At 41.9% G+C, this 230,686-nt stretch carries 200 protein-coding genes, 5 tRNA genes and 1 pseudogene (2 of these 206 running past the window's edge); 101 read left to right on the top strand and 105 right to left on the bottom strand.

All coding sequences use genetic code 11. The annotated features are described in order from the left end of the window. The 4 genes from A0128_RS16485 to A0128_RS16500 form a co-directional block, all read left to right on the top strand. Nucleotides 1–3,642: the 3' portion of a beta strand repeat-containing protein gene (locus tag A0128_RS16485; protein ID WP_069608506.1), read on the top strand. The gene continues 2,037 nt to the left of window position 1, outside the view; 3,642 of the gene's 5,679 nt are visible here — the last part of the coding sequence; its start codon lies beyond the left edge, outside the window; it ends in the stop codon at nt 3,640–3,642. 118 nt (nt 3,643–3,760) lie between these two features. Then, entirely contained in the window at nt 3,761–4,105 is a 345-nt protein-coding gene (locus A0128_RS16490) for an LIC_10463 family lipoprotein (RefSeq protein ID WP_245667167.1), read from the top strand. Next, complete coding sequence (locus tag A0128_RS16495; protein ID WP_069608508.1) at nt 4,089–4,478, top strand: Bor/Iss family lipoprotein; 390 nt, start codon at nt 4,089–4,091, stop codon at nt 4,476–4,478. Before A0128_RS16490 ends, A0128_RS16495 begins: the two co-directional genes overlap by 17 nt. A 9-nt stretch (nt 4,479–4,487) precedes the next feature. Next, nucleotides 4,488–4,796, top strand: a complete 309-nt coding sequence (locus tag A0128_RS16500) for an LA_3781 family PerA/PerB upregulated protein (RefSeq protein ID WP_069608509.1) — start codon at nt 4,488–4,490, stop codon at nt 4,794–4,796. Between the two features lie 170 nt (nt 4,797–4,966). On the opposite strand, the gene add is transcribed toward A0128_RS16500, so the two are convergent. Beyond that, nucleotides 4,967–6,295, bottom strand: coding sequence for an adenosine deaminase (gene add / locus A0128_RS16505; protein WP_069608510.1), 1,329 nt, complete (start codon nt 6,293–6,295; stop codon nt 4,967–4,969). A gap of 584 nt (nt 6,296–6,879) precedes the next feature. Here add and A0128_RS16515 point away from each other — a divergent pair. Further along, nucleotides 6,880–8,088 (top strand): DegT/DnrJ/EryC1/StrS family aminotransferase, encoded by a 1,209-nt coding sequence (locus tag A0128_RS16515; protein ID WP_173662797.1) that lies wholly within the window; start codon nt 6,880–6,882, stop codon nt 8,086–8,088. Here the strand turns inward: A0128_RS16515 and A0128_RS16520 are convergent. Then, nucleotides 8,085–8,891, bottom strand: coding sequence for an alpha/beta fold hydrolase (locus A0128_RS16520; protein WP_245667254.1), 807 nt, complete (start codon nt 8,889–8,891; stop codon nt 8,085–8,087). The two genes, A0128_RS16515 and A0128_RS16520, sit on opposite strands and share 4 nt — an antisense overlap. Before the next feature lie 330 nt (nt 8,892–9,221). Here A0128_RS16520 and A0128_RS16525 point away from each other — a divergent pair, with 330 nt between their 5' ends. The 4 genes from A0128_RS16525 to A0128_RS16540 are packed head-to-tail and all read left to right on the top strand — an operon-like array spanning nt 9,222 to nt 14,841. Beyond that, a complete protein-coding gene (locus tag A0128_RS16525) occupies nt 9,222–11,543 on the top strand; it encodes an ATP-binding protein (protein ID WP_069608513.1) in 2,322 nt (773 codons plus the stop codon). Between the two features lie 53 nt (nt 11,544–11,596). Continuing rightward, nucleotides 11,597–13,108 carry a hybrid sensor histidine kinase/response regulator gene (locus A0128_RS16530; protein ID WP_069608514.1) on the top strand — a complete coding sequence of 504 codons (1,512 nt, stop codon included), beginning with the start codon at nt 11,597–11,599 and terminating at the stop codon, nt 13,106–13,108. An 8-nt stretch (nt 13,109–13,116) separates the two neighbouring features. Next, the gene (locus A0128_RS16535) at nt 13,117–14,109 is read left to right on the top strand and encodes an aminoglycoside phosphotransferase family protein (protein ID WP_069608515.1); all 993 of its coding nucleotides are present in this window, start codon (nt 13,117–13,119) and stop codon (nt 14,107–14,109) included. Between the two features lie 12 nt (nt 14,110–14,121). Further along, a complete protein-coding gene (locus A0128_RS16540) occupies nt 14,122–14,841 on the top strand; it encodes a sugar phosphate nucleotidyltransferase (RefSeq protein ID WP_069608516.1) in 720 nt (239 codons plus the stop codon). Here the strand turns inward: A0128_RS16540 and A0128_RS16545 are convergent, their stop codons facing one another. The 3 genes from A0128_RS16545 to A0128_RS16560 all read right to left on the bottom strand — a co-directional run bounded on the left by A0128_RS16545 (nt 14,842) and on the right by A0128_RS16560 (nt 18,159). Next, nucleotides 14,842–15,729, bottom strand: coding sequence for a hypothetical protein (locus A0128_RS16545; RefSeq protein ID WP_069608517.1), 888 nt, complete (start codon nt 15,727–15,729; stop codon nt 14,842–14,844). It lies immediately after the preceding gene. 642 nt (nt 15,730–16,371) lie between these two features. Next, nucleotides 16,372–16,704 (bottom strand): hypothetical protein, encoded by a 333-nt coding sequence (locus tag A0128_RS16555; RefSeq protein ID WP_069608519.1) that lies wholly within the window; start codon nt 16,702–16,704, stop codon nt 16,372–16,374. 117 nt (nt 16,705–16,821) lie between these two features. Beyond that, complete coding sequence (locus tag A0128_RS16560) at nt 16,822–18,159, bottom strand: glucose-6-phosphate isomerase (RefSeq protein ID WP_069608520.1); 1,338 nt, start codon at nt 18,157–18,159, stop codon at nt 16,822–16,824. A 282-nt stretch (nt 18,160–18,441) separates the two neighbouring features. Between A0128_RS16560 and galK the strand changes: the two genes are divergently transcribed. From galK to A0128_RS16580, 3 genes are read left to right on the top strand one after another with little or no spacing between them, the layout of a single operon-like run. Beyond that, a complete protein-coding gene (galK, locus tag A0128_RS16570; RefSeq protein ID WP_069608522.1) occupies nt 18,442–19,599 on the top strand; it encodes a galactokinase in 1,158 nt (385 codons plus the stop codon). Nucleotides 19,600–19,634: 35 nt separating this feature from the next. Further along, nucleotides 19,635–20,057 carry an STAS domain-containing protein gene (locus A0128_RS16575; RefSeq protein ID WP_069608523.1) on the top strand — a complete coding sequence of 141 codons (423 nt, stop codon included), beginning with the start codon at nt 19,635–19,637 and terminating at the stop codon, nt 20,055–20,057. Between the two features lie 11 nt (nt 20,058–20,068). Beyond that, nucleotides 20,069–20,686, top strand: coding sequence for a uracil-DNA glycosylase family protein (locus tag A0128_RS16580; protein ID WP_069609359.1), 618 nt, complete (start codon nt 20,069–20,071; stop codon nt 20,684–20,686). A gap of 223 nt (nt 20,687–20,909) precedes the next feature. Here the strand turns inward: A0128_RS16580 and A0128_RS22570 are convergent, their stop codons facing one another. Both A0128_RS22570 and A0128_RS16590 read right to left on the bottom strand, forming a co-directional pair. Further along, complete coding sequence (locus A0128_RS22570; RefSeq protein WP_069608524.1) at nt 20,910–21,413, bottom strand: DUF1564 family protein; 504 nt, start codon at nt 21,411–21,413, stop codon at nt 20,910–20,912. Between the two features lie 98 nt (nt 21,414–21,511). After that, nucleotides 21,512–22,423, bottom strand: a complete 912-nt coding sequence (locus tag A0128_RS16590) for a TIGR01777 family oxidoreductase (RefSeq protein ID WP_069608525.1) — start codon at nt 22,421–22,423, stop codon at nt 21,512–21,514. A gap of 89 nt (nt 22,424–22,512) precedes the next feature. On the opposite strand from A0128_RS16590, the gene A0128_RS16595 reads away from it, so the two are divergent. Further along, nucleotides 22,513–23,139: a hypothetical protein gene (locus A0128_RS16595; RefSeq protein WP_069608526.1), complete on the top strand. Its 627-nt coding sequence runs from the start codon at nt 22,513–22,515 to the stop codon at nt 23,137–23,139. Between the two features lie 45 nt (nt 23,140–23,184). Here the strand turns inward: A0128_RS16595 and A0128_RS16600 are convergent. From A0128_RS16600 to sppA, 7 genes are all read right to left on the bottom strand, one after another. Next, nucleotides 23,185–23,260, bottom strand: a tRNA-His gene (locus tag A0128_RS16600). A gap of 18 nt (nt 23,261–23,278) precedes the next feature. Then, nucleotides 23,279–23,355 (bottom strand) — tRNA-Arg (locus A0128_RS16605). 17 nt (nt 23,356–23,372) lie between these two features. Further along, nucleotides 23,373–23,444 (bottom strand) — tRNA-Pro (locus A0128_RS16610). A gap of 35 nt (nt 23,445–23,479) precedes the next feature. After that, complete coding sequence (locus tag A0128_RS16615; RefSeq protein ID WP_069608527.1) at nt 23,480–24,187, bottom strand: tetratricopeptide repeat protein; 708 nt, start codon at nt 24,185–24,187, stop codon at nt 23,480–23,482. Beyond that, nucleotides 24,180–24,929: a 5'/3'-nucleotidase SurE gene (gene surE, locus A0128_RS16620; protein WP_069608528.1), complete on the bottom strand. Its 750-nt coding sequence runs from the start codon at nt 24,927–24,929 to the stop codon at nt 24,180–24,182. The genes A0128_RS16615 and surE overlap by 8 nt, the downstream gene beginning before the upstream one ends. After that, on the bottom strand, nt 24,926–25,525 hold the full coding sequence (locus tag A0128_RS16625; RefSeq protein WP_069608529.1) for a hypothetical protein: 600 nt from the start codon (nt 25,523–25,525) through the stop codon (nt 24,926–24,928). Before A0128_RS16625 ends, surE begins: the two co-directional genes overlap by 4 nt. Nucleotides 25,526–25,531: 6 nt before the next feature. After that, nucleotides 25,532–26,485 carry a signal peptide peptidase SppA gene (sppA, locus tag A0128_RS16630; RefSeq protein WP_069609360.1) on the bottom strand — a complete coding sequence of 318 codons (954 nt, stop codon included), beginning with the start codon at nt 26,483–26,485 and terminating at the stop codon, nt 25,532–25,534. 319 nt (nt 26,486–26,804) lie between these two features. Here sppA and A0128_RS16635 point away from each other — a divergent pair, with 319 nt between their 5' ends. Both A0128_RS16635 and A0128_RS16640 read left to right on the top strand, forming a co-directional pair. Continuing rightward, nucleotides 26,805–29,918: an efflux RND transporter permease subunit gene (locus A0128_RS16635; protein WP_069608530.1), complete on the top strand. Its 3,114-nt coding sequence runs from the start codon at nt 26,805–26,807 to the stop codon at nt 29,916–29,918. 3 nt (nt 29,919–29,921) lie between these two features. Further along, complete coding sequence (locus tag A0128_RS16640) at nt 29,922–30,626, top strand: TetR/AcrR family transcriptional regulator (RefSeq protein ID WP_069608531.1); 705 nt, start codon at nt 29,922–29,924, stop codon at nt 30,624–30,626. Here A0128_RS16640 and A0128_RS16645 read toward each other — a convergent pair. After that, nucleotides 30,620–32,347, bottom strand: a complete 1,728-nt coding sequence (locus tag A0128_RS16645; protein ID WP_069608532.1) for a hypothetical protein — start codon at nt 32,345–32,347, stop codon at nt 30,620–30,622. The genes A0128_RS16640 and A0128_RS16645 overlap by 7 nt on opposite strands. 239 nt (nt 32,348–32,586) lie before the next feature. Here A0128_RS16645 and A0128_RS16650 point away from each other — a divergent pair, with 239 nt between their 5' ends. Next, nucleotides 32,587–33,453 (top strand): MBL fold metallo-hydrolase, encoded by an 867-nt coding sequence (locus tag A0128_RS16650; protein WP_069608533.1) that lies wholly within the window; start codon nt 32,587–32,589, stop codon nt 33,451–33,453. Here A0128_RS16650 and A0128_RS16655 read toward each other — a convergent pair. Next, nucleotides 33,450–33,872, bottom strand: a complete 423-nt coding sequence (locus A0128_RS16655) for a hemerythrin domain-containing protein (RefSeq protein WP_069609361.1) — start codon at nt 33,870–33,872, stop codon at nt 33,450–33,452. The genes A0128_RS16650 and A0128_RS16655 overlap by 4 nt on opposite strands. 374 nt (nt 33,873–34,246) lie before the next feature. On the opposite strand from A0128_RS16655, the gene A0128_RS16660 reads away from it, so the two are divergent. After that, nucleotides 34,247–35,920 carry a GGDEF domain-containing phosphodiesterase gene (locus A0128_RS16660; protein WP_069608534.1) on the top strand — a complete coding sequence of 558 codons (1,674 nt, stop codon included), beginning with the start codon at nt 34,247–34,249 and terminating at the stop codon, nt 35,918–35,920. Between the two features lie 233 nt (nt 35,921–36,153). Here A0128_RS16660 and A0128_RS16665 read toward each other — a convergent pair whose 3' ends face one another. The 3 genes from A0128_RS16665 to metG form a co-directional block, all read right to left on the bottom strand. Further along, the gene (locus tag A0128_RS16665) at nt 36,154–37,842 is read right to left on the bottom strand and encodes an acyl-CoA dehydrogenase family protein (protein ID WP_069609362.1); all 1,689 of its coding nucleotides are present in this window, start codon (nt 37,840–37,842) and stop codon (nt 36,154–36,156) included. Nucleotides 37,843–38,043: 201 nt separating this feature from the next. Then, nucleotides 38,044–40,674 carry a [protein-PII] uridylyltransferase family protein gene (locus A0128_RS16670; RefSeq protein WP_069608535.1) on the bottom strand — a complete coding sequence of 877 codons (2,631 nt, stop codon included), beginning with the start codon at nt 40,672–40,674 and terminating at the stop codon, nt 38,044–38,046. A gap of 470 nt (nt 40,675–41,144) precedes the next feature. Beyond that, on the bottom strand, nt 41,145–43,214 hold the full coding sequence (gene metG / locus A0128_RS16680) for a methionine--tRNA ligase (protein WP_245667168.1): 2,070 nt from the start codon (nt 43,212–43,214) through the stop codon (nt 41,145–41,147). A 116-nt stretch (nt 43,215–43,330) separates the two neighbouring features. On the opposite strand from metG, the gene A0128_RS16685 reads away from it, so the two are divergent. Continuing rightward, nucleotides 43,331–43,834: a tellurite resistance TerB family protein gene (locus A0128_RS16685; RefSeq protein ID WP_427854353.1), complete on the top strand. Its 504-nt coding sequence runs from the start codon at nt 43,331–43,333 to the stop codon at nt 43,832–43,834. 66 nt (nt 43,835–43,900) lie between these two features. Then, nucleotides 43,901–44,860 carry a hypothetical protein gene (locus A0128_RS16690; protein WP_069608539.1) on the top strand — a complete coding sequence of 320 codons (960 nt, stop codon included), beginning with the start codon at nt 43,901–43,903 and terminating at the stop codon, nt 44,858–44,860. Between the two features lie 48 nt (nt 44,861–44,908). Here the strand turns inward: A0128_RS16690 and A0128_RS16695 are convergent, their stop codons facing one another. Both A0128_RS16695 and A0128_RS16700 read right to left on the bottom strand, forming a co-directional pair. Beyond that, nucleotides 44,909–46,102 (bottom strand): DUF1554 domain-containing protein, encoded by a 1,194-nt coding sequence (locus A0128_RS16695; RefSeq protein ID WP_069608540.1) that lies wholly within the window; start codon nt 46,100–46,102, stop codon nt 44,909–44,911. A gap of 259 nt (nt 46,103–46,361) precedes the next feature. Beyond that, nucleotides 46,362–47,528 (bottom strand): helix-turn-helix domain-containing protein, encoded by a 1,167-nt coding sequence (locus A0128_RS16700; RefSeq protein ID WP_069608541.1) that lies wholly within the window; start codon nt 47,526–47,528, stop codon nt 46,362–46,364. A 727-nt stretch (nt 47,529–48,255) separates the two neighbouring features. On the opposite strand from A0128_RS16700, the gene A0128_RS16705 reads away from it, so the two are divergent. Beyond that, nucleotides 48,256–50,334: an Lcl domain-containing protein gene (locus A0128_RS16705; RefSeq protein ID WP_162274114.1), complete on the top strand. Its 2,079-nt coding sequence runs from the start codon at nt 48,256–48,258 to the stop codon at nt 50,332–50,334. 13 nt (nt 50,335–50,347) lie between these two features. Then, on the top strand, nt 50,348–50,974 hold the full coding sequence (locus tag A0128_RS16710; protein ID WP_083244158.1) for an Lcl C-terminal domain-containing protein: 627 nt from the start codon (nt 50,348–50,350) through the stop codon (nt 50,972–50,974). A gap of 88 nt (nt 50,975–51,062) precedes the next feature. Here the strand turns inward: A0128_RS16710 and A0128_RS16715 are convergent, their stop codons facing one another. Continuing rightward, a complete protein-coding gene (locus A0128_RS16715) occupies nt 51,063–51,677 on the bottom strand; it encodes a hypothetical protein (protein WP_156781866.1) in 615 nt (204 codons plus the stop codon). Nucleotides 51,678–52,108: 431 nt separating this feature from the next. Between A0128_RS16715 and A0128_RS16725 the strand changes: the two genes are divergently transcribed. The 8 genes from A0128_RS16725 to A0128_RS16760 all read left to right on the top strand — a co-directional run bounded on the left by A0128_RS16725 (nt 52,109) and on the right by A0128_RS16760 (nt 59,955). Further along, nucleotides 52,109–53,092 carry a c-type cytochrome gene (locus A0128_RS16725; protein WP_069608546.1) on the top strand — a complete coding sequence of 328 codons (984 nt, stop codon included), beginning with the start codon at nt 52,109–52,111 and terminating at the stop codon, nt 53,090–53,092. Nucleotides 53,093–53,396: 304 nt separating this feature from the next. Continuing rightward, the gene (locus A0128_RS16730) at nt 53,397–54,878 is read left to right on the top strand and encodes a SpoIIE family protein phosphatase (protein ID WP_069608547.1); all 1,482 of its coding nucleotides are present in this window, start codon (nt 53,397–53,399) and stop codon (nt 54,876–54,878) included. 2 nt (nt 54,879–54,880) lie between these two features. Then, nucleotides 54,881–56,329, top strand: coding sequence for a tetratricopeptide repeat protein (locus tag A0128_RS16735; RefSeq protein ID WP_069608548.1), 1,449 nt, complete (start codon nt 54,881–54,883; stop codon nt 56,327–56,329). Next, nucleotides 56,326–57,297 (top strand): LB_137 family protein, encoded by a 972-nt coding sequence (locus A0128_RS16740; protein ID WP_069608549.1) that lies wholly within the window; start codon nt 56,326–56,328, stop codon nt 57,295–57,297. Before A0128_RS16735 ends, A0128_RS16740 begins: the two co-directional genes overlap by 4 nt. Before the next feature lie 14 nt (nt 57,298–57,311). Then, a complete protein-coding gene (locus A0128_RS16745) occupies nt 57,312–57,719 on the top strand; it encodes an STAS domain-containing protein (RefSeq protein WP_069608550.1) in 408 nt (135 codons plus the stop codon). 87 nt (nt 57,720–57,806) lie between these two features. Then, complete coding sequence (locus A0128_RS16750; protein WP_069608551.1) at nt 57,807–58,583, top strand: helix-turn-helix domain-containing protein; 777 nt, start codon at nt 57,807–57,809, stop codon at nt 58,581–58,583. 74 nt (nt 58,584–58,657) lie between these two features. Beyond that, on the top strand, nt 58,658–59,149 hold the full coding sequence (locus A0128_RS16755) for an Mpo1 family 2-hydroxy fatty acid dioxygenase (RefSeq protein ID WP_069608552.1): 492 nt from the start codon (nt 58,658–58,660) through the stop codon (nt 59,147–59,149). A 203-nt stretch (nt 59,150–59,352) separates the two neighbouring features. Continuing rightward, a complete protein-coding gene (locus A0128_RS16760; protein WP_069608553.1) occupies nt 59,353–59,955 on the top strand; it encodes a DUF1569 domain-containing protein in 603 nt (200 codons plus the stop codon). 192 nt (nt 59,956–60,147) lie between these two features. On the opposite strand, the gene A0128_RS16765 is transcribed toward A0128_RS16760, so the two are convergent. Beyond that, complete coding sequence (locus tag A0128_RS16765) at nt 60,148–60,981, bottom strand: metal-dependent hydrolase (RefSeq protein WP_069608554.1); 834 nt, start codon at nt 60,979–60,981, stop codon at nt 60,148–60,150. Nucleotides 60,982–61,211: 230 nt separating this feature from the next. On the opposite strand from A0128_RS16765, the gene A0128_RS16770 reads away from it, so the two are divergent. Together A0128_RS16770 and A0128_RS16775 are read left to right on the top strand one after the other, a co-directional pair. Next, a tRNA-Val gene (locus A0128_RS16770) sits at nt 61,212–61,288 on the top strand. Between the two features lie 67 nt (nt 61,289–61,355). Continuing rightward, entirely contained in the window at nt 61,356–62,561 is a 1,206-nt protein-coding gene (locus A0128_RS16775) for an MFS transporter (RefSeq protein WP_069608555.1), read from the top strand. A gap of 84 nt (nt 62,562–62,645) precedes the next feature. On the opposite strand, the gene A0128_RS16780 is transcribed toward A0128_RS16775, so the two are convergent. Then, on the bottom strand, nt 62,646–63,521 hold the full coding sequence (locus tag A0128_RS16780; protein ID WP_069608556.1) for a HEAT repeat domain-containing protein: 876 nt from the start codon (nt 63,519–63,521) through the stop codon (nt 62,646–62,648). Nucleotides 63,522–63,570: 49 nt separating this feature from the next. Continuing rightward, nucleotides 63,571–64,131, bottom strand: a complete 561-nt coding sequence (locus tag A0128_RS16785; protein WP_069608557.1) for a polyhydroxyalkanoate synthesis regulator DNA-binding domain-containing protein — start codon at nt 64,129–64,131, stop codon at nt 63,571–63,573. Nucleotides 64,132–64,207: 76 nt separating this feature from the next. On the opposite strand from A0128_RS16785, the gene A0128_RS16790 reads away from it, so the two are divergent. From A0128_RS16790 to A0128_RS16800, 3 genes are all read left to right on the top strand, one after another. Beyond that, nucleotides 64,208–65,080 (top strand): hypothetical protein, encoded by an 873-nt coding sequence (locus A0128_RS16790; RefSeq protein ID WP_069608558.1) that lies wholly within the window; start codon nt 64,208–64,210, stop codon nt 65,078–65,080. Between the two features lie 196 nt (nt 65,081–65,276). After that, a complete protein-coding gene (locus A0128_RS16795) occupies nt 65,277–65,471 on the top strand; it encodes a KTSC domain-containing protein (protein ID WP_069608559.1) in 195 nt (64 codons plus the stop codon). A 74-nt stretch (nt 65,472–65,545) separates the two neighbouring features. After that, nucleotides 65,546–66,013: a MarR family winged helix-turn-helix transcriptional regulator gene (locus A0128_RS16800; RefSeq protein WP_069608560.1), complete on the top strand. Its 468-nt coding sequence runs from the start codon at nt 65,546–65,548 to the stop codon at nt 66,011–66,013. A 51-nt stretch (nt 66,014–66,064) separates the two neighbouring features. Here the strand turns inward: A0128_RS16800 and A0128_RS16805 are convergent, their stop codons facing one another. Then, nucleotides 66,065–66,601, bottom strand: coding sequence for a peroxiredoxin family protein (locus A0128_RS16805; protein ID WP_069608561.1), 537 nt, complete (start codon nt 66,599–66,601; stop codon nt 66,065–66,067). A gap of 220 nt (nt 66,602–66,821) precedes the next feature. Between A0128_RS16805 and A0128_RS16810 the strand changes: the two genes are divergently transcribed. After that, nucleotides 66,822–67,751, top strand: coding sequence for an alpha/beta fold hydrolase (locus tag A0128_RS16810; RefSeq protein WP_083244160.1), 930 nt, complete (start codon nt 66,822–66,824; stop codon nt 67,749–67,751). 47 nt (nt 67,752–67,798) lie between these two features. On the opposite strand, the gene A0128_RS16815 is transcribed toward A0128_RS16810, so the two are convergent. Continuing rightward, a complete protein-coding gene (locus tag A0128_RS16815) occupies nt 67,799–68,344 on the bottom strand; it encodes a GyrI-like domain-containing protein (RefSeq protein WP_069608563.1) in 546 nt (181 codons plus the stop codon). A gap of 434 nt (nt 68,345–68,778) precedes the next feature. On the opposite strand from A0128_RS16815, the gene A0128_RS16820 reads away from it, so the two are divergent. From A0128_RS16820 to A0128_RS16830, 3 genes are read left to right on the top strand one after another with little or no spacing between them, the layout of a single operon-like run. Next, nucleotides 68,779–69,615 carry an ankyrin repeat domain-containing protein gene (locus A0128_RS16820; RefSeq protein ID WP_069608564.1) on the top strand — a complete coding sequence of 279 codons (837 nt, stop codon included), beginning with the start codon at nt 68,779–68,781 and terminating at the stop codon, nt 69,613–69,615. Then, the gene (locus A0128_RS16825; protein ID WP_069608565.1) at nt 69,612–70,298 is read left to right on the top strand and encodes a TetR/AcrR family transcriptional regulator; all 687 of its coding nucleotides are present in this window, start codon (nt 69,612–69,614) and stop codon (nt 70,296–70,298) included. Before A0128_RS16820 ends, A0128_RS16825 begins: the two co-directional genes overlap by 4 nt. An 18-nt stretch (nt 70,299–70,316) precedes the next feature. Then, a complete protein-coding gene (locus A0128_RS16830; protein WP_069608566.1) occupies nt 70,317–71,036 on the top strand; it encodes a PPK2 family polyphosphate kinase in 720 nt (239 codons plus the stop codon). Nucleotides 71,037–71,300: 264 nt separating this feature from the next. On the opposite strand, the gene A0128_RS16835 is transcribed toward A0128_RS16830, so the two are convergent. Together A0128_RS16835 and A0128_RS16840 are read right to left on the bottom strand one after the other, a co-directional pair. Continuing rightward, nucleotides 71,301–72,059 (bottom strand): LIC10244 family PerRA/PerRB upregulated protein, encoded by a 759-nt coding sequence (locus tag A0128_RS16835; protein WP_069608567.1) that lies wholly within the window; start codon nt 72,057–72,059, stop codon nt 71,301–71,303. 285 nt (nt 72,060–72,344) lie between these two features. Next, nucleotides 72,345–73,028: a YqjF family protein gene (locus tag A0128_RS16840; protein ID WP_069609363.1), complete on the bottom strand. Its 684-nt coding sequence runs from the start codon at nt 73,026–73,028 to the stop codon at nt 72,345–72,347. A gap of 286 nt (nt 73,029–73,314) precedes the next feature. Between A0128_RS16840 and A0128_RS16845 the strand changes: the two genes are divergently transcribed. From A0128_RS16845 to ccrA, 3 genes are all read left to right on the top strand, one after another. Beyond that, entirely contained in the window at nt 73,315–74,730 is a 1,416-nt protein-coding gene (locus A0128_RS16845) for a zinc metalloprotease (protein WP_069608568.1), read from the top strand. Nucleotides 74,731–74,752: 22 nt separating this feature from the next. Then, the gene (locus A0128_RS16850; RefSeq protein WP_069608569.1) at nt 74,753–75,277 is read left to right on the top strand and encodes a hypothetical protein; all 525 of its coding nucleotides are present in this window, start codon (nt 74,753–74,755) and stop codon (nt 75,275–75,277) included. A 255-nt stretch (nt 75,278–75,532) separates the two neighbouring features. Further along, the gene (gene ccrA / locus A0128_RS16855) at nt 75,533–76,780 is read left to right on the top strand and encodes a crotonyl-CoA carboxylase/reductase (RefSeq protein ID WP_069608570.1); all 1,248 of its coding nucleotides are present in this window, start codon (nt 75,533–75,535) and stop codon (nt 76,778–76,780) included. A gap of 240 nt (nt 76,781–77,020) precedes the next feature. Here the strand turns inward: ccrA and A0128_RS16860 are convergent, their stop codons facing one another. Continuing rightward, nucleotides 77,021–78,004 (bottom strand): phenylacetate--CoA ligase family protein, encoded by a 984-nt coding sequence (locus A0128_RS16860; RefSeq protein ID WP_069608571.1) that lies wholly within the window; start codon nt 78,002–78,004, stop codon nt 77,021–77,023. 370 nt (nt 78,005–78,374) lie between these two features. Here A0128_RS16860 and A0128_RS16865 point away from each other — a divergent pair, with 370 nt between their 5' ends. Together A0128_RS16865 and A0128_RS16870 are read left to right on the top strand one after the other, a co-directional pair. Further along, on the top strand, nt 78,375–81,251 hold the full coding sequence (locus A0128_RS16865) for a SpoIIE family protein phosphatase (RefSeq protein ID WP_069608572.1): 2,877 nt from the start codon (nt 78,375–78,377) through the stop codon (nt 81,249–81,251). Beyond that, a complete protein-coding gene (locus A0128_RS16870; protein WP_069608573.1) occupies nt 81,241–82,863 on the top strand; it encodes an N-acyl amino acid synthase FeeM domain-containing protein in 1,623 nt (540 codons plus the stop codon). Before A0128_RS16865 ends, A0128_RS16870 begins: the two co-directional genes overlap by 11 nt. On the opposite strand, the gene A0128_RS16875 is transcribed toward A0128_RS16870, so the two are convergent. After that, on the bottom strand, nt 82,853–83,788 hold the full coding sequence (locus A0128_RS16875) for an alpha/beta hydrolase (RefSeq protein ID WP_069608574.1): 936 nt from the start codon (nt 83,786–83,788) through the stop codon (nt 82,853–82,855). The two genes, A0128_RS16870 and A0128_RS16875, sit on opposite strands and share 11 nt — an antisense overlap. 455 nt (nt 83,789–84,243) lie before the next feature. On the opposite strand from A0128_RS16875, the gene A0128_RS21915 reads away from it, so the two are divergent. Then, a complete protein-coding gene (locus A0128_RS21915; RefSeq protein ID WP_083244161.1) occupies nt 84,244–86,610 on the top strand; it encodes a dual specificity protein phosphatase family protein in 2,367 nt (788 codons plus the stop codon). Nucleotides 86,611–86,619: 9 nt separating this feature from the next. On the opposite strand, the gene A0128_RS16885 is transcribed toward A0128_RS21915, so the two are convergent. The 3 genes from A0128_RS16885 to A0128_RS16895 form a co-directional block, all read right to left on the bottom strand. After that, nucleotides 86,620–88,758 (bottom strand): adenylate/guanylate cyclase domain-containing protein, encoded by a 2,139-nt coding sequence (locus A0128_RS16885; RefSeq protein ID WP_069608575.1) that lies wholly within the window; start codon nt 88,756–88,758, stop codon nt 86,620–86,622. 152 nt (nt 88,759–88,910) lie between these two features. Then, nucleotides 88,911–91,025, bottom strand: a complete 2,115-nt coding sequence (locus A0128_RS16890) for an adenylate/guanylate cyclase domain-containing protein (RefSeq protein WP_083244162.1) — start codon at nt 91,023–91,025, stop codon at nt 88,911–88,913. A 141-nt stretch (nt 91,026–91,166) separates the two neighbouring features. Beyond that, entirely contained in the window at nt 91,167–92,462 is a 1,296-nt protein-coding gene (locus A0128_RS16895; protein WP_069608576.1) for an adenylate/guanylate cyclase domain-containing protein, read from the bottom strand. 511 nt (nt 92,463–92,973) lie between these two features. Between A0128_RS16895 and A0128_RS16900 the strand changes: the two genes are divergently transcribed. Beyond that, complete coding sequence (locus A0128_RS16900) at nt 92,974–93,735, top strand: hypothetical protein (protein WP_069608577.1); 762 nt, start codon at nt 92,974–92,976, stop codon at nt 93,733–93,735. A gap of 79 nt (nt 93,736–93,814) precedes the next feature. Continuing rightward, on the top strand, nt 93,815–94,498 hold the full coding sequence (gene lsa25.6 / locus A0128_RS16905; RefSeq protein ID WP_069608578.1) for an Lsa25.6 family adhesin: 684 nt from the start codon (nt 93,815–93,817) through the stop codon (nt 94,496–94,498). A gap of 119 nt (nt 94,499–94,617) precedes the next feature. Here the strand turns inward: lsa25.6 and A0128_RS16910 are convergent, their stop codons facing one another. Then, nucleotides 94,618–96,660 carry a 7TM diverse intracellular signaling domain-containing protein gene (locus A0128_RS16910; RefSeq protein WP_069608579.1) on the bottom strand — a complete coding sequence of 681 codons (2,043 nt, stop codon included), beginning with the start codon at nt 96,658–96,660 and terminating at the stop codon, nt 94,618–94,620. 235 nt (nt 96,661–96,895) lie between these two features. After that, nucleotides 96,896–97,807 carry an AraC family transcriptional regulator gene (locus A0128_RS16915; RefSeq protein WP_069608580.1) on the bottom strand — a complete coding sequence of 304 codons (912 nt, stop codon included), beginning with the start codon at nt 97,805–97,807 and terminating at the stop codon, nt 96,896–96,898. A gap of 123 nt (nt 97,808–97,930) precedes the next feature. Here A0128_RS16915 and A0128_RS16920 point away from each other — a divergent pair, with 123 nt between their 5' ends. Next, complete coding sequence (locus A0128_RS16920) at nt 97,931–98,782, top strand: NmrA family NAD(P)-binding protein (protein WP_069608581.1); 852 nt, start codon at nt 97,931–97,933, stop codon at nt 98,780–98,782. Between the two features lie 185 nt (nt 98,783–98,967). Beyond that, a complete protein-coding gene (locus A0128_RS16925) occupies nt 98,968–99,513 on the top strand; it encodes a YbhB/YbcL family Raf kinase inhibitor-like protein (protein WP_069608582.1) in 546 nt (181 codons plus the stop codon). A 134-nt stretch (nt 99,514–99,647) separates the two neighbouring features. Here the strand turns inward: A0128_RS16925 and A0128_RS16930 are convergent, their stop codons facing one another. Next, nucleotides 99,648–100,943: an adenylate/guanylate cyclase domain-containing protein gene (locus tag A0128_RS16930; protein ID WP_069608583.1), complete on the bottom strand. Its 1,296-nt coding sequence runs from the start codon at nt 100,941–100,943 to the stop codon at nt 99,648–99,650. A 233-nt stretch (nt 100,944–101,176) separates the two neighbouring features. Between A0128_RS16930 and A0128_RS16935 the strand changes: the two genes are divergently transcribed. Then, entirely contained in the window at nt 101,177–102,520 is a 1,344-nt protein-coding gene (locus A0128_RS16935) for a hypothetical protein (RefSeq protein ID WP_069608584.1), read from the top strand. Nucleotides 102,521–103,077: 557 nt separating this feature from the next. Here the strand turns inward: A0128_RS16935 and A0128_RS22165 are convergent. The 4 genes from A0128_RS22165 to A0128_RS16955 form a co-directional block, all read right to left on the bottom strand. Beyond that, a complete protein-coding gene (locus A0128_RS22165) occupies nt 103,078–103,311 on the bottom strand; it encodes a hypothetical protein (protein WP_156781867.1) in 234 nt (77 codons plus the stop codon). A 217-nt stretch (nt 103,312–103,528) separates the two neighbouring features. After that, the gene (locus tag A0128_RS16945) at nt 103,529–104,110 is read right to left on the bottom strand and encodes a DNA-3-methyladenine glycosylase I (protein ID WP_069609366.1); all 582 of its coding nucleotides are present in this window, start codon (nt 104,108–104,110) and stop codon (nt 103,529–103,531) included. A gap of 44 nt (nt 104,111–104,154) precedes the next feature. Next, nucleotides 104,155–104,532, bottom strand: a complete 378-nt coding sequence (locus A0128_RS16950; RefSeq protein ID WP_069608586.1) for a DUF952 domain-containing protein — start codon at nt 104,530–104,532, stop codon at nt 104,155–104,157. Next, nucleotides 104,526–105,539, bottom strand: coding sequence for a DUF2804 domain-containing protein (locus A0128_RS16955; protein ID WP_069608587.1), 1,014 nt, complete (start codon nt 105,537–105,539; stop codon nt 104,526–104,528). Before A0128_RS16955 ends, A0128_RS16950 begins: the two co-directional genes overlap by 7 nt. A gap of 249 nt (nt 105,540–105,788) precedes the next feature. On the opposite strand from A0128_RS16955, the gene A0128_RS16960 reads away from it, so the two are divergent. The 5 genes from A0128_RS16960 to A0128_RS16990 all read left to right on the top strand — a co-directional run bounded on the left by A0128_RS16960 (nt 105,789) and on the right by A0128_RS16990 (nt 112,303). Then, nucleotides 105,789–107,177: an SBBP repeat beta-propeller lipoprotein, LipL53 family gene (locus A0128_RS16960; RefSeq protein WP_069608588.1), complete on the top strand. Its 1,389-nt coding sequence runs from the start codon at nt 105,789–105,791 to the stop codon at nt 107,175–107,177. A 73-nt stretch (nt 107,178–107,250) separates the two neighbouring features. Further along, entirely contained in the window at nt 107,251–107,946 is a 696-nt protein-coding gene (locus A0128_RS16965) for a hypothetical protein (protein WP_069608589.1), read from the top strand. A gap of 405 nt (nt 107,947–108,351) precedes the next feature. Further along, complete coding sequence (locus tag A0128_RS16980; protein ID WP_069608592.1) at nt 108,352–109,443, top strand: metallophosphoesterase family protein; 1,092 nt, start codon at nt 108,352–108,354, stop codon at nt 109,441–109,443. Beyond that, nucleotides 109,440–111,758 carry an ATP-binding protein gene (locus A0128_RS16985; protein WP_069608593.1) on the top strand — a complete coding sequence of 773 codons (2,319 nt, stop codon included), beginning with the start codon at nt 109,440–109,442 and terminating at the stop codon, nt 111,756–111,758. Before A0128_RS16980 ends, A0128_RS16985 begins: the two co-directional genes overlap by 4 nt. Before the next feature lie 152 nt (nt 111,759–111,910). Next, nucleotides 111,911–112,303 carry a TIGR04452 family lipoprotein gene (locus A0128_RS16990; protein WP_069608594.1) on the top strand — a complete coding sequence of 131 codons (393 nt, stop codon included), beginning with the start codon at nt 111,911–111,913 and terminating at the stop codon, nt 112,301–112,303. A 279-nt stretch (nt 112,304–112,582) separates the two neighbouring features. Here the strand turns inward: A0128_RS16990 and rlmD are convergent, their stop codons facing one another. The 7 genes from rlmD to A0128_RS17025 all read right to left on the bottom strand — a co-directional run bounded on the left by rlmD (nt 112,583) and on the right by A0128_RS17025 (nt 117,973). Next, complete coding sequence (rlmD, locus tag A0128_RS16995) at nt 112,583–113,764, bottom strand: 23S rRNA (uracil(1939)-C(5))-methyltransferase RlmD (protein ID WP_069608595.1); 1,182 nt, start codon at nt 113,762–113,764, stop codon at nt 112,583–112,585. Between the two features lie 59 nt (nt 113,765–113,823). Further along, nucleotides 113,824–114,405, bottom strand: a complete 582-nt coding sequence (locus tag A0128_RS17000) for an ankyrin repeat domain-containing protein (protein ID WP_069608596.1) — start codon at nt 114,403–114,405, stop codon at nt 113,824–113,826. 62 nt (nt 114,406–114,467) lie between these two features. Further along, a complete protein-coding gene (locus A0128_RS17005; protein WP_069608597.1) occupies nt 114,468–115,298 on the bottom strand; it encodes a helix-turn-helix domain-containing protein in 831 nt (276 codons plus the stop codon). Continuing rightward, complete coding sequence (locus A0128_RS17010; protein ID WP_069608598.1) at nt 115,295–115,780, bottom strand: acyl-CoA thioesterase; 486 nt, start codon at nt 115,778–115,780, stop codon at nt 115,295–115,297. Before A0128_RS17010 ends, A0128_RS17005 begins: the two co-directional genes overlap by 4 nt. A 4-nt stretch (nt 115,781–115,784) precedes the next feature. Beyond that, entirely contained in the window at nt 115,785–116,405 is a 621-nt protein-coding gene (locus A0128_RS17015; RefSeq protein ID WP_156781868.1) for a GNAT family N-acetyltransferase, read from the bottom strand. A gap of 50 nt (nt 116,406–116,455) precedes the next feature. Continuing rightward, nucleotides 116,456–117,097, bottom strand: a complete 642-nt coding sequence (locus tag A0128_RS17020; protein WP_069608599.1) for a CBS domain-containing protein — start codon at nt 117,095–117,097, stop codon at nt 116,456–116,458. Next, nucleotides 117,098–117,973, bottom strand: coding sequence for a J domain-containing protein (locus tag A0128_RS17025; protein WP_069608600.1), 876 nt, complete (start codon nt 117,971–117,973; stop codon nt 117,098–117,100). It lies immediately after the preceding gene. 145 nt (nt 117,974–118,118) lie between these two features. On the opposite strand from A0128_RS17025, the gene A0128_RS17030 reads away from it, so the two are divergent. The 6 genes from A0128_RS17030 to A0128_RS17055 all read left to right on the top strand — a co-directional run bounded on the left by A0128_RS17030 (nt 118,119) and on the right by A0128_RS17055 (nt 124,422). Next, nucleotides 118,119–119,999, top strand: coding sequence for a carbon starvation CstA family protein (locus A0128_RS17030; RefSeq protein ID WP_069609368.1), 1,881 nt, complete (start codon nt 118,119–118,121; stop codon nt 119,997–119,999). Then, nucleotides 119,996–120,547 (top strand): NUDIX hydrolase, encoded by a 552-nt coding sequence (locus tag A0128_RS17035; protein ID WP_069608601.1) that lies wholly within the window; start codon nt 119,996–119,998, stop codon nt 120,545–120,547. The genes A0128_RS17030 and A0128_RS17035 overlap by 4 nt, the downstream gene beginning before the upstream one ends. Nucleotides 120,548–120,614: 67 nt before the next feature. Continuing rightward, nucleotides 120,615–122,387 carry a fibronectin-binding adhesin Lsa66 gene (gene lsa66 / locus A0128_RS17040; RefSeq protein ID WP_069608602.1) on the top strand — a complete coding sequence of 591 codons (1,773 nt, stop codon included), beginning with the start codon at nt 120,615–120,617 and terminating at the stop codon, nt 122,385–122,387. 4 nt (nt 122,388–122,391) lie between these two features. Continuing rightward, nucleotides 122,392–123,138, top strand: a complete 747-nt coding sequence (locus tag A0128_RS17045; RefSeq protein WP_069608603.1) for an NRDE family protein — start codon at nt 122,392–122,394, stop codon at nt 123,136–123,138. A gap of 10 nt (nt 123,139–123,148) precedes the next feature. Then, the gene (locus tag A0128_RS17050; RefSeq protein ID WP_069608604.1) at nt 123,149–123,529 is read left to right on the top strand and encodes a PilZ domain-containing protein; all 381 of its coding nucleotides are present in this window, start codon (nt 123,149–123,151) and stop codon (nt 123,527–123,529) included. A gap of 140 nt (nt 123,530–123,669) precedes the next feature. Further along, nucleotides 123,670–124,422 carry a class I SAM-dependent methyltransferase gene (locus tag A0128_RS17055; protein ID WP_069608605.1) on the top strand — a complete coding sequence of 251 codons (753 nt, stop codon included), beginning with the start codon at nt 123,670–123,672 and terminating at the stop codon, nt 124,420–124,422. Nucleotides 124,423–124,434: 12 nt separating this feature from the next. Here A0128_RS17055 and A0128_RS17060 read toward each other — a convergent pair whose 3' ends face one another. The 3 genes from A0128_RS17060 to A0128_RS17070 all read right to left on the bottom strand — a co-directional run bounded on the left by A0128_RS17060 (nt 124,435) and on the right by A0128_RS17070 (nt 125,948). Next, nucleotides 124,435–125,172, bottom strand: a complete 738-nt coding sequence (locus A0128_RS17060) for a hypothetical protein (RefSeq protein WP_069608606.1) — start codon at nt 125,170–125,172, stop codon at nt 124,435–124,437. An 81-nt stretch (nt 125,173–125,253) separates the two neighbouring features. Then, a complete protein-coding gene (locus A0128_RS17065; RefSeq protein WP_069608607.1) occupies nt 125,254–125,601 on the bottom strand; it encodes an LIC10260 family lipoprotein in 348 nt (115 codons plus the stop codon). Further along, complete coding sequence (locus A0128_RS17070) at nt 125,598–125,948, bottom strand: hypothetical protein (protein ID WP_245667170.1); 351 nt, start codon at nt 125,946–125,948, stop codon at nt 125,598–125,600. Before A0128_RS17070 ends, A0128_RS17065 begins: the two co-directional genes overlap by 4 nt. Nucleotides 125,949–126,283: 335 nt before the next feature. On the opposite strand from A0128_RS17070, the gene A0128_RS17075 reads away from it, so the two are divergent. The 4 genes from A0128_RS17075 (at nt 126,284) to A0128_RS17090 (ending at nt 131,141) form a co-directional block, all read left to right on the top strand. Next, nucleotides 126,284–127,093, top strand: coding sequence for an adhesin OmpL37 family surface protein (locus A0128_RS17075; protein ID WP_069608608.1), 810 nt, complete (start codon nt 126,284–126,286; stop codon nt 127,091–127,093). 231 nt (nt 127,094–127,324) lie between these two features. Next, nucleotides 127,325–129,373 (top strand): DUF4178 domain-containing protein, encoded by a 2,049-nt coding sequence (locus A0128_RS17080; RefSeq protein ID WP_069608609.1) that lies wholly within the window; start codon nt 127,325–127,327, stop codon nt 129,371–129,373. A gap of 70 nt (nt 129,374–129,443) precedes the next feature. Then, nucleotides 129,444–129,638, top strand: a complete 195-nt coding sequence (locus A0128_RS17085; protein ID WP_069608610.1) for a DUF4806 domain-containing protein — start codon at nt 129,444–129,446, stop codon at nt 129,636–129,638. Nucleotides 129,639–129,644: 6 nt separating this feature from the next. Then, nucleotides 129,645–131,141: a polyamine aminopropyltransferase gene (locus A0128_RS17090; RefSeq protein WP_069608611.1), complete on the top strand. Its 1,497-nt coding sequence runs from the start codon at nt 129,645–129,647 to the stop codon at nt 131,139–131,141. A 210-nt stretch (nt 131,142–131,351) separates the two neighbouring features. Here A0128_RS17090 and A0128_RS17095 read toward each other — a convergent pair whose 3' ends face one another. Further along, on the bottom strand, nt 131,352–131,792 hold the full coding sequence (locus A0128_RS17095) for a GNAT family N-acetyltransferase (protein ID WP_069608612.1): 441 nt from the start codon (nt 131,790–131,792) through the stop codon (nt 131,352–131,354). 506 nt (nt 131,793–132,298) lie between these two features. Here A0128_RS17095 and A0128_RS17105 point away from each other — a divergent pair. Then, nucleotides 132,299–132,688, top strand: coding sequence for a hypothetical protein (locus tag A0128_RS17105; protein ID WP_069608614.1), 390 nt, complete (start codon nt 132,299–132,301; stop codon nt 132,686–132,688). A gap of 37 nt (nt 132,689–132,725) precedes the next feature. On the opposite strand, the gene A0128_RS17110 is transcribed toward A0128_RS17105, so the two are convergent. The 11 genes from A0128_RS17110 to A0128_RS17160 all read right to left on the bottom strand — a co-directional run bounded on the left by A0128_RS17110 (nt 132,726) and on the right by A0128_RS17160 (nt 143,116). Beyond that, entirely contained in the window at nt 132,726–134,786 is a 2,061-nt protein-coding gene (locus A0128_RS17110) for a 7TM diverse intracellular signaling domain-containing protein (RefSeq protein ID WP_069608615.1), read from the bottom strand. Beyond that, nucleotides 134,783–135,253 (bottom strand): EVE domain-containing protein, encoded by a 471-nt coding sequence (locus A0128_RS17115; RefSeq protein ID WP_069608616.1) that lies wholly within the window; start codon nt 135,251–135,253, stop codon nt 134,783–134,785. Before A0128_RS17115 ends, A0128_RS17110 begins: the two co-directional genes overlap by 4 nt. Then, entirely contained in the window at nt 135,250–137,217 is a 1,968-nt protein-coding gene (ftsH, locus tag A0128_RS17120) for an ATP-dependent zinc metalloprotease FtsH (protein ID WP_069608617.1), read from the bottom strand. The genes A0128_RS17115 and ftsH overlap by 4 nt, the downstream gene beginning before the upstream one ends. A gap of 157 nt (nt 137,218–137,374) precedes the next feature. Next, a complete protein-coding gene (gene pth, locus A0128_RS17125; protein WP_069608618.1) occupies nt 137,375–137,938 on the bottom strand; it encodes an aminoacyl-tRNA hydrolase in 564 nt (187 codons plus the stop codon). A gap of 46 nt (nt 137,939–137,984) precedes the next feature. Beyond that, nucleotides 137,985–138,620 carry a 50S ribosomal protein L25/general stress protein Ctc gene (locus A0128_RS17130; protein WP_069608619.1) on the bottom strand — a complete coding sequence of 212 codons (636 nt, stop codon included), beginning with the start codon at nt 138,618–138,620 and terminating at the stop codon, nt 137,985–137,987. A gap of 15 nt (nt 138,621–138,635) precedes the next feature. Beyond that, entirely contained in the window at nt 138,636–139,574 is a 939-nt protein-coding gene (locus tag A0128_RS17135) for a ribose-phosphate diphosphokinase (protein WP_069608620.1), read from the bottom strand. Then, nucleotides 139,571–140,329, bottom strand: coding sequence for a sugar phosphate nucleotidyltransferase (locus tag A0128_RS17140; RefSeq protein WP_083244163.1), 759 nt, complete (start codon nt 140,327–140,329; stop codon nt 139,571–139,573). Before A0128_RS17140 ends, A0128_RS17135 begins: the two co-directional genes overlap by 4 nt. 26 nt (nt 140,330–140,355) lie before the next feature. Next, nucleotides 140,356–140,431: transfer RNA gene (locus A0128_RS17145), tRNA-Gln, on the bottom strand. A 4-nt stretch (nt 140,432–140,435) separates the two neighbouring features. Continuing rightward, nucleotides 140,436–141,329, bottom strand: a complete 894-nt coding sequence (locus tag A0128_RS17150) for a 4-(cytidine 5'-diphospho)-2-C-methyl-D-erythritol kinase (protein WP_069608622.1) — start codon at nt 141,327–141,329, stop codon at nt 140,436–140,438. Between the two features lie 11 nt (nt 141,330–141,340). Next, nucleotides 141,341–142,285 (bottom strand): helix-turn-helix transcriptional regulator, encoded by a 945-nt coding sequence (locus A0128_RS17155; RefSeq protein WP_069608623.1) that lies wholly within the window; start codon nt 142,283–142,285, stop codon nt 141,341–141,343. 294 nt (nt 142,286–142,579) lie between these two features. Beyond that, a complete protein-coding gene (locus tag A0128_RS17160) occupies nt 142,580–143,116 on the bottom strand; it encodes a DUF1564 domain-containing protein (protein ID WP_069609370.1) in 537 nt (178 codons plus the stop codon). A gap of 204 nt (nt 143,117–143,320) precedes the next feature. On the opposite strand from A0128_RS17160, the gene A0128_RS17165 reads away from it, so the two are divergent. Both A0128_RS17165 and A0128_RS17170 read left to right on the top strand, forming a co-directional pair. Further along, nucleotides 143,321–144,754, top strand: a complete 1,434-nt coding sequence (locus tag A0128_RS17165; protein WP_069608624.1) for a hypothetical protein — start codon at nt 143,321–143,323, stop codon at nt 144,752–144,754. 44 nt (nt 144,755–144,798) lie between these two features. Then, nucleotides 144,799–145,074 carry a hypothetical protein gene (locus tag A0128_RS17170; protein WP_069608625.1) on the top strand — a complete coding sequence of 92 codons (276 nt, stop codon included), beginning with the start codon at nt 144,799–144,801 and terminating at the stop codon, nt 145,072–145,074. Nucleotides 145,075–145,240: 166 nt separating this feature from the next. On the opposite strand, the gene A0128_RS17175 is transcribed toward A0128_RS17170, so the two are convergent. Continuing rightward, complete coding sequence (locus A0128_RS17175) at nt 145,241–145,576, bottom strand: LIC10421/LIC12816 family protein (protein WP_069608626.1); 336 nt, start codon at nt 145,574–145,576, stop codon at nt 145,241–145,243. A gap of 976 nt (nt 145,577–146,552) precedes the next feature. Here A0128_RS17175 and A0128_RS17185 point away from each other — a divergent pair. The 4 genes from A0128_RS17185 to A0128_RS17200 all read left to right on the top strand — a co-directional run bounded on the left by A0128_RS17185 (nt 146,553) and on the right by A0128_RS17200 (nt 149,458). After that, complete coding sequence (locus tag A0128_RS17185; protein WP_069608628.1) at nt 146,553–146,975, top strand: VOC family protein; 423 nt, start codon at nt 146,553–146,555, stop codon at nt 146,973–146,975. Nucleotides 146,976–147,148: 173 nt separating this feature from the next. Further along, nucleotides 147,149–147,601, top strand: a complete 453-nt coding sequence (locus A0128_RS17190) for an acyl-CoA thioesterase (protein ID WP_069608629.1) — start codon at nt 147,149–147,151, stop codon at nt 147,599–147,601. A gap of 145 nt (nt 147,602–147,746) precedes the next feature. Further along, nucleotides 147,747–148,211 (top strand): MarR family winged helix-turn-helix transcriptional regulator, encoded by a 465-nt coding sequence (locus A0128_RS17195; RefSeq protein ID WP_069609371.1) that lies wholly within the window; start codon nt 147,747–147,749, stop codon nt 148,209–148,211. A 65-nt stretch (nt 148,212–148,276) separates the two neighbouring features. After that, entirely contained in the window at nt 148,277–149,458 is a 1,182-nt protein-coding gene (locus tag A0128_RS17200; protein ID WP_069608630.1) for a thiolase family protein, read from the top strand. 15 nt (nt 149,459–149,473) lie between these two features. Here A0128_RS17200 and A0128_RS17205 read toward each other — a convergent pair whose 3' ends face one another. Next, nucleotides 149,474–150,523 (bottom strand): helix-turn-helix transcriptional regulator, encoded by a 1,050-nt coding sequence (locus A0128_RS17205; RefSeq protein ID WP_069608631.1) that lies wholly within the window; start codon nt 150,521–150,523, stop codon nt 149,474–149,476. Nucleotides 150,524–150,632: 109 nt separating this feature from the next. On the opposite strand from A0128_RS17205, the gene A0128_RS17210 reads away from it, so the two are divergent. The 7 genes and pseudogenes from A0128_RS17210 (at nt 150,633) to A0128_RS17235 (ending at nt 159,632) form a co-directional block, all read left to right on the top strand. Beyond that, nucleotides 150,633–150,848: a hypothetical protein gene (locus tag A0128_RS17210; protein WP_069608632.1), complete on the top strand. Its 216-nt coding sequence runs from the start codon at nt 150,633–150,635 to the stop codon at nt 150,846–150,848. A gap of 258 nt (nt 150,849–151,106) precedes the next feature. After that, the gene (locus A0128_RS17215) at nt 151,107–151,370 is read left to right on the top strand and encodes a hypothetical protein (protein WP_156781869.1); all 264 of its coding nucleotides are present in this window, start codon (nt 151,107–151,109) and stop codon (nt 151,368–151,370) included. Nucleotides 151,371–151,621: 251 nt separating this feature from the next. Continuing rightward, complete coding sequence (locus A0128_RS17220; RefSeq protein WP_069608634.1) at nt 151,622–152,725, top strand: DegT/DnrJ/EryC1/StrS family aminotransferase; 1,104 nt, start codon at nt 151,622–151,624, stop codon at nt 152,723–152,725. Nucleotides 152,726–152,978: 253 nt separating this feature from the next. Further along, entirely contained in the window at nt 152,979–156,293 is a 3,315-nt protein-coding gene (locus A0128_RS17225; protein ID WP_069608635.1) for an efflux RND transporter permease subunit, read from the top strand. Nucleotides 156,294–156,738: 445 nt separating this feature from the next. Then, nucleotides 156,739–157,500 (top strand): annotated as a pseudogene (locus tag A0128_RS22485) (PAS domain-containing protein); the annotation flags it as partial. A gap of 42 nt (nt 157,501–157,542) precedes the next feature. Beyond that, complete coding sequence (locus A0128_RS22490; protein WP_069609372.1) at nt 157,543–158,664, top strand: PAS domain-containing sensor histidine kinase; 1,122 nt, start codon at nt 157,543–157,545, stop codon at nt 158,662–158,664. Between the two features lie 167 nt (nt 158,665–158,831). Then, nucleotides 158,832–159,632 (top strand): enoyl-CoA hydratase/isomerase family protein, encoded by an 801-nt coding sequence (locus tag A0128_RS17235; RefSeq protein WP_069608636.1) that lies wholly within the window; start codon nt 158,832–158,834, stop codon nt 159,630–159,632. 106 nt (nt 159,633–159,738) lie between these two features. Here A0128_RS17235 and A0128_RS17240 read toward each other — a convergent pair whose 3' ends face one another. The 4 genes from A0128_RS17240 to A0128_RS17255 all read right to left on the bottom strand — a co-directional run bounded on the left by A0128_RS17240 (nt 159,739) and on the right by A0128_RS17255 (nt 163,967). Then, a complete protein-coding gene (locus A0128_RS17240) occupies nt 159,739–160,137 on the bottom strand; it encodes a DUF3052 family protein (protein WP_069608637.1) in 399 nt (132 codons plus the stop codon). A gap of 2 nt (nt 160,138–160,139) precedes the next feature. Beyond that, the gene (locus A0128_RS17245; protein WP_069608638.1) at nt 160,140–160,646 is read right to left on the bottom strand and encodes an LIC10604 family protein; all 507 of its coding nucleotides are present in this window, start codon (nt 160,644–160,646) and stop codon (nt 160,140–160,142) included. A gap of 57 nt (nt 160,647–160,703) precedes the next feature. Continuing rightward, nucleotides 160,704–161,198 (bottom strand): MarR family winged helix-turn-helix transcriptional regulator, encoded by a 495-nt coding sequence (locus A0128_RS17250; RefSeq protein WP_083244165.1) that lies wholly within the window; start codon nt 161,196–161,198, stop codon nt 160,704–160,706. A 429-nt stretch (nt 161,199–161,627) separates the two neighbouring features. Next, a complete protein-coding gene (locus A0128_RS17255) occupies nt 161,628–163,967 on the bottom strand; it encodes a sulfatase family protein (protein WP_083244166.1) in 2,340 nt (779 codons plus the stop codon). 126 nt (nt 163,968–164,093) lie between these two features. Here A0128_RS17255 and A0128_RS17260 point away from each other — a divergent pair, with 126 nt between their 5' ends. From A0128_RS17260 to A0128_RS17270, 3 genes are all read left to right on the top strand, one after another. Beyond that, nucleotides 164,094–164,969: an alpha/beta hydrolase gene (locus A0128_RS17260; protein WP_245667256.1), complete on the top strand. Its 876-nt coding sequence runs from the start codon at nt 164,094–164,096 to the stop codon at nt 164,967–164,969. 118 nt (nt 164,970–165,087) lie between these two features. After that, nucleotides 165,088–165,540: an FAS1-like dehydratase domain-containing protein gene (locus A0128_RS17265; RefSeq protein WP_069609373.1), complete on the top strand. Its 453-nt coding sequence runs from the start codon at nt 165,088–165,090 to the stop codon at nt 165,538–165,540. Nucleotide 165,541: 1 nt separating this feature from the next. Next, nucleotides 165,542–165,958 (top strand): MaoC family dehydratase, encoded by a 417-nt coding sequence (locus A0128_RS17270; protein ID WP_069608642.1) that lies wholly within the window; start codon nt 165,542–165,544, stop codon nt 165,956–165,958. Here A0128_RS17270 and A0128_RS17275 read toward each other — a convergent pair. Next, a complete protein-coding gene (locus tag A0128_RS17275) occupies nt 165,955–168,054 on the bottom strand; it encodes a SpoIIE family protein phosphatase (RefSeq protein WP_069608643.1) in 2,100 nt (699 codons plus the stop codon). The genes A0128_RS17270 and A0128_RS17275 overlap by 4 nt on opposite strands. 157 nt (nt 168,055–168,211) lie before the next feature. Here A0128_RS17275 and rssA point away from each other — a divergent pair, with 157 nt between their 5' ends. The 3 genes from rssA to A0128_RS17295 all read left to right on the top strand — a co-directional run bounded on the left by rssA (nt 168,212) and on the right by A0128_RS17295 (nt 170,954). Further along, on the top strand, nt 168,212–169,099 hold the full coding sequence (gene rssA, locus A0128_RS17280; RefSeq protein WP_069608644.1) for a patatin-like phospholipase RssA: 888 nt from the start codon (nt 168,212–168,214) through the stop codon (nt 169,097–169,099). A 440-nt stretch (nt 169,100–169,539) separates the two neighbouring features. Then, complete coding sequence (locus A0128_RS17290; RefSeq protein WP_069608646.1) at nt 169,540–170,331, top strand: tetratricopeptide repeat protein; 792 nt, start codon at nt 169,540–169,542, stop codon at nt 170,329–170,331. Between the two features lie 8 nt (nt 170,332–170,339). Beyond that, nucleotides 170,340–170,954: a DUF2062 domain-containing protein gene (locus A0128_RS17295; protein WP_069609374.1), complete on the top strand. Its 615-nt coding sequence runs from the start codon at nt 170,340–170,342 to the stop codon at nt 170,952–170,954. Here A0128_RS17295 and A0128_RS17300 read toward each other — a convergent pair. Both A0128_RS17300 and A0128_RS17305 read right to left on the bottom strand, forming a co-directional pair. Then, nucleotides 170,951–172,006 (bottom strand): 2-dehydropantoate 2-reductase, encoded by a 1,056-nt coding sequence (locus A0128_RS17300; protein WP_069608647.1) that lies wholly within the window; start codon nt 172,004–172,006, stop codon nt 170,951–170,953. The genes A0128_RS17295 and A0128_RS17300 overlap by 4 nt on opposite strands. Nucleotides 172,007–172,151: 145 nt before the next feature. Then, on the bottom strand, nt 172,152–173,075 hold the full coding sequence (locus tag A0128_RS17305; protein ID WP_069608648.1) for an esterase/lipase family protein: 924 nt from the start codon (nt 173,073–173,075) through the stop codon (nt 172,152–172,154). Nucleotides 173,076–173,479: 404 nt separating this feature from the next. Between A0128_RS17305 and A0128_RS17310 the strand changes: the two genes are divergently transcribed. The 4 genes from A0128_RS17310 (at nt 173,480) to A0128_RS17325 (ending at nt 179,059) form a co-directional block, all read left to right on the top strand. Then, complete coding sequence (locus A0128_RS17310; RefSeq protein ID WP_069609375.1) at nt 173,480–175,225, top strand: N-acyl-D-amino-acid deacylase family protein; 1,746 nt, start codon at nt 173,480–173,482, stop codon at nt 175,223–175,225. A 71-nt stretch (nt 175,226–175,296) separates the two neighbouring features. Beyond that, the gene (locus A0128_RS17315; RefSeq protein ID WP_069608649.1) at nt 175,297–176,670 is read left to right on the top strand and encodes an MBL fold metallo-hydrolase RNA specificity domain-containing protein; all 1,374 of its coding nucleotides are present in this window, start codon (nt 175,297–175,299) and stop codon (nt 176,668–176,670) included. Between the two features lies 1 nt (nt 176,671). Further along, on the top strand, nt 176,672–178,174 hold the full coding sequence (locus tag A0128_RS17320) for a thymidine phosphorylase family protein (protein ID WP_069608650.1): 1,503 nt from the start codon (nt 176,672–176,674) through the stop codon (nt 178,172–178,174). Nucleotides 178,175–178,183: 9 nt separating this feature from the next. Then, nucleotides 178,184–179,059 (top strand): ribose-phosphate diphosphokinase, encoded by an 876-nt coding sequence (locus tag A0128_RS17325; RefSeq protein ID WP_069608651.1) that lies wholly within the window; start codon nt 178,184–178,186, stop codon nt 179,057–179,059. Here A0128_RS17325 and A0128_RS17330 read toward each other — a convergent pair. Both A0128_RS17330 and A0128_RS17335 read right to left on the bottom strand, forming a co-directional pair. After that, nucleotides 179,056–181,620, bottom strand: coding sequence for a SpoIIE family protein phosphatase (locus A0128_RS17330; protein ID WP_245667257.1), 2,565 nt, complete (start codon nt 181,618–181,620; stop codon nt 179,056–179,058). The genes A0128_RS17325 and A0128_RS17330 overlap by 4 nt on opposite strands. Before the next feature lie 266 nt (nt 181,621–181,886). Next, nucleotides 181,887–183,272, bottom strand: coding sequence for an OmpA family protein (locus A0128_RS17335; RefSeq protein WP_069609377.1), 1,386 nt, complete (start codon nt 183,270–183,272; stop codon nt 181,887–181,889). 97 nt (nt 183,273–183,369) lie between these two features. Between A0128_RS17335 and cutA the strand changes: the two genes are divergently transcribed. From cutA to A0128_RS17350, 3 genes are read left to right on the top strand one after another with little or no spacing between them, the layout of a single operon-like run. Beyond that, nucleotides 183,370–183,690, top strand: coding sequence for a divalent-cation tolerance protein CutA (gene cutA, locus A0128_RS17340; protein WP_069608652.1), 321 nt, complete (start codon nt 183,370–183,372; stop codon nt 183,688–183,690). Nucleotides 183,691–183,710: 20 nt separating this feature from the next. Further along, the gene (locus tag A0128_RS17345) at nt 183,711–184,547 is read left to right on the top strand and encodes a patatin-like phospholipase family protein (RefSeq protein WP_069608653.1); all 837 of its coding nucleotides are present in this window, start codon (nt 183,711–183,713) and stop codon (nt 184,545–184,547) included. A gap of 2 nt (nt 184,548–184,549) precedes the next feature. After that, nucleotides 184,550–185,290: a GNAT family N-acetyltransferase gene (locus A0128_RS17350; protein WP_069608654.1), complete on the top strand. Its 741-nt coding sequence runs from the start codon at nt 184,550–184,552 to the stop codon at nt 185,288–185,290. Nucleotides 185,291–185,592: 302 nt separating this feature from the next. Here the strand turns inward: A0128_RS17350 and A0128_RS17355 are convergent, their stop codons facing one another. Further along, nucleotides 185,593–186,864 carry an amidohydrolase family protein gene (locus A0128_RS17355; protein WP_069608655.1) on the bottom strand — a complete coding sequence of 424 codons (1,272 nt, stop codon included), beginning with the start codon at nt 186,862–186,864 and terminating at the stop codon, nt 185,593–185,595. Between the two features lie 150 nt (nt 186,865–187,014). Further along, nucleotides 187,015–187,641 carry an LIC_10572 family protein gene (locus A0128_RS17360; protein ID WP_069608656.1) on the bottom strand — a complete coding sequence of 209 codons (627 nt, stop codon included), beginning with the start codon at nt 187,639–187,641 and terminating at the stop codon, nt 187,015–187,017. 152 nt (nt 187,642–187,793) lie between these two features. On the opposite strand from A0128_RS17360, the gene A0128_RS17365 reads away from it, so the two are divergent. The 3 genes from A0128_RS17365 to A0128_RS17375 are packed head-to-tail and all read left to right on the top strand — an operon-like array spanning nt 187,794 to nt 189,803. Further along, entirely contained in the window at nt 187,794–189,083 is a 1,290-nt protein-coding gene (locus tag A0128_RS17365) for a homoserine dehydrogenase (RefSeq protein WP_069608657.1), read from the top strand. Between the two features lie 32 nt (nt 189,084–189,115). Further along, nucleotides 189,116–189,418 (top strand): hypothetical protein, encoded by a 303-nt coding sequence (locus tag A0128_RS17370; protein ID WP_156781871.1) that lies wholly within the window; start codon nt 189,116–189,118, stop codon nt 189,416–189,418. A gap of 13 nt (nt 189,419–189,431) precedes the next feature. After that, nucleotides 189,432–189,803 (top strand): STAS domain-containing protein, encoded by a 372-nt coding sequence (locus tag A0128_RS17375; protein WP_069608659.1) that lies wholly within the window; start codon nt 189,432–189,434, stop codon nt 189,801–189,803. On the opposite strand, the gene hflX is transcribed toward A0128_RS17375, so the two are convergent. Beyond that, nucleotides 189,764–191,521 carry a GTPase HflX gene (hflX, locus tag A0128_RS17380; RefSeq protein ID WP_245667258.1) on the bottom strand — a complete coding sequence of 586 codons (1,758 nt, stop codon included), beginning with the start codon at nt 191,519–191,521 and terminating at the stop codon, nt 189,764–189,766. The genes A0128_RS17375 and hflX overlap by 40 nt on opposite strands. 167 nt (nt 191,522–191,688) lie before the next feature. On the opposite strand from hflX, the gene A0128_RS17385 reads away from it, so the two are divergent. Then, nucleotides 191,689–193,110: a HEAT repeat domain-containing protein gene (locus A0128_RS17385; RefSeq protein ID WP_069608661.1), complete on the top strand. Its 1,422-nt coding sequence runs from the start codon at nt 191,689–191,691 to the stop codon at nt 193,108–193,110. Here A0128_RS17385 and A0128_RS17390 read toward each other — a convergent pair. From A0128_RS17390 to A0128_RS17430, 9 genes are all read right to left on the bottom strand, one after another. Beyond that, nucleotides 193,099–193,512, bottom strand: coding sequence for a response regulator (locus tag A0128_RS17390; RefSeq protein ID WP_069608662.1), 414 nt, complete (start codon nt 193,510–193,512; stop codon nt 193,099–193,101). The two genes, A0128_RS17385 and A0128_RS17390, sit on opposite strands and share 12 nt — an antisense overlap. Further along, a complete protein-coding gene (locus tag A0128_RS17395; protein WP_069608663.1) occupies nt 193,509–195,407 on the bottom strand; it encodes an ABC transporter ATP-binding protein in 1,899 nt (632 codons plus the stop codon). Before A0128_RS17395 ends, A0128_RS17390 begins: the two co-directional genes overlap by 4 nt. Further along, on the bottom strand, nt 195,404–195,982 hold the full coding sequence (locus A0128_RS17400) for an anthranilate synthase component II (protein WP_069608664.1): 579 nt from the start codon (nt 195,980–195,982) through the stop codon (nt 195,404–195,406). The genes A0128_RS17395 and A0128_RS17400 overlap by 4 nt, the downstream gene beginning before the upstream one ends. Next, the gene (gene trpE, locus A0128_RS17405) at nt 195,982–197,403 is read right to left on the bottom strand and encodes an anthranilate synthase component I (protein WP_069608665.1); all 1,422 of its coding nucleotides are present in this window, start codon (nt 197,401–197,403) and stop codon (nt 195,982–195,984) included. Before trpE ends, A0128_RS17400 begins: the two co-directional genes overlap by 1 nt. Before the next feature lie 86 nt (nt 197,404–197,489). Then, nucleotides 197,490–198,653, bottom strand: coding sequence for an acyl-CoA dehydrogenase family protein (locus A0128_RS17410; RefSeq protein ID WP_069608666.1), 1,164 nt, complete (start codon nt 198,651–198,653; stop codon nt 197,490–197,492). 571 nt (nt 198,654–199,224) lie between these two features. Next, nucleotides 199,225–199,656 carry a hypothetical protein gene (locus A0128_RS22495; RefSeq protein WP_069609378.1) on the bottom strand — a complete coding sequence of 144 codons (432 nt, stop codon included), beginning with the start codon at nt 199,654–199,656 and terminating at the stop codon, nt 199,225–199,227. 74 nt (nt 199,657–199,730) lie between these two features. Beyond that, on the bottom strand, nt 199,731–200,435 hold the full coding sequence (locus A0128_RS17420) for a YwaF family protein (protein WP_069608667.1): 705 nt from the start codon (nt 200,433–200,435) through the stop codon (nt 199,731–199,733). An 87-nt stretch (nt 200,436–200,522) separates the two neighbouring features. Next, on the bottom strand, nt 200,523–201,704 hold the full coding sequence (locus tag A0128_RS17425) for an acetyl-CoA C-acetyltransferase (RefSeq protein WP_069608668.1): 1,182 nt from the start codon (nt 201,702–201,704) through the stop codon (nt 200,523–200,525). A gap of 62 nt (nt 201,705–201,766) precedes the next feature. Beyond that, on the bottom strand, nt 201,767–202,666 hold the full coding sequence (locus A0128_RS17430) for an acetoacetate decarboxylase family protein (protein WP_245667171.1): 900 nt from the start codon (nt 202,664–202,666) through the stop codon (nt 201,767–201,769). Nucleotides 202,667–202,869: 203 nt separating this feature from the next. Between A0128_RS17430 and A0128_RS17435 the strand changes: the two genes are divergently transcribed. Continuing rightward, a complete protein-coding gene (locus tag A0128_RS17435) occupies nt 202,870–203,655 on the top strand; it encodes an acyl-CoA desaturase (RefSeq protein WP_069608669.1) in 786 nt (261 codons plus the stop codon). Between the two features lie 18 nt (nt 203,656–203,673). Further along, nucleotides 203,674–204,288 (top strand): TetR/AcrR family transcriptional regulator, encoded by a 615-nt coding sequence (locus A0128_RS17440; RefSeq protein ID WP_069608670.1) that lies wholly within the window; start codon nt 203,674–203,676, stop codon nt 204,286–204,288. 233 nt (nt 204,289–204,521) lie between these two features. On the opposite strand, the gene A0128_RS17445 is transcribed toward A0128_RS17440, so the two are convergent. The 4 genes from A0128_RS17445 to A0128_RS17455 form a co-directional block, all read right to left on the bottom strand. Further along, on the bottom strand, nt 204,522–204,857 hold the full coding sequence (locus A0128_RS17445; RefSeq protein ID WP_069608671.1) for a rhodanese-like domain-containing protein: 336 nt from the start codon (nt 204,855–204,857) through the stop codon (nt 204,522–204,524). Between the two features lie 87 nt (nt 204,858–204,944). Then, nucleotides 204,945–206,885 (bottom strand): ribosomal protection-like ABC-F family protein, encoded by a 1,941-nt coding sequence (abc-f, locus tag A0128_RS17450; protein WP_069608672.1) that lies wholly within the window; start codon nt 206,883–206,885, stop codon nt 204,945–204,947. A gap of 83 nt (nt 206,886–206,968) precedes the next feature. Beyond that, nucleotides 206,969–207,139 (bottom strand): hypothetical protein, encoded by a 171-nt coding sequence (locus A0128_RS22275; RefSeq protein WP_156781872.1) that lies wholly within the window; start codon nt 207,137–207,139, stop codon nt 206,969–206,971. Nucleotides 207,140–207,383: 244 nt separating this feature from the next. After that, nucleotides 207,384–207,689 carry a hypothetical protein gene (locus A0128_RS17455; protein ID WP_069608673.1) on the bottom strand — a complete coding sequence of 102 codons (306 nt, stop codon included), beginning with the start codon at nt 207,687–207,689 and terminating at the stop codon, nt 207,384–207,386. A gap of 24 nt (nt 207,690–207,713) precedes the next feature. Between A0128_RS17455 and A0128_RS17460 the strand changes: the two genes are divergently transcribed. Next, nucleotides 207,714–208,163 carry a DoxX family protein gene (locus tag A0128_RS17460; protein ID WP_069608674.1) on the top strand — a complete coding sequence of 150 codons (450 nt, stop codon included), beginning with the start codon at nt 207,714–207,716 and terminating at the stop codon, nt 208,161–208,163. A gap of 163 nt (nt 208,164–208,326) precedes the next feature. Here the strand turns inward: A0128_RS17460 and A0128_RS17465 are convergent, their stop codons facing one another. Together A0128_RS17465 and A0128_RS17470 are read right to left on the bottom strand one after the other, a co-directional pair. Next, the gene (locus A0128_RS17465) at nt 208,327–209,379 is read right to left on the bottom strand and encodes a FecR family protein (protein WP_069609380.1); all 1,053 of its coding nucleotides are present in this window, start codon (nt 209,377–209,379) and stop codon (nt 208,327–208,329) included. 166 nt (nt 209,380–209,545) lie between these two features. Further along, nucleotides 209,546–210,094, bottom strand: a complete 549-nt coding sequence (locus A0128_RS17470) for an RNA polymerase sigma factor (RefSeq protein ID WP_069608675.1) — start codon at nt 210,092–210,094, stop codon at nt 209,546–209,548. A gap of 109 nt (nt 210,095–210,203) precedes the next feature. Between A0128_RS17470 and A0128_RS17475 the strand changes: the two genes are divergently transcribed. Beyond that, a complete protein-coding gene (locus A0128_RS17475; RefSeq protein ID WP_069608676.1) occupies nt 210,204–211,040 on the top strand; it encodes an LA_0442/LA_0875 N-terminal domain-containing protein in 837 nt (278 codons plus the stop codon). Between the two features lie 6 nt (nt 211,041–211,046). On the opposite strand, the gene A0128_RS17480 is transcribed toward A0128_RS17475, so the two are convergent. From A0128_RS17480 to A0128_RS17490, 3 genes are all read right to left on the bottom strand, one after another. Then, entirely contained in the window at nt 211,047–212,039 is a 993-nt protein-coding gene (locus A0128_RS17480; RefSeq protein ID WP_069608677.1) for a DUF1554 domain-containing protein, read from the bottom strand. 152 nt (nt 212,040–212,191) lie between these two features. Further along, the gene (locus tag A0128_RS17485; protein WP_162274116.1) at nt 212,192–213,118 is read right to left on the bottom strand and encodes a DUF1554 domain-containing protein; all 927 of its coding nucleotides are present in this window, start codon (nt 213,116–213,118) and stop codon (nt 212,192–212,194) included. A 234-nt stretch (nt 213,119–213,352) separates the two neighbouring features. After that, nucleotides 213,353–215,383, bottom strand: a complete 2,031-nt coding sequence (locus A0128_RS17490; protein ID WP_069608679.1) for a hypothetical protein — start codon at nt 215,381–215,383, stop codon at nt 213,353–213,355. 172 nt (nt 215,384–215,555) lie between these two features. On the opposite strand from A0128_RS17490, the gene gpmI reads away from it, so the two are divergent. Then, a complete protein-coding gene (gene gpmI, locus A0128_RS17495; RefSeq protein ID WP_069608680.1) occupies nt 215,556–217,196 on the top strand; it encodes a 2,3-bisphosphoglycerate-independent phosphoglycerate mutase in 1,641 nt (546 codons plus the stop codon). A 20-nt stretch (nt 217,197–217,216) separates the two neighbouring features. Here gpmI and A0128_RS17500 read toward each other — a convergent pair whose 3' ends face one another. The 7 genes from A0128_RS17500 to A0128_RS17530 form a co-directional block, all read right to left on the bottom strand. Next, nucleotides 217,217–218,449, bottom strand: a complete 1,233-nt coding sequence (locus A0128_RS17500) for an MFS transporter (protein ID WP_069608681.1) — start codon at nt 218,447–218,449, stop codon at nt 217,217–217,219. Nucleotides 218,450–218,473: 24 nt separating this feature from the next. Beyond that, nucleotides 218,474–219,175, bottom strand: coding sequence for a DUF1003 domain-containing protein (locus A0128_RS17505; RefSeq protein ID WP_173662778.1), 702 nt, complete (start codon nt 219,173–219,175; stop codon nt 218,474–218,476). A 29-nt stretch (nt 219,176–219,204) separates the two neighbouring features. Further along, nucleotides 219,205–220,107, bottom strand: a complete 903-nt coding sequence (locus A0128_RS17510) for a M48 family metallopeptidase (RefSeq protein WP_069608683.1) — start codon at nt 220,105–220,107, stop codon at nt 219,205–219,207. Next, on the bottom strand, nt 220,108–223,902 hold the full coding sequence (locus A0128_RS17515; RefSeq protein WP_069608684.1) for a DUF2339 domain-containing protein: 3,795 nt from the start codon (nt 223,900–223,902) through the stop codon (nt 220,108–220,110). Nucleotides 223,903–223,990: 88 nt separating this feature from the next. Then, nucleotides 223,991–224,578 carry a hypothetical protein gene (locus tag A0128_RS17520; protein WP_069608685.1) on the bottom strand — a complete coding sequence of 196 codons (588 nt, stop codon included), beginning with the start codon at nt 224,576–224,578 and terminating at the stop codon, nt 223,991–223,993. 257 nt (nt 224,579–224,835) lie between these two features. Further along, nucleotides 224,836–225,381 carry a YceI family protein gene (locus A0128_RS17525; RefSeq protein WP_069608686.1) on the bottom strand — a complete coding sequence of 182 codons (546 nt, stop codon included), beginning with the start codon at nt 225,379–225,381 and terminating at the stop codon, nt 224,836–224,838. A gap of 13 nt (nt 225,382–225,394) precedes the next feature. Then, nucleotides 225,395–226,132, bottom strand: a complete 738-nt coding sequence (locus A0128_RS17530; protein WP_069608687.1) for a hypothetical protein — start codon at nt 226,130–226,132, stop codon at nt 225,395–225,397. Nucleotides 226,133–226,282: 150 nt separating this feature from the next. Between A0128_RS17530 and A0128_RS17535 the strand changes: the two genes are divergently transcribed. Beyond that, nucleotides 226,283–227,263: an aldo/keto reductase gene (locus tag A0128_RS17535; protein WP_069608688.1), complete on the top strand. Its 981-nt coding sequence runs from the start codon at nt 226,283–226,285 to the stop codon at nt 227,261–227,263. Here A0128_RS17535 and A0128_RS17540 read toward each other — a convergent pair. The 3 genes in view from A0128_RS17540 to A0128_RS17550 are tightly spaced (at most 8 nt apart) and all read right to left on the bottom strand, a layout consistent with a single transcriptional unit that may run on beyond the window. Continuing rightward, nucleotides 227,260–230,238, bottom strand: a complete 2,979-nt coding sequence (locus A0128_RS17540; protein ID WP_069608689.1) for a PP2C family protein-serine/threonine phosphatase — start codon at nt 230,236–230,238, stop codon at nt 227,260–227,262. The genes A0128_RS17535 and A0128_RS17540 overlap by 4 nt on opposite strands. Then, nucleotides 230,225–230,662 carry an ATP-binding protein gene (locus A0128_RS17545; protein WP_069608690.1) on the bottom strand — a complete coding sequence of 146 codons (438 nt, stop codon included), beginning with the start codon at nt 230,660–230,662 and terminating at the stop codon, nt 230,225–230,227. Before A0128_RS17545 ends, A0128_RS17540 begins: the two co-directional genes overlap by 14 nt. Before the next feature lie 8 nt (nt 230,663–230,670). Beyond that, nucleotides 230,671–230,686, bottom strand: partial view of an STAS domain-containing protein gene (locus A0128_RS17550; protein ID WP_069608691.1) — the end only. The gene runs 326 nt beyond the window's last position; the window shows 16 of its 342 coding nt (coding positions 327–342); its start codon lies off the right edge, out of view; the stop codon is at nt 230,671–230,673.

A 230,686-nucleotide genomic window follows, 5' to 3' on the forward strand; every position in this document is an offset into this window, starting at 1 on the left:
ACGCCGATCAATCCGTCCGTCGCCAAAGGATTTTCACAACAATTCGATGCGGTCGGAACCTACACGGATAACACGACTCAAAATATAACGAACTCGGTCACTTGGTCTTCTTCCAATGTCTCAAAGGCTCAAGTAAGCAATTCCGCGGGAAGCGAAGGCCTGACTTCTACTCTTAACATTGGAAACGTTTTGATTACGGCGACGTTAGGATCCATTTCGGGTTCTTCGAACTTAACCGTTTCTTCCGCGGTTTTGATTTCCATACAAGTCACTCCGACCAATCCTTCCGTCGCAAAGGGTTTAACAAAACAATTTGCGGCGACGGGAATTTATTCGGACAATTCCACCCAGAGTTTGACCTCGCTCGCAACCTGGTATTCATCCGATCCTTCCAAGGTGTTGATCAGCAACGCTTCCGGTTCGGAAGGTTTGGCTACGACAAATGAATTAGGCAATTCTAATATATTTGCAACATACAATTCGCTTCAGAGTAATGTGACCGTTATAAGCGTGACCCCGGCGGAACTAGTGAGCCTCGTGGTCAGCCCGCCTTCTCCTTCTAAGGCAAAAGGTCTTACTCAACAATTTACCGCTACTGGAATCTATACGGATAGTACGAGTCAGGATCTTACGCAGTTAGCGACTTGGTATTCGTCCAGTCCGAGCGTAGCTCCGATCAGCAATGCTTCCGGAAGTATCGGACTTGCAACCGCTCTTTCTACCGGTTCTTCCGATATCTACGCGGTTTATAATTCTTGGAATAGCAATACGGTAAGTTTTACAGTCAATCCGGCGGCTTTGGTTTCCATTCAAATTAGTCCCATTCATTTGAGCCTCGCAAAAGGATTGAGTCAACAATTCAATGCTCTTGGAATCTATTCGGACGCCTCGTCACAGGATATCACGACTGCCGTTTCTTGGTCTGGCTCCAATCCTTTGTCAGCGAGTATTTCGAACACAATCGGTACGGAAGGAATGGTCAACGCTCTACAAGTGGGAAGCAATACGATCTCTGCGGTTTACGGCTCCATTTCCGCTACGACGGATTTAACGATCACCTCCGCAACGTTATCTTCCATTGCAATCTCTCCCACAAATCCTACGATCAACGCGACGATTACAAAACAGTTTACTGCCGTTGGAACGTATTCCGATGCGAGCGCAGTGGATTTAACCGCCCTGGCCACTTGGTCGAGTTCCAATACTCTTTTGGCAACGGTGAGTAACGCAATCGGATCTCAAGGTCTCGCAACTGGAATCAACGGAGGAAGTTCGACAATCACCGCGACTTACGGTTCCGTTTCCGGAAGTACGACGTTAACGGTAAATGCAATCGATACGACCCCTCCCACGGTCACTTCGGTAGTATCTTTGTCTCCAACTACGATTCGAATCGTATATTCTGAAAATGTAAACAATACCGAAGCGCTCAACGTTGCTAATTACAAAGTAGTAAACAGTGCCTCGTTGACCGGAACTTGTTCTGACAATTCGGACTTTAGTGCAAATTCACAAACGGGCGATTTTTCACTGAGCAATATCAGTGGGAGCGGCAATACCTTTACAATCGCCCTTTCCAGTTCTCAAATCTCGGGAAAAACATACACTCTTGTCGTCAATAAAACCGGAGTGCACGACCTTTCCTTTGTTCCGAATCTTTTGGGTTGCCCGAACAACGCCGATTTTTCCGGTCAGGAACAACTAAAAATTTCAGGAGCCGTTTGTAACACGGTTGGAAGAGTGATTCTTTCCTTTTCCAAGTCCGTTTATTCCGGTGCGGACATCGCAAAGTCGGCGGAGTGTTCGAACTCAACTCAGTGTGCGCTTCGATATAAATTTACCGGAGTTTCCTCTTTAGGCAACGTAACCAGTGCGAAACTTTTAGATGGAACCATTTGCGGAGGAGCGCCTGCCGATTCTTCCAAAGTGTGTCTAACGCATTCTCTTTCTCAGAGCGGAGGTCAATATACCGTGATCGCCGCAAACAATTTAGACGGAGATGGCTTTGACGATACTTCCTGGGGTGCGATTCGCGACGCTTCCGATACCGAGAATCTTCAATCTTCTCCAAAAGACAGAACCAGCTTTATCGGATGCGGAAGTTCCCCCGTAAATTTTACGGATGGTCCGATCGCGAGCAACCCGTTTGCGGATGATTCGTCCTTCGGTTATCTAACCAGTTATAATGGAAGAATCTATATAGGACCCAATACAAACGGAAATCAAGCCGTACGTTTTAACTATGACGGAACTTTACCCGAGTCCGTATCCTTTTCTTTTACAAAGGACACAACTTCTTCGGGAGGATCGAATGTTTCGTCTAACTCAGCTTCGACGAGAGACGGGGGAATCGGAGTTCCTCCTTATGTTACGATCGGTCACACCGGATGTTCCGCGAACAACGCAAATCAAACCACGGGTTGCGGGCCGGATAACGAAGACGGGCGCGGTGTGTTTTCAACGGGATCTTTAGGCGGAATCGAACATATCCTTATGGCGGGTTCGAGATCCTCAGAAAATTTCAACTACTTGTATTATTCTTCCGATACGGATTCAGGTCTCGATTTCAAATACATCGATATGGGGTCGATCACAGGAACCGTAACAGCCGGAACCTCTTCCATCACGGTGATGAACGATCGAATCTATTCCGGTTTTGCAAAAAGAAATCAAAGTACAAACTCGCCAGATTTCGGAAAAATCACATTCAATTCTTCTGATACGTCCAGATGTACGATCGGAAACAATTGTAATGCGAACGACGGCACGAGAGGGGATCGTTTTAGAATCGATAGAATGCCTTATTTCGGAGGAGGTTCTTCCGAAGGAAACAATTCGCATATCAACTGGGCTTACTACGTCGGCATCGATTCCTTGTTTGTTTTTAACGGAAGAATCTACGCCGCGAACGGAGGATTTCCGAATTCTTCACATAACGGAAGTATTATACGTTCCACAAACGGCAACCCGATCCCTTGCGACGACTTGGATAGTTGTTCCAATTGGGCGGACGTAGCTCCGAGAACGGATTCCAAATGGCATAACGGATCCAATAACAATTGGTTTTCTCTTGAACTTACGAAATACTACGATCTGATTCCAGCCGATAAGGCCTTCTCTCAATTTGCGGAATTTAACGGAAAACTTTACGTTACGAGAACGGTTTGTATTACACCTCAGGACAATTCCGGATTACGCGGTTCGGTTCAAACGATCTCCGGTTGTACAAACGGCAATTACAATAACAGAAGACCTCAACTTTGGAAATGTGATCCGACTCTGACAGCAAACAACTCCAATTGTGACGCGGGAGATTGGTCCTTGATCGGAGACGACGGTTCCGGTTTTACGAATTTCGGAAACGTTTCCAATCATAGCATAACGATGGCGGTCCGAAACGGTTCGTATCTCTATATCGGTTTTGACAATGAGAGCGGCGTTCAAATCTGGAGAACCAATATTCAAAATCCGGGATCTTCCTCTTCGAATTGGGAACAAATCGGAGCAAGCGGTTTAGGCGATACGAATAACCGTCAAATTTACTCTTCCATTTCAGGAACGGACGCCGGGGTAAATTATATCTACATAAGCGTGGGCAAAAACAGCCAACCCGTGAGAGTTTACAGACAACAAAACAATTGATATGAAAAAACATTCTAAAATTAGAATATACTCATTCATTCTTATTGTTTCTTTGCTCTCATTTTGCAAAGGAGACGATTCCGAAAGATTATCCTTCCTAAAGAACGAACAAAACGGAATGGTCCGTTTTCAGGCATTTACTCACGGAAAAATAGAAACGAAGGAGAATGAAAAGTATTATGATTTCATTCTCAAGCAGACAGAAAACATACAGGGAGTCTTTCAGATCGATTCTACAAATTCGGAATTAAGAATTCGTTTGATTCGAGTGAATTTCCCGTTCGACACAGAGACAGACTGTACAAATACAAATTCAGGAAACACGTATTCCTGCAAAATAGAAATAAAATCTTTAGAAAAAGCAAGTTATCGACTGACAGTTTTTCGAAATTCTAAAACTGAAGAATCAAGTTTTAATCTTTTTGCCGGAATCTTTGGGAACGGTTATGTCCATATCGAATAAAAGTATTCTACTTAAGATTTTCATAATTCTTTTGATATCCTTTGGATCATCCTTTTGTCAGCACGTCCGGGTTCGTCTGAATCAGGATCCTCCGAAAGAATGTCTTTCCGAAAAAGCTGATAAAAAAAAGTGCAAACACGCTTTGGAAGAAAGAGAAAGACTCAATGCGGAACCTTCTCAGATGTATGTAATCCCTCAAGCTTATTACTATTGGGGTTTGAGTCCTAAAAATTATCCGATCGACGCGACCCATTATTGTTCTAACGGAGTCAAGGAGGCGCATCAATATTCTACGTTTTTTGATTCTCTCTATGAGCAATTGACGATAGGAATTTATTCTCCGAGAACTCTCGTTTTGATTTGTTATAACTGAGGATTGAACATGAAAGTTTTCAAAAGAATTTTAATCGCCCCATTCTTACTTTTTGCTCTTGGATGTCACAATACTACTTTGCAAATTTATCCGAATCAAACTCCGATTATGAATCCGACTCATGAGAAACCGGAAATCACTTATACACAAGGCGGTTATCTGGTAGGAATGATTGAAAATTTCAAAACGCCGGAAGTCCATTGTAAGGAAGGAAAACCTCAGATCTTTATTCAGAGAAATCTAATGGATAGTATTCTTCATTGGACGATCGGCGGAATTTATACGAGAAGGACCGTCCAAGTTTTTTGCCAGAAGTAACGATTTCCGAGAGTGATGATATTGATTCTTGGCTGCATAGGTTCGATCTTTCAGGATGAGAAACGATTCGAAAAGAAGAATTCGGTTCGAAGATAAAGAACTTATATTCGATTCTTAAATTGGAAAATTAAAAAAGAAGAATATAGTGAGATTGAGAATTTAGAAAGGTCTTATTTTTTAAGACCGTATCTTGCTTTTACGACGTTGATTTTCTTTTCCATTTCGGCCCAGAGAGTTTCTTTGTTCGGATGAAAGGAAGCAAAAACTCCTTGACGAATCAAATCCACGATCTCGTCCAAAGAAAAATCCAAAAATCTCCAGAGTTTGAAATATTCGTAGGTAAGATTGACGTTGAAAATTTCAGGATCGTCCGTGTTGATGCTGAGAGGAAGTCCCTGATCGTAGTAATAGCGAACCGGGTGATTTTGTTCTTTTCTTACGTATTTTCCGGTGAACACGTTAGACGTCACACAAATCTCGATCGGAATATGTTTTTCCCTGAGATAACGAACGAGTTCAGGATCTTGGATCGCGGAAGTTCCGTGTCCGATTCTTTCGGCTTTGAGAAGTTCCACCGCTTCCCAGATCGCCCACGGTCCGTCGTCTTCTCCGGAGTGAGCGACAACACGAAGTCCAGCTTCTCTTGCCTTTTGAAAAACTCCCTGATAGTCTCTGGCCGGCCCCATAAGCTCCGCGCCTCCGAGTCCGATCCCGATCACTTCCGGATGTCTGATTTTGAGGACTCGATTGAGATTGTTCATCGCATTCTCAGGTCCGAAGGATCGAGAGACGTCGACTAACAGACGTATGGTGATTCCGTCGGTTTCTTTTTCTTCTCGAATTCTATTTACGAGATAGTCGACCATCTCGTCGAAGTCGAGTCCGTTCTGGATGAACTTAGAAGGGGCAAAGAATACTTCGGTATAGACGATATTGTTCGCCCGCATGTATTCCGCGAGACTTCCCACAAAGTAAGAAAAGTCGGCGGGTTCTTTGACAAGCGATTGGATAAAGAAGAATACTTGGATAAATCCGTTGAGATCTTTGAAGTTGAACTTCGCTTCGAATTCTTCGTCGGTTACGCTGATTCCATTCTTCGCCATGAGTTGTTTCATCGTGTCTTTGTTCACGCAGGCTTCGAGATGAAGATGGATTTCCGTTTTTGGAAGTTCGCGGAGGAAGTTGATTACGTCCTGGTCGTCCGGCTTTTCCTTCGAAAGATCGCCGGAGGGAAAAAGTCCCTTGATCGGAACCGGAGTTTCCTGTGGTACCCCGACTGTAGGAACTCCTAAAATCCAAGAAGGCGGATCCAGAACCTCAAGTTCCATAAGTCCGACGCGTTCGTTTAAGAGTTCGTTGATCTGTTTGTCAAAAGAGATCTGGAGAGAAGAAGAATAAGGGCGGTCTGCGGGGAGTCGGGACTTGAGGCGATTGAGTTCGGTTACATCTCGATCGATGATCCGGATTCTTTCTAAGATCTCTCCAAATGTTAGAGCCACTAAGGCAAAATATATTTCCTACCAAAAGATTTCAATTCTGAATTGAGAACGGGGAGTTCCCGCATTTTTTCCTACGTCAAGATTGAATCGCTGGGAGAGGGAGTTCCTACTTTTTTAAATCTTTCTCGGCTCTTCTTGAGTTCTTCGAAAATTTCCGGGGAGTTCCCGCACTTGTTTCGGTTCAAGAATGATGGCCGCCGACAACCGATTTTTCCGTTGAAAAAATAGGAGTTCCTACTTTCACCGAGATCTTTGAGTTTCGATCGACTTTTCCTAAAAACCTGCGGGGGTTCCCGCATTTCTTCCGTCTCCAAAGCGTCGCTCCGATCTTTCTCAACCCGCAAGGGACATGCAGGGCTTGGTCCGCAAGGACCGAGCGGGACTCCGCGAGCCCGGAATGGCCCGGTCCTGCGAATCTTCTGCGCGAACTCCCCTTTGATTCGATGAATCTTTTCTCTTCGCCCTTATCGCGCAGGATGTGGCCGAAAAATTCGCGGGAGTTCCCGCACTTTTCCGAACCTCGAACCAATTTCGAGCTCAGGAAAAATCAAAATCTGCCGAAGTTTAAGAATGCACCGGGGGTTATGTCCGATATGATCACAGCTCGCAAAAGTTTTCTTCCTTTCGCACTTCCTTCCATCTCGGAAAGAGCGATCGAAGAAGTGTCCTCTGTCCTTCGCTCCGGCTGGATTACCTCCGGGCCCAAAGTCAAAGAATTCGAGGAAGAATTTGCCCGTTACACAGGCGCAGACTACGCACTCGCTCTAAACTCGGCGACCGCCGGTCTTCATCTCGCTCTCGAAGCCATCGGGATGAGCCGCGGAGACGCAGCCATATGCCCGGCCGTCACTTTCACTGCGACCGCCGAAGTAATCTGCTACTTCGACGCGGAGCCGATCCTCACCGACGTAGATCCTATCTTCAACCTCATGACTCCCGAAACTCTCCGTGCGACGATCGAAAGAGAATGCACGTATCAAAACGGATCCCTCCTTCATAAAAAAACGGGCAAAACCGTAAGAGCGATTCTTCCGGTTCATCTCGCGGGTGTGATCTGCGACATGGAAGGAATATTAGAGATCGCTAAAGAATATCATCTTTATGTAATAGAAGACGCGGCCCACGCGTTTCCCGCCGTTCACAAAGAACGAAAGATCGGGACCTTGGGAGACTTTACAGTCTTCAGCTTTTACGCGACAAAGGGAATCACAACGGGAGAAGGTGGAATGGTTACGACCAATCATTCCCATTTTGCGGAAAGAATCAAACTTATGCGTCTTCACGGAATCAACCGCGAAACCTACGATCGTCCGGGTTGGTATTACGAAGTGGTTTCTCCCGGCTTCAAATACAACATGACGGACGTCGCCGCGGCTCTGGGAATCGTTCAACTCTCCGAGGCGGACGATCTCTGGAAAAAAAGAATCGAAATCGCGGAGTTATATAAAAAAGAATTTGCTGATCTTCCCTTTCTTCATCTTCCGCTTTCCGCTCCCGACGGGGAACATTCCTGGCATCTCTTTCGAGTGGAAGTCGATCGTGCATCCTCCAAAATCGACAGGGATATCTTCGCTTCTGAATTAAAAAAACGGAATATAGGTTCGAGCCTTCACTTCATTCCTCTTTTCGAACATCCTTTCTACAGCGCTCGTTACGAATATAAAAAAGAACACTTTCCAAATTCGAACGCGATGTATTCCAGATCTCTCTCCCTTCCCCTTTTCCCGGGAATGAAGGAAGAAGACATTCAGGACGTCATCAAAGCGGTCAAAGAAATCTTTAACGGTATCTAATCCAGATACCGATTGATTTCCAAAGAAAGTTCATCGGGCCTCTCCATGTGGATCGCGTGTTTTGCGCCCGGTATAAATACGAGTTTACTCTTTTTTAAGTAAGAATGGAGTTTCTTAGTCATAGATGCGTCCGTGATCGGATCTTCTTTTCCTGATACGATCAAAGCCGGAATTTTGATCTCTCCTAATTTTTTTCCCAAGAAAATTTCCTCTTCCCTCTCCAAAGTGTTGATCGTCAAAAACTGATTCGGAAGTTCGTTCCAGGATTGTATCAACGCCCTTCTTGCGATTCTTCCGGGCAACTCCGGGGTTTCGTAATAAAGAGCCTCTATGAGTTTCAGCATATCTTCTTCCGTCTTTGGAAACAATAGTTCTTTCATCTCATCCCTCTTCGGATGAGGAATCCCTCCGGGCGCGATCAAAACTAATTTGGAAATTCTTTTCTCCCTGTCTCTTAGCGCGATATGCATCGCGATCAAAGCCCCCATCGAATGACCGCCTAACACCAAATTCTTGAGATCCAACTTACGAATCGCCTCGTAGATCAGATCTCCGAATACATCCACTTGATAGAGATACTTTAGATCGGGTAGTTTACTCTTTCCAAAACCTGGAATATCAGGAATGAGAATTCGATAGTCTTGTCGAATTTTCGGCGCGAGCCTTCGTAACCCCGTCGCGGAATCCAAAAGTCCGTGAATCAAAAGAATCGTTTTCTCTTTCTCGGGATTCTTTTCTAAAAAACAAACGGAGTTCCCACCGGTCTCCACTTCGAGCTCCTGAAAGCCGAGGAGCTCCTTCATGTATTTTCTTTTTTTCCAATTGTAATAAGTGAGAAAGAAACTAAATAATGATTTCATAAAAACCGATTCTTAATTTTAGAATTGTCCTTCGACTCCATTTGATCCGATAATTTCAATCTTATCCTATCAAATGAATTACTTGGACGACATTTAGAACAAAAATTCCATTCTCTTCCCCGTTGTAAATCCTTCCGTCGACGGGAATCGGGAATTAGTTCTTGCAAAGAATCAGAATCGACCGAAATTCAATTTAGATTCGGAAGATACAAAAGTGTTTTGAGCTTTTGTGTTCGAACTCGAAGGTCTCACACCTATTGAACTGGAATCAGAATGCCTGAATCTTTACTCTCCGTTCTCCATTCTTTCTTTTACCCTGTGAGAGAAGGAATCCTCGCTTTGGATACGGAGACCGAAACCATTCTCTATCTCAATCCGGCTCTGGAAAGGCTCTTAAATTATTCAGTAGAAGAACTCAAAGGTAAACCCTTGGACTTTATCTTACCGAGCCCCACTCAACCCCGCGAAACCCTCACGATCAAAAGAAACGAACCTCTCAAGGTCTACTGGCAACTCCGGGATAAAAACGGAGAAAGAAAGTTAGTCAACTTTACCGTCAATACTTCCAATTTTCTGGGCAAAGACGTTTTTATATTCTACTTTACCGATCGTTCCGAAATTCAACAGACTGAACTCCGTCTCTACTATATGCAAAGTGTCTTAAGAACTCTCAGGCTTCTAAGACAAAACCTACGTTATCTGACATCGGAAAGCTCCGTCTTTCAAAAACTCTGCGATACCTTAAAGGAAAATCCCCACTACTTCTTAGTTTGGGCTTTCTTTTTCAAAGACGGGGAACTTCAAGTCCTCGGACAAAAAGATCTCAATCAAGATCTCAAACAAAAGATTCATTCGATTATCACTTCCAATTCTCCCTTGCCGATGAGAAACCTCATCGATTCTCAGGATAATTTTATCATCCACGAATTCGGAAACGGTAAATATCCCGAATGGGAATCGATCTTTGCGGATCATAAGTTTCGAAGAAGTCTTGCGATCGGGATCCGGGACAAAGAAAAACTTTTAGGCGGAATTGAAATTCTTTCCTTGGAAGGAATGGCCTTCGATTCGGGCGAGAATTTTCTCTACGAAGAAATCATTTCCGACGTTCATACTTCTCTTCAAAACGCTAAAACAGAAAGAACCCGGATCGAAAACTCCAAAAAACTTCAGTTCCAAGGCGCACTGTTAAATTCGATCGAGGTTCCTCTCATTTCCACGGACGACGAAGGTTATATCACCTACGGAAATAGAAGTTTAGAAAGAATATTAGGAGTTTATAAAGAAGATTTTATAGATCTCCACATCGGAGAATTTTTAAACCTGAGTCCCGAGGTCATCGATCGTTTTTCCAAGGAAGAATTCAGAACCGAAATCAAGATGAAAATTTTTCCGGACATCGAAGCTCCTATGCTTCTTGCGTCTTCTCGGATTCGAGACGAATACGGTAACTCGATCGGAACCATTCTTCTTTTATTGGATATTTCGGAACAAAAGAAAAACGAAGAACTCATTCGTTCCTCCGAAATCAAACTTCGAAATCTTTTCTCGGCGATGAACAACGGGATCGTGATCTTGACTCCGAATGGAATTATTTTGGAAGTCGCGCCGATTCTTAAATTTCTTCTTTTCCAAATTTTAAACGTAAATCCTGGAGAGGACTTCTTTTCTCTTTTTGTCAAAAACGTTTCGGACGAACTCAAAAAAGGAATCGAAAGTTGCCTTTCTTCTCAGAGGGCCGTCTTCTTGGATCTTCCGATTCAATTCATCGCCGGAGAAGAGAATTTCTTTTCCATCAAAATTCTTCCTCTTAAAAAATACAGAGACGACGGAGAGGCGGTTATGCTCATCTTCTCCGATGTGACACAAACAAAACTTTTAGACAAACAACTCTATGAAACCGCACGTTTTGCTTCCATCGGAGAACTTGCCGCGGGGATCGCGCACGAAGTAAACAACCCTCTTCAAGCGAGCCTTCTTTATCTCGAAGACCTCATCGAAGCGGAAGAATCCGATTCCGCGGAACGACTCAAGATCTACAAACGAATCGAAGCCGCGAGCATTCGAATTCGAGACCTCATTAAGTCTCTCTTGGATTTGGGAAGAACCGTCGCGAGAGAAAAAGAATTAATTTCTCCTTATTACATTCTTCTTAGAGCCTGTGAGTTGATTGAAGTCTCCTGCAAAAAAAACGGAATCGAATTAAAACGAATCGCGAGTCCCGATCTTCCCAAAATTCGAGTCGCTTGGCAAGAAATCGAGCAAGTCCTGATCAATTGTTTGGTGAATGCGATCAATGCAATTTCCGAAATGGAAAATAAACCCGCCAATCCGAAAATTACGATTACGGCGCGCAAAGAATTTCATTTGAATCGGGACGGAATTCTCTTTATGATTTCGGATAACGGGCCCGGGATGAGTAAAGAAGTTCTTGATAAAGCCTTCCTCCCCCTCTTTACTACGAGAAGAGGCAAACAAGGAACGGGCTTAGGGCTCGCTATTTCTCAAAGGATTATTTCCGAACACAATGGGACCATATCGCTGGAATCCTCTCCCGAAAACGGAACTAGGGTTTTGATTCGCCTTCCCATATAGAAAGGATTTTTTGGTAAATTGAGGATCTCCTTAGAGGTAAGAATCTAAGTCCGATGGAATCTAAGTATACATCAGTACTCGTTATAGACGACGAATCGGAAATCCGAACGGTTCTTGAAAGAGTCATCTCCAGAGAAGGCTATCACGTATTTCTCGCAAAAGACTACGACTCCGCAATCGATATTATTCGCAGCCAAGACATAGACGTCGTAATTTCCGATATCGTAATGAACGGAAAAAACGGAATCGAAGTCGCAAAAGAAATTCGAAAAATCAACGAGAACATTCCCGTCATTCTAATGACCGGAAATCCGGATCTCACTACCGCTGAAGAAGCCGTAAGAAATCGCGCCTTCGATTACATTTCCAAACCCATCCGAAGAACTAATATTTTGGAAGTTTTGGAAAAAGCCAGAATTGAAAAGGAATCCAGAGACAAACATACCGAATCTTTGATCCAGTCCACTACCGAAAACACAAAGCTGGCTCAACGGGCGAAAGATCTCTATTTACAAAATTATAATATTCTTAACGCGACCAGCGATTGTGTGATCACCCTCAATCAAGACCTAAAATTCTCCAGCCTAAATCAAGCCGCGTTAAACGCATTCGGTTATCGCGAAGAAGAGATTGTAGGCAAACACATCAGCATCCTGATTCCACCCGGTAAAGAAAGCCTTTATATGGAAAAGGTGGCATTGCTCTTAAAACGAAAGGGCAAAAAACAAATCGCGAGAATCAGCCATTCCGATCTCAAAAGTAATAGCGGCGAAGTAAGAACCTACGACATCTCGGTCTGTTATTACGAAGTGGAAGGCCAGACGTATTATACGGGAATTGCAAGGGACATTACGAATAAACTTTTGATTTCGGAAAAATTGATCGATGCGGAAAGAAGAGCTTTTCTTTCTACGCTCGCTTCCAGTATTGGACACGAAATCAATAATTCTCTCACCGCAATCCAGGGCCATATTGAAATCGCCAAACTGCCCGACTCTACGGATACAATTCGGCAAAAGGCGATCCAGATCACCTGGGGACAGTTGATTAAATTAAAAACTCTTACCAACAACCTACTTCAACTCGGTAAGCCGGGCGAGAGTTTGAAAAAACATTCGGAACCGATCAATCTAAACGAATCCGTGGAAAGCGTAATAGACGTATTCCAAAAAACGTCTCGTTTAAAAAACTGTCAGATCCATTTTAGACCGGAACCTACCCGAGTTCTGGTAGAATCAAATCAGGATCAACTTTCATTATTATTGTCTAATATCATGTTGAATTCTGCGGACGCCACCGGCAATCGCGGAAATATTACAATTTCAGTACATATCAGAAATCATCATCCGGTCGTTACGATCTTAGATGACGGAATCGGAATGAACGAAGAAGTGATTCAGAAAATTTATCAACCTTACTTTACAACAAAAGGAATCGGAAAAGGAACCGGCTTAGGAATGTTCGTAGCAAAAGAAATCGCGGATCAATATGGAATCAGAATCGAAATCGAATCGGAACCCAACTCGGGAACCGAATTTCGTCTGGTCTTCCCGGACAAGGTATAATAAAAATCATGAACGCTTCCGTTTCTCTGACAGATAGAGAGCTTAAATTTTTAGAACTCCCCGGAAAACTTCCGCAAAAAATCACTCCGATCACCTTAGAAGCTTCGGAAAGAAAATACTTTCGAGTAGAATATTCGGATCAAACTCTGATCCTTTGTAAGGACGTTGGATTTCAGCACGACTTTGTTGAAATCGCGGATTTTTTAAGCCATCACCATTTCATAGTGCCCGAGATATTAAAAAAAGATCTCATTCATTATCTGATCCTAATGACGGACGGAGGAGTAAAAGACCTTACCTCGATTGCGGACGACGTAGAATACAGAGGCTGGCTCGTAAAATCGATAGAGATTCTAATAAAACTTCAAAAGACGGATCCGATGCCTCCTGTGAGTTCTCGGGAATTCGACGTTGAAAAGTTTCATTTCGAAAGTGAATTCACATATTTTAATTATCTAAAGTTCCAAAAACAATTCCAGCTTCAGACCCAACTGAGAAGCGAAGTAAAAATTTTTATGGAAGAATGTTCAGCCTACTTGGCCGAATATCCGGTGAAAGTTTTTTGTCACAGAGATTTCCACGGACGTAATCTTTTGATCAACTCGGAAAATGAAATTTGTATGATCGATTTTCAAGATGCAAGAATGGGAACTCCTTACTACGACCTCGCGAGTATTCTCTACGACGCGTATCGACCGATTCCATTTTCGATGAGACAGGGACTTTATCAGCTTTTTGTAAAGTTAGGAGAGCAGACTCATCCTCGTTCCAAAGAATGTTATTATCTTCAGTGTCTTCAGCGTTCTTACAAGGCCCTAGGTTCTTATTTTTATTTGGTCGCCGACAAAAAGATGGATAAATACAGAGAGAGCGTCCTGAGTTGTTTGGACAATCTGATGGAAATCGTACAGGCGGGTTTGTTTCCGGATCAGCTTTTTGTTTTCTTTCATCTTCTCAAAGAAGAACTTTTGTCCAATTATCCTTTTATCAAAAATAAATAAGCGGAAACTTTTTTGAAATTTTTCATACCAGCCGCCGGATTCGGAACCAGGATGAAGGAACTTACCCAAAATCTTCCGAAACCGTTGCTTCCGGTTTTTAAAATTCCGCTTATCTATTACGCTCTCTTTCAAGCCTGGAATCAAAACGCGGAAGGCGCCGTGATCAACCTTCACTACCATGGAGAAAAGATTCGGAAGGCGTTGGAAAAATTTTCTCTTTTCCCTTTAAGTTTCTCGGAAGAAAAAAAAGAAATCTTAGGAACCGCCGGAGGAATTCGCACCGGTTTGGAAAGAGCCGGTTGGATGGGGGAAACGATCGGAATCATCAATCCGGACTTTCTTTATTTTCCGGAAAAAGGATTTCATCTTCCAACAACGATGGAGAATGAAGATTGCCTTCTTTACTTACTTCCTCAATTACAATCCGCAGGTTATACCGGACTCAGCTTAAAAGAAGGAAAGGTTCAATTCGGCCAAGGAGATCTTTTTTACGTTGGAATCTCGACGTTCAACAGTTCTGTTTTAAAGAATATGGCTCCCGATACGTTCGCCGATCTTTCCCTTACTTTTAAGGAATTATCCGAAAAACAAAGATTAGGCGGAAGATTGTTTCCGGGAAAAGCCTTGGATTTGGGAGAAAAAGAATATTATCTTTCTCTAAAGGATCAAGACTTTTCCTCAAAGTTGGATTCTCGTTGGAAAGAGTTTTTAGACCGTTGTAATCTGCCGTAGTCAGAGATAAGAAGAAAGACACCAGGCACAGATTCCGTTTCCGACACGAATCGGCTCCGGAACATTTTTTAGAAGAATGTCTTTCGGAATTTCAGAAAAGAAAATTCGATCATCCACGGTTCTTCCGCAATAACTGCAATGACTCGTCTTCCAAGGCAATTCGGCTTCTTCGTGGATTTCTTTCGGGAATGGAAGAATCTCTTCGTCGTTGAGAATCTTTTTGCGGATACTTCTATACTCCTCTCCGAAAGGAACCTCGAGGCGGGAAGTTTGTATATCAGGGCCCGAACCGATTCTCAAAAGTTCCGGTTTCAATCCTGTTTCTCTGAGCATTAAAATGGAAAGCGCGAGCCCGATATCTCTGCCTTCCGAATCTTCGGGATAGTGATTGTAGTATTCCATCAAATTCTTAAATTCCATCGCTACCGAGAGATATTTTCTCAGGCGTTCTTCCAGAAAAGGAATCATTTTAGAATTATGTAATACTTCCGCAGCCAGGCCTGTATCGTTATGATAAATTGTGACTTTTAAAAAAAGTCCTTTTTCTTTTAGAGATTCTCGAACCGTTTTGGAATCGAATGTATTTAAGAATTTTCTAAATTCTTCTTCGCTGGAATCATACTCGTTTTGATCCGTCGGATTGAGTCCTCTTTCGGAAGAGAAAACTTCTCTGAGATTGGACATCGCCGATCTCAAGAGCATTTCTTGAATCACGGAATAGACGACCGGAGTAAGATCGTTTTTGTTATAATTTTCGAGACAGAGTTTGAGGAACTTCTCAAGATTCAGACGAAAACAATCGTTGAGAATATAACCGGTGAGTTCAATTCTTTTGCCGGCCTCGATCGCTCTGAGGAGGCGGGTCCATCTTTTAAATTCTTGATCCATTCCGCTTTCGAAAAAAATTCCTTCGAAAACCTATCCGAGTTTTTAGAGAAAGAAAACCTATTTTTAGATGGGATGAGAAAAAGAAATCAAGAAGGTTTATTCGGATTTTAAGAAGAATCTTTCGAGAAATCTTTTATAAACTCAAGGTAGGCATTCCAAAAAAGTATGCCAACCCCAATCTTAAGAATGAGTAGTTTCCCAAGACCGGGATTGGCAAAATTTGGAGATCCGTAAGTTGCAAACAGTAATAAGGACGAAGTTGAGATCCGAATCCTTGCGAGGATCTCGGATCTTGTGGTTTTAAAGTAGGAACTCCCAGGAAGGAGAAAAGCTTTGTAATCGAAAGTTGTGCGGGAACTCCGCTTCTTTCTCGGTTTTCAGCGGGCCGTTTTTGTGATCCGGAACTTGAGTGCGGGAACTCCCCGTTTTTTTCCGAAAAGTCCCGTGTTTCAGACGAAAACTTGAATGTCCCAACGGACAGAAACTGATTCTTCTCTCCTTTTCCCAGGAATTTCCGAAGAGATGCAAATCCCTCTCTAAGACATTTCCTAGGAAATGTAGTATTGAAAATTGCAAACGCAATTAGCTCTGAATTGTAGGACATATTTCCCCCGTAAGGACAAAACTAGAAAACGAGACTAGTTAAGCGAGAACGGGCGGAGGTAAATTCAGCAGGTTTAGAGTTTGGATGTTACAGAAGTGGAATTGGAACCTATCCTGGAGGGAGGTTATCTTGCCCTTGAATACGAATAGAATATTTTTATGGGTAAGAGACAGAAAGCTAAAAAGGAATTCAGATTCCTCTTCCAGCTGAACTAACTCTTTATATTCGGATTCAATCCCGTCTATTGTTTGTTTTTGGGTAGGCAACTTCCCAGGAAGATTGCTAGAAGAAGCAACAGAAAATAATAGAAACAAAAACGCCAGCGCACAGGCGGTTAGAGGAAAACCAATTTTGCTTCTTTGCCTCTTCATAACCTCATCGAGTTCTAAATTTTAAAAAGTGTCAAGCAGGAAATAAAAATTCAATAAAAAGATCCGAAACGGTTTGATAACAAATAAAACTAGCACAATGGGATTAGGGAAAACTCATTAGTTTCCGAGAATTCTTTTCCGAAGAAGCTCCCCTTCTTTTTCAAAACCTTCTTTGTTGAGAAGAGCAAACATATTCTTCTTATAGGCTTCAACTCCCGGTTGATCAAAAGGATTCACTCCGAGAGAATATCCTGAAATTGCACAAGAATATTCAAAAAAATACATAACTTCTCCCAGGGATTCGGGAGAGATATCCGGGAAAATCAATTCCAAGCAAGGAACTCCGCCGTCCGCGTGCGCGAGAAGAGTTCCCAATCGAGCCTGTTCGTTGACGTGTTCGATCGTATTTCCGGTAAGAAAATTCAAAGAATCTAAATTTTCCTTTGTTGCCGCGAGAGTCAGATCGGAATGAATCGCGGCCGGACTCAAAACCGTCTCAAATAAGATTCGTTTTCCCTCTTGTACATACTGACCTAAAGAATGAAGATCGGTTGTAAAGTCCATGGATGCCGGAAAAATCCCTTTGTTTTCCTTTCCCTCGCTTTCTCCAAATAACTGTTTCCACCATTCCGAAAGATAACGCAAGGAAGGATTAAAATTTGCTAATATTTCTACGGATCTCCCAGAGGACAAAAAATAATTTCTAAGCGCGGCGTAATGGGTAGCCGGGTTTTTAAACGGGTCCGTCTCAGAATGTAAACTTCCCAAAATATTCTTAAATCCTAATATAAACTTTCGTATCGGAATTCCAGCGACGGCAAGTGGAAACAATCCGACGGGAGTAAGAACTGAATATCTTCCTCCTACGGAATCCGGAATCGCAAAAGTATCAAAACCTTCCGCATCCGCAAAAGTTTTGAGAGCACCTTTGCTGGAATCCGTGGTGGCGACCACTCTCGCTGCCGCATCTTTTCCGTATTTTTTTACGAGGAGATCCCAGAAAAGTCGAAACGCAATCGCGGGTTCCGTAGTCGTTCCCGATTTAGAAATTACATTGATGGAAAAATCTCTGTCTCTCAGATAATCGAGCAACTCCGAAAGATATCTCGATTCTAGATGATGTCCGGCAAAGATTACTTCCGGATTTCCTTTTTTGGGAGAACGAAAAAAAGGAAGACTTGCTTCCAAGACGGCGCGAGATCCGAGATACGATCCTCCGATTCCGATAACGACTACAACTTCGGAAGAAGCCCGGATTCTTTCCGCGGTCTGGATAATTCTTTCTATCTCCGAATTTTGAATTTCGTTCGGAAGATTCAACCAACCCAAAAACTCGTTTCCTTTTCCTTGAAAAGAATGCAACGTCTTTCTCGCGGACTCGGCTCCTTTTAAAAAGGTTTCGAATTCTTGAGAATGAATAAACGTGGAAGCGAATCTTGTTTCTAATCGGATCATAATGAATTACAAAATCTCTTTTTTATCTTACATCTCGGATTTGTTTCGTTCGATTCCGAGATTCTAAAATTTATATCGGTTCTTGTTGTCGAATCGCAACTTACGATTTGAATTCTTTATCCAAAAACCATCCAAAAAAGGGACGCTTGAACAGTTTAGAAAAATGAAAATGCCGGGCAAGAAAAAAGCAAATCGAAAGAGAGGATAAAAATGCAGAGAAAGATTGACGAGAAAGGAAGTGTAATACAATCTTTCCGGGATTTTTAAAAGAAACAACCCGCAATGGATAAAGAAGAACTCACAAAAATTCTCAAAGAAGAATTTTCATCATCCCCGGAAGAAGAACCGATACGATTCTTCTCCGCCCCCGGAAGAATCAACCTCATCGGAGAACACGTCGATTATGCGGGTGGAATCGTTCTTCCGGCTGCGATCGACGTCTCCATTCGAATCGCGATTCGTAAAAATCGAGGCTCCTTTTTTAGAATCGTTTCCGCGGAATCAGGAGAAAAGATCGAAGCAAAGATCATCGTCTACAATTCAAAAAGCTCCTGGATCAACTATGTCTTTGGAGTCATTGAAGAATTCAGAAAACTCGGATTTGAAGCGGATCCTTTTGATATGGTCGTCTGGGGAAATATTCCGCAAGGCGCGGGCTTATCTTCTTCGGCGGCTTTTGAAGTCGCGGTCGCCTACTCACTTTCTGAAATTCAATCCTGGAAAATTCGAAGAGAAGAAATCGCTCTTTTAGGCCAAAGGGCAGAGAATCAATTCGTCGGTGTGAACTGCGGAATTATGGATCAGTTCATTATCTCCACGGGAAAAGAAGGCTTTTGTATCGCACTGGATACGGAAACTCTAAAATACGAATATCATGAAATGCACTTGGATGATTTCGAATTCTATCTTATCGACTCGAAAGTAAAACATTCCTTAAAAGACAGCGCTTATAACGAAAGAAGAATGGAAGTCGAATCCGCATTCTCTAAGATCAAAAAAGGAAAACCGTTTCTAAAAAATCTCTACGAAGCGGAGTTGGATGATTTAGAAAACGAATCCTTCGGGCTGAATCCGATCGAGAAAAAAAGAGCGAAACATATTATTACGGAAAGATTGAGAACCACAAAGGTAATCGAGAATTTAAAGAATGGAAACGCTAAGATCGTCGGAGAAATTCTTTTTGAATGTCACAATTCTCTCTCTAAAGATTACGAAGTCTCGTGTGAAGAATCGGATTTTATAGTCGAACACTTAAGGAAAGAAGACGTTTTAGGGGCGAGAATGATCGGCGGCGGTTTTGGCGGTTGCGTTTTGATACTGGACAAAAAAGGTAGAAGAGATATACTGTTTGAAAAAATAAAAGCGCTCTATTGGAAAGAATTTAAGAACGAACCCAAACTCTACACTTTCCGAATTTCAGACGGCGTCAAAGAATTCTAAATAAAGAATTTCAGTGAAACTGAGGGAGAAACGAGATGGGAGCAGATGATTCTCTTAACCTCGACGGCGAGGAGATGGATTTTTCAATCAATGAATTGACCGTAAATCTTCAAAAAGAAGAGATCCCGGAAAATTTCCCGAAAGACGGAGTCGCTTTGAAGATCAGCGGAGAAATCAATCTTTATTCCGCTCACGCACTCAAGGAAAAAATTTTCGATCTGATCGACAAAGGTTTTATTTATATTTTTGTGAATATGGAGAATATTCGTTATATAGATTCTTCCGGTCTCGCCGTTTTTATGAGCACTCATGCAAAACTTGTAAAGAATGGAAAGGGAGGAATCGCAATGTTCTCTCCTTCTTCTCAAGTGAATAAAATCTTAGAATTGACGAAGTTAAAATCTCTGATTCGAGTCACTGGAACCCTCAAGGATGCTCTGAACATCCTCCTCAATTGATTATCTATAGAATGAACAAAAAGAAAACAGAATATTCAAAATATTTAAATAAATTACTCAGCTGCAATAAATGTCCTAAAATGGAAGGAAGACCGGTTCACGGCTGTGTTCCCTCTACAAAGATCATCAGCATCGGCCAAGCCCCTGGAATTCACGAAGAAAAATTCGGGAAACCGTTTTCTTACACCGCCGGAAAAACCCTTTTCGGTTGGTTTCAGAAAATCGGAATCGAAGAAGAAGTTTTTCGAAAGCAAGTAAATATGTCGGCGGTCTGTCGATGTTTTCCGGGAAAAGCGAAGAGCGGAGATAGAAAACCTAATCCCGAAGAAGTTCTGAACTGCTCCGAATTTTTAGAGTTCGAAGTCCTTTTTCACAAACCTCAGTTGATCATTCCTATCGGGAAACTTGCTATCGATCAGCTTTTCGAGAATCGCAACTACAAGTTGGAGGACGTGATCGGGGGAAGGTTTTCGCGGGAACTCTATGGGGTACGGGTGGATTGGATCCCTCTGCCGCATCCGTCTGGGCTGAACGTTTGGAATCACACGGAAACCGGTAAGAAACTGATTCAAAAAGCGTTAGATCTTCTGAAAAAACATCCCGTCATAAAGCAAGAATTTGGTTTGTGAAGACAAATTTGCGGGAACTCTCCAATTTTCCTCTATAAAACAACCAAATCAGACCATACCAGATTTCACAAATTTACATTTCTATAAATATGAAAGATTAATGTTTAGTTTTCGATTTAGAGGTAAAATTTTTGAGCGACAAATTTAAAATCCATATTTAAAAAATAAATAATTTCTAAAATCGATTTTAAATTTTTGATTCTTTATAGTAATTACTTAAAAACTAATCAATAGCTTCAGGCGGAATCTCATTCAAGATTTGAGCCATTCTTTGTGAGAATTCTTCTTTAAAATCTATCATCCAAACCAAAATCAACTTCTGATTATTCCTTGATTGCGAACGATTCCGAATAATAAAACTTCCCTGTTCTTCCGAAAGTTCCCAATTCAAAAGAAGATGATATAAATAACAATTCGAGATACCATGAGATCGAGAAAGGATCGTCAACTCTTCCCAGTAAAGCGGATAAATTCTTACATTAAATTTTATCAGGACGTTTCCTCTATCCTGATAAAGAGATGTTGCCGTTTTTCTATGGATTCTCTTGCTTTTAAGAATTCTATTTTTATATTTTTTTAAAAGATATTCTAAATTCTTCCCAATTCTTTTTTGATTCTCTCTGGTAAGTCTCTTATATAAGAGATTTGGAACTAAGAAAGAACAGGTAATCTTCGACTTATCGAAATGCGAAGACAATACGCCATTTTTAATTTTGCTATTTCCCATAACTCTTACGGTTCTCAGGAAATGAATCTCAGGTGGATTTTAGTAAAAAAGTTGGATTTTTTTATAAATTTTTTACAGAAACTGAAGTTCAGTGAATCTTATTTGAGGAGTTCCCGCAAGGCTCCCTCAATATTAGGGTATGAAAAAGAAAATCCAGATTTTTGAAGTCTTTCTGGAATTACTTTTTGACCTTTTAGAATTACATCAGCCCCTTCACCAAATAGTCCGTATAAGAGAGTTGCGGGAACTCTAAAAAAAGAGGGTCGACTTAAGCACTTTGCAAGAGTCTCCGAAAAAATACGATTACTCACTGGATTCGGAGCTACCAGATTGATTATCCCGGAAAGATTTGGATCTCGAATAATGTATAAGATAGAATTTATCAAATCCTCAAGATGAATCCAACTTAATATTTGCTCACCAGATCCAATCATTCCCCCAAGTCCAAGCTTAAAAGAGGGAAGCATGCTCTTTAAAGCCCCATCTTCAGGACTCAAAGCTATCCCCGTTCTCATCTTCACTAGACGAATACCGAGCTTCGCGATTTCTTCAGAGGCCTCTTCCCATTCCTTGCAAAGACTAGCTAAATAATCCACTCCAACTGGGGAAGACTCGGAAAAGACTGGCGAACCGTTTTCATACGAACCGTAGCAACCAATGGCAGATCCTTGTAAGAAAAATTTTAAGGGAGTTCCCGCAATTTTCGAAACCGATTGAACTAAGTCTTCTGTATAGTTCACTCGAGAACGACGAATCTCATCTTTTACTTTTTGATTCCATCTTACGCCAGCAATCGGTGCTCCAGCTAGATTAATGATCCCATCCAACGCCTCTAAGTCTTTTACTTTTGGAGAACTGGTAGTTATAATTTCCAAATTAGGCTTCCCGCGGAAGAAAGTTGGAATATTCAAAGAACGAGTGAAGATTCTTACGTGAAATCCATTCTCTAATAAACGAAACGCAAGGTGTCTACCGATTAGGCCAGTTCCGCCCGAAATCCCAACTTTCATATCTTTTTCCTTTGATACATATTCTAAATGTATTTTAAGTTTAATGAATCCTGATTGCCTAGCGAGGGAGTTCCCGCAACTTTGATTCTGTGGCTCATAAAAAAGGTATTTTAATCATTTTAACTTTAATCTTTCCTCTCTCAATTATAACGGGAAACATCTTCCTTTTTAATTCGACAAACAATAAAATCGCAACTTTTACTGTTAAACCGCCATTCTTAGCTTTTGACTTTACAAATTCTTATCTCACAAAAAGCGATTCGAGAATTACTAATCTCTTAGACAGAAACGCTGCAACGACTTGGACGAAAGTTCGAAATTCGATTCGGAAAGAAGATTTTCAGTTAGAGTTACGACAAACTCACCATTTAAGCCAAGGAAAACCGAGAATTACAAATTGGAAGTATCTCGAGGTAAGATCGTGCCCTGAAACAAATGGAAATCTAAAAATAGGTTTGGTTCTCAGGGAATCGATTGATATGGATAAAGAATTAAGAATGCCGAAGGACGAAATCAAAGGAGAACGAATTTTGAAATTTTCAGAATCAAAACAATTCAAAATTCCCCTCGAAATATACTACAAGCCTTTAGAAAGCGCGGAGTTCCCGCAAAAAATGTTCATCTGGACAATCTTCGGGACCTGGATCGAGGATAAAAACAAGCATTCGAAAGGGGGAAAATTCTGTTTAGAGGATGTCTGGCTGAGCGAGGAATAATCTACCTCGAAAAACGAGAGAGTTCCCGCAAAATTCCCAAAAGACTGGGGAGAACGACGGGGATCGAACCCGCGACAGCCAGTACCACAAACTGGAGCTCTACCAACTGAGCTACGTTCTCCATCTCTTGTTTGTCCTTTGGTGACCCGAGAGGGATTCGAACCCCCGACCCACTGCTTAGAAGGCAGTTGCTCTATCCAACTGAGCTACCGAGTCTTGGGAGGATTGGAAAATCGGGATGATAGGATTTGAACCTACGACCCTCTGCTCCCAAGGCAGATGCGCTACCCCTGCGCTACATCCCGTTTCCGACTCCATGTTTTTAAAAACACCCGCAGTGTCAAGAAGACTCTTCAACTTTTTCAATATGTCTCAAGATCTCAGGATGTGTCGGAGCTTTCCGAAGAGCCTTCTGAAGAGCCTTGATAGCTTCTTCTTTTTTACCCGCTTTCAAGAGAAGAATTCCGAACGAATCCAAATACGCAGGATTTTCAGGTTCCTCTTTGAGGATAGACTTCAAACAATCCGCAGCCAATTTCCATTCTTCCGGACTTGCCTCTCTGTTATTCAAGAGAAGATAACCGAGAGAATTTAGAGAATTCTTATACTCCGGACGAAGTCTCAAAATTCTCTTATGAGTTTCGATGGCTTCTCCGATTTTACCGGACTTTTCCAAAGCAAAGGCTTTCATTGAAAGAATCCGAATATCGTCGACTTGAAGTTTGAGTCTCTCATCGCATTTATCTAGAGCCTTCTTAAAATCTTTGCTCTGAATCAAGGAATAGATCATCATCAAGATGGAATTTTCTCTTTCTCCGAATCTCGGAAATTTTTCCAAGAGCTCTTCCAAAATTGAAATGCATTTCTTAAAGTTATCGGTTCTTGCACAACAAATTGCAAAATTGTAATATAGTTCCGGATCGTCGTTTCCGGAAGAAATCTCCCGATCAATCAGCGTTAGAGCGAAGAGGAAATTCTCTTTATTGATTTCCTGGAGAATTCTTTTCTTCCCGGAGGCGGCTTTTTTTTTGTTCTCTTTCTCAGACATTCTTACTCACGGATTCAGAGAGTTCTTTTAAAAGAGAAGAATCCGTTTGATCCAGAGATAAAGGAGTCAGGGAAATCATTCCAGAGAAGAATGCGGAGAAGTCGGTTCCTTCCTCTTCGGAGTGCCCCAACTCGGAACCTCCTAAATAGAAGTCCGCGATTCCACCGATAATATTTTTTTTGGAATAAGTATCTTCGTAGGTTCTTCTTCCCAGCTTTGTGATCCGAAGATTCTCCAGAGAAGAAACGAAGTCGGGAGGAATATTGATATTGTAAACCGTTCCCGTTTTCAGAACGGTAGAATAACTATTTATGAATTCTAAAACAAATTCAGCTTCTTGAATATAATCGTAATCAAGATTTATATTTCCCGAACTGATAGCAAGGGAAAGACGATTGTGAATCGCGCCGTGTCTCGCGGCTCCGACCGTCCCGGAATAATGAACGTCGTGCCCCATGTTTACGCCGCGATTGATTCCGGATAAAACGAGATCGATTTTTGGAAAGATTTCTCCGTGCAAACCGATGTTCACACAATCGGCAGGATAACCGTCCACGATATAATGATTATCGTTGATCTTCTCGACTCTCATCGAATCGTAAATCGACAAGGCCATCGAAGTGGCGGATCTTTCACGAAGAGGAGCGATTAAGAATGTATTGTGTTCTTTTTGAAGAACCTTTTCGAGAGCCTTAATTCCCGACGACGCGATCCCGTCGTCATTCGTAATCAGTATATTCATAAAATCAAATGTAGAATGGATCCGGAAATATAAAAGTAAAACACAAAAGGAAAAATTCCCGAAATCAAAATCGAAGTCAGGGAAAAACGAAACGCATCGGAAGTTTTCAGATCATAGATAAACTGAATTCCTCTGGAAACGATTACTACGTAGTATGCGATCAAAAAAAGAAGAATCAAGAAGTAACCGATTCCTCCGGTCAAACCCGTTTCACGAAGAAGAATCGCCAAAGGAGTAAAGAATACGAAGATCGCCATTCCAAAACGACAGAGATTATGAGAAAAACGAACGTTACCCGTCCTTTCTTTTTTCTGAGCATGAAAATCAATCACCGCTCCGAGAATCAGAGGGAGCGTAGAGATCATGGAAAGATTTGCCAAAAATGCAAAAGCAATCATTCCCATAGAACCGCTCGTATAAGGCGGAGAAAGATACGTCGCGCCCACGGAAATACTAAGAGCGCTCGGAATCAAAATAATCCAGGAAAAGAAATTCAAATTCTTTTCCGAAAGATTGGAAAGAGCAGCTTCCAAACGAATCGGTTCGTAGAGAACCGCTTCCAAAACTTCAATGATAGAATTGAGTAGTTCTTTCAAGGATTCTTACCTTAGCGCTTGAGGAAGAATGATCAGAACAGGAGAATTCTTAAATTCTTTAAAGAAAATTCTCTCACTCGAAAAAGAATTCATCTTCGCGCCTAACATCATAAAAAGTCTGTCAAACGGAGACTCTTCTTCTTCATAAAGAGGAATCTCTCCGTCGTATTGACAAAGCCTTGATAATTCCTCTAAAGCTTCTTTTCTTCCACCGATCTCATCGACGAGTTTATTTCGAAACGCGTCTTGTCCGGAATAGATTCTTCCTTCCGCCAAAGTCTGAACCGACTTAACGGTTTGGTTTCTTCCTTTCGCTACGTCTTGTATGAATTCGTTATAAGTGTCGGAAAGCATCTTCTGAATCATCTCGTCTTCTTCCGGAGTTGAATCTCGAAAGAGCGACAACGAATCTTTATATTTTCCTTCTTTGTAAACTCTCATCTTCACGCCGTAACGGTCGAGAAGGCCCTTGACGTTAGGAGCCATCGCGATGACTCCGATTGAGCCGGTAATCGTTCCCGATAAAGCAAAGATTTTATCCGCGGAAGAAGCGATGTAATATCCTCCGGAAGCGGCCATATCCTTCATGGAAACCACGATCTTACGAGTTTTTCGAAGTCTCATGAGTTCATTGTAAATTTCCTGAGAAGCTCCTACGGTTCCTCCGGGAGAATTGATTTCGATTAAGATTCCCTTAATATTCGGATTTTGTTCTATATCCCTGAGCTTTTGAAGAATACTCTCCGCACCCGTGGATTCAAAAGTTGAATGTCCTGAATGAATCTCTCCCTCAATCTTTATGAGCGCCGCACCGATCGGGGCCGTGCTGAAAAACGTTCCCCCGGAAGTTTTGGAGTATTTCGAAGTGGTCGTTGAGAGGGAAATGTTTACGAGTCCGATCAGGACGGACAAAATTGTAAGAACAAATGTAATGGCTAAAGCAAGACGGTTTCTTTCCACACTTGAGATCAGATTCTCCCCTTTCGAGAGTGTCAAATGAAATAAGAATCGCGGATGCCTCGGGATTTTCCCGTGAAAGAGGGGAAATTCTGGGGAGTTCCCGCAAATCCTAGAACGAAGAGGAAGCAACGCTCGTTCCACAGAAGATCGCTCTCCTGCGTCGGCTCCTCTCCGTTACAATATGTGACATAATCCTATAACCGGCTTCGACAGAAACCGCCCTTTCGAAGACCACCCGAGCTTTTCTGCAGAGTTCCCGCAATTTAAAGTTTGACGACAAAACGAACATTTCAGAGAACTGACCAGTCAGTCAGAATATATGAAATCAATTATCGAATCCTTTATCAAAAATCGCCTCTTTATGTATCTTGGAATGGTTTTCATTGTCCTCTCGGGACTTGTTTCCCTTTTAGGCCTTCGCCGAGACGCATTTCCAAACGTAGATATGAAGCAGATGGTCATCTCTACGAAATTTCCGGGAGCGTCCCCCGCCGACGTAGAACTCCGAGTCACCTATCCGATCGAACAACGTCTCAAGGAAATCGACGGGATCGATGAGATCCGTTCTTTTTCCAGAAACTCCGTCTCCGATATCGACGTAAGGGTAAGTCTGGAAGAAAAAGATCCGGAGAAAGTTCTCAACGAGATCCGCCGCGCCGTGGACAACGCTATGTCGGAGTTCCCGCCTCAAGTAACGGAAAAACCGAAGATGACCGAAAGAAAATCGGGTTCTTTTCCAATCATTGAGTTTTCGATTTCCGGCGGAAAAGACGAAATCGAACTCCATACGACTGCGGAATTCATAGAACTCGAACTGGAAAAAATTCCAGGAGTCGCAAGAGTAGACGTCTTTGGAAAAAGAGATCGAGAATGGCAAATTTTAGTAAATGCAAATAAACTAAAACAGTATTCATTAGATTTATCTGATATAGTCAATACGATCCGAAACAGAAACATCAATCTTCCGGCGGGATCCGTAGATTCCGAAAATTCATTCGATCTTAGAATCGATGGAGAATTCAAGGACCCTTCCGAAATCGGAAAAATCCCCACAAGAACAAATGAAATCTTTTCTACCGTAAAACTGGGAGATCTCGCGAGAGTCGAAGACACATTCGAATATCCTCGATTCTTAGCGATCGCAAACGGAAGACAAGGACTTGTACTTTCCGTAATCAAAAAGGAAAGAGCCGATGCGATCGAAGTTGCGGAAACAGTTCACAAAAGATTGAATGCTCTCTCCAGTTCTTATCCTTCGGGAATGAAAACATTCGTATTAAACGACGAGGCTAAAAGAACTAAAAACCGTCTCAGCGTCGTTTCATCGAACGCGTTGATAGGATTTATCATCGTCTTCGGAATTCTTTTCTTATTCTTAGATTTTAGAACGGCGACTCTTACTTCGCTCTCGCTCCCTCTCTCGATGCTTATGACCTTCGCGGTCCTTCCTTTTTTTGACGTTTCGTTTAACATGATCTCTATGATGGGTTTGATTATCTCTCTCGGAATGCTCGTGGACAACTCCATAGTCATCTCCGAAAATATTTATACCTACTTGGATCAGAAGAATGATTCTCATACGGCGTCTCTTCGCGGAACCGTCGAGATGATCGTTCCTATCTTCGGATCTTATCTCACAACGGTGACTGCGTTTCTTCCTATGCTTTTTATGACGGGAATCATGGGAAAATTCATCTGGGAAATTCCTCTTGTCGTGATCGTCGCACTGACCGCGAGTTTGATCGAATCTTTTCTATTCTTACCCGCGAGGATCGCTGCGTTTGCTAAAACTCCCGAACAATTAAAAGTCAAAAGCAAATTTAGACAGAAGATGGATTCCTTATTTGTTTCGCTGGAAACTTCTTTTTCCAATCTCGTTTCGTTTAACATCAAACACAAGAAAGCGTCGTTTGCAGTAATCATTCTTCTTGTATTCGGATCCTGCGGAGCGATGTCTCAGATGGATTTCATTCTTTTCCCAAAAGAAGATATCGAGATCATCATGATCAAAGCAGAGTTTCCTCCGACTTCCAGAATCTTTCAAACCCGTGAAAAGATGAAGTATATGGAAGGAATCGTTCAAAAAATTCCAAAAGGCGAATTGGTGAGTTATTCCACAAAAATCGGAGTTCAACAAACGGATCCGGACGATCCTCTTTCTCGATTTGGCGAGAATTTAGCGGTGATTCTGATTTATCTTACTCCGGAAGCAAAACGAGAACGAAAGGCCTCCGAAATTCTTCGCTCCATCGAACCGGAGCTTCGTAAAACTCCTGGAATCAGCGATCTCTTTTTAGAAGAATTCGGAAACGCTCCTCCGATCGGAGCGCCGATCACGATCTCCATTCAAGGAAGAGATTACGAAACTCTAAAGAAGATTTCCAACGAACTTCAGGCATTCTTAAAATCCATTCCGGGAGTTTTTTCGGTTCGAGACGATTATCGATTCGGCCGTAAACAAATGTACATTCAATTGGACGAAGGTCTTGAAAGTTTCACCGGAGTTTCCACTCTTTCCGCCGCGAACGCGCTTCGCGCAGCTTACGACGGAGAACGCGCCGGTTCGATTCGAAAAGGAAGAACAAAAATTTATATTCGAGTCGTCTACGATCGAGACTTCCGTAAAAATCCCAACGAAATCAAATCGATTCCGCTCCGTAACAAGGCCGGAAATATCACGTATCTCGCAAAAATTTCTCGTATGGATTTGATTGAATCTCCCGAACTTCTCGCACACAAGGATTTCGAAAGAGCGATCACGATCAACGGAGATGTAAAGTTAGACGAAATTACGGCTCACGACGCGAATCAAAAAGTCGCGAACGAATTCAAACCTCTGATCGAAAAACAATATCCGGGTATTTCCATCTCTTTCGGCGGAGAAGAAAAAGATACGCAGAGATCGATGGCTTCTCTTGGAAAAGCGGGAATCATCGCGATCTTCGGTATCTTCGGAATTCTCGCTCTTACGATCCGAAGTTTTTGGAAACCGATTCTGATCTTAAGCACGATTCCTCTGGGGATCATCGGAATCGTAATCGGATTTCCTCTTTCCGGAAAATCGATCAGCTTCTTAGCGATGATCGGAATCATCGGCTTAGCGGGAGTTCTTGTAAACGCGTCGATCGTCTTAGTTGATTGTATCGATTCGATCAAAAAGGGATCCAAAGCGAGTATGGATGAAATCCTGATCGAAGCGAGTCAAAGAAGATTCAGGCCGATTCTTCTTACAACCCTCACGACGGTCGCGGGTCTTCTCCCAACGGCTTACAGCCTTGGAGGTTCCGATCCGGTTCTGATTCCTATGACTTTGGCCTTGGGCTGGGGATTGGGCTTTGGAACGTTAGGAAGTCTTCTCTACGTTCCCGTTACACTTTCGGTCTTTCACGAACTCGGTTCCAAGTTCTCAAACAAAAACGGAAAGAAGAAGTAAAACTTGAAACTTCATTCCCAAGAAGAATCGAAAATCCTCCCGAGAAAAAAAACGTTTCTCGGGTTTTCTTCTTCTATCTCTTCCAAAAAAGAATCTAAAAAATCCTTTGAAACAAAGGAGAAACTTTTAGAAGCGACTCTTTTTGTTTTTGGAAGCAAGGGGTTTCACGAAGCAAGAGTGGAAGACATCACCGCTCAGGCGGGTTTTGCAAAAGGAACTTTTTACGAACACTTTGACAGCAAAGACGATCTCATTTATATTCTTATCGATTACGCAGCACGAAAGGATTTGGAGATTACACAGTCTCTTTTTCAACGTTGTCAGAGTTCTATCGCGATTCGAGATCAATATCTAAAACCCATTCTTCTGGATATACAATCAAAGAAAGAACTCAATCGAGTCTGTTATCAATTCCTAACAAACGAAATTCTTACAAAAGAAAAACTTCAAAAGAAAACCGATTACTACAACCGTCTCTATCAAAGATATCACAGAAGAAGTATCAAACTCGCTCAAAAATTAAATTTTCTAAATCCCAATTTTGATACGGAAGAAATCTATGTGATGTTTCGATACCTGATCGACGGTTTTACCATCAATCAGGCTTATTCTTTTTTCTGCTCGAAAAGCGGAGACGTAGAGATCAACTCGATTCTAAAACTTTTCGATCAATCACTTTTCGTAAAGGATCCGAAGTCCGATCAATAATCCTGTCTGTAGATCGCACCGCCGGAAACGTTTTCAGGAGAAGTTGTTCCGGTCCAGAAGTTCGCTTGGAACTGAAGATATACGGTTCTCGCGTCCCGATTATCGGCCGTGTTGAAGAAATAATTTTTTGCCAAATTACTGTGCATTTGTTGATAGAAGAGCTGAACCTTAAAGAGGTGATAGTCTCCTAACAAGTTGATTCCCGCCCAGTAGATATAATACGCTTCACCCGGTTCGAACATGTGATTCTGATTCCAATCACCTTTCATAAATTCCACTTTGATCACGGGCATTATGTATTTGGAATCCCAGAGATGAAAATTATATCCTATCGTCCCGTGATATCCCATAACTTGATTGGCGGCGGAACCGGAAAATTTACTCCAGGCCCCGTTTAAATAAAGTCCCTTCCAAGTAAAAGTCATATCATAGGTGTGACCTACGATTCCTAAATTCGGTCTTCCCGGAGTTGTGATCGAAGAGTCCGCGAGATAATCGGAACGAAGACCGGTAGGATCAATCCCGTATGTAGGAGTGGTTTGTTGAAGAATGAGTTTTGTCGGAGTTTGATCCTTATACAAATATTCCACAGGAACCGGTTGAGAAGTTTTTACCTGAGTCGTTTGTGCTACGGCGCCGCCGATAGAAAGTTTTGCATCGTCTTGGAAAATTTCATCCCCTTCCACCCAACCGATATCCTTTTCTTTTTTGATAAGACCGCCGAAGACGTTGTATTGAACTCTTCCGTAAAAAATTGGTGCAAGAAGCTGCGGTAGGTTTTGGCGTGCCGCGGTATTGTCTTGTCTTCTACCATAACCGTAGTCTCCGCCGCCGCCGTGACCGTTACCGATAAATCCGTGAAGAGATAAGTATCTCGTATATTTTTTATCGATCGCTTCCAAAGGATGAATCGCAAACATCGCTCCTATATCGAACTGAGGAAGAACGTTAGTCACGATTGATCTTTCCAAGGAGACAAAGTTGGCCGAACTCTGAATGTATTCTCTATTAAATGGAACGTTGATTTGTCCGAAAGTTAGACGAGAACTCAAGATCGGAATGTTGATCCAGAGGACGGCTTCGTGAATGATACCTCGGGAATCGTTCAAAGTTACGTCCTGAACGTCGCCGGTGGTTTTATCCTTTGTCACTTTCAAAAACTGACTGTTGAAAGCGTTTTCCAAACGGAGTTGCGTTGCAAAACCCCACCACTTCGCACCTTGATAAAAGAAACCGAGACGTAATCTTCGAAAGTTCGCATCCACGGTGTTAAAGTCTTCGTTCCCTGAGAATGCGGATTGTCTGTCGCCGCTCACACCGCGAAACTGAGTTCTTGCCGCGATCACCAACTTTTCTTCGTTAATATTTTCAGGTCTGTGTCTGAAATGATTCGGGAGCTGCATCTCTTTGCGCTCCGGAAAATTATTCTTATCCGCAGTATCAATCTTGGTTCGATTTGGACCGGGCTTGGTATAAATCAAACCGGTATCGTTGTCTTCGTAAAATTCCTTTTTCGATTTTTCTTGGGGTTTGGAAGAATCAGCGACGGTTGCCACGGCCGTAGTCGCAGGCTTTTCCGGAGGTTTCGCAGTTTCAGCAGGAGCCGAATTCTTCTCTTGAGCCAATAAGGAAGTCTGAGTAAGGGCCAACGTCCCAAAAATCTGAAATCCGATTTGTAATAATATAAGTCTTCTTTTACGATTCTTTTCTTTCATTTTCATTGTAAGATACCGAAATGTAACTCATCCGTTCTCCGTTCGTATTCTTTCTAACTATGGCCCAATTTATATTTCATTTACATTACAATCAGATGAGGGAAATGTTTCATTTTGATTACAAAGTCGGAGGTTGCGAGAAAATGTATTCCAACCGTAAAATAGAAAGAATAAGGCGAACCCTTGCATTTACTAAGGTCACTTAGGCTCATCTGTAATCCGGCAAAAAACCAAGTCTAAAGAACATGGCGAACCTATCGAAAAAAAGAAGTGAGAATCTGGAAGGAAATTTCTACGTGGATTCTTCCTGTATCGATTGCGAGACTTGCAGAATCATCGCGCCTTCCACGTTCTCCGAAAGAAACGGAGGTTCATTTGTCTGGAAACAACCGGAGACGGACACGGAAAAAATCTCAGCTCTCCGTGCACTTCTCGCCTGTCCCACAACCTCCATAGGAACGGAAGACAGGATGGACCTCAAAGAAGCCAAGGAAAGTTTCCCGAGCAAGATTGAAGGGAACGTCTATTACTGCGGTTATCATTCTAAGGATTCCTTCGGAGCCTTTTCCTATCTGATCCAAAGAGAGGAAGGAAATATATTGATCGATTCTCCCCGATTTGTTCCTTCCCTTGCGGAGAAAATCGAAAAACTCGGAGGAATTCGGTACCACTTTCTAACTCACCAAGACGACGTAGCCGATCACGAAAAATTCAGAGAGGCCTTTGGATGTGAAAGAATCATTCATGAAGGTGATCTTCGCGCGGTTCCATCGGCCGAGATCGTGCTTAAAGGAAACGAAATATTCGAACTCGCCGAGGACCTAAAAATCATTCCGACTCCGGGACATACAAAAGGTCACGCCGTCTTATTGTATCGAGAAGAATTTCTTTTTACCGGAGATCATCTCGCTTACGATCCGGAGAAGAATCGATTGATCGCATTTCGAAACGTCTGTTGGTATTCCTGGCCCGAACAAAAAAAGTCCATGGAAAGGCTGAAAAACTTTTCCTTTGAACGAATCCTTCCGGGTCACGGATATCCCTTGCACAAGGACTTAAAACAAATGCAAAGTATGTTAGCGGATTGTATCGAATGGATGGGGAAACGTTAAGTGATCTTGGATTGTTTTTCGAGAATGGAATAGATTTCCGTTTCTTCTTTTTTTACGATTTTTCTGAGGGAAACGATAAGCATTCTCGTTTCTTTACGAAATTCCGATTCTCGCTCGAGAATCGAAGAAGGAAGAGACCATCTGCTATTGTATTCTTTGAACGCGATCTTTAAGTTCGTTGCTCTTTTGAGAAATTCGTTTTGCAAAGAGCTTTCGTCGTTTGGAATCAAATCCCTCACGATCGGAAAAACAAGATTCTCTTCCATGTTTATATGAAGAATCAATCTCGCAGATAAACCTGCAAGCTCGTGCGAAAGGTTTTCTATATTCTCGGAAATTTCATGGCCCAATCTACTTTCAATTTCGCTCAATCGACTGAGAATTTCGGCGTGCTGATTTTTATAGAATTCGATGTCCAATCTTTGCTCCATCCTTGTATCAAAGAAATATTCGAATCAAAACCTAAGGATTGACCTTGGGAATTTTCGAGATCCATTCCGGATCGGAATCAACATAAGAATTTTTCAATTTGACGTGAAAGAATCGGCTTCAGATCGAATGTTCAGAAAGCGGGATTTTCGACGGATTACAGAGCTAATCGTAAGCGTCGTCTCAAGGAAAGATTTTTTTTAATAAGGATAAAAATAATTTAAACTCAGAATCCAAAAATTAAATTCGATTTGGCAGCCATTCCTGAAAAGGAGGATTTTCTAAAAATGTAAACTTATAATAACAAATATTTTGATTTATAGTACGTATTTCATTATAGCATTTTAACGATAAAATGCTAAGCATGGGCTCACAAATAGAGAATATCTCTCCGTCTTTACAAAAGTCATTATTATATTTTTCGGATCAATCGATCGAGGGCATTGTTGTTTTGAATAGAGACTGGAAAATGATCTATTCCAATTCTAAATTTCAAAAACATTGGTCGTCTCCTCAATTTCGAATTCTTTACGAAAAGTTAATTCCCATTCTTCGTACCAAAACGTCCTGGGAAAAAGAATTTGGTTTGACCTCGATCTTACAAGAGAACGAAATCGAATTTCCTTCCTTTTTAAACGAAGCCAATCTAAAACTTCAACTGACAATTCACGATTTGGATCATTCTTACATGATTCGTTTTAGACCGGAAAATTCGATTCCTCCAAAAAAAGAATTCGATTTGAGTTATTTCGATAAGATCACCAATCTTCCGAATAAAAAATACTTTCTAAAACACTTCCCAGAACTCGTTACACAAAACTTTCGGAACACCGACGGACATTTTGTATTTTTCATTTCCTTCTCGAACCCCGACGCAGTGTCCTCTCAAGAAGAGAATTCTTACTTTGATTTGATTTCAGTGAAAGTTGCGGAGAGGCTCAAAAAATATCTCAACCCGAACGATTCGATTTTTAAGATCGAAGGTGATAGTTTTTTAATTTCTTCCACACAAATCGATTCGGAATCCAAAGCCGAGTGGTTCTGCGATTGTATCATTCTTCTGTTTAATTTTCCTTTTTCTTATGAAGAAAGAGAGTTTCACCTCAACGTAAACATCGGTTACGCGCGTTTTGAACCTGATTCGGGAACCGATATGAATGCGATTCGTATTCTGAAAGAATCTTTGCATCGTTCTTTTCTGAACGGTCCGAATTCTTATTTTTATTATGATCAGAATGCGATCCTCGCAACTTCGGAAAAAGCGAAGATAGAGATCGATCTTCGAAAAGTGTTAAATCGAAACGAGCTGGAGATTCACTTTCAACCGATCGTGAATATGAGAGAAAATCGAATCTTTTCCATGGAAACCCTTGTACGTTGGAATCATCCGAAAAAGGGAAAACTTCTTCCCGGAAGTTTTATCACGATCGCGGAAAATTCCAGCTTTATCAAAACGATCGGAGAATGGATGATCTGGGAGACGTTTCGATACTACGAAAATTCAATATTAGAATCCAAGAATATTTCCTTGTCGCTTAATATTTCACCGAAACAACTCGGCGATAAAAACATAGTTTCGCTTCTGAAAGAGGCGAGCAGCTATTATAAAATTCAGCCCGATCGTATTATCCTCGAAATTATCGAAAACTCTTTTGATTCTTGCGAGGCTCAGATCGGAAAAGTCGTAAGCACTTTGAGGGATTACGGTTTTAAATTTGCTCTCGATGATTTCGGTAAGGGTTATTCTTCCTTAGGGAGATTGATTCATCTCCCGATCGATTATATCAAACTCGATAAGATTTTTCTTTTTAATTATTTTCAGACTTCCACAAGGACGATCATTACTTCTCTGGTGAACTTGATTCAGGCGATGGGAAAAGCGATCATCGTGGAAGGGGTGGAGAATGAAATGCAACACAATCTTTTGCAGGAACTCAATTGTGATTTCGGTCAGGGCTATTTTTATTCGTATCCATTAGAAATCCAACAAGCGGAAGAATTGGTTTTGAATGAAAGAATCTTTTCGATTCCGGATTAGAACGCGCGTTGGAAAAGCCGAGGTGTTTGGTCCGACAAAATTGTTTTTTTGTAAATAATTCTTGAAGCGGACTTTAAGTCCGTTTTCGTATATTCTTTCCGGAGAGTTTTGTTTCGGAGATGAATTTGTGCGGGAACTCTCGCTTTTTTCAAAGAAAGATCGGCCAAGACTCGAAGATTCTTCCGTGTCTCGCAAGCTCTTCCTACAAAAAGCCTACGAGAACTCCGAAAATCTCAGTAATGAATCACCGATTTCAGTTTTTCAGGACTTCCGGAAAAACTTCCCTGCTTGGAAAAACTCTGAGAAGAATTTACAAGATCCAAATAACCGTCTCTGAAAGAAGAAAGATCTCTCTGCGCGTTCGGAGCTTTTTTTCCGGACGCATCCGAAAGAGCGGCTAACGCGAAAATCTCAAAAGCCAGGTCGGAAATATAAATTCGATTGAGATCCAATTCTTCCGCGCCGGATTTTTCCAAAATTCCTTTTAGGAGAGCGGACTTGGTTCGAATCGTTTCCGAAGCCTCCGTAGTGGAATCGGTCAATTCCTCCACGTATTTAAAGAACGAGTTTGTTACTTTTTCTCTCTTAAATCCTCGTAAGACGTGTTCGCTTAACAATAAATGGGTCCCTTCCCAAGTTTCGTTAATTATAGAATCGTTATGAAGCCTTGGAAGCGCCGAAAAATCTCCCACGATTCCGTTTCCTCCCAAGACCAAAATCGAATTGTATGTGATCTCGGTGGAAGTTGAAGAACATTTGTATTTCAAGAGAGGCGCCAAAACTTCTCCGGCTAATTTCAAATTCTCGGGTGTATGGTAGTGCCTAAAAACGGAAGTCAACATGGCGGTATGTTTGAGTCTTTGATCGCTGAGTTGTTTTAATAAGGATGGAAATTCTAAAATTTTACTTCCGTAAGCAGATCGAAACTTTGCGTATTCGTAGGCTTCCATCCAGGCCCTTCTCGAAATTCCGGAAGCCGCGAGAGAAACGTGAAGTCTTGAAATTCCAATCACATACTTGATCAGATTCGCAATCCCGTGAGCGGGTCTTCCTAACGCTTCCGCTTCGACCCCGTCGTAGATGATTTCAACGGTGAGTTTTCCTCTGGATCCGATGATATCTTTTTTACGAAGAATATGATGTCCGTTTAACGTTCCGTCGTCTTTGATTCTTGGAACTAAAAAAAGGCCGATTGTGTTTGTATCTTCTACTCTCGCAGTCGTAACCCAAAGATCTCCCGGATTGGAGCAGAACCATTTTTCTCCGGTAAGAATCCACTTTCCATTCTCTTGTTTTCTCGCGATCGTACGGTTTGCGCTTACGTTGGAACCGCCCACTCTTTCGGTCACATACTGTCCCGCCATAAAATGAGAATCACTTCCTTCTCCGGCGACCAAGGGTAAATATTTTTCCTTTTGTTCGGGAGTTCCGATTGATTCCAAAACCTTGATCATCCCTTCGGTCATTGCCAGAGGACAGGTCACGCCGCCTTCTCCGTTTTGATTTGCGAGATAGGCAAGCGCGTAACGATGGAGATCGGTGAAAGGATGTTTCCAAGAAGGATGATAGTTTAAATTTACGATTCCGTAATCATAGGAAATTTTTCTGGATTGTTTTTGTTCGTTGGAATAAACGATTTGATCGATACGATTTCCCGTTCGATCATATTTGACGACTTCTCCGTATTTGCCTTCTTTATGAGACGCTTCCGTAAGCTCGTCTAAGATTCCTCCCACAAGGTCTCCATAACCGAGGAGATGATCCAGCATCGCTTTCTTATGAGTTGCGTCATAACCTTGGGAATATTTTTCGACCAATGTCTGCAAGACTCTGTCTTCTTCGTAAAAATTCTTTCCTCGATTTCCTTTATAGTTGGAAATATCAAAAGGGGCAAGCCCCGGATTTATGGATGGATTATTCAAAGTATTTCTCTCCTCGTTCACTGAACTTTTCTAACTAAAAAATTGGCGATTTATTCTTTTTTAAAATATAGATTTTAGGAAAGTATAACGCCGCCCTCGTTTCCAAGCGAGCGAAAAAAGAAGCTAGTCCGAGAAGAGCTAACGTGCTCAGATTTTAGAATTCTATAAGTCGAAAAAATTTCTGAATAAACAAAACCGATTTCAGATCGAAATTTCATCCAAGATTTGTTCTGAAAGTTGTATGGTAAGAATTTTGTCTCTCAGCTTTGACAAGAGCTCCTGATCTTCCAGTTTTGTTCCGCTCGCCGTCTGGATATAAAAAGAATCATACGCATAATCCGCGCTAGTCGACACCCTCAAATATCTCACCTTCAAATTGAGATGAAGAATAATTTGGAGAATTCTATAAACCAAACCGACGACGTCGGGCATTCTTACTTCCATGATCGTTACATCCGGAAGATCGGAATTATAAAACATAACCGATCTGTTTACGATACTTTCAGGAGTCGGCTTTCTCGGATTCCAATCGGCTCTTTGAAAGGCGATACTTTCTCTTTTTAGATCTCCGGACGCGATCGCTTTCAGCTTAGCTTCGATACGATCCATTCTTTCCGGAGGAAGGTTTCCCCCGCCTGCGGAATCCGTTACTTGAATCGAGGTAATCCAATATTCTCCGAGAGTATAACTCTTCATTCCCAAAAGGCTAAGACCCTCGGAAGAAACCGCGCAGGAAAGATCCAAAAGAATTTCGGGTTGATTGACGGTAACGACATCGATCGTTACAAAAGCCGGGTCCTGTTCCGAGTCAAAAATCAAACCGCGAGCGGAATCCTGCGCAAGCGTTCCAATCGATTTAAAATTCCTTAATATTTTACGATTGGATACGGTGTTCAAATAGGAAGAAGGAGTTACCTCGTTCGCAAACTGGACGACTGATTTGGAAATTTCTTCTTCGAGACCTTCCTTTCCCATCAGATATTTTTCTAGGTTCTCGAGTTCCACGTCTCGATCCGGTCCGACCTCTCCGAAGTTTCCGTTGGAATCGCTGATAAGATAAGGAATCGTATTTTGATAAAGAGTATTTAAGATTGAGCTCTTCCAATTTGTAAGAACCCCCGAACCGACCGATTTGGTATCGATTACGGTAAGAATATAAAGTTTTCTTAATCTTTCTCTACTTCCCACAGTTCTTGCAAAATCAAAAACCAACTTCGGATCGCCGATGTCTCTCTTGGAACTTAGCTCGGACATAAGAGTGTGTTTTTCCACGAGAAAACGACAAAGATCCCGGTCCTCGTCGCTCAGACCCAATCGATCTCCGACGGAAGATACGAGTTCGGCGCCGTATTGAGAATGATCCCCTTCCTTTACTTTGCCCGCGTCGTGTAACAAAATTGCTAATGCGAGAAGCTCGATCTTGGAACATTCTTTGTAAGCCTTTTGCACTTCCGCGTCTTGAAACTCTCCCTTATCGAGAAGATCCAATTCGTGTAAGATCAAGAGAGTATGTTCGTCAACGGTAAACTCGTGATGATAACTAAAGAGCGGAAAATTTGTACAAGCTCCGAACTCGGGAAGAATCGCTCCCAGAACCCCGGACTCGTGCATGAGTTTCAAAACTCTTCCTCTCTGAGAAGGAGTTCTTAGAATTTTTAAGAATTCCTCGTTCACCTCTGGAGAATATTTGAAGTCGTCGTCCAGAAAATTGGAAGCAAAACGAAACTCGTTGAGAAGAGTTCCCGAAACTTGAAGATCTTTTTCCTGAATCATCCTAAAAGATAACATAACGTCTCGGTAGATCGTATGCGGGTTTGTAAACAAGGTTCCGATTACGGGAGGGAAAACCGTTTTACCGATTTTAAAAAAATGAAGATCCTCGTAAGGAAAACTTTCGCCTTCCGAGCTCTTTCTTTTTTCGATGATCGAATCCAAGTAAGTACGAATGATAAAATAAATATTCTTCTGATGTCCGTATAAAACGTACATAAACTTTTCCACCGAGGAAAGTTCAGTCTTTTTACCGAAGTTCAAGTATTCGGCTACTTCCTGTTGAAGATTGAGATCCAATCGATCCGTTTTTCTCGAAGTAATCACGTGCATCGCAATTCGAGTTCTCAAAAGGAAGTCGTATGCTTCCTGCAAAAGCTGAATCTCTCCTCTTTGAAAAACGGGAAGAATGGAAAGCCCGCCCAAAGAAGGAAGATTTCGAACCGATTTTTCCATCCAAAACATATATTGAATGTCCCGAAGACCGCAGAGATCGGTTTTAAGATTCGGTTCGCTTAACAAAATCGGACGTTCTTCTTTGAGAAAACGAGAGGAAAGAATTTCTTCCTTCGCCTGATTGTAATTTTTGGTTCGTTTTTCCGGAAGCTTTTCTAAAAAATCGGTTTTAAATTTTTCAAAGAGCGCGCGCGAACCCGCAAGAAAACGCGCGTCCAAAAAGGCATGATACGAGGACATGTCGTCGAGATATTGAAAACATTCTTTGATCGTTCTACAAGAATGTCCTACTTCCTTTCCGGAATCATAGAGATAAGTGTTGATCTTGGAGATAAGAGCGGCGAGTCTTTCTTCTTTGATTCCGTTGTGAAGATACAAAAGATCGATATCGGAATGAGGGGCCATTTCCATTCTTCCATAGCCGCCCATCGCCACCAGACAAATCTCATCGCCGGACTTAAATTCAACTCCCGAAGTTTCAAACTTGGAAAGTATAAACGAATCTACTATATGAGTAAGTTGACGGGAGACCAATCGTCCGCCGACGTTTTTACTTTTTTCCAAAAGTCTTTGAAAGCTGTAGGAGATATCTAACTGTAAAGGCATTTCAATTCCTAAAATAAATTCAACTTTCCAAAACTCGAGGACTGAGAACCTCGATTCCTCGAAAGATCAGTTTTAATTCTGTAAATCTTTTTTTGACTCCGAGAAATTTGGTCCGACAAAGGATTTCGCAAAAAAATTGCTTGTCTCCGAATGAAAGCCAGCTCCAGAAGAAAACCGAATTCTATACAACAAACGAGAATCCCGGAAAAATCCCGTCGGAGATACGACAACCCTTCCGTAAAAATCGCGCGCCCCACCCTGATCTTGGGTGGTGGGGAGCGGTGGCGGGAAAACTCGGGAAACTTTTCTCTATCAGAAAATCATAATTTTGCAAGTAAAAAGTCTCCCCTCTCCCTTTGTGGGAATTCCCACAAAACTTCCCAAAGGGTCGTTCTCATTCCTATGCTACTCTTCAACGCGTGGCAAGGATACTCGGAAATTAAGAACGGTGACGAATGATCTCTTCCTTTTTATTTTAACTTATCTCCGGGTTTTGCGTCCTTGTGAGGAATAAACAAACTCAACGATTCTCCTTCGCCGGAAGCGAGCAACATCGCTTCCGAAATTCCGAATTTCATCTTTCTCGGTTTTAGGTTCGCGACTACCACAACCTTTAGACCTTTCAGATCTTCCGGTTGATAAGCGACTTTGATTCCCGCGAACACGTTTTTGATTCCGAGTTCTCCGAGATCCACTTTGACGTTGACGAGTTTGTCCGCGCCTTCGACCGGACCGGCCTCTACGATTTGTCCCACTCTCAGTTCCACTTTTGCGAGATCGTCGATGGAGATTTCTAATCTTTCCTCGGTCGGAGTCGCGTTTGCGGTTTTTACCGCTTCTTCTTTTTTAGAATGTTCTGATACGGATTGTTTGTTTTCTTCTAACATTGCGCTGATTGCCTTTTCATCCACACGTTTTGTGATCATCTCGTACGGATTTACTTTCGTATTTTCTAATGCTTTAAAATTTGTTAAGTCTTTGAACTTCGGAGTTTCTTTCAATCCGAGCAAAGAGTAGATTTTTTCGGAAACCTTCGGAACCACCGGATACAAATAAACGGCGAGAATTCGGCTCGCGTTCAAAACTGTAGTTACGACTTCTCGGGTCTTTTCCGGATTCTCCTTGATCAGTTTCCAAGGAGCGTTGTCGTTTACATAACGGTTGACCGTATCTCCCAGACGAGTGATTTCTCTCATCACTCTCGCGTAGTTTTTCTGTTCGTATGCGTTTTTTATAATATCTTGAACGGATTGTTCCACGGTTCCGACTTTGATCGGTTGATCGAGCAATTCGTTTAACAATTCTTTTCCGTCTTCCGGAAGGGTTCCTAACGTTCGATCCAACTGATCCAAGATGCTCGTGGAAATTCTGGAAACAAGATTGACCAAATTTCCGACAAGATCGGAATTCACTCGGGCTGCGTAGTCGTCAAAGGAAAGATCCAGGTCGTCCATCCCGGGACTCAATTTTCCCGCGAGATAAAATCTTAGGTGTTCCGGATCCAGATACTTTGAATAAGTACTCGCGTTGATAAAAGTTCCGCGGGACTTGGACATCTTTTCTCCGTTTACGGTGATAAATCCGTGAACGTGAACATTCTTAGGGGTTTGATATCCGCTCCCGTGCAACATCGCGGGCCAAAACAAAGTATGAAAGTATAATATATCTTTTCCGATAAAGTGAACGATCTCCGCATTCTTATCTTTCCAAAAAGAATTAAATCGATCTCTGTCACCTTTGAAAAAATTCAAAGAAGAAGCCATGTAGCCGATCGGAGCGTCGAGCCAAACATAAAAGTATTTATTCTTCTCACCCGGAATTTCAAAACCGAAGTATGGTCCGTCTCGGGAAATATCCCATTCTTGCAAGCCGGCATCAAACCATTCTCTCAATTTCTTTTGAACGCCTTCCGTAACGTGATTTCCGCCTTCGATCCAATCCTTTAAGAATTCTTGGAAGTCCGCCAATTTAAAAAAGATATGATCCGAATTCTTAAGAACCGGAGAGGTTCCACAAAGAGAACAATGAGAATCGATCAAATCTTTCGGATTGTATGTTTTTCCGCAGACTTCGCAGTTGTCTCCGTATTGATCCTTGGATTTACAATTTGGACAAGTCCCTTTGATAAAACGATCCGGAAGAAACATCTGATCGTGTTCGCAATAAGATTGTTCGATACTTCTCCGCGCGATATGTTTGTTCTCTTTAAGCCTTAAATAAATTTCCTCGGAGATTTCTTTGTTCTCTTTCGAGTTTGTGGAATAATAATTATCGTATTGAACGCCGAATGCGCTCAGATCGCGGTAGTGTTCTTTTTGAACCCTTTCAATCAATTGTTCGGGAGTAATCCCTTCCTTACGAGCCGCGAGCATTACCGGAGTGCCGTGTGTATCATCCGCACAGAAAAAATAACATTCGTTTTCGATGGCTTTTTGATAACGAACCCAAATATCCGTTTGAATACCTTCCAATACGTGCCCTAGGTGAATTGGACCGTTTGCATAAGGAAGCGCAGAGGTAACTAATATTTTTTTACTCACAAAAGTCAGGTTCTTAAAATTTAGGCCAAAATCAACGTCTTTCTTTTCAGTTTTTCATTGCAAATCCAATGGTTAGGATAGAATTTTCTGAAAACCTGGAGGAACTCCCAATGCCAATGGAGAATCTTTCATCCCTTGCAAGCAAAGTCCTGCCGGGGCATGAATTCTATGAAAAGTTCAGAGAAGAATTAGACCCCGAACAAGAAATCTTTCATCTGAAGATGAATTATGCCAAGGTCCTCGTCAGTGTTTGGTCTTATTCCTGTATGGCGGACGGAATCTTTCATCAAAAAGAAGGAAGCTTAGTCGGTCAGATGGTAAAAGCTCTCTTTGAAGAAGGTTGTATTTTCTTCGATCATCAAGGCGAAAAGACTTCCATCATCAGCGAACTATCCGATGTGTTTGAAAATCCTCTTCCCGTAAAAACGATCCGAAACTTTTCGGAAGGAAATCCGATCATGGCCGCTGGTTTTTACGAAGACGCTTGTGTAATCGTTTCGATGGACGGAGCGCTTACAAAAAAAGAAAGAGAATTTTTAGACGACTTAGCAAAAGAACTCGAGATATCTTCTATGGATAAGAAGAATATCGAGAGCAGAACTCACGGAAAGAAGAAGTAAACCCCGTCTTTTGAAACAGATTCGTTTCTTACAGATCAGATCCTCGTTTCCCGGAAAACCTTTACGATGAACTGGGTCTGGGAAACGTTATTCTATCTTTTTATCTTCTACGCCGGGCTTCAGTTTCTGATGTCCGGTCCGATTATACAACTGTTAGTTAACTTTTTTTCGTTTCGACATTTCAAATTCAAATGGACGTCTTCCGGAATTCTTCTTCCGCTCTTTTACGTCATATCCAAAAACTGCACGATAGAATTTCCCGGAATTCTTAAAACCGATCAGGTTTATACGAGAATTTCTTCTCTCAACTTTCAGATCGATTTTTTTTCCTTATTCAAAGGTAAGTTAAGAATTCCATCTTCTTACTTTGGAAACTTCCACATGGACTATACTAACATCATCAGTCCCCACAAAAAAATCGGCCTGATGCCCAAACGTGGAAGAATCATATTCCAAAATATGAAAATAGAAAACGGATCGATTTCCATCGTGGATAAAACTCTAACACCGACGTATTCGATTCAACTCAGAGATATCGCGATCGAAGGCGGATATATGGACTCGGGTTCTCCGCTGGAACTTCTTTTTAGAACCAAAAGTGGATCCTGCAGACTCGGAAAACGAGGAAGTCTCAGAATCGGCGTTTTGGCCGGAGAAACAAGGGGATTTTTATCGTTAAGCGACATCACGTGGTCCGAACTCGCGGGTCTTCAAGTGATCCCCCTTCCCTTTCTAAAAAACAGAGTAAAGATCTACGGGGAATTCAAACATATAAACGCAGATCAAACCGCGGTCGAAGGAACACTCATTCATTTTGCGCCGAACTCCAACGATAAACCCGAACAGAGTTATCCTTTTCAATTTGTGATCGATTGGAAAAATTACAATCTTCCTTTCGATCTCGCGCTTCGGGAATTGATCTTAGAATTATTTTTGAAGATCAAACTTAAAGGTATGATGACGAGAACGATTCAGAGCGTCGCAAAAGGACTCTACGCAATCATCGGAAGAAATCGAAGACGTTAGACGAAACCAGAATCCTACTTTACAAAAAGTTTAACTTTCTTAAAAGGATCACTGCTCGATACAGAGGGAATATTTATTTCCGGTGGTACACGGTATCAAAGTAGACGCGTCTCCGGCCAATCCGTTGCCGGTCGCACTGTTCGTCCAATCGCTACAGTTGTTTGCATTGACCGTCCAATTTGTATTAAAACCGGACCAGAAATTCGCAGGCGGGACTCCAGTGCTATTGTAAAGCGTATTGTAGGCGATCAAACCGTTGTTATCCGAAGTCGCAATGAATGCATTGTTATCCGCTCGGTAATATTTTGTATTCTTAGCAATCGGCCAATCTGAGTTTCCGGGAATACGCGCTGCAACTCCGGCAAGAATCTTAGAGGTGATTCCTGCATAACCGGTGCAACCGGAATCGCCTCCGTTGATTCCAAAGGCATTCCCGCCGTATTGCATATTTCCCGCGGAAGCCCTGGTAACCGCAGCGATCCGTTTATCGTTGTTGAGAATTTTTAAGTTAAAAGAAACCGCGAGATTGGAAGGAGTTACGGAAACATTCAAAGCATACGTCTGATCAAAATAGTCCGACGCTCCGGCCGGGGTTAAATCGCTCGCCGTTACGGAAACCGAATCCGGATTTGCAAAGTTCATATCGTAATTATCGGGACCCGGATTAAAATGATCGATGGTGGCCGTCGTAGATAAACTCACGTGAGCCACGGGATCGTTTGGCCCCGTCGGTCCGCTCAAAGAAACATCAAAACTCAAAGCGGTCCCGTCTTCTTTGATTTCAATCGTCTCCCCGGGAATCTTTCCGTTGATGACGATCGTAGAACAATAAACGACAAGATTCGAAACGTCCGTGGAAACGTTTCCGGAAGGATTTTCAGTCGTGCCCGAATAGATCTTACAAGAATGATTGGAGGCGGAAGAATTCACACTCAATTGATAGGTTTGATTTTGAGAAACACGATTTGCAAATTGAAATCCTCCATTTGCGGAGATCGGAAGAATTTCGTTGTTCAATTGGATCTGAACCGTTCCGGATTTTAAACCCTGCAAGGTGCCGCTAAATTGAAAACCAGATGAGCTTGCTGCGGAAGAAACCGAAGTCTCCACAGTTTTTTGCACAATCGTAATCAGAGCGCCGCTCGGACCATCCAGAGAGAAGCGCTCCGCTTGAGCGCAAGAAAACAAAGCGCTCAAAGAAAATATAAATAGTATAAGTTTATAAAAAGAAATTCGCTTCATGGAATCTATTACTTCTATCTTTTAATTACCATTTTATAGACAAGCAATTCTATAGTTTTTTGAACTCTTTTTCATTCTTGAAATCGTATTCTGCAAAGGAAATAAGAATTTTGATTGGATTTACTTCGGTCCCTATTTTTTTCAGAGAAAAATTTCGCTAAGATTCTTCTCTGAAAAAAATAAACTTGGGAATTGTGGAAATAGCAGATTCTAACGCAACTCCTCCAATCAAAACAATCAAAGGAGAATACGATTCTTCTTAGATAGAATGAGAATATCTGGAATCAAGATCTCCCATTTCATCCTCTTTATTTTTATAGTTTATAAGATTTTCTTCTCGAAACGCCTTCGGAGATTTTTTTGTCTCTTTTAAAAATGCTCTGTGAAAAGCGGAGGAAGAACTGAATCCTACTGCCATTCCAATGGAAAGAATCGAACGATCGGGTTCGTCCAGAAGCATCACTTTTGCTTCTTTCACTCGATGATGATTGATAAACGAATTAAAATTCAATCCCATGTGTTCGTTTAAGAACGCGGATAAATGATGAACCGAAAGTCCCATTTCGGAAGCCAGAGAGGGAAGTCTCAGTTCTTCGTCTAAGTGGATCTTTTCGTTTTGCATCAACTCGTTCAACTTGCTTTCAACTTTTTCTATATTCAAGTCTTCTAAAAGAGATCTTTTTTCCAAATTCGAATCTCTTTGTTCGAAATTCTTCTCCGAAGCCAATTCTCTCGAAGCAACGTTTCCTTTTGAGAATTCGTCGTTTGCTCTTTGAAAATCCGCAACGATCGGAATAAATTCGCTCAAAATGATCGGAGAAAGAATCAAGAAGTAGTAATTGATCGTGTTGATCGGTTCGATGATCTTCGCACCTTCGAAATATCGAATCACTTCCGTCAGCTTGATGACGAGCAACACGCTAATGGATGGAAGAATTTTGAAAAGATTTCCCCGATTTTCCGAGGATCGAAGCGGCACCAACACCTGAAAAAGGAGATAGGCAAAAAATAAGAAACTTCCTAAGGAAATCACTTCCGAAAGATTAGGAATCTTAAATTCATCCAATAAATCCCAAACGACAACGATCGCTGCGGTGGCTGCGAAACTACGAAGCAAAAGTTTTCTGAGTGCAGAAAAGTCCCCGTCGTTAATTTGAGAAGTACCGTTTTTCGCCGTGATCGTAAGATTCGTAAAAAAGAATATTACCGTTACAGAGAAAAAAGCATAAAAGTATTGAGCCAGCTTCTTAGCAAGAGCGAACTCAGTGATAAAAATTGTAGCCGTAAACGACCAGAAAAGAGAGGCCATCAAAAAAAACAGCACCGACGTACCGAACCTCTTGTTACGATCCCTCTTAAATAGTCCAAATGCCGCGATGATAAAATAGAGCATCGCAGCTAAAGAGTAGTATTTAACCTCTTCCACATCCGAATCCTTAAGTATTTATTTGTATTTTTACCAGATATTTTGGTAACAAAGGCATTCCGAGCTTTTGCTCATTTTTTTACTTCTTGAGAATTATAAATCGTCACTTCCCGAAAATATTTCATTCTTTTACTTTTTGCCCCATTCCATTACGAACTCCAAACCAAAAGAGCGCCAAAAAAATGTCGAGAAGTGGCAAAAAGTTAGAAATTACTGATTTATAGGAAAAGTTATTGATTAATAACTCAATACGTTTTCAAAAAAATTTGGGAATTAGGCGTTCCTTAGAGATTGACCCGCTAAAAGAACAGAACGTTAGGAAATGATTTCCTAACGTGTCCATCCTTCTCTTTTACAAATCGAAAATCGAAATTTCAAAAAACATATTTTTCACACAGTCTTATAACAAAATTTAAAACTTTTACAACAGCTTTGACTTCGTTCTCTGATCCAAAAGGGACTTTGATAGAAGTCTTCCCTAATTTATAAGCAGCTAATTCCTTAATTATAGGTGGTGACGTATTCTACAAAAAAAAGAAGTAAATTAACTCTACATCGCTCAAATTTTGAAGATGTAAATGTTGTGGAGGGTCTGTTCATGATCAAACAAAGAAAGAAACAACATGCGAAAATAAAAAAAGAAACTCGCGTTTTATACATTCTTAGCTTATGCGTAAGTCTGTTATTTGTTTTTTTAAACTGTTTGCCAGGAGAAGGAAAAAAGGGAATGAACTTTTTCTTTCTTCCGAGTTCGAGCCTTTCCTTTCCTGGTGGAGATCCTACAGATCCGTCCAACGCGGCCGCACCAGCGCTCACTCCTTTGGCTCCTACGGGAACACTTTCGAATCCTTCAGCCACTACTTTGTATGTGAGCGGAGCTTCCGGAACTTCTTATTACGACATTTCTTGGTCTTCCGATATGAACGCTACGTATGAACTTCGTATTGGCGCTACCAATTGTACGGATGGAACCGTCAATGCAGGTGCGACCATAACCGCCTCCACTTCAAACACAAATCGAATTCAAGCGTCTTCTTTGGCCGCCGGCGCGAATCCAGTCAAACTTTGTCTCAAAAGTCCTGACGGAGCTACTACCTGGGATATGAAAAGTATCAGCGCCGTTCGAGACGACGCAGCTCCCACCATTGGATTTTCTCCAGCCGCTGGAACCTACGGGGCTTCCATTCCGAATATTAGTCTTACCTGCACCGATACCGGTTCTGCTGGTTGTCTTGCGACTGCTTATACTACGGACGGATCTACGCCTGGTATCAATGCGGATGGAACCGCGCCTTCCGGTTCTTATGTTTATTCCGCAGCGTTTGCGATTCCAAACAACGCTACCACCGACGTCAAAGTGATCGCAATTGATAAGGCCGGAAATAAAAGCGCTGTCAGCACAAGTCAATATATCGTTGCAGTAGGAAATCCTACGATTACAATCAATTCCGTTTCAAAAAGCGACTTGCGAAGTGCCGATAGCAGTGTGATCAAATGGCAATCGGATATCGCCGGAACTTACGAATTCCGTTTAGGCGGAACCAATTGTACTTCCGGAACCAACGGAACGGCCCTTTCGCCTGCCATCACAGGGAGCGCGACGGCGGCGACTGAGGTCACGACTACCATCCCCGGTTCTTCTTTAGCAGTCGGGGCCAACACGGTTCGAGTTTGTCTTACCACTTCCGGCAGCAATGTGGGTTATAATTCAAAAACTTTGAATATAGATAATACCGCGCCGACTGTAAGTTCTGCTACACCTTCCAACAATTCTTTGAGTTTGAGCGTGGATCAAAACACATTTGCATTCGTCTTTAGCGAAGCGATGGATAAAAGTGTGACGCCGCTTCCGGAACATCATGACAGTGGAGTCAGTGGAAATCCTCAAATCGCTTGGCCTACAATGACCGGTGCTTGGTCTTCGGACGGACTCACTTATACCGTTAGCCTAAACAGTAAATTACCGGAATTTCATAATTTCTATTTATTGTTCAATGATTCTGATTTTAAAGATAAGGCCGGCAACGTCGTTACGGGTGGATTCGTTGTTTCCAATAAGATCAGACTCAATTACCGCTCCGACGTGGAAACAAATCCTACTCTGATTTCGAGAACTCTTCAAAACGTTTGTTACGATGCTTCCGGAAGTGCAGTCGCGTGCGCTTCTTCCGGACAAGACGCTGAGTTTAATTCTACAACTCCTTATGGACTCGCGACTCCGACGACCATAGCGGGTTATCCGAACGATTATGTTACGACTGATACCCTCAACGGAAAATTTTGGAAGACCTGTCCGCCGGCCCACATTTGGTCCGGAGGAACTTGTGTACAAGATGGAACGGATCCTTACAATGTAAGCCTCGTGGCTCTGGGAATCCCCGCGATCATCGATCTGACTTGGGGAGAATCCTTAACTTATTGTTTACAATTAAATCTGAACAACGCAGGCGCCGGCTTTGCAGGTAAAAAAACCTGGAGACTTCCTACCTTGAGTGAACAGATGGGAATTCTCATTTACGATGGTGGAGGCACCAATCTGGGAAATGAAACGATTCCTGCTTCGAGCTTCCCCGGTTTTATCAGAAACAACTACCAAAGATATTGGACTTCAACGAATGGAGTCAGCGCTTCCTTAGCAAACGGTATTACAGGACCGGACTTGGCAAACGGAGCCAACGCTTGGGGTGCATGGCAGATTTCCGTCTTCGGAGGCGGGGCCCACTTAAACAACAAGGGTAAGAATTATTCTTGGGGTAATTACTGGCTCAACAAATACGCGACTCTTGCAATGTGTGTCGCGGATTGAACAAAGGAGAACTATGATGAAAACAATAAGAACAATACTGCTCCTCACAATTCTCTTCGGTTTAGAAAACGGAGTCACCGCAATCGGTGGCGCCTATTCCGATCTAGGAAACGGAATCATTCAAGATGCCGGAAATCGACTTCTCTGGAGAAAGTGTATTCGAGGTAGAGGAACCGCAGGGATGAACTATACGGATTGCGGCACATCTTCTGGTCCATCGGAAACCAGTAACTGGACCAATGCTCTCAATTATTGCCGTGGGTTAGGAACAACTCTCGGAGATGGAAGACAATGGAGATTGCCTTCCGTTAAAGAATTGATTTCGATCGTAGATTACAGAGTGACCTCGATGCCGATCATCAACGCCACTTTATTTCCGAATACGACTTCCGGAAGATATTGGACTTCTACAAATTCATTCGCTATGGGAAGTAGTCCGACGCTTTCCGGAAATGGGAATAACGAAAGTGATCCTAAACAATACGTAGCCTCTTCCGAAAACATAGATCAACACTACAAAATTCCCGAAGGAACAAGCTACAGGTCGATGGCCTACATCGTAGACTTTGCAATTGGCGGAGTTGTGGAATATCCGAAAACAAACACAAACGGATATGTTCGCTGTGTTACAAATTACTAATTGAAATTAACTCAGTGCCCTTTGGCTGAAAACCAAAAGACGCTGAGTTTACTTAAACGTAATCAATCGAAAAAGTTTGCGGCGGCCTTCACTCCAAAGAAAAACAAGCATTCAGCATAAACTCGATATTCTCTTTAGAAATTAAATCCAAACGTTCATTCCATTTTGCAACCGGAAGACTTTTGTCGTCCTTTTCAAGATAACTCATCTGTGGAATGAGTGTGTATGTCTGATTTGCACTGTGTACGTTCGAATTTGAAAAAGAGATTAAATTATGAACAACGGGAACACAGGTTGTTTGAGTCGGATCGCAGTATTCCACTCTTTGTTGAACGTGTCTAACGTGAATCTCCGCGTCCTTTCCGATCAACATTTTCTTTTTAGGAAATACCTTTTTCAGTGCAAGGACCAATTCCAACGCTTTCGTAAGATTTTTTTCTTTTAGAGAAGGTACATAAATTCTTCCCAAGAGTTCTTCTTGTCTCTTACGAATGCAAAGGTCGTCTTCCGGATTTAAAAATTCAGGATCCGGAGTCTTGGAACAAATCTCACGCACCGTATCTACGGAAAACGATTCGACGACGAGAGTCTTCGCAGTTTGTATCTTTTCAATTTTATTGTGATTTTCAGGTTCTTGCGTTTGCGCCGACGAACAGGAGAGCAAAACCAAGAATAAAAAGTAAAAGGAAATTCGGGATATCATATCTTTCGAAACAATGGTTCTTTCCATTTTTTGAATACATTTTCAATGGAGAATCCGGTTTTTCACCAAAGTGAGCCCTTTTCGTTCAAAAATATCCGACTTTCATTCCCACGAAAAGCCGGAATGCTCGTTTAACGGTGATTTTGAATCCGGCATTCCCCGGATAAAATTCCTCAAAGAGAACAATTCAATTTTGATAAACGAACTCGCGTTCGCTCGGAATATTAAGAATCGGAAAGTTAGTCGAAATCGCAAAAAAATCCTTCGACTTTTGAAATCAAATTTTTTTCACAACTCCTCTTTTCCATTCGAGAATTCAAAATTTATCATATATTCAAGATGTTATAAGGTGGGAATTTCGATTTGCCGATTAGACACAAAAATCATTTACGAAGTTGTTTAACGGTTAAATATATAAAAACAGGAGAATTATGATGAAATTTTTTGGAGTTCTTTTAAAAAGAGCCGCTATTACAGTTATCTTGATATTAATTGGTGGTCTGAGTTTTCTTTATTTAAAGTATCCGGATATCGGAAAGAAGGAAGAAATTAAAATCGCCCACACTCCGGAACAAGTCCGAAGAGGGGAATACTTAGTAAACAACGTAGCCGCTTGTATGGGTTGTCACACAGGCGAAAGAGATCCTCAAAAACTTTTTTATCCGTTTGATAAAAACATAGGAGCCGGAAATCTAAAGTTCGGCGAAGAGATGGGATTGCCCGGAACATTTTATTCTAGGAACATTACTCCCGCAGAAACCGGTTTGAAAAATTGGACCGACACTGATATTTTCTACGCGATAACAGCCGGCGTTTCTAAGGACGGAACTCCACTCTTTCCTCTCATGCCTTACGAAAATTACGCACAGATGGATAAGGAAGATATTTATTCCATCATAGCTTATATCAGAACGATCCCTGCCGTCGAAAATCAAGTTGAGAAATCACAAGCGAAGTTTCCTATGAACTTGATTATGAGAACCATACCAAAGGCGCCTGAATTTTCACAGAGACCCGAGCCGAAGGATACGGTAGCTTATGGAAAGTATTTATTTACGTTAGCTGCATGTAATGACTGTCATACACAAAAAGTAAAAGGGAAACCGGTCGAAGGTATGGAACACGCGGGAGGTTTTGAATTTTCTTTAATCACCGGAGGAAAAGCAGTCAGCGCAAACATCACACCCGATGTTAAGACGGGAATCGGTAACTGGACAAGAGAGACTTTCATCGCAAGATTTAAAGCGAGCGTAGCAGGGGCAAAAGCGAAACCAGATATCAAGCCTGGAGAGTTCAACAGTCTAATGCCTTGGTTGGAATATGCAGGAATGAGCGACCAAGATTTAGGAGCAATCTTCGCTTACCTCATGAGTTCGAAGCCTGTTTCCCATAAAGTTCAGACTTTTCAAAAATAATCAACTTATAAAATGCATAGAGCTCGCTCTATGCATGCGTACAAATTGGGCAACTGAGCCCGTTTTCAAATAAGTTATTTCCATATAAAAAAATCGACTAAAAAATGAAACCTGCCATAGAATCAATAATCTGAAATTTCAAAAACTCAGTTTGCTTACTTTTTTGGCTCTAAAGTAACTCTTTTATAACAAACGCTCTCAAAATAAATCATTAAAACACTAGTAATAGCTCTATATATCTGACAATTATCGTTTTATAATAAACGATGATAATATGCAAAAAGGCGAGTATACTGATATTGTTATGAAACGATCACTGCGACTCCAGATAATTTCGATCTACTCTTTACTGACAGTGATCAATCTCACCTTCGTCGCAGTTATGATTTTTGAAAATCAGACGGATTTATTGATCGATAACTTTACACTGGAGTCGGATCAAATCGCTAGAAAGATCCTCAAGAAGATTGAAGGTCTAGAAACCAAGAACTACGAAGATAAAGAACAATTAACGGACATAGAGAACAAACTACTAAGTATCGGGATTGAAAATTTTTCAATCGTCTCCGTAGAAGACCGTTCGGTTGAAAAGTTCAAGATCAATCTCGAACACGGAACCCCTACTTCTATCGATTATCTAAAGGGTAAATTAGCAACAATCATAAACGCCAAAGAAGCGATTAACAGTTCTTACGATATCGAACTCGATTCGGAAAACTTCATCGTAAGTCTTATTTTTTATCTTACGGAAAAGACCTTTTTAGTTTCTCAAGTCCGGGTAAAAGAGATATTAGATCGCCTCAATTCGTTATATATTCAGCTGGGTTTATTGCTTCTCTGGGGAATAGCCTTCCACATTCTTTTTGGAATCTTTCTCTATCGAAAGATCTTCGTTCGACTTTTTATTCTTAAAGAAGTCAGCGAAACTATGGCTACCGGCGACTTGAGCGCGCGCGCCATTTGGAATTTTTCCTCTAAGGACGAATTGGATCTTTTAGGAAGCACCTTCAACGGAATGGTGGAAAGAATTTCTTCCCAAGTAGAAAGTTTAGAACACAAGAACAATCAAATTCAAACGGAATTGGAAATCGGTAAGAACGTTCAAGAATGTTTACTCCCCGGTAAAAGAAGAAAATTCAATCTCATTACCTTGGATATTTTTTACAAACCGATGCGAGAAGTTAGTGGAGATATCTACGACGTAATCGAAATCAACGAAGATAGAACCGTATTCTTTCTCGCAGACGCCACCGGCCACGGGGTTTCCGCCGCGCTCATCACATCCATTATCCATTACAATATTGAAAACATCATGAAGGAAACGGTTAACCCTTCCTTTATCTTTACTCGTTTGAGCGAAAGGCTCTTTGATACTCTGCAAGGTTCTTTCTTTGCGACCGGTATTTTTGTTCTCTTTGATAAGGAAGGATACGCCTACTTCTGCAGTGCAGGCCACAACCCAATCTACTATTTTAGAAAGAATAAGGATAAGATCATCACCCTCGATTCCACAGGGCATATCCTCGGAATCGGAATTCCGGAAGAATACCAAGTTCTGAAAATCAAAACGGAACCGGGCGATAAAATTTTAGTTTATACGGACGGGATTCTCGATGCGACCGCTCCAACGGGAGAACAATTCGGGGACGATCGTCTTCTTCAACTTTTTCAATCGAACGTTCACTTAGATGCAAAAGAAATTACGTCGATTATCAAAAAGGAAGTCGATATTTTCGCGGATCATTTCCCTGACGATGTTACGTTCGGAATTATCGAAATTCAATAACTATGAAGAAGAGCGTTGCCATATCCATTATAGGATTTCTATTGATTCTTCCTCTCGGATTTATCGTTTTAGAGACGAAACTTTTCGAGTTGAGAATTATATTAGAAAGACGTAAAATTCTTAATTTCTCTTTTTCTAGCGAAATCCTACGCTCTAAGTTTGAAGGAATCATTTCAAACAAAGAAAACATCAAAGCGGAAATGAAATTGAATCATCTTCAAAGTTCGATGATCAATAATTCTCAGGACGCTGTTTCTTTAGAACCTTCGTTTTTACACGAAACAGGCGCGGTTTTAATCAACTCGGTTCGGTCCCTCTCCTTAAAAGCTGGTATCAATCTTCATCTTAATTCTTCCAAAATTCGTCTTCTGGAGCACGCGTTTGCTTTGGAGAGAAACCAGTTTTACAAAGAAGCTTATAGAACTTATGAAGAATCCTTTGATCAATTCGGCAAAGAATCGGAAGAAGGCGGCTTTATCCAACTTCATCAAGGATTTTGTCTCGCCGTTCAGGGAGAATTCGACACCGCTCTCAAACCTCTCTATGAAGTGAAAGCAAATCATCCCGGGACGTTGCTCTCAAGCGACGCCGAAATTCTTATCTCGCTGATTTTAAAAGCAAAACAGAGTGAAAAGGAAATCGAATCGACCGAAGACGATCCCGAAAAAAGAGCGAGAGCCTACTTTGCAAAAGGAAACTACGCGAAGGCCTTGGAAGAAATCGCAAGAGCAAACATAGATTCTCCCGAGATGAATTATATCAAAGGTTATTCTTTGGAAAAAACGGGACATCAACCCGAAGCGATCAAAGAATACGCGAGTCTTGCGTTTTCAGATAAGAACAAAGAAATCGCGATCAAGGCGAATCGAAGACTTCTGATGCTCGGTTATTATTACAACGCAGGTTCTGAAATCGCAAGTCTTTCGGATAAGAACGCGGAAAGACTCGGAGATACTTCGGAAGCGAAGGAAATCAAAACTTCCTCCGAAAAATTAAAACAACCGAGTCGATCACTCGACGGTTCTGAAGAAAATAAAAATTCGAAATTGGATATTGAAATTTCGAAAAAGAACCAAGCCGTATTGGACGAAGTTCTTCAAAGATCGAATCAATTCTTAAAGAAGGTGGAAGCGCAAGCCCCGCCGAAAGCCCAAATCAAGATTATCGTTTCCGATGCCGATCCTGTTTATGCAAACAGAATCGTGATCAACGGAGACCAAACAAAATTGTATTCTACACACTTCCCGATCACGCTCCCGACCTATACGATCGAATCCATCTCGATGGATAAAAATGCCACAAAGGATTCCAAACTAGTAATGACAAAAGATACGAACAAACAATCCTTCTTAAAGGCTTCCTTTGAAGAGGATACGATAACCGTGATCGATAAATCCTCCAAGACGAAGGTCCCGATCAATTCTGCTATTAAGATCGAGGTAGTTCAATGAGCAGAATTATTCTCATTCTTACAATTTTTATTTTTTCTTTGGAAATCTCCGCTCATAGAATTCTCTTAAAAAGTGGAGAAGAGATTTCGGGTAACGTTACGGAAAACGATCCTACCCTGGAAGAAATTACGATTCAAACCGACGACGGCGAAAGAAAAATCAAAAAAAGCGAGATCTCCGAAATGCGTTTCGAAGAAGCCGGAAACTTTCTTTGTTTAGAATTGGACGAAGATCCGAAACGGACCTGTACTCATAAAATCACCAAGATCAACCCGCAAACAATTTACTATGTTACTGAAGGCGGAGAATATCTCAGGGTCGCGCTGGAAAGGGTGAAATTTGCGCAGATCAAAGAACCTTCCGCGAGAATTCTACAACAACTTTCAAAAACCAATATAAAGTTTACCGTCTCTTCGGAAACTGACGACGATATCCTTTCTAAAATTTCGATTCTTAACGACGAGTCCATCATGGTAACTCGGGGAGAAGCGGAATCTCCAGTCATATTAGAAAATAAGAATATATCAAAATTGGTTTATAAACCCGAAGACCTTACTCCGAAAAACCCGGACACGAGTCTGGTAATGTGGGATTATCTGATTCCCGGTTATTATCTTCAAAGAAAGAATTATACGAAATCCGGATATGCGATGATGGGACTTACCGGTTTTTTTATCGCGGGCGCCGCCTACGAATACTACGCCGGAATCAACGTCAAAGAAAAACAACCTCTGTTACTTCCTCAAGAAAACGGGACTTTTCTTTTGTTTGATCAGAGCAACTCGGAATACGCCAGACACAAACAGTTGAACCACCTTTTTTTGATTTCTTTATCAATTAATTATTTATTAAACACGGCTTTAATTTCCTTTCCCGCGGTTTTTTCGATCGCGGCCACGGAAAGAAGCCTTCCTTATGCGATGACGAAGGAAAGAAACATCGAATTTAAAATGACGTATACTTTTTAGGAGACAAGAAACTTATGCAAAACACAAACTCAGGCGGAATAGCCTCTAAAGACGAACTGATGGTTCAGGAGATCACCGACTCTCACGTAGCGGGCGTTCTTAAAAAGAACATGGCGATCCTGAAAACGACCGGAGAGATCAGCCTCTTCTCGGCGAAGAAGTTCAAAGAAGCGATGACTGACAGAATCGAAAACGGAGTAAACATTTTTTTAGTGGATTTGTCTACTACGACTCATATCGATTCTTCCGGCTTGGCGGCTTTTATTAGTACACAAGCGAGACTTTTCAAAGAAGCTCAAGGAAAGATCATCATCTTCAACGTTCCAATGCATCTTCAAAAGATCTTCGAACTTACAAGGCTCGATAAACTGATCGGAATTACACTCGACTTAGACGCGGCTATGGATAAGGCTATTTCCTAATCTTAGAAGTCGATTGCCTCCGAAATCGGGAATCCCCGATTTCAAAATGAGTTGCAATGAGTGGAATGCTTCCTAAGCTTTCCTGCGATGGCAGGAAAGCTTTTTCTTATCGGTTCAAACGTGCTCTTAACGGGAGTTCCGATCTTGAACGAGCTGCACGAACACTACAGCGCGTCTCTGATTCTCAGTAAAGACAAACCCTTTCGATTTAGAACCGGGTCCAGCGATTGGATAGAATCTCAGGCCATCTTTGTACGTCCCAATGTTGAACAGCAACTGGATGCCCAGAACGAAGACGTATTTATCTTTCATTTTGATCCCGATAACATCCGTGTTCACGGGGCATTCTTTCAATTCTCATCCGATTATTTGGAATTGGATTCTAATCTTTATAAGAGAATCTTAAAATTCTTAAAAGCTCCAAAATCCGAGGAAGAAGCGATTTCTCTTTGGAAACAAATATTAAACGAACTCAAAAAGGATCAGAACGTTCCGCAGGAACGTGATTCAAGGATCGAACGTGTGGTCCAAACACTTTCGGAATCAGTTCCCGAAATTGTTTCTTTGGAAGAATTGACCAAGTCTTCGGGTTTGTCAGAAAGCAGATTGATGCATTTGTTCAAAGACGAAGTCGGAATTCCGATGAGAAAATACATTCAGTGGTTGAGAATCAAAGCTTGTGTTCTTTCTCTTTCCAAAGGGAACTCGCTCACGGTGGCGTCTCACGACGCAGGCTTTGCGGATCAGGCTCATATGAGCCGAACATTTCGAGAAATGTTCGGTCTCAAACCCTCACTTTTTTTAAAAAATAGCAGTTCCGTTCAAGTAATCTTCTGCGATTTCGAAGATGATATGCAACTCTAAACGAAGCCGTCTCATCCGTGTTCAACGAAACGGAATCGAGAAACGGCGTCTAACAACGATGAAGGGAGTTGAAGATGAAACCAATCGAACAATGGCTGACCGAATACGCGGATAGCCACCAAAATAAAATCAACAAAAGAATCCATTGGATCATGGTGCCGACCATCATGTTCACTTTACTCGGAATGTTATGGGCCATTCCTTCCGGATCCATCCAGAGTATTCTTCCGGAATCATTGGGACAGGCTCGTCTCTTTTTAAACTGGGCGACGATCTTCGCTTTAGTTACGGGAATATTTTATCTCAGACTTTCCATCCCTATGTTTATCGGGATGATGCTCATGGTCGTCGCGATGTTGTCCGGAATCTATTACATCGCCCTTTCCGGTGTCTCCACGCTGATCAGTATTTCCGTAGGAGTTTTTATCGTGGCTTGGGTCTTTCAATTTATCGGTCATAAGATCGAAGGAAAAAAACCTTCCTTCTTCAAGGATCTTCAATTTCTTTTGATCGGTCCCGCTTGGTGTTTGAGTTATTTCTACAAAAAAATCGGCATTTCCTACTAGGACTTCGATTTAACAAATCGATTGGAAGATATAGGTCTTCCGATTCGGATCAATGCGGGACTTTTTTTAGTCCCGTTCTTTTTATTCACATAAGAGCGTATTCGAATCCGTTCAACCTGATTTAAAACTTAGATCGACGTTTGCAAAACGTTTGACTCGGTAGAAATACAAACTATAATTTTCGTCCCGAAGGAGCGTCTAATTTGAAAGCACAACCCGACTCAAAATTTCTTACGAGAAAAGACTTTTTGCATTCTTCCACAAAACTAATCGTTTTATTAGGAACCGCAGGAGCGATCTTTCCGAATATCAACGATTGTTCTTCCGCGCCTGCAGGAGCACAAAACAAAGGCCTTGATTTCGATACACTTTCCGATTCTTTAAAATACTTAGACACATTAGAAAAGTCGAATTCACTTTCCGGCTATGGAAATTGGGACGCGGGAAAGATATTTCTTCACTGCGCTCAATCGATCGAATATTCAATCCAGGGTTATCCTGAAAACAAAAGTGCGTTCTTTCAAAATACGATCGGCAAACTCGTTTTTCTAAAATTTTCCTTCTCTAAAAAAATGTCCCACGATTTGGAAGCTCCGATTCCAGGAGCCGCAGAAATCAAAACCGATACGGATTGGAAACAAAGTCTCGCAATCCTGAAAGAAACGATCCTGAAATTTCAAGTTTACGGAGGAGAACTCAAACCTCATTTTGCGTATGGGCATTTATCCAAGGAAGAATACGACCAGGCACACGCGATGCATATCGCGAACCATTGCAGTTTTATAACCGCAAGCGTGACTTCGTAATCGATACGCAAAACTACATTAAAATTTCTGAATGCGATTGAGTTTGTTTTGAAAATTATTTTTAGATTCTTCATTACCGATCCAAAAACAAAAACGGTAAGGACAAAAAAATAGACTTCGGAATTCCTAAGAACTCCGAAGTCCGAGAGCAAGTGTTTCGGATGGATACGTTAGTAAAAAAAGTGAAGATGATTACAAAGTCGCGAGTTTTGCTTCCGCGAGTTCGTATCCGCCCATCTGATCCGGATGAAAATCCTTTTTGAAATACTTTAGAAATCCTTTGTATAACGGCGGAACCGAAATCGCCATTTGTTCCCGAGCATATCGACGATCTTCTTTGAATTTCTTCCAAGAAACTTCTTTATCCGCGAGTAAAAACCAATACTGAAAAAGAATCGCGTAGGACCAGAGCATTACCGTCGCTATCATATATCCGACGATTCTTAAAAAATAACTCGGAGCGACTTCTTGTAAAACGTCGTAAACAACTGACTTGTGTTCGATCTCTTCACACGCGTGCCAAACGAGAAGTTTTTTCATATCGCCTTGCACGTCTTTTGCCAGATCGTGTTTTAAAGAAATTTCTCCCAGCGTCGCCGTGTAGTGTTCCAGAGCGGCCGTGATCGATAGATTTATTTTTGGCCCGAAAAGAAAACCCAAAAGTTTAAAGATCACTTTGTAACAAGTGAAGTAATAGAACCTCGCGATTCGATCCAAAGGTAATCCGAACTTACGAATCGAAGTCCAAACCCTTTCATGTTCCTTTCCGTGTTGCACTTCCTGGCCGATAAAGGCTTTCACCCGATTCTTCAAGGCTTCGCTTTTGAGCCGGTCCTGAAACGGTTTTACACTTCGAATAAAAAATCTTTCTCCTTCCGGAAAGATGACGTGAAAGCTGTTCAGAGCGTGCGTCATAATTGCGTTGTCATTAAAATAATATCTTGGAACATTCTCCAGAGCTTCGAAGTCCATCTTGCGGACGGAAGGAGCGTTCCCATCGATCGTTTTCGTAAACGGCTTTTTCATTTCCAACCCTCTTCATCTAAAAAGTTTTTTGTTTCCAACGCGGGATAAGAATACCCGATCTTCCAGATTGGTTCTGTCCGAATCCCAAAAACACTTATGGATTTCAAAATCGGCTAGTATTTTTGATGGAAGAATCCGGATTCTCCATTGAAAAAAAAATCTCCCGAAGCTTGAACCCAGGAATCTTCTTTACGGATTATGCAGGATACAAATTCTGGAACGCAAGGTAAGGGGGATTAGCTCAGCTGGTTAGAGCGCTACCTTGACATGGTAGAGGTCACTGGTTCGATCCCAGTATCTCCCACCACCCTTCCTTCGAAGAACACTTCGAACTTGTTTGTTCCCATCGGGATTTCGCTTTCAAGATTCTCAATATGCCCGATTCACGAAAAAAAATCATCACGCAGACGATTCTCGTTCTTTCTTTAGTCAGTCTTTTGACGGACGTAGCTTCGGAGATGCTCTATCCGATTCTTCCCATCTATCTCAAAGAAATCGGATTCTCCATTTTCCTCATCGGAATTTTAGAAGGAGTCGCGGAGGCCACCGCAGGTTTTAGCAAGGGTTCGTTTGGAAGAATGTCCGATCTCAGTGGAAAACGATTACCCTTTGTTCGCTGGGGTTATCTCCTGAGCGCGCTTTCCAAACCGATGATGACTTTTTTGGTTTCTCCGATTTGGGTTTTTCTGATTCGCACCACGGACCGTCTTGGAAAAGGAATTCGCACGTCGGCGAGAGACGCGCTTCTTTCGGACGAGACAACGATCAAAAATAAAGGAATGGTCTTCGGGTTTCATCGATCCATGGATACGTTTGGAGCGGTTTTAGGACCGGTTTGCGCGCTCGTCTTTCTCTACTTTTATCCGGGACGATACAAAGAATTATTCTTATTCGCATTCTTTCCGGGAATCCTTGCGATCGCGTTTACGTTTTTGATTCGAGAAAAATACAGAGAACCGGCTCTTCGCAAAGAAGGTGAGAATTCTCATTCTATCTTACTCTTCTTTCAATATTGGAAAACTTCCCCGACCTCTTATAGAAATCTTTGCAAAGGAATCCTGCTCTTTTCTCTCTTTAACGGATCCGACGTTTTTCTTCTTCTCAGATTGAAAGAATTCGGACTGAGCGATTCCGCTTCAATCGGCGCTTATATCTTTTACAATCTCGTCTATGCAGGCGCGGCCTATCCCCTTGGAATCTTAGGGGACAAGATCGGATTGAAGAGTCTTTTTATCTTCGGACTCGGTTGTTTCGCTCTCGTTTATTTTGGAATGGGATTCGGGACTTCTTCCTGGGTTCTCTGGATTTCATTTTCAATCTACGGAATTTTTGCCGCTTCCACGGAAGGAATTTCAAGAGCCTGGATCACAAATCTTGTGCCTCAGACCGAAACCGCGACTGCATTAGGAACTTTTAATGCGTTTCAAAGTCTTTGTATGATTCTCGCGAGTTCCATCACAGGATTTCTTTGGACTCAGTGGAATTCTACCGTTGCTTTGAGCGCCTCCGGAATTGTCGCGCTCCTTGCGGGCACGTATATATTCTTCTCGGAAGCTCCCACAAAACAAAAAAGCCCCTGAGGTAAGTCAGGAGCTTTCATACACCGGTTTGGTTTGATTTTTATTTAACGATTGAGTTTAGAATTTAGAATTTCGATTCGTTCTCTATTCCACCGCGAGCACGGAAATCGAAGGAAGTTTAAAACCGAGAACGCTTCCCAAATCTTTTCGAATTTGATCGCGAACACTTTGTTTGTCTTCGACGAGAAGCGCTTGACGCAGATAAAATTCAGCGGCTTTCAAGTCCACTTCCCCCAACGCCATAGAAACTCTATAACGAACCGAAGGGCTTTCGCTTTTGAGCATATCGCAGAGTGTGTAAAAATTCTTATCAGCTACTTTTAGAATATTCACGATAGAATTGAGAAGCGCCGCACGAGTGAAATCGTTCTTTTCTTTTTCCAGAGTGGAAACGAGAAAGTTTACGGTTTCTCTGCGACTCATATATTTGAGTCCGTCCGCCGCGGATGCGCGAATGTAGTAGTTAGGATGACTGAGCGCGTTTATGAGAACGTCCTCGGATTCTTTTGCATAAGGATAACTTCCGATCGTTCTTAGAATTTCTCCAGCCGCGATCACCATCGTATAATCCTCTTTAGTCGTAAAATACGGTTCGTCCTTTTCGGTGATCGTAGGTTCTAATTTTTTATATTCTTCGATCGTAGGTTTGACCGCAACTTCCTGATCCATCACGGAAAGAGCTTGAGCCACCGTATATTTTAGATAGGGATGATTTTCCAAAGACTTAGGAACTTTTGGATTTCCTTTGAGAGCGTTCAAAAGGGGACGGACGGCGAGCTTATTGCTGACGAACTTGAGATAATCGGCGGCGTCCACTTTCTCTTCGTAAGAACCGGATTCTAACTTTCGAATCTGTTCGAAGTAAGCCCTATCAGCGTATTCCACTGCCTTATCGGAAGAAAATAAAGACGCTGTGCAGATAGAAAACAGAAAGATAGAGATCGAAATATTCTTAAACATGCAATTCCCTCTCTTGTAATATCGGTTTTTAGAATCTCGGGTTAAAGTTTCAGGCTTCCTTTTCTTTGACACTTTCCGCAATTTTACGGATTTTTTCCGAGAGATCTTCCAATGGTAAATCGGATTCCGTGGATTCTTCCAGCTCTTTTCCGATTTTTTTGAGGTCTTCTTGGATTCTGAGCTTATTCTCCGAAGCGCGGGTCGCCATGTGAGTGAGTAGATCGTCCCTGTATTCTGTCGCCATCTCGAGTTTGAGTTCGCCGAGAGAAATCATCGACTGAAGAATTTTTTCGAGGCGGTCCCGAGTCAGATAACTGGCTCCAATGCCGCCTAAGACCAATCTGCCGAAGAGAGAACTGATATCCTTTCCCGTTTCCCGAATCAGAGCCGAAAGCATAAAGTTGGAGAATTCTTCGTTTCTTTGTCCCAGAGAGACTTTGAGAAAGGTTTGTCCGAGAATCTTCGGAGTAATATCGGAACCCGACATATTATCGATGACGCGAATTTCCTCTCCGTTGATGATCATCTCAGCAACGTCCTCAAGAGTAATGGTCTTACTCGTTTCAGGATCATAGAGCCTTCGGTTCGCGTATCGTTTGAGGATCTTCATTTTAATTGGTTGCGTCTTTTACGCATCGCACAATTCTAGAATTCGTCGCAAAACCCTTCGGTCAAGCAAAATACCCATGCCAAGCCTATTGTTCGATTGTATCTTCCTGAACGGACTCACTAAAAAGGAGGAAAAACTTCTGTTCTCACTCCTAGACTGGAAAGAAATTTCTTATTTAGAATGGTCGAGCGCGGGAAGATTTCCTGAGACAAAGAAGGAAGAAATCGTAATTCGGAAATCGGTCGAAGCAGATTCCTTACGAACTTCGTTGGATTGGTCGAAACAACCTCTCTTGATCGGAAGAATCGATTCTAAACTTTTGAAAGAACTTCTTGATCAAGGTTTGAATTACTTTTTAAATTTAGAATCTTCTAAAATCATAGATATTCCTTTAGAGGAAATTTCATTTAGAAAAGGTCTGAATTCGATCGTTGTCAGCCCCGATCCTTTTTTGTATCAGAGAATCCGCGCGCACCTAAGAGCCATGGGCTGGGAAACCTATCCTTGCAGAGAACTTTCCATTCTCAGAGAACGATATAAAGAATACGAACCCGGAATCCTATTCGTAGACTGGGAAAGACTGAACGTCAAAGAAGCCGTAGAACAACTCAAAAATCTTCCGCAGAGATCGACCTTTCCGCCGATCATCGGAATCAGAGACGTAAAAAGAGAAAATCTTTTTCAAGATCTTTCTATGGGAATCCGGGATTACTGTCAGGAACTATATTCAGAAAAAGAAATATTAGAAATACTGAATCAATCAATATTCGAACCCGAAAGAGAAAATATCGGTTCCGAAAATCAAAAAAGAATAATTTTCGAGTTTAGAACCGGAATTCAACCCACCGGGATTCGAATCGAAAGAATCGCACCGACTCGGTTCTCGACGGATCGGTTGGAAAAAATAAAACTCAGGAATTTGCTGAGCTGGATGCAGAATTTTCTCTGAGCGATTGTTCCGATAAACCGAGTTCAATCAAAATAATTCTTGAAGACGGACTTAAAGTCCGGTTTGAAGTAAAATAGAGAAAAGTATTATACGTGGATAGCGGAGTTCAAAGATATGCGGCCCACAGATTTTATCTTAGAAAAAGAATGATCTTCTCCTCTCATCATTTCGTCTGAATGCTAAAGTAGAATTTAGAATGTTAGAAACACATTATATATCTTCGCCTGAAATCGAATCCATCGGATACGACCCGGAAATAAAAGAACTTCACGTTCGAATGAGAAACGGAAAGGAAAGAATCTTTGTAAAAATCGAAAGAGAAGTCTACACCGAGTTGATGCAATCCGGCTCTAAGATGGAATTCCTACAAAAACTAATCGAATCCGTTTGATATTTCTCTGTTCGTTTATTTATTATTGAAGTAATTATTTCTTATATAATCATTGGAATCCGAGATACAAACAAATGTCAAAAGGCAAAGAAAAAAAGACTTCACAACTCATCGATACCGCCTTCGCTTATTATTTTCACAGAACCGATCGACTGTTAAGACTTCACTTTACGAAACTTATGGCCGATTACAACGAAGATATCACCGTTGAACAATGGATTCTACTCAACCAGCTTTCAGTCACCGAATCCGCTTCGCAGACGGATCTCGTCGATAAAACCTTTAAAGACAGACCGAACGTTACTCGCCTTTTAGACGGCTTGGAGAAAAAAGATTTAGTACAAAGGCAGGACGACCCGGAAGACAGAAGAAAATTCCAAGTCGTAATTACAAAAAAAGGAAAAGCCCTTTTGGAGAGGACCGTTCCCCTTATGTTACAAGAGAGAAAATACGTTTATAAGGGTCTAAGCAATTCCGATTTACAAACTCTAAAAAGAATTTCTGAAACGATCGAAAACAACGTTTTGGATGGAAGAATCTAAGATGTTTTCTCGTTTCAGAATTTAACGTTCGGTCCGATTGCGATTTAAGAATCAGTTGAGATGCGCTTTTAGATCTTCCAATGAAATATGATCCGTAACCTTTTTTGAAAATTTCACGATCTGCATCCTCAAATCCGGTCCGATCAAAAATTCCGCGGGCATACGATCCATTTTCATACCGGGAACTTTTTTCATTTCAAAACCCAATCCTTCGGCTTCCTTGATCTCCTTCTTTCCGGTCAAAATCGTTTTTACAACTCCCAACCAAGAAAAACCGACGTCGTAGAGTTTATAAAGACTATTGGACGGATCCGGAATCAATGGGAATGGAATTTCTTTTTTACCGACACTATTTTTAATACTCTCCTCAGTGGATTCGAATACCGCCAAAATCTGAAGCCCCTTTCTTTGAAGTTCAGGATAGGCGTTTAAGAGCTGATGAACTCTCAAATTGCAAAGAGCGCATTCCGCGTTCCTAAAAAAGGCCAAAAGAGTATATTTCCCCTTCAGATCTTCAAGATGAATCGTTTTTCCAAGATAATCTTTTACAGTAAACGCTTTCGCGTTATCTCCCGTTTTTAGTCTCATAAAAATCTCCTTTCATTCTAAGTCAAAGATTAGACGCATTTTATTGCCTATGCAACAATTATTTAAACATCATTTTTGATTTTTTAGACAAATCTCGAAAAATTTTTCGATTTTATGAGATTTCTCAAACAAAAAGAATCGGTCATCGATGACCGTAGATTTATTTGAAGAGTCAAAAGATCCTTGACTTTTCTTTTCAAAACCCTACTTTCCTCAAATCATGAAACGTATCCTGCTCTACACACTATCCCTTTTACTGGTTTTATTGATCGTTCTTCCTTTTATCGCTGATGGAGAAAATCAAATCATTGATTCCGAAATTCGATCCAAAAGTGGTGGAACCTTTATCGAAACTCCGGATGGATTCGTTCATTACGAGTTCAAGGGACCTGAAAATGGCGATGTCGTAATTTTAGTTCCGGGATTCTCCAATCCTCTTTTTATTTACGAACCTTTATCCAAAATTCTTCAAAAGGAAGGATATCGAGTTCTTACGATGGATCTTTTTGGAAGAGGTCTTTCCGATCGACCGGATACGATCTACAATCCGGAACTTTTTGAAAGGGAATTGCTTTCTTTATTCCATTCTTTGAATATTCAAAAACCGGTAAATTTAATCGGAACTTCCATGGGAGGGATCATAGTAAGTCAGTTTACGCTAAAACATCCTGAAAAAGTCAAAAAATTAGGTTTGATTGCGCCTGCGGGTTTTCCAATGGAACTTCCTTTGCTGGGAAAATTGACAAGGCTTCCATGGATCGGCGACTATTTTACAAAAGCATTTGGAGACAGAGCGATTCTAAACGGTTCTAAGACAAATTTCTTTGCTCCGGAAAAGTTTCCGGATTTCAACTCAATCTATAAAGAGCAAATGAAATACATCGGTTTCAAAAGAGCCATTCTTTCCAGTTTAAGAAACATGCCTTTAGAATCCTTTCAAAAAGATTACGAAAAATTAAGCGAGAGCCCAATTCCTAAATTGCTGATCTGGGGAAGGAATGACAAGGTCGTTCCTTTTAAGAATAGCGAAGCGGCCCTCAAAACTCTAAAGGGCATCGAGTTTCTTCCTTTAGAGAATGAGGGACATATCCCTCATTTCGAATCTCCTGAAAGAATCACTCCAAAACTGCTTGAATTTTTGAAAAAGTAAAAAGTAGGAACTCACACGTTTCCAAAAATCCTACTTTCAAAATTCAATCAATCCAGTGGAACTAAATACGTCGTTTTATGTTCGGTCAGGGGTTCGTAGATTTCCATAGAATGTTTCCCCTTTAAGTTACAACCTTTCTCTTCGCAGGCCTGGAAAACCTTTGGGTAAACCTTGTAGATTCCTAAAAAAATCGAGAGAAAGTTCTTTAGAGGAAATTCGGCTAAGACATACTTTTTCTCGGGGATGGTGCGCATCTTTAATTCGAGCGAGAGACCTTCCGGAACTTTCGAAATTGGTTCCGTCAAAATAGCGCCCACTTCACAACGAAGTTTTTCTTTGGGAACTTCATTCGGATTGTCTAAATAGATTCCAAAAAGTTTGAAGTTGTGAATTCCTTTTGCCGGAAGTTCTTTCTGTAGAGTTTCAAAAGTAATGCCGACATTTCGATAGTCGCCAATTCTTTCGTGGGATAAAACGTAAAACGGACCGCGGCTTTCTTCTTTTACTGGAACCGTATCAAAGACGCCCATGTAAAATAAGAATCCGAATAAACACAGCGCCAAAATCAGCGTCGAAAAAGTTAAGATTTTCATATTCACCTCAAAGACTTAAGATTATAAAAAAGGATATAACAGCTTATTGTACTTAGGAAATCGAATCTCTCGGATCTTTTCAAAATAGCTTCCATTTTTTAATGCTCGCATTCGAATTTTATTCCCAGACGAGGCAATCTCCTACTAGAGCTTTTTCGGATCTACCTTTCTTCGGCTTTCTTTATCGAAGATCGAACCCAACCTCTAACCTTACAATCGATCCCGAGGTTCGATAGAACTTTCCCCGGAAACAGGCAAAAGCTTCCACCGATCCGAATTCATTCCTTTTACTGGCTTCTAATCAAACAAAGATCCCCTCCTCGACCGAATTACGAATCGAAAATCATCTTTTTTGAACATGTTCATAAATATTGGTTTACAAACCCGCGACGTCGGCTCAATATTTGAACATGTTCAATTTTTGGAGTAAAACTATGAAACGAATGAACTTGATTCTCCTCACATGCTTTTTTGGAATCGTATCCTCCGCTTACGGAGATTCTCAGAGCGATTTCTTTGAAGAAGTTCGAAAAGGAGATCTGATAAAGATCGAAAAGGCCCTCACCAAGGAACCGGAATTGGTGGAATATACTGACAGCAGAGGCAGAAGCGCAGTGTTTTATGCGATTGAAAGCGGAAATCCAAAGGTTCTAAAATACATTTTGGATCGATACAATCCGATCGACAGAGCGGACAACGCTGGTGAATATCCGATTCATCTTGCAGCTAAATATCCCGATAGCAAGTTGATAGAATTGTTGATCGATCGTGATTCTTATTTGGAATATCTCAATCGAAACGGTGAAAATGCATTGGATGTCGCTTTACAATACGGAAATAGCAATGCGGCCGCGTATTTGATGGCAAAAGGACTGAAGGCTTCCAGACCAAAATCGGGTCCTTTTACCATCGGACTCTATTCCGCGTATCTCATCATCAGCATCTTGATGACCATCTGGGTAGCGAGAACACTTTTCAACAACGGAAGAATCTTCTTGGTTCAGATGTTTAACGGAGAGGAAAAGCTTGCGGATTCCATCAATCATCTTCTGATCGTTGGATTCTACTTGATCAATATCGGCTACATAAGCCTTTCCTTGACTACCAACCAAAAGCCTTTAGATCTGGCAGAATGTATCGAAGTCTTAACCACAAAAGTCGGTGTTGTACTTTTGATCTTAGGAGCGATGCATTTTTTCAATCTATTCTTATTTGCAAAGTTCAGAAAGAAAATCTCATCCAGTTTTGGAGAAGCTGAAGCCAGGGCATGATTCGAAAAAAAGTCAAATCCACAGGAGAAACCGGAAAGTCTCAACAAACCCGGTCTCTCCTTTTTAAAACCGCAATTTCATTATTTCAAAAGGAAGGTTACGATCAGACCACGATGAGAGCGATCGCTCAAAAAGCCGGTCTTGCGGTCGGAGCCACCTACTACCACTTTAAAACCAAAGAAGACATCGTTCTTGAATTCTACAGACTTACACAAGAAGAAGCAAATATTCAAAATATAGAATATTGTAAATCCGAACTGGATCTAAAAGCGAGGGTGAAGAATATCATCCGTTTCAAACTCGGACAATTTCAGGGATATGAAAAATTCCTACACGTTCTCGCCAGAAGCGGCGGAGATCCGAAACATCCTCTTTCTCCTTTTAGCAAAGAAACTCAACAAATTCGAGAGGACGCGGTTTCGCTTTTTCGAAACGCCATCGAAACTTCCAAAGATTCTGTTCCTTCCGATTTAGCAAAAGATCTTCCTTTTCTATTCTGGCTTTTACAGTTGGGAATCATCTATGTCTGGTTATTCGATTCTTCCATAAAAAAGAAAAAAGCGGAGACCTTGCTTGAAAAAGGATTGGATCTCGTTTTTCAGCTTCTCAAACTTTCTTCCCTACCGATTTTTCGATCCGTTCGAAAATCCGTTTTGTCCATGATTGGACTTTTTAAAGATTAAATTTTAGAGGCCGCAGGAATGAATTTAAAAGACGTCAACACTCTCCCCTCTGCTGATAAAAACAAAGAGGAAGTTCTTCTCAAAACGGCTGAATATCTCAAAGATCTTTCTAAACTTCAGGAAAAATTATACGCAAAAAAAGAACGTTCCGTTTTGATTCTTCTACAAGGGGTTGATACCGCCGGGAAAGACGGGACCATCAAACACGTTTTTGCAGGATTGAACCCTTTGGGTTGTTCGGTTAAAGCTTGGACAAAGCCGAATTCGGAAGAAATACAATATGATTTTCTTTGGAGAATTCATAAGTATGTTCCATCGAAAGGAATGATCTATATTCACAATCGCTCACATTACGAAGACGTAATTATGCCTCTCGTCCACGGAACTCTTCCGGAAAAAAGAATCAAAGAAAGAATGGAGTCTATCCGTAATTTTGAAAGACATCTTTCGAGAGAAAACAACACTCTCATTCTAAAATTCTTTTTACACATCTCCAAAACGGAACAAAAGGAAAGAATCGAGGAAAGAATCAAAGATCCGGACAAAAAGTGGAAGTATGATCCCTCGGACGAAGTCACTCAAGAACACTGGGAAGAATATCGATCCGCCTATGAAACGATCCTCAATGAGAAGGATCAGGAGAAAGAATGGAATCTGATTCCCTCCGATAAGAAATGGTATCGCAATTACAAAGTCGCAAAAATCATCTGCACGGAATTGGACAAAATCGTTTCCTGAGCTGAAAGCAAATAAATCAAACTTTTGTATTTTATAATTTTCTTATGTTATTCTTTTCTCGGGAAGTGCTCAACACCGAGCAAAAGTCCGTGCAAGCAAATTTTAATGAAAAGTTCTGTAGGAGCTCTTACAAATTCCTATAAAAAGAATTGTGATTTTTTATAGAGTCGATCATCCGATCGGATCCAATAAAAAAGGCCGGGATTTTCACCCGGCCTTTTTTTATCCCCTAACTAAGGAATCCTTTCTAACACGGCTTCGAATCTAAAAATCCCGATTCATTCCTCGTTTCGAAGCGAATAAACCGAGGATCTTCAACTGGGCCTCTTTTACTTTTTCAGAGCTGTCATAAGAATCATCGGATTTCATAAGTTCTTTCATCAACCATCGAGAAGATTCTCGATCCAAAAAATCTAAAACTTGAATGACAAGTTTTTCACGAACGCTTTTCAGCGCGCCCGCCAAATCGGGAAGACTGACTTGTCTAAGAAGATCTTTCAATTCGTTGTGAGAAAGAGAATGAAAAGCGCGGCTTAAAAGAATATCGGAATCGATCTGAGGTTTGGAATTACAAAACTCCGCATAAAAATCATTGAGGAGAATCGTATCGATTTCCTTTCTCTTCTCCATCACGTAATCCCAAAAATTCTTCTGATAGGATTCTCCGAAATAAGAAGCGACTCTTTCTAAAAAAATGGAAATGTGCAATTCTTTCTGAATGGTTTCCATTCCTTCCAAAATAATAATTCTATCTAAAAGTTCTTTTCCTTCATAACTTCCGGAAAGAATATAACCTTTCAAAATATTTCGAACATTTTCGGAATCCATTCCGATTCCTAAAAGTTCAAAACCTTTTCTCAAAAGAAACGGATGTTTTTCCGAATTGAACTCATCGATCAAAAAATATTTTCCAAAAACATAACACTTTTCGCAGAGTTCCAACATCATTCCGAGAGTAACTAAGCTCTGTTCTTTCTCGCTGTCTTTGCAAAAAAGCTGATCCGATTTTATGTGTGCCAGCATGTCTTCGTTTCTCCGATTTCTTTGATTGTAGTTTTTAAACGTTTTTCCAGTCCAAATACCGAATTGGAATCAATGGATTCTTTTTGCTGAAAGATGCATCAATAGACGAAGAAACGGAATTCTTTCAAACTTTTTGCTCAAAAATTCTTTTTTTATAATTCAAAATTCCATTCAAATCCTTCTTCGTAATCCTTTTGTTTTAGCATTCCTTAAACCTTTGGAACCAATTCGATTCCATTTAAAAAACGATCCGCTGAAAATGAATGTAAGAACAGAGAAAGTCTGCTAAGAAATCGGCTCCAGAGGATAGAGTAAAACCTGAATCGATTCGGAATAGTGAACGAGAAATGTGTCTTCTAGGATGGGAATGTCATGACTTTGGAGAAGCTCATTTTTATGAATGATACATTCTCCTTTTTGAAGCGGCCAAGGAACGTGATGAACTTCTCCTCTATATATTCTTCCTTTAGAATCTTGAGAATAAAGACAGTATCTTTCTGTGAGCCAGTTTTCAAGAGTTCCCGGCTTTGATCGATACACCTCGGAGATGGGTTTGTATTCTGCGTGAAATTCCGCAGCCGCCGCGCGATGATCTTTTCTAAACGAGAAGAATTCTTTTTGATTCCCCTCGCTTCGTATGGAAATCTTTGCGTAGAGATAGGGAAGATAAAAAAACTTTCTTGCGATCTCGACGACAAGACGATTGGCCGCGTCCAAACTAAAGAAATAAACTCCTTGTTTTTCTCCATTCTTTACGTAGGTCCGAACATTCAATTCCGGAAAATAAGAAATCCATGGTAAGGGCGGCAAATACATTGGTCTCACTCCTTTCATTCGAAAAGGTACCAATCCTATATAAGCCTTTCCTTCAAAAGTATCCGCTTCCAACCCGTTCGGCAAAACTTCGTCCAAAAATTCTTTCGAAACTTCCCAGTGTAAAAATGCCAGTTCTTCCCAATACTGAACCATAAACGGCTTTGCCTTTGGTAAGGGCCAAGGCCGATGCGAGATTTGTTTTTGAATGTTTTGAAGAGATGAAAAGATCACGAGAAGAATATTATCGTTTCCTGATCCTCAATGGAATTGATTTTTACATTCTTCCTAAGATTTTTATCTCATTTCAGATCTAATTTTACTTTCAGCTAACAGAGCCCGTAACAATATCATCTTATAATTTTCCATTATTTTTTTAAAAAATGGAAAAACCCTGTCTGAGTAGTTCCTACGAGCTGATAGGAATAGAAAAAGGTTCGATATGAAAAAGAAATGTAAAAAGTTACTCTTGGGATTGGTCTTTATCACTTCGTTTATCAATTGTCCGGGCGCTGGAGGCGGTTCCGATATGACGCCGATCTTATTTTTATTGATGGGCGGTGCCAGTTCCGGGGGCAACAAGACATCTCCTCCTACGACCCCATCCGCACCTTGTATGGAAAAAAATTCCTTTACGATTTCAAGCGGTACGTCTTGGACTTTCAGCGGACTTCCTTATTTTTATTCGAGTGCGAAGACATACACTCTGTCTCCTTCAAAACCTTCTTCCATATTCTATGCAAAACAAGATCATACGTTTACAAATCCGAATGCCGATTATAGGCCGGTCTTCCCCACGTTTTACGATTCCAACGGTAGCAACTATCAAGGAAGAGAAGCTTGGAACGTTTTCACCGTTACTTCTATGAGTCCTTACGGATACAACGGTTATTACTATGTGAACAAGTTTATCAACAACACGCTTTCATCGGGACAAATCAATGCGGTTGATTTTAACTTTCCTACCAATCCCGCGACAATCAACGCGAGCGCTTCGATCATCACAAACTGTAGAACTCTGGATTCGGATGAACGATCCTTTTCTGCGAGTAGCGGTTCTTCCAGTTCAAACGGTTTGAGCAAAATTTGGACTAATCGCAAGAAATTGAATGTGAATCTAATCTTTATTAAAGACGGCAACACCCGAGCTTACCCCGATCCGACGGAAGCCGGTTTGCAAACCGCCTTAAATCGCTGGAAATCCATTTATGCGCAAAACTCGGCGAAGATTGACATTCAATTTAGCGTGACCGAGTTGGATTCTTCGGAGTTCCTAAGTCTCGCTTCTCTCTCTACCGATTTTTACAACACGACCGGAAGTTTAGGAAAATTATTTTCTTCCACTTCCTCAGTTCAATCCGATGTCGCATTAAATCTTTATATCGCAAGAGATGAAACCGAGGTCGGAGGTGTTCTTGGAATTTCAGGCGGGATTCCGGGAACCGTCGGTCTCAAGGGCACTCCTCAATCGGGAATGATCGTATTTATCGAACCTCATCGTTCTTCGGGCACACTCGGATCCATTCTGAGCGTCGCAGATCAAAATTTCTTAGGAGATACGATGGCACACGAAGCTTCTCACTTTCTAGGATTATTTCATATCGTGGAAAGCGCGGGTCAAAGCGGAAGTAGTTACCCGAATTATACGATGGACCCTTTGATCGAAACTCCGATCTGCACTTCTGCGAGAAACACAAACGGAAACGGCAGAGTCGACATCAGCGAATGTAGCGGAACCGGCTTTTTCGATTCCGGCTCTCTAAACCTTATGTTTTGGGCGGGGGACGGGGTGACCCAACAAACTCAACTTACCGGAGAACAGGGATGGGTTTTGAGACTAAACCCTCTCGTTTACTAAATAAATTAGGAAAATAGCATATATGAAAAGTATAATTCTTCAATTGATTATTTTGGCGACGTTTATTACGCCCTTGTTTGCGGGAAATTTAGATCCGCAAAAACTCTCGGAGATCAGATCCGTCTTATCCGGCACAAGACATTTGGAAGATTTAAACGAGCTCAAAGCAAATTTAGAGATCTACGAAGCGGATCCTTCTCCTTATTTGATCGCGATCATCCAAGAATCCGGAACCAGAGTTTATATTAAAACCAGAGCTTTGAATTTACTTCAATTCTATCCTTCGGAAGCAAACTCACAATTCTTAGAATCTAAAATTTCCGCCAACAATGAACATGAATCGGTAAGGAAATTCGCGATTCGTAGTTATGCGATTTCGCAAAAAGGTCAGACGACCAAGGTAGAATCGTTTTTAGGAAAGTATCGCCACGATGCAAATCTGGGGACTTTCGTAAATCGGACCCTCAAAGAATTCAATTCCAATCCTACTCTCGAAAAGAACGATTCTTCCAAACGACAAATTGACAGAAACAATATGAAGAAGTAGAAACGAGAGTCCGATGACGCGCATTTGAAAAAGTAAGTTTGCCGCCTTCGTTAGGAAAAGGCCTCTTCGAAATTCTCTGAAGTGGCTTTTTTTGTAGGAACTCCTGCGTTTTCCAAGACTTCGGAAGAGAAATCCTACTATCTAAAAAATGTAGGAACTCCTGCAAAACAAGCCTGAAGTTCCGCCCGAAAAAAACGCGGGAACTCCCCTAAAAATTGGTGTAGAAGAAATACCAAAGTTCAGAAATCTGTGCTCATGAGCCAAATTGAATCCGTTCCAATCGGAACCCTCCCACCCTTGGGACAGGTTCCTAAAAAAATGTATGCACAGGTCGTTCGTCCCGAGCGTTTTGGAGATCCGATCAAAGCAATTCAGGAAGAACTCATCGATGTTCCAGAAATAGCTCCGGACGAAGTGCTCGTCGCGGTAATGGCAGCCGGTGTAAATTATAACAACGTTTGGGCCGCTCTCGGATTTCCCGTAGATGTAATCGGCGCAAGAAACAAAAAAGGTGAACCCGAGAAGTTTCATATCGGCGGATCCGACGCGTCCGGTATCGTTTATAAAGTCGGTGCGGATGTTAAGAATGTAAAAGTCGGAGACGAAGTCGTTCTTCACTGCGGAATCTGGGATAAAAACGATCCTTGGGTGAAAGCGGGAAAAGATCCTATGTTCGCGCCTTCTCAGTTGATCTGGGGATACGAAACGAACTGGGGTTCTTTCGCGCAATTCTGCAAAGTGCAAGACCATCAGTGTCTTCCAAAACCGAAACACCTTTCTTGGGAAGAAGCCGCCGCTTACATGTTAGTCGGTGCGACCGCTTATAGAATGCTTCATCACTGGAAACCGAACGACGTACAAAAAGACGACGTCGTTTTGATCTGGGGAGGAGCGGGTGGACTCGGTGCGATGGCGATTCAAATCGTAAAAGCTGCCGGTGGAATTCCAATCGCAGTCGTATCCGAAGACGATAAGTTCGACTTCTGTATGAAGTTAGGCGCCGCGGGAGTAATCAATCGAAAGAAGTTCAACCACTGGGGAGCTTTGACTTCCGAAATCAACAAGATGGAAAAATTCGCAGAATGGACCAAGTCCGCTCGCGAATTCGGAAAGGCCATCTGGGACATCGCGGGAAAAGGAAAAAATCCTAAGATCGTTTTCGAACATCCGGGAGAAACCACCATTCCTACTTCCATGTTTGTTTGTGAAACAGGAGGTATGGTTGTCATCTGTGCCGGAACCACCGGTTTCAACGCGACCGTTGACTTACGTTATCTCTGGATGAGACAAAAACGTCTTCAAGGTTCTCACTTTGCAAACGATGAAAACTCAAAAGGTCTCAACGACTTAGTCATCGAGAAAAAAGTCGATCCTTGTCTTTCCAAAACCTTTGCCTGGAACGAGACGGCTGCTTCTCACCAGTTGATGAAGGAAAACAAACATCCTGCTGGAAATATGTCTATCTTAGTAGGAGCCGACAAACCGGGACTAGGAAAAAAATAATTTCCAATTCGGTAAGTCGTAATACCCCCGAAAGCTGAAAAGGTTTTCGGGGGTTTTTATTTTTGATGAGAATATCTCGGGCGCGTTCTGCGTTCGATCTTCCGAAGTAAAGAATACGTCTTTAAGTTCCGCAGAACCGCGCTCTTAGCTCCGGTCAAGTTATTGCCAAAGAAAAAGCGAACAAAGCGCAACCGATTTGCAATAACTTGACCACGCTTCGATCGCTCGCGCGGAAAAATCTTAAACCAAAACCGGTAACTTATTGGATGGATGGATTCGATTCAATTTTTGTTTTAAAAAAGAATACGCTTTCCCCTTAATCGAGTACGGTCCGATCTTTTCCGAATCACCGGAATAAAATATCTGAGCCTGTTGCGGGTCGATCTGAACATTGGTCAGGCCAAGGTTCAGGAGTTGCTCGACTTCCTCTCGGTATTCGAAAGAACGATCCCCTCTTCTTCTTACATCGACGATCTTCCCCGACTTACAAAGGACGTCGTCCCCCATATCATAAAACTTACCGATCGGAAAAAGCAAATCGGTAAAATTATCCTGAACGACCAACGGATGCCAACCGTCGATATCCATAGGAATCTGAAAGGAAAATCTTTCGTTCTGAAGTTGATAATAGGAAGGATCAATGGCATTCTTAAAAATCCGGAGAGCGACTGCCGGCATCTCGGTGGAGCCGTACTGCTCGATCAGCAAGACATTCGAAAATCTCCTAAATATCTTTCTTAAATCGGAAAAATAAATTCTTTCTCCGCCTAACTTGATCGCCTTTAGATTCTTCAGGGAAACCGTCGGATCGTCGATCAACTCTCGAACCACGCTCGGATAACAGGAGATGACGTGCGGGTCAAACGTATCCAATTGATCAATCTCGTCCAATTGAAAGGACCGCATCGTTATCGAACCCATTTGTAATTTAACCGCCGCTTCGGTATGAGAGATTCCTCCAAAAAGAGCGATTCTTTCCGGATAGGATTGATAGAATTCGACATAAGGACGAATGACCCTCTTTGCAATGTCCGCAACGTCCGCTTTAGACCTTGGAATAAGCAAAGGTTCGGAAGTGCTCCCGCTCGAAGCCTGAATAATTATATCCTCGCCCAAAGATTCCTTTCGAAGAAACAGATCTCGCTCCTGTTCCGTTAACCTTCCCTTCTTTAAGATTTCCAAATATTCATTTTTAATATAATCCTTTCCTACATACTCGCTCATTTTCACCCTCTTATACGATCAACGTTCGCTATCTTTTACTTTGTTTGCCTAAATCTAATATTCTTTCATAGAAAAGTTCTAATTTAGAAGTTTCGCAAGGACATTAAAGGCTCTTTAAAAGGAAAAACTCTGATGCACTGCATCAAAATAAAAAGAGATTCTTCGATTCCATTGGAATTGTGGATACAATCTTCTCCTTCCATTTATAATCTAATCGCCGCTATACGTTTCTAAATCTTTTCATTCAATCCGTTCTATAATAATCAAATTTCAATGAGGAAAATAAATTTACCGTTTGACTCTATTATTTCAACTCCATTTAATATCCCTTCAGAATTTTTCACGCTTTTGATTCGAAAAAGGAATTACAATGACGAATGTTCTCCAGCTCAATTATTACTCGATAGGTTATATCTCCGGGACAATCTTTTCCACATTCCTCTTAGTATATCTTTTAAGCTTAAAGGGGAAGTCTAAACAAACCTGGCTTTTAGTCGGATATTTCTTTTTTGCACTGCTTCTAAACTTAGGATTCGTATTAAGAACTACTATCTTTACTCAGGAAGTTGCCAAACCAGCAAGCTTTCTTATAGCGCTCTATACTTGTTTTTCAAACTTAGTTCTGTTATCATTCATCTATTCCTTTCCCAAAAACCGTAATAAAAAAGAATCTTATATTTCCTTCTTCTTCGTTGCGGGAATCGGAATTTTCGGATATTCGTATTATATATTACAAAATCTTAATTCAGAGATCTTTTATAATTTCGATACTCAGCTTTTTGAATTTCAGACGCCACAATCCACCGCCCCGATGGGTTTGGTTCATTTTCTAACTTTCTTATGGATCTTAACCGTAATCATCCGAAAAACCGTCAGCGAGGAGAGAGAATTTAGGAGAAACGAAAACAACGGAGACAATCGATTCTTCCATCTTTTGAGTCCTAATGCGAGAATGTTGCGTTCTTTCGGCTGGGCTGTGATACTTCATACTTGCTTTTCAGCGGTTTATGTTTTGTACGCGGCCAAAAAGATTTCTTTCGCCGACTTCCAGCTTCTTCTTACATCTGCGACGAGCCTGCAGTTATTTATCTATACCGTCATCTATCTAAACAATTCTCCACAACCTTCTTCATTTATGGTAAAGATCGTCGGTGTAACCCTTGTTACCACGCTCACGATCCTAAGCATCGTTTCAAGAATTACCTTTCGAATCAACGAGACCTATTTCGACGAAGCGAGAAATATCGAAGTAGAAACGATTCTAAAGAATATTCAGAAATTAGATAAAACCATCATTCCGGACAAAGTAATTTATATCGCATCGCGACCCAAAAGCGACGGCCTATTCGCTTCTTCTTTCAAGATAGAACACAAAAAGCTAAATACAATTCAGCAGAAGGTCTTATTTCAAAGTGAAGCCAATGAAATGGGGAAATATCTAAATCGACTCCAAAAGAAATCGATTTCATCCAAGGAAGAATGGAAGGATTATTACGGAATCGACGAAACCTCGTCGGCAGCGGTTTCCAATCGTATGTATCGTTCTCTAAAACTCGCAAATGGAGAGACGATCTTATTGGTTCGTTACTTGATCAAAAATGAAAATACGATCTTTGAAGTCGCGTATCCATATTCTTCTTACATGGAAATGGTACATTCTATCGTTTTAAAAATGGCGACCTTGATCGTCTTAACTGCGTTATTGATTCTTTTACTATTTCCATATCTATTTCACGGCGGCCTCATTCGTCCGCTGATGTTGCTTTTGAGCGGAGTCAAACAAGTCAACGAAGGAGAATATAACGTTTCAGTTCCGGTTCAGGCTGAAGATGAAATCGGATTCTTATCCAGATCCTTCAATCACATGGTGGCTTCCATTCGTTCCGCACAAGAAAAACTGAAAGACTACGCTGAAACTTTGGAAGAAAAGGTCGTAGAAAGAACCCATGAACTGCAACAAAGTTTGGAAAAGGTTCAAGAATTAAAAACAAAACAAGACGCGGATTACTATCTAACTTCTCTTCTTATTCAACCTCTTGCTCAAAACAAATCGAAGTCGGAAAACGTTTTTGTAGAATTTCTAACGGAACAAAAAAAGAAATTTCAGTTCAAACGCTGGGCTTCGGAGATCGGAGGAGATCTTTGTGTTTCCAGTAAAATCAACCTGAAGGGAAAATCTTACAGCGTCATTCTAAACGGAGACGCGATGGGGAAATCAATTCAAGGCGCTGGAGGTGCGTTGGTTCTTGGCTCGGTCTTCGAAGCCATTCTGGAAAGATCGAGAAATTCTTTCGATGTAATGAATCTTTTTCCGGAACGTTGGCTTAAGAACACATTCATCGAACTCCATAATATTTTTACGAGTTTCGACGGCACCATGTTAGTATCCGTGTTCGTCTCCCTTCTCGACGAAGAATCCGGTTTATTATATTATATGAATGCGGAACATCCCCTTCCTGCGTATTATCGAGATGGAGTTGCTAACTTTCTTCCGCATCGATTCTTTTATAGAAAACTGGGAATGCCTATCAATATGGAGACTAGTCTCCATATCAATACCTTTCAGTTTCAACCGGAAGACGTTCTGATTATAGGTTCTGACGGACGCGACGATATTCTAATCCAAGATGAAAACGGTACCAACATGAACGAGAATGAAGATTTCTTTCTCAGATGTGTTGAAAAAGGGGACGGACATCTCCAAGAGATCGTAAAAGAAATCAAACTTGCGGGCGAGGTTACCGACGACATTTCTCTGATTAGAGTCGAATACAAATTAGGAAAAGTCATAGAGCCTTCCGAATCCGAAGAAGTGAACAAAACTTACGTCAAAGCTCGTAACGAATTCAAACAAAAGAATTACGACGATACGATTCCTCTTCTTGAATCGATTTTAGAAAAGGATCCGACGTATCAAAGAAATCGAAAAATTCTCAAGCTACTTACAAACGTTTATATTCAAAAAAAAGAATATCAAAAGGCGGCCGAGGCGGCTTTACATTATAGCAACGCGACTCCTGAAGATTCGGATTGTTTATTTATCATCTCTAAATGTTATAAGAATTCCGGAAATATAAAAAATGCCACTGATTTCGGAGAACGGCTAAGACTACGAAATCCGGAACATAAGCAAAATTTAATACATCTTTCTGAAATTTACCAGACCGCGGGCGACGTAAGCCGTGCAACAATGTTGATCAACGAGGCAAAATATTATGAAAACAACGGAAACCACAATGAACAGTGAAGAAACCCTAGTTTCAAACATCAAGAATGTAAAACAATATGCGCCTTCTACGGAAAGAAGACAACACGGTCGGATCGACGTTCGTATGGGCGGGGATATATTATTATTTGCTTCTCATCCCACTTGGAAGGAACCAAAAGAGTTCCGGGTTCTAGATTATTCTTCGCTCGGCTTGGGAATAGAAAGCCTGAGTAAGGATCTCCATTTGTTAAGCGAAGATCTCAAAGAGAATATTTCAGTCATGGTCGACTTTCGTTTATCCCCGAAAGATACGAATCCTTATAATTTCAATTGTCGCATCGCAAACAAATCGCAAAAGGAAGAACAACCTCTTAGATTGGGCCTCCATAGGATTTTAGGCTCCGAAGATCTTTTTCAAGACAGATCGGAAACGATGATGGAGATCTCGGATCAGATCCCTCTTTTCGGATTGATGGATCACCCTTTTCTCTATGATCAAACCTCTCTCATCAAAGTTAAAAGAATCGCGAGAAAACGATTTCTCATCGAGAACTACGATCAATCATTGGCGATTTTTCCATCGATGGACATCGTATTCAGCCTTAATCTTTTTAGCGGAAATGAACCGATTCACGCAAAGGTCGAAGCTGTTCAACCCATTGCCGGCGGAATCAGCTTTTTAGCAAACATCGACTTTCTTTCGGAAAATACGGAAAAGGCAATCGTAAGATACTTTCTTCGTTTGATCGATATCGGTCCGTTTGCTCTTCGCAAACTCGGATTCAATACCGCCAACATAAAGAACATCATGACGTATCGATTCGTCAAATCTCAGCAAGAATACGTTGAAGTTTTGAAGTTAAGAAAACTTGCATATTCGGCTGTAAAAAAATTAAAAAAAGAAGCCGAACTCTCAGACGTATCACATTGGTATGATCCTAATAGTAGAATTATTACCGCTTGGCATCACAATCGTTTGATCGGAAGCGCCAACGTATTCTTTGCGAACGGAGAGGATATTCCTTTCGAATTGCAAAGACATATCAAACCGGAAGAATTCAAAAAACTACCAAACGCCAGGGATATGATAGAAGTGGTCGGCTTGTGTATGCATCACGATTATCGGAAAAGCGATATTTTGATGGGGATCTTTGAACGAATCTTTCATGTTTTGATTACTACAAACAAATCCTATATCATCGCGGCGACCGATCCTTATTTATGGAAAGTTTATGAACCGCTGGGTTTTGAGAAAACTGGAATCAAATATACGCTTCGAAAAAACGATCGAGATTTGGTTTTAGACGTGATTATGGTTCACAGAAGAGTAGGAACTTACGGCGGACTCAAACTGGATCCGATGCGATGGAACGAACTTTATAGAGATATGTCAAAGTATCTGGATGGACAAGGCGTTTTGCCAAAAACGATGGGATATAAAATTCTATCGCCAATCTATAAAACATATATTGAATATGCTAAATTTATGGATAACTCGCAAAGAATGATCAAAGAAACTCAGAATGGGATCATTCAATCCAGCATTGTAAAAAAGGTATTGGACTACGAGATCATCAAACGTTTTATAGACAGTTATCAGGCCGAAGTGGCAAAGAATAATATCAATTCCGATTCAGACATTAGCGATTAATAAGATTATAAAAGGGGGCGATCCGATATCGAATGATAAAGGATCGAATCATCTTCTCATACTCTTGAGGATTGCGATTCCAGTTCTCACTGTGTTTTGCATTCCATTGTGTTAGGTGAATTTCTTTTTCTTTTACGGAAAGCTTAGAAAAAATTCTTTCCGAATGAGAAGGTAACGTGGCGACGTCGGCTGCGGAATGCATCAGCAAGGTTGGAGTCTGAATCATCTCAGCAAAGGATTCGGGAGAAGAATCTTGTAAATCGGCTCCGGATCGAACCGAGGCAAGCCAGATTGCGGAAGGCAACATCGTAAGTATAAGTTTGGAATATAACACAACGGCCCTTTCACGAAAAACGACTGTTGCTTGACTATAAGAAGAATCCGCGAGTAAGAACGAATATCGTTCTTTGGACTTTGCAACAGCCAAAAGCGAAATCGCAGCTCCCATCGATTGACCTGCAATCGCAATTTCCGAGGACTTCAAACCGGTTCTATTTTTAAACCACTGAATGATTTGTAAAAGATCGTCTTTTTCATAATAACCGTATGTGGAAGAATCTCCGGAGCTAAGACCGTGATAACGAACATCATAAACTAAAGAAGGACACCCAAGTCTGTAAAAGAACTGTGCATACTTGAGTACTGAGTAACGAGTTACCGTATAACCGTGTGTAATTACGGACCCACAACGATTTTTGTGTTTCGGTTCAAACAACCAGGCGCGAATGGTTACGTCTTTTAACGGAATCGTTACCTCAGAAGGGCGATCGTCTAACCCAAATTTGGCGAGAGAAGGAATATCTTGCTCCCTTTGATCCTCTTCTAACGTTTTTTTCTTAAAGTGTATGATCTGATCGGAAAAATAAAATACGGCTAATGCATAAAAAATCGAAAATAAACTTATAAGAATTACGATTCGTCTCATTTCATGACTACCATTTGGAAAATGTAAACTATTGAAATGAATTCTTCAGTCAATCGATTATTGCTGATTTTATGAACAAAATGGCAAAAAAAAGTTTTTATCTAACAAACGACTGATTTAAACTATAAAGAGAGAAAGATTATTCGAATATTCTTTTATATTGATACTCAATTGATGAAATTTTATTTTTTTGAAATTAAAATGTGGTTACTATCAATAAATATCAAACAGTAGATTATAAAAATTGAATAAACGATTAAAAAAGAACGATCGACCTAAATAACGGAACCAAATTTTTATTTTTTGACGATATTAAATTCCAAAAAAACCAATTGCTTTTTTATCTCTTCTGTCTATTTTTTTCTTCCAAGCAATTTCTCGCTTAGATTTCGGATTTTTAGATAATCAATACTTGATTCAACTTGGTTTAAGACATTTTTACAATACGGAACCCGATGCAAATTCCAAAAGCGATTCTTTTGACTCAGTGTCTTCAAAACGACTTTACTGCTCTTCTTGAAAAATACGACCCTCTTCCCAATGCCTTGCACGTCGGTTACCAAGAAGCAAAACGATTGTTAGGCGAGATGGTCGAGTACGGTCCGGTTCATTCTTTGATTGAATGGGCCTATTCGGTAAAACCGGAAGATCTCTGGATCATTCACATTCGAGACTGGCACGACGCTTCGGATTCTTCCCAAAAAGATCATCTCGAACAATTCGGGCAACACTGTATTCAAAATACAAAAGGAGCTGAATTCGTATTTGAATCTTGGATCCAAGAAGAACAAAAGAAAAGACATCAAATCGTAAACGCATCTGGATTGAATGATTTCGTAAAAACGGATTTAGAAGAAATCTTAAGACCGCTCAAAGGACATTCTTTAAAAATCGGAATTTCGGGAGTTTGGACCGAAGCCAAAGTTCAATTTCTTGCATACGACATCAAAACAAGATATCCCGAATGGGAAATCGCGATTTGCCCTGCATTGACCGCCTCTTCTTCCATTGGAATGCACTTTATCGCTTTGGATCAGATGAAAGAAATTTTAGGAATAAAAATTTTTCCTTCCATCGGAGCTTTTACTTCTTTCTTAAGCGGAAGCGTTCCGAATTTAGAAAAGAAAATCACACATTCTAGAATATCCACGGATCATTTTCGATACGAAGACGACTACAAAGTCAATGAGACCGACGAAAAACTCCTCCTCTATCTTTTTAGAGATTGCAAAAACGTGGAATTCAAATGTCTGGACGGCGGCTTTTCGGGTAATGTCGTATTAAAATCCAAGTCCATAGATCATATCGGACACAGCCAGGTTCCTTCGGTGATCAAGATCGGTTCCCGAGATCTCATCGCCAGGGAAAGAATTTCCTTTGAAAGAATCGAAGAAGTCTTGGGAAACAACGCTCCTTCCATCGTTGACTTTGCGGAATTAGAGAACAGAGGAGCGATTAAATACCGTTATGCGGCAATGTTGGAAGGGAATGTTCGGACGTTTCAAAAAACGTATGAGGCGACCGAAAACGTTCAAGAATTAAAAAAAATTCTGGATATTGTATTTTTAAAACAATTAGCAAAACTCTACGACGCGTCGGTCCAAGAAAAATTAAACCTATTAGAATATTATGATTTTCAATCTAAATACGCGCCCGGAGTAAGAAAAAGGGTCGAATCGATTTCAGGAAAACCGGCGATTGGTGATACGATTGAAATCGAATCGGGAGTGATCGTTCCAAACGTTTGCAAATTTTACGAAGAAGACCTGGTTACTCTCAAAGAATATGCAGCAGTTTCACACTACACTTCTTATATTCACGGAGATCTGAACGGCGCCAACATCATCTTAGACGCTCAGAACAACGTCTGGTTGATCGATTTTTTTCACACTCACAAAGGACATATCCTAAAGGATTTGATCAAGCTCGAAAACGATATCCTCTATATCTTTACTAAGATTCAAAACTCGGAAGAATGGAGGGAAGCGATCAAGCTCAGCGACGCCCTTCTCAAAGTTTCCGATCTTGGAGTTCCGCTTCCCCTAAACCCGGAAAAACCCTGGAAATATCCTAAGATCGACAAGGCCTATTCGATTATAGCACATCTTCGATCGTATTATCCTTTTCTTATAAAGATGGACCGAGATCCGTATCAACTGCATACGGGAGCTTTACGTTACGCAATGCATACTCTTTCTTTCGACGAATCGAACGAGTGGCAGAAAAAATGGGCGCTCTACTCGGGAACCCTTTGTATCACCGGAATCAGAGAATACATTCAAAAATCAAAGACCCTCCGAATCGATTATCTCAAATCCGATTCGCAACGAGGGGATCTTTCTCGGATCGGACTCACGATTCTTCCCGGTCGAAAGGATCGAGAACGAAATTTAAAAGAAGACGTCGAAACGATTCAGAAAGAAGGAATCACTCACATCCTTTGCCTTCTTACTGAAAATGAATTTTCCGAATACGGAGTGAAGGATCTTAAAGAAGAATACAAAAACCGAGGACTTGACGTTTACTATTGCCCGGTCTTGGATCAAACCGCGCCGTTGATCGAACAGGCAATTCCCGTTCTAAAATGGATGGACCAAGCACTTTCCAAAAAAGGAAAGCTCCTCATTCATTGTGTCGGCGGCTTGGGACGTTCCGGAACTCTCGCAGCGGCGTATACGATCTGGAAAGAAAAAATAAGTTCGAGCGAAGCCATTTCTTTGGTTCGAGAATCCAGAAGTGAAAGAGCGATCGAATCCAAGGTTCAAGAAGAATTCTTATCCGATTTTGAAACAAGAATACTCGATGACATAATTCTAAATTAGAGATTTTGATTATTCCCCAAGCAGAGTTACTCCCTGCCAGTTCTCAGGAACACCGAATCGGCAGTGGTGAACCGACTTCTCAAGATAAACCCTCGCGGCCTGGTCCGCTCGATTTTTTTCGAGAATTCGATTAAAAACCACGCAGGCTTCTTCGAAATGTTTTTCTCGAAACATAAGAATTCCGCGCTCAAATTCTTCCCGAGTATTCATGTAAGAATCAATCAGGTTTTCTGAAAGTCCGTTAAACACTTCCAAGACCGTGTGAACCGTTTTCTGATCTCGAATCTGAATCCGATCCACAACCCGGTAATGATATTTAGAAGAATTTGTTAAACGAAATAGAGTTGAATCCGTGATGAGTAAAGACGACTCATACGTCCGACTGAGTTGTCCTATTTTAGTTACCACGCTTACGGAAGAGGAAATGACGGTGCTTTCCATTCTTTCCGCTTCTCCAATCGTCCCTAATAAAATCGGTCCCGTATGGATGCCGCTTCCGGAACGAACCGGGTCTTTTCCATTCGCAATTCTTTCCCGATTGAATTCTCTTAGAATTCGTTGGATCTCGACCGCGCTGTCCAATGCCTTCTCGGGTTCAGGCGGAAATAAGGCTAAAAAGGCTTCTCCAAAATACTTATCGATAAACCCGTCTTTTTCCCGGATAATCGGACCGACCTTTCCCAAGAAAGAATTGATGAATTCAAAATTTTCTTTTCCATTCATCTTCTCGGACATATCTGAAAACGCGCGGATCTCGTTATAAAGAAGACTCATCTCCTCTTCCACCGTATCTCCGAGTTTTATTTCAAGAATATCATGTTTATTTAATATTTTTAAAAGTTCTCTCGGAACAAAAAGACCGTAAGAAGAGTTCACCTTTTTCAAACTTTCGGACATATCTTCCACGGCGTCGAACGCAAGAGAATATCTTTTTGCAAGAAGATAGGCTTCGGAGAAAATAAACGCGATTAAACCGAATGGCGCAAGGATGAACGTCGGAATGATTCTTTTATTGTAAAAAATGTCCTGACTATACGCCAAAAAGAAAAGAAACAAACCGATCAGAATCGCAATCGATCCGGGCTTTTTGCGGATCAGTGCAAAGACCAAAACGTAAAACCCATAAGCAAAACATAAAAATGTAAATACGTAATAGTATTCGATCGTTCCCGTAAACAAAACCGGATCTTGAGAAACCACGACCAAAGAAAATATCGAAGCGATAAAAACCACAGCGTAACTGATTTCTTTCTTTACTTCGTCCGGAAACAAGGCGCGCAAAAAGGAAGTGGCGAGCGGTGGAATGAGATAAAAACTGAGATAGACGATTCTCATGTGGAAATGATAGTTGATCCCCGGAAAGATCACTTGTATGAGATTCTGACTCGTACTAAGTTCTCGAAAACAAAAGACAAAACAAATGATTCCAAAATACAAAAGAGCCGCGTCTTTCTTTCTCAAAAAATAAAGAGTAAAATGATAGAAGGCCATCGCGACGAGGAAGCCGAGAAGAAAAATATCCATCGTAATTCTTCTTTCTCTCAGTCGAATCACTTGATCCTCGTTTCCAAAAATCAAACGCGCAGTGAGACCTCCTCTCGCGTGATAAAAATTGGAAAGAGGAATCCGAATCTGAAATTCGTTTTTCTGAATTTGAAAAGGAATAACTCTAACGTTCCATTCGGGAACCGACGTATCTTGCGTTTTTCCGGGAACCCCGTGCGCTCCGATTTTTTTTCCGTCGATCCAAATCTCATAGGCCGTTTCCGAAGTTTCCGCGAGAAGAGCGAACTTTCTAAGATCTTGACTCGGAGGTAAAATCACTTTCAAAAAGTATGTTGCGATTCCTGTGCCGGGATAATTTTTTCCTTCGGGGGTTTGAATCCGAGTCCACGCCTTCGGAACCGGCATAAGCCTATTTTTTTCCGGTCCGATATCCTGATTTTCGGAGAACTCATTCCAACGAAAAACCCAATCCCCTTGCATCGCAACAGGACCGTATTCTTCAAAATTCCAAGAGGAAAGATCCAGAACTCCCGAAGAAGCGGATACCTGAGGTCGTTCTACTTCGGTCAAACATTGATTCAAAACAAAAATCAGACCGAGGAAAATCAAAACCTTCTTTTGGTAAAATCTAAATAAAATCATGGGAGGTTTTCTTTATTTTCTTTCCCGCTCTTGCTCTTGGTCAATAAGAATATTGAAAATCGAGTTCTTTACTTTCTTTGAATAAACTCTTTCGGCGAGTCCATCTAAAGTTTTTAAAAAATCGAAATACCTTTTGTACTACGATTCTTTTATTATACGTCTAATACCGTGATCCCATCCCAGTTATTGGGAGATCCGAATCTACAGTAGTGAATCGATTTTTCGAGATACCAACGTGCGGGCTGATCTAATTTATTTCTTTCTAATACCCGATTGAACACAACACAGGCTTCTTCGAAATTCTTCTGTCTAAAATGTGAAATCCCTCTTTCGAATTCCTCTTTTGTGTCCATAAAGACATTGAGAAGAGAGTCGGGTTGTCCATTAAAAACTTCTAAAATAGTTACAATCGAATTATGACCTTTGAGTTGAATTCGATCCAAAACCCGCATCTGATATTTCTCTGGATTTTCCAAACTAAAAAGAACGTGATCCGTGATCAGGATGGAAGAATCAAATAGACGACAGAGTTGTCCGACCCTCGTAGCGAGCGTGACCGAAGCCGAGATTACGGCGCCTTCCATCCTTTCCGATTCTCCGATTGTCCCCAAAACGATCGGTCCCCGATGTAAACCGGTCCCTACTCGAACCGCTTCTTTTCCGTTGCTAATCCTGGACATATTAATTTCTCTTAATATACTCTGGATCCCGATCGCGGTTTCAAGTCCGTCTTCCGTCTTTTGAGAAAACAAGGAAAGAAAAGAGTCTCCGAAGTATTTATCGATAAACCCGTTATGATCGCGGATCAACGGACCTACCTTGCCAAGATAAGAATTGATAAACTCAAAATTCTCTTTTGCGGAAGCCTGATCGGAAATGATCTGAGAAGGACGGATTTCGTTATAGAGAATCGTCATTTCTTCTTCGGCGATGTCGCCTAACTTAACTTCAATAAAACTGTTCTCATTGAGAATTTTCAAAAACTCTCTCGGAACAAAAAGACCGTAAGAGGTGTTTGTCTTGTTTAACGTATTGGTTAGATCTACGATCGCCCCGAAAGCCTGCGAATAACGGCGGGCCAGTAAGTAGGCTTGTGAAAAAAGCATAGCGAGTAAACCGATCGGAGAAAAATAGCCAGTGTTGATAATTCTTTTATTATAAAGAGTGTCGTGGACGCTAACCAGAAAGAACACCAACAATCCATTTAATAGAAGAATGGCTCCGCTTCGTTTTCTTACGATCGCAAGCGTAAGAATATAAAACCCGTAAAAGAAAGTAATAAACGTAAAACCATAATATATATCGATCGTACCCGTAAAAAAAGAAGGAGAAGTAATGAGAACTAGGACCGAAGAAAAACCTCCGAAGGAAAGAATTCCGTAATAAAGATATTCGTTGAGTTCCTGCGGAAACAGAGAACGAAAAAAGGCAGCGAAGATCGGAACGGTCAGATAAAACGAAAGATAAACGATCTTACTATGAATCGAATAGTCCAAACCAGGAATCAAAATTTGAATCAGATTCTCACCCGTGCTGATCGAACGAAAACAATATACAAGACAAAGAAGACCGAAAAAAAGAACCGACTTTTCTTCTTTGCGAAGAAAGAATAACGTAAGATGATAGAGGGCCATGATCGCCAAACTACCGAATACGAACACTTCGATCGTAAGTCTTTTTTCACGGATCGACTGAATGGGAGCGGTCTTTCCGATAAAAAATTTTCCGGTGAGCCCGCCTCTCGCGTGGTGAAAATTAGAGATAAGAATTTTAAGATTGAGTTCTTTTTCCGAATTCAAAAACGAATAGATCTTTTTGTTCCATTCCGGCCTTGAACTTTCAGAACTCACGCCGACGGTTCCTATCGATCCCAATTTCTTCGAGTTAATATAAATTTCGTATGCTGTTTCGGAAATATCCGATTGAAACGCTAATTCTTGACCGACTAAAGAATCCGGAAGTTTGATCTTCAGAAAGTAAGTCGCATAACCTTCGGAAGGAAATTTATTTCCTTCGGGGTTATCGAGTTTCACCCAGGACTTCGGAACCGTTGCAAAGAGGGAACTTTCAGTCCAAGATTCTTGAGAAAGTTGATTCCATAAAAATCGAAATTCTCCTTCAAGAAGCGCCGGTCCGTTCGCTTCAAAATTCCAATGAGTGAGATCTAAGATTCCTTTCTCAGCTTTTGGAAACGGAATCGATTCCATCCAAGAACAGGAAAAAAAGAAAAGAACAAAAATCCAAGAATAGATTCTCGGAGCTTTCATATTCTTATCCAAAAATTCGATCCGGAAAACACGTTTCCAGTTTGAAAGAAAAGTTCCGTATAAGTTTAGATTTCATGTTTGTTTGATATGGACTCGTTAGACCGATTGTGAAAGGATATTTTGCTTTGTGAAAGGAAAAGGTCAATGAATATTCAAACTGTATAAATCGATTTCCGTTTCTCTTCCCTTAACTTTAAACTTACCGAGAGAATTGCATCGCTTCCGATTTTCATCCGAAAGAAGCTGATAAACTGCGGAGGAAAAAAGAATTTTTTCATTAAGAGAAGAACAAAGACCTTCGATTCTCGAAGCGGTATTCACGCTATCTCCGATGACGGTGAAATCCAATCGATTTTTAGAACCGATCGCTCCTTGAACGACTTCTCCATAATGAAGTCCGATACCGGATTCTAAGATAGGAAATTGAGAAAGACTCCATTCTCGATTGAGAATCTCCAATTCTCTTTGCATCTCTTGCGATGTTTTTAACGCGGCGTCCGCCGGAGAATTTACATCCACGAGTCCGCCAAACACGGCCATGATGGCGTCGCCGATAAATTTATCGATAGTTCCGCCGTTTCTCGTGATACAATCCGCCATACGATCAAAGTATTCGTTCAGCTGAAGAATCAATCGATCCGGATCCGACTTTTCGCTTAGGGAAGTGAACGATCTCAAATCGGAAAATAGTATGAGAACCTTTTTCTTTTCCGTACGATCCGTAACTCCTTCTCTTAACAATTTCTCTTTTACCTCTTCGGAAACAAATTGTCCGAAAAGTCTGGAGATATTCGATTTTTCTTTTTCTCTTTCCAAAACTTCCGAAAGAAGACGTTTTGTATTTCTTACGAGAACGCCGACTACAACGCCGGAAAAAATCATCATCATTGATTTAAAAAAATAAATCGGAGGATCGGTAAGATCGTGCCACTGAAGAACATCCTTGGAATGAATCTCCAAGATTCCATCCCTCGAAAGAATGTAAAAGACAAGATACTGAAGACCGCAATAAGAACCGGAAAGAATCGATAACCGTTCATTCAGAGCAAAACCCGAAAGGATTATCATAAAAAAATAAAGATAAGAAGCGGGGCCGGTAATGTAGGTGGCGGCGCCTAACGGAAGATAGGCCTCGGCGAGGACATACAAAATTCCCGGAACCGTAGAATAAAACAAGATCACAAGATAGATCCGTGCGCCTTTCACCATTTTGAATTTTGCAAGGAGATAAAAGAAAAAAGAAGCGATCCCTCCGATGAGAGTCCATAAAATCGGCACCTGCATCTGAAAGATGATTCCTTTTCTTTGCATCCAAATCAGAGCAATCGCAGAAGTCGTTCCTAAAACGGAAGAATAGAAACTTACCTTTTGTAACGTAGAGTTGATCTCAAATTCTAAATAAGAAGAATACGATTCTTTATCGCGAGGACTTGTCATGGCCTCGTGAATCTTTCACAGAAGAATTAAATTTCAAAGAATTTTTAGAGGAAGGATGGTTTTTTGTGACTTCAGACAATCGATCTTAAAATTCTCGGCCGCAGTTTTTTACGCTCCTTTCCTTCTGAGAACCAAAAATGAAATCGAAAAAGGCCCAACTCCTCGATGATAGAAAAAGAAATGAATTATAATCTTGAGTTCCCAATAAAAAATTCTCATAAAATCACCCCTTCCCCATTTCCAACCGGGAAATAACCGCTCCCGTCTTTCATTAATTTAAAGTTATGCGAAACACAAACAACAAAAACGAAAATCCATCAAACCGTGATACAGAGATTGTCCATAAATTATTTATAACTGTATTCCTACATTAAAATCCTGATTCGTATGGATATATATCTTTATTTATATATTATAATTATATTATATAAATTTATTGAATTAGATATAATTCATTCAAAGCGGTGGAGCTAAGCTTGTTAGAAGGTAAACTAAGAGGAGAACCTTCTACATGAAAAAACACACTACGAAACTCGTAGCTTTACTTGTTCTGACAATGCTTTTGTCCGCTTGTAAGAAAGATAAAGACGACAACACGGCAACCACAGCGTTACTCTTCCTTCTGGATCAAACCAGCGGAAACTGCGCGGTCGTGCAAAGAACCAATTCAACCCTATTTTCAGCAAGCTTAAGCGTGATCCCAAAGGGCGGCTGTAACCAAGCAACGATCGTAGGATCTACTTTAGCTGCAAATACATTGATTACGCAAGCAAACTACGATGTAGCACAAACACTCGCTACATCTTTGGGATGCAATGCCAACACAAGCAACGCCCTTACAAACGCAAAAAATGCTGCAGCAACAGCAAACGCAACTGCATCAGCTCAAACAACATTTGATACGAACGCCGAAAAGACTAGATATTTTCCAATTGCTGACCTCAGAATCGAAGGGCTCGTAGCATTAAACACGGCGTTGTCGCCTTTGGGATTTTCTCAAGCGGAAATATTAGCCCTCAAGACCGTGAGCGTAGACCTTATCAAAACGCTTGCTCCTCTTAGCTTCCTCACTATTGCTGCGACCGGCGCTGGTGACGCCGCCTGCGTGACTGCAGCTGGAAATAAAATAACCACCGATTTCGCTGGCGTTTACGGTTTCGATCAGACCGCGACTACAAAGGCAAAAATCTCAAAGCTTGCACAAATTCAGTGTACATACGGAAGTGGCGCCGCTGCAAACAGCACCTGCGCAACCTTAAACACTCAATTCTGATTTAAACAAAGTTTATATTCTAAGGAAGGCTATTCGAAGAGAATAGCCTTCCTTACGGTAAAATTAAAACGGTATTTGTATGCAACTTAGATTCTTGAACAAACGGATTCTTCATTACACGTTATTGTTCTCGCTCCTAAACTGTAATTCTCCTTTCGAAGTTACCTCACACGATCAAAACAAAGACGGTAAAATAGAGAACATACTCTATACAAAAACCGATTCTAAGATCTCAATCTTTATGGAAACCTTTGAATATCAAAAAGAAGTTCCGGATGATTGGATGTGGTTAAAAATGGACCCCAAGGATCCAAAATCATACCAAGCATTGTACAATGAGATCGCTTCCAAAGATCCTCAAAAAGTAGATTCAAAAATTTGGTTCGGACCCGGAAATCTAAAACTCATTGAAAAGGTGGACCGGGATCTGGATGGTTTTTTTGAAACAACACAATACTACAATCGTTTTGCAAAACCTAAGATCAATTCCGGTATTATTGCGAGGATCGAAATCGATTCCGATTTAGATCAAAGACCGGACATTTGGATCTATCCGATGAAAAGAATGGAATTGGATACAAATAAAGACGGAGTTCCCGACAAACAAACATCCGATCCTAAGACAATCGGCGAGGCCTTGAAAACGAGAAAACAAACAATCACTTCTAAAACGTCGTCTCTTTCTCCGGCTCAATCTTGGGCGCTGCATCCCGAATTAATTCAAGACGAGAGCCTGAAAGCGGTGATCCTCTTTTCGATCTAACTATTTTTTTGAATATTCAATTTTAATAATGTTTTTATTTTTTCTATAGACGAACCTGAAAAGAAGAAAATGAAATGATGATAATCTATTTATTATAGAATCTTTCTTTCAAAAATAGCTCAGACCGCCTTTGCCGATCTTCTACAAGCGCTCAAATACCAGGCGGAGGCGGAGTCCGTCGAAAATTCCTGAAGAACTTCTATAAAATACGTTTCCGCACCGGAAAAATCGTTTTGAAAAAAACTCAAAACTCCTTTTTCGAACTTCGCCTTTGTCTTAAAGAATTTTTCAGCGTCCTCGCTCTCCGTATCGCAGAATTCCAAAACCGCAAGATCTTCTTTCTTTCCCTTAACAAAGGTTCTTCCCAAATATCGATAGAGAAAGATGGAAGGATCCTTTAGAGAGGAAAAAGCAGTTTCGCTCAGAAGAATTTTGGCGCCGTAATTTTTAGTAAGCCCTTCGATTCGAGACGCGGTATTTACGGTATCCGAGATCACCGTAACTTCCATTCTATTTTTAGAACCGATGGTTCCCAACATAACGGGTCCTTTGTGAACCGCGATTCCAGTTTGAATGGATCTATAACCCTGACGGTTTCTATCTACGTTATACGCCTTTAGCTGTCGATGCATTTCGATCGCGGCCATCAAACCGTCGTCGACATTCGTTTCAAAAAGAGCCATGATGGCGTCGCCGATAAACTTATCGATCGTTCCGGAATGTTTTTCAACTGCAGGAGTCATTCTCTCCAGATAAGAATTTAGAAAATTAAAATTTTCTTGAGGGCTCATCGTCTCCGAAAGTTCAGTAAACGACCGAATATCCGAAAACAAAACCGTCATTTCTTTCTGAATCTGATCTCCGAGAGAAACCTGAATCACTTCATTCTTACCCAATAGATTGATCAGTTTCGATGGAACAAACCTCGCAAAGGATTCATTCAAACGCGCCTGTTTTTCGATCGAGTCGTTTTGTTCCCTTATAAGTTCCTTCTGAGCTTCTTGTTTGTCTTTGATCAACAGAGAGATCCTATCTCCTAACCCCAAGGAGAGTAACGTGACTTCCAGACCGGAACCGATCTGCATACTAAATTCAGTCACAAAGTTTACCGGAATAAAGCCGATCGTCTTGAGTGCGTAAAACACTCCTCCAAAAAGCAAAGCGGAGAACGCGATCATAAAATAACGTGCCGGTCGAAACCCGGATAACAATGCTTTCATACCAAATCCAAGAATGGAAAACACCGTAAATAATCCAAGGATAGCGACTTGAAACGCGGCTTGAGTTAGAGTTACGAAAAAGGAAGAAATGGAAGCCACCGCACAAAGTAAGATCAATATCCAATTGAACTTATGCAATTTGGGAAACGTATTCTTCGTATCCAAAAAGTCGCGAGTAAAAAGTAAAATGCTCAATTCTAAAAGACCCGCTAAAAAAGGATTCATCCTTCGAGCGCCCCAGGAAAAATCCGGCCAGAAATATTCGTAAGCGAAACCGTATTGAGACATCAGAAAAAGTGCAAAACAAAGTATATAAAAAACGTAATAGAAATAACTTTTATCTCTTACCGTCAAAAGTAGAAAAAGATTATACACGGCCATCGCAATCAAAATTCCGAAATAGATTCCGTTGATATATTGAATATTTCTAATATTCTTATGAAACGCGGTCGGTTCCCAGAGTATCAACGGCATCTGCATGCTGTCGTCGTTCTTAAATCGAAAATAATAGGTCGATTCTCCCGGAGACACTTGGATCGGAAAAACGAAAGTATGACTTTTGATCGGTCTTTCCGCAAAAGGTTTCGTAATACCTACCACTGTTTCTTTGAAGCCGCCCGCGTCCGGAGCGTAAAGTGCGATCTCGTCAATGAGAGGGAACGTCACCTCTATCATCTTTTCTCGAACGGAATTTTCTGGATTAGAAAGAGTAAATTTCAACCAATAAGACGACTTTGTAAATCCAAAGGATGGATTCGCTTGATCTGAATTTTGGAACGCAAGCCCTTGAACTGAATCGATGGTAAATTTAGAATCCGGATCTTCCAGAATTTGAGAGTAAATGCCCAAACGAACCTGGTCGTTCTCAAAAGGGATTCTTTCTCCAAAGATCGGCGCCGATAGAAAAAGAAATAAAAGTCCTATAGCATGAATCAAACTCACCTTATTCCATCTCCCTTGTTTTCAAGCAAATCCAAGCAAGGGTTTACTCATCGGAAAAAACGATAAACAACTATTTATTTCCAAGATAAAAAATGGAAATTATGAGGAAGAATTGAGAGAGTCGTATTCGTTTATTAAAATCGAAGATTTGATTCTAACATACGATCTTATATTTCAACAATACGATTATAAGATTACGAAACGAAAGCCCATCTTTTCAAAGATAAAAATTCTTTCAAGATACGTATCTGACTTTCTGAGAATCTTCCTTTCTCGGAGAAACGCCGTGAATTCTTTTGAATGCTTTTGAAAAGGCAAACGCGGAAGAATAACCTACGATTCTCGCCACCTCTTCCAAGGTTGCGCCTTGGTCCTGAATTAAACTTCTTCCTTTTTCGATCCGGAGTCTTGCGAGATAATCCATAGGAGTACAACCCAAGACTTCTCGAAAACGATTCGCAAGAGAGGCCCTTGAAATTCCAACGTCCCGAGCCAGATTCTCAAGAGTCCAAGAATACGCCGGTCTTTTATGAAGAGCGCCTAACGCTGCTAAAATTTTCTCGTCCTTAAACGCGCTCCTCCATCCGGGTGAAAGCGAAGGGTGAGTTTCCAACCAATGACGTATAACGTAATAAAGAAGAATATCGGTCAATCTCTGAAGAATCAGATCGGATCCGAGTTCCAAATCCACTTCTTGAGAAATCAAGATCAAAGTCGTATGTAATGGATGATGAGGAGGAATTTCTCCGGATCGAATGAGGATATGATCCGGAAGTTCTAAAAAAAACGGATGTTGAGTTGTCTCCGGAACCTCGTAACGAACGGAAACAAAAGTAGTGATCGGAGCTCCCGAAAATTTTGAATCTTTCGCCAAAACCTCTTTGAACTTGTTGATATCCATCGCTCTTTGATTCGGAGAAGATACGAGCTCGTGATTGAATCCCTTTGCGATAAATAGAATATCCCCTTTCTCCAAAGGAATACATTTCCCTTGAAAGCGAACAAAACAAGAACCCTGGGAAAGAAGATGAAATCCGCCGCTCTTTTCACAAGGGAAACGAAGTCCCCAAGCCTGATACATCGATCTCCTTGCAAGAATATCCGTTTTCCAAGCGGCCGCGGTAAGAATTTCGGAAAGTAAATCCATAGATCGACTTTATCACAAGATATCCAAAAGTCGAATCATTTATACGATTGGACATGCTTTTTGGATCATAGGACATAGCCAGATTCTTAATTTTAGGCTACTATCTTTTTAGGAGAATAAAGAATGAAAATATTTGTATATGCGGCGACCGGTCTTGTATCGGGACTCGTAGTTGACGGTCTATTAGCAAAAGGTCATGAAGTCTACGCAGCGGCAAGAAATCCTGAATCCGGTAAAAAGGCTCCAAATCTTCACTGGGTTAAAGCGGATGCGTTGCAACCCAATCTTGGACTCGAAGTTTTGGATCAAGTGGATAGGGCCTTCTTTCTTTCCCCCACAGGTTTTACGGATCAATTTGGGGTTCTTAATCCGTGGATAGAAAAAGCAAAGTCTAAAAAATTACAGAAAATTGTACTCATGACCGCGATCGGCGTGGAACATTCTCCGGAGGATATGCCTCTTCGAAAATTGGAAATCACTCTGAAAAATTCCGGAATTGCTTACAATATCATTCGTCCGAATTGGTTTATGCAAAACTTTCAGACTTTCTGGATTTCAGGAATCTTAAAGGATAAAAAAATCTATTTTCCTGCCGGTGATGCAAAAGCAAGTTTTATCGACGTAAGAGACATCGCGTCGTCGGCCGTATCTCTCTTATTGAATGATTCTTCCAATGGAAAAGAATTTATGCTCACTGGAAAAGAATCAATCACTCACGACGAGGCCGCTCAGAAGTTATCCAAAGCCACAGGCTTAAACATCACATTTAAGGATATTACTTCGGAAGAATTTAAAAAGAATCTACTCAGTGCCGGTGTTTCCGAAGATTATTCGAACGTCTTAGTCTATATCGCGGGCCTTCTCAAAGAAGGACATGTAGCTGCGATTTCAAACGACGTAAAAGAAATCACCGGAAAGGATCCGATTAGCTTTGATCAATATGCCAACGACAACAAAAAAGTCTGGCTAAATTAGAATTTTTTGAAGCCCGAATCGCAAACAACGCTCGGGCTTTCTTCCCGAAAATTAGTCGTTCATGAATTTTCTTTTATAAACGAAAATCGATTCGAAAGAATTTTTTGAAATTCTTCAAAACAAGAATTGCAAAAAGTCTAATTTTCTGCTGAATAAGCTATGTTTAGAAAGGAGAATTTCGATTCATGAAAATTAAAGGAATTGCACTCGCATTCTTGTTATCCGCTTCGATCCTGCAAGCGGAACCTTTTCAACTCAAAAGCCCCGAGCTCACTGCGGGAAAACTGATCGCCGACGAACAAGTGTTTAACGGTTTCGGTTGCACCGGTGGGAACGTTTCACCTTCTCTCTCTTGGTCCGGACTTCCAAAAGATACAAAGAGCATTGCTGTGACAGTTTACGATCCGGACGCGCCTACCGGAAGCGGATGGTGGCACTGGGTCGTATTCAATCTACCGGCTACGACTATGTCGATTCCTGCAAACTCAGGAAATCTCGAGAAAAATCTTTTACCGAAGGAATCCGTTCAAAGTAGAACTGACTTTGGAACCGGCGGTTACGGCGGTCCTTGTCCTCCAAAGGGCGATAAACCTCATCGTTATATCTTCACGGTCTATGCTTTGAAAGATAAAATCGGAGCAGATCAAAATTCTTCCGGCGCTTTGATCGGCTTTTATATCAATCAACTCAAAATCGGCGAAGCAAAACTCGTAGCGAAATTCGGAAGATAAAACTACTCACTAAAATTTTTTGTTTATACCTCTTGGCAAAAGTTTTGTCCGGAGGTATAAATTTTATGAATTTATTTTTTGAAAATTTCGTAAGATTCTCGATTTCAAGCCCAGACTTCGAATCGAAAGCGATTTCAAATTCCGGGTAAGACCACGGAGTGAAGACTCAGAAGTTTTTCTTTTCCCTTTACCTTTACTTCCCCCATTCCGACGGTTTGAAAATCGTTTCCGACCCGATCCAAAACTTCTTGAGAAACTAAAAAGTCCACATTCAATTCTTTGCATGCAGATTCGATTCGAGAGGCCGCGTTTACGGCGTCTCCTATCACGGTAAACTCCAACCTTTCCTCGGTTCCAATATTACCGCAAATGGCTTCTCCAAAGTGAATTCCGATCCCTTGTCTGATTTCCGGGAGACCTTTTCGAGTTCTTAAAATATTCAAATTTCTTAATGCCTTTTTCATTTCGATTCCTGCGAGCATTGCGTTGTTACAATCCGCTTCCGTGGATTCGGGAATTCCAAAAGTTACCAAAATTCCGTCGCCGATAAATTTATCCACGGAGCCTCCGTTTTCAAAAACGACACGAACCATCTCTCGATGATACTCGGTTAAAAGAGAAATCACCTCCGCCGGGGAAAGTTTTTCGGATATCATAGTAAAGTCTCGAATGTCGCAAAACAAAACCGCGATCTTTTGAATTCTTCCTCCGGGTGCAAAAAGATTATCCTCCGCTGTGATTCTTTGAATCACTCCGGGAGAAAAATATCTTCCAAGTTGCGAACTTTTCCTTTCAAGGACGACGGATTCTTTCAAAAGTGCGCGCGCAGTAAAGGCGATAAAAGAAACGATACCTCCGTATAACAAGACCAAGGCGCTCATCGAAAAATAATACTCAGGGTTTGCTTTGGGAGTTAAAAACGTTTCGGAAAGACTCGAAGTCCATTCTACATTCGGATCCCTTTGAACGTACAAAAACATCCAGACTGAAATCGCCAACGAACCCAAAGAGACCAAGATCGGATACAACGGCTTGAGAGATAACCCACTCAACAAAATAAAAACGGCAGCGATCGGAATAAAACCTGTTTTCATAAGATAGGTTTTTGGAATCGTTTCCCCTCCGACTGAATCATACCAGGTCCAAGGGAGAATCGAAAGAATCAAGATATCAAGACTTACTCCCGCCCAACCCGCAATTCGATTATCATCCTTGAGACAAAATCGGTCCTTCGATAAGAACCAAACCATCCCCGCAGAAGCAAATGCGGCCCCTGCATATAAAATAAGAATCCAGATTCTTTCCGTACCACTTTGTGAAACGTTCAAGCTCGGTGGAATAAAAGAGGCGGCGATGATTATTCTAAGAACGTAACCGATTCTAAATGCGCGCTTTTCTTTTTGTCCGAGAATATCTTCCGTTGGTTGCATCGTCGTAATCCTTTGCAATATGATAAAAGCTTAAACATTCGTGTTTTGCTTTGAAATTATTATGAAATTATAAAAACCGATTTGTTAATAAAGGCGATCGAGTTTTGAAATCGATTCCGAAACGTTCTTCGTTTAACGTTTTCTTCCGTAATGTTCGACTTCAATTTAAAATAAATTCTTTACAATTCTAAATTCTTTCTGAAACTTCTTTTCCCACAAGGACAACATTTACGATGAAACGATTGTTTTTATTTTTCATTTTCTTTCTTATTCTCTCTTCCGCTTTTGGTCAGAGTGTTTCTCTTTGGCAGACGATGTTTGGAGGAGAACAGTTCAACGGACTCAAGCCGAATGAATGCCCGGAAGAACTTCCGTCCGGCCTTGCTTCCTTTAAAGACGGCAGCTTTGTCGTCGTCGGCTCTTCCAACGATTGCGCCAAAGAGGATATGAATTCTAAAATTGAACAAAAGAAATACAGCGCGGCTTGGGCCGCTAAAATCGACACGAACGGAAATCCGGTTTGGTGGAGATATCTCTTTCCGAGTAAACCCGTAGACATGGACGGATATACAATCGGAGTTCACAATCACGAGAGTTATCGAGGAGAACATCTCATCGCAACTCAAGACGGTAATTTCGTCGCCGCGGGTTCGATCGGAAGTTCGACGTTCAATCGCAAACTTTCTTTTTCCAAACACAACGCTCAAGGCGAATTGATCGTAGACCGTTTTATCCATGCAAACGAATTCTGTGACGGCTTTTGCGGTTTGGAAGATCCGCAGATTTTCCATTTGCATGAACTTTCCAATGAAAAGTTTCGAGGACTCGTTTCCGTTTCGCATAAGTTGGAAACAACCGAGAAAGAAGGAAACACAACGGTCGTTTCCACAAAGATCAAGACGAGTTTTTTATATACGCTTTTTGGAAAAGACGGATCGGTTAAGAATTCTAAATATATTCCCGACCTAAGTTTTGCACCGGACGCCAGCGTCGGCCTTCCCGGCGGAGGAATGGTCTTTGCTGTAAGCACGGATAACGTGTCCGGAAAAGAATCTCAAAGAGATGTAATCGTTCAGAGATACGATGAAGACGGAAATCCTCTTTGGAAGAAAAAATTCGGAACGTCGGGGATCGAGGACTTTGCAATTTCTCTGCTAAAACTTTCCGACGGTAATCTTCTTTTATCGGGAGGAGTTTCCGGCGCAGGAAACAAATCGGTCTGGCTTTTAAAACTTTCCCCCAACGGAGAAACGATCTGGGAAGTAAAACACAAGTTAGGCGGGAATAATTTTTTGGATCCGATTATCGAATCTCCGGATCAGGGGTTTTTAGGAGTTCTTGCAGACGGAGAAGGTCCGATGGTTCTCGTGAGGTTTGATTCTTCCGGTAAAAAAATCTGGGAGAAAAAACATTCACAAAGAGTTTACATGGCGAGTAAAATTCTTAAAAACGAAAAGGGCTACGTTATTCTTTCTTATACGAAGAAAAAGTCGGCCCAGTATGTGGACGCTCTTTTGATTCAAACGGATTGGGATGGAAATATTTCTAAGGACGCGATCCGAAAGAATTTTCCTTAGAAATATTTTTCAGCCGTGGTTTGCGAGGTTGTGGTTGAATCTTCGCAAAGGGGATTGTCCGGGGGAAATGAAAAGTTTTTGTAAAGTAAAACTGAGCTTTGTTTTGTCGGAGGTACGACAGAGTTTTTGACGAAGAATTTTGATTGAAAGAAGCGGGTTTTTCTGTTAAGGGAGAAATCGCCGATTTTTTCCCGCCACCTCTCCTCCTCCACCCAACGAGGGTGGGGACCGGATGTTTCAGAGCGAACGTCGGAACTACGACAGTTCCCCCGTAAAAGTCGCGCGCCCCACCCAAATTTTGGGCGGAGGGGCGGGTGGTGGAAAAATTCCGGAAACTTTCCTATATCACAAAATTCTAATTTTGCAAGAAAAAAGTCCCGTGTAGGAACTCCTAAAAATCCTTCCTTGTGGGATGATTCTCGTTGCAGTTCCTTTCAATTTGTGGGTAAGGTTATGAATCCAACGAGGGTGGGCGCGCGACTTTTCACAGTAAAGTCGGAACTACGACAAAAGTAAAAAGTCTTTATCAATTTTCGAAATCACTTTTGAAAGCCCATTCAGTATTTCTCGATAACGGAAACCATTTCGACAAGATTCCGATTTTTGTTGATTAAGGAATAAATTTCTTGTTTCAGAGAATGTTCGAGGGCCCGGCTGTGTTCTATCTTTATGATGGCAGGAAATCCGATCACATTCAATTTATATAACATTCTTGCGATCATCCTATTTTTGTCGACCGTGGATTCCGGTTCCCTTCCGTTCATGTAAACAACGAGTATCTCAGGGCTCAAAAAGGGCAATATCTCCGACTCTATCTTCTCTTTGCTATTTCTCCGAGAAGTATAACGAAAGAATTTTTTACCTTCGAATTCCTTTAAAAATTCTGAATATTCGGCTTCGCGCTTTTTACGTAAGTTCTTTAGAGCGAATTTTGAAACAAAAAAGATTAAAATCGAAATAAAAAGAAAAATCAAAAGTGGTATCACTGACTTTAAATCCTCGGATTATTTAAAGTTCCTTTTTCACAAAACAAAAACAATCCGTCGTGTGATCCATCACCATCCCCGTGGCTTGCATAAAAGCGTAACAGATCGTCGAACCCACAAACTTGAATCCCCTTTTTTTTAGATCCTTGCTCATCGTTTTGGATTCAAGTGTTTCGTTGGGAGACTCTCGGATCGTTTTCCAAGAATTGTAAATCGTCTTTTGATTCACAAATCCCCAGATATATTTGTCAAAAGAACCGTACTCTTTTTGAATATTCAAAAATAATTGTGCATTTGTAACCGCGGAACGAATCTTCAATTGATTTCGAATGATTCCTTCGTTTGCAAGAAGGGATTGAATCTTTTTCTCTTTGTAATTCGCAACTTTTTTAGGATCAAAATTGTCAAAAGCCTTTCTGTAATTTTCTCTCTTTCTTAAGATTGTGATCCAGGAAAGTCCCGCCTGCGCTCCTTCTAAGATCAAGAACTCAAAAAGTTTTTGATCTTCGTGCACGGGTCTTCCCCATTCCTTGTCGTGATAACTTATATACAACGGGTCCTTTGTCGCCCAGGTGCATCGAGTTTTATTGGATTCTTTTTTCATCTTCTTTTGTTTGGACTTTTGGAAAAAAACTTCCGAGAAAATTCTCAATCTAAGAATGGAAAACGAAATTTTCCCTCTTCGTCAGGTGCGATCTCATAAACCTTTTCCACTGCGTCCATATTCAAGGAACCAAAGATATGCGGAAAAATATTCTTTCCGTTTTCTTTTGAGAATTTGGAAGAATCGCTGGCTTCGTATTTTAATTCCGATTTTAATTTTTCGGTGTTTACGACGAGAAGGACCAAATCCGTTCTTCCTGAAAAAATTCGATTCGCAGTATCTTCCACCTGATTCTTTTTAGAACTGTGGATAAACCCTTCTTTCGCAAGAGAATCCGTGATATAAAAACCGTTCTTGATCGCTTCTTCATAATCTTTTTTAGAAGCGATATTGTAGATATAATTCTTCAAGGATTCTACCATCTCGCGATATGATCTTCGGCCCAACCTTGACCGTTCGTAATCTTGTATTCGTTCTTTCCCAATCGAATAATACCTTCAAATTTTCCGATCATCTGATGTACGGAAGAAGCGAGAATCCCCGTATTCGTATTTGCCTTTCTGTGAAATTCGGGAATAAACTGAAGATCGATCGCTTGAGAATCTTTCGTATACAAATGCCAAGGTTTCATCCAATTTTCTTTGTCGATCTCAAAGATCGCGTTAGACGGAATCTTATAGATTCTCCCGTTAACCAGGATCGCGTTTTCGGTGGTTCCGGTTTCGTCAGTCCATCCGGCTCCGAGATTGATTCCGATTCTTTCTCCTCCGTTATGCGCCACCATGGAAGCCCAGTTCCATTTTGTCGAATAAGGCCAAACCCCTCTTCCGTAATCCAAACAAGCGAAGGAGGTTTCGGGTTCGAATTTGTGTTCCATCGCTCCGTATCGAACGGTTCCACTCGCCCCGACACCGAATAATTTTTCGGTAAACTGAAATTTTCTCTTGGACCAAGGAACAACTACGTTAAGCGTCTCCCAATTCTCAGGAACGGGAATCAAAAGTTCGGCCTGAACCGGGATCTTATTTCTCGGAGAAAAATTGATCGAAAGACGATATCCTTCTTCTTCTCTAAAAAATTGTAACCTCGCGTTATTTCCGATGTAAGTCGCGTTGCTTCCCAGGAGTTGTCCCAAACTCACTCCGGATCCGAATGGGGTAAGAATCGTCCCTTCCTCGAAGTCTCCCGTTTTACGATTCAGCCAATAGACAAAGATGACTCCCGCATAATCGACGTCGGAGATCGTAAACGAAGCTAAGAAGTTTTCGTCGTAGATGCACCAGTAGTTCCATTTCTTTTTTCTTAAGTAGTGCCCGCTCAGATTACATCTGTGTAACGGCTTTTTGGACCAGCCCACCGCGTTTAAATTCAGATTCCCGGATTTATCGCAAAGATTCGTTTCTTGTCTGATTTCAGTCTCTAAGTTCATCTATGAAAACTCTTTTTAGGATAATGAGTACGGATACCAAGGCCGCCTCGGGAAGTCGACCTATTTCCATTCCGATCCTGGTCCGGTTTTGCCATAGGCGGGAATTCCCTTATTACTCGGTAAATTTCTTTTCAAATTATAATTGATTCTATAAATTTTACCATTATTACTCTTTGAACGAACGCATAATCTTTGATAGATTATTTCAATTACGTAAGAACGCAATTTTAGAATTTGATTAGGTGCGAAATGAAATCTTATCTTACAATTCCTATTCTTTGGATTTTACTTCACTCCTGTATTCCCGGAAAAGAAATGAACTCCGGCAATCCAAGAACGAGCGAATACTGGTTGAACCAATTCCTCGCGGGAATCCATCCCATTCTCTTTCGCGAAAACACCGGAACCATAGAATGGATGATACTCGAAGGAAAAGTAGCGGCGACTAGCCGCGGTAAAGACATCGCCCTAGATCCATTCCAAAACGTAATCCTCGCGGGAGAAACGGACGGTGCCCTTTTTAACGGAGCCGTCTTCGGAACTCAAGATCTAATCATTGCCAAATACAACTCCCAAAGCGGTCGCGCTTGGGCTCGTCAGTTGGGTGCATCGGGAGCGCTTCTTACGGTCGTGGGAATCGCGACAGATCCATTAGGGAATGCTTATATCGCCGGATACACGAATGCTGCCTTTTCCGGTCCGATGTTGAGCGGTCAGGATCTTTTTGTAATCAAGGTTTCTTTGGACGGAACTCCGATTTGGAGCAAACAAGTAGGTCCTACCGGAGGAAGCTATTTTCTAAACCCGACGGACATCTGCGTGGATAGTCTCGGAAATTCCTACGTCGTAGGAGACACGAACGGACCTTTCGGTGGCCCGGTCGCAATCTCCGGAACCATGTTTGTGGTCCGTTTTGATTCTTCCGGAAATCAATCCTGGGCGACACAACTTTCGGTTACGGGTGCGAATACGACTGCAAGCGGACTTGCCTGCGATTCTACTTCCGGTACGGCTTTCGTCGCCGGTTGGGGAGGGGCGAATTATTCTACGCTAACCGCTCCAGGAATCGGCGGAAACGATCTTTTCGTTTTTAAATACGACTCGAGTGGAAACAGGCAGTTCTTCACCCACATAGGTCAAGCAAGCGTGGAAATACTTACCGGGCCAATCACTCTGGATCGTTCCGGAAATATTTTTGTGGGAGCTTCGAGTAACGCGGACTTCGGTTTCGGAAACCCGGGAACCACCTATGCTGGAACGATTTTTAAATACGACCAAAGCGGAACTCAACAATGGATTCGACAATTCGGCCTCAATAACGGAACGGCGATAACGACGCCCACGTCCTTGGTCACAGATCTCGCAAACAATGTTTTTTTTACCGGTTATACAGACGGCAATTTGGTGACCGGAACGGGTGCTTCCATCGGCAATAACGATTTATTTTTTACAAAATACAACGGACAAGGAGAACAACAGTGGCTCCGTCAAATCGGAACCGCCGGTGCGACTCTCATTGGCAACGGAATCGTTACCGATCCGGAAGGTGCGCTTTACGGAACGGGTTCTGCAACCGGAACGATCAACGGAATTTCTATCAACGGCACGCAGGATTTGTTTTTAGTCAAGTATCGATAATCGACATACGGAAGAATTTCTTTTCTATTCAAAAAAGATCCTTTTGTTAGAAAGGATCTTAAGACCGTAAACTATGAATCGAAATCGAAGTATCATTCACGTCGGACTCAGCGATTTATTCTTACCGATCGTAGTAAGATCCAAATCGGAAATCCTTCAGTTCCAATCCAAACTGGAAGAATTGGGAATCGAAATCACGGGAACCAACTACGGTCCCAATCAAAACGTCCTTACAAGACAACTTTCTCAGTCGGTTCTTACGATCCAAGTGATCAACGCGGGACCGAATATTACACAACTCTTAATCATTTCCGAAAACCCGGACGGCTCATTGGAATCCATCGAAGAAGATTTTGAAAGAGTGATCGAAGCCTTTGACAAGGTTTGGCAAATTCAAGGGAAGAATGTAGTAAAGAGCGATCTTACCGTTCGTCTCCTAACCGACTCTTCCACAGAACACGCGTTTGGCGAGATCTGGGAAAAACGCCTCAAACAAAACAGAGACAGTTTACAACAACTCGGAAGACCGATCTTAGGAGGAGGACTTCGTTTTGTCCTTCCTCCTCTCAATCCTCAGGATCCGGAAGACCACGGAATCGAAATCAAGATCGAATCCTTCTTTCCCGATCCCCGAAAAATTTTTATCGAAGCGATCTTTCTCTGGGGCGCTCCTCGAATGATTTCCGAAAAATGGAACGCTTCCGATCGAATCCAAAAAGTCATTCAATACGTGGAACAACATCTCATCCCTTTTTTGGATCAAGGTTAAGCCCCGGCTGAACGATCTGCGGCCGCTTCCACAAACCCATAACTGAAATCGAACGGAATCTCTCTACTCCTGTAGGACCTACAGGCTCTTCTGTGAAACTTGGCGGCCCCGCCCTGATCTTGGGTGGTGGGGAGCGGAGGCGGGAAAAACTTCGGGAATTCTTCTCTATCAGAAAATTCTACTTTTTGCAAGTAAATTCCCCGCCCCGAAACCTTGTAGGAACTACGACAAAAACTCCGTTTGGGATCGTCTCTCATTCCAAATCCATTCCCAAGATTCGATTGAGGTTACAACTCTCAGGGCGGGAAGCCCCGCAGAAGTTTCAAAAAAAAATTCAAAAAGGATCGGATTCCCTTGAATTTTTGTCCGGGGAAAACCCTATTCTTAGAAATTAGGACCTAGCCCATGATTCGATTTTTACACAGCGCCGATCTGCATCTCAGTCAAAAAGAAAAGGACTATTCCCTTTCCGTCCTCAAAGAGATCGTCTCGATCGCTTCCGAGGAACAATGCACTCATATCCTTTTTTGCGGAGATCTCTTTGATCGAAACAACGATATCGCGGCCCTCAAAGAAGACGTCAAATCGATCCTCAAATCCTTTTCGGGAAGAATCTTTTATATCCCCGGCAATCACGAGGAACTCGGTCTCGCAGAAGGAACCTACCCGATCTCCGCGGATCTTTCGCCCATGCTCTATCCTCAGAAAGGCGAAAACGTGAAACTCTGGTTGGAAGAATCGGACGGTGTCTCCGCTGAATTTTTCGGTTTTCCGTTTAACAGAAATTTAGATTATTCGAATATTCAATTTAAAGAAAAGAAGGTTCAATACCGGATCGCGCTCCTTCACGGCACCGAAACCAAGATGGTGGAATATCTCGGCCCTTCTCCGGAAGAGGCGGATTCCATTCTGGATTCCGGGCCGTTTCTCGAAGCCAAGTTCGACTATCTCGCGTTAGGTCATATTCATTCCAAACGTTCGGAGGTTTCCGGTTCTCTGATCAAAGCCTATCCAGGCTCGCCTCGTATCGTTTCCTTGGGAGAATCCGGAGTCCGCACCGTAAACATCGTCTCTCTTGGAAAAAACGGAACTCCGGTTTTAAAAGAAAGGGCGATCGTTTCCGCCGGAGAATTTAAGGACTTTTCTCTTTCCGTAACTCTTTCCGGGGAAATTCCTGAACTTGAAAAAACATCTTCTCGTTTTTCACAAGAAGACACGGTTCGAATCCGCGTCTCGGGAATCGTCGAAGACGAACACGTCGTCTCGGAAACCTTAAATCGTTTTAGCGAGTCCGCGCGTTGTAGAAAAATTGAAATCAAAACTTCCGATCTCAAAACCTCTTCGGCGCTTATCGACAACCCCGTCGCAAAAATATTTTATGAAAAGCTAATGGAACTTCAGCGAAACTGGTCCGGCGCGGATGCTCCCGACTGGAATGAAATTTTGGTATTGGGTCTGGAACAAATCGAAGAAAACGCGGGGAAAACCGAAAGATGATTTCCAAACTACAACTTCTTAAATTCGGAAAGTTTCAAAAATCCGACTTCGACCTCAGTCCTTCCGTTACGATCTTTCAAGGAAAAAATGAATCCGGCAAAACCACGATCTTTGACGCGCTTCGTCTCGGAATCGGAAGCAAGTTTCTCACTGCAAGTCAGGAACCGAAAAAAAGTATTCTTTCCCGTTACGGAGATAAGAGTTTGGAAGGTTATCAACTCGTGGGTGAGATTCCCGAACTTTCCAAAGACGCGGCTCCTCAGTATGTGCATTGTGTCTCGCTTCGTGAAGGAGAATTGGAATTTGCGTTTAACAACGAAAAGATGATCAAACCCGAATTCTTACGAAGTAAACTTCTCAACAACGGAGTGAATCTCGAAGGGATTTCGAGTTCCCTCAAAAAAATCTATTCTCCAAAAACGGGAAGCAAAGACTCAAACTTTGTAGAAACTCTCAAAAAAGAAATCTCGGATCTCAAATCAAAAAGAATTCGTCTGACCTCGGAGATCGAAAGTCTTCATTCCCGAAATAAGAACAACGTGGAAATGGAAGGAAAACATCTCAAAGATCAAGAAAGAGTCAACGAGATCAAAGAGAAACTTTCTCAGCTGGAAAAGGAATTCTTTTTGGATTCCAAAATTCAAAAGAAGATTCAACTTTTAGATTCTCTTTCCAAGATCCAAAGATTAAAATCTCTGGAAGAAACTCTCAAAAAAAACTTTCTCTATTCCAAAGACGAATCTTCCGTTTATGAAAATCTTCAAAAGGAAATCGATAAAGTCCAGTCTTCTCTGACTTCTTCGGAAACCTTACTTCAAGACAAACAAAAAGCGATCGATCTCAAAAAGAAAGAATCCGATTCTTTTAAGAATCAGATTTCTCTTCTGCAAAAGATGAAAGTCAAAGCCGAAGAATCGATCGAAAAAATCGATAAAACTCTCAGAGAAGAAGGTTTTACCGAAGAGGTTCGGACCGATCTTTCCAACTCCAATCAAAAAGTCATCGGAGGAGGAATCGCTGGCTTTGGTTTTTTAGGTCTGATGGGAGTTTTGATTTCTCTCTTGGTCGCCAACGTTTCTCCATTCGGACTTTTGATCGGCTCCTTGGTTTCGGCGGGTGCAATCGGCGTCGGTCTTTATCTTTTTACTCAGAAAAAAGAATCCTTAGAAATGCGTTACAGTTCCGCGAAAGAAAGGGACGCTGTTTCCAAAAGATTAAACGAATGGAATCTAACGTTTCCTGAAAACCCGATTTCTCCGATCGACAGGATGGATATTCTCAGACAATTCTTAGCAAAACAGATTCAAAATTTTGAATCTAAATCGGAGCAAATCGAAACCCTGGAAAAGGAACTCAAGGTTTTGACCGAAACCTTGGAAACGATCCAATCCAAAGGCAAATTGGAAAGAGAAAAACTTTCCGAACTCCAAAGCAAACGAAACTCTTGGCTGAACGAAAGAAGAATCACCACAATTCAAGAATATCACAAACAAGTAGCCGAGTTTCAATCCCAGTCCAAGATTCTCGCAGAAACCTCTCAAAAACTCCGATCGACAAACGCCGGAAAGAATCCGGAAGAATTGGAAATTCAATGGAAGACTGAAATTTCCACCTTGGATGAAATTCCAACACAAGGTCTGCAAGAAGCGGAAAAACTTTCCAAAAATTCGCAAAAGAAAGAATTGGAAACGGAACTTCAGTCTTTGGAGAAAAGATTAAACGAACTCAAAACGGAAATCAAAGTCGAAGACACGAGAATCCAGGATTCTCTTCCGGAAAAAGAAAAAGATCTGATTTCTACTCTTCAACTCCTTGCCGAAAAGGAAAAAGAATTTTTGAGTTTAGAATCCAGACGAAAATCCGCGAAGATCGCGCAGGAAATTGTAGAAGATATTTCCAAGGATCAGTCTTTCCAATTTGTTTCCATCGCTTCGGAAATCCGCAAAGATCTCAACCTTCTTCTTCCTAAAAGAGAAGTTTCATTCGAGGCTCTCGATAAAAAAGAACTGATCAAGATGGAGGACGCCGCGGGCCAGCTTAGGTCCATCGACCATCTTTCCGGCGGAACCTTGGCGACGTTCTACCTAATCTTCAAATTATTTTTGGCTCGTAAGACCGTTCCCAAAAACGGAATTCTTTTATTGGATGAACCCTTTGTTCATCTGGATCCGGTGAGGGTTCAATCGGCTCTTTCTTACTTAAAAAGTTTTCAAGAAGAAACGGAATATCAAATTTGTTTTTTTACAAAACAAGAAGAACTTTCTGAAACGATTCTGAAAATTTTTAAGAAGGCCAAAAAAATCTCCCTGGAGTGAGACAATGTCCGACTTCGGACTTTTATCGAGAAGATAAGAATCCGGTATATGCAAAGATTCTTAACTCATTTTTAAGAATGAAATTTATTTCTGATTGACCTTAGGTTGTAGAGAAGAACATTCTTTCTCAAACATATTATCAGAGGTTAACTTTGAAAACTCTATTCAGTAGAATTCTCATTTTGCTTTTACTTTCCCAAGTTTATAATTGCTTATTATTTGATACGCTCGGAATCGCTCCGGGAAGAATCAAGGGATCCGAAGCCGCAGGTCAAATCAAGGACGCAGCAATCGTTACCGATTTGATCAACTCTACCATTTTGAGCGGTCGAGCTACGGTTTCTATCCTTTCCATCTTGGCGGACCAATTGGCCGGTATCAAATCCGACGGCAAATACGTGAAATCGGAAGTAGACGATTGTATCGCGGAAATCAAAGGCCTGAGCGGCTATCTCATTGGAGCTCCTCTTACGATCTTGCTTCAATCCAAATGTTCTTTGAAAGAAGATAAAGTAATCTTAGATTCTCCTTTCCCTGAATTTTAATCTTTAGTTCTCTCGAGCCGGAACTCGGCTCGAGTCCTCTCAATTCCTTCTTCACTTCCAACCTCGTATTTAAAAAAACTGAACTGTCTTTTTAGAAATCGATCCGTTGAAAACAAATGTTTCTCCGTAATTTTACTCGGAGCGGACTTGAAGTTCGTTTTCAAGTCCTTTTACAAAAAAAGTTTTGTCGGAACTTCGGCAAACATTCTGCTTTAAATTGCAGGCTCAGAATTTCAAAAGAGGGAAGATCGAAACGGTTTTCATTTTAAGAATCGGATTCTATCTTGTAAAGACCGCGACACTTTCCAGATGACTCGTGTGCGGAAATAAATCCACGGGAGTCAATTTTTCATAACGGAAAGATTTGGTCAGTTCCAACGCGTCTCTGCGCAAAGTTTCCGGATTACAGGAAACATAAAGGACTCTTCCCACTTTAGAATTTAATAATATCTTTTTGGTTTCCGGATCCAGTCCTTCTCTCGGCGGATCTACGATCACCACGTCGGGCTTTTCGTTTAAAGAAGATTGGAGCGTCTGAAGAACTTTACCTTTTGTAAAGATTGCATTCTCCACTTGATTGGCTTTCGCGGCTCCGATTGCAGAACGAATGGAATTCGGATTCTCCTCCAAGCCGATGACCTTTTTGGATTTGGAAGCGGCGTAAAGAGTGATCGTTCCGATCCCACAGTAAGCGTCGACGACGACCGAATTGGAAGGAAGATCGTCCAAAACCAGATTGTATAGGTTTTCGATTTGAAACGGATTGACTTGAAAGAATGTGGAAAGACCGATCTGAAAGTTCAAATCTCCGATTTTCTCTTTGATAAAATGTCTTCCATACCAGGTGGTCTCCTTGTCTCCCAAAACCACCTTTGTATTTCTCTGATTCACGTTCTGTAAAATTCCGACCACTTCAGCCTTCGATTTTTCAGCGCTTAAGAATTGTTTGATATACGAATGTAGACTATTGGTGATATTTTTTCTTCCCGGTATTTCACTCGCGTTGGTTACGATCCCGACGAGAATTTCCTGAGAAGCGTTAGCCTTTCTCAAAACGATATGTCTTAAAAGACCGTTTCCATTTTTTTCAAAGTATGGACTGAGATTTTCAGTTCTTGCCCAGTGTCTTATCGCGGAAGCAACTGTGGTCAAGTCGGCGTCCTGAATTCTACATTCTTTCTGATCGATGATGAAAGTATTTTCTTTGTTGTGTAGTCCGAGCGTTAGAACCGTCTTTTTGCCAATCTTACGATGTCCGAATGGAAGTTGAACCTTATGACGATACATCTGATCCTTCGGACTTTTTACGATCGTTCGGATCTCTAATCCCTTAAAACCACCGAACTGTTTTTCAATCTCTTCTTGTTTTAGCTGAAGTTGTTTTTCGTAACCGATATGCAATCGATCACAACCGGCGCACTCCGGGTAGTGTTGACAAGATTGACTCGCAGGAGGTTTCATTCTCCTTTCAGGCTTTTGATCCTATCCGGTCTGTCAATTGAATTCGGCCTTTAAGCCTTTTACATCAGATAGATTTTTCCGTGTTTATCCTTGATCATCGGATCCGCCCCGTGTTTGAGAAGAAGCTCGGCAAACTCTGACATTCCGTGAGAAGACTTAGCCAAGTTCATACAAGTCACTCCGTCAAAATCCTGCACGTTCGGATCCGCACCCTTCTCCAAAAGAATTTGAAATGGTATAAGTTTTCCTTCGTTCACGCAGTGATGTAGAGGGCTCATCCCGTTTGTATCCTTTTGATTGAGATCGGCTCCGAATGAAATCAATATTGACATCATCTCAGGAGAAGAATCTTCCAAAATAGAATGGATCAAAGGAGTCAAACCCGTGACTTCATCCGTTCGATTCGGATCGGCTATAAATTCCAAAAGAACTTTCACTACTTCTTCATTTTGATATTTTACCGCGAGAGAAACGGGATTCATCCCGTAGTATCGGATCGCATTCGGATCCAAGCCGTTCTGCAAAAGTTTTTTCAACCCGGAAGGATTTCCCTTTTTGATCGCTCTAAAAAAAAGAAATCGTTTCCAAAAAGAAACGTTCCCTTCTCGATTTGAATTCTCTTCGAGTTTGTTTTGATTCATCTCTTTCCCCGTAAAACGCAGATTCGAATATTTCGATCTTTGATTCTATCTTTTAAATTATACTAGAAAGAACGGGGTCTTGTATTGTAAAAAAGGGACAAAATTCGATCCCTAAGTCCATACCAAACCAAGGGAGAATAACCGGAAAGGGCGCTAAACTCTTTGGTCAAATGAGATTGATCGTAGTAGCCTGCGTCCAGAGCCAGATCGCTGAGATTTTGATTTTCCAATTTCATCCAAGCGGCGTTTTGAAAACGAACGACTCTCGCAAATTCCTTTGGATTGTATCCGATCCTTTCCTGAAACTTTCTTTTCAAAGTTTTTTTGACCAGTCCCAAATCCTGCGCTAACCTTGAGATAGGAATCTTACCATTGCTCGCGGTAATTTTTCGAATCGCTTCCGCGACGATTGATTCCGATTCTTTTTTAGAATTCAATAATTTTCTAAAGTATTCGTTTGAAAGAGATACTCGATCCTCGAAGTTACGGGCATCTCGAATTCGATTCACAAAATCGGAATATTCCTTGTTTTTAGGAACTTGCAGATCGCTCAGATGGCTCCGAACTTCCTTTCCCGGAATTTTAAAAAATTCGTAAAAGGATCCTGGAAACATTCTTATATTAAAAAATCCTACTTTTCCTTTGGGAGAAATTCGAAAAGGAGAGAGATGATTTCCAATGATATGTCCTTGGGAAGAATTCCATTCTTCCTTTCCATTTTGAACGGTCCCGATCAAAATCGGATCTCGATAGGATATATGAAGTTCGTTCTCGACGGACGGAAATATTTTCGGAAATTCAAACTGCGTCGAGGTAGAATCCGATTCCCAACCCCAATAACATCCGATCCAAGGAGCTAAGACCGGATCACATTTTGAAAATAGAATCTTCATTTGGAATCTCTGATTTTTTTTACCAACTCCCGATTGGATTCCTGTCTTAAAACCGCATTCTTAAATCTTCTTGTTTCCGCTTCGGTTTCCGGTTTGATCTGCGGAACGGGACAGGGTTTTTTCGTTTCGTCTAACGCGACAAAGGTGAGGTAAGCGGTGGTCGCCCTTACGACGGTTCCCGTATAAGGATTTTCCTTGGAAACCTGAACCCCGACTTCCATCGAAGTTCTTCCGGTATAATTGACGCTCGCTTTTAAGATTACGTGATCTCCTACTTCGATCGGAGCTATAAAATTGAGCCGATCTACACTTGCGGTCACTGCTTCTTTTCCGCAGTGTCTTTGAGCGACCATGGCCGCGATCATATCGATCCAATACATGAGAGTTCCGCCGAACAAGGTTCCGTAGTGATTGGCCTGATCCGGCATAACGATATGTCTAGTCTCAACGGAACTCTGACTGGGTGTTTTTAAATTTTCCATTCGATTATCTTAATATACTTCTTTCCACTTCCATGTAGAAATGATCCGGCACCTTTCCGACCGGTCCGCCGAAACTTCTTGCGTCCACAGTTTGAAAACCCAATCCTTTGTAGAGTTGAATCGCCGCTTCGTTCTTTTGCGAAACGTCCAAGGAAAGAGTTTTGAATTCGGGGAATGTCTTCGCCATAAATCGAATCAGTTCCTTTCCGATTCCTTTTCCTCTGTGTTTTTCAGAGACGGCAATATGTCCCAAATAAAGTCTTCCGGATTTCGGGGGACGTATCATTCCCTCGGTCACGAGCCCTCGCCCCATCACCTTCGGAGCGGAGAAACCGTAGACTGAAACGATTCTCAGGGCCGTTCCTCCGTTTAGCAGAAGAAACGAAGGTTGTCGATAACTCATGATCGCGCCTACTACTTCCCCGTTTAACTCGGCCACAAAATGATTTTTATAAGAGATCGTGTTTCCACGTTTGATAAACGAAGTGCTCAGAAAATCAGAAGGTGTTTTAGATCCTTGAGTAAAAACGTAATCCCAAGCGGCCGGACCGGAAGAATAGATCAAGGGAACGATTGCGTCCACGTCTCTGGGTTCCGCTAAACGAATGATGATAGATGAGTTCAATGTTTTTCCTCGTTTGTTTTCGCTCAAAGCTAAAAGAATTCGTTCCCGACTCAAGCGAGAAATTCCCTTTCGTTGACTTTGAGAATCGCGCGGAGCACGTCGCTTCGAGTGATCATTCCGATGATCTGGGCCTGTTCGTTGACAACCGGAAGACAACCGATTCTTTCCTCGAAAAGGACTTTCGAAATTTCTCCGATTCCTGCGTACATCTGAACCGAGAGAACTTTTGTTTTCATAATGTCGCCTATCGTTTTTGCTAATCCGACTTCTTTTTCTTTAGTCAATTGCCATCGCATCCAATCCCGATCCGAAAGAATTCCGCATAACGTAGATTCGTCTTTGATCACGGGAACGTGTCGAAATCGTTTTTGAAAAAAGATTTCTTCCGCTTTTTCGATCGGATCGTTTTCTTCAAAGCTGACGACGGGAGAAGTCATCAAATCTCGCGCGGTCAGGGAAGACAAAAAGTCCCCTTGTCTGGATTTCACGTCTCCCAGAGAAGAATTGGCTTTGTATTCGGAACTCGCTCCTTCGGAAAAACCTTTGGAAACATTCTCTCTCAACGACTTGTCTTCGGTTTCTATTTTTTTAGAAGAAGACGAAGGAGGAATCGCGTGCAAGGGGTGAACGATTTCGAGTCGTGCGGGAGGAATGTAAGGCTCCGGAACGCCGCGAGAAATCCAAAAGAACAACTAACTCATCCTCATGATCAAAAAATTATAGGAAGCGATGATTCTCTGAGTCATTTCCAATCCGTCCTTGTTGATGTCCGGATGATACTTCTTGATCAACTCTTTGAATCTTTTTTTCAATTCTTCCAAAGTGCAAGGCGCATCGAAACCGAGAACGTCGAGATGTCTTTGTGTTTCCGGATCCATCTCTTGAAACACGGATACGGGTTTTTTCTTTTTCGGCTTTTTGCGAAACGCTCCGAACAACTCATAATAAGCTCGGTCTCTGTATTCTCTTGTGATTTCCCGAAGATGAAACAGTTTTGTGTTGAGAATGGAAAAGATATGATTTTTTAAAAAGACATCGGCTCCGTAATCGTTTTGAATCGATTTCGATTCCATAAAGTCGGAGATTCCGTTTACGACGATTCTTTCAAAGTTAAACTTATCGTCAAAGTAGGAATCGAACGCATCGTCAAAGTCGATCGTAGCGGAAGACAAAAGCAAAAGTAATTCTTTATCCAGTTCGTGTCTTTCCAATCGATTCTGGATATTTTCCTTTAGATTGATTTGAAGTTCAGCAAGATGATTGTCGTCGAAGTATATTCCACTTTTTGCAAATTCGTCTCCGATCCCTTCTATCTTAAGAATTTTGGAAAGCAATTGTATGAGAGAGTCCGCCTGCGTCTCGTTAAACCCGGACGCAGCTCTGGAGGAAAAATGAACTTCGTTTCGAAGGTCGTAAAAAATTCTATAATAATCTTCCTTACGAATATTCAACGCAGAGATGATTTTTTCAACGGAGATATACCACTCGCAGTTCGTACATCCGGATTGGATGTCGAAAATAATATCCTCTAAGGAGGAACGAATCTGTTCAAAACTTCGAGTTTGCATTCTCTTCTACCTCCAGATTTTCAACCCTATTAAATACGTTCATCAATTCTTTTTCAGAATCTTCTATAAGAATCCGAAACGGAATTCTTCCTCAGCCCAGAAAAAAGGTTTGCTCGGATCCTTTCTTAACCCCATCCATCCTAATATGCTTCCACTCATCGCAGTCCTCGGTTGTTTCCTTGTCTATTTCCTCGGATATAAATTTTATTCGGGTTATATCTCCCGATCGATCTTCGAATTGAAGGACAATACGACAGACACCCCGGCCCACAAGTTTAACGATGGGGTAGACTACCTTCCCACAAAACCGATCGTCTTATTCGGCCACCACTACGCATCCATTGCGGGATTGGCTCCTATCCTTGGACCTGCGGTCGCCGTAATTTGGGGTTGGCTTCCCGCCATGATTTGGGTCGTATTTGGAAGTATTTTTGTGGGTTGTGTCCACGACTTCGGAGCTTTGGTCGTCTCCGTTCGCAATCAGGGCAAGAGCATCGGCCAAGTTGCAGAAGATCTTCTCGGTCATCGCGCGCGAAGTTTGTTTCACGCGATCATTTTCTTTTTAGTCGCACTCGCGATGGGAGTATTTGTTCTTGTTCTTGCGGAAATGTTTTCTGCAGATCCGAAAAAGATTCCGACTTCCAATCCTACTGCAATCACTGAAATCGCAAAGGTTCCGCCTAACGTGGTTACGGATTCTAAAAATCCGACTAAGGAAGCTCACGATCATCCCGGAGAAATTCGGACCGAAGAAAAACCTTCGATTCGTTTGAGAAGTCATTTCCCGGAAGCGGTGATTCCTTCCGCGGCCATCATGATTCTTGCGATCATCGTAGGTTATCTACATTACAAAAAAGGAATGAGCCTGACTCCCCTTACCATCGTAAGCGTTCTCGCCACCTTGGCGTCGATGGTTTTGGGAATGGAGAATTCAGTTCTTCAATGGACCGGACTCGATTCCGTGGATACTTCCCCTTCTACGGGAAGTTGGAAATACATCCTGTTGTTCTACGCGTTCTTAGCGTCCGTGACTCCGATCTGGCTCCTCTTACAAAGTCGCGACTACATCAATTCTTTCTTGTTGTATCTCGGAATCATTCTGATCTATGTGGGTTTTTTTGCGGGTGCGGTCTTTCAGAATTTTTCTTCGTTTAACGCGGAAGCAATCCGAACGGATTCGATCGGATTGGATTTGATTCCCTTTGTTTTTATCACGATCGCCTGCGGAGCCGTTTCCGGTTTTCACGCGTTAGTCAGCTCGGGGACTACAGCAAAACAATTGGACAGAGAAGTGGACGCGAGAGCCATCGGTTACGGAGGAATGATCGGCGAATCGTTGTTAGGTCTTTCCGCGGTCATCGCCTGCACGATCGGATTTAGCTCCGCGACGGAATGGTCCGGATTCTATCGTTCCTGGTCCGGAATTCAAGGATTGGCCCCGCAGGTCGGCGCTTATATTTATGGAACCGGAAGATTTTTAGCCCAGATCGGAATTCCGGAAGCCTTTGGTCAGGGTTTTATCGCGCTCATCGTGATCAGCTTCGCTCTGACGTCTTTAGATTCCGCCACAAGACTTCTTCGTTACAACATCGAAGAAATCGCCGAATCGACTCGTATCGTGTGGATTCAAAAGATCGTAGGTAATCGTTACGTTTCCAGCCTCATCGCTTGTGCTGCCATCGGTCTGTTTGCATTTATGGAGATAGAACAAGACGGAAAGAAAAAGCCGGCCGGACTTGCGTTGTGGAAACTTTTCGGAACCACGAACCAACTTTTGGCGGGACTCGCACTTCTGGTTGTAACCGTCTTCCTCCTCAAATCGAAGAAAAGAATCAAAGTGGCTTTTATTCCTATGTTGTTTGTTTTAACGGTGACTCTTTGGGCGATGATTCGAAACTTTTTCGATTTTTTACTCGGACCTTCTCCGAACATTCTTCTCGCCGGAGTCGGCGGAACCTTGATCGTACTCACGGTTTGGCTTTTGATAGAAGCCGGTCTTACTTGGAATCGCATTAGAAAAGTATGAAATACTGTAGTTCTTGCGGATCGCCCGTTTCACAAAAGATTCCCGAGGGAGACAACCGACCTCGACATATCTGCGACAACTGCGGAACGATCCACTACCAAAATCCGAAGGTCGTAGTGGGAAGTATTCCGATCTGGGAAGAAAAAATTCTTCTCTGCAAACGTGCGATCGAACCTCGAAAGGGATACTGGACTCTTCCCGCAGGTTTTCTGGAGAATCGGGAAACCGTGGAAGAAGGAGCGATCCGGGAAACCAGCGAAGAGGCGAACGCTCAGATCAACATTCTCGGACTTCAGTGTATCTACAGCATTCCTCAAATCAGCCAGATCTATATGTTCTTTTTAGCCGATCTCGTGGACGGAAAATTCTCCGAAAGCTCCGAGTCCGAAGAAGTAAAACTCTTTTCCACGAGTGAAATCCCTTGGGAAGAACTCGCTTTCAATTCGGTTTATTACGCTCTCAGACAATACGTGGATTCTCCGGTGAAAAGTTCCTTTCATTTGGGGAGCGCTCGAAAAAGAAACCGTCCCCCTTCGAAAGAATCCTGATTTTACGTTGTGCTCCGTTCTTAAAAAAAACATAGGAAAAAAAACGTACCAAATTAGAATGTACTGCATGCGGAACCGGATTCTTTCTATTGCAGCTTCCTTCTTATTTTTTTCATATTCTCTAAACGCCGATACTTTTATCAAAACGAGTTCCGAGTCTTTCTCGCCGAATTGGGACGGAAGAAATGATATCGTAGAATTTAAAATTTCCAAATCCGCGCTTCCCCGTTTGTTTGATTGGGAATTGGTCGTCAAGAACGCCGGGGACGATATCGTAAAAACGTTTCGAGCAGATCATCGAAGAAAAAAAGGATTTTCTCTTTTCCCATTTTTACAAGACGAGAACAAACTTTCTCCGCTTGAGATTACGATTCCCGAATCCATTCTTTGGAGCGGAGAAGACTCGAAAGGTTTTTTATTACCGGATGGAGAATACAAATACAGGTTGAGATTGCTGACGGAGAATAAGGAAAATCTTTTGTCCGAAGAGAAATCGATCCTCCTCGATTCTCATCCTCCGAGTTCCGAACTCAGCGCAAAAACAAGAGTCCTTTTTTTAGCGGGAGAACGTTCGACTTCCAGAATCAATATCTCACAAAAAGTTTTCGGAGAATTCGGAGACAACTTCACCGGAGAATTTTTGGATACCGAAGGGAAGGTGATAAAATCTTATACTTGGAAATTCAAAGACGTTCCTTCCAACTTGAGCTGGGATGGGACCGACTTTTCCAGTAAACAACTTCAGAGCGGACTCTATTCGTATCGATTGATCGGATTTGATAAAGGAAGAAACGAATCCGTAACTTTGTTAAACGACTTAACGATTCGTAACGAGACGGGCGGAGTCGATTTGTATTCCGATTCCAAATTGTATTCCTATCTTCCGGGAAGTTTAAAGAGCTCGGTACGATTTCATTCTTTTATTTCACCCAAGATCAAATCCGATTCTTATGAGATAGAAATTTTTCAGAAGAATGGAAACGAGGAAAAGAGCGTGTATCGTTTTCGTGATACGGGGGAACCTTCTTCGGAATGGAGATGGGATCTTAGAAACCAAAGCGGCGACCTGGTTCCTTCAGGCGTTTTCTATTACAGGCTTACGATTCACAGTCGATACGAACGTTATCAATCCTTTCCTTCTTTTTTTCAGATCACAAAAGATTCTTTCGATCTATCTCTTTCAGTTTCTCCGAAAGAATTTACTCCGGACAACGACGGCAAAAACGATCTCTTAAAAGTTTTTCTTTCCACTGACGGCGTCGCACTTCAATCCTGGGAAATCACGTTATACGAAACACCACCTTATACAGATTTTAAGAGAAAGGTCAAAACCTGGTCGGGGAACGGCGCTCCTGCGGAAGAAATTCCCTGGGAAGGTCTGGACGAAACCGGGGTGAGAGTCGGTTCGTTAAGCGACTTCTATTTCGAATGGAAATTTACCGACGTATTGGGAAGAGAATCCGGCGGAAAGGGGGCAGAATTTAAAACCGGAATTCTGGTATTGGAAGAGGATAACTCTCTTCGAATTTCGATTCCGGAATCCCAGGTGGAAGCGAGATGGTGGAGTCTCCCCGGAAAAATCCGTTCTTTGTTAAACGAATTCCCAGGATACAAAATCGAAGTACAGTCTCATTCTTCCCATCAAGGAGACGAAGAAGTAAATCAGATAACGACGGAAGAACGAGCCAAGACCGCTTTTGAATATTTCTTTTCCAAGTCCGTTCCTTTCGGAAGAATCCGGTTTCGAGGTTACGGTGAAACTCTTCCCTTGATTCCGGGTTCCGGAAAATACGAAGCCGACAAAAATCAGAGAATCGATTTTTATCTTTCACCTCAATAACGTTATGTGCACTGCGATCATCTATAGAAATCGGGAAACAAAGACTTTCGGTTTGGGTTTTAATCGGGACGAATCCGTAAAAAGAAAACCCTCTACTCTTCCTCAAAAAATAGGAAACGGTCCGGTTTACGCGATATCTCCTCTCGACGGAGACTATGGAGGAACTTGGATCGGAGTCAATTCCTCTCAGGAGATTTTTTGTCTTCTGAATTTTTACGAAGCGACTCTGAAACTTCTCAGAAATCCGACCAGCCGAGGACTGCTAGTTCGTTCGTGTTTGTTAAGCGAAGTCAATCCCGACAAATTAAAAGAGGAAGATCTCGTTAACTTTTACCCGTTCAAATTGGTAAGAATCACACTCGAAAAAACTGACGTTTTTGTCTGGGACGGAAAAGATTTTACCGTAACTACAAACGAAGAATCGTTTCAAATCATGGGGAGTTCTTTTACACAAGGACCGAAAGCTCAGGTTTCAAGAGAAGCTGTATTCAAAGAACACTTCCTTCCTAAAACTCCTCCAAACTCCGAAGAATTTTTACTCTTATCAAAAAACTTTCTGACTTCGCATATTCCCGAAAAAGGGGCCCTTTCTGCGTGTATGCACAGAAGAGACGCTCACACCGTTTCAAAAACCGAAGTCGTATTAACGGAGAAATTGTTGACGATGACGTACCAGGATGGACAACCTTGTGAATCACCGGATCCGACGGTTCTTAATTTGACTTTGACGGATTTTTCGGTATTAGGATAATTGAACTTATATGGCCGGCACGAAGTCTTTATTCGACGATTCTTTTGAATACAGAGATCCAGCTATTCAAAAGAGAAAGAATGCCCGCGTTAAAATCACTTTGGACGCGGAGATGACGATCAAAGGAAAAACGGAGCGACATCCCGTTACGATTCTCGATATAGGAACCGGCGGCGTGGCTCTCGATTCAAGAATGACCATGTTTGAAGGGGATCGAATTCACCTTCACGCAAAAATCAACGGAAAGGATATGACTCTCGAAGCCGAGATCATTCGTTCTTCCGGGAAAAAAGCAAACAGCATTTTCGTAAACATCGCAGACGATCATAAAAACGAAATCCAAGAACTCATTCATAAGAAGTTTTTTGAGAAAGAAAAAAAGCTAATTTAAAATCTTAGTTTTTTGCGACTTAAAGTCAGCGTTCTTTTTTTGGTCGGCTCTTCTTTTTTTAAAACGAGATAAATTCAATTCTTAGAATATTCTATTTTTAGATTGATTCCTTTTCGTTTATAAGACAAGATCGAAGTCTCATGAAACCAAAATCAAAAGCCCCAAAAAAGAAAACAAAGACGGCTTCTCGCGCCCGAAAAGAAAAAATTCCGAACTACGCCATTCTACCTCAAAGCTCCCCCGCACTTGAAAAAGAATCTTTTTATGCGAGAATGTTCGCGCGCTTTTACGATCGTTTTATGCATAGAATCGAAAAAACCGTTCTTTTTCGAAAACGAAAACATCTCATACAACCCTTACAAGGAAGAATTCTTGAAATCGGAAGCGGCACCGGAATCAACTTTCCTTTTTATTCTTCCAAAGCCGAAGTCATCGCAATCGAACCTTCCGCGTCTATGATGGAAAAAGCAAAAGATAGAATTCGTTCATTGGAAACTCAGTTCGATTTGAAACCACGTCCAAAAATTCGGATGGAAATTCTTGGTCTGGGCAATCCGGAATTGGAATCCTTGATTCCACCTAACAGTATGGATGCGATTATTTTTACTCTCGTTCTATGCACGGTTCCGGATCCGGTCTATGCAATTCGTTTCGCAAAGTCACGATTGAAACGTGGTGGAAAAATTCTGATTTTGGAACACGTAAAAGCGACTTCGAAGGTCGGACAAATTTTACAAAACCTTCTCAATCCATTCTGGAATCATTTTGCACAAGGTTGCAATCTCAACAGAGATCCCGCTTCTATCTTAAAGGCAGAAGGTTTTCAACCAATCGAAGAATTTCGTTTTAAAAAAACCTTACCCTTTTATCAGGCGATCTACAAACTCAAATGAAACGTTCGTCTTTTACTTCCTTTTGGCTTTCTTAGATTTAGATTTTTTCTTTTCCGGAAACGGTTTTCTTAAAAAGAATCCGTTCGATTCTTTCACAATCTCCATCAATCGAGAAAGAACTTCCTGATCAAACCCGTTGATCCAATACAGATTTTCAAAATTCATCGTAAAATAATAAGTATTGTCTTGTTCGAAGTTTTCTACAGGAAAAAGATATGCGAAGTAGGGAAAGTAATCAACAAACGAATCCCAGTCGTCGATTTTTACTTTCTCCATTTTTATTAATTCTAAAACCGATTCCCTAATTCTCCAATCCGGAATTTCAAGAGGACCGTTGGCATTCCCAAACGGATCGCTCTTATGTTCGTTAACAATGACCCAAAGGCCGATTACGATCGAAGCAAACACGACTAACTTGATCAAGCTGATTGAAAGATCGTTTGTAATTCCTAAACTCTGATAAAGCAGAAGAAAACTTTCCGATAAGAGTATAACTCCGATTTTTACGGTTTTTCTTTTGTAGGTTACGCGATATTTCTCTTTTTCCGAAACAAACCCGAACGACTCTAAAAGATCGAATGGAATTCGTAAACCTTTGTTTTCGGAAGGCGAAGTAGACAGGAGAATTCCACGATTGATACTTTCGTTCTTTGAATAAAGAATCGTAAACAACCCCACACAGAACGATATCACGAGCAAAACAAATAAAACGAGATCGTATTGATTCGAATCGAACTCCACTTCTACCACCCGAGAATCTGCCGATTCTTCTCATTAGAATCAACAAACGGCTCGTTACTTTTTGAATAGAATTAGAATTCGATAAACTTCCTAGTTTTCTTTGCGATCACCTTCTACGATTACATTGTATTTCGCAAAACATACAAACGGAATCAAAGGTAAAACACAAACGGGAAATTTCATTTCGATATCCACATTTTTCAAGATAGAATTGGAAGTTTCCGATTCCACTTCTTTCAAATAAGAATTTAATCCAATTGGGAAAAGGCCGCCAAAACCGATTCTATATTTTGCAAATTCAATCGGCTGGGAGAGAACGGTTTTCATTTTAGGAGTCGGTCTTTCTACGGAGACGTATGCGACTTTTCTATGAGCTTGAGAACAGCTCAAAATCGAAACACAAAGCGCGCACAAAAAGAATTTTAAAACTAGTTTCATTTTTGATCTTCCTTTGGAATCGTATTGCTGTTCATCGCAAATCCTTTAACAAGAATACAGTGCATCGGAGCAAATGGTCCCGTTGTGTGCGTGACCTCCGCTTCTATAATCGTATCGTAATCCGTATTTGCGACCGCATTTTTAAAAGCTCCTGCAAGACTGTATGAGAATCCACAGTCCTTGCCTTCTTTTTTTTCTCCCGCAAGACTTTGTATATTTTCAGGAATCCTTTTTCCATCTAAGTTTTCATAAGACAAAAGATAGATTTTCTGCGTGGTGGAGCAAAACGTAAAAAACAAAACACAAACCAAAATCGATACCAAAGAGCACATTCGAATTAAAAACATATCCTTCCTCATTGTATAAAATTAAGTATTTTGAATGTATTTTCATTTGGCCGGAAATACAAACTCATTCTTAAAAAGGAAAAGCTCACTTCGTTTTTATTTTCTTGCGCTCCGACTGAATTCCTCTTCCATTTCGAGTTTCAATTTATATTAGAAGATAACCTGAAGTGAAATTTAGGATTGATTTCAAAAGGAGGAAAATTTCTTGATAAGAGCCTTCGAAAGAATCGGCTCAGGTTGTAAATTCAGTAGCGGACATAAGTCTCTAAAACTGGAACCGTCTATTATTTCAGTCCGGATTGAATTTCAGGCTTCGATTTCCCGAAACTAGTTGTATGAAGTTCGCTTTGGGAATCGGAATCGCTCTTATACTCTGGATCCCCGTTTCCATATCCGCGGACCTTGCGAGCAACGGTGCTACTCATTTGGTCCGTGTTGAAAAGGGACTCAAGGTAAACGAGTTCCTCATCAAATCGATGAACAGCTCGATTTCGAACATCGGCTCCGAAACGGACAAAGCCCTCTACAAAAGAATCATTCAACACCACGTAGAAACAAACCAACTCTACTTTCAATTTGATCTGGAAAGATCCTACGCAGAACTCAAACGAACTCAAGATCTACTCGTAATTTTGTATTCGAGCGTGATCGAATCGAGTAAGAAAACGATTCGAGGAGAACTGGCATCCCTCGGTTACCAAGCCGTCCGTGGTACGGAACCTCGACCGAAAAAACACCTCGAACTCGGTTATCGGGAATTGGCCGCCGCCGAACAAAAAAAACTGATCGCAGACAACACAAGACCGTATCTCCAACCGATCAAATTAGAACTACTTTACGAATCTCTAAAACTTCTCAAACAATCCAGAAAGTATGTGATCCTACTTTCGATGGAATATCTTTCCGATTTTCCCGCGGATCCGGAAAGCGAAGACTTTATTGGAATCCTAAACGAGATCAACAGAGCGATGTTTACTCGAAAAGACGAGTTTGCAAGAATCCACTTTGACAATCATTTCCACGCGTATTCGGGTGAGAATCTCTACGATACTTACTGGCAAGATCCCGCCTTAGAAGAATTGGAAAAACCTCTCGGCGAAGTAGACGCAGCCTATCTCCGCGATCGTCGTAAAGCAAAACGTTAATCGACTACGCGCGAGGGATCGACGCGGTATCAACAAATTGGCTCTTCCCGCAGAGAATTCTTTCGGAGTAATTTTTCAATTTGTTGATAAGAGCCGAGAGCCCGGTGGGCGTCTTGGAAAGAAAATTCCTCGTCTCGAAACGGATTCGCCCACGCGCCAAACTCTTTTTTTCAATTGATTTTCTAGAAATTCAGGTGACAGGGAATTCTTGTCTAGATACAACCTATCCTTGTGTTAGAACTGAGTTGTCCGAACTGCGGCGCGCCCGTCCCCTTTCAAAGCAAGGCTTCGATTTACGGAGTCTGTCCGAATTGTAAGACTCTAACCGTTCAAAAGAACCAATCCCTTGAGAGTCTCGGCAAGGTCGGGGAACTCGTCCCGGACCTTTCTCCGATTCAAGTAGGAACCTCCGGTAAAACGAAAGACGGTATTCAATTTCAAGTCGTAGGAAGGATTCAGCAACAATACAGCCTTGGAACCTGGAACGAATGGCACGCGATCTCTCAAGACGGTAAGTCGATCTGGCTCGCCGAAGCGCAGGGTCAGTTCATGATCACTCAACTTCGACCGACTTCTCAGAACGAAGTTTTTCCAGAACACGATGCGATCCGAGATTTAGAAACTCCTCCCGACGTTTATTTTATCACTTCCAAAACTTCCAAACAACTCCTAAGGGCCGGTGATACTCTCAAACTCGATAACGACCTCTGGATGATCCGAGAAATCGGTCTCGCTACCTGCGTCGGCGGCGAAGGAGAACTTCCCGTCGGCTTCGAGTCCGGAACCACTTCCGTTCTTTTGGATCTTGCAAACGACCAGGGCTGGTTTGCTACATTAGATTATTCTCATACTCCTCCGCTCTACTTCCGAGGAATGATTTATAACTTCGATCAGATCGAATTTATAAACCTCCGTGATCCGAAAACTTTCCAAGGTTTTCAAAAAATAGAAGAAGCAAAGGCGATCCAGTGTCTCGGCTGCGGGGCGTCTTTGAGTCAAAGAAGTCCTGACTTCTCCAAATCCGTCGCCTGCGAATACTGCGGAACCGTGATGGATACGAGCCAGGACAAGTTGAAAATTCTTTCTAAGTTTCAAGAAGTGATCAAAGATAGAATTTTTCTTCCTCCCGGAACCAAGCTCACTCTCAAAGGAAAAGAATGCGAAGTTTTGGGCGTGGTTAAAAAATCGGTTCACGCTGACGGACAAATCTTTCCTTGGACGGAATATCTTCTTCATTTTACCGGCGGCTACTATTGGTTAAACGAAACCAGCGGACATTGGACCGTCTTCGAACCGGTTCCTTTTATTCCGAGAACGGTTATCGGAACCTATCCTCCTAAAAAGACATTTCAAAAAGAAGAATATAGACTTTTCAATTCTTCGAACGCCGGAACCGACTTTGCATACGGGGAATTCTATTACAAGATTCACGCCGGAGATACAGCGGAACTCGCCGACTTTATCGCTCCGCCGAAAATGCTTTCTTCCGAAAAAACTCAGAACGAACTCTTTTGGTCCATCGGAGAATACGTTCCCGTGGAAGAGCTCAAAAAGTCGATCCAGGGCGACCTGGAACTTCCGGAGCCGGAAGGAATCGGTACGGCTCAGCCAAACCCTTATACTAAATTAAGAAAACGGAATGTACGAATCGCGGTTTGGCTCTCGGCGATCATGCTCGTGATTCAGATCGGATTTTGTCTCAATTCTCAAGACAAGGAAGTTTTTGCAAAAGAATATCCGTATGTTCGAGAACCGGCTCCGGGCGGAACCACGGATCCTTCCTTTGTCACCGAGAGTTTTCAGTTTGAAGGAAACGGAAGACAAAACGTTCAGATCAAAGTGAACGTTCCCGATCTTTCCAATCACTACATCTACTATTCTTTGGCTCTGATCAACACTCAGACCGATATCGCTTATGATACCGGTTTGGAAGTAAGCTACTACGAAGGTGTGGACGACGGGGAACGCTGGACCGAAGGAGATAAATCCGCGGACATCATCATCGGAGAAGTTCCACCGGGAGAATACTATCTCCGCGTGGAATCGGAATCCGATTTTCCAAGAGGAACGGGAACGACCGCACATTTTACGATTCGAAGAGACGTGGATCAATCGTATTACTATCTTCTTTTCTTGTTGGGAATCTGGTTACCCGTTCCCTATTCTATGTTTCGAAGTTTTTCCTTCGAGGCTTCGAGAAATGAGAATAGCGATTTTGCAACCGGAAGTTCGGACGATTCCGATGACGATGATTCTTCCTATTCCTCCAGCGATGATTGAAAATCAGAAAGATGATGAGAGAAGAATCGTTTTTCAATTCGAAACTTTATAGATTCAAAGGACAGATCTTATGAAATATTTAAAACCTCTTTTGTATCCCCTCTACGCGTTAGGACTTACGGGTTATCTGACATATACAAATATGTTCGGAGGCGGTTCGAGCAACGTAGATGAGATCGAGAACGTCCCAAAGACCGTGAGAGAAAATCCCGGAGTTTACAGAGCTCATTATACAAACTTTATGAGATATTCCGGAGGAAAGTAAGACCGTTTGCAAACAGCTCTTTATATTTCCGTTCTCATCATTTCTTCCTGCGGCCTCGTCTACGAACTCTTAGCCGGAACCATCGCTTCCTATCTTCTTGGAGAAACCGTCACTCAGTTTTCATTGATCATCGGAACTTATCTCTTTTCGATGGGAGTAGGTTCTTGGTTGTCCAAATACGTCGAAAAGGATTTGATCCCTAAGTTTTTGGAAATCGAACTCGCGATCGGACTCGTGGGAGGTTTTAGCGCGGCGATTCTTTACTTGAGTTTCGGACAGATCCGATTTTTTCAAATCCCTCTATTCTTGCTCGTAATCCTCGTAGGAATTTTAGTGGGTCTTGAAATTCCAGTTCTCTTAAGAATCTTAAAAAAAGAACTTCAGTTTAAAGAACTCGTATCACGCGTTTTGAGTTTGGATTACGTAGGAGCGTTACTCGCTTCGATTCTATTTCCCATTTTTTTTGCGCCGAAACTCGGGCTAATACGAACCAGTTTTCTATTCGGAATCTTGAATGCGGGAGTCGCGCTCTGGGGAACCTGGGCCTTACCTCTCAAACATTCTCGAATGATATTGCTCCGAGCACAATCCGTGATCGTTCTTACTCTATTGATTCTCGGTTTTTCGTTTTCGGATCTCATCACATACTATAGCGAGGAAACTCTCTATACGGACGAAATCATTCTATCAAAACAATCTCAGTTTCAGAGAATCATCGTTACAAGATGGAAAAATGAAATACGACTTTTTTTAAACGGACATCTTCAATTCTCCTCAAGAGACGAATATAGATATCACGAGACTTTGGTTCATCCTGCGATCTTAGCGCATCCCGCTCCCAAAAAAGTTTTGGTGTTAGGCGGAGGAGACGGACTGGCGGTAAGAGAAATTCTCAAACACGAAACAGTAGAATCGGTTACGTTAGTCGATTTGGATCCTGCGGTAACGGGCCTTTTTACCGATCACACGGTGTTAAAAGAACTCAACGAAGGAAGTTTAAAAAATTCTAAAGTAAAGGTGATCAACACGGATGCGTTCGTATGGTTGGAAGAATCCGATCAGACCTTTGACGTTGTGATCATAGACTTTCCGGATCCGAGCAATTTCTCATTGGGAAAACTTTATACCACCGCATTCTTTCACGTTCTCAAAAGAAGAATGAACGAAACTTCAGTCTTGGAAATCCAATCCACATCTCCATTGTTCGCCCGCTCTTCCTATTGGTGTATAGAAAAGACGATTGCATCCTTGGGTTTTCAGACTCTACCCTTACACGTCTACGTTCCTTCTTTTGGAGAATGGGGATTTGTTCTCGCGGGACAAAGACCGATTCGATTCCAAGAAAAGTTTCCGAAAGATCTTAGATTTTTAAATTCGGAAGAACTCAAGTCGATTCAAATCTTTCCTTCGGATATGTCCAAAATTCCGGTGGAGATCAATCGATTGGACAACCAAGCCCTCGTGAGATATTACGATCGGGAATGGAATCGAATCTTAGACTAAGAAACTCGCACCGGATCAATTCGGGCGGCTCCTGAAGTTTTTTCTTAGGAGCAAGATCGATCGTAATTTCAGGACCGAGCTCTCAGCTCCTGTCAATAAATTGAATCCTTCTTTTAGAAGATTTTTTTTCGAAAAGCAATTTATTGACACCGCCTCGATCTCTGCCGCGGGGACCATCGTCGAGATCGAAGCGAGAAACAGAAAGTTAAGTCATCTGCGTGACCATTGCCAAATCTTGCCGTCCTCGGGGTGAATAGACTCACCCGTCTTCTCAAAATTCAGGCGTTCGAGTATGCGTGTGGATGCATTGTTTTCCGGCAAAGTCTGCGCCATAACGATCACCTGAGGGAATGCTAAACGAGCCTGAGCAACCAAGAACGCTGCAAAGAAAGTACCTAACCCCTTTCCCTCGTATTCCGGAAAAACGAAGTAGGCTATCTCCACTTGACCTTCCTGTGGGGGTGATTTGAAGGCACAAGTACCAAGTACATCGTTTCCTTGCACATACAGATACGCAATCCATGGCTCTAAGGGCAACTGCTCGCTTGCATTATACATTTGTAGTACACTTGCGACAACGTCTTCAACGATGACATTTTTTTCGAGCTCAAGCAGTTCGCTTGAATCAGATTTTATAGGGATGAATTTCATTGATATACTCCTTAATTTTTCATTTTACTTTACTCCAATGGAATGAGGTGAACATAGGCAGCTCCTGAATTTTTTTCGATCCGAATCATTGTCAGAAAATGCGATGAAAAGCTCTTCTGACGTTTTTCGGCTTCGTACAAGTTTTTAGTTCTTTTAACTTCCGCATGTCAATCTACTTTTTAGTTCTCCATTTAGTTGATGCGAAGCGCCTGACGCGAGCAGATGCTAACAAGAAGTTGGCTTCTTCTATAGCGAATCCGAGATTATCCGATTACAATTCCGGAAATAAGTTTGTACAAAACGAATTCCTAATTCGCCTCTTTTTCAAATATTCTAATTGTGGAATTATTAATAATAGATGTAAAAAAGGATCGAGTCGACTTTCCTTTCTAAGATTGACAGAATTTACGAAAAGAGGGAACCTGAATTCCAAAAAGTTGTCTTACTCAGTGATGGATCTTATCAAATAAGATCCAAGACATTGGACACTACTCGAGGATTCCTGAATGAAAAAAACGATCACTCTTATTTCGCTTTCCGCTATCGCGTTAGTCGCGCTTGTTTCTTTTTCTTTGAGCGCGCAGCCGGAACGAAAAATCGAAACCACGGTTCACGATTTTATGGAAGACTATCCAAAACTCGCGGTCAAAGCCGCGAAAAAAGGGAAACCGGAATACATAGAAAAGATCTTAGCGGAAATTCCGAACTTCGCGCTGGATGAACAAAAAGTGAAATGGACCGAAATCTCTCAGGAAGCCCTGAAGACAAAAGACTATGAACAGTCTTGCAAAGCTTGTCATAAAGAATTCAAAAAAGAATATAAGAAGACCTACCGCAAAAGACCGATTCAGGTTTCACCGGAATTGATCAACTACCTAAAAGAACTCAAAAAGTAGTTCCTACTTTTTCCGATTTGGAATTTTCTCGAACGGATTAAGCTCCCGTTCGAGAGATTTCTTGATAGAGAGGAACCGCCGGTTCTTCTTCCTTTTCGACCCTGCCGTTCAAATCTAAAATCATCAGAGTGATATCGTCTTCGAACTGATCCCCGCGTCCCGACCAGGATTTTACCGTATCAAAAACGAGCTGATTTAAGGCTCTGCCCTGCATCGCGGAATTCGTTTTTAAGAAATCATAAAATTTTTGATAACCGAACATTTGTCCGTATTGATTTCGTGCTTCCGTAACACCGTCTGTAAACATGATGATACGATCTTCTTTTTTGATCGGAATGATCAATTGACCGTTCTTAAGATTTCCATCGATTCCCATGATCCAACCTGGAAGAAAGATCTCTCTAAATTCTCCCTTACCATGATTGAGAATCGCAATCGGAGGATGTCCCGCGTTCGAATACGTTATGATACCTTTATGAAGGTCAATGATCAAATACGCAGCGGTGATAAAATGTTTTCCGTATTTTCCCATCAAGGCGCGGTTAATATTCTTCAAAACTTCGGCGGGTTCCGCGGCCTTTCTGACTTCGATAGAAAACGCAAGTTTTACCATGGATGCGATGATCGCAGCGGGAATTCCATGACCGGAGACGTCGCTGATAAACACGCCGAGCCTTCCGTCTCCGTAGTCGTGAAAATCATAGAAGTCTCCGCCGACGGAACTCGCACATTCCATCTTTACAGAAAGTTCGATTCCTTCCACCTTCGGAAGTTTATCGGGAAGAATCGATTCTTGAAGTTCTCTCGCGATCTTCAGTTCTTGTTCGATCTCCGAAAGTTTGATTTGATTCTCATACGCATCGATGCTTGTTTGTAGACTCTCGGCTTGAAGAGATTTAAAACGATCCGCCAGTGCAAACGAAAGAAGAGTCATTTCCAAAAGAGAACCGATCAAAGATCCCCAGTTGGTAAACAGGTTACTCGGTAATACGGATAAATTTCTGAGGACGGTAATCAGAATGAATGCGACAAGCACCGACCAAGCAAGAAGAAAGAATCTAGCCGGTCTATATCCTTGACGATAACGATCGATTCCCGCGTAGATCACAACTACGGAAGTAAAAATCGGGAACAAGGTCAAAGCCTGCATATTCCAAAAATAGAATATAGGAAAAAAGGAAAGAAGAATTCCTGCGATCCCCGGTATCATAAATGAAATTAAAATATAATCCGTGACTTTCATCGTCCTTCCGGTATGAAGAAAGGACCTGGTAAACTGGATCGAAAAGACGATTGCGAGATAGGCGAACGGGACCAAAAGGTCGTTCCAGGTTTTTAGGGCGGATGTATAGAGATATTGATTGCCGACTCCGGTTACGGATAACTGCCAGAGGCCGAAAAACAAAAGATATAGAACGTAAAAAAGATAACCCGCTTCCTTAACGGTCGAAAGGACAAAACCGTTGTAGACGAGCATCACGAGCAGGGCGCCGAAAAATAATCCGAAAAGAATATTCTGCACTTGAACGTTCGTGATAAACTCGTTAGCGGTCCAAGCCTTTAAATTGAGAATCAAGGATCGTCGGGTAGAAACCTTGATCAGATATTCTTCCGTATTTCCGTATTGAGTGACCAGTCGATAGACCGGATGAAAGTATTCTATACTCTGAACGCGTTTGATCTCTTGATAACGAACCGGAAATTGGGAAAGTTTTTTATAGAGAATAAATTCTTCGGAAGCGGGATTGGCCAATTCTAAAAACCAAGGTTGAAAACCGTGGCCTATTTTTTCAAAATGAATCTTGGAACGGATCCAAAACGTAGATTGAGTATATCCTTTAGAAAGACTTTCCTTTTCGAAATTCTTCCATTCCGGATGAAAATTCGGATTGGAAAAATCTTCGATTCGAATTTGTCCTTTAGGATCTTCTAATACTTGAAGAGTTTTTCCTAAAAATTCGCCTTTCATCTTTTCGGAAAGGGAGAATGCGGATTGTTGCTGCGAGACGCCGTTGTCCAATACGGAAGCAGAATCGGAGAAAACCGAAAAGGTTCCGATCAGAAGTAAAACGAGGAGCGGTAGAACTTTAAATTTCAAAGTTTCACACCCGCAAGTCCCAGAATGAACTGAAACTCCGCGGGAGAAACTGGCTGAATAGAAAGGCGAGAACCTTTCTGTAGAAGCACCATATTCTTAAGTTGTTTGTGCTTTTTCATTTCTTCCATCGTGACAGGTTCAGGGAATCTTTTTTTAAATTTTACATCTACCATGTACCACGTTGGATTCTCATTCTTACTTTTCGGATCGAAGTATTTGTGAGAAGGATCAAAAGCGAAATGATCCGGATAACCTTGTTTTGCAACTTCGGCGATTCCAACGATGGAAAGGGGTTTAGCCTGGCTATGGTAGAAGAGAATTAGATCCCCTTTTTTAATACTGTCACGCAAGAAATTGCGCGCCTGATAATTTCTTACCCCTTCCCAAGGAGCGATATGGGAAGGAGAATTGTACAGGTCATCGATCGAAAAAACGTCGGGTTCTGTTTTAAATAACCAGTGATTCATTCCATTCCGGCGTTGTACGCGGGGTTTGTTTTGATTCCGTTTTGTTTCTTCGATTTAACCGTTTTTTCCGGCTTTTTTTTTGTGCCGTCTTCGCTCGCAGGATGAACGATGAGCATCAGCTCGTCATGAGAAATGGTTTCTTTTGCGAGAAGGGCTTTCGCCAATCCTTCAAACTTGGAAGCATTCTTACGAACCAGATCGCGTCCTTTGTTCAAACAAGTCTGAACGATTTCACGGACTTCTTTGTCGATCATCGCCGCAAATTCTTCCGAGTAGTATTTATTGCTGTGACCCATATCTCTTCCCACAAAAACGCTGGCTTGATCGCCGGCATAATTTACGGTTCCGAGTTTTTCGGACATTCCCCATTCGCAGACCATCTTACGTGCGATATTGGAAGCCTGTTGGATATCGTTGCTCGAACCTGTGGAAGTGACTCCAAACTTAAATTCTTCCGCGATGAACCCGCCCATAGCGACTACGATCTGATCGAGCCAATATGTTTTTGGAAGAATGTGTCTGTCCTCTTTTGGAAGAGACTGAGTGAGTCCTAAAGCGCGTCCTCTTGGAATGATAGTAACCTTGTGAACCGGTTCGGTATAAGGAAGGAGAGTTCCCAAAATCGCGTGACCCGCTTCGTGATAAGCGATGACTTCTTTTTCTTTCTCGGACATGAAGAAAGATTTTCTTTCCGGTCCCATGAGCACCTTGTCGCGCGCTTCTTCGAGTTCGTCCTGGGTGACTCTTTTCTTATTCTTACGAGCTGCGAGTAACGCACCTTCGTTGATAAGGTTTGCGAGATCCGCTCCCGTAAAACCAGGGGTTCCTCTCGCGATCGAATGGAGGGAGATATCGCTGGTCATCGGAACTTTGCGAGAATGTACTTTTAGAATTTCTTCTCTTCCTCTGATATCCGGAAGATCCACCATCACCTGGCGGTCAAAACGACCCGGACGAAGAAGCGCAGGATCGAGAACGTCAGCGCGGTTTGTAGCCGCCATCACGATCACACCTTCGTTCTTTTCAAAGCCGTCCATCTCGACGAGCATCTGATTGAGAGTTTGTTCTCTTTCATCATGACCGCCGCCAAGACCCGCGCCTCTCAGACGACCGACCGCGTCGATCTCATCGATGAAGATGATACAAGGAGAATTCTTCTTACCTTGATCGAACAAGTCTCTCACTCGAGAAGCTCCCACACCCACGAACATCTCTACGAAGTCGGAACCGGAGATGGAGAAGAATGGAACTCCCGCTTCGCCGGCAACCGCTCTTGCGAGCAATGTCTTACCGGTTCCCGGAGGACCAACTAACAAAACACCTGTGGGGATTCTCGCGCCGATCGCGTGAAACTTTTTCGGATCTTTTAAGAATTCTATAATTTCTACTAATTCTTCTTTTGCTTCTTCGCAACCCGCGACGTCTTCAAAAGTAATTTTTACTTTCGGATCGACTGTCATCTTTGCTTTGGATTTTCCAAAGGAGAAGGCTTTGTTTCCGGTCGACTGAATCTGTCTCATCATGATGAACCAGAAAAGACCGATCAATATTACGATAAGAAGAATATTGCTTCCGATGACGCTCCAGAATTTTCCTTCTTCGGCGGAACGCGCGTCGAAAGAAACGTTAGCTCTTCTTAAAGAAGCAATCAAATCTTTATCCAGCGGAGCGACGGTAGTTCTGAACTTTACCGGTTTCGCGGTTTTAGATTCGGAATATTCCGCGGGAATATAAAATCCTTCGATTATATCTTTCTCGATTTGGATCTTGTTGTATTTATCAACGGTTCCCTTGTAGAGTTTACCGAGAGGTTTTTTCCCCTCTACCGGTTCCAACATATTCAAAAAGTCGGAATAGGAGATATCCTTAGTCGCGCCGGCATTGTTCTCATAATTATAAGCGATGATCAAAACGACCATCATAATGATTAGGACAAAGAATACATTTTTTACGTTCTTGTTCATGGAGTTCTCCTGTAACTTAGACGCCTGTGAGATACATTAAACAGGCAAGAGGTTCCTTCTGTTAGGATTTCACGTTTCTTCAAAAAGGCAAGGAAGAATTGAACGAAACGACCAAAAGGAAAACAGTCGGAATCGAATTCGTTCAGAATTTTTTACATCAAAGATGATATTTTTCGATCACGTCGTCGATATCTCCGAGAGAAATCGAACGAATCGCCGCTTCCGCGTCGTTGATGATCTGAATCAAGCTCAAGTTTTCCATAGGTTCAAAATCTTCTTTTAAGAAAGAATCCCTCACTTTGAGATCGAATCCCTCGTTCCAGATTCCGATCCGAATCCGAATAAAATTTGGAGAACGAAGAGACTGAATTATGGATTTTACTCCGGGATGGTCGGTTTCCTGGGTTCCCTTGTCTACGACGATTCTTCCCAGAGGGAGACTCCAGTCTTCTTGGATGACAAGAATTTCTCCCACTTGTATTTTCAGAAAAGAAGCGATGTAGAGAACGGATTCTCCCGAAAGATCGCTGAAAGTCTGTGGCTTTAAGAGTACAACTTCTTCCCCCTCAAAATCACCGCGACCAATCAGAGATTTCTTCTTCTTGGTCTTGATTTCAACATTGATGTTATTTGCGATAACATCTAAAATCTTGAAACCGATGTTTGAGCGGTTATTGTTGTATCTGTCTCCTGGATTCCCGAGTCCGACGATCAGCTTCATGAATACCTATCTGTATCTTTCAGGTTAGACCCGAGTCAGTTCCGTATTACTTCTTACCTTTCTTGCCTTTAGCGTCGTCTTTGGCGCCTTGGGCTTCCGCTCTTTCTGCAGCGAGAAGAGCTTTGGTTTTATTTACGGAAGTAACGATCGGATCTCCGTTGATCAAAATTTCCCAGCTTGCAGGAACTTTGAGTTGGCTGATCTTGATTGCGTCGCCTACATCGAGATCTGTTACATCAATAGTAAGATTTTCTAATAGATCTTCAGGAATCGTTTTAACGCGAAGTTCGTGAATGATGTGTTCGAACTGTCCGCCGGTTTTAGAACCTTTAGCAATACCGGTAGTTTCAATACCGATCTTAGTAACGATCTTTTGACCAGGAACAACTTTGTAAAAGTCTACGTGACGGATTCTGTCGATCTCAGGAAATCTTTGGATTTCTTTTACATAAACTTTTTGAGATCCTTGACCTTCCACGTCCAACTCGATGAGAGTAGACTGACGGATTCCGGAGTGAACCATCTTTTCAAGTTCTTTCTCGTTCACTGAACCCGAAGTTGCAATGCCTGCGCCGATAATATTGATTGGAACTAATCCCGAAGCACGAAGACGATTGTTTTCGTTCTTACCGGTTTCTGTTCTTTTTTTAACTGCGATCTTGTGAATAGTGTTCTGGCTCATTCTTATTACCTAACCTTAATCGAATAAAGTGCTGACTGATTGATTTGTGTGAATCCTTTGAATCGCGTTAGCGAGCAAAGGAGCTACGGACAATGATTTCAATTTGTTGATCTTTTTGGACTCTGGAATCGCGATCGTGTTTGCGAGAACTACTTCGGTGAAGTTCGTTGCGTTGATTCGATTCACCGCTTCTCCGGAAAGAACTCCGTGAGTGGCGGCACAATAAACCGACTTCGCTCCGTGTTTAAGAAGGGCTTCCGCCGCTTTACAGATCGTTCCTGCGGTATCGATCATGTCGTCGAGAAGAATACAATTCTTACCTTCGATCTCGCCGATTACGTTCATCACTTCGGATTCGTTTGCTTTTGGTCTTCTCTTGTCGATGATCGCGAGGGAACCGTTTACTTTTTTACCGAAAGCGCGAGCACGTTCCGCGCCGCCCGAGTCCGGAGATACGATGACTAAGTCTTCGATCTTCTTTGTATTGATATACTCCGCCAAAACGGGAGCAAAGTGAAGATTGTCCACGGGAACTTTAAAAAATCCCTGAATCTGATCCGCGTGAAGATCCATGGTAAGAATTCGGTTCGGCCCTACTACTTCCAAAAGATCAGCGACAACTCTCGCAGAAATCGGAACTCGAGGTTCCACCTTTCTATCTTGGCGTCCGTATCCGTAATATGGAATCACTACGCTGATACTCGAAACGGAAGCTCTGCGAAGAGCATCCATGATAAGAATCAATTCCATCAAATGATCGTTAGCCGGCGCCGAAGTGGATTGAACGACGAAAACTTCTCTTCCTCGAACGTTGTCTTCGATCTTTACGGAAATTTCCCCATCGGAGAATTTCTTAAGATTGATCTTGCCGGGTTGAATCTTTAGATGTGCGCAGATTTCTTCGGCGATTTGTTTATTAGAACTACCCGCAAATACGGCGATATCCCCTTTCATGGATGAACGGCCTCCCCTTTGATCATAGCGGAAAGCATCTGCAGGTCTTCGGGAGAATTCACTCCATGACTTTCAAGATGATTCTTTAATTTCATCGCACCGAGTTTCTTTCCTGAATTTCTGTATAATTTCACGAGGTCAGGGAGATAGTATTCTCCTTGAGCATTGGAGTTCCCGATCTGTCTGAGAGAATCAAAAAGACCTTCTCCGTCAAAAACATAAGTTCCCGTATTGATTTCGTTGATGAGTTTTTCTTCGGAAGAAGAATCTTTTTCTTCCACGATAGCCGTAACATCTCCGGAAGAATTACGGATGATTCTTCCGTAACCCGTCGGCTTTTCAACAACCGCTGAAAGAATCGTTGCGGAGAATTCGTTTTCTTTGTGTTCTTTTACAATATTAGAAAACGTTTCTGCGGTGATCATAGGAACATCGCCGCAAGCAACAATCACGGAACCGTGAAAATCGTTAAGCTGAGGTTCGGCGCAGAGAAGTGCGTGAGCGGTTCCGAGTTGTTCGGTCTGTTCCGCAAAAGAGATACCGGGAATTCCGGCACAAAGATTTTGAACCAATTCTTTTTTATAGCCTACAACGACGACGATCTGTTCTACGCCGGAGGCTCTCAGGTGGTCGAGTACGTGAAGGAGTAGCGGTTTGCCATTCAGCTCTACCGCTACCTTAGGCTGATCCGTCTTCATGCGGGTGCCCTTCCCTGCGGCTAATACCACAGCGACCTTATCCTGAGTAGGTTTCATCGTTAATAAATGTCAGTAATACAATTTGGCTGGGCTGCTAGGATTCGAACCTAGGAAATGGCGATACCAAAAACCGCTGCCTTACCACTTGGCGACAGCCCAGTTTCTAAAAATTGAATCGTACGAAAGTGAGATTTGGGAATTCCTGCCTCAGCCTGTGCAACAGTTCTTCCTGAATCTCAAGGCCCTGGACCAGCCCGTACATACTCGAACCCGAACCGGTTAGAGAACAATAACTGGATCCAAACTCCAGGAATCTGTCCTTAAGAACTCCCAATTCCGGATGAAGTTGGAAGGCAACCGGCTCAAAATCATTCAAGAGCCTACCCTGTAGGGCATTCCAATCTCCGTTTTTTAGAACAGAAATTAGATTTTCCGACAGCGTATTCCCATTTTTCTGAGAGGGCCCCTCTTGTAAAGGTTTTTTCAGTAAGGAGTACATTTCCGCCGTATTCATCACCTGCGGAGTCAATGCGAGAATTCCTTGTCCTGAATGGACTTCAATTTCTTGAGAATTCTCACCTCTTCCCGTAACGTAGGCGTTTCCTTCTCCTAAAAAGAAGGGAACGTCGGATCCGATTTCGGCGGCGAGATTTTTCATTTCATCAGTTGTAAAAAAAGAACGCCAAGAAAAGAGAAATGAGAGAAGAGAAGCGGCGTTCGTACTTCCGCCGCCCAAGCCACCCGCAGGAGAAATTCGTTTTGTAAGATGAATTTTTACTCCGGGAAGTTCGGGAAAAAGAGATCGCGCTTTTTGAAACGTCTTGTAGAGGATATTTTTTTTGTAATCCCCGAGCTCCGAGACTTGATCGTATAGTTTACGTTTTTCTAATATAATTTCGTTTTGTGAGGTGAGTTCGAAAACTCCGTTGTTTGCGGGTTCGATTTCGATATCGTCCCCCCAAGAGATTCTTAAAAAGACACTTCGAATCTCGTGAAATCCATCGAGACGCTTGTAAGGAATTTCTAAACCGAGATTGATCTTAGCAGGAGAAAGCAAATCGATTCCTCCTAACGTAGCATCAACTCGATCTCACCGATCGCTCTTTTTACAAGAGAAGAAGGGCTTTTGAGAATCACGTTTTTTCCAAACGGAAGAATCGTTTCTAAAAACCAGGATTCTTCCCGGATTTTTGCTTTGGATAAATGATAAACGACATTCTCGAGAGTTTTAGTTTCCCCCGTTCTTTCGAGACCGAGCTTACGATCGAGATTATAAAAGACTTCCTTTGTATGCCAGATCTCTGCGATTCCGGAAGAATTCTCCTGATTCTTACGAAACATTTCAAACTCTTGAATATATTTTGACTTTGTTTGTCCGGCCGGCTGGGAGATCGGATCGTTTCCGACTTTTAAAGAAAGAATATGATCCAATCGAAAATTGCGAGGGGACTTTCTTTCATGACAATATCCCAAGAGGTAATCTTCCAAAGAATGAAAGAGGAACCAAGGATCGACTTTTCTCTGCAAAGATTTTTCGTCGCTTCGAGATTGATATTCTAAGATTAGAGATTTTCCGTTTCGAATCGCTTCTTGAATCGTATTCTTATAAGAAGTCAACGCATCCTGTCCTGTGATTGGAAGAATGGAAATAATTTTCTGAAGAATCTTTTTGGCTATCGTACTTGTATGTGGATCGACGTTTGATTCGGATGTTTCTTCTAAAATATTGCGAAGTGTAAGCCATTCTCGAATGCTGAGTCTTAGGCTGGAATCGAATCGAAAGGGTAGAATCAATCCGAACGTATCCGTTTCAGAATCATAATCCACTTGAATCAAATCCGCTACGTGAGGGGTCGCGCCGAGAAAAAATAATTCGCCGAGTTGTTCTTTGAGATCCTTTTGATTGGTCACTCCGGTGACGCTGGAAAGTTCTTCCAGGGTCATTCGTTTTCCGTCTCGAAGATGGCGAATGAGATTGAGTTTAAAATTAAGACGAACCGTGCTTGGATTCATGGAATGTCCTCAAGACTAAAAACGCCGGGCTTTCTTGTAAACAGGAAATGCGAAAAATCTCGCCCGTGTGATTTGAATTGGAAGCCGTTGAGATTCTAAAATTTGAAATCAGATTGAAAAAAATTCCGTTATGGCGCGAAAGATGGGAATGATACTTTGAAGATGAGCGAAGTTTTTATGGATATTTATTAGAGGCAGAGCAAATCATTTCCGAATCCTTTTTATGAATATAAAAATCCCTTCCTAAAACCGGTTAAGAATCCTTCTCTGCTTTTTTGATTCTAAATCGATTCTCTAAGAGATCAAAAAAGGCCGTGCCCAAGGAAAACTCATGTCGAAAAAGGGACTTATTGGATTTGGATCGAATTCTAAGGACCTACTGATTCTGTTTTGTATTAGATCTAGTTGCCAGATATATCTGTAAACGTCATGAAAGGTAGGAACTCCTGCATTTAAAACTTCCACGAGAGAATCCCCCACTTCAGCATCTTCCAAGGACAAGAGAAAATTAAAAAGAAAACACCGAGAGACTCCGTGAGTTTGAGCCAAGGCACCCAACATCGACCAATAACCAGTATTCATCCTAAAATTCATTTTTCTCATTTTCCCAGGATTTTGATAAAGAATAGAATCCGCCTTCGAATTCAGACGACTTCGTGAAGCCATGAATTTGGAATATCTCCTCAAGAGATAAGGAAGTTTTTTGGGAAGCCTCCGCTGGGACAAACCATTCAAATAGATTTCGGGAATCAAAAGAGTGACTACTTTCTCTCTTCTTTCAGCGAGCCGTGACTGTATCTTTTCATCAGAACTTAAAAATATTGATTCCATTACCTTCAACGGTTCTTAGAACTTTTCATAAAGATCAAAATCTCTGAAAAAAATCGATTCCTCAAAAGTTTTTTTTTGAAATTTCCTGCCTGACTTTTTACTAAAATCAGAATCTTATTCCTACTTCTCACACATTCCGAGCGAGGTTAAGTCTGCTAAAACATCCTGATTGACAAATTAGCATTTTCATACACTTTTAAAAGGATGCGAAAGTATATCTGGATATTCCTCCTGTTTCTCCCGAGCCTTTATTACACTGGGACCCTATTGAGTTGGGAAAAAAAGAAAAAACTTCCGATCACGGGGGACGAACCGCACTATCTCATCATCGCCGAAAGTATTCTCCGAGACGCCGACGTGGATCTCAAAAATAATTACGAAGAAGACGCGATTACAAAGAAGATTCTCGGACCTACCGACGTAGAAAATCATACGATTCCAAAAAACGGGAAATTATACAGCGTCCACCCCATAGGAACTTCATGGCTTGTCTTAGTCGGATACGCGCTCTCCGGAATCAGCGGAGCGAGAATTCTTCTAGCTCTATTTACCGGACTTCTTCCTTTTGCATTCTATAGAATTGGAAGAATTTTTCATTTGGCTCGAGAAGAATCCGCGCTGTTAAGCCTTCTCTATTCGATTAGTCTTCCTTTTCCCATGGTAGCAGGACAGATTTTTCCGGATCTTCCTTCCGGGATTTTATTCGTTTTCATTTTTTCCATTCTCCTCTATTTAGAAACACACTCCAACAAAAAAGAATTTCAGAATATTCTACTTTTTGCATGTGGAATCGGTTTTGGCTTTTTGGCCTGGCTTCACGTAAAAAATATGCCGGCAATGCTTCCGCTTTTGCTCTGGTTTCTATTCAAAAAAGAATGGGGGTTAAAACCGAGAATCCTCTCGTTGGGAATCGGGGCATTGTTGATTCTTAGCTTATTCTTCTGGAACGATCTCTGGTATGATTCCATCAAAGGATCCTTTTTCGCGGCGAAGAACGCACCCCCGAGACTGGATTCCAGAATAGAGCACTGGGTCACGGTCGGCTTCGGCCTTTTTATGGATCGTAATCAAGGGCTTTTTTTCCAAAATCCTTTGATCTGGATTCCCGGTTGTATCGGCTGGTTTTATCTTTTTCAAAAACGTGATTTCAGAAAGATCGGGATTCTACTCTTCCTTACTCTAGGAATTCAATGGGCTTTGAACGCAGGCCATCCCTGCTCGTACGGATGTCTCGCTTTACCAGGAAGATTCCAGTGGGGGTCTTCGGCGCTTTGGTTTATCCCTTTTTTGGGAGGATGGATTCTGATCAAAAGCCTTTCTAAAACAATCTCACAAGGAATCTTGATTCTTGCGGTTTCGTATCAGATCTGGATCGGAAAATACTGGTTTGATCACACTGCATCCTTGTATCACGTGATGCAACCTGACCCGGGAAAGAGGTTCGGATTTTTTCCGGAATCGATTCTTCCTTATCTACCTTCCTGGACGGACCTGGAAAATTCTTGGAAGAACCCGATCAACGGACTTTGGATCGGAATCTTTCTTCTCCCCATCCTTGCCTTTGGATCCTTTCAAATCTGGAACAAAAAAGATGGTAAGAATGGTCTCAAACCTTTGATTGACAGAGAAAGCAAATGAGTACGACTATTCTAAAGTAACCATTAACAAAAGAAGAACGACCTATGAAACGAAATCACAATGCTCTTTTTAAGAAATCCATTCTCTTCTTACTTCTTTCCATTCCTTCCGCAAGCTTTTGGGCCCAGGAAGTAAACCAGGTAGTAAAAGAAAAAATGGTCTGTCAAAAAATTGAACTCATCATCAACGGACAGACATATGACGACGGACACAAATGTATTTCACCGGAAGCGATCTGCTATCTCGTAGAAGGACTTTCCCTGAGCTGTTTCGCAAATCCAAATAGAGAATCTTCCGCGACAAAACCGAAAACAAACTAAAAGAGATCTCGACTTTTTTCAGAGCAAGATTTCTTGAAACCGATTTGATTCTTACAAAACAAATCAGGATTTTATAAAAGAATCCAAATCACTTGTGTACAATAAAAAAGGCGCCTTTAAAGACGCCCTTCTCATTCAGCCTAAGAAAAACAGGCCGATTTAAAGATTAAAGACTTCCAAGAACGGATTGATATCTTTGAGCTTCTCTTTCCAGTGCTTGTGCTTGTTTTAAATATTTTTGAGACTGAGCGCTGCTTGCGAGAAATTTTCCACCGGTAGATCTTCTTGCGAGTTCACGAAGTTCTTCGGCTCTGGTCGCTTTTTGTTGAGCAACGGCTTTCAGATAGTTTCCTACCGCAGTTTTTTGTTCTTTTGTAACTGCACTTTCAACGATCGCTTTCTCCAAGAGTTGATCTTCAACTTCATCGGATACTGCAAATGCAGAACTGGTTGCCAAAAGGCCAAGAAGGGAAACCACAGAAATCAGTTTGTTTTTTGTCATGATTGAAACCTCAAATGAGTTTTTATTTTTTTGAAGAACGAATCTTCATTACCAGTTAGACAAAGGCTCTTTGATAAATAAATCAAAAAAATATTCTAAGGCCGTTTTCCTCATAAAAAACTCCAGCCACTCAATTTAATATATTCAATATTAAGAATATTCTATTTTAATTAAGCACCAATACGAGAGGCTGACTCGAAAGGGTGCATTCTCTGATGGAGCAGCTTAGTATTTGCAATTTTCATTATAGGTTTGATTGCTATGAACACAGAAGAAGAATTATTGCTTAATCGAAATACGATTGTTTTGTTTGAAGACATCGACTTTTATTTTATAAACAATTCTTTCTCAAATTGCTTACTCACTTGAGGAAATTGTATCCAGAATCGTCCTCGAACCCATTTTTCTGAGAGAAATCAGGACAATTGCCCCTCCCAACTACTTTGTCTATATTTTAGGCATTTATTTATTAAAAATTTTGCTTATAATATCAACGCCAAAGCTTAAAAAATAGAATTCTTACCAAAATAAAAAGCAAACTCGCGCAGAAAACGGCAATTACCTCGACGTAAACTAGTAAATTATGTCTCTTACTTTTGAAATTTCGTAGGAGTTCCTACAAATTTTTAAAAAAATCATTCCCCGTTTCCTCCTTTGATTCATTGCGAAGACAATCATTTCATAAAAACTCCGAACGGCTCCCCTCAAAAATAGCCCGATCTTTTTCGAAAAAGGGGGAGTTCCTACTTTTTCCGCTCAAAAAGTCAGCATTCTTTTTTTAAGAAAAAATTCCCGGAGCCCCTTCCCTCCCTTTACTTTTTCCTCGGAAAATAGATCAAAATTCGAAAATCGGGTGTAAGAGTTCCCACAAATCCTTCCGGAACTCGAAGGAAACGAAACCGAAGTTGGAAAGAAATTTCCTTTTTTACGAATTGAATAATCCATCCTACGTCCGATTCTTGTAACTGGAGAAACCATGAAATACCTTCACACAATGATTCGAGTTCAAGACTTAGAGAAGGCTCTCGATTTTTTTTGCATGACCCTCGAACTCGTCGTCACACGTAAGAAAGAACATCCGGAAGGAAAATACACTCTCGTATTCTTATCCACGGGTGAACCCGACGCGCCGGAAATCGAACTGACATACAACTGGGGACAAAAAGATCCTTATACATGCGGAAGAAACTTCGGACATCTCGCTTTCGAAGTCGAAAACATCTACGAGACTTGTGAGAGAATCTCCGCAAGAGGAATTACGATCAACCGCCCTCCTCGAGACGGAAGAATGGCCTTTATCCGTTCCCCGGATCTGATCTCGGTAGAACTTCTTCAAAAAGGACACGCGCTTCCGCCGGAAGAACCCTGGCTTTCCATGCCCAATACGGGAGAATGGTAAACTTTAGAATCCAATTTCACACCAAACAAAGACGGAAGTTTTATGAAACCATATCTCTTCCCTCTTTTGATTGGAGCTTCTGATCCAATCTACTGGAGAATCTTTCAAATTTTGTTTGACTCTTATATAGTGCATATACACTATATAATCATATCCCGAGGAGGAAAACTAAAATGGAAGAAACATTTCGTTTTGAATCCAAGATTCCCGTTCGATTCAGCGATACGGATGTAAACGGACACGTAAACAATCAGAATTACAATTCCTACTGCGACGAAGCAAAGATGAAGGCCTTTATCAGCTCCGGCGTGGATTTGCAAAGTATGAAAGAAACCGGAATCGGACCAATCGTCTACAAGGCCGAATACGAATATCTTTCCGATCTAAAATATCCGGATACGGTAATCGTTAGAACCAGAGTTGAGTTTATCAAAAGGACACGCGCGATCTTTCATCAACAATTGGAAAGAGAATCCGACGGAAAAATCGTGAGTAAGGTTCGCTCCTATGGAATGTGGATCAACTTCGAAACCAAAAAACCGGCATTCTTACCCGCGGAAGTTTTAGAAAAGATGGGAGAATTCAAATTCAACTTGGAGAATAAGGAAGCGGCTTTAGTCGGATGAAAGATTTATTTCCATTTCGAAAGACGCTTGCTATGTTAGAATCGGACCAAAGGATTCTTCCATAGAATTTAGAACCGATCCCATTCGGGATCAGATTGTCTTTTGATTCGAGAATTAAAAATTGGTTTTCAAGAGGTATTCGATCGTGAAGTTTTCAAACGAGGATTTAAAAGTCATCGGCCTTTCTTGTCTGAATCTCAATCTGAGAAGAACGACTCGATTGATCACGACGTTTTACGATTTCATTCTGAAACCTTCCGGGTTAAGAATCACTCAATTCACCGTATTGACAAGCATCGCTTACGAAAAAGAACCGAGTATCACCGATCTCGCGAGAATCACCGACATCGATAGAACTACCCTTCAGAGAAGTTTAGAAATCCTCAATCGTGACGGATTGATTCGAATCGAAAAAAAAGATACGGGAAACGTGCGTTCCATCTTCCTCACAAAAAAAGGAGAATCCAAACTTACGGAAGGAATCGAACTCTGGAAACAAGCCCAAGATTCCCTCAGGAACGACCTCGGAAAAACGAAATTCAAAGACACGCTAAAAATTCTTTCGGAGGTAAGAAAACTCCCGGTATTAAAAACGGCTTTGGAAGAATGATTTAAAACCTTCTTCGTCTAACTTACAGACACTAAATAGTGCATATACACTAAAAGGAGCAAAAAATGACGGTAATCATCGACGGAACGAGAACTCCGTTTGGAAAATTCGGCGGAGGACTCAAAGATTTTAGTTCTTCCGAATTGGGAGTAATCACGGCAAAAGAAACGATCCGCAAAACCGGAATCGATCCAAAAGAGATCGAAGAAGCGATTTACGGAAATGTAATACAGGATGATCAGGATTCCGCGTATCTCGCAAGACATATCGCGCTTCGATCCGGCCTGGCTGAAAGTTCGAGCGCCTTGACTCTCAATCGGCTCTGCGGTTCCGGACTGGAAAGTATTATCGCAGGTGCGAGAAAGATTCTTTCCAAAGAGAACCAACTGATTCTCGCGGGAGGAACTGAATCCATGAGCAACGCGCCTTTCGTTTTAAAAAACGCAAGATGGGGAAACAAATACGGAAATTCGATCACCGAGGATCGGCTCGCGCAAAGTCTTACCGATTGTTTCGTCGATCTTACGATGGGAATGACGGCTGAAAATATTTCGAAACACTTTCAAATTTCCAGAGCCGATCAAGACGACTGGGCCGGGATTTCTCAAGTCCGCGCGGAAAGAGCGACGATTCAAGGCGCCTTCTCCGATGAAATGATTCCGATTCAGACCAAGGGTAAAAAATCTGTTCTTCTTCAAAAGGACGAACAGATCCGAGGAGCGGAATGTGTGGATCAGTTGAAGAACCTTCCTACCGCGTTCTTAAAAGACGGAAGTGTTACTGCGGGAAATGCATCGGGCATCAACGACGGCGCCGCATCGGTTCTTCTTTCCTCCGAGAACTGGGCGAAGAATGCGAAGCTGAAACCTTTGGCACATATTCTCGGTTATGCGAACGTCGGCTGCGATCCGAAGATGATGGGACTCGGTCCGGTCTTTGCGATTCCAAAGGCCCTTTCCCATGCGGGAATCAAGATCGAAGACGTGGATCTTTTTGAAATCAACGAAGCTTACGCTTCTCAAACGTTAGCCGTAATCCGAGAACTAAAATTGGATCCCGAGAAGACAAACGTAAACGGCGGCGCGATTGCGATCGGACATCCTCTCGGAGCAAGCGGAGCGAGAGTCACCCTATCCCTTGCTTACGAACTCAAAAGAAAAAACAAAAAAATCGGAGTCGCTTCTCTTTGTATCGGCGGTGGACAAGGAATCGCAATCGTTTTAGAAAATTCTGAGTTTAGAAATTAGAACTCCGGTTTCAATTCAAACGTTCTCCGAAAACGATTGATAATTGAACGACATTTGTTCGACGTTCTTCCGGAACGCCTGCGCCAAGGTTTCCGGAAGAATTTTTTGAATCGTGTCTCTTGCTTCGATTAAAAACGGAAACAATCCTTCCTGATTCGTTATTTTCAATCGAAAAGAACCTCTTGTAAATTCTTCATAAGGAATTTCTGATATTGCATTTCTTATCTTATAGGAAAACTCGGGGTCGCAGATCAATTCCACTTCGATTGGAGCGTGAACTTGAAAAAGCGCGGAATGCAGAACCCAATCCTGTGAAATTTCTTTTTTGAGCCCTTGCGGTTGATAGAGAGAATTTTCCGCGATCGATTCTAATTTTGAAATTTTAGGAATGATAAATCTTCTTCTTTCTTTTTTCTTTCGATCGTAAGCCAGAAGATAGTAGTCTTCCGAATTCTTTCGAATCAATCGGATCGGATCGACTTCCACTCGATATGTTTCTTCCGGAAACGTTTTATAATACAAAAACTGGATCGGGGATTTTGTTTTCAAAGATTCGAGGAGCTTCTTTAGAATTTCTTCCGCCGAGCTACTCTCATTTTGGCTGAGAGTTTTCTGCGTTTTTAAATCCATCTCCAACTCGGGATAAACGTCCAACTTTCCTTCAAAGAGCTTTTGAGAAAGGGAATAGAGTTCGAGAGACGGAGATTCTTGATAGAATCTTAGAATCATTTCCGCGAGAACCTGTAATTCATCCTTTTCCAGTTTTAATTCTCGATTGGAAACGTTTCGATCTAAGACGTAACCTTCCTGAGTGGAACGAACAAAAAAACCAAGTTCTCCCAATTCCTCCACGTCTCTGGAAAGTTTTTTCCGATCGGAATCCGGATTCTCCAAATTCTGATAATGATCCGGAAGTAAGGAACGGATTTTTGTAAAACTCATGGGAGAATGATGATTGAGAAGATTGAATAAGAGCGCGGAAAGCCTGGATTCCGTCTTTCCGGCTTCCTTAACGGGAATCGGAAAATCCTCTTCCTCGTCGTTCCAGTTTTCATTTTGAGACATAGCTGAAACTTTCCGAGAATCCGGATTCTAAGCAACTCGAAAACCACTTGAATCCCATTGCTTTCTTTGCAAAATCTCCTCATTCTTAGTTTTTGAAAAAGGAACCAAAATGAATACGATTCTCCATTACATCATTCCTCACACAGTCGGAATCATTCTCATCGCAATCGGATGGTACGTAAGTATCTTAAACGTCGGCCTGACTCGTTTTACCGAAAATGTCCTCTTATCGAAGTGGACAGTCGGCGGTTTAATCTTGATTCTTATTGGAGCCTATCTTCCCGAAATCTGGATCGGAACCAGAAATCTTTTTAAGAAAGACTAAAAAGTAGAAGCCGGAAGCAATTCCGGTTTTTTTGATTCGGATTCTTCAAGTTAAAGACCGACGACGCTCCTGTTTCATTTTTCGATTTCCGCGAAAAAAACCTTCGTTGAATCGTTTCCCATTTCTTCCAAATCCATCCGGATCGTTTTGATCAAATACGCGTTGAAGAAAATAATAAATATTGAATGCGATTTTCAAAACACTTTCTTTAGATTCAAGGGAAAAGGAGAGAGAAAATTTTTTAATCAGGAAGCTCTTATGATTTGGGCAGTTACGGCTCTCGAGACGAATTTTCGAATCTCGGTTCAAGTAAACGCCAATTCTCTAAACAATCAAGGAACGGCAAACGTTAGCGTCTACACAGGAAGCGCCTGCTCTGGATCTGCACTCTTCAACGAAAACAATCTAACTTCGTCAAAAACGTTTCTTCTGACCGATGCGGGAACGTATTCGGTAAGAAGCGTCTTTCGGTGCTTCGAACGTATGTTCTTCCACGCCGATCACCTTATCAGCGAGCAATAGGAGTTCCTACCTTTTCTCGAGAGGAGAAATGAGCTCAAAGAAGAATTCTCCGGAGGGTTTTACGGTGAAAAACCAAAATCCGCTTCGAATTCGAAGGAGTTCCTACAAAAATCCCCCTAAAAGGGAAGATTTTTCTTGTACTTTTTCCGGTACATACGAATCTCCGTTTGCGGACCGCTAAAAAGGAATTTACGAGATATTTCTTTCGCGCAGAATGCGACATAATATAATTATATGAGCTTGAGTTGGATATGAGTAGCATCGAAACTGAAATTCTAGAAAAGAATCCCAAAAAAAAGACGGAAATTGAATTTCACAAACCCACTCTTTCTAGAGAGGACCTGAAAACGGTCTTAGAATGTCTCGTGGAAGATCATCTGACCACGGGAAATGTAACTACAAGATTCGAAAAGGTCTTCGCTTCCACCTTTCGTTTTAAACAAGTCGTCTCCAGCAGCAATCTTACCTCAGCATATCATCTGGCTCTTCTCGCATTGGACGTGCAAGCCGGAGACAAGGTTGTAATCTCCACCTTTGCGCCCGTTTCCGCGCTCGATGCCATCTTTCTTCTCAAAGCGATTCCTCTCGTCGTCGACTTAGATAAGAATTCTTTTCACATGAGCGCAGACGGTTTGAAAACGGCGCTCGAAGATTCTTCCGTAAAAGTAATCCTCCTGGATCACGCTTTCGGCGCGGTGGCCGACGCAAAGAGATATGACTTCAAAGGAATTCCTGTCATAGAAGATATCTCGGAAGTTTTAGGAGCTCAGAGCGAAACCTTTACTCCTGGAAAACAAGGAAGCCTCGCCGTTTGCGGTCTTTCCGTTGACCAGATGATTACGACCGGAAACGGGGCGATGATCATCACGGACCAAGAACCTCTCGCAAAGAAAATGCGTGCGATGAAAGCAGGAAAGGAACCTTACCAAAGAAAGGAAGGACAACCTAAATTAGATTATAACTTGATCGACTATCAAGCCGCGCTTGGAATCGAACAACTTTCCAAAATCGGAATCATTTTAGAAAGAAAAAGAAAGATCGCCCAGGTCTATCTTCAATCCATCTCCGGAACTTCGGTAACTACTTGGTACGGAGATCCGAATCTGGATACGTTCAATCGTTTTATCATCATCGCACCCGGCGCTTACGAACAAGTGGAGCGCTACTTTCGTTCTCTTCAAATCGGAACTCAAAAAGCATCGGAAGAACCGATTCATCATATCCTTGAACTTTCCAATTCGGATTTTCCGAACGGAGAAAGACTTTTCCAAAGAGGACATTGTATTCCGGTTTATCCGAACCTTACAAAAGACAATATCCAAAGAATTTCTCAAGCGATCCGCAGAATCTACTGATTCTAAAAGGTTCCCAAAAAACAAAATAAAATCAATCCTACCTTTTTAAAAAGGTAGGAACTCCTTTTTTTGATTGTTCCAAATTCCCTTTTTGTTGTAGAATCTTCTGAAAACATTCTTCGCGAATTGTTTTTCTTTTCAAACTATTCAGACTTGATTTTGACTAAGATTCTAAAATTTCTCCACGGATAATTGATAGTGATTTCCTTTTTATCAAGGAAGTCGCTATCTGGCAGATACACTGAGGTAATCCATGAATATCGCCCAGCTTTCGATCAAACGACCTATTTTTATTTCGAGTATCGTTCTCCTTATGCTTCTCACCGGTTGGGTTGCTTTGGGAAGAATGGGAGTCGATCTTTTTCCGGACGTAAACATTCCCGTGGTCTCCGTGACTACGATCTATCCGGGAGCTGGTCCGGAAGAAATTGAGGAACTTGTATCCAAGCCGATGGAGGAAGAACTTTCTTCCATCTCCGGTCTTAAAAAAATCTCTTCTAGAAACCAAGAAGGCGTTTCTGTCGTATTCGGAGAATTCACTCTCGATACGGATATCAAATACGCAGAACAACAATTTCGCGATAAAGTCGGTCTTGTAAAACCGAAACTTCCCACCGGAATCAGAGAACCGAAAGTGGTTCGTTTTGATCCTGCGGATCAGCCGATCATTCGTCTTGCGGTCTTTGCAGAATTAGATCAGGCACAACTCTACGACTTAGCAAAAGAAACCATCAAAGCCAGACTCGAACAAGTACAAGGTGTGGGTTCTGTAAAAATCGTCGGCGGAACCAGAAGAGAAATTCAGATCGAACTCGATCGAAACAAACTCAGTTCTTATCAGATGCCGATGGTGGTCATCGCAAACCGGTTAAAAAGCGCGGGCTTAAACGTTCCCGTTGGAAAGTTTGAAACCGGTTCCAAAGAAACTTCTTATCGAACTTTAGGAAGATACGAATCTCTTTCTCAAATCGAAAACACGATCGTTTCCTTCGGCGGTGAAGTAGGAAACGCGGTCTTAATCAAACAATTGGGAACCGTTCGTGATGGAACCGAAGACGAAGAGACGATCGGTTATCTCTGGGCTTCCAAAGACGACGTAATGGAAGAAAAAACTTCTTTCTTCGCAAAGATCGGAAACTTCTTCAAAGGAAAAAAGGAAGTCGCCGAGATTCCAAAAGAAATCAAACCCGCACTCTTCATCGACGTTTACAAACAATCCGGCGGTAACACGGTTGCGGTTGCGGACGAAGTTCTCAAACGAATCGGGAAACTCAACGACGGAATCAAAGACATGGAAGGAAAGCCGAAAATTCGGCTGATCCGAGACGGATCCAAGTGGATTCGTTATAACGTGGAAGACGTGACCGAAGCGATCGTAATCGGGATGCTTCTCGCCGTCATCACGGTTTACTTTTTCTTAGGGAACTTCCGTTCCACTGTGATCACCGGACTCGCACTTCCAAACTCGATGCTCGGTGCGTTCGTTCTTATGTGGGTCATGGGTTTTACGATCAACGTTATGACGCTCTTGGCCTTATCCCTGGCGGTGGGATTGCTCGTCGATGACGCGATCGTCGTTCGAGAAAACATCTTCCGAAAGCTGGAAGAAGGAATGGGAGTTTTAGAAGCGTCCGAAAAAGGAACCACGGAAGTAACGTTAGCCGTAATTGGAACCTCTCTTACGGTGATCGCCGTATTCTTACCCGTTGGATTTCTTTCCGGGATCGTGGGACAATTCTTTAAACAGTTCGGATTGACTGTCGTGTTTGCGATGTTGATCTCCCTTTTTGACGGTCTCGCGGTGGCTCCTATGCTTTCCGCTTACTTCGCGGGAAAGATCGATCATCACGCAAAGAAAAACAAAGCGGTAGAAGCTTTTGACAAGTTTCAAACTTGGTTGGAAAAACAATACGGAAGAATCATGAGAGTCGCTCTAAAAAGACCGGGCCTCGTTCTTTTAGGCGCGCTCGGGATTTTTATTCTCTCCATTTTTTCTTTGAAGTTCGTAAAAAGTACATTCTTACCTGCAAACGACCAGGGAGAATTTTTAGTAACCTTGGATCTTCCACCCGGAACCAGTCTTCAAGGAACCAAACAAGTCGCGGATCAGGTTTTGGACGTTCTCAAAAAAATTCCCGAGATGGATATGATCGCGGTTACGATCGGAAAACCGGACGGAGGAGAACCCAACGCGGCCACTCTTGCGGTTGCATTAGTAAATTCTAAAAAACGAAAACGTACCACGACCCAAGTCAAAGACGATATTCGTGAAATTCTCAAAAAGTTCACGTTTGCAAGACCCGCCGTTTCCGATTATAGCGCGGTCGGAGGTGGGATTCAATATCCGTTCCAACTCGTAATCAAAGGCGAGAATTTAGCTGAAATGGAAGTATATTCCAAAAAGGTTGTGCAGAGATTGAAGTCGATTTCCGATCTCGCCGACTTGGATACGGATTACAGAGCCGGTAAACCGGAATATCAGATCCATCTAGACAACATGAGAATGCAATTGGTCGGGGTTCTTCCCGGTGTTGCGGGATCCGAACTCCGTTATCAAATCGCCGGAGACGAGGTCAGCAAATATTACGATAAAGGAATCGAATACGAAGTCAGAATGAGGCTTCGTCCGGATCAGAGAAACCTAAGAATGGCCTACGGACAAACAAAGGTTCCGAATATCGCCAACAAGTTGATTCCCCTGTCCGCAATCAGCACCGGAAAAGAAACCGCCGGTCCTTCTCGAATCAATCGTATCGACCGTGCGAGAACGATCGTCGTCAACGCGAACTTAGCTCCGGGAGGAGCCGTTCAGGACGCGACTCGGATGGCGGATGAAATTCTTAAAAAAGAACTTCCACCTCCTCCGGGCGTACGTTACAACTTTCAAGGACAGTCCGAAGACTTTAAGGAACTCTTAGCGAATATCATCCTAGCATTCGGTCTGGCGTTGATATTTATCTATCTCGTACTCGCGTCGTTATACGAATCGTTTATCACACCGGTCACGATTCTTTTTGCGATTCCGCCGGCGATCTCGGGAGCGTTTTTCGCACTCGCTCTTACGAACGAAATGCTCAATCTCTTTTCTATGATCGGATTGATTCTTCTTATGGGTCTTGTCGCGAAGAACTCGATTCTTCTCGTGGACTATGCGATGCAGGCGATGAGAGACGAAGGATTGTCGAGAGAAGAAGCGATCTACCAAGCCGGACTCGTTCGACTCAGACCGATCTTGATGACCTCTCTCGCGATGATTATGGGAACGGTTCCGATCGCATTGGGATTTGGAGAAGCGGCAAAGTCAAGAACGGCAATGGGGATCGCGATCATCGGGGGATTGATTCTTTCCACCGTGGTTACGCTCGTGGTCGTTCCTTCGATCTTCGGATTTATCGATCGTTTTAGAGAATGGATCGAATCCAAATTTCGTCCGGACTACGATCTGAACGCGTCGTTGATTCAGCCGTCGCATCCTTCGAACGGTCAGATTGCTTACGAAAAAGAATTACTTCTCGCTCAGGAAGAATCTTTGCCTAAAAAAGTTTCTTCTAAAAAACCAAAAAAATAACATTCAAAAAATGGAATGGAGAATTCGTTAAAACGGATTCTCCATTTTAATTTCCAACGTTTCAAACCGTCATCGGTTCCCGCCATAATATATCGAATCGGTCCCAAAAATGAACTGAGTCTCTTTTCAGTTTAAAAAACCTCGCGGTTTTAAGAGACAAAACCACATTAAAAACTCTCCATAGTGTTTTGATTTTTAAAAAACCGCGCTCTTATAAAATTAAGAAAAACATTTTGAGTTTTTAAAATACAGATTCTGATTCTTTTTTCCTCTCAAAAAACTCTTCGATCGTAATCCCAAACAGAAGATGTCAAGTATGACAAAGACTGAGCGATTTATGTTATTTTTCGAAATTACATTTTCCGTTATAATATAAATCTTTACTCAGACCTAAAACTTCTTCGTCCAATGAAAGAGGACTTTCGAGAGGTAAGGGATTTAAAAATTGAATCCAAAAATTCCAACTATCATCGGGAACGTATATTCTCCCGAATCTTCGGAGATATTAGATCATCTACCCTTATTGATCTGCAAATTTCTCCCAGATACTACGCTGACTTATATCAATCAAAGTTGTTGCAGTACTTTTGGAAAAACGAAACAAGAACTCTACGCAACTAGATGGATTCATTTTCTTCCCGAATCCACGAGAGATAAAATTTACGAATTTCTAAAGAATGTAAAGAATACGTTAGAGCCCGAATCTCATTCTTATAAAATCCGAAATGCCTGCGGTGAACTTTTAAACGTAGAATGGAAAATTTATCCGGTTATAGACGCTCAAAATCAGTTTCAAGGATATCTTGCAGTCGGAGCCGATAAGACAAAAGAAGTAAACGCGGAATCGAACGTAAAAGAAAAGGAAGACTTCCTAAAAAAAATCTTCGGAACCATCGAAGATGCGATCTGGTCCGTGGATAAAAATTACACTCTCACCTATTTTAACGAAGCGATGAAAAGAAGACATGAGGGACTTTCCGGAATTAAAATTCGAATCGGAATGACCTTAGAAGAAATCATTCCCGATCCCGAACTGAAAGACCTATTCAAAAAATCATTAGAAAGAGCGTTTCAAAACGAACAGTTTGTTCATGATCACAATATCGACGGAAGAACTCTGGAACTATCTTTTAATCCGATCATAAAGGAAGAAGAGGTTACGGGAGTTGCGGTGTTTTGCAAGGACGTAACGGAAAGAATGGCGATGGCCGAAAAATTAGAACGTTCGGAAGCCAATCTAAGAATTTTAATAGAAAACACACAGGACTCGATTCTTTCCGTAGACAGAAATTACAGAATCATTGTGATGAATCACTCGTTTCACAATTCGATAAAGAACGGATACGGCATTGATCTAAAACCGGGAATGAGTCTGGTCGAACACTTTGGTTCGGAGATGCATAATTACTGGAAACAGGTTTACGATGAGACTTTCTCCGGAAGTTCGCTTCAAAAAGAACTGGAGATAAAGACCGAAAACGGATCTTCTAGTTATTATGAAATTCTAACATATCCCATTTTGAGTCATTTTATTTCCGCAAATCGAAAACCACAAAAAAAAGAAACCTCGCATATCTCCGATACGGTCGACGATGAGGATCTCCTCAAAGAAGATACGGTTTTCGGAGCGACGGTTTATATACGAGACATCACTGAAAGAAAATTAAACGAACAGAAAACTCTCGATAGCATCAAGAGTAAGGATCGACTGCTTGCCGCCGTCGCGCACGACCTAAAAAATCCGATCAGTGGAATTCTAAGTCTGACCGAGTTGATGAAAGATCAAACAACCGATCAGAACAATATAAAATTACTGAATATGATGCTTCGAGCCGGAAGCAAGTCGCTCAATATCATCCAAGAACTTCTACAAATCGCAGAGATGGAAAATGAAAACTATCGATTAAAATTAGAAAAAGCGAATCTAAATCATCTCATAGAAAATCTCATCAAACAAAACATAGCCGAAGCCGAAAAAAACAAAATCAAATTGTATGCGAATCTTGGAACGGACCCCATTCACGTTCAGATAGAATTACCTAAATTCCAGAGAGTTTTAGAAAACCTAATCTCGAATTCTCTAAAGTTCACTAAAGAAGGCGGAAAAATTCTCATACGTTCGTATGCGGAAAATAAAAATGCAATCATTGAAGTGGAAGATTCCGGGATAGGAATTCCGGCAAGTTTCCAATCGGTCATCTTTGAACAGTTCACAAGGGCCAAACGCCAAGGATTAAAAGGCGAAGAAGCAACCGGTTTAGGAATGTCGATCGTAAAGGTGATCGTTGAACTTCACAAAGGGAAAATTCGATTGGAAAGCCAGGAAGGAATCGGAACAAAATTCATCATCGAACTCCCTCTCGATCTATAAAGAATCAAGATCGGATCGACAAGGAATCGATATCAGAACAAATGGTTCCGATTCCAAATCAAATAATTCGCAACCCTCGAAAATAAAGTTTGATCCAAAACTATCAAAACCGAATTTTGGAATGAGATAGAATTATAAAAAAATCGAATGAATCAAAGAGGACTTTTATGAAATTAGCAAAGGAAATCATTACAGCAAAAGATTCTAAGATCGGAGTTTTAAAATTGGTACCAGATGGTCCGATGACCCTAACCCTTCCTCTCATGCAGGAATTGGCTTCCATCTTGAGAGAATTTACTCTGGATCAAGATATCAGAGCGGGAATTATCGCGGGACCGGACGGAGATTTTTGCGTAGGTTTGGATCCGGACGCGATCTTAAATTCCAATCAAGATGAAATCGGAAAGATTATGACGGGAGTATTCGATATGTTTGCTTCCTTGATCAGCTTTCCCAAACCTCTGATCTCTGAAGTCGGAGGAAACGCGGTCGGCGGAGGAGCCATCATCGCTTACACTTGCGACTACCGCTACATGGTGGATGGAAAAGGAAGAATCGGATTTGCAGAACCATTGGTCGGCCTTCCTCTTTCATCTTCGTTAGTTATACGTATGAGACAGACGATGTTGCCTTCTGCGGCGTCCGAAGCGGCGCTCGAAGGCGCGCTCTATAAACCTGCGGAAGCTGTACAAAACGGATTGTTAACCGACATAGGCGCATCCTTAGAAGACTTGAGAAAAAAATCTCTGAGCAAGATCAGCGTTCTAAACCGAGTTCCCGCTTCCGCGACACAGGAAACCAAAAGGTCTCTCAATCGAGAAGCTTACGAAGCAGCGAAAGCCGCTCCCAAACAGCTGGAGAATCTTTTCAAAGAACAACCGAGCATGGTAAAAAATCTAATGGAAGCGATGAAAGCAAACAAAGAGAGAAGAAGGCCCGTGTTAACGCACGAAACAAATTATCAATAAATCAAATTCCATTTTTTGGTCGGCTCCCCGCGCAAACGCGGGGCCGGGCTTGTTCCGGATTCATTCTTAAATCCTATTGCCTTTGACAAGCGCCTTCAAATTCACATTACGTTTTTCTTCTATAAAATTTGAGTCCGGACCAAATATCGGAAACCGCGCAGACTTTAACGTCCACAATTCCCAATTTTAAACCGAGTTCTCGAACTACGTTTTCATTCAAGTCCGTAGGAATCTTGGAGGATCCCTTGGGCCAAGAAATCCAAATCATTCCTTTGTCGGCAAGATGATCGACGAGTTTGGAAAACTGTTTTTGAAGTTCCTTCGTTTCTTTCGTGAAGAGATGCAGATAATCCTGAGCGCCTTTTAACGTATTGGAAAGATCCACTTCGGATAAGTAACTTTCAAGGTCCTTATGAACTTCGTCCGGAAGGCCTTTGAAATAAACTTTCATTCCCGGTTTTAAACCCAGTTTGTCTCCCAGAGGTTTACCGGAGTAGCCGGCCATGATTACTTCTCCGTCCTTTCAATTTCTTTTTTCATAAATTCTAAATACGTCCGAATGGTTGCAGTATGTCCGAATACGTATTTAGAAAAGAAACGAAAAACGGGAGAAAATACTTTTCCGTTTTCGGTAATCTTAAGTTTGCTCCCTTCCGAAACGGAACTCAATTCGAAAGTCCAAGAGCCGCCGAAGGGTTTATCCTCGTCCATAATTTTGGATTCGACGAGTTCGTTTTTGCGATCTTGAACAAAGGAATATGTCATTACCTCGTTATGCGAATCGGTTTCTTTCCAAGAGGAAGAAGAGATCGTTTCGATTTTTTTTAGATTCGGTCTCCAAGACGGATATTCTTTAAAATTATGAATGAGTGAATAAATACGATCCGTAGAAGCGGGAAAGACTTGTTCTAACGAAGAGGAATGTTCGACCGGTAAGCTCGCCCCTATGCCGTAGATGCCGATTACCAAAAGAACTAAAAAACCAAAGACATAGATGAGAATAGTATAAATCATAAAAGTTATCTCCAAATATTTATAAAAAGGTATATTCTGTTTTTAGAATGAAGTATTTCACTTTCTCTTGGACCAAGAACGAGAGAGACTTTTGTTTTTCATTTCCAACTCTGCGGCAAAAGCAAGCAAACCTAAACCTTTTACGGCGGCGTCTTGTTCTTCCTTACTCAGTCGCTTGAGCAAATTTTTGACGAGATTTGGATCCAAGACCGATTTTTTACCTTTGATCTTCTCACCCGATTTTGTTAAACGAATCAGGGTGCCCCTTCCATCTTTTGGATTTTTTTCTTTTACGAGATATCCTAAGACTTCCAGGCGAGAAACCGTGATCGACATAGTAGAGGGGGTCACTCCCATGTGAAGCGCCAGATCAAATAGGCTTACGGGCTCATCTCCATCCAAATGGTCCAAAATACTCACTTGATTTGCGGTCAACAGTTGTTTGGTTTTCGGATCCTCAACGTGTCTCGTATGACAGGCAAAAAAAATCCTAGGATAGAATTCAAGAATCTGACTTACCAAATCCGTCGCCATAAACCAGAGTAAACACATTTAGTTTGATTAGTCAAATCAAATTATTGAAAACTACATCAATTTTGCTTATAGCCTTGTCTCTAAATCTTAGAAGAAAAACAATAGGGATCTCAGTGAGCTTGTAATAAAAACGGTGGAGTTCCCGCAGATTATGTTCCCGAAGCGGCTTATGGATTTCCAAACAGATTGGTCGCTGTTAGATTCTTATAGGAGTTCCTACATTTTGAAGTTCTTTGGAAAAGCTCCAGACAAATCCACTAAAAAAACCCGAAGTCGGAGCGGAAACCTGAACGAGTGAAAAACAGATTTATAATAAGACTCGTGTCCTCAAAGCTGATTCAAAAATATCAGGAGGAAGAATATAACTAAAATTCAATATTCATTTCGGTCACATTGACTTTATCGTAATACCAAATGACAGGAGAACTTCCGTCACAGAGGATTAGTTCACTGATGGATATAACCCCAGCTTTCTAAGATCTTACGAACTTCCTGACCCATGGCTGCCTCTTCCGCCGATTCTCGTCCACCTGAAAATCCGGTATGATAATACAAAAAAGGAATTTCTGAAGAAGAATAACGATAAGGAATTCTCCCTAAAGAAACGTTGTCCGGCTCCACCGTTAGGATTCCCGACGCCACATCGGATCGGATCCCCCACTTTCCTACGCGAAAATTTTCCACCTTTCCATCCTTCAAAATTTGAAGTCGAAAAATCGGAGAAACGTCTACGGTTCTGATAGAGAGGGTTTGCTCGGAACGATTGGATTCTTTTGAGAGCAATAAGTTTAGATTTTTTGAATCTTCGTTTAATACTTTAGAGCCGCCGCTAAAATCAAAACGGTAGATCCCACCTTTCGAAAAAAATCGAATTTCACGTTCGCATTCTTTTTCACACTTCGGAAGTCTCAGAGTAAAAACGTTTTTATCGAGCTGATTGTCTTTTAGAATCGTCCGAGCTTCGTTTAACAACTTTGGATTTTTCTCCACAACGTTTACGAGTTCGTTCGGATCGGATTTTAAATCATACAACTCTTCGGGCATTTTATGAGGAACCCCTTCTCTGGTTCTTCGAACCGTATCATAACCCGGATATCTTCGAAGATATTTGAAAGCCTGGGTTTGAATCGATTCGGAATATCGTCCTTCCGTGTAGATCACCGGTTCCAGTTCGGGGCCGTCCTTTCCAAAAATCGCTTTCGAATAATCGTTCCCTTTTAGTTTTTCTTTTTCGTATTCGATTCCGTTCAAACCGAGCAACGTAGGCATTAAGGACAAAAGAGAAACTTGTCCGGAAAATTCTTTCTTTCGAATTCGATCCTGAAAACTTTTCGGCGGATGAATGATCCAAGGAACCCGTATTTCCTTTTCGTAATGTGTTTCTCCGTGTGCGTAAACCGTTTCCGTAATAAAATGGTGATGATAATAATGCGATTTTTCTAACATCTCTCCATGATCGCTCGTAACCACGATCCAAGAGTCTTCAAACAATCCTTGTTTTTTGAGTTCTTCGAAAATTCTTCCTAAAAGGGCGTCGGTATAACGAACTTCTCCCAGATACTTTTGCTGATATTCGTCCAAACTTTTCCATAACAGAGGGTCGGCTTGATCCTTCAATTCTTGAAAATAACGAGCAGGCGGTCGATATCCCCAGTGCGGAGTGTTTAGATTCAGATGTAAAAAGAATAGATCGTCCTTATGTTCTCGAAGAAAAGTTTCCGTTCGGAAAACCAATTCTTCCGTATCCAACGTATCTTTGCCAACCTGTTGAATTTTATGAAATCCCAGATCGACACCGACCGAAGTATAATCCATTAGAAAAACGTTATTCATGATACTTTCCGTAAAGTACCCCTGATCTCGGAAAGCGTTCGGAAGAGTAGAAGGTTTTTTAGAATAGAAAATCTTTCGCTGTTGTCCCGAAGTGTAAAACCAGGCGTTTCCCAAACCTAAGTTAGACGCCACCTCGGATGTAAAAAAAGAAAGCATGGAAGGTTTTGTCCAATTTCCGTTTGCGATCGTATTCTTAAATACGATCGAATCCTTGGACAATGAATCCAAAACAGGAGTGGTGGGAAACGGAGATCCTCCCGAAGACAACGCGTCCTGACGAAGAGCGTCGATCACGATTAAGATTACGTTCTGCTTATTTGTTTTTTCTTTTTCCAATAGAACGGGTGAGCCTAAAAACAAACCGGAACCGTTTTTTGAATTCCAACGGATTTTAAAAACGGAATGTCCGTTTAAATTTTTTGGGTTCAAAGGAAGAGAAAACTTTTTCCATTCTTCCTTTCGAATCTTAAAATCGTGGGATAGAATTTCTTTGTCTTCGGAAAGGATCTGCAATTGTCCCGGGGCCAACTCTCCGGACCCTTGCGACAAAATCGTCGCATAAAATTGAAATAGAATCGAATTCGAACCCGAAAAGGGTTCTTTCATCGTGAGAGAACATTCTTCTCCGGAAGGAATAAATAAAGAATCTTGAGATTCGTTGATAAAGAGAGTTTCGTCGACATAGAGCGTCATCTGAACGTTCTTCCAGCGTCCCTCCGGACCGAGACCGGAATACCTTCCCGGATTCTTCTTCCAATGCGCGCGAAATCTTTCGATCTCTCGATTTGTATCTCCCGAACAAACGAACTCGGAATTTTTCAGAAGCCTGGTAAGATCTCCTCTGACCACGTTCTTTTCCGTTTCCGGGATCCGACTGCAATTCAATAAGATCAGAAGAAGAATCGATCGAATCAAGACCTTCTTGCAACTGAAGAACGTTCGGTATAAGAACATGAATCCAGGAAAATCGTTTCCTTCCTCTCGACAACTGAAAAGAAACCCCTTCGAACCGTGAATTTTTAACAAATGAAATTTTTTTCTCTTTCCAAAGGATCGTTTCCGTTTATAACACGTTTCGCTATGTCATGGAGTAATTCTTACAATCTACAGGATGATACCTTCGCAGGAAGCGGAGGATCAAAGATCTTTTATCGCACCTATCAGCCCAAGGAAGGGAGAAAGGGAAACCGAGTTCTCGTGGTTCAACACGGAATCGGAGAACACAGTGGTCGTTATGAATTTTTAGTAGAAGCTCTCGCCGGAACCGGTACCGCTCTCTACTTAATCGATTCTCGCGGACACGGACGATCCGAAGGAAAACGAGGAGCCGTAGATTCTTTTTCGGACTTTCTTTCCGACTTGGACAAACTCATCGCGATCGCGAAGGAAAAAGAGAAGGTCTCTAAGGTCACACTCTTAGGACATTCTATGGGAGCTGCGATCGTGACTCTTTATGCGGAAGAAGGAACCAATCAGGGAAATCTCAACGCATTGATCGTCTCCGCGCTTCCGATCCGGGCTAAAATGGATTTAAGCCTAAAAGTAAAAAAAGGAATCGCACCTTTCATTTCGGAAATTTTGCCGAATCTTACTTTGCCAACCGGGTTAGACGTAAATGCACTCAGCCGCGATCGAGCGGTCGTAGAGGCCTATAAAAAAGATCCATTGGTTCATGGAATGGCATCGAGTTATCTCGGAAATATGCTTCTCAATTCGGAAACACCGATTCTTGGAAACGCTGGAAAAATCAAAATTCCGATTTATATCTTTCATGGAAAAGAGGACGCAATCGCGATTTACACGGGAAGCGAAGCCTTCTATGCAGTGGTCGGTTCTTCCGATAAAACTTTGAAAATCTACGACGGCCTTTATCACGAAACCATGAACGAACGTTTAGAAGATAGAACCAAAGTTCTTTCGGATCTCAAGAATTGGTTTGAGTCCCATAGTAATTAACAGACAGAACGTTTGTTCTGTTTTTTCCTAAAAAAATCATCGACCGGATTCTTCTTTTCTGGTAACATTGAATCCGGTCGAAAGCCCTTTTTTTAAAAACAATTCTCAGGAACTTTATATGTCAGTAAAAGGAATATCCAAAGACCTGATCGGAACCAAGCTGGATCGCTACGAATTCGACGTAGAGAAAGGAAAGATCCGCGAGTTCTGTCAGGCGATCGGGGAAACCAACCCGATCCATCTCGATTTAGAAGCCGCTAAGAAAGCGGGATACGAAGAAATCCCTGCTCCTCCGACCTTTGCAACCGTGATCCAGTTCTGGGGTTATCCAAAGATTTGGCAAGACATGGAAAACATGGGAGTCGATACGTCTCGGATTCTTCACCTCAAAGAAAAATATACGTATCTCAAACCCATTCTTCCCGGAAGAGTTTCTTCTCAGGGAGAATGTATAAACGTTACTGTCGGAAAGATGGATACGATGACTTTCAAAACTACGATTCGAAACGCTAAAGGCGAATCGCTTGTAGAAGCGGAAATGTCTATTTTCATCAGAAAACCGGAGGCTTGATATGAGTAAGATTGATTTTGATAAAATTGAAGTCGGATATGAACTTCCTCCTTTCAAAACGGATGTGATCACGCACGCAAATCTAGTACGTTATGCGGGAGCTTCCGGAGATTTTAATCCGATCCACAACGACCCCGACTTCGCGCGTAAGACGGGACTCGACGGAACGATCGCACACGGGATGTATGTGATGGCTCAACTCGGAAGACTCTGTACTTCTTGGGCGGATCAAAAACAAATCCGAGAGTTCGGAGTTACTTTTAAGAATATGACTAAGCCGGGACAAAAGCTTACTTGCACCGGGAAGGTAAAACGGAAGAAGGAAGAAAACGGCGAAAAGCTGATTACGGTTTCGTTAGAAGCGGCCGACGATTCCGGAGAAGTAAAATGTTCCGGTGAACTCGTGGTTGTAGCTTAAACTTTTTTTGTAGAATACGATTCCACTGCTATGACGGTTATATCGTCGTAGCGTGGATTGTCTCCCCTCGTCAATTCTTCGATCTTAATGATCTCTTGAATCAAAACGGTAAGATTGTTCTCTCTTCCTTCGTGAAGACATTTCGTAATCAATTCCATATTGTATTGTTTGGTATTTAAGGAATCCTTCATACGATTTTCGATCAACCCGTCCGAAAACAAAAGCAAGCGAGAACCCGTCGGAAATGGAATGGTCTTGGACGCAATCTCGAGAGATTCAAAAAGTCCAAGGATCGGCCCCGTCTTATGAATCAATGAAGGAAATTCATTGGGCATTTGTAGAATTTGATCCGGATGACCCGCAGACGCGTAAGTGAATTCTTCTTTTTCAAGATCGATATCACCGATCAAACATGGAAAAATACTTTCTAAAGAATCGAATTTTTTCAGAAATCGAAAGTTCAATTCCTTTAAGATCTGAGCCGGATTCTCGAAATTCTTGAGTTCCTCGTATTCCGTCTTTAAGGCCATCGTCATCAAAGAGGCTTGTACCCCGTGTCCGACCGCGTCCGCGATCACAACTCGAATCTTTCCAGGAAGAATTTCGGATACGTCCAAAAAGTCTCCTCCCACTTTTTCGAGCGGCATATATTCGTAAAAGAATCGAATTCCCGAGATCGTACGATCCAGCGGAGTTAAGATCTTTCTCTGGACGTTCTGTGCGATTTCCAATTCCCGATTGATCTGTATGATGTTGTCGTTGAGAACTCTCGTTCGATCCTCGATCTTTTGTACGAGTTGTTCTTTCATTTCGAATAATTCTAAGTTGGAGGTTCTTAGGTTGAGCGCCAACTCTCTCGTCTCGGCAAATTTACGGGATCTTTCGGACGCCAACAGGAGCGACTGAAGAAATACAAAGAACACGAGCGCGTAATGAGAAGTCTGAATACTTCCGGTTTTCAAAACACGGGCGTAGAATAAATCCACGAGAACCGCGATGAATAAAATTCCGGACCCATATAAGATATAAGTATAATTTCTCTCTTTGTCGAAGTCGATTTTTAGAATCGTATAAAAGAGATAAGAGATCGTGATCAAAATAAAATAATGATAGATCGAGATATTCTGATTGTTGAATTGCATATCTCCGAACAACGTCACGATCGAAAACAAGATCGAGAAGATCACACCGGCATTGATAAATTTTCGATTTACGTAGGGCGCGAACACGGAACTAAAAAACAAAAGAAAAAACGGAACGCTTACGGATAACGTGAGATGATTGATCTTATTGATCCAGGACCAAGGAACTTCCGGAAAAAAGAGCATTATAATTTTTGAATTGATCAAAGAAGTCCGGAGACAAATCACAAGACTGTACATTCCAAAATACAACGGTGAAACGCTGCTTCTTAGATAAAGATACTGAAAGATGTGATAGATCCCCATGATCAAAAGACTGCTGAACGAAAAGATATCGAAGAAAAGGGTAATCGCTCTGGAAACGCTCGCAGACTGGGCCGGACCGATCGAGACTGGAAGTAAAATTCCAGGTATCGTGGAAGTAAAATTGGAGATAAAAATTTCGATCTGAGCTTCGTCTTCCTCAGCCGCAAATAAAAAATCTCTGGGTTCAATTCTTGGAATGGTAGTCTCCGCGGTCAAACCGGGGGTTCCACCTTCTCCGATCACTTGTCCGTTGATCTTAACGCGATACGCGGACGAAACACTTCCCAAGGAAACGGAAAGAATCTTATGTTTCCATACATCGGGAAGAAAGATTTTGAGTCGATAGGTCGCGTAACCGAATTTTGGGAAGGCTTGATGACTTTTGCTCTCGTTCGTCCAAGAGCCTGGAACACTGATAAATCCTATGGAGCGATTTTCGATTTGATCGTCGGGTTCTTGAAGCCAATTGAATTCCCATTCTCCATTGAGTTTGGTCATTCCGAAATCAGGATCTTGGATTCCTCTGAGATCGATTTTACCTTGGTAAGCCTTGAGTCCGTCTCCGGCCTGCCAGGGAGAGGAAATCATTACCAAAATAATTAAGGCGAACGGACCAATTAGGAAAAAAAATATTTTTGAAAATTGCATCTCGAATTTAGATCCGTTCCGAATTAAAGTTGAAATTCAATTGATGGTCGTCAATTGCATATAACAACTGACGGAATATTAAACGTAAAAAATTTCCATCTGACTGGATCTTTTTCATTTTTTCAAAGAATCTTATATAAAAAAAGCGGGGAACCCATTGAAAAAGGACAAAAAAAGAATCGTAGGATTGGCTTTAGGAAGCGGTTCGGCTCGGGGATGGTCGCATATCGGCGTTATACGAGTCTTGGAATCTTACGGCTGGAAGCCCGATATCATCTGCGGAACCTCGATTGGTTCGATCGTCGGAGCTTTTTACGCGGCCGGTAAGCTCGATCGTCTGGAAGAATGGGTCCAAACCTTAGAATGGAAAGATATCTTGGGATTTATGGATATTTCTTTTGGAGGCGGTTTGATAAGCGGAAAGAAGCTCTTCGATTTTTTTGAAAAAGAATTTAAGGATCTCAATTTTGAACATCTTGAAAAAAAATTTGGAGCCATCGCGACGGACATAGACAACGGAGCTGAAATCTGGTTGAGAGAAGGTTCCGTTCCGCAAGCGGTTCGTGCTTCCATTTCTCTTCCCGGAATATTTTCCCCTGTAAAACGGGAGGAACGTTGGCTCGTTGACGGAGGCCTCGTCAATCCGGTTCCCGTTTCTCTCTGTAAGGCAATGGGCGCGGACTTCGTAATTGCCGTCGATCTCAATCAAGATCTTCTGGATCGAAAGGATTCTCCGGAGGAAGTGAGCGAAAAAGAAAACGATCGAAAGTCATTCTTGTCTCGTTTTTGGGGGAAGGATATGGATGAGAATCTCCAAAAGGAAAAGGATGAAAAGCCGGGAATGATCGAGGTGATGTCAAAGAGCATCAACGTTATGCAGATCCGAATTACTCGAAGTAGAATGGCCGGAGATCCGCCGGATCTGATCATCGCACCGAGACTCAGAAACATAGGTCTTATGGAATTTCACAGAGCGAAAGAATGTATCGAAGAGGGAAAAAAATCAGCTGAATTGGTCGCGAGCTTTCTGGAAAGCCAACTCTGATTCAATTTTAAAAATCAGAATGAATCGAGCGCTCTTTGAAAAAAGATATTTTGTAGTTCTTTCCGGATTGCGTTTATCGAAGTATCTTAGAATCTTTCTGTGCAAGTGGAGAAACACCGATATTCTTATGCGAAGTTTAAGAAGAGTTCTGGTTCCTTACATACCTTTTCCTTCCAGTTCGGATACGATTTGGAATCAAGACATTCACAATGAGTGTATATGTAGGAGTTCCTAGGAAGGGGGATTTTCCTTGCAAAATAATGATTTTCTGATAGAGAAAAGTCACCCGGCGTCTTCCACCACCCGCCCCTCCACCCAAAATCAGGGTGGGGCGCGGCTTTCACGGAAGGACTTGTCGTTGTTACGACAGATTTTTTTTTAAGATTCAACTTTTTTATGGGTAAGGATACGGTTCCTGAGAAAAGGGTTCCAACGCATGTATGAAAAAAACAATTTCGAACTTTAGAAGGCTTCTTGGTTTTACGTTTATTGCGATTTCATTATTCTTCTTCGTTGCAGATTGTAATAAAAAGGATTCCATTTCCATCTTAGAAATCCGAGACCTTACCGAAAAAGACAATCTGGTAGAAGCGCTTCAAAAGGCCGAAGAAAGTCTAAAACAAAAGGGAGATACGGCGGAACTCTTGTATGTCCGAGGCTGGATTCGTTATCTCCAAAAAAATCAAGACGCAGCCGAAAAAGATTTCACAAAGTGCCTTGTCTTGGATCCGAAATCCTTGGATTGCAAAAGAGGACTTGGGCTTGTCTACGAATCGAATAAGGACTACAAAGAAGCCGAAAAAATCTTTCAAGAAGCGCTCGTGATCGCAAAGGAAAAAGGACCGGATGGCGAAGCCATTCTCCATGAGAATTTAGGAAGCCTCTATCTGCGTCAGAATTTGAGAAAACAAAGTTTGAGCGAATTTCAAAACTCGATCTCTCTTACCGATAAAGGAGACGCCTATTACGGTTTTAGTCTTTGCCTGATCATGGAAGGAAATTCGGAAGGTGCGATCGCTTCTTTAGAAAAAGGTGTTACCAAAGTCTTCCGTGGAAGAGCGCTCAAGTCGGAATCCCATTTTTTGTTATCTAAATTTTATTTTGAAAAGAGAAAAGATCCAGTCAAAGCTGAAGAAGAAATTAAGAAGGCCATAGAGATTTTTCCGCTTCATAAAGAATATCTGAATGCTCTACAAACCTACACAAAGGAAAGAATCAAATCCAATCTTTGATTTCGATCATGATAAAAGCAGTTTATAGACTTATACACCAACAAATCATAGTTCCCTTTCAACAGTCGCACGCTCCCGTCAAAGAAGTTTGTTTAGGAACTTCGATCGGACTTTTCTGGTCTCTGACTCCTCTCATAGGAATTCAAATGTATCTCGGCTTGATAACTTGGGTTCTTCTTAGAATCTTAGGAATTCGTTTTTATATGCCGATCGCGATCGCAATGATCTGGATTACGAATCCCGTCACACTTCCCTTTTTCTATTATATTTTCTACGTCACCGGAGCCGTAGCCTACAACGCCCTCGGTTGGAATATGGCTTCGATGAGCTTTGATCGCATTTTGCAAGTCATCAATCATTCCAGTTCGTTGGAATTGTATGAAGGCCTAAAATACTGGAGTTCTTTTTTGATAAACGACATGGGTGCGCCTATGTTCTTGGGGGGATTTTTAATAGGAATTCCTTCCGCGCTCGCCGGTTATCCGATCACAAAATCTTTGTTAAACGGATTCAGGGAAAAACAAGCCTCCAAAGAAGGTTTGAGTTTGAAAGAATGGGAAGAAAAATATATCCGTAAGGAATCGGATAAAACAAAATCAATCTGGAATATTCTAAAAAATTAATTCAGATTGATTTTCATTTTTTTCGCCAATTCTTCGGCGCTTAGATTTAAAATCTTCGGATTTGCTTCGGCCTCTTTGATCAAACGAACAATTTCTCGATTGAGAGGCGCCGGATGACCCATAACGTCCGCCAATTTGATCACTTCCCCGTTGAGAGAATCGATTTCAGTGGGTCTTTTATGCACCAAATCTTCCCACATCGAAGAACGCGCCTGCGGATCGATCTTCACCATTCCGGAAGCGATTCTAAAAAAAAGAAAATCGGGAAGATTCAAAATAAAAGGGGCCAAGGTCGGAATCATCTTTCCGGAACGAACCGGTCTGATTTCAGCGAGTCTCAGAATCTCCAGCGATTCTTTCATGAGTTTGGAAAGAATTTTACGGTAACCTATTTTTGAAATTTCGGTTTTTAGAGTGAGCCCCGAAAGCGCATTCAAAGAATTATTTAAGTTAAAGATCAACTTTCCCCAGAGAACTCCGCCGATATTTTTATGAGTGTTTGCGGAAAGACCGGCGCGATTTAGAATCGAAACGATCGAACGTCCGGATCGAGAATATTCTACGACTAGATCCCCACTCGTTCCTTTATGAAAGTGACCGTTTCCTTTGGAGACGACGTTGAACGGAACCATTCCCGCCAAAACTTCTACGGGCCGATTTTTCAAACCTTCTCTCAGAACCTCCGCGTTTCGTACACCATTCTGAAAACTGATCACGATCGGGAGCGCGCTGGAAACTGAATGTATCTTCTGTCTTTTTTCAAGAATCCCGCTGAGCTCTTGAGCGAGATCCTTCGTATCTTTCGATTTTACCGTAACTAAAAAAACATCCGCGTTGGAAACACCTTGAAGAGAGGTTGTATAAGGAATCGAACCGGGCGGAAGAAGAATTTCGTTGCTGGTAAAATCCGTTATCTTCGCGCCGAAAGTTTTCAATTCATTTTGAATTCTTTCTCTACCGTAGAGAGTTACTGAATTGCCTGCAGCTAACAATTTACAACCGAGGTAAGTTCCGATACTTCCGGAACCTAAAATTGCGAACGAAGGTTTCATAGGGAATGGTATTGAATCGGAACTATGAATTTTATTCTACAACTATTGGTAGTTAGTCGGTAAAAATCGGGGAAAAAGTAAAAAAAAAGGACTCCGCGTCGAAACGCGGAATCCTATCTTGCACGGTTACTGGAATTTTAGGAAACTATTGATTCGCTTTGGCGTTGGAAGCCATTGCGAGGTAATAACCTTCTACGTCATACCAAGTCTGACCAGAAAGGAGAGTGTTGGAAGCTTCGAGGTGATCGACGCCTGTAGTGAGGATTCCGTAAGAGGGTCCTCCCTTCCAAGTTCCCCATTTTTGAGAAGTTGCAGGAACGAGACCGTCGTTAGAACCGCCTTGTCCGTTGAAAACTCCACCTGCCCAACATGCTGGATAAAGAATTCCCATCAGTGGGTGTTGAATCAGATCTGGAATGGAGATGGTAGAACCATAAGAATAGTATTTAACTCCCGATTTATCAGGAGTATAACCGTTGAAAGTCGCCATTCCGCCGGTAGTCAAAGAATTCAGTGCTTTGATAGCATCTTGTTGTCCGCCGCCGTAAACCAACTGAACCACAACGCCAAGAACCGCAGAAACAAAAGGTTTCGCCCAGCTTGGAATCACTGCGCTCACGATGTCTGCAATCGGGCTTCCTCTGTGTGGAGAATTCAGAGTAGTCAGAGTGGAAATTTTTCCTGACATTCCCAAATTGGAAATCATGTAACGGCTATCCAGACCACCTTGTGAGTGACCAAGAACGTGAACCTTAGTAAAGCCGTTTGCGGCCATATAAACGTTGATTTTGTCTCTTAATTCCGCGCCTCTTGTCTCGTTGGACTGAGCCGCAGTTTTAGTAGGAGCGTAAACACTCGCGCCTTGATTTCTCAAGTAAGTGTCCATTCCACCCCAATAATTTACGATGTTGATAACTCCGCTAGAATCCGTTCCCCAACCGAATAATCCGTGGGAAAGAACGATCGGATACGAACCGGTTAATGGTTTCGAAGAAGACCCACCGCCGGATGCCATTAAAGAACCTGTTAAAAGGAAACTCATAAGGATCAATAAGCTTAATTTGCGCATTTCAATTACCTCAATTCTCTTCACTATTGTTTTTTCTATTTTTAGATTTCGCATTGGTCTTCTTCGCTTGTAGTGTTTGATACACCGAAGTAAGAAATTAAACCCATATAAATCTCTGTCAAGAGCATTCGTATAAAAAAGATCTTTTTTAAATAATGAACATTAGTTCATTCTATTTTATACATTTGGGTCGTTTTATAACTTTCACGCACCTTAAGTATTTACTTAAAATGGATAGGATTGGCATTTTAGATCATTCTATCCATAACAATCGATATATTATTTATAATTTATACTTAGCTATAGAATTCCACAAAATAAAAATGTTTGACTAAAATTCGAGAACGCTTCCGATCCACTTGGAAAGCGCATCTAACGTACGCTTTTTGGGAGAATTTTCAAGAATGAAAACCTATGATTGGATTATTAAAAACGGACTCTTTTTTGACGGAACGGGAGCTCCTCCTGCAATTCGTCACCTCGGGATTGTCAAAGGAGAATTGATAGAAATCAGCGATTCTCCCTTGGATGATAATACTTCAGAAAAGGTTTGGGACGCACGAGGTCGTTGGGTCACGCCGGGATTTATCGATTTTCACACACACTACGACGCAGAGATCGAAGCCGCCCCTTCTCTTTCAGAATCACTCCGTCACGGAGTTACGACCGTCACGCTCGGAAGTTGTTCTTTGAGTTTGGCTTTGGGATCTCCGGAAGATTTGGCGGATATGTTTTCCAGGGTCGAAGCGATTCCCAGAGAACAAGTGCTTCCTCTCTTACAAAAGAAAAAAACCTGGAACACTCTGAAAGAATATACCGAGCACCTAAATCAATTGCCTCTCGGACCCAATGTCACTTCCTTTGTAGGCCATTCTTCCATTCGAGCTTATGTGATGGGTCTCGAAAGATCTCTGAGCAAGGGTGTCAAACCCAGTGAGGAAGAAATGGCTCGTATGAAATCCCTTCTCCAAGAAGGAATCGACGCGGGTTATCTCGGTCTTTCGATCAATACTCTTCGCTGGGATAAAATGGATGGAACTCGTTTTCGAAGTAAGCCCCTTCCTTCCACGTTTGCTTCTTGGTCGGAGTTCAGAAGTTTTAATCGGATTCTTAGGGAGAATGGAAAAATCTTTCAAGGAGTGCCTAACGTTTCCACCAAAGTGAACGTCCTCCTTTTCTTCTGGGAAAGTATCGGAGTCTTTCGTAAAAAACTAAAAACCACAATCATCTCTTTGATGGATCCAAGATCGAATCGAACTCTCTATCGACTCGTCGCCGGGCTCGCACGTTTGATCAATCGATTCTTAGGCGCGGACTTTCGTTTTCAAGCGTTACCCGAAATTTTCGACCTCTATGCGGACGGAGTCGACGTTGTCGTCTTTGAAGAATTCGGAGCGGGCACTGCTGCGATCCATCTCGCCGATCTTGTGGAAAGAAAAAAACTCCTTCTCGACAAAGGATATCGAAAGTGGTTTCGAAAACAATGGACCAACTTTTTTCTTCCGAGAGTTTTTCACCGTGATTTCAATCAAGCAACCGTCGTGGAATGTCCGGATTCTTCTTTGATCGGTAAAACGTTTTATCAAATCTCGAAACAAAGAAAAGAACACGTCGTCGATACGTTTCTCAATCTTTGTGCGGAATATGGAAACGATATCCGATGGTACACTGTCATCGCCAACGATAGACCCGGACCTTTGAAATTTATCATCAGCCATCCGGATGTCTTGATCGGTTTTTCGGACGCAGGCGCGCATCTTCGTGGAATGGCTCATTATAACTTTCCTCTTCGTATGCTACGACTCGTCAATGATGGAATCCGAGAAGGCAAACCATTCTTAACTTTGGAAAAAGCGATCTGGAGATTAACGGGTGAAATCGCGGACTGGTTTGGAATCGACGCGGGCCGTCTTCAGAAAGGTTCTCGAGCGGATATCGTAATCTTAAACCCGGAAGGTTTGGATAATTCGGTCGAAGAAATTCACGAAGCGCCTCTGGAAGAATTAGGTGGAATCGTTCGTTTGGTTCGAAGAAATGACAAAGCCGTTGACGCTGTTTTTATAAACGGAAATCTCTGCGTTCAAAACGGAAACGTCTTAGATGACGTTGGAAAGAAAAAAGGTCTGGGAAAATTTTTAGCAGCTCGATGATTTGATTTATATCAAGAATCCTTAAAAATATTCTGATTGTTTTTTTCCATTTCGAAAGCGTCCCTTAAGAAATGAGTTCAACCGTTCAAATTCATTTCTTAGGCGCTTCGGGCACGGTCACCGGTTCCAAATATCTTATCGCTACAGGCAAAACAAAAATCCTCGTTGATTGTGGACTCTTTCAAGGTCTCAAAGAACTCAGACTTCTGAACTGGAGTACACTTCCCGTAAACGCTTCCGAAATAGACTGGGTGTTACTCACACACGGCCATCTCGATCATACGGGTTATATCCCTAGACTCGTCAAACAAGGATTTCGCGGTAAAATTCTGGGGAGCGCACCGACTCTTGAAATCGCGGAAATCATCTTAAAAGATTCAGGCAAAATTCAAGAAGAAGAAGCTGATCGAGCCAATCGAGGCGGCTATTCCAAACACAAACCCGCGGTTCCTCTTTACGATCTCAAAGACGCAACGGCTTCTCTTACATATTTGTATTCTAACGAGTTGGATCACTGGAAAGATTTGGGTGAAGGTGTGCGAGCAAGATTTCAGTACAACGGCCATATCCTCGGTGCGACTTTTATCGAGTTGGAAATTTTCGGAAAACTCTTTGTATTTTCCGGCGATATAGGAAGACCGGAGGACTTACTCCTGTATCCTCCGCACAAACCTAAAAAAGCGGACTATCTTTTTATCGAGAGTACTTACGGAAATAGGATTCATCCTAAGAATCCGGAAGAGCAATTAACAAAAATATTAAACGAAACCCTGGAAAGAAAAGGAACGGTGATTCTACCGAGTTTTGCCGTGGAAAGAGCGCAGAGTTTGATGTATCTTCTTTGGAAATTAAAATCGGAATCTAAAATCCCGGACGTTCCGATGATCATGGATAGTCCTATGGGAAGAAACGTTTTCGAAGTCTTTCAGACTCATACAAAATGGCATAAACTTTCTCCGATAGAATGTTCTCAGATTTGGGATTCGTTTCGAAAAACGGAATCGATGAAAGAAACGTTGCAATTCGCCGAGGATCATTCGCCTAAGATCGTGATTGCTGGAAGCGGAATGGCAACGGGAGGAAGAGTTCTCACCTATCTTCAAAATTATTTGAGCGATTCGAATTCCACGATTCTCTTGTGCGGCTTTCAAGCGGCTGGAACAAGAGGAAGACAATTACAGGAAGGAAACCACGAAATCAAGATCTATGGAAAATTTTATCAAGTAAACGCGCAGATCCAATTGATCGAAGGTTTGTCTTCTCACGCAGATCAAAATGAAATTATAGATTGGTTAAGCGACTTAGAAAACAAACCGCCGACCAGAACGTTTATCGTTCACGGCGAAAAAGGTGCGTCGGACGCTCTTCGCGTTAAACTCAGCGATCTTTTTAATTGGAACTGCACCGTACCAAACTTATTCGATATCATAGAATTGGAATTGTAGAATGCAACAAAGGACTGAAGCTCTTTATCTCAAGAACTTAGGAATCGACACCAATCAGGAATACGTTGTTTTTTTAAGAAGGGACTGCCCCGTATGCAAATCCGAAGGTTTTGTCGCACTCAATCGAGTAGAAGTCACGGTCGGAGATAAAACGATCATCGCTTCTTTGAACATCATTGAAAATAAAATTCTTCATAAAGGAGAAGCAGGACTTTCAGAAAGCGCATGGAAGGCGGTAAACGCAAAGGAAGGAGATCTCGTTCAGCTCGCGCATTTACAACCAGTTCAATCGATGCACGACGTCCGTTCAAAAATGTATGAAAATCGTCTGAACGAAGCCGCGTTCCATAGAATCATACAGGATATTAAAGATGAAAAATATTCTAATATTGAAATCGCTTCGTTTATCACCGCTTGTTCGGGAGATCATCTCAATCTGGAAGAAATCAAATCTCTTACCAAAGCTATGATTCAGGCGGGTTCGATTCTAAAATGGAACAGCAAAGTTGTAGTCGACAAACACTGCGTAGGCGGACTTCCCGGAAATAGAACCACCCCGATCGTTGTTGCGATCGTTGCCGCCGCAGGACTTACGATTCCCAAAACTTCCTCGAGAGCAATTACATCTCCCGCCGGAACCGCGGACACGATGGAAACGGTAACTACCGTAAACCTAAATCTGGACAAAATGAAATCGGTCGTGGAACAGGAAGGCGGATGTATCGCCTGGGGTGGATCCATCGGCTTGAGTCCGGCTGACGATATTCTAATCCGAGTCGAACGCGCTTTGGAAGTGGACAGCGTCGGACAGATGATTGCATCGGTTCTTTCCAAAAAAGCCGCAGCCGGCTCCACTCACGTCGTCATCGATATTCCCGTTGGAAAGACGGCTAAAATTCGTACGGAAGAAGATGCAGAAAAGCTAAAATACTATTTCACGGTCGTAGGAAAGTCGGTCGGATTAAAAGTTAGAGTAATCATATCGGACGGATCACAACCGATCGGCAGAGGAATAGGCCCTTCGCTTGAAATACAAGATTGTATTTCGGTCTTGAAAAACGAGCCCGAGGCGCCTGAGGATCTAAAAGAAAGGGCACTTTTTATGGCCGGATGTATATTAGAATTTTCTGATTTATTTAAACGTCAGAACGGAATACAATTAGCGAGAGAAATTTTAGAATCCGGAAAAGCCTGGAACAAATTTGAATCGATCTGTAACGCACAAGGCGGTATAAAAGAACCGAGAGTGGCCGAATTTCATCTCGATATCCTTTCGGAAAAGAAAGGAGTCGTTAGCGAAATTGATAATCGTAGAATCGCTAAGATCGCGAGACTTGCCGGCGCTCCAAGCTCCCCTTCCGCAGGAGTTTACTTTTTAGCGCCCATAGGCAGAAAAGTCGAAAAAGACGAACTGCTTTACACAATTCATGCGGAATCCATCGGCGAGTTGGAATACGCTTCCGACTATCTAAGAACTCAAAGAGATATCGTTACGATTCTTTAAATAAACAATATGAAACGACTTCTATTCTCTTTTCCTGAAAACGATTCTTTGACAAAATCCATCTCCTTACTTTCCGGAATAAGTATAGGCGAAGTAGAATTTGGAAACTATCCGGATGGAGAATCGCATTGCAGAATCCTCGAAGAAGTCAAAGATTCCGAAGTGTATTTGATCTGCTCCTTAAATCAACCGGATTCTAAAATTCTATCTTTGATCTTCTTTTGTGAAACGGCAAAATCTTTAGGCGCTTCGAAAGTTCACCTCGTTTCGCCTTATCTTTGTTATATGAGACAAGATAAAGTATTCAAAACCGGCGAAGGAATAACCGCAAAGTATTTCGCGGCCTTGCTGTCCCGATACGTCGATTCTTTGCTTACGATCGATCCCCACCTTCACAGAATCAAAAACTTAAACGAGGTCTATAAAATTCCCTCCAAAGCCGTTCACGCAACTTCTTTGATCGCAGATTATATTCGAAAAGAAATTCAGAATCCGATTTTAATCGGTCCCGATGCGGAAAGCAGCCAATGGGTAAAGGAAGTCGCTGAACTTTCCAAATCCCCTTTTACAGTTTTAGAAAAAATTAGAAGAGGAGATCGAGACGTAGAAGTCAGCGTTCCCCATTTAGAAAAATACAAAAACAGTACCCCGGTTTTGATAGACGACATCATTTCAACGGGAAAGACCTTACTCAAAACAATCGGGCATCTAAAAGATGCGGGAATGAAACCTGCAATCTGCGTATGCGTTCACGGAATTTTCACAGACGACGCATATCAAGACCTAATAAATTCCGGCGTCGAATTTATCGCAACGGCAAATACGATCGAACATATCAGCAATCAGATCGACGTAAGTCAATTGTTAAGCGAAAATCTCTTTTAGCCGTTTCGATGATCCGGAACAGGTCTATCGAGTTGGATCCGTATTTTTTTTGCATGAGAATTGTTGGGATCCAGTTGGTCCACTTTTTGCAAAAGCTGAATCGCAGTTTCCCGTTTGTGGATAAAAAGGTAAGATTCTGCGAGATGAGCTACGTTGTTCAAAAATTCCGGTTCCCTCAGCATCACTCTTTCTCCCAGTTCGACCGCCTGACGGTAACGGTTAAACCTTTTGTAAATTAAGGAAGCAAGAAACATATTTTCAACGTCTTCCGGGAAATCGGAAATCAGAGTTTCAAAAAGTAAAAGGGCCTCTTCATACTTTCCAGTTTTATAATATACTTTAGCCAATTCCTTTTTAAAAATCGGGGGTAGGAACTCGTCTGCAAATTTCTTTTTTAAGTTTTCGAGATAGTAGACGGCGTCTTCCCAATTTTCCGTCTCCAAATATTTAAGATATGTGTCGTCCGGAAACCTTTCCGAGTTCAAATTTCCCACGGATTGAAATCGGATCGGCTCTTTTAAATATGAGAATTTAATAATACTAAGGTCGTCCGTGAGTTCACCGAAATTTCGAAGCGATTGAACGATATTACCCATATCTCCTCTGGATTCTTCAATTCGCTTTAAAAATTGCGATTCGTCTTCGTTTATCAAACGAGTTCCGTCCGAATCTACACCCAATAACAAATCGTCTCTTCCGTCGGATCCGATAAAGATAGAATCTCCTTTTTCCAGGAAGAATATTTTTACCTTCATCTTACTTTCCAGACCGGTAATCCCTATTTTACGAAGTTCTAATTTATCTTCGATAAACGAAGCGACGCCGTCTCTATATAGTACCGTCCAAGGATGTTCCGCGTTGAGGAAGTAGAAAATTCCGGATTCTAAATCGACCAATCCAAGCACGACCGAAATCAACATGGAACCGTCAAAGGATTCGAAAATATTTTGAAGCTCCGCGAAACAATCCTTGAGCCAGACTTCAGGCGGCTTTGATTTATACGAAGAAACCGTCTTAGTCCTGGATAAAAAAGAACGAAACACAACTCCTAATACCAAGGCCCCTCCGGCCCCTTGTATGGATTTTCCCATCGCGTCTCCGTTTACAAAAACGAGATAACGTCGGTCCTTTAAGGTCATCTCATCCGCAATGATGATGTCCCCGCCGATCTCCTTTTTCCACTGTTTAAACTCGAAATGTTTTTTCTGACGACTAAACCCTTCCAGGGTTATAAAATCATTTTGAAGATGATGTCGGTTTAACGGATCCAATAAGAGAGAGGTGAGAAAGTAATCCCCGTCTTGCTGAACCTTCAGTTCTTGAATCTGACTAAGAGTATCCTGTAATTGGCCCGTTCTTTCTTTTACCTTGTGATCCAAATCAAGGTTCAATTCTTCCACCTCGTTGTGTACTCGTAGAAAACGATTCGCGAGAATGAATACAATTCCAAGTTCGAACGTAAAAAATCCGTATTTTAGAAGTCCATAATTTTCTAAAAAAGGGAACCACTGCATGGATCCGATCAAGTCGGTTATCGCGGAAACTATTAAAATGATAAAGCCTGCAAAAAGACGAACCGAATCTTGATTCTTTCGAATCAAAGCTCGAAACATAATGTATAAAGAATAAAATACAAAAACAAGGACCGAAAACTGCCAAACCTGAAGTAAAAACACACAAACGATTCTACTCGAAAATGGAATCAGAGAAGTCAAAGCGACGGCAAAAAACTGATAGAAGCGTGAAATAGAGCTAACTCTGGATTCAAAAAAAGTATCTAAGAATAATAAAAAGAAAGTAGGTATGTTGAATACTATCATATATTCCATTTTCATTTGCAAAAATGGATCGAGGTTTAACTCGTAAACGGAATTACTTCGAAGATAAATATATGCAGAAAGTAGAATGGAAAAGAGCCCGAAAAAAAGATTATACTTTTCTTGAGGACGTTTGAAATAAAAAAGAAAATGATAGAAGCCGACGAAAAGATATAAAAACAAAAGCATCAAAGTGGAACGTTCCGAAAGAATTTCCGCATTTCGAGATTGAAGATCTAAAAGAGGAGGAGTAGAATCGAAACTGGCATACGCGTCTAACTCTTCTCCCGGATCTGCAGAGAGAACCACTCTGATTTCGTTCTCACCGATTCGGACCTTATTCTCAGGAATTGTAAGGATCACGTGTCTCTTAAATCCGTTTTTTAAAATTCTCCCTCCGGAAATAAAGCCGCCCTCTCCCACCTTATCGCCGTTAAAGAAAACTTCGTAAACGTTCGTAAATAGAGGAAAGTGTACGGAAAGTCCATCCGTATTTAGTTCTTCGATCTCTGCTTTGGAAATTTCGATTTTTCTGAGCAGGGTTATCGTATGCGGGGAATCTTCAGGAAGAGAAAAATTTTGAAGAATCTCTTTTGGAATCGGAAGCGAATCGAATTTTTTCCAGATCGGATCGTCTTCGGAAAGATCTACATTCTTACCTACTGAGAGCTTCCAATCCTTTGTGAGAACGGTGGGAAATGCAAAAAGCTCAGTCGATACGAATAACAAAATTGATAAGAGAATTCGATATCGGAAGGTTTTCCGATGTTCTGTAAGACCGTTATTCACCTTTGCTTCCACGAAAGCGTCTTTGATAATCTGCAAATCAGAATTTGCAAGGAATAATAGATCGAACCGAAAAGAAATTTAGAATTTTCAAACCTCAACTCAATCGATAAATAATTTCCCAAGAGAGAATTCGTATCGATTTTGTTAGTTGATTGGAGTTCAAGACGCTATCGGAACGGAACGACTTTTCATTCTTATAAACTCAAAATGAGAATGGAAGCTCATTCTATAACGATAGTAATGTCTACACGGCGATTCTTCTGCCTGCCTTGAATCGTAGTATTGTCCGCTATTGGCTTACTTTTTCCATATCCTTCATAGGACATTCTTTTTTCTTCCAGACCTTGTTTGTCTCGAAGTTCCTTTAGTACGGACAGCGCCCTTTCTCTGGAAAGTTTTCGATTGTATTCTTCTCCGCCTGAATTGTCCGTATGGCCGCTGATACGAATTTCCCGATCGCCGTATTTCTTTAAGACCGAAGCGATCTTTTCTAATTCTTGTTTCGCTTCGTCTTTGAGTTCGGAACTATTATAATCAAAGAGGACTGAGTTCAAAGAGATCGCAATTCCTTCTTCGGTTCTTCGAATTTCAACGGAAGGTCCTGAAGGTTTTTCGGTTTGTGGTCTTGCGTGATTGTCTTCTTCTTCGGGCCAATTTAGACTTTCACGACCCGGAGGCCGTTTTGAATTTTTAGCCGCATCCTTTCCCGGCTCGATTCCGGTAGGAAGCTCCCCTCCAAGAATCTTTCTGATCTCTTCCGCAAACTTATCCTTATCGGTATCGGTTAACTTTACGTCTTTTCGATAGACTCCGTGAATATCAAAGGACATCTCTTGGGCCAAGCCGTTTTGATAAACGAAGGTGTAAGCGAGTTGAACTCGTTTGTATTGAGGGAGTCCCAAATTCCGATCAAAGTAAACCATTCCTCTCGCAAATCCATAGATCTTAAGAGGTACACCTTCTTGACCCATTTGAGAATCGTAATAAAGAGTATAATTATATTCGATTCTATCAGCGGTACCTGAAAGTTTTTGAAACTGCCATTGATCCGGACCGTGATACTTATACTTTGCAAGAACCGTAATCATCACTCTTCCGCCTGGAAATTGAAAACTTTCAGTTGCGGGTTGAGTCCATTCTTCTCCGATAGAGACGAGCTTTTCAGAAAAACTCGGAAGAGAACGAAGATTGGGCATACTGTGTTCTTGAGGAACCCTATACTGCCCTATCTCAGTGATTTGAAATTGACTCTTATATGTTTTATCTTTTCGAAACGCGGGATCCACTTCCGGAAAACGACTGTATGTATCGAAGAATCCATCTAAAAGACAGGATTGTTTTTCGCAGGATAAAGTTTCCAAAAGGATTCGATTCTTATCTTCCCTTTTGATTTTTCTTCCCTGACTTACCAATTGAACTCTATGATATTCGTTTAACTCTACGGTTTCCCCCGGAGTTAACTTCCAACGAAAAAGAACTTTCTCCGGTTCTTCGGAAGAGAGAGGGAAAGAAATCAACAATACAAAAAGAAGAAGGAAAGAGGACGACTTTTGAAGGAAACGTTTGCTAATGATTTCGATGCTCATGATTCTAAATAATTCCTTCATACTTCTAGTTTCGTAAGAATTCTCTAAAACATGAGAAAAGACCAAAAAACTCTCGGAAAAAATCCCCAATTCTGACGAAAAATAAAATTAGAATTCTATGGAACCAAGACTCGTTTATATCACCACAAAGAATGAGAAGGAAGCCCTCAAAATAGGAAGGGCTTTGGTGGAAGAAAGATTGGCGGCTTGTGCGAACATTCTTCCCAAGATAAAGTCGATCTATCACTGGGAAAAAAAATTGGTCGTCGAGAACGAAACAATCCTAATCGTAAAAACAAAAAGTGAATTGATGACGGAGCTGACTCTGAGAGTCAAATCTTTACACAGCTACTCCGTTCCTTGTGTCGTCAGCCTTCCTTTATTGGAAGGGAATCGAGACTATTTCACCTGGATGTTCGGTGAAATTCTACCAGAATAAAAACATTCCATAAAGGTAATATGGTTCAAATACACGTTAAACAAAAATTTACGGCCCTGACTTTTAACTCGGCATTTTTCGGTTTTTACGCGCACGCCGGCTTCGCAAAAGGTTTATCCGAAATCGGGTTTCATCCTTCTAAGATCACAGGATGCAGCTCGGGGGCTTTGATCGGTTCCTTAGTCGCGGCTGGAGTTCCTTCCGAGGAAATGACAAACTTGATTCTCAACTTAAAGAAAAAAGATTTCTGGGAAGGCAATCTCATCACGAATTTTGTAAAGCCCATTCGAAAAGGACTGAAAAACTATTCGGGTATTCTTTCGGGAAAGAAGATCAAAGAATTATTAAAACCTTATTTAGGTCACAAAAAGATCGAAGACCTTCCCGTTCCAATGGGAGTTTCCGTTTCCAATATTACAAAACAAATCAGAGAACTTAAAATCAAAGGAGATCTGATCGACCAGATCCTCGCGTCGATGACGTTTCCATTCCTGTTCGAAATACAGAAGTTAGGCGAAGAAGAATTCATAGACGGCGGCGTCGCCGATCAAGAACCGATCAAAGAATTGATCTTAGACAAATCAATCCGAAAGATTGTAGTCCATAGCGTTCGAACCAAAAAAGGACATTCTGAAAAGGCCATGATCCGCGCGTTTCATTCTTCCGTTCAGATTATAGAAAATGAAACCAGAGAATTGAAAGAGATGTTGGCGAAACATTATAAAAAACAAATTTTAAGAATCGAGACCGTAACTCCGTATATCGACGCAAATCTACTCAAACACGGAAAGGAAGCTCTGGAAGAAGGAAGAAAAAACGCGCATCACTGGAAGAATAAAATCCTCGCTCCGGCGTAGTTATGAATCCTAACGTTTCCGAAATTACCAAGAACTACGTGGACTTGCATAGGGTCCTTTCCAATCTCGTTGGTTCTCCAATTTTAGATCGTAAGAATTTTGTTTTTTATTCCAACGCGGATTCGGATTGGTTTACGAGAATCGTATTAAAAGAGAAACTCTCTCCGATTTCACTGAAAGAAGAAATTCTCAAACTGAGGGAAGAAGGGCATTCATCGGATGTTTTAGATTTTCTACCTTCGCGAGATCACGAGAAGGTTCTCAAAGAACTTGGATACAAAGATTGTAACGAGCAATGGGGAATGTATTTATCCGGAGATCCGATTCTTTCCGATAAAAAATTCTCCAGCGGTGATCTAAATATTAGAAAAATAGAAAGCGAAGAAGAATTAAAAAATTGGCTCAAAATCGTAAACGTCTCTTTTGAATCCAATGACTGTGAAAATCTTTATCTGAAATTATTGGGTCTAAATTTTTTTCGCGTCTTCGGCGGTTTTGTCGATCAAACCTTGGTCGCAACGGGTATGACCTTTTTTAACGGAACGTCTTACGGATTGTATTCGATTACGACGGATCCTAATCGAAGAGGTTTCGGTTACGCTTCCATTTTAGTGCAAAATATCCTGGAAGAACTCAGAAAAGAATATTCAGAAATCATCATATTGCACGCGACCGAGATGGGAAAGGGAATCTATGAGAAGTTCGGTTTTAAAAAATCGATGCTCCTTCGTCATTGGAGCTGAAAACGCGCGCTTTTTAGAAACCGAAGACGTTTCTGCAAGTTAATAAATCTGAGCCCCGTCGGAAGTACGACAAGATCTTCCGTGAAACTCGCGCGGCCCCGCCCTGATTTTGGGTGGCGGGGTGGGTGGTGGAAAATTCCGGAAACTTTCCTATATCACAAAATCATACTTTTGCAAGAAAAAAGTCCCATGTAGGAACTCCTAAAAAATCCTTTCTCGTGGGACGGTTCCAATCTAAGTAGCGCATTAGGGGCAAAATTCTTCAGGACGTTTTTTTAATAAAAGTGCAAACTTAAAATGTTCTACGATCGGATCGAGTTCCCCATAAAATAAAGGGCTTCGATGGAACCCGGAAACGTAAAGTTTTCAAACGGAGACCAGCCTGATTTACTTTTGATTTCCTCTTTTTGAAATGTTTTCGACTTTTTCAAATTCAAGATCGTAAAGTTTGCGGCATAACCGGCTTCGATTCTTCCAAAACCTTTTCCGTATTTTTCCGGTAAGTATTCGTTTACAAAGTCCCCCGGATTCTTAGCGCAGATTTTAGCGATCGTTTTTAGATCCACTCCCGCTTTCAATATCAACCATGTTACAAAAAGTGAATATGTATCCAACTGAGAGATTCCACTCGTACCTTTTTGTTTTTCCTCGATGCTGTGAGGCGCGTGATCGGTTGCCAAATAATCGATCCAACCTTCTTTGACTCCTTCGAGCATTCTTTCTCGATCTTCCTTTCCGCGAAGAGGAGGATTCATCTGAAACCAATGACGATTTTCAGAAGTTAACATCGATTTGTCGAAAAACAAATGAGTTGGGGTCACTTCACAAGTGAGCTTCAATCCCTTCTTCTTTGCGGCTTTGATTTTTTCCAGACCGTCTCCGGTCGAATAATGACAGAGTTTTCCACGGAGGTTGTATTTTTCGATCAGATACAACGCGAAGTCTGTGGCCATCGTTTCCGCTTCTGCGGGACGTCGGTCCTCGTGTAACGTTTCGTCCTGATGTTTTTCCAAAATTTCGGGATCTTCACAATGAAAGCTAATATTCTCACCTTCATAATTGCGGATCGTTTCTTCGAGAGCTTCGTTGTTATGAAAGAATAATTCTCCGATGCTAGGACCCATAAACACTTTGTAAGGAACCGATTCTTTCAGAGGTTTTGTATTCGGTCCGATCCCCGCGTACAACGTTATGTGAATCGGAGACTTATCAGCGAGTTTACGTTTTTTGAAATAACTTTCTGCGTCTACGGGAGGAATCGGATTGTTCGGCATATCGGCGACGTGAACCACTCCTCCGTTGATCGCAGCCGCACTCGCTGAAAGAAAATCTTCTTTGTAAGTATGTTTTCCGCTCTCGTCTTCCCTTGCGTGTATATGTATGTCGCCGAACCCCGGAAAGATTACGACTTCGTTCGGATCAAACCAAACTTCGTCTTTTGTTTTGTCCTCGACAACGTCTAATTCCAATCCCTTCAAAATCGACCGGATCAATCCGGTAGAAGAATCCCATTCCACCGTCCCGTGGAAATCTTCTTCGTGTGTTACGATTCTTCCGGATATTTTTTTGATCATCAAGGGTTCCTGTTTTACTGGATTCTTTTTTTGAATTTGTTTTTCGAAGGAGAAGAATTTTTCGAAGTTTAGAAAGTTGAGTGGAATGCAGATTCTTTTTTCCGAAAGAGAAGATATCGTTCTCCCCTCTTTCGGATTCTTACGATCGTTTTACTTTACACAAATCACGTTATACTTCATTGTTCCGAGGCTACTCGTTTCCGTTCCATCTTTGAAATTTACGGAATAGTAATAACCGGAATCTCCTTCCGGACTCGAAGACCAAAAGACTCCCGCGTTTCTCAACTTAGAATCCGCTCTTTTGCTAAAATTCTTGAGTTGATCTTTGCCGGGTAAACGTTTCGATCTTTCATCACAGATTTCTTTTGCTTCCGACCAGGTTACGGATTTTTGAAACGTATCGTCCCAACCGCGTTTTCCATAAACGGGAGTTTTTGTGTGATAGTTCTCACAAATGAAATAACTAAAGATTCCTAAAAGTACAATGCTTCCGGTTAGGATCGCACCCGCTAAGTATCGACCTCCTTCTCTCGGAGCTCTTACTTTCGGAGGATTTTTTTCCATCGCCAATTCTTGGCTTTTACGATGGAACTCCTGGTTTCTCTGAAAATTCTTTCCTTGTTGTTGGCGTTGTTGATGAGAATGTCTTCGATTCCCTTCTCTGGACTCATTGCCGCCTCGGTTGGAATCAGCGTTTTCCCGATTCTTCTCATTCCCTCCCGAACCTTTTGGATTTGAATTATGTTTCTTTCTGGGAGGCCTTCTTTTGTTTGCCATTTGGACCTGTGTTTTTGAATTTAAAAACTTATCTTTGATTCGTACCAGAGAAATGAAATGTTGTAAATTAAAATTTCAATCCTTCGAGGAACGATCCCTTTTCCAATGAAAATTGAGTGAATCTTCCCTGCAAATTTCGAAGATGGTAATCCATGGAACGCATTCGAATCGGATTGATTGGAGCTGGGACCGTTGGATCTGGGGTTCTCGAGATTCTCAAAAAAGAAAGTGCCGCATATCGCGAGAAATACGGCCTGGATCTGATTCTCTCCTCGATCTCTACCAGAACTCCCGATAAAATCAAAAAAGAATTACAAAACTTTCCCAATTGCAAATTAGAATCCGATTTTAAAAAAATCATCTCCGATCCGGATATCGATATGATCTTAGAACTCGTCGGCGGGACCGATGTCGCTTATACGATAGTAAGCGAAGCCTTAAAAAACGGAAAAACCGTAATCACCGCAAACAAAGCGCTTCTTTCTCAAAGAGGAGACGAACTCTTCACTCTCGCTCATGAAAGAGGATTGGAAATAGGAATGGAAGCTTCCGTCGCAGGAGCCATTCCAGTGATACGTTCCATCAAGACGGGGCTTGGTTCCGATTCCTTTCTTTCTCTTTATGGAATCCTAAACGGAACTACGAATTTCATTCTTTCTAAAATGGAATTGGAACATCTGGATTACTCGGAGGCTCTTCGTATCGCGCAAGAACTCGGCTTCGCGGAAAAAGATCCGACCTTCGACGTGGAAGGAATTGATACCGCACATAAAATTAGCATATTAGGAAGTTTAGCGTTCTCGCAAAAAATTCCTTTACAGAGCGTTCAAATCGAAGGTATAACAAAGATTAGCAGGTTGGATATTCAATTTGCGGGTGAACTCGGTTACAGAATTAAACTTTTGGGATTGGTTCGAAAAATTTCCGATCAACTGGAAGCAAGAGTACAACCCGTGATGATTCCGGTAAAACATCCGTTCGCGAATATCATGAACGAGATGAATGCGATCTACTACCAGACTTCCTACGCGGGTCCGGGAATGTTCGTAGGAAAGGGAGCGGGATCTTTGCCGACGGCTTCTTCCGTCGTTTCGGATATTCTCTATTACGGTGCGAGAAGAAACAAGGGCTTGGCTCTTGAAAAGAATTTGTTTCCAACGGCCAGCGTCTCCGAAGCGAACGGTTCCTTGGTTCGATACTATCTTCGATTTACGACCGTCGATCTGCCGGGAGTTCTGTCCGAGATTTCGAAAGTTTTGGGGGATCACGGGATCTCAATTTCTTCAGTAAGACAAAACGAAGTGGAAAAAGAACCCGTCGAAGTTGTTGTTATAACACATCCGGCAACCGAAGAGAATATAAAGAAATCATTGAAGATCATAGACGGCCTTTCTTTGATCCGCCACGCTTCGGTTGCGATTCGATTAGAGGATAAACTCTAAAAATTCTGAGGATGTATTGGAAAGATTTCACTTTGTCTTTGCATTTTGAGGAGAATGGGGGACATCTGGACTTATTCCTGGATCCGGGAGAAGAACAAGAGCTTCTGACCTTCGGTTCTTCCCAAGAGAATCTGAGTGATTTTCTAAAAGGCCGCGTTGTAGAATTTGAAAAAAAACGCTCTCATAGAAGGGCGTATCTGAAATACGAAGGTTCGATTCCCGAAAAAGGAAGAATCGAAATTGTGTTAAAAGGAAAGTATCGAGTCGATGAGCTTCCAATAAGCGAGAAAGTCCGACTGAAATATAGAGAAGGGAAACTTTATCCGGAGAGATAAAATAGGAATTTTCATGGCGAGAGTAGAATTCGATTCATTGTATATTGAGACGACCAAATCCAGTCTTCCAAATAAGGAAGTCTTGCTCGTTGTATTCAACGGCAAAGTGACCAACTCCAATTCTTTCGAGATTTCCCGTAAGATACATTTTATCTTTGAGGAAGAGGTCTATAATATTATTTTAGATCTTTCCGGCTTGGAATATATCAATAGCGTGGGAGTCGCGACGATTCTTACATTGATCAAAACTGTGGATCAACATTCGGGAAAGATCGTCATTGGCGGACTCAATCACTTCTTGGAAAACGTAATCCGTTTGATGGAACTTCCGAAAAAAGTGGAAATTTATAATTCTGTCGAGGAAGCCAAAAAAGCTTTTTCGTAGATTCGTTCTTCCAAAAGATCCAAAAGAGTTTTTAAACCCCATCCCTGATAAGCGGATACCAAGACGGTGTCCGCGTGAGAATCGATCCCCAAATCTTCCTTTAAATCCGCAATCGCTTCCAGGCCGGGTCCGTGATTCAAAGAATTCTTAGAAGTCTTTTTGAATTCGCTGGAATATCCTTCTTGTAGAGCGAGCGCTTTGAATTTTTCCAGATTATCGATCTTGTTAAAAACTTGAATCATCGGTATATGAGAAAGATCTAATTCTTCTAAAATCTTTTCCACGGCTTCCATCTGCAATTTGTAATCCGGATTGGAAACGTCCACGACGTGGACGAGAAGATCGGAATCTCCTAATTCCTCCAGAGTGGCTTTGAACGCATTGGATAGCTCGGGAGGAAGGTCGTGAATAAATCCGACCGTATCGGAGATGATGATCTCTCTTTCTTCGGGAAACCGGATTCTTCTCGTAGTCGGATCGAGAGTTGCAAACAACTTGTTTTCGGAAAGGACTTCGCTGTTCGTAAGGGCATTGAGCAATGTGGACTTTCCTGCGTTCGTATAACCGACGATACCGACCACGGGAAGTTCGTTTTTCTTTCTCTGACGTCGATTGATTTCCCTTCTCTTTTTGAGGGACTTGAGTTCGACTTCGAGTCTTGTAATTCTCTCTTCCACTCTTCGTTTTCCGATTTCAAGTTTTGTTTCTCCGGGTCCTCTTCCTCCGATTCCACCGGTGAGTCTCGACATATTGTCGTCGAGTTCGGTGAGTCTTCCTTTGAGATACTTCAACTGCGCGAGTTCTACTTGCAGTTTACCGTCTCTGCTCTTTGCGTTTCTGGCAAAGATATCGAGGATAAGTTGGGTTCGATCGATCACTTTGATGTCTGCGATATCGGAAATTTTTTTCGCCTGAGAAGGAGTGAGCTCGAGATCGAAGACGAGGAGTTCTACGTGTTTCTGAATCGCCTTTAAGATAATCTCTTCCAGTTTTCCTTTTCCCAAAACGGTGGATGGATCCAGACGATTCTTTTTCTGAATAAAAGTATCGACGACGTGCACTTCCGCGGTTCTACAGAGTTCCTTTAATTCTTCCATGGAAAGAGAAGGATGCCTTCCGATGTTTCGTTCGGGATAAACTCCTACGAGAAACGCCCGATTTTCTTTTTGTGCGTCTTTGAGATTTTTTCTGAAACGAGAAAGCTGAGATTCTATCTCCAGGATTTCATCGTAAATCCCTTCGGTGAGCTGCCCGGGGTATTGTTTTGGAAGAACGGTCCAGAGTTCGTCTTCCGATTCGGGATTAAAATGTGCGGAAAAATAAGCGTTCGGATTTCCGGAAGAATCCATTGTCACTGCGGTAATATAATCCAAACGTAAAAGCGCCAAGTCCGTTAAGTCTTCTTGGTTGAGTGCTTCTCCCTTCAAATGGGTATGAACCAATCGAAGACCTCGCAACCTCGCCTCGGAGGTCCGGAGGCGATCTAAAAATGGAATTTCAATCGAAGTATCGGATCCGACTAACACGTGCGTAACGTAGCCGGAGCGATCGATAAGAATTCCGATTTGTTTGCCGATTTCTAAGGATAATTCGCAGAGAGTGCGTGAAATTTCTTGACTAATGATTACATCTTCCCGGATTCTTTTCTCGGAAATTTTTTTCAGTCTTTGAATTTGGTTGGATTTGAGGCCGTTGAGGTTACCGCTGAGCTTGCTAATAAAGAAATTCTCCCTATAGCTAAAACTTAGCAGGTTCCTCGTCTTCCGTCAAGCATTCCGGTTCTCGGAAATCATGCTTGTCACGGAAAAAAACAGGAAAAAGCTGAAAAATCGGACGAACTTATAAATAGCATCTTAGCAAAAATTCTACCATTCAAAGGTACCCGATGTCCTTATATTCTAAACTTCAAAACTATTTTCTCTGTGCGATCCTATTCGGCATTCTAAGTTCCGCAATCATCGCAGAATCAGGAAGCCGGAGATTGGAAGAATCCAAACTTCCTCAAACTGTGGATGCGCCGGATGAGTCCGCAACAAACGATTCGAATAGCGGAAATACTTCCGATGGAACCGCGTCTGAAGGTTTGAACGTCGACGATCCGAGAAATCTCACGGAAGAATCCGACGGAGTTTCCTCTTACGAACGTAGAAAACGAAAAGACCTGACTCCGAAAGAAAGACAGGAAATCGACTACGACCTTTCTCTGAAAAAAGGAATTCTTACCGTATTCCGCGCCGAGGCGGAAAAACGTTATAAAACCTTGGATCGTATGGCCCTCACACATCCGATTCCCAGAGTTCGCGCCGCTGCGGTTTTGGCTTTGGGAAGAATGGGGCGAAGCGGTGTAAGAACGCTTCATCACGTGATTGAAAGAGACGGGGAAGCGGTGAGACAGGCCGCCTACAAGGCGTTAGCCGATATCGGTTCGCCTTCTTCTCTGGATTATTTTTTTAGAGGAATCAAATCGAACGATCCGGATATTCAATTCTCATCCTGGAGAGGAATGGGAAAAACCAAGGATCCTTCCGCAAGAGACGCGCTCATTCGTCAAGGAATCCGTTCCACAAAAGCTGAAATCGTAAAAGCCTCCCTTCTGGGTCTCGCGGCCTTTCAAGTAAACGAAGACCTCAAGTTATTCAAAACGTATTTGGATTCGGACGATCCGGACCTGCAAAAGACCGCGATCGAAGCATTAGGAATTCATAAAACACGGGCTTCTTTGAGAATTTTGGAACAAACCTTGGAAACAAAACCGGAATACGTTAAGAACATCGTGGAAGCGATCGGACAAAACACGAGCCTCTACGGAACTTATTCTTTCATTCGGATTTTGGAAAATTCCACTTCGGAAGAATTGAATCAAAGAATTTTGGCTCAACTCAATATCAGAAAAGCGTTCTATCAGTTCGGAACTGTTCAGGTGGAAGGCGGTTACGCGCAAGAGAATCCGTATCCGACTTCCCGCAGACTTCGTAATCTTACGTTAGGCGAAGTAGGAAAGGTTTTAAAGAAAAGCGATCGTAGATTTATCCAAAAGACCGGCGATAAATTCGTGGAAGACCACTACTACCTGGTTCTGTTAGAATCTAAAAATCCTGAAAGTTACGACGAAACCGTTCCGTCTTGGATCTTTGGTCCTTATCTAAAAATGAGAACGATTATCGCTCCGCCAAAAGAGAAAAAAGGAAAGAGATACAAAAGAAAACCGACTACGTTTACTCCCGCGTCCGACATGGAAGAAACCGATCCGGCCAATCCGTCTAACGCGGAACAGACGCCCGAAAGCGGTCCTCCTTTAGAGAACTGATTCGTAGGAAATTTTCTTTTTTAAAGACGTTGGAAGGAAGATCACTTTTCCTTCCTTCAGAGGAACTTTCGGAACCATCCATCCGATTCCCGCAAAGCTTGGAAGAATGGAACCGGAAAGAAACATCACTCCCGGAAAATCAAAACCAGTTGTAGCGATGATTTTATTTCCCTGATATCCATCCTTGTGAATCCTGCGGATCATCCAAAGACCGGAAGTCTGGGTTTCCATCGTAATGTCCGTCACGATCGTATGAAATCGATTCTTATCTTGGGAATAAATTTTCCAACCCTGAGCTGCGTCGACGGCTCTCACAGTTTCAAAACCGTTTTTTTCAAACCAAACTTTGAGGTTGTTCGCATAGCGGTCGTTATCGTCTACGATCAAAACGATCTTTTTCATGGTAATACTCCGTTATTTGCCGTAAATTGATTGTCCGATAGTTTTCGATAGATTCCATTTTGCTCATAGAGAGAATTGTGATCTCCCTCTTCCACGATCTTTCCGTTGTCCATCACTATGATTCTTGGAATGTCTTTGATCGTAGAAAGTCTGTGTGCGATCACAAACGTTGTGCGATTCGCATACAAACGTCGAAGCGCGTCGCTGACCAATCTTTCGGATTCCACGTCCAAGGCAGAAGTGGCTTCGTCCAAAATCATAATCTCCGGATCTCTCAAAAGGGCTCTTGCGATCACGAGTCTTTGTCTTTGACCTCCGGAAAGATTGAGTCCTCTTACTCCGAGAATACTATCGTATCCGTTATCCATCTTTTTGATAAAGTCGTGGGCGTGTGCGAGTCGAGCCGCGCGGATGACGTCTTTGCGGGTCGCTCCCGGTTTTCCATAGGCGATATTATCCGCAACGGATCCGTGAAATAAAAATATATCCTGAGTTACGATCCCTATCTTTTTACGAAGATCACCGAGGCTGATATCTCGTATATCGGTTCCGTCAAATTCGATCGAACCGGAAGTAGGATCAAAGAATCGAGGAAGTAAGTCCATCAACGTCGACTTCCCGCAACCGCTCGCTCCGATGAGCGCGATCGTTTCTCCCTTTTTTACTTTGAGATGAATGTCTTTTAAAACGGCCGCGTTTGTTCCCGGATAAGAAAAGAATAAATTCTTAAATTCGATGCTCGTTTCGAGAGGAGGCGCGGAGATCTTACTTTCTTCGCTGTGATCTTCCGTTTCCAAATCTATGATTTCAAAAATTCTTTTTCCGGAAGCGATCGCCTGCGTGATCTTTCCGACCATCTGCGAAAGTTGGGTCAACGGCCTCAAAAGAAAAAGCAACGTTAGGAGAAACGCCATAAATTCGCCCTGAGTAAATCTTCCGTTGTAGATAAGACTCGCACCCGCGGCAAAAAAGCCGAGAACCACGATCGAAGAAGTCAACTCGACGAGAGAAGGCGCGATCTGAAGATAAAATTGACCTTTGAAGTTTCTGCGATAAACGTTGTGATTGATCTTTCCGAATTTTCCCTGCTCGTAACTTTCCGTGTTAAAAACGCGGATCACCTTGATTCCGGAAATCATCTCTTGGATGTTCGCGTTGAGATCCGCCATCTTTTCCTGAGAACGCATCGTGGACTTCGTGATCTTTCTCGTAAAAAGAGTTACGGGAAGAATGATCACTGGCACCGTGAGACAGGCGACGATGAGCAGTTCCGTATTCAAATACAATAAAACCATTAAGTGAGTAATCACGTAGAAGAAGTTGATCGTCGCGTCGCGGAAGTTGCTCGAGATCACGGCGGCCACGACTTCCACGTCGTTGATGATTCTACTCATCATCATCCCGGTTTTTTCTTTGAAGAAGTATGTAAGAGGAAGGAGCTGATTCTTTTCAAACAATTCCTGTCGAATGTCCCGAACGGCTTTGTATCCCGCGGTCGCGATGCAGAATACGGATAAAAGATATGTGATCAACTTTAAAAGATAGAGCGGCATCACGATGATACAGATCGCCCAAACGACTTCTTTCGGTTCGAGACCTTTGGTTCTTCCGTTGATCCATTCCTTTACGTCGATCAGAAGAAGTTTGGTCCTTTCAAGTCCGTCCAGGGATTCGTCTCCGAAAACCTTTTCTTTGAGAAGAATTCTCTGCTCCGGTAACGTTAGCTGCAACTGAAACCGAGTTTGTTTGTCGTTTCCTAAGGAATCAAAAAGAGGAATGAATGCGGTGAGTGAAACGGCGTTGAGGATCGCGGTCAAAAGTGCAAATACGATCCCTAAGGAGAATCGGTACTTGTAACGTACAGAATAAGACAAAAGCCTGAAAAAAAGCTTCATAGCTCCTGAACGATCGAGGAAAAGTTTCTGACCAGATCCAAGCCCGCGCTGGTCATAATGGATTCCGGATGAAATTGAACTCCGTAGAGATGTTTTTTAGTTTTGTGACGAACTCCCATGATCACTCCATCCTGGGTCCTGGAGGCGACTTCCAATTCTGCGGGCATACTTTCCGGCTGAATCACAAGAGAATGATAACGCGTCGCTACGAAAGGAGATGGAATTCCTCTATAGATATCTCTTCCGTCGTGTTCTATGAGAGAAACCTTTCCGTGCATGATCGAAGGAGCGGAAACAATCTTTCCGCCGTGAACGAGACCGATCGCTTGGTGTCCGAGGCAAACTCCGAAGATTGGAACCTTTCCTCCGAGTTCTCGGATGACGTCCAGACAAACCTTGGAATCTTCGGGACGTCCCGGACCGGGAGAAAGAATGATTCCTTTCGGTGCGAGTTCGTTGATTTCGTTTAACGAAATTCTATCGTTACGAAACACTTCGACGTGATTTCCGATCTGGCAAAAATACTGATAGAGATTGTATGTGAAAGAATCGTAATTATCGATGAGGAGAAGCATTATTTCCATTCTCCTTTGAGTCCGTTTCTCGCAAACTCAACTGCCTTTAAGAGAGCGGCCATTTTATTTTTGGTTTCTTCCAATTCCAACTCGGCGACCGAATCGTATACGACTCCGCCTCCCGCTTGGAGAAACGCGGTTTCTCCGTAAAATACGATCGTACGAATGATGATCGCGAGATCGCTTTCTCCGGAAAAGGAAATATAACCGAGGGCCCCCGAATAGATCGCACGTCTCGTGGTTTCGAGTTCGTCGATGATCTCCATCGCTCGGATCTTGGGCGCTCCCGAAACCGTTCCCGCGGGGAGGGTCGCTCGAATCAGATCATAGACCGTTTTTTCCTCGTCCAATTCTCCCGAACACTGACTTACGATGTGCATAACGTGAGAATATTTTTCGATCACTTTAAAATCGCTTACGCGAACGCTTCCCGGTTTACAAACACGACCAAGATCGTTTCTTCCCAGATCAACGAGCATGATGTGTTCAGCGATTTCTTTCGGATCGGAAAGAAGATTGTCTTCTAAAAATTTATCCTCGCTCGCGTTCTTTCCGCGGGGACGAGTTCCGGCGATCGGACGAAGGAAGGTCTGATTTCCCGCGTATCGAACCATGATCTCGGGTGAACTTCCGACGATCGTGATTTCTCCGAGTCGGAGATAATACATATAAGGGCTTGGGTTTACGGTTCGTAAACCACGGTAGATTTGGAACGGCGAAACTTCGGGTTTAAACTGAACCTTACGAGAAGGAACTACTTGAAAAATATCTCCGGCCTGGATGTATTCTTTGGCGCGTTCCACATTTTTCTTATATTCCTCATCCGGAATATTCGGTTTTAATTGAAGGGCTCCGGAAACTATCTTTGGATTTTTAATTTCTTCCGGGACGAGGCCGTTTCTGATTTCGCCTTCGATATCATTAATCTTTTTTAAAACCGCGTCGTAACAGTCTTTGAGATTGGAATGTTCTCCGATTCTCGCGTTGACGACGATTCTTAAAACGTGATCGATATGATCGACTACGAGAAGTTCGTCGTAGATCGCGAAATAACAATCTGGTGCGTTTTCGTCGTCTGGTTTTGTATCCGGAATCGATTCGTAATAACGAACCGCGGAAAAGGATAAGAATCCGACGGCTCCCCCGGCAAAAGGAGGAAGACGATAGTCTTGAACGTAGACGTCGTCTCCGAGTAGATTCTCCAGAAGAACCAGAGGATCGTATGTGATGATTTCAGTCTCAGGATCGTTTCCAATGGAAACGTAAAAAAGTCCATTCTTCCCTTGCAAAAGACGAGAAGGAGATTTTCCTAAAAAAGAATTTCTCCCGAGTTTTTCTCCGCCTTCCACCGATTCGAGGAGGAAGGAATTTTTTGAAGATTCGCAACCCCATTTTGCAAATAGAGAAACCGGAGTCTCCATATCCAGAAAGATCTGTTTGAAGACCGGAATCAGGTTTCCCCGTTCTGCGAGTTTGGAAAACTCCTCGAATGTGAGAGAGAATTCTTTCAGAAATTCGGCCCCTCGATTCCCTTTCCATCAGCGAGGAAACGAGAAACGATCATTCTTTGAATTTGAGAAGTTCCTTCGTAAATTTGAAAAATCTTTGCGTCGCGCATCAGTTTTTCGACGGGATATTCCGTATTAAAACCGTACCCGCCAAGAACTTGAACCGCGTCGGTACAAATTCTCATACACATATCAGCGCAAAACATTTTAGCGATGGAAGCTTGGTAAGTATTTCTAAACTTGTTGTCGATCATCCAAGCCGCTTGGTAGCAAAGCAGACGACCCGCTTCGATATCGCGCGCCATTTCCGCGATCATAAAGGAAATTCCTTGGTTGTCCATGATCGGACGTCCAAAAGTATTGCGGGTGTTTGCGTATTGAATCGAGTGCTCCATCGCAGCGCGAGCGACGCCGACGGCTCCGATCGCAACTCCGGGACGAGTGTGGTCAAACGCGCCCATCGCAATCTTAAAACCTTCGCCTTCGCGACCGACCATTTGCCAAGCGGGAACCTTTACGTCTTCGAAAGTGATTCCACGGGTATCGGAGCATTTTTGACCCATGTTGATTTCTTTCTTTCCCATGATGATTCCGGGAGATTTTGCATCTACGATAAAGCCTGTGATTCCTTTATGTCCCGCAGCTGGATCCGTTTTGGTAAGAACAAAAAACCAATCCGCATAACCCGCGTTGGTAATCCACATCTTAGAACCGTTGATGATGTATTCGTCTCCGACTTTTTTTGCCGAAGTACGAATCGCCGCGACGTCCGATCCGGCACCGGGTTCGGTGACAGCGTAAGCCGCGAGTTTGAATTCTTCCGTCATAGGTTGAACGAATTCTTTTTTGATCTTATCACTCGCGCCTAAGAGAACGGGAGCGAGGGCGAGGTTGTTCGCGAGAATGGCGGTCGCCATAGCGGAACATCCCCAGAATAATTCTTCTCCAATGATAACGTCGTCTAATTCCGCCATTCCAGAACCATTGAACTGAGGTTCAATGTGGATGTTCATCAGGCCGATTTCCCAAGCCTTCTTGAGCACTTCCATGGGATATTCTCCCGTATGGTCATGATGCTCCGCGCGAGGACGCATTTCTTCTTTTGCGAATTTTCGCGCGAGATCACGTAAATCTTTCTGTTCGCTGGAAAGGGCAAATTCCATTTTAATAGCACACCTTGGTCGAATTTGAACTCGTCCGATGGTTCCTGGCATCCCGCCTGAATCGCCGATAGCCGGAAAATCCGGTACAGCCTCGAAATCGGTATTGGAACCTGGAATTAAGAGCTCTGTAATGCAGGATTCGAAGAGAATCCTTTACCGTCAAGAAGGTACGAAAGATGAAAACCTGCGCAGATGCTTGAATGTAAGGTCGAAAGCGAATTTAGATGCATTCTTCGTTTGAAAGAAAGTGTCTCCTTTTTCCAACAGATTCCTTGTGGGAACTCTAACACCTTCTCCGATCGGAATCCAATCGTTTTTAAAGCCCGATAAAAAAAGTCGAACAGGGACGCTCGAAGCCCTCTCGTTTTAAAAATGTAGGAACTATTACAAAGAAATTCTATCTCTAACCGATATGCTTTTCGGAAAGTGTGGGAACTCCTGCGATCACACTTTTCAAAGAATCAACGATTTCTCCATTCGGGCAATTATTGCCCAAATAGATAAATACTCTGAAATTTTTTGAATGAAATCGGATTCAACTCGACTTCTCAAAAAAAAATTATAGTGAGACCTAAAGTCTCACACTCGTATTCTTACAATAAACAATCGGTGAATATACGTTCTGGATATGCCGGATAATCATTATCCTACGGATTGAGTTGATCTTGATTGTATTACGCTTCTGTTTACTACAGTAGGATTTATCCCCATTCGCATCTATGGATTTCTCAATCTTCTTATACAAAGAAATCTGTTTTGTTCTCTTCCCTATTTTTTCAATCTTAAGCTGCCCAAAGTGACCCGAGTTATTCAAGCGTATCGAAGGGAGATTTCCGTTGGAATTTTCTATTTCCGGAGGTAGATCCAAGAAAAACTTTTCCTTTCTACCGGACGTATCCGTTACTTCAACATAAAGAATTTCATAACACATCGAACATTCGCAAAAAACGTCCCAACTAAAACTCAAAAGAACCGCTACTGCAAAAAATTGCAAATGCCTCATAAAGTTTCGTTTATCAAAAATAGAATATTCTTTGTGACTTGAATTTTTACCAAACCGTAACATCAACCTCCTCTCTAATATTCAGAAAAATTAATTTTCCGATTCTTAAAATAAAAAGGCATATAAAGAACGAAGAAAAAACCGAGGCCGATCATCTGCATTTGAATCAAATAGTAAGGCCATTCTCCGAGAAGATCCAAAGCGGAACCGGCGGAAGGTTTTGCCATCATATATCCGTAGTTTCCGTCCAAGAGATAATCGATCGCAAACGCGGAAGCAAAGAAAATCTGAGAATATAAGAATGTCCTAAGAACGGCCCAAGGCCGCGGCTCCAATCTCAGACCAAAGACGATATAAAGAGAAGCGATCACAAGTCCCGAATGTGCGATGAAGAAGATGAAAAAATAAATATGAGGAAAGGTTACTTGTAGATCCGGAGTAATCACTCCGTTGATCGAGCCGCTCATCACCCAGAAGTAAGAGAGTTCTGCAAACGTTCGATTGTGAGTCAGGAGCGCGATCGAAGTCACGATCATGGCCCAGTTACAGAATTCCATCGGAAGGTCGTAACGTATTTCCCAATGACCGGAATCGATTCGATACATTACGTAAACGATATAATTTAGAATCAAGATCCAAGCCAAAGCCTGACCTATCTTCTTACTTACGTTTCCGGAAGGATCTTTTCTCGCGACCCACAGAAGAAGAAAGATCGTAACTCCGGTGAAAAACAAAAGTAGATAGTGAAGACTTGACCAAGGTTGAAATCGTTGATTCATAGTAGTAAGAAATATATTCTAAAATTATTATAAGATAAAAAAGCCCGGATGAATCCGGGCTTTTCAAACGACGAAATCAAAAAGTTTTTATGCTTCCGGATTTTCCAAAATGAGCGCGATCCCTTGACCACCGCCGATACAAAGAGAAGCAACGCCATACTTCGCCTTTCTTCTCTTAAGTTCGTAAGCAAGAGTGATTGTAACTCTGGCTCCGGAAGCTCCGAGCGGATGTCCGATCGCTACGGCGCCGCCGTTCACGTTTGTAATTTCAGGATTGAGACCCAATTCTTTTTGAACTGCAAGATATTGAGCGGCAAAAGCTTCGTTGACTTCCACGAGACTCATGTCTGAAAGTTTCAAGCCCGCTTTTTTTAGAGCCGCAGGAATCGCAAGCGCAGGACCGATTCCCATCTTTGCAGGATCACAACCCGCGTGACCATAACCGCGAATGATCGCGAGAGGTTTTTTACCGATCTTTTGGGCGTAAGAAGCGGAAGTGATGATCGTAGCAGCGCCACCGTCGTTTAAGCCGGATGCGTTCCCTGCGGTCACGGTTCCACCGTCGCGAAATACCGCTTTCAAGGAAGCGAGTTTTTCAGCGCCAGCAGCGCCCTTGATAAATTCATCTTTATCCAATGTGATCGGTTTTTTTCCGCCGACGGTTACGGGAAGAATTTCGTCTTTGAGTCTTCCTTCCGCAGTCGCTTTTTCAGCGCGAGTTTGTGAGATGGCCGCCCATTCGTCTTGTTCTTGTCTGGAAATTTTATATTGGTCCGCGAGATTTTCGGCGGTCTGACCCATGATCAAACCTACATACTGATCCGTAAGACCTTGTTCCAGAGTATCCTCGAATTCCGCAGAACCATAACGAACTCCCCAGCGCGCGTTGCGCACGACGTAAGGAGCATTGCTCATCGATTCCACGCCGCCTGCGAGAACCGCGTCTGCGTCTCCGAGATAGATCTTTTTAGCGGCTTGGATGATCGCTTCCATTCCGGAACCGCAAAGACGATTTAAAGTCAAAGCGGGAACTCCCAGAGGAAGGCCGGTTTTTAAACCGATATGACGAGCGAGATAGATCGCTTCCTTTCCGGTAGGAATTACGTTTCCAAAAATGGATTCTCCAATTGCTTCCGGAGAAACTCCGGTTTTTTCAAGGATTGCTTTAGAAGCCAAAACTCCCAAATCCACCGCACTGAGGTCCTTGAGAGTTCCCCCAAAATTACCAAACGGGGTTCTGATCCCGTCCAGAATGACTGCATCTTCCATGACTACTCCTAATAACTCTAATATTCTAATGATTGAATGTTTTTTCGATTTTCAAAAATACGTTAGTCGACCTTGTCAGCTACTGGAAAAACCAAAGCAAACGGATCGGAATGAATTCCAGTTTTAAAAACCCCGCCCTTTATGACATCGGGAAATACCGCTTCGTCGCTCCAGATTTCCCGGATCGTTGCGATTCTTCCCCTCCCTTTCCCGACAAACTGGGTGCTCAAATAACCTTCCGGAGCTTTTTGTAAAAGTGTATAAGGAAGAATTTTTGTAGAAACCGGAAATGAAAATCCTTTGGTCGCGATCGTGACTCGGAAGAATTCCTTCCCGTTTCGAAACGCGGAAATTTTTGTAAGATTTCCTTCCCGAATCCAGGTAAAGTCGGCTCTTTCTTTCGGAATCGCCCAGTTGAGAATTCCCTCTTCTACAGATTTCTGACTTGAGACAAAGATTCTTGTGATCCTTTTATAAGATTGATCCTTGTAGTGAAAATTACCGGGAATATAAAGAAGTTCGTAATAAGGTCCTACATCACTCGTTTCATAGTTCACGAGCATCAAGGAACCCAAGCCGCCGGTATATTGTTTGGAATCTTCTCCGGAAAAGAATCCCATTTCTCGGTTGTAATCTTTTTTCGCCCAAAGAGGAAAAAGAAAACCTTCTCCGTTCAAATCCCAAGGAGCTGGAAAGTGTTTCCCTTTTGTAGAAGCGGAAGAATCAGTCATACGAGATCCTATCGGAGGATTTTTTTTCCCGTTCGATGCTGAAACGCCAACGGAGTTCCGACCTGAAACGCGACCCGCAGGGAGCAAACCGCTGAGTTCGGGGAGCGTTTCATTGAGTTTAACGCGAGTCACAGGAGTTTTTCCGGACTTGGAAGCCGAAACCCCTTTTTTCCCGGATTTTGAAGAGGGAGTTCCTACCGATTTCTTTTTAACCGCTTTTTTTGCTACCACCGATGCCACCTAAAAAATAGAAAAAGCCCCCGAAATCAGGTGATTCTACCCATTTTAATCTTTTTTATCCAAATCCCCAAAAAAACCCATTTTTGGAAAGTAGGAATTCTTTTCGTTTTTCTCTTTACATAATTAACAACGTTCGTTTATTCTGACCATAATGAACATTGTTCGTTGAAGAGAAAAAACAAAGGAGGCCCGCCATGGTCCCCATTTTAATTTTATTTTTTGCACATTGGTTCGGTTCGGTTTTTGTCCAAACCTTCTTCCTACACAGATACGCGGCCCACGCGATGTTTACGATGAATCCTTTTTGGGAAAAAAACTTTCACCTTTTGACAATGGTTCTCCAAGGCCCTTCTTATCTGAATCCTTACGGTTATGCGGTTCTGCATAGAATGCACCATTCTTACAGCGATACGGAAGAAGATCCACATTCTCCCCATCATTCTAAAAACCCGTTTGAAATGATGATGAAAACCAAACATATCTACGATGATTTCGCCTATGATCGTGTTGCTCCAAAATCGGAATTCACCCGTGATTTCATTCCTCGCTGGAATGCGATCGATATGCTCGGTCAGAACTGGTGGTTCCGGATCGGCTTTGGTTCTCTTTACGCATTCTATTATATGGCCTTCGTTCCCGATGGACAGTGGGGTTGGTATCTTCTCCTACCGATCCACTGGCTCATGGGACCGATTCACGGCGCAATCGTGAACTGGGGCGGACATAAATACGGATATATAAATCATTCTAAAACCCAAGATGAGTCAAAGAATATGCTTCCTATCGATATTTTGACAATGGGAGAATTGTATCAGAACAATCACCATGGACATCCAACTTCTCCAAACTTCGCATATAAATGGTGGGAAATCGATTTTTGCTTTCAGATCATGAAGGGGTTGCATAAAGTTGGGATCATAAATATAAAACGAGACGTTTGGACGACGAAAGGAAGAGTTCCGGTTTCCAAAGCGGCTTGATAGAGTTTAGAATCCAAGATGACAATTGCAGTTCGACACAAGAGAAGATCCAGAAACAGCCTCAATCGAGAAAACATCGTCCAGGTGGCGATGGAAATTCTCTTGGAAGAAGGAATCGACGGTCTTTCGATGAGAAAGATCGCCGAAAAATTAGACTGCAGCGTCGCGAGCCCTTACTCCCATTTTAAGAGCCAAGAAGAGATCATACAAGTTCTCATCGCCAAAGGGGAAACGGAACTCACACAGCTTTTGAGAAACGCCCAGAGAAACGGAAAAAATTCTTTTGAGAAGCTCGCCGGAATCGCACGAGCTTATTGGGATTTTTCTCTGAACAACAAAGAACTTCACAAGGTGATGTTCAACACCGTTCACGGGCACATGCACAGAAAAGCGTTCCCGAGTTTGCCAACCAGCTATCGTGTATTTTTAGAAACCATCCGTAACGGTTGTGTGAGTCACGAATTCAAACTTTCCAAAAAGGAATATCCCGCTCTCGCGAGAATGATGTGGGCTTGGATGTACGGTCTGATGGTATTAGATCTTACGAATATGCTCAAAAGAAGACGCGGCGGAAAAGACGATCCATTGGCCGAAGGTTTTCTCTACTTCCGAAAAATTCTCTTAGGCGAATGATCTAAGAATTCTTTTTGTAAAAATCCTATTTCAAAAGCTGAGACATTGCGAAGGGGACAAATCCTTTGGGCGGATCCTGAAGTCGTTTCGTTCTTCCCAATCATCCACCGAATTGCAGGACCGCGCTTTCCGCTTTAGTCAATAAATTGCAAATTGTCTGCTAAAAAAAATGATTCCAATTCCAATTTATTGACTCCGCGTCAATCGCTTCCGCATCGTAAAGAGAAAGTCTTTTAATATTTGGCGAGAGAAGAATCCACTTCGTCCGAATAGAGAAGAATTCCACCTTCCACGTTATGCACCTTTGCAAACCCGGATTGTTTCAAAATTCCACAGGCCATCGCCGAACGTCCGCCGGAACGGCAATAAACGATCACCTCTTTGTCGGATTCTTTCCAAGGATTGATTTCAGACAAACGACCGGAAAGTTCGCCGACTGGAATCAAAAGATCCGTCCCTTCGATCGCGCAAATTTCCACTTCGTTCGGATTTCTGACGTCGAGAAGATAGAAGGAATCTTTCCCGTCTTTTCTGAGATCTAATCTTTTTTTTAATTCTTTCGGTGTCATTGAAAACGGTTCCTTAGTTAGCGAAGATAAAATTGAATCAAAAATGACCGGCGTTTCTAAAACGATTCAGTGGACGGAAGTCATTCATTAGACCGATCCGGAAAGTTCTTCTAACTCTAATTGAAGAGATTCCCAGTCTTGGGTAAAACGTGAGATCTCGTTTTTTGTTTCGTTTAAATTATCCAATTCCAACTGATAACTTCGATTCTTAAAAAAGCCTGGATCAGCCAAAACTTCTTCCAAATTCTTTTTGGACTTTTCCAAAAGTTCAATTTTAGCTTCGATTTGTTCCAGATCTTTTTGAATTTTTTTAATACGATTCTTATCCGCATTCTTCTTAGAACGAGTTTGAGAAGGTTCCTCTTTTTTGAGGGAAGAGGAATTCCCGTTCTGAGAACCGGAAGAAACCGTTTCTTTCAGATTGTATTTTAGATAATCCGAGAAAGTGCAATTAAAATCGCGAATCTGTCCCTTATCCACGGAAATCGTTCTGTTACAAAGATCCTTTAAGAATTCGGGATCGTGAGAGATGATAAGAAGCGAACCTTCGTAATCCATAAGGGCTCTTCTGAGATTGTCCCGGACGACCAAATCCAAATGGTTGGTCGGCTCGTCTAAAAAGATGGAATTAGCCGGATGGCGGACGAGAAGCGCCAGACGAAGTCGACTCTGCTCTCCTCCGGAAAGAAGACCTGTCTGTTTATAAACGCTGTCTTCCGAAAAAGAAAAGTATCCGAGTAAACTGCGAGCCTGTTGTTCCGAAAGATCGGGATAAGTCGTCATCACGGTTTGAAGAAGATTCTTAGAAGAATCCAGTTCCTCGTGATGATTCTGTGAAAAGTATCCGATCTTCGTCTTCGGTCCGTAATAAATTTTACCGGAAGTTAATTTATGAATTTCTAATAAACATCGTAGGAAAGTGGATTTCCCGGCGCCGTTGGGGCCGACGACCGCAATCTTATCTCCCGCTGAAATTTCAAAATTAGCGTCGCTGAATATAAAAGGAGGTTTTCCGGAATAAGAAAACGCGCCGTCTTCCATTCGCGCGGTAATTCTTCCGGAAGAGATGAAATTGAATTTATAGTCCGATTTGGAATTCCAAAAAGATTCCTGAGGGGCGTCGATTCGATCCCTTTTTTCAAGCCTCTTGAGCGCGGATTGAACCTGTCTCGCTTTTGTAGCCTGAGCTCGGAAACGATCGATCCATTCCATTCTTTTCTTGAGATAGGATTCTTCTTTTTCAAATTGAGTTTGGAGTTTTTCCTGAAGTTCGTTCTTGTGTTCGAAGTATTCTTCTAAGGTTCCTCTAAACTCGATCACTCCGGAAGGAGAAAGCTCCGCGATCGTATCACAAGTCGCATTTAAGAATTCCGGATCGTGAGTGACCAAGACAAAGGATTGTCCGGTTGAGTTGAGATAATCCGCGAGCCATTCTTTCGATTCGTTGTCCAAGTGATTGGTCGGCTCATCTAACAAGAGTAAGTTGCCCGGATTGAGAAGAGTAATCGAAAGTCCCAAACGGTGTTGATATCCGGGAGAAAATTCCCTTACCTTCATCGCCATTTGTTCGTTGGAAAATCCGAGTCCGCCCAAAACCTTGCGCGCCTTCGACTCCAACTCGTGAACTCCGTAAGTAAATGCGTATTCTTCCAGAGAACTTTGCTCGTCGAGAAGAGAAGCAAACTCCGGAGAATCGTGGGAAATGATCTCGAACTTATGATTGATCTCTTTGAGACGTTCGGAATATTCCCGATAGTGTTTATGTTTTCCTAATGCAGTATCGATCACCGATGCTTCCGGATCGAAATCGGGAAGCTGCTGAAATACGGAAATTTCAGTATTCTTAGATTTGGATACGGTCCCATCGTCGGGAACAAATTTCCCTTCTGCAATTCTAAAGAGAGTGGATTTACCGGAACCATTTGGACCGACAAGACAGACGCGCGCTCCCGGCTTGATATGCCAAGAGAATCCCTCAAAAAGAACCGAGGACGCATACTGGTGTTTTATGTCGATGAATTGGAGCAAGGATCGAGAGATTTAGAAAGGTAGAAAAAAGAGAGCAGAGCCGGAATCCGTCGATCTTCGACGGACCGGAAAAAGGAATAAAATTATTTCTTACCTTTCACTGCGAGCTCTTCCAGTCTAGCATTCAAATGCAGAATATATTTGCTGGAATTTCCGTTCATCTTCTCTTTGGAAGCTTGGATTGCAGCATTGATCTCGGCTACAGTCATCTTGTTGATCTTTTTGTTTTTCTTTTCTTGTGTTTCTTCAGACATAGGTTTCCCGCCAAATAATCTTATGCCAGATTTTTCGGATTAGGTCGTTTCGACAACCGCTTTTAGGTTAGAATCATCGGATTTCATAGAAAGAAAGGGAAGGTCGGAACTCCGGAGGAAAGTTCTCAGAGTGAAGGTTTTGAAATCTTGACGCGTTTCTGAAACTTCCAATGAGAAGTGGAAACTTCGGCCGTTCTTGAGGAAAAGTAGGAACTCCTTCTTTTAAAAACAAACCCCCATATATTCATGCGACATAGTTTTTGAAAAGCCTTCTCCCATTGAAGGAAAGAAAAGATTTTTTAGGAGTTCCTACAAAAGAAGAGAAAGTCGGAGAAAGAAAAGTTCCGTGTCTTCGAATTACAATGGCCTGAAAAGAATTCTCTGTGCTCAGAATAAGAATGTAGGAACTCCTTCCTGTTCTGCACGAATCGTTCCGATCGATCGGAAACGGAAGAATCATCGTTAAAATCAGCCAAGGTCGGAACTCCGGATCCAAATCGGACACTTTGATTCTTAATTTTTGATTTCCATTCTCTCTTTTAAAATTCAAAAAGGATGAAATTCGGAGACCGACATGCTACAAAGTTTCTTTTCCACTCGAGATTCTCTCTCTCCGCTTTTTCTCCGGGCCGGTCTCGCCATTTGTATTTTTCCCCACGGTGCGCAAAAACTCTTAGGTTGGTTTGGCGGAGTCGGCTTGGAGGCCTCCATGGATTTTTTCGTAAACACGGCCGAATTCCCGGCGGCTCTCGCTCTCTTAGCGATCGTCTCGGAATTTTTCGGCTCTATCGCACTTGTCCTCGGGTTCTTTACACGCTTGGCCGCTTTTGGAATCACCTGCACCTTAGCGGTAGCGGGTTGGACGCACCGAGACATCGGATTTTTTATGAACTGGTTTGGAAATCAGGGAGGAGAAGGATTCGAATATCATATCCTCGCAGTCTGCATGGGAATCGCATTGATTCTTTTCGGAGGAGGTTCCTGGTCTCTCGATTCTTGGATCTCAGACCATCTTGAGTTTTAATAAGAATTTTAGAATATCCGAATATTCTCATTTACCCATAAGACAAATAGAATAAGAAGAATCTCAATACCGCTCTTTTAGAATCGACTCATTCAAAAATAAAAAAACCGACGGAAGGAAATCTTCGACCGGTTTTTTAGAAAGAATTCTTATTAGAATTCGATCAATATTTAATCTTATCTACAGCCTCTTCATCCAAGATGTAAGAACCTTTGAGAGTTTGAACGACGAGCTTCCCTCTTTTTTGAGAAACCACAACTCCTCTCAATTCTCTTCCGTCTTTCATGATGATGTGTTCGATGCTCAGATCGTAAATCTTGCTCAATTCTTCTTCGGTTTTAGCCGTTTTCAGATTTTGAGCATCGGAAAGAAGTTCTCTATCCAAAGTCCCAAGATTCTTTTTCATATCTTTGTATTCAGGACGAGTAGAATTCAGTTTAGAAAGATCAATCGATTCTACTTCCCCGTCTTTGTTTACGGTTACGAGCTTACTCGCATCTAAGATAAAAACTTTCTTAGAAACATTCAGAGAAGTTACTTCTACGGAACCTTCTGCTACGAAGACGACAGATTCGCTTTCGGAAGCGTTCACTTCGAAAGAAGTTCCTCTCACTGCGGCGACTGCGGAAGGTGTTTCTACGTAGTAGTTGCTTCCTTTTCTTTCTTTCTCAACTACGTTTAACAATCTACCGGCCGCTAAATTCATACGAATCTGAGATCCGTTGTTTTCTCTCAGTTCTTTTAGAATCAGCTTACTCTTTTCTTTTACACGGATTACACTGGAATCGGTTAAACCGATATCCACGGCTCCTCCGGCTTTCGTAAGAATGACGTCGGATTCGTTCAATAGGTCGCCCTGATGTAGTTTCGTTTCTACATCCCTAACTACGGAAGCTTCCCCTTTTACAAAAACCACTGCGGCTCTCAGAGGAGTTCCCTGCACCACCACTTCAGTTTCAGCTTTTGGAGTTCGAAGGCTAAACCATGCGCCTCCAACAGTTAATAATAATACTGCGGCCGCGGCAAGCCAGGCTGTCTTTGGAAATTGAAGAATTTTTGTCTCAGTCGGAACACTCATTATTTTGTCCTCCACGGTAAAGCGGGGCTTCATTCCGATCCAATTAGGATCGAAAGCCGGGAGTTGAGATAGGGATTCCTTTTCACTAAGGAGTCGCGCGTATCCTTCAAATTCGGGAGTGTGTGTCTTATTTTCCATATTCATTCTGCCCGGGGTTCTGCGATTCAATTCCGTCCCGCTTCCTGTTTGTTAAACAAACTAAGAGGGGCTATTTGAGCTATTTTTTCCATTTCCGAATTTTTTTTATCACCATTGAAAAGAATTCTAATTATTTCAAACTATAAGACGGTAGGATTTCTATATACTATATATAGTTTCCAGCTTGAAAACCCCTTTTTTTCCCTTCTTGGGCCAGGGCTTTCTCAGCTCTCTCGATCAGTCGAGAAACCCCGGAAATGCTCATTCCGAGGATTTTTGAAATCTCATCTAATTTTAAATCCTGCTGATATCGAAGAAGCAAAGCCTCTTTATATTCTGGAGATATCGCTTCCAAGAGAGAATCCATCGTATTCTTGACATCCGATTGATCGATTTTCTCTATTACGGAAAATTCCGGACTTGGGGATTTTGAAGCAAAATTATTGCCTGTATCTTCACCGACTAGGGATACATTTCTTTGATAATAAGATTTTGCATGATTGATGATCAAGTTCCTTGCAATACGGAATAAGATCATCCGGCAGGATGTTGGATCAGGGATGTCTTTATTCTCATAATATCGAAAAAAGTTTAAGAACGAATCGTGCAAGATATCTTGCGCAGAATTTTCGTCATAAAACGATTTTTTTATGTAATGAAATAAATCATCTTTGTTGTGGTTGTAGAGCTTTTCTAACTCGGATGTATGTGCCACAGTTATATAAGATCTCTGATTACTACTTGTTTTTTCAAGCAAAAAGATAATTTCTTGTAGAAAAGATGACGACTAAAATTTGATGAATAACAAACGGAATTATAACTATATGTCTCGAACATTCAAAAAGATACTAATCTTCGCTGTATTTCTCGTATTTGCAATTTCTTTACCAATTTCAGCGAGTACGGTCATACTTAAGAATGGAAAAACGATTCAGGGAAAAATTGTAAACCAATCTCGGACAGAGGTTCAAATTGAAGTAAATGGAAAAGTACAAACAATTTCCAAAGCTGAAATTTCGGAAATCAATCTAAAAGATCCAAAGAAAGACGATATAAAAAAAGTCACAACGACGAAACAACCGGAGATAAAAACGGAAGAAACTCCGACTTCGTCAACGTGGAAAGATAACAAATGGACGATTACCGCGAGATCTGCGGTCCTTCCTGGCTGGGGACAGTGGAGAACCGGGCAGAAAAAATGGGCGATGATCAGCTTCGCGTTGTTTGCTGGAGCGGCTATCTATGCAAATAATTGCAGACAACATGCTGCCGCGGAAGAAGCAAATTATAAATCGAATTCTATCGCAATTACAGCCGCTGCCTTCATAGATCCAACCTTAAATCCGGTTACAGCCGATGAAGCCGTAAGAACGACTGCGCTCATAACTCGTGTATTAGTAACCGCAACAGCAACCAATCCCTACTTCAGCTCTTATAGTCAAGCGACGGGTCAGTATAATCAGGCTCAGTGGCTCCTAGGTGCGGTATACGGCTTACAATTGATCCATACATTCTTATTTGCAAAAGACTACGAAAAGATGCAGGCTTTATTATCCGATCCAAATCCGGAAGGATGGAAATTCAGCGCTTCCGTTGTAAAGAGTCCGATCACCGGAATCACCGAGATTACTCCTACCGCTGCCTATACAGTCAAATTCTAATTCTCTTTATTGCCGAACACAGAAGAAAGCGGACGGCGTAGAACAAGATAAGCTTCCTCCTGAGACCGCAGTTCCCGTAACTGAATTCAGATCTCCATAGGAAGAGTTTCCCGAAAAATAAGTCCAAGAACCGAACGTTGCCAAACAAGAAGTTCCGGAAGAAGTCCAATCCGAAGAAAGTCCGGTCCAAATTTTTCCCGTAGTTCCCGCAATGGAATTTGTAAACGACTGAGAAACAAAGTTAAACGCGGGAACACTTGCATGCGTTGTAAAAATCAAAGTCGTCGCATCCGCTCTATAATATCTTGTCTTTGCCTTCAAAACCCAATTTGTAGTACTCGTACATCCCGGCGTGGTCGACATATTACAGTTAGAGACTAAGGTCGCTTGTCTTTGATAAACAACGGAAGAAACGGTCGTACTTCCCGAAATCATTGCTTTATAATCGGTAGAAGTCCCCGGAAGTCCCGCCGGCTTTTCCGCCGCGCAGTTTGCATCCGCATTTTGAAATCCGTTAAAGTTTCCGGTATAAGTGGAACTAGTTACGAAGGTACATTTATCCGCTTCAATCACGGCAAATGTAAATCGAAACACTTGGTTATCGCTCGTGCGAGTGACCTTCAAAACCATATTATCTTCTAAGCAGTTGTTATCGATCGGAAGCAAACTGACGGAAACGGCCGAGTTCGAACCCGAAAACGTAAAGGAAGAAGGGCTTAAGGTGGGAGTTGCACCCGTAGTATCTTCCCAAACAAATTGATAACTCGTCGAATCACTCGGAGAATTTGTCAAAGTAAAGGAAACTGAGGTTGAAACTCCTTCGTTCAAGGAAGTCGGGATCAAAGTAGAATTGAAAGGGGTCGCGTTTGCATTTAGAATCGTGGGTAAAAGATTAATAACCAATCCACTTCCCTTACTCGCATCAAAATTGATTCTTTCCGCTTGAGTGCAACGGAACAAAAGAATGCAGAGGAATAGAGCCTGAAAGAAAAATCTCATTTATAAACTCCCTACTTCCCTTATTTTTGAGAAAGACAGAGATCACTTTATCATAGGAAGATCGAGTTGGAAAGATTTATAAATCGATAAAAGGACAGAAATTATTTTTCTGTCCCATCGTGAAAACGGAATCGGGATTCTTTGTTAGGCGATTATTGTCGGATGCAGATCAAACGGGCCGGACTGGAACAAGCAAAGTAATAGCTGGAAACTGAGGAAGAACTTGTATTCCCTCTCAAACCGTAATAACCGTAACCGCTAGTTCCATCGGTGTAAGAAGAACAATTGTAAGATCCTCCGATAGGATCAAAGCTGCTTCCCAGCCCCGTCCAAAAATTCAACGCAGAACCGTCCGATAGATGATCGATGCTCGAATTGAGTGGAAAAGAAAAGATTCCGCTTCCAGATCCGATTCCATTGCTGACGGTTGTGCCGATCAACGCGCCTTCGGGAGCAGACGCACTGTATGAAAAATAACGAACTCCGATTTTTAAAGGCCAATCCGTTGCAGGAGTACTCGGAGCCTGCGTAGGATTTCTTGTCGCGGTGATCCCTAAAAGAGCCTTGTATTCGGAAGCATTTCCCGGAAGGTCCGCCGGTTTTTCCGCCTGGCACTTTGCATCGGCGCCCGCAATTCCTCCCAAGTTTCCTGTAAATCCGGGACCACTCGCACCGGGGGTTGTAGAATTGCTCGCGAGAAAAATACATTTATCCGCTTCGACTACTTTAAAACTCAAAGAAAAAACTTTAGAATCGGAAACCCGAGTCGCATTCAAAATCATCGTATCTTCTAAACAATCGTTATCGATCGGATTCAAAGTAAGATCGGTTGAATTCACTCCACTTGCGTAGATAAAAGTTGCAGGAGAAACAGTCGGGCTTCCAGCGGTATCGGCCCAGGCAAATCGATATTCCTCGTTACTTTCCTTTCGCGTTTTCAAGGTAAGCGTAATCGAAACCGACTGGCCTTCGTTTAAACTTTGGGGAAGAATCGTAAGATCAAAAGGATTTTCTGAAACCGGAAATATCACGGGAAGAATATTCACAAACATTCCCACTCCGCCCTTTGACGAATCCATCTCAACTTTTTCCGCCTTACTACAAGAAAGTAAAAACCAAAAAATTCCCAAAAAGCAAAACCCAATAAAACAACGCATAATTTAATATCTTGATTTTAGAGAAAATTTTGTAAACAAACCTTTGAAAAGATAGAACGAGAATTTGGATATAAATTTTATCTTAGAATAGGAGGGCCTAAGAATGAGAACCTTTCTTTTAAAAAAGAGACCTATCTTATAAAATTGGAATACGTTTTAAGCTGAGATTTTTTCTTTCCCTTTGACTTTGGTAATTTCTTTTCGAAAATTTTCATAAGGATCTTCTTTTTCATCGGAAGGCCCAACCCCAACCTTTAGGCTTTTCGTCGAAGAAGTCGTTTGTTCCGGCTTCGAGTCAAACCAAGAATCTACGTATTTAATTACTTTGGAAATTTTCTCAAGAATCAAATCTTCTTCTTTGTTTCTCACCTTGTGTTCAAGAATTTTTTTTCTTTCGCTTAATACCTTATGAACTTCTCTCGCACGAGAACGGAACGAATCATCTCCGGGATAGATGAGTATAGAATCCAATTTGTCGCCGGCCGGATCGGGAATGAGAACGAATTTTTCACGATCTACGATCTGCTGCACGAGTTCGGGCGAGTATCCCGAAATCTCAAAAAGTACGTCCTTTAAAACCGGCGGAACATTTTTTTCAAAGTAGAATCGGTTGAGCGTTTCCGAAAGTTTCGATCTCTGTTCTAACAAACGAATTCTATCTTCATCTTTTAATCTTTCTTGAATCTTTGCTTGTTCGGCCTTCATAGCGGAGTCGCGATTTTTTGTACGCAACAAAGATTGTTCTGATCGGATTTTGTCCTTCGCGGCTTGAAAGAAAATGTCTTGGAGAATTTTTGCGATTCCGAAAAAATCTAAAATCGGAAAATACCAAGGAAAGTATTCCACATATCCTTTTCTAAGAACTTTTCCGTAGTTCTTTACAAAATCCCCGTCCTTGAATATGATCCGAATCGAATCTTCATTTTGTTCTATGAGATTGCGGATGCTCAAAACCTTCCATGCTTCCACGGAACTCACTAACGCTAAACTTTTTATGATGGACTTGATCGTTTCCGGTTCCCTTCTCAAAAAGGAATGCATCGTGATTCCCTTTGTTTCCCAAGGAGAATAAGCGATATTAAGATCCTCCGTAAGAAGTCTTTTAAGTTCTCCGGGAAAGGACCTAAATTCTTCATCGGGAATAAATAATACCAGCTTGTCCCATCTTCCTCCGTGTTTGGAAAGATGATCGCTCATCTCATGAAAGTGGGTTCGAATCTGATCGTGATACGAATGGCTCAGAGAAGTTTCGATCTCTTCACTCAGCGCTTGAATCAACTCTACTCCCATAAAGTGTTGTTTTTGTTTTTTTTCGGGATCGGATATGAGAGCTTTTGCGATCGCCTCGGCCCTTCTTTTTCCGAAAGACGCCGTAGGCGCTAAGGAAGAATCGTTTTTATGAATGCGTTCTTCGTGGGCGATTCTCGCAAATTCATCCGCGATCGCCCATTTGTATTTTGGAAAAATCTTTTTCTGATGATATTCGTCCACGAGTTCGAATAAACTCTGAAGTTCTTTGACCTTAACGATCAAATTACCGTATTCGGGAATTTCCCGGATTCTACCTTTTTTGATCAATCCGTCGGTTATTTCCGATATCATATCTTTTGCATATTCCGGATTGAGCTGAATGTTTAGATAAGGCGGTTTAAAGTAAGAATCCGGATTGAAAAAAAGTTTCAATTTTTCGACATTCTCACCTTTTGTATCGGCCTCCAAATCCCCCCAAAGAATTTCCTTACTCAGTGGAGGTTTACTTTCCAAATAGGTGAGAATGGAATTGATAGAAAGATCGATGAGAGAAAGATAAAGACGAGTCAGATCTCCGAGTTCCGCATCCGGATAAGCAACGTAACAAGGTTTTAATTTTAATTCCGAAGTGGCGGGGTCGATACAAAAGTATGCAAATTGAAGCGCAACTCCGTCTTCCAATAATCTTTTGAGATGAAATAAAACTTCGGCAGGAGTGAGCTCAGCCGCTTCCGGAACCTTCGAATCTACTTGAAAAAGATTTTGTGATCTTGCATTCTTATAACTAGTTTGAGAGACAACAGCTTTGTATACGGAATGGGTCAGCCTATCATTCAGATAGTAACTAACCACTTCGTTGATTTTCTTAACTTTTAAAAAAGCTAACTGCGTTGAGTTTGCGGCAACCAACGCTTGATTTAAAACCGGTTTCGACATCGCCTCTCCAGTGTTAGACTATTAAAATAATTTTAAGAATTTTCGGAAGGCTTTTCGATTGATTCAACTTCATTTTTTCTTTTGAACTACCAAAGGGAAGCAAATTTCCAAGTTTTTTTCGTATTTGATTCTCTTGACTCCATTGATAGCCAGCTGTTTCCATGAATCTAACATGAAGCTTTCCAAGAAATATACCTTTCGGTCTAGAAAGGCTCTACTCGTTATATTAGACGGAGTCGGTTATTCTCCTCGCGGCGCAGAATTCGGAAATGCAATCGCAGGCGCCAATCTTCCCTTTTTAAATCGTGTCTGGACCCAATTCCCAACGCTTCACATTCAAGCGCATGGAAAGGCAGTAGGAATGCCTTCCGATGAAGACATGGGAAATTCCGAAGTCGGTCACAACGTCCTGGGTTCCGGAAGAATTTTCGATCAAGGCGCAAAACTGGTTTCCAATTCGATCGCAACCGGATCGATCTTTCAAGGGCAAGCTTGGAAAGAAGTAATCGAGAATGTAAAAAAGAATCAATCCACCTTACACCTGTTAGGTCTTTTTTCGGACGGGAACGTCCATTCTCATATCGATCATACAAAAGCTCTGATTTCACAAGCGATCGCGGAGAAGGTTTCCAAAATCCGGCTACATATTCTTTTGGATGGAAGAGACGTTCCTGAAAAATCTGCATTAGATTATTTGAATCCTTTTGAGGGATGGTTGGATTCTTTTAGAAAGAATGGAACCGATATCAAAATCGCTTCCGGCGGAGGCCGTATGACGATCACGATGGATCGTTATGAAGCTGACTGGTCCATGGTGGAAAGAGGTTGGGCCATTCACACAAAAGGAGAAGGCAGAAATTTTTCTTCGGCAAAGGAAGCGATTGAAACCTTTCGTACTGAAGATCCAAAAGTGATCGATCAGTATCTTCCTTCTTTTGTAATCGCAGAAAACGGAAATCCGGTCGGAAAAATTTTAGACGGAGATTCCGTCGTCTTCACGAATTTTAGAGGAGATCGTGCGATCGAAATCTCACTCGCCTTCACTCAAAAAGAATTTTCCAAGTTCGACCGCGGTCCGCTTCCCAATATCGTCTACGCTGGAATCATGCAGTACGACGGAGATTTAAAACTTCCGGAACGATTCTTAGTAGCTCCTCCCGCGATCGACAGAACCTTGGGAGAATATATGGCGAACTCCGGAGTCTCACAATACGCGTTATCCGAAACACAAAAATACGGGCACGTCACTTATTTCTGGAACGGAAACAAAAGCGGGTATTTTGACCCAAAGACGGAAGAATACAAGGAGATCCACTCCGACGTGATTCCTTTTGATCAGAGTCCGGAAATGAAAGCCCTTTTGATCACCGAGGCTTTGGAAAAGGCACTTACCGAAAACAAACAGGATTTTTATCGAGTCAACTATGCAAACGGAGATATGGTGGGACACACTGGAAATTATCCTGCAACCGTAGAGGCTATGGAATTTTTAGACGGCTGTGTGGAAAGGCTCTGGAAGACATGCGGAAAACAGAATATTGTTTTGATGATTACCGCCGACCACGGAAATGCGGACGAGATGTATCAGCTCGATAAAAAGGGAAACGTGGAAAAGGACGCAAGCGGACATCCGGTTCCTAAAACGAGTCATACTCTTAACTCCGTTCCCTTTTCGGTTTTAGATCCCGAAAATAAACTTAAGTTAAATTCCAAAATCAAAGATCCCGGTTTGGCAAACGTAGCCGCGACGATCCTTGACATCATGGGATACGAAACTCCGGAAGGATATCATTCTTCCTTGATTGAAAGTTAATCCGAAATCGCGCCTTTCGTCTAACGAAAGGCGCGCAGTTTTGCAAACGAAAACGCGCAGAAAATCGCGCAGACGATAATAAACCCACCTGAAAATCCGATGGACCAAGGCTGACCGTAAGTATCCGCGAGCTTTCCCGTTAAAAGTCCGGAAAGAGCCGGCGTCGCTTGAAAGACAAGACTGTAGAAACTCATCACTCTTCCACGCACGTTATCCGGCGTTATGATCTGCAAGGTGGATGGAATCAATGCGCTTAACAATCCGCCGAGAACCCCCACAAAAAGTAAAAGAAACGCCGAAACGATCGTGAAAGGAAAATTTGCGACGGCCAATACCGTGAGTCCGGAAAGAAAGGTCGCCCCGAGCATCGTATATCCTCGATGAAAACGATTATGCAGTAACCTCGCTCCGATTCCTCCGATCAATAACCCGAGACCGAGCATTCCCATATACAAACCTCGCTCCCTTTCATTTAAGAATAGTATGTTTTTCGCAAATTGAGGAAGAACCACCTGCATCGGCCCCACCATGAAAATGGCAAACATCGTGAGAATGAGCAATTCTATCGAGAGCGATTCGGAACGTAAGAAAACAAATCCTCTCTTGAGTCCGAACCAGATCGTTTCTTTTTCAAGATGGACCGTTTCTTTTATTTTTACGAAAACTAAAAACAAATAACCGATCGAGTACAGCCCGGAAATAAAAAAGAATAAAACATACCACTCGTATTTTTGTTTTATCAACCCGACAAACATCGGAGCCAAACCGAAGCCTATGATGATAAGAATATTGAGCATCATCGTAGCCTTAGCTGTGTCCTTTGAATCCACCAAATTGCCGAGCAAAGTCAATCTACCGGGAATGACGAAAGTCAACGCCAAGCCGTTGTAGATGGAAAAAAGAATCAGAATGTATCGCAGATCATAATTCATTTTTCCTAATAGAATGAGCGTTCCCAGAATGATTCCGGAAAGAATAAAGTTGGTCTGAAAAATATAAAGTATTTTTAATCGAGAATATCGATCCAAGATCGCACCTACGAAAAAACTAAACAGGATCGTAGGAGATACGTTTGCAAAAAAGATAGAACCGGCGAATGTCTGTGACTGAGTCAAGTCCAGGGAATAAATTATCAATGTATAGTTGAACATATTCCCCGCGAGAAGAGTGATTGCGGTATTGATATAAAAGTGGATCAGACTTTTTTTTGCAAAAAGACCGCCGTTTGAAATTGAAGAATCATTGTTTGTCATTTTATTCTATCCATGATCGCAAAATTACTTTTTATTTTTCAATTGTGAGCTGATCTCGCTGAGGATTTCCATCTGAATCTCCTGCACTTGAATCATCTTGGACCATTGATCCAAAAGAAGATGATCGACTTTCTCGTGTAAGGTGCGAATTTCGATCTCCGCTTTTAAGTTTACTTTGTAATCGTTTTCGGATCGGATTCTATCTTTGGTTTCCTGTCGATTCTGGCTCATCATGATGATCGGAGCTTGAATAGCGGCCAAACAAGACAAAACCAAGTTTAACAAGATAAACGGATACGGATCAAAAGGAGAACGGATCAAAAACGCTGCGTTCCCCAAGATCCATCCGAGCATGATGAGAAAAAAAGTGATGATAAAACTCCAGCTTCCACCGAACTTAGCGACCTTATCCGATATTCGGTCTCCTATACTCAACTTTTCAACGTAAGAATCGTTATTATTCGCGCTGATCAAATTGCTTTCGGCGACGCTGTTGACCACTTCCTGTTCGAGAGAATGGATACTTCCGATCTCTTCTTCCATGATTCTTTTTACATACGTTACTCGAGCTTGGTTATAGTCGTTCGCACATACGAAAGAATTTTCGTTCCACTCCGGATTTTTTTCCTTTAGGATGGATTCGATTTCTTTCCGAATTCCGATCGAAGAAACGATCTGATTCTCTTTATAAAGTTGATTACAAATATTACAACGAATCATGCTCACTGGAAGTTTTGATCCTTCGGCAATTTTTTTCAGGATTTTCTACCTTCAGTCCATTCTTCTTCGTAGTCTTTTTTTTCGAAGGTGATTCTGGATTTTAAGTTTCGAACTCCTTTGTATTTCCGTTCCTCCGGATGATTTTCCCACCAGAGATTTGCCTTTTCGGAAAATTTTTCTCTTCTCAAATCCATATGCGGATGAGATTGAAAGTATTCGCTGAACAACTTTGCTTTTTTAGAACCGGTTTCAGGATCGTATTTTTCCAGTCTCAAAAAAGCGAGCCCCACCCCGTTGGGATCATACGTAGTGTTCAAAATCAAATCGAATGCGTATTCGTCGGCTTCGTCTTCTTGAGTTTTGTTGTATGCGTGCCTCGTCATTACTTGAAAAGCAAAGTCTGCGAGCTTGCCTAACGTATCCGTTCCGATTTTTTTTGTCAAAAGCTCAAATCGAATCCCGTCCATACAATGCGATTTTTCGATATGTCCGATTTCATGGGAAAGAACGGAAATCAATTCGTGTTCCGATTTGAGAGTTGTCAGAAGCCCTCTTGTTACAAAGATAACTCCTCCCGGAAGCGCAAACGCATTCGGGGATTCTTCTTCCATGATATAAACGCTGTAATCAAAAGGTTTCTGTTTATAGATTGTTAGAGAAACTATCAATTGATTTAGATAATCGTAATCTTTATCGCCTACGTTCTTGAGTTCGGAAAAACGTTCACGAATCGCGTCTCCGTATTCTTTTTCATCCAAAGAATCCACGGACAACACTTTGGTCAGAGCTCGGTTCATCGTACGTATCGGTTTCCCGAGAATCTGATAAAAGGGAGCTAACGTGGAAGTCCTTTCGGTTTGAATCTGTTCCCGATACAACAAAACCATGAGAACTCCGCCAAACGCCAAAATTCCTATAAAAAAAATCAATCGTTTCATTTAAAACCGATCCCGGTATTTATTATAAATCATATTCATTAAAAGCAATATACTTCCCACTCCCAAAAAGACCACGGCCTTGAGAATCGTTCCGGCCGAAGACAAATCGTGAATCACCAATCTTCCCACGCAGAACAACAATAACCCGAGGGAAAGATATCGAAACCAGGATTCTTTCAAAAACAATCCGAGGAGGAAAATCAAGAACGCGAGCGTCGACCAAAGAAGCGTAAGGACCGCGCTCGAAAAAGACCAGTACAAGAACAAAAAGATTCCTATAAAGAAAGGATAATATACTACTGCGTTTAAATATGCTCCGGTTTTTTCCGAAATTCCTTTTAAAAAGCCAAGCCCCGTTGGAAATGAAATTCCTTCCTTTCCATAGCCTCTGTAGGCCCTATAAACAAATAAGAATAAAAGGAGAATCGTCGATACTCCGGGAATCCACTTTGCCTGATACCACTGAGCGACCGGATTGTCTTCGGCGGAAACGATAAACGTGAGATAAAAGCAGGCAACGAGATGAAATAGAATTCCATACCAACGAAATCTGGAAAGACTTTCCGACTTTCTAATTCCGATCTCCAAAACGAAAAGGGCCGCGAGCGAAAAGGCAACACTCACCCAAGATTCGTTTAAGGTAGAATACGATATCAATCCCACAAACAAAAGACATCCTTCGGCTAACAAAGGAACGACGATCTTCCAAAAAGAAACGGATTCAGTTTCTTTAATATTCGAAGTCGCCCAGTAAACCCACACAAGAAGACCGAGGAGAGCGATCCAGTGGGCCGCCGATAAATATCCGATAAACAGATACGAAGATTGCAAATCCACGTAAACATAATGTCCTGAAAAAGCGATCAGACCAAACCAAGAAGCACGTTTGAGAAAGTCCGATAAAATTCCGACCGATTGGGAACTGGTCCTTCTGCTAAAAAACTGACCCAATTCTAAAAATAAAACGGATAGGAGAGCCCAAGCCGGTCCGACGATCAGATTTGAAATCGGCGAAAGAATATCTTTTGTGTAAACATAAACGCCGATTACGACTCCGAAAATTCCCAAATAACCGGGCAATAAGTTATAGAATTTTTGAAAGAATCGAAGAGGTGTTTTCCAAATCCGAGTCCATCCGATAAAGCAAGATTCCAATTCTTCCAAACTCAATTTTGGAAAGATAAAAAAGATGGAACCAAGCTGAACAAATATCGAAGCGATCTGAAATCCTCTTTGTTCCCAAGGAAATCCATTCTGAGTCACAAAGATCGTAGATTCTCCACCAAGGAAAATTTCCACGTTCGTCCAGATAAAGAAAAGATAAACATACAACGCAAATCTTTCAGTCTTGAGCGATTTGATTTTAGATAAGAAAAATAGAATTAAGGTCGTTAGTGCCATCGCAAAGGAAAGAATCCTTCCCGGTGTTTCGGTATAAATTCCGATCACGACGATCGCGATCAACAGTTCCCAGAAAAGAGGTTGTGCGGACGCAAGCCAGGACACGGAAGAGAACTCTTCTTCCGGGAATAAAACCCAATAGAGAAATAGAGAAGCGGCGAGAATCTCAATCCAGAAACGCGCAGGAATACCGAATAGAATCGAAGAAGCCTGGAACTCCACAGTGAAATGTCGGAATAAAAATAGACCTGCTAATACGAACGCGAGAATATAGAAGGAGTGAAAGAGTTTCTGCTGTTCCGGCGGCTTTTCCTTTTCATTCTTGCGAGACCATTTCCCCAGCTCAAGATACAAAAGAGAAAGAAGAATCACAAACGATCCGAAGAGAAGGGAACTTTTCAGATTGAGATAAAAATAAAAAGTAAATACGAGATGAGCAGTAAAACCGAAAATTCCGGGCCAATAGATTTTTGTCTTATTCTCTGCGATCTTACAATTCTTGAGATAAACTAGAAACGGAAGAAGCCACGGAAGTGATACGATCAAAATTCTTTCGGCGTTTTCATCCGTGGAAGAGGTGATCGATTTCCAAAGAGTCAACGTGACCAAAGGTGTGAGAATCCAAACCGTAAAAAGAAGTCTTCCCGAAGAAAGTCTTTCTCTCAAAATCAGAATGACGCTTAACAAAATCGCCGGAATCCAAATCCCGTATGTTTCTTTGGAGAAAAAGAGATAAAGAGAAAACAAACCTCCACCGGCTAACAATCCCATGGCGGTCATGAGTAAAGAAGTGAGAGACAATTCTTCCTTAACGATCGGAAACTTTCTTTCCAGAATTCCGATAAAACCGATCAAAGCGAGGATCAACAAACCGTATCCAATCTGAGATGCGAGGGCTTCCTGAATCACAACACCCGGAGTCGGAGATTGAAAGAATTCCTTATAGGAAAAGAAAATCAGAATTCCGAATACAAGTGTTGTCAGAGAAAGAGAAACTCTTTCCAAAAATCGGTTGTTTTCTTTAAAACAAATCCAGGAGAAGATCAGAATCTCCAACGCCAAGATCGCAAGGATCGAAAGATTTCCCAAACTCCATAGATGAAGCGAAAAGATCGCAAGAACGATCAAAGACTGAGAAACCAATCGATCGGTTAAAAACAGCCAAGAGATTTCTTTTCGTTTTGCGTTCGAGGAAAGAAACCAAACGATTCCCGCCGCCAAAAACAAAAGAATAGTACTGTATTTCGATTTTTGAGAATACTGAATTAGACTGATTCCTAAATAAGACCAGTTGAGAAGATGACTGACCAAAGGAAACAATTCGAATTCTTTCTTTCCGTAGAGAGTTTCCCGATAATGAACGAGTAACGCGCCGCAAAACACGGGAAGAATACAAAGAATCGGAAATACAACTTCTATACCTACGGGTTTGGAAACGGAATAAATCTGATGATTCCAAAATAGATGGGCCGCAAAAAAACCTGTACTTACTACGAGTAAATGCAACTGTCTTTTTTCGGAATAGTTCCAGACAACTCCCGGCAAACAAATCAAAGCCGTTACACCTAACGTAAATCCGGAAGCTTGAGGAATTGAAACCGCAACCAGTCCTAAAATCGTATGCAAAGAAGCGAATGTTTCATTCTTAGATCGATAACCCGTAAAAAGATTGATTAGAATTCCCGAAGCCAGAACAAACAAGGCAATGTAAGAATTTTCCAACCACTTTAGAGTTTCGATATAACCGCTTCCCAAAGAAACAAAAAGAAAGACCGCGGCCGCGCCGCTTCTCAGAGCGAGTGAAACCGTTTTAAACTCGGATTTTTTTCCCAACCATAAAGAAAGCCCAAAGAGAACTCCGGCAAAACTCAAAACGAGAAGACAACGAAAGAATGCCGAAAGGATGAATAACGCGTAGATTCCAAGAAAGCTGATTCCCGCGACAAGAATGACCGCGCCCAAGATTCCGGTCCAATTTTCGGAAAGAGGTTTTTCGATTTTTTTCCAGAATTGAACAAGAAGCCCCGGTTCTTTCGGCACCTTAGGCAAAATTGGTTGTTGTGGTTTTGCAACTGCAGGCGTAGATTTTGTTTCCGTTGGAATCGTCTTCGCCGGCGTAGGAACTTTCGCTTCGGTCTTGACTACGATTTTTTCGGAAGTCGCTTCTTTGGACTGGATAGGCGCGGATTCTACAATCGGAGCAACGGGCTTTGCTTTGACCGCGGGTTCTTCTGCGAAGCTCGCTTTTGTCTCGGGTTGTTTTTCTTTTTTGAGAGATAATTCTAAGATACGAATTCTGGATTCTAATTCTTCAACCTCTCTTTTTAAACCCTTCGATTGAAAAAAAGTATAAAGACCGAATAAAAATAATACGAATATGAGGAATGGTTCCAAACGAATGCTCCGGAAGGAATCCTCTCGTCCGTTCCTTTTTAGTCAAATCAAACTAAAATAAAAAATAAATTATCAACGAATCGAATCGTTAAAACGGCAACAAGGCTCTCAAAGGAATCGTGGCATTGGGTAACCACATTAAGATTCCAACCCCGAAGATAAGAATCAACCAAACGAGTTTTCGTTTAGAAACCGGCGATCCGCTCTTCTTTTCGGTCTGCACAAACCAAAAGATACAAACAAGACTGAAAACAAACTCGATGAGAATCGCAACGTGCGGAAAGTAAAGATACGAATTCAAAGAAACAACCATAGAATTCGGACTCAAAAGCTGATGTTCAAATCCTACGATCAAATCGCATAACACGTGAAATACGGTCAAAAATCCGCACCAGAACGAAAAGGCCCCATTCTTATAAACGGCAAAAACGATCGCCGAAACAATTCCACCCTGAAAAAAAGCGGGAATCAAATTGTGACTGTACGTCATGTGCACTTGCAGATTCTGAAACGTTGCGTCCAACAAAGAGGTGGGAATCGTAGGTTCGATTCCAACAAAGGCTAAAAACAACCATAGAAACTCGGGGATGTTCGCGCAAAGGAGAAGAATCCAGAACGGATACTTTTTAAATTTACTATAAGGAATGAGCGCGGACGCGTAGTGACCTAAAATCATATTTCTTTTTTTGTAACCACGTAGTTGATCAAATACATTCCAAGAAAGTAAAACAATACGAGCGTAAAGATTAGAGAAGACATGATATGCTCACTTCGTTCCAAAAATAGACGACGGACTGAATTGAGTCCGAAAGAATTTGTCTGTCAAGAAATAATTCCTAATTCTTTACTTAAGAATTTTCCAAAACCGGATCGGCGCTTGAGTGAAATGAAAGCGCCGTTTTTGTCGCTGCAAAGAATGATTACATATCATTTTTAAATTTTAATCAGAAAATCGAATCCGATTTCGATTTCTTCTTTGGCCTTTACAAAAAGTAAAGAAGGTCTTTCCAATTTAAAATCGGAAAACTTGATATAGACCGTCCCCGCGACCCGGATTTGGCCGGCGTCCTTCGATTCCACTTTTGCTGAAGATTCGAAGGATTGTGTGGTTCCGTGGATCGTTAGTTTTCCTTTGATCGAATACGATTCTCCCGTTTGAGAAACGGATTCGATTACGACAAGAATTTCAGGAGTATCAGGATAACCTAATATTTCCATAATATGCGAATCTCTACTCTCGTCTCCGGAATGAAGTTTCAAGACGGGGACCTTGATCTGAAACGGAGCGAGGAGTTTGTATCCGGTTCCCGCGGCTTGAATTTTGGGAGAATCGATTTGAACTTCCTTACAAACTCCGTGCACTTCTTTCATAGGATGAATTGCAAAAAACGTAATTTCTTTTTTTAATACTTCGGACGCGAAGTTGGGAAGAGAAAATAAAATCAAGGAGAAGAATAGGATACGATTGAGATATTTCATTTTTTTAGTTTCCTTAGAATGTGATTACGAGCAAAGAAAGAGAGAGCGCTCCGAAACCGGCCCACCCGACTTGTTGCATGTCTCTCGCCGCTTCCGGGCCGTGCTTTTCGATTCTTTGACCGAGCGAAGGTAAGAGCAACATCGCCGCCAAATGAATCGGAATCAAAGCCTTGTGTGCGAAGATCGGGCTGTAAATGTTCACGTCCGAATCCTCAGAATCTACGATTCTTTTCGGAGCGAAGTAAGCAAGTCCAGCGGTCAAAGCATACATTCCAAATGTTGCATATGCCAGTTGTTTATGAAAGGAACCCGAATTCTTCGCCTCCCATTCTTCTTGCGACTTTAAGGCTAAGTAAAGCGGAAGGTTGTTTGCCGGATCTTTGAGTAAAAAATAATCCGCGGCGATGCTATTTTGATTCAAACCTTGAAACGCGGCCACCGTATAGAGAGGATCGTTGACGGCGTATTCAGGATGTGTAAGAAGTAAAACCTGCGCGAACTCGTCCGATTTTCGATAAAGACTATCCTTTGCTTTTTCTCCTTCCAAGTTCGTCGCCAACCAAAGACCCAGAGTGATAAAACCCGAGATCTGATGCCATTCCAGCATGTTTCTTCTTTTCGCAAGATCTTGTTTTGTCGGCTCGATTGTTTTGGAAGTTTTTATTTCTGGCGGAGCGGCTACCTGTGCGTTCAAAGCGGAAGCGCCTAACAGGGCAAATAGGATAAACGTACAAATCCATTTTCGAATCATGAAACTATTCCTTGACGGTTTTGGAATTTCAACACAGTATAAGAATAGAATTTCGTTTTACAACCAGATTCTATTCTTACCTTAAAATTGTAAAAAATTACATTTAAGATTTCTCAAGATAAAAATATCCACAAGGAATGTCTAACAAAGATGACTTCATTAGGAACACAAGGTTTGAAAACATCCAGGATCGGCTTAGGCTGTATGGGTATGAGTGAATTTTATGGAACAAGGGACGATTCCGAATCTTTAAAGACTCTCGGAAGAGCTCACGATCTCGGAATTACTTTTTGGGATACGGCCGATATGTATGGCCCTTATCTCAACGAAGAATTACTGAGTCTCGCTCTCAAAGGAATTCGATCGGAAATTACTTTAGCGACAAAGTTCGGGATCGTAAGAGATCCATCCGATCCGACGGTTCGAGGTTACAATGGAACGCCTAAGTATGTTCAATCCTCTTGCGAAGCGAGTTTAAAACGTCTGAAAGTCGAGACGATCGATTTGTATTATATGCATCGTATGGATCCGAACACTCCGATCGAAGAAACCGTCGGTGCGATGAGCCGTTTGGTGGAACAAGGTAAGATTCGATACGTCGGCCTTTCCGAAGTGAACTCGGATATATTAAGAAGAGCGAATGCAGTTCATCCTATCTCCGCATTACAAAACGAATACTCTCTTTGGAGCAGAGAACCGGAAGACGACATACTCGGTACTTGTAAAGAATTAGGAATCGGCTTTGTTGCCTACAGTCCGTTAGGTCGAGGTTTTTTAACGGGACAGATCAAGAAGTATGAAGATTTCGACGCAGACGACTATCGTAGAATGTCCCCGCGTTTTCAAGGTGAAAACTTTACGAAGAATCTGGAGCTCGTCCGAAAGATCGAAGCCCTCGCGAAACTAAAAGAATGCAAGCCGTCGCAGTTGGCCTTGGCGTGGGTGATAGCGCAAGGCGACGGTATCGTTCCGATTCCCGGCACTAAAAGAATTCCTTATCTCGAAGAAAACTTCGGCGCCTTAAAAGTGACTCTTACCAAGGAAGACCTAATAGAAATCGATTCTATCGCGCCTAAGGGAATCGCAAAAGGTGCACGTTATCCGGAATGGAAAAAGAATACGGTTAGTTAACTTTTCCGTTTCATAGATATCATCGCAATGTCGTCGGAGAGTTCCGAAAAGCCGGAACTTCCGATGCTCTTTCCGGTATAAGCATCCAAGTCGTCAACGACCGCCTGAATCACCTGAGCCGGTGTTTGATTTGCGTTTGCGGCGAGAACTTTAAACAAACGTTCCTTTCCATACATAGTTCCTTGCGGGTTTCTGGCTTCGTCAAGGCCGTCCGTGTATTGAAAGAAGATATCGCCCTGATCCATCTGAAACGTTTTGGGTTCGATCGTGGTTTCAAAAAAAGAATTCTCATCCATTCCAATCGGAAGACCTCCTCCGGGAAGTTCTCTTAATTTTTTTTCGGAAGAATCGTATAACAGAGGTTTGACGTGGCCCGCGGAAATGTAACGCATCTTAGCCGAACTCTGGTCGTAGATCGCGATAAAAAAAGTAACGAAAATATGATCGGGAGTATCCGAATAAAGATATTCGTTCAATTCGAGAAGAATTTTTCGAAGATCCCTTTCTCCTTTTCTAAGAATCGAACGAACCTGAGCGCGGAACAAGGACATGACGATCGCAGGACCGACTCCGTGATTGGAGACGTCGCCGACACAAAGTGCGACTTCGGTTTTACTGAGCTCGATAAAATCATAATAATCACCGCCGACTCCGGCCATCGCTTTGTAAAAAGCTCCAAACTCAACTGCGTTTCCGAGGTTACTCGGAAGTTTATCGGGAAGAAGACGTTTCTGGATTTCCTCAGCCGCAAGAAGTTCGCCTTTCATCTCTTCTCTGTCTTTTAGACCGTGGGTCATTTGATTGAGGGATTCGCTGAGAATTCCAATTTCGTCATAACCTGCCGAAGGAAATTCTACGTTGAGATTTCCTTTCCCGACTTCTTCAGTTTTATTTATGATCACTTTGATTCGTTTCGCCGCGACCCATGCGAGAAGATACGCGAGTAAAACGGCAAAACCGCCGATCAAAGCCGTATAACGCAGAAGTTCTTCGCGGTTCTGACGGATCTTACGTAAACCTTCGGTTCGATCTAGAAGAACGATATTGTATCCTAGGTGATTTTTGAGGAGAAGATCGTAACCGAGTCCCTTTGTTTCCCCTTCGATGTCGCTTAACAACGGAGTGGAATCCAGAGCCCACATCCACTCTTCTGCTTCGCTCCTACTTCGGATTAAAATTCCTGAATCTAAAATCGGAAGTTTGGACTTGGGAAGTTCGGTTTCCGAGTTTCCGCTCAAAATCCATTCTCGGAGAAGAGTCCATTTTTTCTTCGTAAGTTTTCTTTCCTCTTCGTCTTTCCAATATCTTCTCATCGAATTGGAATCGGAACGATAGGGAAGAAACGCAAATTCATCCAGAGCAGCTTCTCGCAGTCCTGCAATCGTATCCGGAACTTGAAAAAGAGCGAGCTGACTCCAATCGTCTTTGTTCGCTTCCAAACGTTCCAAGGATTCTCGCACTTCCTCGGCTTTGGCTTCCAAAGAACGGATCCTTTCCTGAATCTCTTCCGGCGAAATTTTAGTTTCATCGGCCTTTGCCGGCATTACTTCCTTTTTGCGCCAGAGAAGAAGCTCTTCGTTTAATGATTTTGATTGGACACTCAAGGAATTTTTTTCCGATTTCCAATCTTCTTCCCATTTTTTCTGAGCCTTTTTATAAGGATTCAATTCTTCTAATTTAGTTTCTCTGCGTTTTAAGATCTTTTTATACTGAGAATATAAATTCTTAAATTCGGAATCGGAGGAAGGTTTTGTCTTTCCCGTTTTTCTCAGCTCGGAAAGACGCCCCTTCAATGTTTGAGAAAGTTCTCCTAGGTTTAGGGAGAATTTTTTATCTTCCTCTAAATATTCTTTCCAGCCGCTTAAATTTTCGGAAATCTCGTTTGCAAGAATTTTGGATCTTTCTGCGGTTCCCGGATTTCGAAATACGGAACGATACGAGACTTCGTATTGTCTTCCGCCGACCTCGTAGTTTTCGGGTTCTCCATATTCTTGAATTACCTTTAGTATATCTTGATTTTGGAATAAACCGGCGCGGCTTTCCTCAAACTCTCTCAGGCTCAGTAACTTTTTTCCGGTCCCAGAAGACTGAGGGAACAACAAACCGGTGTCCAGAGTTTGTTTTCCGGAAGCGTCATAGGCGAGAATTCGAACCTTATCCGGAAGAAGACCCAAGGAGGCAATTTTATCCTTGTAAGCGCCTCTAAAAAAATTCTGAAGCGTTTTTGTAAGAGCTGTTTCACCTAACGCGGATTTATTTTCTAAACCTGGAATATCCTTGCTCAGGGTTTTACTTTCTTTCAAAAGGATTTCTTTTTCGGAAATTAAAGTATTCTTCTTTTTAGAATCGGATTCGGAAGCTGAGATTTCGGTTTCCAAATTCTTCAACTCTTCTTCGATTTCTTCAATCCTTGCGTTCGCGGATTCTACGTTTATTCTTGCGGACGCGGTTTGTTTGGCCAGACTCAACATCTTTTCATAAAGTTTAGAATCGATAGGAGCCCCGTTTTCTTTTCTCAATTCTCCCTTTACCTTGTTTTCAAATTCTTGAATTTCCTTTTCGGAAAGATAACGAGTGAAATAAGTATCCACCGATTTATGATAATAATTGTATTTTACTTTTAAACCTATGGACGCGCCGAAAGATTTGAGAGCTCCGAAAAGTCCGCCTTCTTTTTGAAGAACCTTTCTTTTGAACTTACTAAGTTGTTGTTTTTTTTCTTTGACTCGAATCTTAAATTCTTCGATCAAAATCAAACTGTGACTCAGGTTTTCGAGATCCAAAACCGCGCTATTCACGTATTCGAGAGGAGCCTTGAGTTCCGAGTTCATCTTTTCTTCCAAGGCATTCTTCTGTTGATTGTAATAGATGACGGAAGTGATCGCGAGAATGGAGACGACAAGAATCGCCGTAAAAAAAGATAACTTAGCTCGGATGCCCGGAAGGAATTTCCGAAGGACTTTACTTCGAATCATTGTCTTTCCTCGAATGAATTAAGGTGAGTCGATTTCGTTCCGGACGTTTGAGACGTCTATAACGAACCGTCATGATTTTTTTGAGGGAACGTAAACCGAAACCGCCGTCGGCTCCGGTTTCAAAAAGCTCCTTCCAAGTATCACTTTTTTTTAATGTAGGGTCGAATGGAATTCCTTCATCCGTAATCGTAAACCGCCAAGAATTTTGATTCTTACGCATTTTGAGTTCGACGTTCGATGGATTGTTATCGGGAAAGCCGTGTTCGATCACGTTCGTAATCGCCTCGTCAAGGGCGAATACGAGCCTTCCTCGAATCAAATCGCCACATTCGTTTCCAAGAAAGTTTCGAACCTCTTCGCGCACTTTGACGAGTTCGGAAAGATCGTTCGGGAAGATGTGGATTTTTTCTTTTTTCGCATTCATCGCGCGGCTCAGAATCCGGCTAAC

The organism is Leptospira tipperaryensis, assembly GCF_001729245.1.
Taxonomy (GTDB): Bacteria; Spirochaetota; Leptospiria; order Leptospirales; family Leptospiraceae; genus Leptospira; species Leptospira tipperaryensis.

Excerpts from the sequence above, each read along its gene's own strand:
- A0128_RS16890 (WP_083244162.1), bottom strand. The coding sequence starts at position 91,025 with ATGAAAGCTCCGAGAATCTATTCTTGGATTTTTGTTCTTTTCTTTTTT.
- A0128_RS16525 (WP_069608513.1), top strand. The coding sequence starts at position 9,222 with ATGCCTGAATCTTTACTCTCCGTTCTCCATTCTTTCTTTTACCCTGTG.
- A0128_RS16695 (WP_069608540.1), bottom strand. The coding sequence starts at position 46,102 with ATGAAGCGAATTTCTTTTTATAAACTTATACTATTTATATTTTCTTTG.
- A0128_RS17290 (WP_069608646.1), top strand. The coding sequence starts at position 169,540 with ATGAAAAAAACAATTTCGAACTTTAGAAGGCTTCTTGGTTTTACGTTT.
- A0128_RS16590 (WP_069608525.1), bottom strand. The coding sequence starts at position 22,423 with ATGAAAGTTGGGATTTCGGGCGGAACTGGCCTAATCGGTAGACACCTT.
- A0128_RS17540 (WP_069608689.1), bottom strand. The coding sequence starts at position 230,238 with ATGATTCGAAGTAAAGTCCTTCGGAAATTCCTTCCGGGCATCCGAGCT.
- A0128_RS17530 (WP_069608687.1), bottom strand. The coding sequence starts at position 226,132 with ATGATTCGAAAATGGATTTGTACGTTTATCCTATTTGCCCTGTTAGGC.
- A0128_RS17375 (WP_069608659.1), top strand. The coding sequence starts at position 189,432 with ATGGCGAGAGTAGAATTCGATTCATTGTATATTGAGACGACCAAATCC.
- A0128_RS17190 (WP_069608629.1), top strand. The coding sequence starts at position 147,149 with ATGGAAGAAACATTTCGTTTTGAATCCAAGATTCCCGTTCGATTCAGC.
- A0128_RS16765 (WP_069608554.1), bottom strand. The coding sequence starts at position 60,981 with ATGAAAAAGCCGTTTACGAAAACGATCGATGGGAACGCTCCTTCCGTC.
- A0128_RS17220 (WP_069608634.1), top strand. The coding sequence starts at position 151,622 with ATGAGTAGCATCGAAACTGAAATTCTAGAAAAGAATCCCAAAAAAAAG.
- A0128_RS17260 (WP_245667256.1), top strand. The coding sequence starts at position 164,094 with ATGTCATGGAGTAATTCTTACAATCTACAGGATGATACCTTCGCAGGA.
- A0128_RS17245 (WP_069608638.1), bottom strand. The coding sequence starts at position 160,646 with ATGATTTATACTATTCTCATCTATGTCTTTGGTTTTTTAGTTCTTTTG.
- A0128_RS17005 (WP_069608597.1), bottom strand. The coding sequence starts at position 115,298 with ATGAAGATTCTATTTTCAAAATGTGATCCGGTCTTAGCTCCTTGGATC.
- A0128_RS16555 (WP_069608519.1), bottom strand. The coding sequence starts at position 16,704 with ATGAAGAGGCAAAGAAGCAAAATTGGTTTTCCTCTAACCGCCTGTGCG.
- A0128_RS16635 (WP_069608530.1), top strand. The coding sequence starts at position 26,805 with ATGAAATCAATTATCGAATCCTTTATCAAAAATCGCCTCTTTATGTAT.
- A0128_RS16965 (WP_069608589.1), top strand. The coding sequence starts at position 107,251 with ATGAATCGAAATCGAAGTATCATTCACGTCGGACTCAGCGATTTATTC.
- A0128_RS17360 (WP_069608656.1), bottom strand. The coding sequence starts at position 187,641 with ATGGCAAACAAAAGAAGGCCTCCCAGAAAGAAACATAATTCAAATCCA.
- A0128_RS16795 (WP_069608559.1), top strand. The coding sequence starts at position 65,277 with ATGTTAGAAACACATTATATATCTTCGCCTGAAATCGAATCCATCGGA.
- A0128_RS17225 (WP_069608635.1), top strand. The coding sequence starts at position 152,979 with ATGAATATCGCCCAGCTTTCGATCAAACGACCTATTTTTATTTCGAGT.
- pth (WP_069608618.1), bottom strand. The coding sequence starts at position 137,938 with ATGAAGCTGATCGTCGGACTCGGGAATCCAGGAGACAGATACAACAAT.
- A0128_RS17400 (WP_069608664.1), bottom strand. The coding sequence starts at position 195,982 with ATGCTTCTCCTCATCGATAATTACGATTCTTTCACATACAATCTCTAT.
- A0128_RS16955 (WP_069608587.1), bottom strand. The coding sequence starts at position 105,539 with ATGAACTTAGAGACTGAAATCAGACAAGAAACGAATCTTTGCGATAAA.
- A0128_RS16860 (WP_069608571.1), bottom strand. The coding sequence starts at position 78,004 with ATGAGCGAGTATGTAGGAAAGGATTATATTAAAAATGAATATTTGGAA.
- A0128_RS17095 (WP_069608612.1), bottom strand. The coding sequence starts at position 131,792 with ATGAAATTCATCCCTATAAAATCTGATTCAAGCGAACTGCTTGAGCTC.
- A0128_RS16685 (WP_427854353.1), top strand. The coding sequence starts at position 43,331 with ATGGAGAATCTTTCATCCCTTGCAAGCAAAGTCCTGCCGGGGCATGAA.
- A0128_RS16560 (WP_069608520.1), bottom strand. The coding sequence starts at position 18,159 with ATGATCCGATTAGAAACAAGATTCGCTTCCACGTTTATTCATTCTCAA.
- A0128_RS21915 (WP_083244161.1), top strand. The coding sequence starts at position 84,244 with ATGCAAATTCCAAAAGCGATTCTTTTGACTCAGTGTCTTCAAAACGAC.
- A0128_RS16710 (WP_083244158.1), top strand. The coding sequence starts at position 50,348 with ATGATGAAAACAATAAGAACAATACTGCTCCTCACAATTCTCTTCGGT.
- ftsH (WP_069608617.1), bottom strand. The coding sequence starts at position 137,217 with ATGAACAAGAACGTAAAAAATGTATTCTTTGTCCTAATCATTATGATG.
- lsa66 (WP_069608602.1), top strand. The coding sequence starts at position 120,615 with ATGCGGAACCGGATTCTTTCTATTGCAGCTTCCTTCTTATTTTTTTCA.
- A0128_RS17355 (WP_069608655.1), bottom strand. The coding sequence starts at position 186,864 with ATGATCAAAAAAATATCCGGAAGAATCGTAACACACGAAGAAGATTTC.
- A0128_RS16715 (WP_156781866.1), bottom strand. The coding sequence starts at position 51,677 with ATGATATCCCGAATTTCCTTTTACTTTTTATTCTTGGTTTTGCTCTCC.
- A0128_RS17490 (WP_069608679.1), bottom strand. The coding sequence starts at position 215,383 with ATGTCGAAACCGGTTTTAAATCAAGCGTTGGTTGCCGCAAACTCAACG.
- A0128_RS16530 (WP_069608514.1), top strand. The coding sequence starts at position 11,597 with ATGGAATCTAAGTATACATCAGTACTCGTTATAGACGACGAATCGGAA.
- A0128_RS17425 (WP_069608668.1), bottom strand. The coding sequence starts at position 201,704 with ATGGAAGATGCAGTCATTCTGGACGGGATCAGAACCCCGTTTGGTAAT.
- surE (WP_069608528.1), bottom strand. The coding sequence starts at position 24,929 with ATGAATATACTGATTACGAATGACGACGGGATCGCGTCGTCGGGAATT.
- A0128_RS16575 (WP_069608523.1), top strand. The coding sequence starts at position 19,635 with ATGGGAGCAGATGATTCTCTTAACCTCGACGGCGAGGAGATGGATTTT.
- A0128_RS17535 (WP_069608688.1), top strand. The coding sequence starts at position 226,283 with ATGACTTCATTAGGAACACAAGGTTTGAAAACATCCAGGATCGGCTTA.
- A0128_RS17325 (WP_069608651.1), top strand. The coding sequence starts at position 178,184 with ATGAAACGACTTCTATTCTCTTTTCCTGAAAACGATTCTTTGACAAAA.
- A0128_RS17485 (WP_162274116.1), bottom strand. The coding sequence starts at position 213,118 with ATGGATTCGTCAAAGGGCGGAGTGGGAATGTTTGTGAATATTCTTCCC.
- A0128_RS16745 (WP_069608550.1), top strand. The coding sequence starts at position 57,312 with ATGCAAAACACAAACTCAGGCGGAATAGCCTCTAAAGACGAACTGATG.
- A0128_RS16650 (WP_069608533.1), top strand. The coding sequence starts at position 32,587 with ATGGCGAACCTATCGAAAAAAAGAAGTGAGAATCTGGAAGGAAATTTC.
- A0128_RS16805 (WP_069608561.1), bottom strand. The coding sequence starts at position 66,601 with ATGAGACTAAAAACGGGAGATAACGCGAAAGCGTTTACTGTAAAAGAT.
- A0128_RS17520 (WP_069608685.1), bottom strand. The coding sequence starts at position 224,578 with ATGATTTTAGGTCACTACGCGTCCGCGCTCATTCCTTATAGTAAATTT.
- A0128_RS17250 (WP_083244165.1), bottom strand. The coding sequence starts at position 161,198 with ATGTGTTTACTCTGGTTTATGGCGACGGATTTGGTAAGTCAGATTCTT.
- A0128_RS16545 (WP_069608517.1), bottom strand. The coding sequence starts at position 15,729 with ATGGATCAAGAATTTAAAAGATGGACCCGCCTCCTCAGAGCGATCGAG.
- galK (WP_069608522.1), top strand. The coding sequence starts at position 18,442 with ATGGATAAAGAAGAACTCACAAAAATTCTCAAAGAAGAATTTTCATCA.
- A0128_RS16800 (WP_069608560.1), top strand. The coding sequence starts at position 65,546 with ATGTCAAAAGGCAAAGAAAAAAAGACTTCACAACTCATCGATACCGCC.
- A0128_RS16900 (WP_069608577.1), top strand. The coding sequence starts at position 92,974 with ATGAAAAAACACACTACGAAACTCGTAGCTTTACTTGTTCTGACAATG.
- A0128_RS16705 (WP_162274114.1), top strand. The coding sequence starts at position 48,256 with ATGAACTTTTTCTTTCTTCCGAGTTCGAGCCTTTCCTTTCCTGGTGGA.
- A0128_RS16495 (WP_069608508.1), top strand. The coding sequence starts at position 4,089 with ATGTCCATATCGAATAAAAGTATTCTACTTAAGATTTTCATAATTCTT.
- A0128_RS16820 (WP_069608564.1), top strand. The coding sequence starts at position 68,779 with ATGAAACGAATGAACTTGATTCTCCTCACATGCTTTTTTGGAATCGTA.
- A0128_RS16830 (WP_069608566.1), top strand. The coding sequence starts at position 70,317 with ATGAATTTAAAAGACGTCAACACTCTCCCCTCTGCTGATAAAAACAAA.
- A0128_RS17085 (WP_069608610.1), top strand. The coding sequence starts at position 129,444 with ATGAAATATTTAAAACCTCTTTTGTATCCCCTCTACGCGTTAGGACTT.
- A0128_RS17175 (WP_069608626.1), bottom strand. The coding sequence starts at position 145,576 with ATGACAAAAAACAAACTGATTTCTGTGGTTTCCCTTCTTGGCCTTTTG.
- A0128_RS17310 (WP_069609375.1), top strand. The coding sequence starts at position 173,480 with ATGAAAACCTATGATTGGATTATTAAAAACGGACTCTTTTTTGACGGA.
- A0128_RS17010 (WP_069608598.1), bottom strand. The coding sequence starts at position 115,780 with ATGGAAAATTTAAAAACACCCAGTCAGAGTTCCGTTGAGACTAGACAT.
- A0128_RS16815 (WP_069608563.1), bottom strand. The coding sequence starts at position 68,344 with ATGAAAATCTTAACTTTTTCGACGCTGATTTTGGCGCTGTGTTTATTC.
- A0128_RS17025 (WP_069608600.1), bottom strand. The coding sequence starts at position 117,973 with ATGCAAACTCGAAGTTTTGAACAGATTCGTTCCTCCTTAGAGGATATT.
- A0128_RS17185 (WP_069608628.1), top strand. The coding sequence starts at position 146,553 with ATGAAATACCTTCACACAATGATTCGAGTTCAAGACTTAGAGAAGGCT.
- A0128_RS17265 (WP_069609373.1), top strand. The coding sequence starts at position 165,088 with ATGTCAGTAAAAGGAATATCCAAAGACCTGATCGGAACCAAGCTGGAT.
- A0128_RS22275 (WP_156781872.1), bottom strand. The coding sequence starts at position 207,139 with ATGTCTGAAGAAACACAAGAAAAGAAAAACAAAAAGATCAACAAGATG.
- A0128_RS17345 (WP_069608653.1), top strand. The coding sequence starts at position 183,711 with ATGGTTCAAATACACGTTAAACAAAAATTTACGGCCCTGACTTTTAAC.
- A0128_RS22570 (WP_069608524.1), bottom strand. The coding sequence starts at position 21,413 with ATGGGAAATAGCAAAATTAAAAATGGCGTATTGTCTTCGCATTTCGAT.
- A0128_RS17500 (WP_069608681.1), bottom strand. The coding sequence starts at position 218,449 with ATGACAAACAATGATTCTTCAATTTCAAACGGCGGTCTTTTTGCAAAA.
- A0128_RS22495 (WP_069609378.1), bottom strand. The coding sequence starts at position 199,656 with ATGAGGCATTTGCAATTTTTTGCAGTAGCGGTTCTTTTGAGTTTTAGT.
- A0128_RS17525 (WP_069608686.1), bottom strand. The coding sequence starts at position 225,381 with ATGAAATATCTCAATCGTATCCTATTCTTCTCCTTGATTTTATTTTCT.
- A0128_RS17365 (WP_069608657.1), top strand. The coding sequence starts at position 187,794 with ATGGAACGCATTCGAATCGGATTGATTGGAGCTGGGACCGTTGGATCT.
- A0128_RS17420 (WP_069608667.1), bottom strand. The coding sequence starts at position 200,435 with ATGAATCAACGATTTCAACCTTGGTCAAGTCTTCACTATCTACTTTTG.
- A0128_RS16850 (WP_069608569.1), top strand. The coding sequence starts at position 74,753 with ATGAAAAGTATAATTCTTCAATTGATTATTTTGGCGACGTTTATTACG.
- A0128_RS17135 (WP_069608620.1), bottom strand. The coding sequence starts at position 139,574 with ATGAAAGGGGATATCGCCGTATTTGCGGGTAGTTCTAATAAACAAATC.
- A0128_RS16615 (WP_069608527.1), bottom strand. The coding sequence starts at position 24,187 with ATGTCTGAGAAAGAGAACAAAAAAAAAGCCGCCTCCGGGAAGAAAAGA.
- A0128_RS17240 (WP_069608637.1), bottom strand. The coding sequence starts at position 160,137 with ATGGCCGGCTACTCCGGTAAACCTCTGGGAGACAAACTGGGTTTAAAA.
- A0128_RS16780 (WP_069608556.1), bottom strand. The coding sequence starts at position 63,521 with ATGTTTAAGAATATTTCGATCTCTATCTTTCTGTTTTCTATCTGCACA.
- A0128_RS16735 (WP_069608548.1), top strand. The coding sequence starts at position 54,881 with ATGAAGAAGAGCGTTGCCATATCCATTATAGGATTTCTATTGATTCTT.
- A0128_RS17115 (WP_069608616.1), bottom strand. The coding sequence starts at position 135,253 with ATGAATCACTGGTTATTTAAAACAGAACCCGACGTTTTTTCGATCGAT.
- A0128_RS17160 (WP_069609370.1), bottom strand. The coding sequence starts at position 143,116 with ATGGAATCAATATTTTTAAGTTCTGATGAAAAGATACAGTCACGGCTC.
- A0128_RS16670 (WP_069608535.1), bottom strand. The coding sequence starts at position 40,674 with ATGCCTTTACAGTTAGATATCTCCTACAGCTTTCAAAGACTTTTGGAA.
- A0128_RS17075 (WP_069608608.1), top strand. The coding sequence starts at position 126,284 with ATGAAGTTCGCTTTGGGAATCGGAATCGCTCTTATACTCTGGATCCCC.
- A0128_RS16520 (WP_245667254.1), bottom strand. The coding sequence starts at position 8,891 with ATGAAGGAGCTCCTCGGCTTTCAGGAGCTCGAAGTGGAGACCGGTGGG.
- A0128_RS16885 (WP_069608575.1), bottom strand. The coding sequence starts at position 88,758 with ATGATTTTATTTAGATTTTACCAAAAGAAGGTTTTGATTTTCCTCGGT.
- A0128_RS16660 (WP_069608534.1), top strand. The coding sequence starts at position 34,247 with ATGGGCTCACAAATAGAGAATATCTCTCCGTCTTTACAAAAGTCATTA.
- A0128_RS16580 (WP_069609359.1), top strand. The coding sequence starts at position 20,069 with ATGAACAAAAAGAAAACAGAATATTCAAAATATTTAAATAAATTACTC.
- A0128_RS16920 (WP_069608581.1), top strand. The coding sequence starts at position 97,931 with ATGAAAATATTTGTATATGCGGCGACCGGTCTTGTATCGGGACTCGTA.
- A0128_RS17155 (WP_069608623.1), bottom strand. The coding sequence starts at position 142,285 with ATGAATCCAAGCACGGTTCGTCTTAATTTTAAACTCAATCTCATTCGC.
- A0128_RS16915 (WP_069608580.1), bottom strand. The coding sequence starts at position 97,807 with ATGGATTTACTTTCCGAAATTCTTACCGCGGCCGCTTGGAAAACGGAT.
- A0128_RS17255 (WP_083244166.1), bottom strand. The coding sequence starts at position 163,967 with ATGTTCTTATACCGAACGTTCTTCAGTTGCAAGAAGGTCTTGATTCGA.
- A0128_RS17205 (WP_069608631.1), bottom strand. The coding sequence starts at position 150,523 with ATGTCTCAAAATGAAAACTGGAACGACGAGGAAGAGGATTTTCCGATT.
- A0128_RS16840 (WP_069609363.1), bottom strand. The coding sequence starts at position 73,028 with ATGGTTCAGTATTGGGAAGAACTGGCATTTTTACACTGGGAAGTTTCG.
- A0128_RS16535 (WP_069608515.1), top strand. The coding sequence starts at position 13,117 with ATGAACGCTTCCGTTTCTCTGACAGATAGAGAGCTTAAATTTTTAGAA.
- A0128_RS17410 (WP_069608666.1), bottom strand. The coding sequence starts at position 198,653 with ATGGAATTTGCCCTTTCCAGCGAACAGAAAGATTTACGTGATCTCGCG.
- A0128_RS17045 (WP_069608603.1), top strand. The coding sequence starts at position 122,392 with ATGTGCACTGCGATCATCTATAGAAATCGGGAAACAAAGACTTTCGGT.
- A0128_RS16740 (WP_069608549.1), top strand. The coding sequence starts at position 56,326 with ATGAGCAGAATTATTCTCATTCTTACAATTTTTATTTTTTCTTTGGAA.
- A0128_RS17390 (WP_069608662.1), bottom strand. The coding sequence starts at position 193,512 with ATGAAAAAGATCGTTTTGATCGTAGACGATAACGACCGCTATGCGAAC.
- A0128_RS17270 (WP_069608642.1), top strand. The coding sequence starts at position 165,542 with ATGAGTAAGATTGATTTTGATAAAATTGAAGTCGGATATGAACTTCCT.
- A0128_RS16645 (WP_069608532.1), bottom strand. The coding sequence starts at position 32,347 with ATGAAAATGAAAGAAAAGAATCGTAAAAGAAGACTTATATTATTACAA.
- A0128_RS17440 (WP_069608670.1), top strand. The coding sequence starts at position 203,674 with ATGACAATTGCAGTTCGACACAAGAGAAGATCCAGAAACAGCCTCAAT.
- ccrA (WP_069608570.1), top strand. The coding sequence starts at position 75,533 with ATGAGCCAAATTGAATCCGTTCCAATCGGAACCCTCCCACCCTTGGGA.
- A0128_RS17140 (WP_083244163.1), bottom strand. The coding sequence starts at position 140,329 with ATGAAACCTACTCAGGATAAGGTCGCTGTGGTATTAGCCGCAGGGAAG.
- A0128_RS16925 (WP_069608582.1), top strand. The coding sequence starts at position 98,968 with ATGAAAATTAAAGGAATTGCACTCGCATTCTTGTTATCCGCTTCGATC.
- A0128_RS17170 (WP_069608625.1), top strand. The coding sequence starts at position 144,799 with ATGAAACGAAATCACAATGCTCTTTTTAAGAAATCCATTCTCTTCTTA.
- A0128_RS17320 (WP_069608650.1), top strand. The coding sequence starts at position 176,672 with ATGCAACAAAGGACTGAAGCTCTTTATCTCAAGAACTTAGGAATCGAC.
- A0128_RS16950 (WP_069608586.1), bottom strand. The coding sequence starts at position 104,532 with ATGGTAGAATCCTTGAAGAATTATATCTACAATATCGCTTCTAAAAAA.
- A0128_RS16500 (WP_069608509.1), top strand. The coding sequence starts at position 4,488 with ATGAAAGTTTTCAAAAGAATTTTAATCGCCCCATTCTTACTTTTTGCT.
- A0128_RS17105 (WP_069608614.1), top strand. The coding sequence starts at position 132,299 with ATGAAAAAAACGATCACTCTTATTTCGCTTTCCGCTATCGCGTTAGTC.
- A0128_RS16845 (WP_069608568.1), top strand. The coding sequence starts at position 73,315 with ATGAAAAAGAAATGTAAAAAGTTACTCTTGGGATTGGTCTTTATCACT.
- A0128_RS16750 (WP_069608551.1), top strand. The coding sequence starts at position 57,807 with ATGGCAGGAAAGCTTTTTCTTATCGGTTCAAACGTGCTCTTAACGGGA.
- A0128_RS16785 (WP_069608557.1), bottom strand. The coding sequence starts at position 64,131 with ATGAAGATCCTCAAACGATACGCGAACCGAAGGCTCTATGATCCTGAA.
- A0128_RS17460 (WP_069608674.1), top strand. The coding sequence starts at position 207,714 with ATGCTACAAAGTTTCTTTTCCACTCGAGATTCTCTCTCTCCGCTTTTT.
- A0128_RS16730 (WP_069608547.1), top strand. The coding sequence starts at position 53,397 with ATGAAACGATCACTGCGACTCCAGATAATTTCGATCTACTCTTTACTG.
- A0128_RS17035 (WP_069608601.1), top strand. The coding sequence starts at position 119,996 with ATGAAATACTGTAGTTCTTGCGGATCGCCCGTTTCACAAAAGATTCCC.
- A0128_RS17200 (WP_069608630.1), top strand. The coding sequence starts at position 148,277 with ATGACGGTAATCATCGACGGAACGAGAACTCCGTTTGGAAAATTCGGC.
- A0128_RS17445 (WP_069608671.1), bottom strand. The coding sequence starts at position 204,857 with ATGACACCGAAAGAATTAAAAAAAAGATTAGATCTCAGAAAAGACGGG.
- A0128_RS16875 (WP_069608574.1), bottom strand. The coding sequence starts at position 83,788 with ATGAGACGAATCGTAATTCTTATAAGTTTATTTTCGATTTTTTATGCA.
- A0128_RS17300 (WP_069608647.1), bottom strand. The coding sequence starts at position 172,006 with ATGAAACCTTCGTTCGCAATTTTAGGTTCCGGAAGTATCGGAACTTAC.
- A0128_RS16930 (WP_069608583.1), bottom strand. The coding sequence starts at position 100,943 with ATGCAACCAACGGAAGATATTCTCGGACAAAAAGAAAAGCGCGCATTT.
- A0128_RS17070 (WP_245667170.1), bottom strand. The coding sequence starts at position 125,948 with ATGTTTTTAATTCGAATGTGCTCTTTGGTATCGATTTTGGTTTGTGTT.
- A0128_RS17215 (WP_156781869.1), top strand. The coding sequence starts at position 151,107 with ATGATTTGGGCAGTTACGGCTCTCGAGACGAATTTTCGAATCTCGGTT.
- A0128_RS16865 (WP_069608572.1), top strand. The coding sequence starts at position 78,375 with ATGACGAATGTTCTCCAGCTCAATTATTACTCGATAGGTTATATCTCC.
- A0128_RS16870 (WP_069608573.1), top strand. The coding sequence starts at position 81,241 with ATGAACAGTGAAGAAACCCTAGTTTCAAACATCAAGAATGTAAAACAA.
- A0128_RS17055 (WP_069608605.1), top strand. The coding sequence starts at position 123,670 with ATGAAACCAAAATCAAAAGCCCCAAAAAAGAAAACAAAGACGGCTTCT.
- A0128_RS17315 (WP_069608649.1), top strand. The coding sequence starts at position 175,297 with ATGAGTTCAACCGTTCAAATTCATTTCTTAGGCGCTTCGGGCACGGTC.
- A0128_RS16935 (WP_069608584.1), top strand. The coding sequence starts at position 101,177 with ATGAAACGATTGTTTTTATTTTTCATTTTCTTTCTTATTCTCTCTTCC.
- A0128_RS17510 (WP_069608683.1), bottom strand. The coding sequence starts at position 220,107 with ATGAAACGATTGATTTTTTTTATAGGAATTTTGGCGTTTGGCGGAGTT.
- A0128_RS16980 (WP_069608592.1), top strand. The coding sequence starts at position 108,352 with ATGATTCGATTTTTACACAGCGCCGATCTGCATCTCAGTCAAAAAGAA.
- A0128_RS16825 (WP_069608565.1), top strand. The coding sequence starts at position 69,612 with ATGATTCGAAAAAAAGTCAAATCCACAGGAGAAACCGGAAAGTCTCAA.
- A0128_RS16775 (WP_069608555.1), top strand. The coding sequence starts at position 61,356 with ATGCCCGATTCACGAAAAAAAATCATCACGCAGACGATTCTCGTTCTT.
- A0128_RS17275 (WP_069608643.1), bottom strand. The coding sequence starts at position 168,054 with ATGCAATTTTCAAAAATATTTTTTTTCCTAATTGGTCCGTTCGCCTTA.
- A0128_RS17165 (WP_069608624.1), top strand. The coding sequence starts at position 143,321 with ATGCGAAAGTATATCTGGATATTCCTCCTGTTTCTCCCGAGCCTTTAT.
- A0128_RS17465 (WP_069609380.1), bottom strand. The coding sequence starts at position 209,379 with ATGGAAAATAAGACACACACTCCCGAATTTGAAGGATACGCGCGACTC.
- A0128_RS16835 (WP_069608567.1), bottom strand. The coding sequence starts at position 72,059 with ATGCTGGCACACATAAAATCGGATCAGCTTTTTTGCAAAGACAGCGAG.
- A0128_RS17480 (WP_069608677.1), bottom strand. The coding sequence starts at position 212,039 with ATGAGATTTTTCTTTCAGGCTCTATTCCTCTGCATTCTTTTGTTCCGT.
- A0128_RS17335 (WP_069609377.1), bottom strand. The coding sequence starts at position 183,272 with ATGAAGGAATTATTTAGAATCATGAGCATCGAAATCATTAGCAAACGT.
- A0128_RS16810 (WP_083244160.1), top strand. The coding sequence starts at position 66,822 with ATGAAACGTATCCTGCTCTACACACTATCCCTTTTACTGGTTTTATTG.
- A0128_RS17435 (WP_069608669.1), top strand. The coding sequence starts at position 202,870 with ATGGTCCCCATTTTAATTTTATTTTTTGCACATTGGTTCGGTTCGGTT.
- A0128_RS16895 (WP_069608576.1), bottom strand. The coding sequence starts at position 92,462 with ATGACAAGTCCTCGCGATAAAGAATCGTATTCTTCTTATTTAGAATTT.
- A0128_RS16755 (WP_069608552.1), top strand. The coding sequence starts at position 58,658 with ATGAAACCAATCGAACAATGGCTGACCGAATACGCGGATAGCCACCAA.
- A0128_RS17000 (WP_069608596.1), bottom strand. The coding sequence starts at position 114,405 with ATGAATCAAAACAAACTCGAAGAGAATTCAAATCGAGAAGGGAACGTT.
- A0128_RS17395 (WP_069608663.1), bottom strand. The coding sequence starts at position 195,407 with ATGAAGCTTTTTTTCAGGCTTTTGTCTTATTCTGTACGTTACAAGTAC.
- cutA (WP_069608652.1), top strand. The coding sequence starts at position 183,370 with ATGGAACCAAGACTCGTTTATATCACCACAAAGAATGAGAAGGAAGCC.
- A0128_RS17475 (WP_069608676.1), top strand. The coding sequence starts at position 210,204 with ATGTCTCGAACATTCAAAAAGATACTAATCTTCGCTGTATTTCTCGTA.
- A0128_RS17210 (WP_069608632.1), top strand. The coding sequence starts at position 150,633 with ATGAATACGATTCTCCATTACATCATTCCTCACACAGTCGGAATCATT.
- A0128_RS17235 (WP_069608636.1), top strand. The coding sequence starts at position 158,832 with ATGAAATTAGCAAAGGAAATCATTACAGCAAAAGATTCTAAGATCGGA.
- A0128_RS17065 (WP_069608607.1), bottom strand. The coding sequence starts at position 125,601 with ATGAAACTAGTTTTAAAATTCTTTTTGTGCGCGCTTTGTGTTTCGATT.
- A0128_RS17295 (WP_069609374.1), top strand. The coding sequence starts at position 170,340 with ATGATAAAAGCAGTTTATAGACTTATACACCAACAAATCATAGTTCCC.
- A0128_RS17305 (WP_069608648.1), bottom strand. The coding sequence starts at position 173,075 with ATGCGCAAATTAAGCTTATTGATCCTTATGAGTTTCCTTTTAACAGGT.
- A0128_RS16490 (WP_245667167.1), top strand. The coding sequence starts at position 3,761 with ATGGTCCGTTTTCAGGCATTTACTCACGGAAAAATAGAAACGAAGGAG.
- A0128_RS16790 (WP_069608558.1), top strand. The coding sequence starts at position 64,208 with ATGCCAAGCCTATTGTTCGATTGTATCTTCCTGAACGGACTCACTAAA.
- A0128_RS17130 (WP_069608619.1), bottom strand. The coding sequence starts at position 138,620 with ATGAGCCAGAACACTATTCACAAGATCGCAGTTAAAAAAAGAACAGAA.
- A0128_RS16945 (WP_069609366.1), bottom strand. The coding sequence starts at position 104,110 with ATGAAAAAAGAATCCAATAAAACTCGATGCACCTGGGCGACAAAGGAC.
- A0128_RS16985 (WP_069608593.1), top strand. The coding sequence starts at position 109,440 with ATGATTTCCAAACTACAACTTCTTAAATTCGGAAAGTTTCAAAAATCC.
- rlmD (WP_069608595.1), bottom strand. The coding sequence starts at position 113,764 with ATGAAACCTCCTGCGAGTCAATCTTGTCAACACTACCCGGAGTGCGCC.
- A0128_RS16515 (WP_173662797.1), top strand. The coding sequence starts at position 6,880 with ATGTCCGATATGATCACAGCTCGCAAAAGTTTTCTTCCTTTCGCACTT.
- A0128_RS17545 (WP_069608690.1), bottom strand. The coding sequence starts at position 230,662 with ATGAATGCGAAAAAAGAAAAAATCCACATCTTCCCGAACGATCTTTCC.
- A0128_RS16690 (WP_069608539.1), top strand. The coding sequence starts at position 43,901 with ATGAACTGGGTCTGGGAAACGTTATTCTATCTTTTTATCTTCTACGCC.
- A0128_RS16960 (WP_069608588.1), top strand. The coding sequence starts at position 105,789 with ATGAAATCTTATCTTACAATTCCTATTCTTTGGATTTTACTTCACTCC.
- A0128_RS17050 (WP_069608604.1), top strand. The coding sequence starts at position 123,149 with ATGGCCGGCACGAAGTCTTTATTCGACGATTCTTTTGAATACAGAGAT.
- lsa25.6 (WP_069608578.1), top strand. The coding sequence starts at position 93,815 with ATGCAACTTAGATTCTTGAACAAACGGATTCTTCATTACACGTTATTG.
- gpmI (WP_069608680.1), top strand. The coding sequence starts at position 215,556 with ATGAAGCTTTCCAAGAAATATACCTTTCGGTCTAGAAAGGCTCTACTC.
- A0128_RS17385 (WP_069608661.1), top strand. The coding sequence starts at position 191,689 with ATGTCCTTATATTCTAAACTTCAAAACTATTTTCTCTGTGCGATCCTA.
- A0128_RS17030 (WP_069609368.1), top strand. The coding sequence starts at position 118,119 with ATGCTTCCACTCATCGCAGTCCTCGGTTGTTTCCTTGTCTATTTCCTC.
- A0128_RS16725 (WP_069608546.1), top strand. The coding sequence starts at position 52,109 with ATGATGAAATTTTTTGGAGTTCTTTTAAAAAGAGCCGCTATTACAGTT.
- trpE (WP_069608665.1), bottom strand. The coding sequence starts at position 197,403 with ATGGAGACTCCGGTTTCTCTATTTGCAAAATGGGGTTGCGAATCTTCA.
- A0128_RS17350 (WP_069608654.1), top strand. The coding sequence starts at position 184,550 with ATGAATCCTAACGTTTCCGAAATTACCAAGAACTACGTGGACTTGCAT.